At 45.2% G+C, this 165,262-nt stretch carries 158 protein-coding genes, 2 pseudogenes and 1 riboswitch; of the genes and pseudogenes, 48 read left to right on the top strand and 112 right to left on the bottom strand.

Going from position 1 to position 165,262, the window contains the following annotated elements; translation table 11 throughout:
• On the top strand, positions 1-190 hold a 190-nt coding region (locus AC1YY3_RS01115), incomplete at its 5' end, for a transposase (RefSeq protein WP_482194244.1).
• Positions 191-310: 120 nt separating this feature from the next.
• On the opposite strand, the gene ftsH is transcribed toward AC1YY3_RS01115, so the two are convergent.
• Positions 311-2,236 carry an ATP-dependent zinc metalloprotease FtsH gene (ftsH, locus tag AC1YY3_RS01120; RefSeq protein ID WP_481823117.1) on the bottom strand — a complete coding sequence of 642 codons (1,926 nt, stop codon included), beginning with the start codon at positions 2,234-2,236 and terminating at the stop codon, positions 311-313.
• 143 nt (positions 2,237-2,379) lie between these two features.
• Positions 2,380-2,997 (bottom strand): 23S rRNA (uridine(2552)-2'-O)-methyltransferase RlmE, encoded by a 618-nt coding sequence (gene rlmE / locus AC1YY3_RS01125; RefSeq protein WP_481823116.1) that lies wholly within the window; start codon positions 2,995-2,997, stop codon positions 2,380-2,382.
• 44 nt (positions 2,998-3,041) lie between these two features.
• Here rlmE and yhbY point away from each other — a divergent pair, with 44 nt between their 5' ends.
• The gene (yhbY, locus tag AC1YY3_RS01130; RefSeq protein WP_481823115.1) at positions 3,042-3,308 is read left to right on the top strand and encodes a ribosome assembly RNA-binding protein YhbY; all 267 of its coding nucleotides are present in this window, start codon (positions 3,042-3,044) and stop codon (positions 3,306-3,308) included.
• A 36-nt stretch (positions 3,309-3,344) separates the two neighbouring features.
• Here the strand turns inward: yhbY and greA are convergent, their stop codons facing one another.
• The 13 genes from greA to hrcA form a co-directional block, all read right to left on the bottom strand.
• Entirely contained in the window at positions 3,345-3,821 is a 477-nt protein-coding gene (greA, locus tag AC1YY3_RS01135) for a transcription elongation factor GreA (RefSeq protein ID WP_481823114.1), read from the bottom strand.
• Positions 3,822-3,968: 147 nt separating this feature from the next.
• Positions 3,969-7,187, bottom strand: a complete 3,219-nt coding sequence (gene carB, locus AC1YY3_RS01140) for a carbamoyl-phosphate synthase large subunit (RefSeq protein ID WP_481823113.1) — start codon at positions 7,185-7,187, stop codon at positions 3,969-3,971.
• Positions 7,188-7,281: 94 nt separating this feature from the next.
• Positions 7,282-7,641, bottom strand: coding sequence for a VOC family protein (locus AC1YY3_RS01145; protein WP_481823112.1), 360 nt, complete (start codon positions 7,639-7,641; stop codon positions 7,282-7,284).
• Between the two features lie 26 nt (positions 7,642-7,667).
• On the bottom strand, positions 7,668-8,789 hold the full coding sequence (gene carA / locus AC1YY3_RS01150; RefSeq protein ID WP_481823111.1) for a glutamine-hydrolyzing carbamoyl-phosphate synthase small subunit: 1,122 nt from the start codon (positions 8,787-8,789) through the stop codon (positions 7,668-7,670).
• 138 nt (positions 8,790-8,927) lie between these two features.
• Positions 8,928-9,539 carry a hypothetical protein gene (locus tag AC1YY3_RS01155; RefSeq protein WP_481823110.1) on the bottom strand — a complete coding sequence of 204 codons (612 nt, stop codon included), beginning with the start codon at positions 9,537-9,539 and terminating at the stop codon, positions 8,928-8,930.
• 4 nt (positions 9,540-9,543) lie between these two features.
• Complete coding sequence (locus AC1YY3_RS01160) at positions 9,544-10,191, bottom strand: HupE/UreJ family protein (protein WP_481823109.1); 648 nt, start codon at positions 10,189-10,191, stop codon at positions 9,544-9,546.
• Positions 10,192-10,458: 267 nt separating this feature from the next.
• Entirely contained in the window at positions 10,459-10,680 is a 222-nt protein-coding gene (locus AC1YY3_RS01165) for a hypothetical protein (protein ID WP_481823108.1), read from the bottom strand.
• Between the two features lie 195 nt (positions 10,681-10,875).
• A complete protein-coding gene (locus AC1YY3_RS01170) occupies positions 10,876-11,784 on the bottom strand; it encodes a class I SAM-dependent methyltransferase (RefSeq protein WP_481823107.1) in 909 nt (302 codons plus the stop codon).
• Positions 11,785-12,031: 247 nt separating this feature from the next.
• On the bottom strand, positions 12,032-12,835 hold the full coding sequence (dapB, locus tag AC1YY3_RS01175) for a 4-hydroxy-tetrahydrodipicolinate reductase (protein WP_481823106.1): 804 nt from the start codon (positions 12,833-12,835) through the stop codon (positions 12,032-12,034).
• Between the two features lie 3 nt (positions 12,836-12,838).
• Complete coding sequence (gene dnaJ, locus AC1YY3_RS01180; RefSeq protein ID WP_481823105.1) at positions 12,839-13,975, bottom strand: molecular chaperone DnaJ; 1,137 nt, start codon at positions 13,973-13,975, stop codon at positions 12,839-12,841.
• 253 nt (positions 13,976-14,228) lie between these two features.
• Positions 14,229-16,151 carry a molecular chaperone DnaK gene (gene dnaK, locus AC1YY3_RS01185; protein WP_481823104.1) on the bottom strand — a complete coding sequence of 641 codons (1,923 nt, stop codon included), beginning with the start codon at positions 16,149-16,151 and terminating at the stop codon, positions 14,229-14,231.
• A gap of 71 nt (positions 16,152-16,222) precedes the next feature.
• Positions 16,223-16,873 carry a nucleotide exchange factor GrpE gene (gene grpE, locus AC1YY3_RS01190; RefSeq protein ID WP_481823103.1) on the bottom strand — a complete coding sequence of 217 codons (651 nt, stop codon included), beginning with the start codon at positions 16,871-16,873 and terminating at the stop codon, positions 16,223-16,225.
• 31 nt (positions 16,874-16,904) lie between these two features.
• On the bottom strand, positions 16,905-17,963 hold the full coding sequence (gene hrcA / locus AC1YY3_RS01195; RefSeq protein WP_481823102.1) for a heat-inducible transcriptional repressor HrcA: 1,059 nt from the start codon (positions 17,961-17,963) through the stop codon (positions 16,905-16,907).
• A 222-nt stretch (positions 17,964-18,185) separates the two neighbouring features.
• On the opposite strand from hrcA, the gene AC1YY3_RS01200 reads away from it, so the two are divergent.
• Positions 18,186-18,446, top strand: a complete 261-nt coding sequence (locus AC1YY3_RS01200) for a hypothetical protein (RefSeq protein WP_481823101.1) — start codon at positions 18,186-18,188, stop codon at positions 18,444-18,446.
• Positions 18,447-18,531: 85 nt separating this feature from the next.
• Here AC1YY3_RS01200 and AC1YY3_RS01205 read toward each other — a convergent pair whose 3' ends face one another.
• The 7 genes from AC1YY3_RS01205 to AC1YY3_RS01235 all read right to left on the bottom strand — a co-directional run bounded on the left by AC1YY3_RS01205 (position 18,532) and on the right by AC1YY3_RS01235 (position 25,531).
• Positions 18,532-19,056, bottom strand: a complete 525-nt coding sequence (locus tag AC1YY3_RS01205; RefSeq protein ID WP_481823100.1) for a DUF1097 domain-containing protein — start codon at positions 19,054-19,056, stop codon at positions 18,532-18,534.
• A 350-nt stretch (positions 19,057-19,406) separates the two neighbouring features.
• Positions 19,407-19,994 carry a CCXG family PEP-CTERM protein gene (locus tag AC1YY3_RS01210; protein WP_481823099.1) on the bottom strand — a complete coding sequence of 196 codons (588 nt, stop codon included), beginning with the start codon at positions 19,992-19,994 and terminating at the stop codon, positions 19,407-19,409.
• A gap of 410 nt (positions 19,995-20,404) precedes the next feature.
• Positions 20,405-21,139, bottom strand: a complete 735-nt coding sequence (locus AC1YY3_RS01215; protein ID WP_482194245.1) for a DVUA0089 family protein — start codon at positions 21,137-21,139, stop codon at positions 20,405-20,407.
• Positions 21,104-21,198: riboswitch (cyclic di-GMP riboswitch) on the bottom strand. It overlaps the preceding gene by 36 nt.
• Before the next feature lie 550 nt (positions 21,199-21,748).
• A complete protein-coding gene (locus tag AC1YY3_RS01220; RefSeq protein WP_481823097.1) occupies positions 21,749-22,390 on the bottom strand; it encodes a DVUA0089 family protein in 642 nt (213 codons plus the stop codon).
• 595 nt (positions 22,391-22,985) lie between these two features.
• On the bottom strand, positions 22,986-24,296 hold the full coding sequence (rimO, locus tag AC1YY3_RS01225; RefSeq protein WP_481823096.1) for a 30S ribosomal protein S12 methylthiotransferase RimO: 1,311 nt from the start codon (positions 24,294-24,296) through the stop codon (positions 22,986-22,988).
• A gap of 121 nt (positions 24,297-24,417) precedes the next feature.
• Positions 24,418-24,744 carry a hypothetical protein gene (locus AC1YY3_RS01230; protein WP_481823095.1) on the bottom strand — a complete coding sequence of 109 codons (327 nt, stop codon included), beginning with the start codon at positions 24,742-24,744 and terminating at the stop codon, positions 24,418-24,420.
• Positions 24,745-24,856: 112 nt separating this feature from the next.
• Complete coding sequence (locus tag AC1YY3_RS01235; protein ID WP_481823094.1) at positions 24,857-25,531, bottom strand: rhomboid family intramembrane serine protease; 675 nt, start codon at positions 25,529-25,531, stop codon at positions 24,857-24,859.
• Positions 25,532-25,686: 155 nt separating this feature from the next.
• On the opposite strand from AC1YY3_RS01235, the gene AC1YY3_RS01240 reads away from it, so the two are divergent.
• Complete coding sequence (locus AC1YY3_RS01240) at positions 25,687-27,009, top strand: DEAD/DEAH box helicase (RefSeq protein WP_481823093.1); 1,323 nt, start codon at positions 25,687-25,689, stop codon at positions 27,007-27,009.
• Here AC1YY3_RS01240 and AC1YY3_RS01245 read toward each other — a convergent pair.
• A complete protein-coding gene (locus tag AC1YY3_RS01245) occupies positions 26,927-27,196 on the bottom strand; it encodes a DUF2905 domain-containing protein (RefSeq protein WP_481823092.1) in 270 nt (89 codons plus the stop codon). The two genes, AC1YY3_RS01240 and AC1YY3_RS01245, sit on opposite strands and share 83 nt — an antisense overlap.
• 163 nt (positions 27,197-27,359) lie before the next feature.
• Here AC1YY3_RS01245 and AC1YY3_RS01250 point away from each other — a divergent pair, with 163 nt between their 5' ends.
• Positions 27,360-28,364, top strand: a complete 1,005-nt coding sequence (locus AC1YY3_RS01250) for a glycoside hydrolase family 17 protein (protein ID WP_481823091.1) — start codon at positions 27,360-27,362, stop codon at positions 28,362-28,364.
• 309 nt (positions 28,365-28,673) lie between these two features.
• Positions 28,674-30,062, top strand: a complete 1,389-nt coding sequence (locus AC1YY3_RS01255) for a D-alanyl-D-alanine carboxypeptidase family protein (protein WP_482194246.1) — start codon at positions 28,674-28,676, stop codon at positions 30,060-30,062.
• Between the two features lie 38 nt (positions 30,063-30,100).
• On the opposite strand, the gene AC1YY3_RS01260 is transcribed toward AC1YY3_RS01255, so the two are convergent.
• From AC1YY3_RS01260 to dusA, 8 genes are all read right to left on the bottom strand, one after another.
• Positions 30,101-31,282: an ABC transporter ATP-binding protein gene (locus tag AC1YY3_RS01260; RefSeq protein WP_482194247.1), complete on the bottom strand. Its 1,182-nt coding sequence runs from the start codon at positions 31,280-31,282 to the stop codon at positions 30,101-30,103.
• Positions 31,275-31,943, bottom strand: a complete 669-nt coding sequence (modB, locus tag AC1YY3_RS01265; protein WP_481823088.1) for a molybdate ABC transporter permease subunit — start codon at positions 31,941-31,943, stop codon at positions 31,275-31,277. Before modB ends, AC1YY3_RS01260 begins: the two co-directional genes overlap by 8 nt.
• A 3-nt stretch (positions 31,944-31,946) precedes the next feature.
• Positions 31,947-32,741 carry a molybdate ABC transporter substrate-binding protein gene (gene modA, locus AC1YY3_RS01270; protein WP_481823087.1) on the bottom strand — a complete coding sequence of 265 codons (795 nt, stop codon included), beginning with the start codon at positions 32,739-32,741 and terminating at the stop codon, positions 31,947-31,949.
• Positions 32,742-32,980: 239 nt separating this feature from the next.
• Positions 32,981-33,625 (bottom strand): transglycosylase SLT domain-containing protein, encoded by a 645-nt coding sequence (locus AC1YY3_RS01275; protein ID WP_481823086.1) that lies wholly within the window; start codon positions 33,623-33,625, stop codon positions 32,981-32,983.
• 10 nt (positions 33,626-33,635) lie between these two features.
• Positions 33,636-34,835: a formate-dependent phosphoribosylglycinamide formyltransferase gene (gene purT / locus AC1YY3_RS01280; RefSeq protein ID WP_481823085.1), complete on the bottom strand. Its 1,200-nt coding sequence runs from the start codon at positions 34,833-34,835 to the stop codon at positions 33,636-33,638.
• Positions 34,832-36,433, bottom strand: coding sequence for a MutS-related protein (locus AC1YY3_RS01285; protein WP_481823084.1), 1,602 nt, complete (start codon positions 36,431-36,433; stop codon positions 34,832-34,834). The genes purT and AC1YY3_RS01285 overlap by 4 nt, the downstream gene beginning before the upstream one ends.
• Before the next feature lie 74 nt (positions 36,434-36,507).
• Positions 36,508-37,050 (bottom strand): GTP cyclohydrolase I FolE, encoded by a 543-nt coding sequence (folE, locus tag AC1YY3_RS01290; RefSeq protein ID WP_481823083.1) that lies wholly within the window; start codon positions 37,048-37,050, stop codon positions 36,508-36,510.
• Positions 37,051-37,090: 40 nt separating this feature from the next.
• On the bottom strand, positions 37,091-38,095 hold the full coding sequence (dusA, locus tag AC1YY3_RS01295) for a tRNA dihydrouridine(20/20a) synthase DusA (protein WP_481823082.1): 1,005 nt from the start codon (positions 38,093-38,095) through the stop codon (positions 37,091-37,093).
• A gap of 308 nt (positions 38,096-38,403) precedes the next feature.
• Between dusA and AC1YY3_RS01300 the strand changes: the two genes are divergently transcribed.
• On the top strand, positions 38,404-39,150 hold the full coding sequence (locus tag AC1YY3_RS01300) for a CPBP family intramembrane glutamic endopeptidase (protein ID WP_481823081.1): 747 nt from the start codon (positions 38,404-38,406) through the stop codon (positions 39,148-39,150).
• 38 nt (positions 39,151-39,188) lie between these two features.
• Here AC1YY3_RS01300 and AC1YY3_RS01305 read toward each other — a convergent pair whose 3' ends face one another.
• Positions 39,189-39,812, bottom strand: a complete 624-nt coding sequence (locus AC1YY3_RS01305) for a glutathione S-transferase family protein (protein ID WP_481823080.1) — start codon at positions 39,810-39,812, stop codon at positions 39,189-39,191.
• A 181-nt stretch (positions 39,813-39,993) separates the two neighbouring features.
• On the opposite strand from AC1YY3_RS01305, the gene AC1YY3_RS01310 reads away from it, so the two are divergent.
• The 3 genes from AC1YY3_RS01310 (at position 39,994) to AC1YY3_RS01320 (ending at position 42,724) form a co-directional block, all read left to right on the top strand.
• Positions 39,994-40,398, top strand: a complete 405-nt coding sequence (locus AC1YY3_RS01310) for a winged helix-turn-helix transcriptional regulator (protein WP_481823079.1) — start codon at positions 39,994-39,996, stop codon at positions 40,396-40,398.
• A 170-nt stretch (positions 40,399-40,568) separates the two neighbouring features.
• Positions 40,569-42,080 (top strand): OmpA family protein, encoded by a 1,512-nt coding sequence (locus tag AC1YY3_RS01315; RefSeq protein WP_481823078.1) that lies wholly within the window; start codon positions 40,569-40,571, stop codon positions 42,078-42,080.
• Positions 42,081-42,277: 197 nt separating this feature from the next.
• Positions 42,278-42,724 (top strand): hypothetical protein, encoded by a 447-nt coding sequence (locus tag AC1YY3_RS01320; protein WP_481823077.1) that lies wholly within the window; start codon positions 42,278-42,280, stop codon positions 42,722-42,724.
• A gap of 76 nt (positions 42,725-42,800) precedes the next feature.
• Here AC1YY3_RS01320 and AC1YY3_RS01325 read toward each other — a convergent pair whose 3' ends face one another.
• The 5 genes from AC1YY3_RS01325 to AC1YY3_RS01345 form a co-directional block, all read right to left on the bottom strand.
• On the bottom strand, positions 42,801-43,562 hold the full coding sequence (locus tag AC1YY3_RS01325) for an HvfC family RiPP maturation protein (RefSeq protein WP_481823076.1): 762 nt from the start codon (positions 43,560-43,562) through the stop codon (positions 42,801-42,803).
• Complete coding sequence (locus AC1YY3_RS01330) at positions 43,559-44,410, bottom strand: HvfB family MNIO-type RiPP peptide maturase (RefSeq protein WP_481823075.1); 852 nt, start codon at positions 44,408-44,410, stop codon at positions 43,559-43,561. The genes AC1YY3_RS01325 and AC1YY3_RS01330 overlap by 4 nt, the downstream gene beginning before the upstream one ends.
• 81 nt (positions 44,411-44,491) lie before the next feature.
• Positions 44,492-45,064 carry a hypothetical protein gene (locus AC1YY3_RS01335; RefSeq protein WP_481823074.1) on the bottom strand — a complete coding sequence of 191 codons (573 nt, stop codon included), beginning with the start codon at positions 45,062-45,064 and terminating at the stop codon, positions 44,492-44,494.
• Positions 45,065-45,237: 173 nt separating this feature from the next.
• Entirely contained in the window at positions 45,238-45,870 is a 633-nt protein-coding gene (gene nth / locus AC1YY3_RS01340) for an endonuclease III (protein WP_481823073.1), read from the bottom strand.
• A gap of 8 nt (positions 45,871-45,878) precedes the next feature.
• Entirely contained in the window at positions 45,879-46,472 is a 594-nt protein-coding gene (locus AC1YY3_RS01345; protein ID WP_481823072.1) for an RnfABCDGE type electron transport complex subunit B, read from the bottom strand.
• A gap of 207 nt (positions 46,473-46,679) precedes the next feature.
• Between AC1YY3_RS01345 and recC the strand changes: the two genes are divergently transcribed.
• The 3 genes from recC to recD are packed head-to-tail and all read left to right on the top strand — an operon-like array spanning position 46,680 to position 55,066.
• Positions 46,680-49,820 (top strand): exodeoxyribonuclease V subunit gamma, encoded by a 3,141-nt coding sequence (gene recC / locus AC1YY3_RS01350; RefSeq protein ID WP_481823071.1) that lies wholly within the window; start codon positions 46,680-46,682, stop codon positions 49,818-49,820.
• Positions 49,810-53,385, top strand: a complete 3,576-nt coding sequence (gene recB / locus AC1YY3_RS01355) for an exodeoxyribonuclease V subunit beta (RefSeq protein ID WP_481823070.1) — start codon at positions 49,810-49,812, stop codon at positions 53,383-53,385. Before recC ends, recB begins: the two co-directional genes overlap by 11 nt.
• 1 nt (position 53,386) lies before the next feature.
• Positions 53,387-55,066, top strand: a complete 1,680-nt coding sequence (recD, locus tag AC1YY3_RS01360) for an exodeoxyribonuclease V subunit alpha (protein ID WP_481823069.1) — start codon at positions 53,387-53,389, stop codon at positions 55,064-55,066.
• Between the two features lie 97 nt (positions 55,067-55,163).
• Here the strand turns inward: recD and AC1YY3_RS01365 are convergent, their stop codons facing one another.
• The 3 genes and pseudogenes from AC1YY3_RS01365 to AC1YY3_RS01375 all read right to left on the bottom strand — a co-directional run bounded on the left by AC1YY3_RS01365 (position 55,164) and on the right by AC1YY3_RS01375 (position 56,533).
• A complete protein-coding gene (locus AC1YY3_RS01365; RefSeq protein WP_481823068.1) occupies positions 55,164-55,736 on the bottom strand; it encodes a vanadium-dependent haloperoxidase in 573 nt (190 codons plus the stop codon).
• Positions 55,694-56,272: pseudogene (locus tag AC1YY3_RS01370) on the bottom strand (DUF6851 domain-containing protein); the annotation flags it as partial. The pseudogene AC1YY3_RS01370 and the gene AC1YY3_RS01365, both read right to left, overlap by 43 nt.
• Positions 56,273-56,287: 15 nt before the next feature.
• Positions 56,288-56,533, bottom strand: a complete 246-nt coding sequence (locus tag AC1YY3_RS01375; RefSeq protein ID WP_481823067.1) for a hypothetical protein — start codon at positions 56,531-56,533, stop codon at positions 56,288-56,290.
• A gap of 691 nt (positions 56,534-57,224) precedes the next feature.
• On the opposite strand from AC1YY3_RS01375, the gene AC1YY3_RS01380 reads away from it, so the two are divergent.
• Positions 57,225-58,274, top strand: a complete 1,050-nt coding sequence (locus AC1YY3_RS01380) for an OmpA family protein (protein ID WP_481823066.1) — start codon at positions 57,225-57,227, stop codon at positions 58,272-58,274.
• A gap of 105 nt (positions 58,275-58,379) precedes the next feature.
• Here AC1YY3_RS01380 and AC1YY3_RS01385 read toward each other — a convergent pair whose 3' ends face one another.
• The 11 genes from AC1YY3_RS01385 to AC1YY3_RS01435 all read right to left on the bottom strand — a co-directional run bounded on the left by AC1YY3_RS01385 (position 58,380) and on the right by AC1YY3_RS01435 (position 71,345).
• Positions 58,380-58,829 carry an NUDIX domain-containing protein gene (locus AC1YY3_RS01385; protein WP_481823065.1) on the bottom strand — a complete coding sequence of 150 codons (450 nt, stop codon included), beginning with the start codon at positions 58,827-58,829 and terminating at the stop codon, positions 58,380-58,382.
• A 225-nt stretch (positions 58,830-59,054) separates the two neighbouring features.
• The gene (rlmD, locus tag AC1YY3_RS01390; RefSeq protein ID WP_481823064.1) at positions 59,055-60,383 is read right to left on the bottom strand and encodes a 23S rRNA (uracil(1939)-C(5))-methyltransferase RlmD; all 1,329 of its coding nucleotides are present in this window, start codon (positions 60,381-60,383) and stop codon (positions 59,055-59,057) included.
• 2 nt (positions 60,384-60,385) lie between these two features.
• Positions 60,386-60,979, bottom strand: coding sequence for a YdbL family probable chaperone protein (locus AC1YY3_RS01395; protein ID WP_481823063.1), 594 nt, complete (start codon positions 60,977-60,979; stop codon positions 60,386-60,388).
• A 268-nt stretch (positions 60,980-61,247) separates the two neighbouring features.
• On the bottom strand, positions 61,248-63,332 hold the full coding sequence (locus AC1YY3_RS01400) for a C4-dicarboxylate ABC transporter (protein ID WP_481823062.1): 2,085 nt from the start codon (positions 63,330-63,332) through the stop codon (positions 61,248-61,250).
• A gap of 135 nt (positions 63,333-63,467) precedes the next feature.
• Entirely contained in the window at positions 63,468-64,103 is a 636-nt protein-coding gene (locus AC1YY3_RS01405) for a DUF4240 domain-containing protein (protein WP_481823061.1), read from the bottom strand.
• Positions 64,104-64,173: 70 nt separating this feature from the next.
• On the bottom strand, positions 64,174-64,386 hold the full coding sequence (locus tag AC1YY3_RS01410) for a type II toxin-antitoxin system HicB family antitoxin (protein WP_481823060.1): 213 nt from the start codon (positions 64,384-64,386) through the stop codon (positions 64,174-64,176).
• A 2-nt stretch (positions 64,387-64,388) separates the two neighbouring features.
• Positions 64,389-64,577: a type II toxin-antitoxin system HicA family toxin gene (locus tag AC1YY3_RS01415; protein ID WP_481823059.1), complete on the bottom strand. Its 189-nt coding sequence runs from the start codon at positions 64,575-64,577 to the stop codon at positions 64,389-64,391.
• 33 nt (positions 64,578-64,610) lie between these two features.
• Positions 64,611-65,501 (bottom strand): cysteine synthase CysM, encoded by an 891-nt coding sequence (gene cysM / locus AC1YY3_RS01420; RefSeq protein ID WP_482194248.1) that lies wholly within the window; start codon positions 65,499-65,501, stop codon positions 64,611-64,613.
• A gap of 263 nt (positions 65,502-65,764) precedes the next feature.
• Positions 65,765-68,557: a cytochrome-c peroxidase gene (locus AC1YY3_RS01425; protein WP_481823057.1), complete on the bottom strand. Its 2,793-nt coding sequence runs from the start codon at positions 68,555-68,557 to the stop codon at positions 65,765-65,767.
• Between the two features lie 292 nt (positions 68,558-68,849).
• Complete coding sequence (locus AC1YY3_RS01430; protein WP_481823056.1) at positions 68,850-71,096, bottom strand: heavy metal translocating P-type ATPase; 2,247 nt, start codon at positions 71,094-71,096, stop codon at positions 68,850-68,852.
• 30 nt (positions 71,097-71,126) lie between these two features.
• Positions 71,127-71,345, bottom strand: coding sequence for a heavy-metal-associated domain-containing protein (locus tag AC1YY3_RS01435; protein ID WP_481823055.1), 219 nt, complete (start codon positions 71,343-71,345; stop codon positions 71,127-71,129).
• A 167-nt stretch (positions 71,346-71,512) separates the two neighbouring features.
• Here AC1YY3_RS01435 and hflD point away from each other — a divergent pair, with 167 nt between their 5' ends.
• From hflD to AC1YY3_RS01450, 3 genes are all read left to right on the top strand, one after another.
• A complete protein-coding gene (hflD, locus tag AC1YY3_RS01440; protein WP_481823054.1) occupies positions 71,513-72,136 on the top strand; it encodes a high frequency lysogenization protein HflD in 624 nt (207 codons plus the stop codon).
• A gap of 16 nt (positions 72,137-72,152) precedes the next feature.
• Entirely contained in the window at positions 72,153-73,067 is a 915-nt protein-coding gene (gene hemF, locus AC1YY3_RS01445) for an oxygen-dependent coproporphyrinogen oxidase (RefSeq protein WP_481823053.1), read from the top strand.
• Between the two features lie 245 nt (positions 73,068-73,312).
• The gene (locus AC1YY3_RS01450) at positions 73,313-73,555 is read left to right on the top strand and encodes a hypothetical protein (protein ID WP_481823052.1); all 243 of its coding nucleotides are present in this window, start codon (positions 73,313-73,315) and stop codon (positions 73,553-73,555) included.
• Between the two features lie 91 nt (positions 73,556-73,646).
• On the opposite strand, the gene AC1YY3_RS01455 is transcribed toward AC1YY3_RS01450, so the two are convergent.
• The 3 genes from AC1YY3_RS01455 to AC1YY3_RS01465 are packed head-to-tail and all read right to left on the bottom strand — an operon-like array spanning position 73,647 to position 77,026.
• The gene (locus AC1YY3_RS01455) at positions 73,647-74,774 is read right to left on the bottom strand and encodes a glycoside hydrolase family 5 protein (protein WP_482194249.1); all 1,128 of its coding nucleotides are present in this window, start codon (positions 74,772-74,774) and stop codon (positions 73,647-73,649) included.
• A 19-nt stretch (positions 74,775-74,793) separates the two neighbouring features.
• The gene (locus tag AC1YY3_RS01460) at positions 74,794-75,300 is read right to left on the bottom strand and encodes a DUF3592 domain-containing protein (RefSeq protein WP_482194250.1); all 507 of its coding nucleotides are present in this window, start codon (positions 75,298-75,300) and stop codon (positions 74,794-74,796) included.
• 31 nt (positions 75,301-75,331) lie between these two features.
• Entirely contained in the window at positions 75,332-77,026 is a 1,695-nt protein-coding gene (locus AC1YY3_RS01465) for an ABC transporter ATP-binding protein/permease (protein ID WP_482194251.1), read from the bottom strand.
• 74 nt (positions 77,027-77,100) lie between these two features.
• On the opposite strand from AC1YY3_RS01465, the gene AC1YY3_RS01470 reads away from it, so the two are divergent.
• Positions 77,101-78,174 carry a glycerophosphodiester phosphodiesterase gene (locus AC1YY3_RS01470; protein WP_482194252.1) on the top strand — a complete coding sequence of 358 codons (1,074 nt, stop codon included), beginning with the start codon at positions 77,101-77,103 and terminating at the stop codon, positions 78,172-78,174.
• Between the two features lie 24 nt (positions 78,175-78,198).
• Entirely contained in the window at positions 78,199-79,683 is a 1,485-nt protein-coding gene (gene glpK / locus AC1YY3_RS01475; protein WP_482194253.1) for a glycerol kinase GlpK, read from the top strand.
• 70 nt (positions 79,684-79,753) lie between these two features.
• On the opposite strand, the gene AC1YY3_RS01480 is transcribed toward glpK, so the two are convergent.
• The 4 genes from AC1YY3_RS01480 to AC1YY3_RS01495 form a co-directional block, all read right to left on the bottom strand.
• A complete protein-coding gene (locus AC1YY3_RS01480) occupies positions 79,754-81,409 on the bottom strand; it encodes a M20/M25/M40 family metallo-hydrolase (RefSeq protein WP_482194254.1) in 1,656 nt (551 codons plus the stop codon).
• Positions 81,410-81,504: 95 nt separating this feature from the next.
• A complete protein-coding gene (locus AC1YY3_RS01485) occupies positions 81,505-82,473 on the bottom strand; it encodes a beta-ribofuranosylaminobenzene 5'-phosphate synthase family protein (protein ID WP_482194255.1) in 969 nt (322 codons plus the stop codon).
• Between the two features lie 37 nt (positions 82,474-82,510).
• A complete protein-coding gene (locus AC1YY3_RS01490) occupies positions 82,511-83,329 on the bottom strand; it encodes an HAD family hydrolase (RefSeq protein ID WP_482194256.1) in 819 nt (272 codons plus the stop codon).
• Positions 83,323-84,285 carry a hypothetical protein gene (locus tag AC1YY3_RS01495; RefSeq protein WP_482194257.1) on the bottom strand — a complete coding sequence of 321 codons (963 nt, stop codon included), beginning with the start codon at positions 84,283-84,285 and terminating at the stop codon, positions 83,323-83,325. The genes AC1YY3_RS01490 and AC1YY3_RS01495 overlap by 7 nt, the downstream gene beginning before the upstream one ends.
• 177 nt (positions 84,286-84,462) lie before the next feature.
• Between AC1YY3_RS01495 and AC1YY3_RS01500 the strand changes: the two genes are divergently transcribed.
• The 6 genes from AC1YY3_RS01500 to clpA all read left to right on the top strand — a co-directional run bounded on the left by AC1YY3_RS01500 (position 84,463) and on the right by clpA (position 91,390).
• Positions 84,463-86,019: a Re/Si-specific NAD(P)(+) transhydrogenase subunit alpha gene (locus tag AC1YY3_RS01500; RefSeq protein WP_482194258.1), complete on the top strand. Its 1,557-nt coding sequence runs from the start codon at positions 84,463-84,465 to the stop codon at positions 86,017-86,019.
• Positions 86,020-86,032: 13 nt separating this feature from the next.
• Positions 86,033-87,424, top strand: coding sequence for a Re/Si-specific NAD(P)(+) transhydrogenase subunit beta (pntB, locus tag AC1YY3_RS01505; protein WP_482194259.1), 1,392 nt, complete (start codon positions 86,033-86,035; stop codon positions 87,422-87,424).
• A 212-nt stretch (positions 87,425-87,636) separates the two neighbouring features.
• Entirely contained in the window at positions 87,637-87,891 is a 255-nt protein-coding gene (locus tag AC1YY3_RS01510) for a hypothetical protein (RefSeq protein WP_482194260.1), read from the top strand.
• 33 nt (positions 87,892-87,924) lie between these two features.
• Positions 87,925-88,383, top strand: a complete 459-nt coding sequence (locus AC1YY3_RS01515) for a hypothetical protein (protein ID WP_482194261.1) — start codon at positions 87,925-87,927, stop codon at positions 88,381-88,383.
• Positions 88,384-88,783: 400 nt separating this feature from the next.
• Positions 88,784-89,107, top strand: coding sequence for an ATP-dependent Clp protease adapter ClpS (gene clpS, locus AC1YY3_RS01520; RefSeq protein ID WP_482194262.1), 324 nt, complete (start codon positions 88,784-88,786; stop codon positions 89,105-89,107).
• A gap of 12 nt (positions 89,108-89,119) precedes the next feature.
• Positions 89,120-91,390: an ATP-dependent Clp protease ATP-binding subunit ClpA gene (gene clpA, locus AC1YY3_RS01525; RefSeq protein ID WP_482194263.1), complete on the top strand. Its 2,271-nt coding sequence runs from the start codon at positions 89,120-89,122 to the stop codon at positions 91,388-91,390.
• 35 nt (positions 91,391-91,425) lie between these two features.
• Here the strand turns inward: clpA and infA are convergent, their stop codons facing one another.
• On the bottom strand, positions 91,426-91,644 hold the full coding sequence (gene infA / locus AC1YY3_RS01530; protein WP_023494599.1) for a translation initiation factor IF-1: 219 nt from the start codon (positions 91,642-91,644) through the stop codon (positions 91,426-91,428).
• A 269-nt stretch (positions 91,645-91,913) separates the two neighbouring features.
• Here infA and AC1YY3_RS01535 point away from each other — a divergent pair, with 269 nt between their 5' ends.
• Complete coding sequence (locus AC1YY3_RS01535) at positions 91,914-92,645, top strand: pteridine reductase (RefSeq protein WP_482194264.1); 732 nt, start codon at positions 91,914-91,916, stop codon at positions 92,643-92,645.
• 367 nt (positions 92,646-93,012) lie between these two features.
• Entirely contained in the window at positions 93,013-94,935 is a 1,923-nt protein-coding gene (locus tag AC1YY3_RS01540) for a multicopper oxidase family protein (RefSeq protein WP_482194265.1), read from the top strand.
• 122 nt (positions 94,936-95,057) lie between these two features.
• Here the strand turns inward: AC1YY3_RS01540 and rph are convergent, their stop codons facing one another.
• Both rph and AC1YY3_RS01550 read right to left on the bottom strand, forming a co-directional pair.
• On the bottom strand, positions 95,058-95,780 hold the full coding sequence (rph, locus tag AC1YY3_RS01545; RefSeq protein ID WP_481823985.1) for a ribonuclease PH: 723 nt from the start codon (positions 95,778-95,780) through the stop codon (positions 95,058-95,060).
• Between the two features lie 76 nt (positions 95,781-95,856).
• The gene (locus tag AC1YY3_RS01550) at positions 95,857-96,756 is read right to left on the bottom strand and encodes a serine/threonine protein kinase (protein ID WP_481823984.1); all 900 of its coding nucleotides are present in this window, start codon (positions 96,754-96,756) and stop codon (positions 95,857-95,859) included.
• A 42-nt stretch (positions 96,757-96,798) separates the two neighbouring features.
• On the opposite strand from AC1YY3_RS01550, the gene AC1YY3_RS01555 reads away from it, so the two are divergent.
• From AC1YY3_RS01555 to dhaK, 3 genes are read left to right on the top strand one after another with little or no spacing between them, the layout of a single operon-like run.
• Positions 96,799-97,662 carry a YicC/YloC family endoribonuclease gene (locus AC1YY3_RS01555; protein ID WP_481823983.1) on the top strand — a complete coding sequence of 288 codons (864 nt, stop codon included), beginning with the start codon at positions 96,799-96,801 and terminating at the stop codon, positions 97,660-97,662.
• A 34-nt stretch (positions 97,663-97,696) separates the two neighbouring features.
• A complete protein-coding gene (gene gmk / locus AC1YY3_RS01560) occupies positions 97,697-98,317 on the top strand; it encodes a guanylate kinase (protein ID WP_481823982.1) in 621 nt (206 codons plus the stop codon).
• A gap of 55 nt (positions 98,318-98,372) precedes the next feature.
• Entirely contained in the window at positions 98,373-99,362 is a 990-nt protein-coding gene (dhaK, locus tag AC1YY3_RS01565) for a dihydroxyacetone kinase subunit DhaK (RefSeq protein WP_481823981.1), read from the top strand.
• Here dhaK and dhaL read toward each other — a convergent pair.
• On the bottom strand, positions 99,345-99,980 hold the full coding sequence (gene dhaL / locus AC1YY3_RS01570; RefSeq protein ID WP_481823987.1) for a dihydroxyacetone kinase subunit DhaL: 636 nt from the start codon (positions 99,978-99,980) through the stop codon (positions 99,345-99,347). The two genes, dhaK and dhaL, sit on opposite strands and share 18 nt — an antisense overlap.
• A 42-nt stretch (positions 99,981-100,022) precedes the next feature.
• Positions 100,023-100,238 (bottom strand): DUF1289 domain-containing protein, encoded by a 216-nt coding sequence (locus AC1YY3_RS01575; protein ID WP_481823980.1) that lies wholly within the window; start codon positions 100,236-100,238, stop codon positions 100,023-100,025.
• Positions 100,239-100,593: 355 nt separating this feature from the next.
• Here AC1YY3_RS01575 and AC1YY3_RS01580 point away from each other — a divergent pair, with 355 nt between their 5' ends.
• Both AC1YY3_RS01580 and AC1YY3_RS01585 read left to right on the top strand, forming a co-directional pair.
• Positions 100,594-101,322 (top strand): sulfite exporter TauE/SafE family protein, encoded by a 729-nt coding sequence (locus AC1YY3_RS01580; RefSeq protein ID WP_481823979.1) that lies wholly within the window; start codon positions 100,594-100,596, stop codon positions 101,320-101,322.
• A 10-nt stretch (positions 101,323-101,332) separates the two neighbouring features.
• Positions 101,333-102,289: a sigma-54 interaction domain-containing protein gene (locus AC1YY3_RS01585; RefSeq protein ID WP_481823978.1), complete on the top strand. Its 957-nt coding sequence runs from the start codon at positions 101,333-101,335 to the stop codon at positions 102,287-102,289.
• A 28-nt stretch (positions 102,290-102,317) separates the two neighbouring features.
• Here AC1YY3_RS01585 and AC1YY3_RS01590 read toward each other — a convergent pair whose 3' ends face one another.
• The 12 genes from AC1YY3_RS01590 to rpoE form a co-directional block, all read right to left on the bottom strand.
• Positions 102,318-103,058: a PP2C family protein-serine/threonine phosphatase gene (locus AC1YY3_RS01590; protein ID WP_481823977.1), complete on the bottom strand. Its 741-nt coding sequence runs from the start codon at positions 103,056-103,058 to the stop codon at positions 102,318-102,320.
• Between the two features lie 8 nt (positions 103,059-103,066).
• Entirely contained in the window at positions 103,067-103,813 is a 747-nt protein-coding gene (pdxJ, locus tag AC1YY3_RS01595) for a pyridoxine 5'-phosphate synthase (RefSeq protein WP_481823976.1), read from the bottom strand.
• 2 nt (positions 103,814-103,815) lie between these two features.
• Complete coding sequence (gene recO / locus AC1YY3_RS01600; RefSeq protein WP_481823975.1) at positions 103,816-104,523, bottom strand: DNA repair protein RecO; 708 nt, start codon at positions 104,521-104,523, stop codon at positions 103,816-103,818.
• Positions 104,516-105,397, bottom strand: coding sequence for a GTPase Era (gene era / locus AC1YY3_RS01605; RefSeq protein ID WP_481823974.1), 882 nt, complete (start codon positions 105,395-105,397; stop codon positions 104,516-104,518). The genes recO and era overlap by 8 nt, the downstream gene beginning before the upstream one ends.
• Positions 105,394-106,077: a ribonuclease III gene (gene rnc, locus AC1YY3_RS01610; protein ID WP_481823973.1), complete on the bottom strand. Its 684-nt coding sequence runs from the start codon at positions 106,075-106,077 to the stop codon at positions 105,394-105,396. Before rnc ends, era begins: the two co-directional genes overlap by 4 nt.
• On the bottom strand, positions 106,071-106,454 hold the full coding sequence (locus AC1YY3_RS01615) for a DUF4845 domain-containing protein (protein WP_481823972.1): 384 nt from the start codon (positions 106,452-106,454) through the stop codon (positions 106,071-106,073). The genes rnc and AC1YY3_RS01615 overlap by 7 nt, the downstream gene beginning before the upstream one ends.
• Before the next feature lie 63 nt (positions 106,455-106,517).
• Positions 106,518-107,294: a signal peptidase I gene (gene lepB / locus AC1YY3_RS01620; protein ID WP_481823971.1), complete on the bottom strand. Its 777-nt coding sequence runs from the start codon at positions 107,292-107,294 to the stop codon at positions 106,518-106,520.
• Positions 107,295-107,329: 35 nt separating this feature from the next.
• Positions 107,330-109,129, bottom strand: a complete 1,800-nt coding sequence (gene lepA / locus AC1YY3_RS01625; RefSeq protein ID WP_481823970.1) for a translation elongation factor 4 — start codon at positions 109,127-109,129, stop codon at positions 107,330-107,332.
• Between the two features lie 3 nt (positions 109,130-109,132).
• On the bottom strand, positions 109,133-110,539 hold the full coding sequence (locus AC1YY3_RS01630) for a DegQ family serine endoprotease (protein WP_481823969.1): 1,407 nt from the start codon (positions 110,537-110,539) through the stop codon (positions 109,133-109,135).
• Positions 110,540-110,693: 154 nt separating this feature from the next.
• Entirely contained in the window at positions 110,694-111,620 is a 927-nt protein-coding gene (locus AC1YY3_RS01635; protein WP_482194266.1) for a MucB/RseB C-terminal domain-containing protein, read from the bottom strand.
• A 38-nt stretch (positions 111,621-111,658) separates the two neighbouring features.
• Entirely contained in the window at positions 111,659-112,234 is a 576-nt protein-coding gene (locus tag AC1YY3_RS01640) for a sigma-E factor negative regulatory protein (protein WP_481823967.1), read from the bottom strand.
• A gap of 12 nt (positions 112,235-112,246) precedes the next feature.
• A complete protein-coding gene (rpoE, locus tag AC1YY3_RS01645) occupies positions 112,247-112,837 on the bottom strand; it encodes an RNA polymerase sigma factor RpoE (protein WP_481823966.1) in 591 nt (196 codons plus the stop codon).
• 186 nt (positions 112,838-113,023) lie between these two features.
• On the opposite strand from rpoE, the gene nadB reads away from it, so the two are divergent.
• A complete protein-coding gene (gene nadB / locus AC1YY3_RS01650) occupies positions 113,024-114,622 on the top strand; it encodes an L-aspartate oxidase (RefSeq protein ID WP_481823965.1) in 1,599 nt (532 codons plus the stop codon).
• Positions 114,623-114,626: 4 nt separating this feature from the next.
• On the opposite strand, the gene AC1YY3_RS01655 is transcribed toward nadB, so the two are convergent.
• A complete protein-coding gene (locus tag AC1YY3_RS01655; RefSeq protein WP_481823964.1) occupies positions 114,627-115,127 on the bottom strand; it encodes a hypothetical protein in 501 nt (166 codons plus the stop codon).
• Positions 115,128-115,223: 96 nt separating this feature from the next.
• On the opposite strand from AC1YY3_RS01655, the gene AC1YY3_RS01660 reads away from it, so the two are divergent.
• Positions 115,224-116,600 carry a P-loop NTPase family protein gene (locus AC1YY3_RS01660; RefSeq protein ID WP_481823963.1) on the top strand — a complete coding sequence of 459 codons (1,377 nt, stop codon included), beginning with the start codon at positions 115,224-115,226 and terminating at the stop codon, positions 116,598-116,600.
• Between the two features lie 44 nt (positions 116,601-116,644).
• On the top strand, positions 116,645-117,142 hold the full coding sequence (locus AC1YY3_RS01665; RefSeq protein WP_481823962.1) for a hypothetical protein: 498 nt from the start codon (positions 116,645-116,647) through the stop codon (positions 117,140-117,142).
• Between the two features lie 42 nt (positions 117,143-117,184).
• On the opposite strand, the gene AC1YY3_RS01670 is transcribed toward AC1YY3_RS01665, so the two are convergent.
• The 12 genes from AC1YY3_RS01670 to nrdR form a co-directional block, all read right to left on the bottom strand.
• Positions 117,185-117,697 (bottom strand): phosphatidylglycerophosphatase A family protein, encoded by a 513-nt coding sequence (locus AC1YY3_RS01670; RefSeq protein WP_481823961.1) that lies wholly within the window; start codon positions 117,695-117,697, stop codon positions 117,185-117,187.
• Positions 117,681-118,655 (bottom strand): thiamine-phosphate kinase, encoded by a 975-nt coding sequence (gene thiL, locus AC1YY3_RS01675; protein ID WP_481823960.1) that lies wholly within the window; start codon positions 118,653-118,655, stop codon positions 117,681-117,683. The genes AC1YY3_RS01670 and thiL overlap by 17 nt, the downstream gene beginning before the upstream one ends.
• 9 nt (positions 118,656-118,664) lie before the next feature.
• The gene (locus tag AC1YY3_RS01680; protein WP_481823959.1) at positions 118,665-118,955 is read right to left on the bottom strand and encodes a type II toxin-antitoxin system RelE family toxin; all 291 of its coding nucleotides are present in this window, start codon (positions 118,953-118,955) and stop codon (positions 118,665-118,667) included.
• The gene (locus AC1YY3_RS01685) at positions 118,945-119,196 is read right to left on the bottom strand and encodes a type II toxin-antitoxin system Phd/YefM family antitoxin (protein WP_481823958.1); all 252 of its coding nucleotides are present in this window, start codon (positions 119,194-119,196) and stop codon (positions 118,945-118,947) included. Before AC1YY3_RS01685 ends, AC1YY3_RS01680 begins: the two co-directional genes overlap by 11 nt.
• 653 nt (positions 119,197-119,849) lie before the next feature.
• Positions 119,850-120,608: a toll/interleukin-1 receptor domain-containing protein gene (locus AC1YY3_RS01690; protein ID WP_481823957.1), complete on the bottom strand. Its 759-nt coding sequence runs from the start codon at positions 120,606-120,608 to the stop codon at positions 119,850-119,852.
• A gap of 17 nt (positions 120,609-120,625) precedes the next feature.
• A complete protein-coding gene (nusB, locus tag AC1YY3_RS01695; RefSeq protein WP_481823956.1) occupies positions 120,626-121,063 on the bottom strand; it encodes a transcription antitermination factor NusB in 438 nt (145 codons plus the stop codon).
• Positions 121,060-121,539 (bottom strand): 6,7-dimethyl-8-ribityllumazine synthase, encoded by a 480-nt coding sequence (gene ribH / locus AC1YY3_RS01700; protein WP_481823955.1) that lies wholly within the window; start codon positions 121,537-121,539, stop codon positions 121,060-121,062. The genes nusB and ribH overlap by 4 nt, the downstream gene beginning before the upstream one ends.
• Positions 121,540-121,669: 130 nt before the next feature.
• Positions 121,670-122,800, bottom strand: coding sequence for a bifunctional 3,4-dihydroxy-2-butanone-4-phosphate synthase/GTP cyclohydrolase II (ribBA, locus tag AC1YY3_RS01705; protein ID WP_481823954.1), 1,131 nt, complete (start codon positions 122,798-122,800; stop codon positions 121,670-121,672).
• A 14-nt stretch (positions 122,801-122,814) separates the two neighbouring features.
• Positions 122,815-123,471: a riboflavin synthase gene (locus tag AC1YY3_RS01710; RefSeq protein ID WP_481823953.1), complete on the bottom strand. Its 657-nt coding sequence runs from the start codon at positions 123,469-123,471 to the stop codon at positions 122,815-122,817.
• 18 nt (positions 123,472-123,489) lie between these two features.
• Positions 123,490-123,828: a hypothetical protein gene (locus AC1YY3_RS01715; RefSeq protein WP_481823952.1), complete on the bottom strand. Its 339-nt coding sequence runs from the start codon at positions 123,826-123,828 to the stop codon at positions 123,490-123,492.
• Positions 123,825-124,952, bottom strand: coding sequence for a bifunctional diaminohydroxyphosphoribosylaminopyrimidine deaminase/5-amino-6-(5-phosphoribosylamino)uracil reductase RibD (gene ribD / locus AC1YY3_RS01720; protein WP_481823951.1), 1,128 nt, complete (start codon positions 124,950-124,952; stop codon positions 123,825-123,827). The genes AC1YY3_RS01715 and ribD overlap by 4 nt, the downstream gene beginning before the upstream one ends.
• Position 124,953: 1 nt before the next feature.
• The gene (gene nrdR / locus AC1YY3_RS01725) at positions 124,954-125,406 is read right to left on the bottom strand and encodes a transcriptional regulator NrdR (RefSeq protein ID WP_481823950.1); all 453 of its coding nucleotides are present in this window, start codon (positions 125,404-125,406) and stop codon (positions 124,954-124,956) included.
• A 155-nt stretch (positions 125,407-125,561) separates the two neighbouring features.
• Between nrdR and grxC the strand changes: the two genes are divergently transcribed.
• Positions 125,562-125,831, top strand: a complete 270-nt coding sequence (gene grxC / locus AC1YY3_RS01730) for a glutaredoxin 3 (RefSeq protein WP_481823949.1) — start codon at positions 125,562-125,564, stop codon at positions 125,829-125,831.
• A gap of 116 nt (positions 125,832-125,947) precedes the next feature.
• On the opposite strand, the gene AC1YY3_RS01735 is transcribed toward grxC, so the two are convergent.
• From AC1YY3_RS01735 to AC1YY3_RS01800, 14 genes are all read right to left on the bottom strand, one after another.
• Positions 125,948-127,597 (bottom strand): putative bifunctional diguanylate cyclase/phosphodiesterase, encoded by a 1,650-nt coding sequence (locus AC1YY3_RS01735; RefSeq protein WP_481823948.1) that lies wholly within the window; start codon positions 127,595-127,597, stop codon positions 125,948-125,950.
• A 16-nt stretch (positions 127,598-127,613) separates the two neighbouring features.
• Positions 127,614-128,795, bottom strand: coding sequence for an O-succinylhomoserine sulfhydrylase (locus AC1YY3_RS01740; RefSeq protein ID WP_481823947.1), 1,182 nt, complete (start codon positions 128,793-128,795; stop codon positions 127,614-127,616).
• 33 nt (positions 128,796-128,828) lie between these two features.
• Positions 128,829-130,325: an amidophosphoribosyltransferase gene (gene purF, locus AC1YY3_RS01745; protein ID WP_481823946.1), complete on the bottom strand. Its 1,497-nt coding sequence runs from the start codon at positions 130,323-130,325 to the stop codon at positions 128,829-128,831.
• Between the two features lie 26 nt (positions 130,326-130,351).
• Complete coding sequence (locus AC1YY3_RS01750) at positions 130,352-130,843, bottom strand: CvpA family protein (protein ID WP_481823945.1); 492 nt, start codon at positions 130,841-130,843, stop codon at positions 130,352-130,354.
• Positions 130,844-130,883: 40 nt separating this feature from the next.
• Positions 130,884-131,735, bottom strand: coding sequence for an SPOR domain-containing protein (locus AC1YY3_RS01755; RefSeq protein ID WP_481823944.1), 852 nt, complete (start codon positions 131,733-131,735; stop codon positions 130,884-130,886).
• Positions 131,736-131,749: 14 nt separating this feature from the next.
• Positions 131,750-133,015, bottom strand: coding sequence for a bifunctional tetrahydrofolate synthase/dihydrofolate synthase (gene folC / locus AC1YY3_RS01760; protein WP_481823943.1), 1,266 nt, complete (start codon positions 133,013-133,015; stop codon positions 131,750-131,752).
• A 15-nt stretch (positions 133,016-133,030) separates the two neighbouring features.
• Positions 133,031-133,963 carry an acetyl-CoA carboxylase, carboxyltransferase subunit beta gene (gene accD, locus AC1YY3_RS01765; protein ID WP_481823942.1) on the bottom strand — a complete coding sequence of 311 codons (933 nt, stop codon included), beginning with the start codon at positions 133,961-133,963 and terminating at the stop codon, positions 133,031-133,033.
• A 50-nt stretch (positions 133,964-134,013) separates the two neighbouring features.
• On the bottom strand, positions 134,014-134,817 hold the full coding sequence (gene trpA, locus AC1YY3_RS01770; RefSeq protein ID WP_481823941.1) for a tryptophan synthase subunit alpha: 804 nt from the start codon (positions 134,815-134,817) through the stop codon (positions 134,014-134,016).
• On the bottom strand, positions 134,814-136,016 hold the full coding sequence (gene trpB, locus AC1YY3_RS01775; RefSeq protein WP_481823940.1) for a tryptophan synthase subunit beta: 1,203 nt from the start codon (positions 136,014-136,016) through the stop codon (positions 134,814-134,816). Before trpB ends, trpA begins: the two co-directional genes overlap by 4 nt.
• On the bottom strand, positions 136,013-136,645 hold the full coding sequence (locus AC1YY3_RS01780; RefSeq protein ID WP_481823939.1) for a phosphoribosylanthranilate isomerase: 633 nt from the start codon (positions 136,643-136,645) through the stop codon (positions 136,013-136,015). Before AC1YY3_RS01780 ends, trpB begins: the two co-directional genes overlap by 4 nt.
• Before the next feature lie 131 nt (positions 136,646-136,776).
• Positions 136,777-137,511, bottom strand: coding sequence for a DUF2231 domain-containing protein (locus AC1YY3_RS01785; RefSeq protein WP_481823938.1), 735 nt, complete (start codon positions 137,509-137,511; stop codon positions 136,777-136,779).
• 85 nt (positions 137,512-137,596) lie between these two features.
• The gene (gene truA, locus AC1YY3_RS01790; RefSeq protein ID WP_481823937.1) at positions 137,597-138,400 is read right to left on the bottom strand and encodes a tRNA pseudouridine(38-40) synthase TruA; all 804 of its coding nucleotides are present in this window, start codon (positions 138,398-138,400) and stop codon (positions 137,597-137,599) included.
• 67 nt (positions 138,401-138,467) lie between these two features.
• Positions 138,468-138,956, bottom strand: coding sequence for a L,D-transpeptidase family protein (locus AC1YY3_RS01795; RefSeq protein ID WP_481823936.1), 489 nt, complete (start codon positions 138,954-138,956; stop codon positions 138,468-138,470).
• A 65-nt stretch (positions 138,957-139,021) separates the two neighbouring features.
• Entirely contained in the window at positions 139,022-141,505 is a 2,484-nt protein-coding gene (locus AC1YY3_RS01800) for an Rne/Rng family ribonuclease (protein ID WP_481823935.1), read from the bottom strand.
• A gap of 510 nt (positions 141,506-142,015) precedes the next feature.
• Between AC1YY3_RS01800 and rluC the strand changes: the two genes are divergently transcribed.
• The 6 genes from rluC to AC1YY3_RS01830 all read left to right on the top strand — a co-directional run bounded on the left by rluC (position 142,016) and on the right by AC1YY3_RS01830 (position 147,028).
• On the top strand, positions 142,016-142,978 hold the full coding sequence (gene rluC / locus AC1YY3_RS01805; protein WP_481823934.1) for a 23S rRNA pseudouridine(955/2504/2580) synthase RluC: 963 nt from the start codon (positions 142,016-142,018) through the stop codon (positions 142,976-142,978).
• Positions 142,962-143,612 carry an HAD family hydrolase gene (locus AC1YY3_RS01810; protein WP_481823933.1) on the top strand — a complete coding sequence of 217 codons (651 nt, stop codon included), beginning with the start codon at positions 142,962-142,964 and terminating at the stop codon, positions 143,610-143,612. Before rluC ends, AC1YY3_RS01810 begins: the two co-directional genes overlap by 17 nt.
• A 9-nt stretch (positions 143,613-143,621) precedes the next feature.
• Complete coding sequence (sppA, locus tag AC1YY3_RS01815; RefSeq protein ID WP_482194267.1) at positions 143,622-144,599, top strand: signal peptide peptidase SppA; 978 nt, start codon at positions 143,622-143,624, stop codon at positions 144,597-144,599.
• Positions 144,600-144,705: 106 nt separating this feature from the next.
• The gene (locus AC1YY3_RS01820) at positions 144,706-144,960 is read left to right on the top strand and encodes a PepSY domain-containing protein (RefSeq protein WP_481823931.1); all 255 of its coding nucleotides are present in this window, start codon (positions 144,706-144,708) and stop codon (positions 144,958-144,960) included.
• A gap of 20 nt (positions 144,961-144,980) precedes the next feature.
• On the top strand, positions 144,981-145,649 hold the full coding sequence (locus AC1YY3_RS01825; RefSeq protein ID WP_481823930.1) for a response regulator transcription factor: 669 nt from the start codon (positions 144,981-144,983) through the stop codon (positions 145,647-145,649).
• A gap of 32 nt (positions 145,650-145,681) precedes the next feature.
• Entirely contained in the window at positions 145,682-147,028 is a 1,347-nt protein-coding gene (locus tag AC1YY3_RS01830; RefSeq protein ID WP_481823929.1) for an ATP-binding protein, read from the top strand.
• 82 nt (positions 147,029-147,110) lie between these two features.
• Here AC1YY3_RS01830 and recQ read toward each other — a convergent pair whose 3' ends face one another.
• Positions 147,111-149,249, bottom strand: coding sequence for a DNA helicase RecQ (recQ, locus tag AC1YY3_RS01835; RefSeq protein WP_481823928.1), 2,139 nt, complete (start codon positions 149,247-149,249; stop codon positions 147,111-147,113).
• 91 nt (positions 149,250-149,340) lie between these two features.
• Between recQ and gshA the strand changes: the two genes are divergently transcribed.
• The 3 genes from gshA to AC1YY3_RS01850 all read left to right on the top strand — a co-directional run bounded on the left by gshA (position 149,341) and on the right by AC1YY3_RS01850 (position 152,713).
• Positions 149,341-150,933, top strand: coding sequence for a glutamate--cysteine ligase (gene gshA, locus AC1YY3_RS01840; protein ID WP_481823927.1), 1,593 nt, complete (start codon positions 149,341-149,343; stop codon positions 150,931-150,933).
• Positions 150,923-151,648, top strand: coding sequence for a phosphoadenylyl-sulfate reductase (locus AC1YY3_RS01845; protein ID WP_481823926.1), 726 nt, complete (start codon positions 150,923-150,925; stop codon positions 151,646-151,648). Before gshA ends, AC1YY3_RS01845 begins: the two co-directional genes overlap by 11 nt.
• A gap of 120 nt (positions 151,649-151,768) precedes the next feature.
• Complete coding sequence (locus AC1YY3_RS01850; protein WP_481823925.1) at positions 151,769-152,713, top strand: GGDEF domain-containing protein; 945 nt, start codon at positions 151,769-151,771, stop codon at positions 152,711-152,713.
• Between the two features lie 234 nt (positions 152,714-152,947).
• Here AC1YY3_RS01850 and AC1YY3_RS01855 read toward each other — a convergent pair.
• The 6 genes and pseudogenes from AC1YY3_RS01855 to hslO all read right to left on the bottom strand — a co-directional run.
• Positions 152,948-153,664: pseudogene (locus AC1YY3_RS01855) on the bottom strand (S8 family peptidase); the annotation flags it as partial.
• Between the two features lie 120 nt (positions 153,665-153,784).
• Positions 153,785-154,375, bottom strand: a complete 591-nt coding sequence (locus AC1YY3_RS01860) for a hypothetical protein (RefSeq protein WP_481823924.1) — start codon at positions 154,373-154,375, stop codon at positions 153,785-153,787.
• A gap of 378 nt (positions 154,376-154,753) precedes the next feature.
• The gene (locus AC1YY3_RS01865; protein WP_482194268.1) at positions 154,754-155,395 is read right to left on the bottom strand and encodes a response regulator transcription factor; all 642 of its coding nucleotides are present in this window, start codon (positions 155,393-155,395) and stop codon (positions 154,754-154,756) included.
• Positions 155,396-155,413: 18 nt separating this feature from the next.
• Complete coding sequence (locus tag AC1YY3_RS01870) at positions 155,414-156,748, bottom strand: histidine kinase (protein ID WP_482194269.1); 1,335 nt, start codon at positions 156,746-156,748, stop codon at positions 155,414-155,416.
• Positions 156,749-156,765: 17 nt separating this feature from the next.
• Positions 156,766-157,524: a hypothetical protein gene (locus tag AC1YY3_RS01875; RefSeq protein ID WP_482194270.1), complete on the bottom strand. Its 759-nt coding sequence runs from the start codon at positions 157,522-157,524 to the stop codon at positions 156,766-156,768.
• A gap of 53 nt (positions 157,525-157,577) precedes the next feature.
• Entirely contained in the window at positions 157,578-158,450 is an 873-nt protein-coding gene (gene hslO, locus AC1YY3_RS01880) for an Hsp33 family molecular chaperone HslO (protein WP_482194271.1), read from the bottom strand.
• Positions 158,451-158,536: 86 nt separating this feature from the next.
• Between hslO and msrA the strand changes: the two genes are divergently transcribed.
• From msrA to AC1YY3_RS01895, 3 genes are all read left to right on the top strand, one after another.
• Positions 158,537-159,169: a peptide-methionine (S)-S-oxide reductase MsrA gene (gene msrA / locus AC1YY3_RS01885; RefSeq protein ID WP_482194272.1), complete on the top strand. Its 633-nt coding sequence runs from the start codon at positions 158,537-158,539 to the stop codon at positions 159,167-159,169.
• Positions 159,170-159,607: 438 nt separating this feature from the next.
• Positions 159,608-160,987: an ATP-binding protein gene (locus AC1YY3_RS01890; RefSeq protein WP_482194273.1), complete on the top strand. Its 1,380-nt coding sequence runs from the start codon at positions 159,608-159,610 to the stop codon at positions 160,985-160,987.
• Complete coding sequence (locus AC1YY3_RS01895) at positions 160,971-161,525, top strand: response regulator transcription factor (protein ID WP_482194274.1); 555 nt, start codon at positions 160,971-160,973, stop codon at positions 161,523-161,525. Before AC1YY3_RS01890 ends, AC1YY3_RS01895 begins: the two co-directional genes overlap by 17 nt.
• 84 nt (positions 161,526-161,609) lie before the next feature.
• Here the strand turns inward: AC1YY3_RS01895 and AC1YY3_RS01900 are convergent, their stop codons facing one another.
• The 3 genes from AC1YY3_RS01900 to AC1YY3_RS01910 form a co-directional block, all read right to left on the bottom strand.
• Positions 161,610-162,266, bottom strand: a complete 657-nt coding sequence (locus tag AC1YY3_RS01900) for a hypothetical protein (RefSeq protein ID WP_482194275.1) — start codon at positions 162,264-162,266, stop codon at positions 161,610-161,612.
• A 402-nt stretch (positions 162,267-162,668) separates the two neighbouring features.
• A complete protein-coding gene (locus tag AC1YY3_RS01905) occupies positions 162,669-163,793 on the bottom strand; it encodes a peptidase C39 family protein (protein ID WP_482194276.1) in 1,125 nt (374 codons plus the stop codon).
• Positions 163,793-164,893 carry a DUF2817 domain-containing protein gene (locus AC1YY3_RS01910; RefSeq protein WP_482194277.1) on the bottom strand — a complete coding sequence of 367 codons (1,101 nt, stop codon included), beginning with the start codon at positions 164,891-164,893 and terminating at the stop codon, positions 163,793-163,795. Before AC1YY3_RS01910 ends, AC1YY3_RS01905 begins: the two co-directional genes overlap by 1 nt.
• Positions 164,894-165,262: the final 369 nt, after the last annotated feature.

The following is a 165,262-nucleotide window of genomic DNA, read 5'->3' on the forward strand; positions in this document are numbered from 1 at the left end:
GCGAGGGCTGAACGAAAACACCAATGGTTTGATCAGACAATACTTTACCAAAGGCAGTAGTTTTCAACATATAACTGAGAGTCAAGTAGAGGCTGTCATGCAAAAACTTAATCACAGACCACGAAAAACGCTAAACTACAAAACACCCCATGCGGTATTTTTTGGCGTCGACAAACGACAAGCCGCATGAATACTAGAATTGCACTTCAGAGTTGAATTCGCCAGCTTATTTATCAAATTACTGGGATTACTCATAAAAAAGGAGAGTACCTTAGTCTCTCCTTCTTAATTATCTCGAAATGTTTACTGTTTAGCTTTGTTCGGCAGCCCCACCGATGGGTTTTTCGGGCTTAACGTCGTCTTTTTTTTCAGTGGCAGCTTCAACTCCAACTCCACCACGAGGCGGCAAATCTTCCCAGCCCTCTGGGTCTTTTACTGGTTTCCGCTGCATCAAGTCTTCGATTTGAAACTTGTCGATAGTCTCATATTTCATCAAAGCGGCTGCCATTGTATGAAGAATATCGGTGTTTTCTTTAAGAATTTTTACCGACCGCTCATAGTTTTTGTCAATAATGCAACGGATTTCTTCATCAATGGTATGGGAGGTTTCTTCTGCAACCGTTTTATGTTGTGTTACCGAACGACCCAGAAACACTTCGCCTTCCTCTTCACTATACGCTAACGGACCTAAACGTTGTGACAAGCCCCATTTGGTCACCATATTCCTGGCTAATTCAGTCGCACGCTCTATATCATTGGATGCGCCAGTACTGACTTGCTCCCAGCCGAAAATCAATTCTTCGGCGATACGACCACCGTAAAGGCTTGAAATCATGCTATCCAGCTTTTGTTTGCTGGCACTGTATTGATCGCGCTCAGGCAAAAACATAGTCACACCCAAGGCACGTCCTCTGGGCATTATGCTGACCTTATATACAGGATCATGCTCAGGTACGAGCTTACCGACTATGGCATGACCTGCCTCATGGTAGGCAGTCATCTTTTTTTCTTTTTCGTCCATCACCATAGAATGTCTTTCCGTTCCCATGATGAGTTTATCTTTGGCTTTTTCAAGATCAGACATACTGACCACGCGCTTGTTAAAGCGTGCAGCAAACAAAGCGGCTTCGTTAATCAAATTTGCCAGATCAGCACCAGAAAATCCAGGTGTACCTTGGGCAATATACTTAACCTCAACATCTGGTGCAGCCGGCACTTTTTTCATGTGTACATTGAGAATCTGCTCTCTGCCTTTGACATCGGGCAAACCAACCGTTACCTGACGATCAAAACGACCAGGACGCAATAAGGCCTTATCCAGCACATCCGGTCTATTGGTTGCGGCAATCACAATAATACCTTCATTGCCTTCAAAACCATCCATCTCAACCAATAATTGGTTCAAGGTTTGCTCGCGTTCGTCATTGCCGCCGCCTAAACCAGCGCCACGTTGACGACCTACGGCATCGATTTCATCGATAAAGATGATGCACGGCGCATGTTTTTTGGCTTGCTCGAACATATCTCTGACGCGGGAAGCACCGACACCGACAAACATTTCCACAAAATCGGAACCTGAAATGGTAAAGAATGGGACTTTTGCTTCGCCTGCAATCGCCCTGGCAAGCAAGGTTTTACCGGTGCCTGGAGGACCAATCATCAATGCGCCGCGAGGAATTTTTCCACCCAACTTTTGATATTTAGAGGGATCTCTAAGGAAATCGACCATTTCGACGACTTCTTCTTTGGCTTCATCACAACCGGCAACATCGGCAAAAGTGACTTTAATTTGGTCTTCTTCCAGCATTCTGGCTTTACTTTTGCCAAAGCTCATCGCCCCGCGTCCGCCAGCACCACCACCCTGCATTTGCCGCATAAAGAACACCCAGACGGCTATCAGAAGCAACATGGGGCCGAAGGATACTAGCAACTGCATCAACAAAGACGGTTGTTCGGGCGGAACGGCTTTAATATCGACACCGTTAGCTAGCAAATCATCGACCAAATGGGCATCTGTTGGCGCATAAGTCCTAAATGTTTGCCCAGCCAGCAATTTTCCTTTGACGATATGTTCATCTATCGTCACTTCCTGTACTTGTCCAGCTTTTACCGCTGTTATAAATTGGGAGTAGGTGAGTCCGGTTAAATCGCCCTTATCGCCTTGAACGCCGAAATTGTTAAAAACGGACATCAAAACAACGGCTATAACAACCCAAAGGATAATATTTTTCATCATGTCATTCACTATACACCCCAGACCTGAACGGTTCGGTTAAAAACAGCTTTAATTATATCAGGGCGCGAGCATCCTGACTGTCCTGCATTACTCACTTTTACATTCCCCATAAGGTTTTTCGATGTTATGGGGACGATGAAGGTTTATTTAAAGCCTTTTCCCAAAAGATAAACTTCGTTGCTTCTTGGTCGTGACGCTTTAGGTTTTCTGATGACGACTTTTTCGAAGTGTTGTTGCATATCTCGATGAAAAGCTTCAAAACCCTCACCTTGAAACACTTTAACCAAAAAATCGCCGCCTTTTACCAACACGGCTTTTGCCGTATCCAGTGCTAATTCAGCAAGATACATGGCATTGGGCTGGTCGATTCCCTTGCTGCCGCTCATATTGGGAGCCATATCGGATAGCACAATATCAACAGGTGCAGCAGCAAGTACGGTAGTTAATTCATCCAAAACAGCAGCTTCACGAAAATCACCCTGAATAAAAACCACGCCTTCAATAGACTCCATCTGTAATATGTCCAAGGCGATAAGTTTGCTCTTTTTACCTAACAGAGGACGAGCAAACTGCGACCATCCGCCAGGAGCCGCGCCTAAATCGATGACATTCATGCCAGGTTTAATGAATTTGTCTTTTTCCTGGATTTCCTTGAGCTTAAAAACTGCCCGTGACCGGTAGCCCTGCACCTGAGCCAATTTGACATATTCGTCATCGAAATGTTCCTGCATCCAGCGGTTGCTGCTTTTACTTCGGCTCATTTATCTTTTAGTGTAGAATCTGCGGTTTATTTAAGGTTAACATCATGGATGCGGCAAGCAAGAAAAAACTAAAGGCACAAGCCCACAGCTTAAAACCCGTGATTATTGTTGGTCAGGCTGGATTGACCGATGCTGTGTTGGCAGAAACTGAAATCGCCCTCAATACGCATGAACTGATTAAAGTAAAAGTCCGCGCCGAACGGGATGAGAGAAATAAGATTAACGAAAAAATGTGCACCACCACAGGTGCGACTTTGATTCAAAGTATCGGCCAAATTGCCGTAATCTACCGATTAAATCCAAAGAAGTAGCTTTTTTTGCCTTGCGCCTTTCGCCGTGAGCCTGAATCAAACATACTCTATCGAAATGATCTCATAATCCACATTGCCACCTGGTGCTTTAACGGTAACGACATCCTCAACTTGTTTCCCGATTAACGCCCTGGCAATCGGTGAGCCAATTGAAATACGGCCTTCTTTTATACTGGCCTCATCTTCGCCAACAATTTGATAAGTAACCCGTTTCTCAGAATCAACATCTTCAATTTCGACCGTTGCCCCGAACACGACCGTGCCATTGGCATCAACCTTGGTAACGTCAATAATCTGCGCGTTAGACAGCTTGCCTTCAATTTCGTTAATACGCCCTTCGGCAAAACTTTGTTGCTCCTTCGCGGCATGGTATTCGGCATTTTCTTTTAAGTCGCCATGTGCGCGGGCTGTTGCGATAGACGCAATAATGCGAGGACGGACGACGGACTTTAATTCTTCTAATTCTGCCCGTAGTTTTTCCGCGCCTTTTACTGTCAAGGGTACTTTATTCATTACAAATACTGCTCCAATTGTGGAATTTCTTTATTAAGGAAACTCTAATTAAGTCCTTCGACAAGCTCAGGACGAACGGTAAGGTTTTGATTCCGTTCGTGGTGAACTTGTCGAACCATGAGCGGAATCAACTTGTTCAGAGATTCATTAAGTCAAGCTGTTATGCAAATCCTGCAAACAGTTCACATCCCCAGCATCCAACTCACCCAACGCGTAGCAAGCGGCCTTTGCCCCAGCCATTGTGGTGTAATAAGTCACGCGATGTTGTAATGCTTCACGACGCATGGTGAACGAATCCGAAATGGCTTTTTTGCCTTCGGTGGTGTTGATGATTAATTGGATTTGATCGTTTTTAATCATATCGACAGTATTGGGGCGGCCTTCGTTGACCTTATACACAACTTCACAAGGAATGCCTTCTTGCTGCAGGAACCGCGCTGTGCCGCCTGTAGCAACTATCTGGTAATTTTTGCTGACCAGCATTTTAGCAATCTCCGGTGCTTTGGTTTTATCCTTATCCCTTATACTTATCAATACCTTACCGCTAGCATTCAAGTTAATACCTGTCGCCCGTTGCGATTTTGCAAACGCCTCACCAAAGGTTTTGCCTATGCCCATGACCTCACCAGTCGATTTCATCTCCGGCCCTAATAAGGGATCAACCCCAGGAAATTTAACAAATGGGAAAACAGCTTCTTTGACGGAATAATAAGGTGGAATTCTCTCTTTAGTAATGCCTTGCTGAGCCAATGTTTTTCCAACCATGACCCGTGCGGCGATTTTCGCTAATGGATAGCCAGTCGCTTTAGAAACAAATGGCGCCGTACGTGATGCCCGTGGATTTACCTCAAGCACGTAGATATCTTGGCCTTGAATGGCAAACTGGACATTCATCAACCCTCGTACGCCTAATGCTTCTGCCATCCTGCCGACTTGCTCACGCAATTGGTCTTGCAGATCCTGCGCCAGCTCATAAGGTGGCAAGGAACAGGCAGAATCACCCGAATGCACCCCAGCTTGCTCGATGTGCTCCATCAAGCCGCCTATCAGCACCCGTTCGCCATCATAAATTGCATCGACATCCATTTCTACCGCATCATCAAGAAAGCGATCCAACAACACTGGGGAATCGTTCGACACGCTCACCGCTTCTTTCATGTAACGCTGCAAACCCTCTTCATTGACCACGATTTCCATTGCCCGACCACCTAAAACATAAGATGGGCGCACAACCAACGGATAACCGAGTTCTTTTGCAGCATTAATCGCTTGGTCAACAGAACGTGCAGTGGCATTAGGGGGTTGTTTTAAACCTAGCCGTTCTAGCAATTTCTGGAATCGTTCACGATCCTCAGCCAAATCGATTGAATCTGGCGAAGTACCTATGATTGGCACACCTGCCGCTTCCAAAGCACGAGCCAGTTTCAATGGCGTTTGCCCACCGTATTGCACAATCACACCTTTTGGCTTTTCCAGATGTACGATTTCCAGCACATCTTCCAGTGTCAATGATTCAAAATACAAACGGTCGGAGGTATCAAAATCGGTAGAGACTGTTTCAGGATTGCAGTTGATCATAATGGTTTCATAACCATCTTCACGCAATGCCAAAGCAGCATGGACGCAGCAATAATCGAACTCTATACCTTGACCGATCCGGTTAGGGCCGCCACCTAGAATAATGATTTTTTCCTTATCAGTAACCCTGGCTTCGCATTCTTCTTCATAGGTTGAATACAAATACGCCGTATCAGAGGAAAACTCTGCCGCGCAGGAATCAATTCGCTTATAAACCGGACGGATATTTTGCTTATGACGTACGTTACGTATTTCAGATTCAGACGTATCCAGCAGCTTTGCCAGGCGTATATCAGAAAAACCTTTGCGTTTTAGCTTATAAAGCTCACCTTCTTTCAAGGTAGATAAAGTCTTGGTCGCTAGTGATTGTTCGGTAACGACTAAATCCTGTACTTGCGCCAAAAACCAAGGGTCAATTTTACTGGAATTATGGACATCTTCTAAGGACATACCAATGCGGAAACCATCCGCCACATAGCGCAATCTATCGGGTCCAGGATGGCGCAATTCGCGCTGAATAAGATCGCGGGCATCATCGGCTTGCAAATCGATAATCTCATCCAGGCCACTAATGCCAATCTCTAAGCCGCGCAATGCTTTTTGCAAGGATTCCTGAAAAGTACGGCCTATTGCCATCACTTCACCAACGGACTTCATTTGCGTCGTCAAGCGGTCATCCGCTTGGGGAAATTTTTCAAAGGTAAAACGCGGTATTTTTGTCACCACGTAATCAATCGTCGGTTCAAATGAGGCTGGTGTTGCGCCGCCAGTAATCTCATTTTTCAATTCATCTAAGGTATAACCGACTGCCAGTTTTGCAGCCACTTTAGCGATAGGAAACCCTGTCGCTTTAGATGCCAAAGCAGACGAACGCGACACCCTGGGGTTCATCTCGATGACTATCATGCGCCCATCGACTGGATTGATAGCCACCTGTACGTTGGAACCGCCGGTATCCACGCCAATCTCCCGCAATACTGCAACAGAGACATTACGGAGAATCTGGTATTCCTTATCCGTCAAGGTTTGCGCGGGCGCGACGGTAATGGAATCTCCGGTATGTACCCCCATCGGGTCGAAATTCTCAATCGAGCAAACAATGATGCAGTTGTCCTTTGAATCACGCACCACTTCCATCTCGAACTCTTTCCAGCCGAGCACGGATTCTTCGATCAACAACTCGTTAGTCGGCGACAGATACAAGCCGCGCTCGCAGATTTCGAGAAACTCTTCCTTGTTATAGGCAATACCACCACCACTGCCGCCCATCGTAAACGAGGGGCGGATAACGGTCGGATAGCCAACTTCCTGTTGCGCCGCAAGTGCTTCTTCAATGGAATGGGCAGTTTTGGACTTGGCGACTTCGTAGCCAATTTTCCGCATGGCTTGGTTGAATAGCTCACGGTCTTCGGCTTTGTTGATCGCCTCTTTAGTCGCGCCGATCATTTCCACGCCATATTTTTCCAATACGCCGTGTTCGTCCAGTGCTAAGGCGCAATTCAATGCAGTTTGTCCGCCCATCGTGGGCAAAATGGCATCAGGGCGTTCTTTTTCGATAATTTTTTCTACTGTTTGCCAGTCGATAGGCTCTATGTAGATCGCATCCGCCATTTCAGGATCGGTCATAATCGTGGCGGGGTTGGAATTCACTAGAATGACGCGATAACCTTCCTCCCGTAACGCTTTGCACGCTTGTGTACCGGAGTAATCAAACTCGCACGCCTGCCCAATTACAATAGGACCTGCGCCCAATAACAATATCGATTTTATGTCGCTTCTTTTTGGCATTTTAAAATAAAAGGCGCAAGGCAAAAGGCGCAAGGCCATATTTAAGAATAATCGTTAACATCGTTCTTTCCATAGGTATTACTTAATCACTAAGTTATACGATGACATCAGACCAAACCGCAAATTCATTGTCACTGGGTTCAATAAAATGGAAGCGCCGACCACCCGGAAACGAAAAAATTGGCTTTACCACTCTACCGCCAGACTTTGTCACTTTCTCAAGAGTTGCTTCAAGATTACTGCTATAAAATACTAACAAGCCTGCGCCCTTTTCGGTTGACGAATACAAGTCGGCCTTGAAGAAACCACCGTCCAGCCCTTGACCAGAAAAGGCAATATAATCTGGACCATAATCCTCAAATGACCAACCGAACGCCGTTTCGAAGAAAGCCTTAGTTGTATGCAGATTCCTTGACGGAAATTCTACATAGTTGAGTTTTTTATGCTTGTTCATATTTTACTTTCAGTTTTTTTGCACATCTAAGCATTCATAAGTTCAATGAATTCATCGAACAATCCTTCGACATCATGCGGTCCCGGACTCGCCTCAGGATGACCTTGAAAGCTGAATGCCGGACAATCGGTGCGGCGAATACCCTGCAAACTGCCATCAAATAAGGAATGATAAGTCGCCTCGACATTAGCTGGAAGACTGGCTGCATTGACCGCAAAGCCGTGGTTTTGGCTGCTGATAAGCACGCGTCCGGTGGCTTTTTCTTGCACCGGATGATTCGCACCATGATGACCGAACTTCATCTTCTCGGTTTTTGCACCGCTTGCCAAAGCCAATAATTGATGACCTAAGCAAATGCCGAAAACTGGAATCTTCGTCGTTAATATGGTTTTGATAGCCTCTATTGCATAAGTGCAAGGCTCAGGATCGCCAGGGCCGTTGGACAGAAAAACCCCATCAGGATTCATTGCCAATACCGCATCTGCTGATGTCGTCGCAGGTACAACCGTCACTCGGCAACCCCGGTTGACCAACAACCTGAGAATATTACGTTTAATGCCAAAATCATAAGCGACCACATGCTTGGATAAATTTTCACCTTGAGTATGGCCTAAGTGCAAATCCCAGATGTTCTCAGTCCATTCGTAAGGTTTATCGGTAGTGACTACTTTCGCCAAATCCATACCTTTCAAGCCAGGAAAACCGTCAATCATAAGTTTGGCTTTTTCAACATCTACTGTTTCACCTGCCGCAATGCAACCGCGTTGTGCGCCCTTATCGCGCAGCAAACGGGTCAGTTTACGGGTGTCACAATCAGCAATGGCAACTACCTGATGATCCAGCAAATACTGTTGCAAGGTCTTCTCGCTACGCCAGTTGCTCGCCAGTAAGGGCAAATCACGGATAACCAGCCCACTGGCAAACACCTTGGCCGACTCGTCATCTTCGCGGGTCGTGCCAACATTGCCGATATGTGGATAGGTTAAGGTAATGATTTGCTGGGCATACGAGGGATCGCTCAAGATTTCCTGATAACCCGTCATCGCCGTATTGAACACGACTTCGCCCACAGAATAGCCATCCGCGCCGATAGCCACTCCATTGAATACCGTTCCATCCTCTAAAACCAATACTGCGGACTTACCCAAACACGCCACCTCAAATGTGCAAAACGGGATGAAACCTGACGGTTGCACCCCGTTATAAAAAACTTAAATCGATGAGATTTTACGGGATTTTGGTGTTTTGGTCATTAACAATTTGTGGAATCGCTTATCAAGATAACACTACATCACGCCCATAATCTTATAAACACCCTTGGTATTTAACTGAATGGTAATGGGTTTATCGCTGGCGTTTTCCCAGAACCAGCCGTGTATGCCTTCAAAAGGTGTCATTAGCGAGCCACTGGCTTTGCTGTCTGTGGCAGTAGCGTAGCTTTTAAAATAGCCGTTTTTTGCACCGTTGGGTTCACCATGAAAATCGAAATAAACCGGCTTGCCATCGGTTTTCCATGAATAATCCAGCGCGTAGTCCCTCTCCATGTAGAACTTATACTCAAGCCCTTTTTTGGGTGGAATGACAATCGTCACGGTATCATTGCGCTCTGTTGCTACATCAGCTAGTTGGGTGACGGTAGCTGATGCTTGATTGGTGTTGATTTCTTTCGCCCTATCTCCGACCTGTGCTTGTGCTGCTTCTGGGCAGTTTTTGGCTACTTGTGTAGTTTGTTCTGCCAGTACGTTAAGCCCAAACTTCTTGCCTAATCCAGTTGGATCGATGCCATATTCGGCGTGAAGTACAGCAGTAAACAGGATAAGCAACGCTAATAACACCGCCACCAAGCTGGCGTTAATCAGCGATTTTGTTGATTGTACGGGGATATTTTCTGAATTCATGGCGTTAACTGTACACGAAATAACCGGTTAGCTGGTAACCGAATAAAATCAATCCGCCCGTCATCAGCAAGGTATTGGTGATGGTAGCAAAACTGTAAAAGCTGGACGATCTGCGCCAAAACGCTAGCGCAATCAAAATGAAAAATAAGGCAACAAACTGCCCGACTTCCACACCGACATTAAAAGCCAGCAGGTTTTTCCATAAGTTGGCTTTAGGTAAGGCAAAATCCTGTAACTTAGTCGCCAACCCGAAGCCATGAAATAATCCGAAAATGGCAACCGCAACCTTATTGTTCGGCTGGAAACCCAAAAGCTGCCGGAAACCGCCCAGGTTATCAAACGCTTTGTAGACAATAGACAAGCCAATAATGGCATCGATAAGATAAGAATTGACATGAACTCCTTGTAAAACGCCAAACAATAAGGTCAAACTGTGTCCCAGGGTAAACAGGCTGACATAAATAAGCACATCGCGTACCCGAAATAAAAAGAAAATCACGCCGACCAGAAACAGCAAGTGATCGTACCCAGTCAGCATGTGCTTCGCACCGATGTAAAGGAATGCACCAATCGCAACACCTTGATTGGCAGTCAAAAAATGCTGGGTGTTGGCATCAACGCCGTGAGCATAGAGCTTGGTTGCTATTGCCACTAGTAGCAATAAGCACGAAATATTTAATACTGTTTGTTTTTTAACTCGCATAGGTACAGGTAACGGTAACTTAAGAAATCTCTGTATGTTCTTCGACAAGTTCAGAATTTCCGTAACATCAAATGAAACTTTCTGACCCGATACGGCACTAAATGATGCCGTTTGAATGCTATTTTTAGCATAAATCCTATTACTGTAGCATTTCCAAAAGTGACATTCTTTAGCAAAAACTATCTGGATTGATTATGTTAAAACTACTGTTGGTTTTTATAAGTTTTTCCGCTTTTGCCGCGCCTCGGGTAAATTATCCTCCTGGCGGGTTTCAAGACAACTTTTGGCAGCAGGTTCAGATTCAGCACGTACTAACCCAGCAACAACTTCAATCACAAGATCAATATCGGAGGCAACTGCTGTTACAAGATCAACAACGCCAGATAGATCAATTGCAGGATCAGCAAAGTCAGATAGAGTACCTGCAACGAAATTCAATCATGCGTCAACATTCTGACCTACTTAAAATCTATAGCCAGCCCATTAAAGTGCAACCTCAATGGGTAAAACAAAAACATAAAAAGTAAGCTTACGTATTCTGATGTACAGCATATCTAGCTAAATACGACCACTTCTGCAAGGGTTTTTATCGCCGTCAAGTAGATAAGCTTTTCGTATTGCACCATACGGCTCTTACTTTTGTGCCGTAAAAATGCAGTACGCCGTCAAATTCTGGGTAAACAAATAGTGTTGTGCTACACCCACCCAGTAGTTTGCTGTTTGTCCTTCGGTACGGAGACCTAACCACTCACTGAGTTTTTGGATCGGGTGCAAGCGTTTTGCTACCTTGAGCATGTAATTGATAGAATCCATGGTTTGCGGTGTGAGATCACGCATCGAAACGTCATGAAAGCCATTTTGTTCCAACATGCCGCTGAATTCATCCTTAATACACAAATTGGGGACTGCCCAACCGTTCAGGCATGTCACTATTTCTTTCCATTCTGCTTTATTGAATTCTCGTCGGGTAAAAAAGCCATCACACACCACGATACGTCCGCCTTTACGTAAAACTCGGTAGGCTTCTCTCAAGAAATCGCCCTTGTTAACCGCGTAGCAGGAGCTTTCCAATGCCCAAACCACATCATAAGATTCGTCTTCAAACGGCATTTGGCAAAAATCCGCAACTTCAAAATCCACCAATTCGCCGACACCTTGACGTTTGGCGTGTTGCCCACCGTAGATAGCCTGTTGTTTGCTCACAGTAAGACCTGTAGCCCGATTACCGTAATTTTTTGCCATCCAGATGCTACTTCCACCCACACCACACCCCGCATCTAGCACCCTATCATCTGCTTTAATGTCCGCAGCCTCATACAGCACTTGGTTTTTGTTTAGCAGTGCTTCATGATGTTGATACGGCGTGTCTTTGTCCCAATAACCATAATGGAACGCCAAATTATCCCTATTGCACCATGTGAGCAGATAATCCCAGTAACATTGGTCATAATAATGCGCGGTGTCTTTACGTAATGCTGCACTGGATATTTCAGCATCAACCGGAAGCACTCGATTGTCTTGATTGGATATTAGAGTGTACATGTTTCAGTAAATGGGTTGCAATGAATGGCAAAGCCCGACATTATACCAGCCAATTTACCTACACAAAGCCGTACCGTAGCTGTGTTTACGAAGTGAAACAAATAATTCGAGTCTTAACAACATCGACACAGCCCAGTGGGATGCGTATTACGCACCCAAATCATTGGTATTTGCAGAGATATTTCCAAAACTGAGCGTTTAGTGGTGTATGAAATGTACCTTCTCGGCTGTCGGAAAGAGGGAAATCTTACGACAACCCCAACACGTCCTGCATGTCATACAAACCATTCGATTTATCTCCCAACCAAACCGCCGCCCTTACCGCACCATTTGCGAACGTCATACGGCTTGAGGCCTTGTGGGTGATTTCCACGCGTTCGCCTTCATCGGCAAACATGGCAGTGTGTTCGCCGACAATATCGCCCGCACGGATGGTGGAAAAGCCGATAGTTTTGCGGTCACGTTCGCCCGTTATACCTTCTCTGCCGTAGACGGCGCAGTCTTTTAAATCTCGGTTTAAAGTCTTGGCGATAACTTCGCCCATCCTTAACGCTGTGCCGGAAGGCGCATCGACTTTGTGCCGGTGGTGAGCTTCGATGATTTCGATGTCGGTGTAATCACCCATGATCTTAGCGGCCATTTCCAAGAGTTTGAGGGTCAGGTTTACGCCAACGCTCATATTCGGTGCCATCATAATTGCTGTTGTTTTCGCCGCTTCGGCTATTTTCGCTTTTTGGGTATCGCTAAACCCAGTCGTGCCGATCACCATTTTTTTTCCGGCTTGTCGGCAGTGTTCCAGGTAGTCTATGGAAACATCCGGTCTGGTGAAGTCGATCAACACATCAAATTGGTCGCTGACCGCTGCAAGGCTATCCGTAACTTTAACGCCAGCAGTACCCACCCCTGCTATGTCTCCCGCATCTTTGCCCATCACAGGGCTGTCTGGGCGGTCAATCGCAACAGTTAACGTGAGGGCTGGTGCTTGGGTAACGGCTTGTATTAAGGTCAAGCCCATGCGCCCAGACGCACCGACTATGGCAACTCGCATCATCATTTATCCTGTCAGTTTATCGAAAAAACTTTTTACGCCGTCCGTCCAGGAATGCTCCTGTGGGCTGTGTTGTTTGCCGCCGCCTGTCAAAGAGGCGTTGAGTTGTTCAATCAAGGCTTTTTGCTCTTTTGTCAAATGCACGGGGGTTTCGATGTTGACTTTGCAAATCAAATCACCAACTGCTCCGCCCCTGACAGGCTTAACGCCTTTGCCACGTAATCTGAACAATTTACCCGTTTGCGTTTCTGCGGGAATTTTTAGCATCACCCTGCCATTAAGGGTCGGGACTGAAATTTCATCCCCTAAACTAGCGGTGGCAAAGCTGATGGGTACTTCGCAGTAAAGATTAGCGCCATCACGGGTGAAAATCGCATGATCTTTGACATGAATCTGCACATACAAGTCACCTGCGGGAGCGCCGCGTTCCCCTGCTTCGCCTTCACCTGCCAAGCGGATACGGTCTCCGGTATCGACACCTGCGGGGATTTTAGCCGATAACGTTTTGGTTTCTTGTACACGCCCGTCGCCACGACATACGCCGCAGGGATCTTTGATCTGCTTACCGGTACCGCGACAGGTTGGGCAGGTTTGTTGCACGGAAAAAAAACCTTGCTGCATCCGCACCTGACCATGCCCATGACAGGTGGAACAGATGACTGGGCTGGAGCCTTTTTTAGCGCCCGTGCTATCGCACTCCTTACACGCCACCAGGACGGGTACGCGAAGTTTTGATTCCGTTCCGGCGACGGCTTCTTCAAGCGTCAATTCCAGGTTATAGCGAAGATCTGAACCCCTTTGTGCGCCACGTTGCCTGCCGCCACCACCACCAAAAACATCACCGAAGACATCGCCAAACATGTCGCTGAAACTTTCGCTGGTAAAGCCCCCTCGTCCGCCACCGCCCATAGAGCCATCGACACCCGCATGACCGAATTGGTCGTAAGCTGAGCGTTTTTGGGCATCCGACAGCACTTCGTAAGCTTCTTTTATTTGCTTGAACTTGGCCTCGGCTGTCTCGGGGTTGTCTTTATTCCTATCGGGATGAAACTTCATCGCCATGCTACGGTAGCTTTTTTTGATCTCCGCATCGCTGGCGTTGCGCTCAACACCCAGTAGTTTGTAATAATCTTCTTTTGCCATAACGTAAATAACCGCCAACGTGGGCGGTTTTGTGGTGTGAATAAATAAAGGTGGCGCTTATCGTCATAAGTACCACCTTATCGCTTTATTAAAGTACGCACAGGATATTGCGTACACTTAATTTGGTCGTGGGTTAAAACCTGTATTTTTTGATGAACTTGTCGGCTTCATGCCTGTGAGTTGCGTGTGTTTTGGAGTGCAAACCCAGGTTTGCAACTCCGCATATCAAATTACAAATTTCATCCACTACCACTTATTTTTTATCGTCTTCTTTGACTTCTTCAAACTCGGCATCAACTACGCCATCATCCGCTTTTTTTGAAGATGAACTGCTAGAATCATCTCCTTCACCAGATGAATTTTGGGCATAAACCCGCTCAGCCAGTTTGCCCGAAACCTCAGCCAAGCTATTAGTCTTCGCTTCAATAGCATCCTTGTCATCACCTTTGACGGCTTCTTTTAAGGCTTCAATCGCTGATTCAATAGACGATTTTTCATCCGCCGCAACTTGGTCGCCCAAGTCTTTCAAGGATTTTTCAGTCGCATGTATCATGCCATCTGCTTGATTACGCGCAGAAATCAGATCTTTTAACTTGCGGTCTTCATCGGCGTGTAACTCCGCATCCTTAATCATGCGTTGAACCTCATCATCCGATAAACCGCTGGATGCCTTGATTATGATAGATTGTTTCTTGCCCGTCGCCTTGTCTTTTGCGGACACGTTCAAGATACCGTTCGCGTCAATATCAAAGGAGACTTCGACTTGCGGTATACCTCTAGGTGCAGGTGGTATGTCCGCCAGATCAAAACGACCCAGTGACTTATTGGCCGATGCGATTTCGCGCTCACCTTGCATGACGTGGATGGTCACCGCCGTTTGATTGTTTTCTGCGGTAGAAAACACTTGCGACGCATTGGTTGGAATCGTGGTGTTTTTCTCGATGAGTTTGGTCATCACGCCGCCCATCGTCTCAATACCTAGCGATAAGGGAATAACGTCCAGCAACAACACATCTTTCACATCACCAGCCAATACACCTGCCTGAATGGCTGCGCCTAAGGCAACTGCTTCGTCGGGATTGACATCCTTACGCGGCTCTTTGCCGAAGATGTTTTTCACCATCTCCTGCACTTTCGGCATACGGGTTTGACCGCCGACCAAAATCACGTCATGAATATCCGAAATGGATAAGCCGGAATCCTTAATTGCCATCTCACAAGGGCCTTTGGTGCGAAGGATTAACTCCTCAACCAACGATTCCAGTTTGGCACGGGTCAGTTTGACATTAAGATGCTTAGGACCTGACGCATCGGCGGTTATATAAGGCAAATTAACATCGGTTTGCTGGCTGGAAGACAGCTCAATCTTGGCTTTTTCCGCTGCTTCTTTCAAGCGTTGCAAAGCCAATGGGTCGTTGTGCAAGTCAACGCCAGTATCTTTTTTGAATTCGCTGGCAAGGTATTCGATAACGCGTGAATCAAAATCTTCCCCGCCCAAGAAAGTATCACCATTGGTTGATAACACTTCAAACTGATGTTCACCATCAATCTCGGCGATTTCGATGATGGAAACGTCGAACGTACCGCCACCTAAGTCATAAACTGCAATTTTGGTATCGCCTTTGGGCTTGTCCATGCCGAATGCCAAAGCAGAAGCAGTCGGTTCATTGATAATCCGTTTGACTTCTAAACCGGCAATACGCCCCGCATCTTTGGTCGCTTGACGCTGGGAGTCGTTAAAGTAAGCCGGTACGGTAATAACGGCCTCGGTAACTTCTTCACCCAAATAGGCTTCGGCATCTTTCTTTAATTTCATCAGAATTCTGGCTGAAATTTCCGGTGCTGCCATTTTTTTGCCGTTAACTTCGACCCAAGCATCTCCGTTGCCAGCTTCTACGATGTTATAAGGCACCATTTTGATGTCTTTTTGTACAACATCATCTTTGAAACGGCGACCGATCAATCGTTTGATTGCAAATAAGGTATTTTTTGGGTTAGTGACGGATTGCCGTTTAGCTGATTGCCCAACCAACACTTCATCATCATTGGTAAATGCAATGATTGAAGGGGTAGTACGTGCGCCTTCGCTGTTTTCAATGACTTTCGCCACGCCATTTTCTAACACGGCAACACAGGAATTTGTGGTACCTAAATCTATGCCAATAATTTTTGCCATTGAATGCTCCAGACTTGAATTTGTTAAGTAAAGTGAATGTTAAAACCGATATGAGGGCTTTTTTAGCTTATTCAAGCCTGTTTATTATCTTCCGGCGATTTTTTTGCAGGTTTCTCTGGCGTTTTCGCCACGACAACCATAGCAGGACGCAATAACCGTCCATTTAGGGTGTAACCTTTTTGGAATACATTAACCACTGTATTCGGTGTTGCATCTTCCACTTCCTGCATTAACACTGCCTGCTGCTGCTCGGCATTGAAAGGTTCACCGACTGGATTTACCGTCATGACGTTGAATTTTGCAAATACGGTTTCAAATTGCTTAATGGTCAATTCACTGCCTTCACGAAATTTTTTGACTTCCTCGCTTTCGCCTGTTGCTGCTTGTAAGCCCAGTTCAAGGCTATCCAATACCGACAATAGTTCTTTGGCAAAACTGTTCAGCGCGTATTTGTGTGCATCTTCCAGGTCTTTTTGGGTGCGTTTTCTCAGATTTTCCATTTCCGCCTGGGTTCGGATTGCCTTATCCCAGTTTTCCTGGGCTTTTTGCTCGGCTGCTGCCAGTTCTTGCTGCAATTCTGCTATGAGCGTTGCTTGCGATGGCGGTTCATTCAGCGAGAGTTCCTCTTCTGCTAAACCTTCATCGGATAAGACTTCTTCTAGGATTTCGTCGTTTTCTTTTGAATCAAGCTGTGTTTCAGTTTGTTCCTGGTCGGTACTCATTTTTTTGATGCCTTAATGAAAAATAATAGTCCTATGAAGATGGGGTCGCAGATTTAGGATTCAAGGCTGCGCCCAATAATTTTGCGGTAATATCGACGAACGGGATGATTTTTTCATAAGCCATGCGGGTAGGGCCAATAACGCCCAGCACCCCAACCACTTCGTCGCTGATAGAATAAGAAGAGGTCACTAAGCTGCACTGATCAAACGCCTTATAACCGGATTCCTCGCCGATAAAAATCTGTACGCCTTCGGCTTTCATACAATGATCCAGCAAATGCAGCACGGATTGTTTTTGGCTGAATGCTTCAAATAATTTTTTCAGGTTGTCCCTGCCAGCCAATTCGGAAAAGCCCATTAAGTTAGTTTCGCCAGCTAACACATAATCTTCTTTCTTATCATTGGGTTCTAACGCTAACTGGGCAATTTTAATGGCATTTATCATGCCTTGGTTCATGCGCTGTTGATCTTCCTGCAATTCCTTCAAAACGGCTTCGCGCACCGCTTGCAAGCTACGACCAGCATAAATCGAATTGATAAAATTGGCTGCCTGTTGCAATTCAGAAGCGGAAAATTTCTTATCAGTCTGGATGATTTTGTTATGGACTTCCTGCTCGTTAGTCACAAAAATGACCAGTACGCGGGTATTGGATAGCGGCAAAAACTCGATGTGGCGCAAGCAAACCGTTTCGCGCTTAGGTAAGGTGACGATACCTGCCATTTGGGTCAGTTCGGCCAGCAACCTAGAGGCCTTGCCGATTACGTCACTATTATCATCCTTAACTGCCAAACCTTCGTGCAAGCGAAATAAGTCTTTTGATTCCAATGGCTTGAAGGTCAACAGGGTATCCACAAACATGCGGTAACCGCTGACTGTGGGAATCCGTCCCGCAGATGTATGCGGAGAATGCACCAGCCCCATGTCTTCAAGATCTGCCATGACATTACGGATGGTGGCGGGACTCAGGTTTAATTCCGAACCTTTGGACAGCACCCTCGAACCCACGGGTTGTCCATCGCTGATGTAGCGTTCCACCAGCGTTTTTAGTAATTGTAGTGATCGTTCGTTTAAAATTTGAGTGTGTGCCATCTATTACGCCGACTGTAACTAGCACTCTTCCTTTGCGAGTGCCAAAGAAAGAAATTAACAGTCCAACCGTAGCTTGTCAATGTCTACGGTAGTGGCACTGTAAAACACGGGGCGTGTGCGTCAAAAAAACCATCTAACAATAGGTCATATCAGTAATCGATAACGCTTGTTTGGACACTGATTAGGCGTATAGTTAAGCCAGTTTTCTTGTAGGAGAATGTGATGAATTCAGATCAGATAACACCATTAATCCGACGTTATATGCCTAAAAAACCTTTGGATTTTGTGCTTTACGGGGGATTCGCCCTGGCTATCTTCATATTAAGCAACCTGTATTTCAGCGTTAATCCCGATGACAGTCATTGGAATGAATTCAAGGAGGAACACCATTGCGTATTGCGAAAAACGGAGTACGGTGTGCAAAGGTCTAGCTGGGTTTGTGATGATGGCAAAACGTATTTTCGCTGGATGCAGCAACGCTAACTTACGTAACCTTGCACATTGATGGATAAAAAAGACGGTTTCGTGTTAACGAAGACCGTCTTTGTAAGTTGTTAGTGCTAAATCATTATTTAGTCGTCAATTTACCGCTAAGTTGCGCTGACCAAACACCGCAAAAAGTACCAACCACAAAAGAAATTGAAATCACCAATAAAGGGTTACTCATAGAAAAGCCCAATAACACATCTTTATTGAGTTTATCAGGGGTTTGTAACAAATAGGCGAATGTTGAAGAATAGCCTAAAACACTGCAAGGTATCGTCGCAAGCCTGGGGATATTAGCAGCCAAGCACATTACAATTACCGCAGCACACACGGTAAATGCCGCCATAAACGGAAAACCTAACATGGTTGTTGGTGAAATTTCAGTCAACATAATCGCTGTTGCCCATGCCATGAACACACCAAAAATGCCGCAGGTGATGTTATTAACAACCGCTTCCTGGTTAGCACCCAGCAAGAAATAAGCCGCCCAGGCGATAGTTGCTGCCCATATAAAAAAGATACCAGCAGTGAGCGGCAATACGGCAAAAAATGTTGCTACACCAGCGATAACGCCAATGCTTAAAGAAAGTGCTGTTAGTTTATCCACGCGAATTCTCCGAAACTCACCTCATTTTAATTATGAAGCCAGGTACACACTGAGGTGTTTCTATAATACCTGACGATTAGAACACGGGCTTCGTTTAACCCGTAGCGTAGGGAATATAGCAGATATTATCCTGGAGTTAAATATTCTGATTGCTACGATCATAAATCAGGCCAGACTAGATGCCGCAAAAGCCTAGCAAATCTGAAAAACTTGATGGTTTTTTGTCGAAAAAACTGAGAGTGTCAGGATGAGTGCAGAAAAATTAGCTGGCTCTGGAATAACTTGGAAGAAGGATTTTTTTGAAGCACTTATCCCAGCCGAACTCGACTGGGATAAACAAAGTGACGGTTTTAGATATTATGACGTGCAATCGGAGCGACTAACATTTTCTTGCGGCTGAAGCCCACTAAACCAGCGATACCTGAACCGAACAACCAAACAGCGGCGGGAACAGGTACAGGCGAAGACAAGCCTTGCTGATTACTCCCAACCAAACTAAATTGCCCGCTGTTAGCCCCATTACAGCAATCCCCAGCCCAAAATGTTTCAAGGATGTAGTTGCCTGCTGATATGGCATTGGTATAAGAAAACATTAATTTACCAAGATTATTTGTTTTTTTCGCTATTAATGCCCTATTCAAATACAAAGCACCGCCATAACCGGCATCCACACCCAATTGGAATAACAATTGGCTAGCATCACTGGAAAAATCAATAATCAGATGTGAGAAAGTGTTATTCCCTCCCCAAATTAAACTGAAATCTGTGATATTTACTGACGTTATCTCGGAAGTTTGAGCATACCAAGATGCCTCAAAATCTGCACTATTAACCCCAGAAGTAATGCTGCGGGTTTCGTATGTGATTGTGGCCGCTTGAACGCTACCCAAGCCAAGCAAAGCGGACAATAAAACAATCGTTTTCATCTGACGTTTCATACATATTTCCTTACGTTAAGAATCTATCTCACACCTTTTTGTTGGGTGATTGTAGATCCAGGTTAATAACACGCTGCAACTCAAGCACTTTGCTTTCCTCGCCAGTTGCTAATAATTATACGGATCGCAGGGAAATATTCTGTGAACGAGGTCACAGTGGCGTGAGATAAAGTGTGACCGAGCTCTCAATATTGAGATAAGTTGATGTCGCAGAGGGATCTAGGTGATCGATAGCTTAAAACTTCATGTCGGCGTGTTGGGTTTTGATACCACAACCTCAGGTCAAACTATTGGGTTACTGGTTTTGGAATGGGGCGTAGCGTTTTAGCAGTCAAATTTTATACTACCCCTTAAACGAACATATCCCAGCCGAACTTGACTGGGATATACCGGACTAACTAACCTAACCTTTATGCAGCAGAAGCAGCGAGCATTTGCTTGCGTCTAAAGCCCATCAAACCCGCAAAACCTGAAGCAAACAACCAGACAGCAGCAGGAACAGGAACCGCAGCCGGAATTGCTGGTGGTGCTGGAGCAAGCGAAACATGCAAGGTGTAATCGTCATTTCTGCTAAGCCCTACCTGCTGACGAGTAGTATTAGAGTATTGACCTACTGACACATAATATAAACCTGGGTTTGCAAGTACACTGCTTATAAAAGAATCCCAAGTATTTGTAGTGCCTGGGTCAAGCACACCGCCATCATCATTACTGACAAGCTCAATACCGTTAGAATCATACAGTTTTATCCAAGAATCCAGGTCAGGCATACCTCTATCTATATCAAAAAACGCCTGTACATTTGCCCGAGCGGTGGTGAATGAATACCAATCCAAGCCATTGTTATTGCTACTGGTAGTTGCATTAACCGAGGCGTGTAAGAATGTTGTTGAGACATTGGTTAAAGGATCGCCAATATTTGCATCCAAAACGCTGTCAAAATTTAAATCGAGATTCAATGCTCTCGCTCTAGTGCTATTGCCTGTCGCATTATTAACAGACACATAAGCCGCCTGAGCAGAACCTAATCCGAACAGTGCTGAACATAATACGATAAGACTAATTTTATTTTTCATTTTAAAACCCTTATAAATAATATAGTTAGGATGATTAGCAGTGCAGCCCTCTTCTTCGTATTCGTACACACTGAAAAAGATCTGTCGCTTTCCGTCCTCACCTCACGATGAGTATGGCTTTTATCTCCTCCCTGTTTGTGCAAAACCTGCACAATGAAACCTTATCCTATTGGAAATTTGAGCTTTTCTGCTTCGCCTTCCAGTTGCAAATAATTATACGGGGTGTAGGGAAATTTTCTGTGAACTGGGTCACAGTGGACTGAGATAAATTGTGAACGGGTTCACAATATTGAGATAAGTCGGGAAGAAAGAGGCTTTATGGCGACAGCTCAACAACCTTTGAATCAATTAAATTTGATATTTCTGCGCTGTCGTAGGAGCAAGCCCTTATTGTTGATCTAACAAAGTGATTGGTGGGTATTCAGCTAGGCACAATACCTGCCTACCCCTACAATGCTCTCGTTAGCTAGGTTATTAGCACTATTCGTACAATGCATTGATAAACTTAGCTTAAATCTACTCACAAATACATCAACTGATCTTTAAGGTAAAGCCAATAGCCTAGCTGCTAATTACAGAATCGAAGCTATTTGCTTTACCAACGACAACAGCTATTGAGTTACAAAACCTTCCCCAGCCGAACTCGACTGAGGAAGGTAAGATTGTGTGCTTTATTCCTTAGGCAATGGCTGGTGCAACCAGCATTTTCTTGCGCCGCGCACCCATCAAGCCAGCAATACCAGAGCCGAACAGCCAAACAGCGGCCGGAACGGGTACGTTAGATAGGTTAACATGATTCTCTAGCGAAACATGTAAGGTGTAATCTTGACCTGGGCTAAGGTCTTGGTTAGGGAACTGTCCAACTGACACAAAATATAACCCAGGATTTGCAAGTACAACACTCAGAAAAGAGTCATAACCATGAACAGAACCTGGATCAGCGACTCCACCGTCATCACTGGCACCAATCAAGGTACCCACTGAATCATACAAGCTAATCCAGGAATCCAGATCAGTCATACCATTGTCAATATCAAAAAAAGCCTGTTGATTAGCTTGGCTAGTGGTAAACGAATACCAATCACGCCCAGTTGTACCGGTAGTTGCATTGGCTGACACGTGAAAAAAAGAGGTGGAGATATTGGTAAATGGGTCGCCAATATTGGCATCAAAGTTTTGATCAAACTGTGCATCCAAATTCAGTGCAGTCGCCATAGAGCCGTTGCCTGTTGCATCATCAACAGTAACATAGGCGGCTTGGGCAGAACCAAAACCCAAAACTGCTGAACAAAGTACGAGCGTACAAATTTGTTTTTTCATGTTAAATACCCTTTAAATAATGAAAGTCAGAATGATTTGCAGTGCAGCCATCTTTTTATCCGTGCCGAGATCTGTCACTTTCCGCCCTCACCTACATGAGTTTGGTTTTTAGCTTCCTTGTTTGTGCGTATCCACTACACAATTCAACCTTTCCCTATGAAGATGCCAGCATTTCTGCCGCCGCTCCAGTTGGTATCCATTATAAGAATTGTAAGGAGAATTTCTGTGAACGGGTTCTCAGTGGGATGAGATAAGTTGTGAACGGGTTCTCAGTTTTGAGATAAAACCGTGCAGGAAAAAACTTTATAGGGGGTTTATTAAAAAACAAACGGTAAATTGGTAAGGGGATTTGCGGGTTTAACCTTAACCTAGCAGACGTAATGATCCGCTAGGGTGGGGGTTAAGATGGGTAGGGCTGGTGGGCAAAACAGCCACACTATATTGTTGCACCCCTCGAAATAAAACCAGAAGTGTAACTGCTGGAAATACCGCCTACTCCCGCTATTTACGACTGATAGCTTAAGCAGGAACGATTGACGAGAGGAATAAATATCTTGATGATTAGGTATTGGCTTTGTTCGCAATATCAAACGAACTAAACCAAATGCGCCCACAGATCGTGTTCATCGGCTTCCTCTATCTCAACGTCAACAAATTCGCCGACTTTTAGATGGGTTGCGCCATCGATGAAGACTTGGCCGTCGATTTCGGGCGCATCAGACTGGCTTCTGGCAACTGCGCCTTCTTCCACCACTTCATCAATCAGGACGGTTTCGATATTGCCTATGCGTTGCTGTAAGCGTCCTGCACTAATCTCAGACTGGCGTTCCATAAAACGGGCTAAGCGCTCCTGCTTGATTTCTTCTGGGATCGAATCAGGCAAATCATTGGCAACCGCTCCTTTTACGGGTGAGTAAGCAAAACAACCAACCCGATCCAGTTGCGCTTCATCCAGAAAATCCAGGAGTTCTTCAAACTCCTGTTCCGTCTCGCCAGGAAAACCGACGATAAAAGTGCTACGCAAGGTAATGTCTGGGCAGACTTCCCGCCATGCCTTGATGCGTTCCAGGTTGTTCTGGCTGGCGGCTGGGCGTTTCATCAGCTTTAAAATTCGGCTGCTGGCGTGTTGAAAGGGAATGTCCAGATATGGCAAGATTTTGCCGTCAGCCATCAATGGGATTACGTTGTCCACATGCGGATAAGGATAGACATAGTGCATCCGCACCCAGATACCCAGATCGCCCAATGCCTCCGCCAGATCATAAAAGCGGGTTTGTACTGAACGTCCACGCCAAAAACGTGGCTGGTATTTCAAATCCAAGCCATAAGCACTGGTATCTTGGGAGACAATCAACAGCTCTTTAACTCCCGCATCCGCCAAACGCATGGCTTCCACCATGACATCATCAATCGGCCTACTGACCAGATCGCCGCGCATGGACGGGATGATGCAAAACGTGCAGCGATGATTGCAACCTTCTGAAATCTTTAGATAAGCGTAATGATTGGGCGTGAGCTTGATGCCTTGCGGCGGCAACAGGCTGGTGAATGGGTCGTGCCTGGGTGGTAGATGCTCATGAACGGAGGCGACTACTTCGTCGATGGCATGTGCGCCAGTCACCTTCAAGACTTGTGGATGCCGCGCTCTTATCTCATCTTCCCGCGCCCCCAAGCAACCAGTGACGATGACCCGACCATTTTCCGCCAGTGCTTCACCAATGCTGTCCAGGGATTCTTCCACAGCCGCGTCAATAAAACCGCAGGTATTCACCACGACCAAATCGGCATCTTTGTAGTTAGGTGAAATGATGTAACCCTCACCGCGCAACTTAGTCAAAATCCGTTCGCTATCGACCAAAGCCTTGGGGCAGCCCAAGCTGATAAAACCTATGTGGGGGGCAGTCATGATATATTAACTAATAAAACTAGGGTCATGCGGTTTATAAAAGCCGCATGACCCAGAAAACAGAGATATGGAAAGTAGAATGTTGACGGCGTGTGAACAGCTGATTTCTAGCCTTACGCCTTTAGCCTTTTACCGCATCAGCAATCGGGTTAAACGCATCAACCTTAGCCTTACCCGTTTTAATCAAATCAATACCCGTATCCACAATCATCTTGCAAAGCCCTGGGGTTTTGTAAACCATCAAGCACAAATAACCCACCGCAGGGATGGCAATCAGTGCGCCGATAAAGCCATGAATACCGACCACGCCCATCAATTTAACAAGTATTGCGACTGCATCAAGCGGCAACAACACCATCGCGCCAAAATATGCCAACACCACAAAAGTGAAAACGGCAAAAACGACAAATTGAAGCAACTTTACTAAGAAGAAATTTAGTTTTTTCATAAGGTTTTGTATGATTCCTGACAAGAATTTAAGGAGATTATCGACCACTTATTAGTGATCCAATCTACCCTGAAAGTTGATTTTTAATGGCGTAATTATAGCTTGAATACATTCAAACCACCTCATCTTTTCGCAGAAAAAAGCGATGCAGAATTGCTCCGGCGATAAATCCGCCTATATGCGCCCATAAGGCCGAACTAGAAGCAGCCCCTGGGACATAAGTCGAGGTGGTAATATCATAAAGTTGGAAAATAACCCACAACCCCAAAAAAGTGACCGCTGGAATATGCACAATAATAGGGAAAAAGAACACTACAACCCGTTCATACGGATAGAGAAAATAATAAGCCGCTAATACGCCAGCGATAGCACCCGAAGCACCAACAACAGGTATCTGTAAAGTAGGCGCGGAATACCATTGCATCATGGTTGCCAACAGACCGCATATTAGGTAAAAAGCGATAAACCGCCATCGTCCCATCCTGTCTTCCACATTGTCTGCAAAAATCCACATAAACCACATATTGAAGATGATATGCAGCCAATTTCCATGCAAGAACAAGCTGGTCAAAAACGATAAATAGCCATCAAACGGCATCCCATTAGCCAGCCCCCACTGCGGATTAGCATAACGGTTAGGTACCATGCCATAGAGATAAATCAGCCTTGCGCTCATCTCGTAAGGAATAACCTGCATGACGAGGAAAATTAAAATACAAATCGTCATCAAACCCCAAGTGACATAAGGCGTTGAATTACATGGCGCTGTATCTCGTATGGGTATCATTTTTTAACCTCGTCAGAATGGTTGGTTTCAGCTTAACGGTTATCGGCACAGTAGCAACAACAAAGTGATTTAATCATAACCTTACTCCAATAAGTTTATAATGACCTGAAGAATATCTTTGCTCCTTGGCCTCGCGCTCAATACCTTTAAGTTTAATGCAAAATTCCACAAACGCTACACCCTCATTTACCGAATTTGATCTGGACAAGCGCTTGCTTAAAGCGATTGAGAAGAGTGGCTACGAAACGCCTACCCCCGTTCAACAGCAAGCCATTCCGCCCACACTTGCACATCGGGATTGTCTGGTCAGCGCCGAAACTGGCAGCGGCAAAACCGCCGCTTATTTATTGCCCACCCTGCAACAGTTACTGGCTTTACCCGCTAAGCCACTGGGTGTTCAGGTGCTAATCCTTTGCCCTACCCGCGAACTTGCCCAGCAAATCTTCGGTCAATGTCAACAATTCTGCGAATTCACCCCGCTAAAAACCGGAATCATTACTGGCGGCAGCGACTTCAAAAAGCAACAAATGGCGCTGACAAAAGGCACTGACATCATCATTGCCACCCCAGGCCGCCTTCTGGAACACTTTCAACTGGCAACATCCTATTTCCAGAATCTAAGCGTACTGATACTTGATGAAGCAGACCGTATGCTGGACATGGGCTTTAGCGATGACGTGCTGACGATTGTCGAAACATGCAATAAGCAACGCCAAACCCTCCTATTTTCGGCGACTTTAACCCATTTCGGCGTGATTAAAATCGCCGACAAAGTGCTAAAAACCCCAAAAGTAATTGCGTTAAACACCCTGCATGATGGCCATCGCAACATTGCCCAGCACCTTATACTGGCCGATGACCATGACCATAAGCTGAAACTGCTGGCACATCTGCTCGCGCATGAAAGCTTCGACAAAGCCCTGGTTTTTACCAATACCCGTCTAAGGGCAGACGAATTGCATAATTCAGTCCGTGGCGCGGGCATACGCTCCGGCTTGCTACACGGCGAGATGGACCAAAAAGACCGTAACCGGGTCATGGCGCTGTATCGGGACGGCATCATTAACACCTTAATTGCCACCGACTTAGCCGCCCGTGGCCTGGACATCAAAGGCATCAACCTCGTCATCAACTTTGACATCCCCCGCAACGGCATTGATTACATCCACCGCATAGGCCGCACCGGACGCGCCGATGAACAAGGCACCACCATCGCCCTCGTCAAACACACCGAGTGGAACTTAATGGCAGGTATCGAACGTTTTTTAAAGCAGGACTTTATCCGCCGTACCCTTAAAGGATTGGAAGGCAGCTACAAAGGCCCGAAAAAACTTAAATCATCCGGCAAAGCCGCTGGCAGCAAAGACAAGAAAGAACCGGCTAAAAAAGCGGTGGTTAAAAAAGTGAAAGTGCGGGAAAGGGATAGGAAAAATGTGGGAAAAAGGCGTGTTCCAAGTGATAAAACGGCAACGGAATAGTCCGTAGGCTGGGTTGGTAAACCCAGCTATTATCGACCGTGCTGGGTTTACCAACCCAGCCTACATTTACCTGTTTCCTATCAAACAAATTGATAATCAACGCCAAGATAATGCTCACGATTAACATAGATACAATCGGGATGAATACAAAGCTTTTTTCATTCTGAATACGGATATCACCCGGCAACGGAATAGATTGAATTTTAGCATTAAGCAGTGCGCTTCAAATCAAAACAGCTCATTACATGAGAGTCGAGTTCACACAAGGTTCATCTTAACGACTGATAATGACTTTCTTAAAACAATAACGCATTAACCACCAACCTATCTTGATTAATCTGGAAATTCTCATGAAACGATTGCCGCTGTTGATAGCTATTATCCTATTCGCTATAACTATGGATAGTGCATTTGCTGCTCCGCACGTTAAACAGCATAAGAAATCCGTACAGGTCAGCGAAAGCAAAGCCATGCAGTGCGTGGCTTTTAGCCCTTATGTCGGTAATATTAACCCAGATTTTGGCGCACAGCCGTCTCATGAATTGATCGACACGCTGTTGGATAAGCTGGTCAAAGAAACCCGATTCCGCTGTATTATGACCTACGGCGTAATGAATGGTTTGGAATACACGTTTACGGCGGCGGAAAAACGAAAACTTAAGGTGATTGCGATAATCTGGCTGGATAAAGACATTGCCGTCAATGACCAATCCATTGCCAGCGGTATTCAAGCAGCTAAAGCGTTTCCTAATACGATAGTCAAACTGAGTTGCGGCTCTGAGGTCAGGACGCGACATGGCAATGTTTTCGATGCTGAGATTATTAAATGTATTGATCGCTTGCGTAAAGCGGAAGTAAAGCAGCCTATTACCACGATTGATACTTGGTGGGAATGGTGTAATCGCGCTACGCCTTGCCAAAAAACCGGCTTTGAAGCCAAGGTGGATTGGCTTGGCATCAATATTTTTCCGTGGTGGGAGAATAAACATGCAGGCGTGCATTCGTGCATCCCTGCCGATAAGGCGGCTGACTTCCACATTGCCAGGCTTGAAGATATTCGCAAAACTTATCCTGACAAAGCCTTAACGCTTACCGAATTTGGCTGGCCTAATGCCCCTGAAGGTGGCACAGAAACCAATACCCATACCGGTCAAAAATGCGGTATAGCCGGACAAAAGAATCAGCTTACAGTCATTAAATCTACCTTGCAAAAACTGGCTAAAAAGAACTGGGGCGGCAATGTATTCGAGGCTTTTTCAGAACAATGGAAACCGAATGATGAAGGTAATTTTGGGGCTCACTGGGGAATCTGCCAAGGCAAACCACCTTATACCTGCGTGAAGGATTTTAAATAGCGCATCCTGCCTGTGTTTTTTGATGGACTTGTCGGCTTCATACCGGTGAGTCGCGTGTATTTTGGAGTGACAAACCTAGGTTTGTCACTCCGCCCTATATCAAGTCACAGGTTTAACCCACTACCAAACTCAGGATAACCTAGCCGAACCATGAATGGAATCAACAAGTTCAGTAATTTCTACCACAAAAAAGCTAGCACGCCTTATGTTTTAAGTAAAAATTCGACTATAGTTAGCGTTTTTTTGTGTCGGTAACCCTAGTCCGTCATTGCTATTCATTTTAATCCCTATCTCAGAGAACCACGATACATGAAGATTGTGAAACATATCCTACTCATATTGACAGCATCAGTTTTGATGCTGGTTTCGCATACAGCTATGTCCCGCCATGCGGCACTGTTGATTGATGCTGATAGTGGCAATGTGTTGTATGAGATGGAAGCCAATCAGTCGTGGTATCCGGCTTCGCTCACAAAATTGATGACGTTGTACATGGCTTTTTCCGCATTGGAATCTGGGCGATTGCGCTTAAGCGATTCGATGAATATCTCCAGTCATGCTGCCCATCAACCGACCAGTAAACTGGGTTTACGCGCATGGGATTCAATTTCCGTTGAAGATGCTATTTTGGCCGTCGTCACCCGTTCTGCTAATGATGCTGCGGTGGTACTTGCAGAAAGAATAGGCGGCACTGAAAGCCAGTTTGCCATACAAATGACATCGACAGCGCATAGCTTAGGAATGTACGGCAGCCATTTTATGAATGCAACCGGATTACCACACGACTGGCAGACTACAACCGCGCATGATATGGCGTTGCTGGCCTTGAAAATACAGAAGAACTTCCCCCAGTATTACCCTTATTTTGCGGTAGATAGCCTTTATTACAATGGTCGATATTTACGCAGCACGAACAAGTTTGTCGCCAATTACCCCGGCGCAGAAGGCATGAAAACCGGCTATACCTGTGGCTCTGGTTACAATCTGGTTGCTTCTGCCAACCAATACGGCAAACGCCTGATCGGTGTCGTGTTAGGCGGCATGAGCAGCGCCGAGCGCTATCAGCACATGTTTACTATGATGGATATTGGCTACTCGAATGAATACGGCTCGTATCATTCAAAAAACATTAATTCAATGAGCAAGAATTCGGTTGGCACACCACCTTATCAGCTTTCTTGTGGGCATCGACCTTCATCGCATTTTGCCTCTCGACACGAAGATGATGACGACCATCATGTCCGTTATGTGAGGAAAACGACTCATATCTCTCATCATGCTTCAAATAGCAGAAACGAAAGCCGAAGAACGGTCACAAAAATCAGAATAGCGGGGAAAACCAAAACGATTGTGAAGTACGCTTCTGAATCACGGCGGGTAGCAAAATCGAGCAAGAATAGCCATCATGCAAGCAAAAAGACTAACAAAACCAAGGTTGTCGCCACATCCAAGAAAAGCAGTAAAAAAGTGGTAGAAACCGTTGCTAAAAGTAAAAAATCCACCAAATCAGGAAAAGCCATTCAAGTCGCTAAAGCCAGCTCTCACAGCAAGGGCTATTTTGTTCCTACTACCAAGGATAAGAAAACAAGCTCATCGGCTAAAAGCAAAAATAAGGGTTATTTCAAATCCGAAAGCTCAAGCAAATCGGTAGCTAAAAGCAGTGCTAAGAGCAAAAAGGCGACTAAGAAAAAGTCTTGATAGGTATCCAACTCTTTGATTAAGCATAAAAATCCGGTTTAATCAACATTAATGGATTTATCGCCCCGCAGCTTTTCAAACGGCATTAAATGGATGCCTTCTGCAAGCAGCGAAATCTTGACCTGCTCCCCCTGCCCTAAGTCATTACGCCTTGCAACGTGAATTGGCAAGGTCATGGTAATAACGACATTTTCCGGTGCATCACAGGCTATCTGGGCAATCGCATATTCACTCAGCACCGTATAGCTGGCAACAATACCGGACAAGGGATTTTCGCGTTCGCCGTTGGAGGGTCGATGCCGACGATGCAACAGTACATTTGCTGATTGAATCATCCAACAAACTTTTACTCCTGGCAGATAATCAGGCTGGTAGTTTGCTTCTAACACCACGCCTCTCCACCTTATCAACGTTTTTTGGGCTTGTGGATTATGACTAACAACATGGGCAACGAACAAATTTTGTTGATCCATTAGCCGAGCTACCGTTGCGCTAACAGGATGGGCGGCAACATCCAATGGCGTTCCGGTTTGCAAAGTAACACCTTTATGCAAAATGCACAGCTTGTCAGCAAGCAGGGTGGCTTCTTCCAGGTCATGCGTGACCAAGATTATGGGCATGGATAGCGTTCGACGTAATTCGGCAAGTTCACGATACAAACGCCGTCGAGTTACCTGATCTACCGCCGAAAACGGTTCATCCAGCAATAACACCTTGGGTTCTCTTGCCAACGCACGGGCGACTGCTACCCGCTGTTGCTGTCCACCGGACAAGGTCTTTGGATAGCGATCTTCCAAACCACTAAGATGAACACGACTTAAAATTTCCTTCGCATACTCGCTTCCAGCTTGTTTAGGCAGGTGTGCCAAGCTTTCCTGCACATTTTGGATAGCGGTCAGATGGGGGAATAAGGCGTAGTTTTGAAAAACCATGCCAACCTTACGCTGGTGGGCGGCGAGGAAATGCCCTGCTGAACTGTCTTGCCAAAGCTCCTCTTGGCATTTAACAAAACCTTGTTCGCTTTGATGCAGCCCAACAATTGAACGCAAGACTGTGGTCTTGCCGCTACCTGAAGGTCCTACCAGTGCCAGCATTTCGCCTTTCTGACAATTGAATGTAACATCTAGCGGTATCGGCTTGGCTTGCCTTAATCTTACCGCTACTCCCTGTCCATCAATGTCCAGTCTCATAGCATTTCCGGCATTGCTATCGTCAACCATACCGTCTCTTAGTATAGTCACCCACCGCATAACTTAGCGCAATCGTCACTAGCGAAAACACCAGCAATACCGCCGACATCGACGCAGCAGCGCCATTATCGAATGCTTGCACACGGTCATAAATGGCGATAGCAATGGTTTTGGTTTCGCCAGGAATACTGCCCCCAACCATCAATACCACACCGAATTCGCCTAAGGTATGGGCAAATGTTAGGACGACAGCAGAAACAATACCGGGCCAGGATAAAGGCAATTCAATCCGCCAGAACACCTTAGCGGGTGTCATGGCGCAACACGCACCCGCTTCCCTGAGTTCTCGCGGAATGGCTTCAAATGCGCGTTGTATGGGTTGAATGGCAAAAGGTAGATTGAATAAAATGGATGCAACAACCAATCCTTCAAAGCTGAATACCAGGGTGTGACCCAGCCATCTTTCCAGAAAACGACCTAGAACGGTAGCGTTTCCCAGTGAAATCAACAGGTAATAGCCTAATACCGTAGGCGGTAGGACAAGTGGAATCGCCAATAACGCCTGCACCGCGCTTTTTCCGTAAAAATGGTGATAAGCGAGCCAGCGTCCGGTCAGCAGACCGATAGGCAACAAAACTAAAACGGTGCATCCGCTCAGTTTCATTGATAACAATAAGGCTTCCCAATCCATGACTTACTGCGGTGAAGTAAAGCCGTAACGCTGTAGAATCGCTTTGGTTTTGGGCAATTGTAAAAAAGCATAAAACGCTTTGGCGGTAGCACCTGCTGTTTTTGTCAGCACCATTCTTTGTTTTAACGGCGGATGACTGTATTCCGGTAGCAACACATAGTTGCCTTCTATCTTTAGTTTTGGTGAAAGCATCAAAGAATAAGCAAAAATACCGCCTTGCGTGGAATCAGAGATGGCAAACTGGGCAGCCTGGGCGACATTCTCCCCCAGCACTAAATGAGGTTGTATAGATTCCCATAAACCAACTGAGGTAAGTGCCGCTTTAGCTGCACGGCCATAAGGCGCATGTTCAGGATTAGCAATCGCAAAACGCTTGATTTCGCCATTTTTCAATGCCAGCTCTAAGCCTTGCATTGCGCTGTCTACCCGCAAAGCTGAACCTTTTGGCGCGTATAAAACCAATCTGCCAATTGCGTATAACTGACCATCATCAAGGGTTTTGTGCTGTTTAGCCAACTCCAAAACATACTTTTCATCGGCGGACATAAACAGCTCATAAGGTGCGCCTTGCATGATTTGCCGGGCAAAATTTCCCGACGAGCCGAAGCTGAATTTTACCGTCAATCCCGTTTCTTGGGTGAATTCTTGCGCGACTTCTTCAAGGGCAAATTGTAGGTCGGATGCAGCAGCTACGATGGTCGTATCAGCGGCATATATGTTCAGACTTAAGCAAAATAATCCTGCAAAAAGAAATTGTAACGTCTTGCGTTTGAAAACGGCTGGGCTTGCATTTGACACTATTTTTTGCTCAAATTAATTGCAATTGAACGAGCAGTCTTACTCGCATTTCATGACTGTTTGCTTATAGTAATTAGAGATGAAATCCGGTTAGTAGACAATGAGTCAAATACTTATCGCGATAAGGTATATTCAGTACATTGAATAATGTGATGCCAAGCATTAATAATCGAGGTCATTTAGCCGCAATTGTCCGGCGTGGACGCTCTCAGGCAGGCAAGTTGGGCTATAGGATCGAATTACAAAGAATGGTGGTATAAAGCTAAAACCTGCCGCACGTAGTTTTGCGTTTCTGGATAAGGTGGGATGGAGTTGTTGTGTCGTATTACTGCATTTTCGCCGGCATTATAAGCGGCTACGGCAAGCCTTAGATTGTAATTGAACATACCCAATAAATCCTTTAAATACCGCGTACCGCCATCAACATTCTGGACTGGGTCAGTACGGTTAAGCACCCCGTAGCGTTTGGCTGTACCGGGCATCAACTGCATTAATCCGACTGCGCCTGCTGGGGATACGGCACTGGAGTTATACGCGGATTCTGTTTGGATGACGGCGTGAACCAATCTTTCTTCAACCCCGTTTCTGTAGGCGGCATTGGCGATAAGGTTAGAGAATTTGCTCTTATTGACGCTTCGATTGCTGAATATATCGCTAAAGCTATGAAATAGTGTGGGGTAAGTATTGCCCTCCCTATTCCTGAATCGGCTTTCACTAATCATCTTAAGCCGATATGGACTGGTCTTGATGATGCGCTTATACAGGGGATTTCTGGGTTCGTCTGTGTAGTGGATACGTCCATTGGTATCAACGAATTTATAAATGTCCGCAATCGCCAGATTTGAGATCAATAAGGTCAATAAAAAAAATAGTTTTTTTATCATTTAATACCCGCTATTCGCAATGAATACCCACTAAACCAGCGGCCTTAACCGCCCTATTTCTCGCTTCTTCAACTGTTTCAGCCGAAGCCAGCGCCACGCCCATTCTCCTGTTAACTAATGCTTCCGGTTTGCCAAATAGCCTGATTTCGCTATCAGGCACTGCCAACGCAGCATCTAAACCATTATAAAAAAAGTCCTTTGCATTAATATTGGAGAGAATTACAGCACTAGCACCGTGTTTTTGCAAGCTAGTATCTACTGGCAGCCCTAAAATAGCGCGTACATGTAATTCGAATTCATTCTGTTTCTGTGTGGTCATTGTAACCATACCTGTGTCGTGCGGTCTGGGACTTACTTCACAAAACCAGACATTGTCCCCCTTAACAAACAACTCAACGCCGAATAAACCCACCCCACCTAATGCTTCTGTTACCTTATTAGCTATATCTTTAGCCGTTTCCAATGCCGATGCAGTCATTGCCTGCGGTTGCCAGCTTTGGCGGTAATCGCCATTTTCCTGGATATGGCCTATGGGTTCACAGAAATAAGTCTGGATATTGCCTTCGCTATTTACCGCCCTTACCGTCAATAAGGTGATTTCAAAGTCAAAATCGATTTTGGATTCGACAATCACTTTTCCGGTATCAACCCTGCCACTGACTTTAGCATAATTCCACGCTTGTTCAAGTTGCTCGGCACTTTTAACCATGGTTTGGCCTTTGCCCGAAGACGACATGGTCGGTTTAACAAAGCAGGGATAACCGATTCCGCCATCAACGGCGGCTTTTAATTGCCCAAAACTTTCGGCAAATGCGTATTTTGAGGTGGGTATTTGTAGCGTTTCGGCAACCAAGGTACGGATGCCTTCGCGGTTCATAGTGAGCTGGATTGCCCTGGCGTTTGGTATTACACGACAAAGCCCTTCAGCTTCGATCTCAGCCAAAGCATCAGTTGCTATCGCTTCTATTTCAGGAATGATAAGGTCGGGGCATTCTAAATCAATGATTTTGCGTAATTCTTCCGCATCGGTCATCGTGATGACATGGCTACGATGGGCGACTTGTTGGGCTGGAGCGTTGGGATAGCGGTCTACGGCGATGACTTCCACACCGTAGCGTTGCAAGCAGATAGCGATTTCCTTACCCAGCTCACCAGAACCAAGCAGCATCGCTTTGGTTGCGCTATTAGTTAACGCACTACCTAACTTCATTTTGACGTATCTGGTTGACTATCAAAATAACTATCAATGTCTTCCTTAGAAAAACCAATCTTCTTTGCGACACGATCCGCATGGCTGACTCTGGAAATACCCGGAATTAAACGATAAGTCGGCGCATCATTGGCAAATTCAACCTGTTTTGCATTGCCCGTGCCTGCTTTGGCAAATTGATCGACTAATTGATGGTTGTGGGTAATCAGGATGGTGCTGTTGCCTTTTCGATAAAAGCCGTTGAGGACATTAGACGAAGCCTCCATTTTTTCTTCAAACGTCGTGCCTTCAGAAAGCTCGTCCAACACCACCAAACTTTTTGCTGACGATGCTAAAAAGATGTCTTTGGTGCGTTTTAATTCGGTACCAAAGCGCCCTTCGCCATCATCCAGATGGCTTATTTCCGGCACTTGATAGAAAACCTTGTCAGCTACCGTCAAGCTTGCCGTTTTAGCAGGAATATAACCGCCAATCTGCGCCAGCACTTGAATTTGCGTCACCGTTTTGCAAAATGCCGTTTTGCCGCCGCTATTTGGTCCCGTCAGCAATACCAATTTTTCGTCGTCCAATTCAAAATCATTGCCGACATAATTGGGATTTTCCTTACCTAATACGGGGTTAACTGCTGACGTTAGATTAATACGATGGTGTTTGACATCTTCAAACTTAGGTAGGACGGTACTGTGCGGGAAGTTATCGGCAAATTTCATGAACGACAGTAATTCGTCGATTTGCCCCAAAGCATCCAGCAATTCGGCGACTGGCTCGGCTTTTTTATACTCGTTTCTTAACGGAATAATGCAGTTATCGCGGTCATATCCGCCCACAATAGGGAAATACAGCAACAATAAAGGTCCTAAAAACACCGCTACGGTACGCAGTGAAGGCGCGATACTGACGGGTGAAAAAAGGGAAATCAGCCACAACAGCGCAAAAATCGATCCAAGCAGCATAGGTTTGAAAATTTGCGGCTTAAATATAACCGGAACTGGAAAATAAGACTCCCCGCGCTCTTCTTTGGACGTGATTTTACCTTCTACAAAATAAACTGGACCTTGCATCAGCGAGTAGTAGCGTGATTCTGAAAACACTTTTACTTTATTGAAAAGCTCAGTTAGATACTTTCCTTTAGGCTTTTCAGCCGCTTGGATACTACTAACGAAATCCTGGATAAAACTTACACCACTTTTGTACTGCTTATACCCGTAGCCTTCTATTTCATTTTTGGCTCGTGCTTGTGAAAATGCCCCTAAAAATTCACCAAACAATAATAAATGTAGGTTTTTTTCATTGATTGCAGCACTGGCAACCAGTTGTTCAAGTTGTTCTTTTAGTTTTTGATTTTTTTGCAGTTCCAGTAAAGCATCTTGCTTTGCCTTGATTGCCTTTAAATCGCTTAATGGCTGGCACAAAGATCGATACAGCACCGCTTGACCGACATTAGTTGAAGCATGATTGACGGCTTCAAAAACCTTGTCAATTTCAATCGTGTTAAATGCGGTTGCATCAATAACACCCTCGCCCATTGGCAACGGTTGACTGGATTTTATGGTAGGCCAGGTTTCTTCCTGCCAGCTATTTAGTATGGTTTCTTGCATGTAACGACCTTAAATCGACAGGAATAGGTTACTGATAGGTTAACAATAGCTAGGTAAGCCACTCATCAAGCAGATTAGCGACTGATTAACGTTAAAAACTCGGAGCGGGTGCTGATTTCCTTACGAAATGCACCCGTCATCACCGAAGTTGTCATCACTGAGTTTTGCTTCTCAACGCCGCGCATCATCATACATAAATGCTTGGCTTCAATGACCACGGCAACGCCGCGTGCACCCGTTGCTTGCATGATGGCATCGGCAATTTGTTTGGTCAGCCGTTCCTGAATTTGCAGCCTTCGGGCATACATATCAATCACGCGAGCAACCTTGGACAAGCCCAGGACTTTGCCACAAGGCAAATAACCAACATGGCATTTGCCAATAAACGGCAGCAAATGATGTTCGCACAATGAATACAATTCGATGTCTTTGACGATGACCATATCCTCAGAATCTGCGGTAAAAATCGCATCATTCAAGACTTCTTCTAGTGTTTTATCGTAGCCATTATTAAGAAATTTGAATGCCTTAGCCGCACGTTTAGGCGTATCGAGCAAGCCTTCTCGGTTTAAATCTTCGCCAATGGCCGCGATAATTTTTGAAAATTGTTCTTCCATCGTATGTTGCTCTTACTTATTTTAGTTTCAGAAGTATACCTTAATGAAAGGTAAAAGCTATGGCATCACGCACCACATTGATACCCGCATTCGGGGTAGTAGCATTCTCGCTCAAATGTCGCCGCCACGCCCTCGCGCCCGGTTCACCATGAAAAAGTCCTAAAATATGGCGAGTGATGCTGTTCAAGCGAACACCCTGGGTTAATTGACCTTCAATATAAGGCAGCAATGAGTCCATAATTTCATGGCGTGATTTTGACGGCTCATTAGCATTAAAAATACGTTTATCAACTTCTGCCAACATATAAGGATTCTGGTACGCCTCACGACCCACCATCACGCCATCAAGACACTGCAACAGATTTTCGGTTTGATCCAAAGTTATAACGCCACCATTGAGGATAATTTCGAGCTGAGGAAAATCTGTCTTTAATTGATAAACCTCGTCGTATTTTAGGGGTGGAATCTCCCGATTTTGCTTAGGAGACAAGCCCTTTAACAGGGCTTTTCTAGCATGAACAATAAACGTCTCACAGCCCGCGTTGGCAACCTTTTCCACAAATAATGCCAATTCTTCGTAAGAATCCCTATTATCCACACCAATCCGTGACTTTACCGTCACCGGAATCGAAACCGCAGCACACATTGCCGCCACACAGTCTGCCACGAGATCCGGTTCCAACATCAAACACGCACCAAATCGACCATTTTGAACGCGATCACTGGGGCAGCCGACATTCAGGTTAACTTCGTCGTAGCCAAAATCCTCAACCATTTTGGCGCATATCGCCAACTCTCGCGGATTGCTGCCACCCAACTGAAACCCCAGAGGATGTTCTTCAGAATTAAACTGCAAAAACCGATTATGATCGCCATGTATCAAAGCCCCCGTCGTAACCATTTCGGTATATAACAGTGCATGTTGTGAGATAAGTCGATGAAAGTACCTACAATGCCGATCCGTCCAGTCCATCATCGGGGCCACACAAAACCTCGATGCCTTGAAAATACTGTGGTTATTGTTGTGATTATTGGGTTCTATCATTGTATTTAACAAAAATTTTCGTCTATTTTTTGCGCGGTTTTTTACCATAAGATACTCATACTCGCACTAAAGTCTTAGCACATTTTCACGTAGCCGGTAGCTTTCTTGGCGTGCTGATGAGTTATGGAAAAATTCCTGTTACTTTTTCTTAAAAAAATATTATTCTAAGTGCTGACTGTCGCGCTAATCTTGTTGAGTAAAACCATTTTTATAGTTAACTTTCTATAAAAACAGTTAGTTGAATGGGGTTATGACGATTATCTAATAACTGCAAAAGTTTACAGGAAAACATCTGGGTGTTTTGCAAAATGCACACTAATATAAAAAAAATAATCGTATTTGCTGCACTATTAGAACTTGTCTATCTAAGCTTATCCTTTGCTCTCGCGCAACGATACGGGCAATGGTCTTATGAAGGCGAAATTATCAGGACTGGGTTGCGGATAGTTTCTATCGTATTTTATGGTTATTGTTATCAAAAATATTTTTATAAGCCTACGGATTCATTCCAACTAAAAAAGATATTAACGCCGCAATTTATCACTACTATCGTGTTATTTTTGCTGTTTGCCGTTGTTTATACCAACGCAGAACATGAAACGGGCAAGTGGCAACTTGTGTTTGCCATTTCAGGCATTACGGCAGGTTTACGAGAGGAGTTGTTTTACCGCGGTATTGTACAGCAAACTTTGCAACTACAATTCAACCACAGAATCGCCTTATCCGTCGCAACGTTAGTGTTTACCCTATCACATGTTCAATATATTTATTACAGTCAATTCAATGGCTTAATATTGATAGCATGTGCTGGTATTATCTTTGGTAGTCTGTTTATATATACAGGCAGTATCGTGTTTACTGCCTGTATCCATGCCTTATACGATGTCCTCATATCAGTTTATATTGTTCCATTTCGATTAAGTAACGCCCTTCAATTGCCCCTTTTAGTTTTAATTGTGCTTGCGTTTCTGCTAATACTTAACAGGAAGTTTTATGGCTCTCAACAAGCTGATAAGGTTAATGATGTTGATACTGACAACTTAAGTATGGGGTGACACAAACACAGCATCAATACGTTCAGATTCCTCAGCTTTCATCCTACCGTCGGTGCTGAACTTTTCCAAGCTGGCAATTGTTGCACATTGCGATACCACCGTGCGATTTCCGTATAAGGTGTCATAGGATATTGAGCCATTTCTGACAAATCCAGGAATGAGCCGACCGAAAAATCAGCCAAGGTCACGGCATCACCTACCAACCACTCACGACCGTTAATATGCTGCTCCAGCACTTGTGCAAAGCGGTGAAAACGCTCTTCGCCTTTGACAATTTCAGCTAAATCAGCTTCAGCCGACATAAATAGCTTTTTGACGACCCGTTCAAAAATGAACACCGAGCATGCACTGCCCCAGTGCGCTGCTTGCCAAAACTGCCAACGGTTAATGTCGGCTTGTACGTGGGGATCGGCTGAATATAATGCGTTATTCTGCACTTTGGAACACAAGTATTGCATGATGGCATTGGATTCCCACAGGACAAAATCGTCATCTACCAAGGTAGGTATCATGTGATTTGGATTAAGCTTGAGAAAATCTGGCTGCATTTGCTCACCTTTGCTTAAATCCACTACTTCAAGGTCGCAATCTAGCTGCAAATGATGGAGAACAGCAACAACTCTGCGGGAATTGGGAGATATTGGGAAATGATAAAGTTTCATATTAGCCTCACTGTACGATTAGATAGTAACTTGCATAATACAAGTTTCTTAATATTTACATATCACCTTGCATTTTACAAGTGAATTGTTTAGCTTTTATTACACCTGTGTACGCATCTAGCGTTGCTATGCTGTGCAATAATAATGACTAGCATTCATCCAGACACATTCAATTTCAATCATGAACGCAAACAGCCCCAACTATCGCTCGGAATGTGCTTTATCAACAGCATTAGACGTTATCGGCGACAAATGGAGTCTGTTAGTGGTGCGTGATATGTGTATGAATAAAACCAAATACGGCGATTTTCAATCTTCACCAGAAGGCATTCCAACCAACATTCTTGCTAATCGGCTACGCCGTCTGGAAGAAATCGGCATCATAGAAAAAAAACCCTACCACACAAAACCGTTACGTTATGAATATTTTTTGACTGCCAAGGGCGCAAACCTGCTACCTGTGTTACAGCAACTTGCAATTTGGGCGCATCAGCACGTTCCTGAATGCGGTACGCCACCGGACTGGTTTTTGGACGCTACACCAGAGCATATCATCGCGGCGCAGAACACAAAACAGCAACCTTGAGCTGTGCTTTTATTGCCATGCATCTGTATTTTTCCTATAAAACGCTTAATGTTGCTTGTTTTTGTCACGGCATCGCTATTTTTTCATTAACAAAACAGCCAGATACTGGTAAATTGAGCGTTGACACCTAATTTCCAGCCTGTGTCAACCCATCACTGAGGAGATCATCAATGTCTAACAACTTATTAGAACTATTAAAAGAACACCTATCGGGTGATGTAGTCTCGAATATCGCTGCACTTATTGGGGAATCGCCGAAAAATACCGAGACAGCACTGCAAACTGCCCTGCCTTCTTTGCTTGCCGGATTGGTCGATAAAAGTACAGACGCAACAAGTATTGGCAAACTGTTCAGCTTACTCACTGATGGCAACCACGATGGTGGCGTACTCAGCAATCTGGGTGCTTTATCACAGGGTGGGGAAGAAACTACCAAATTATTATCAGAAGGTGCTAATTTATTAAGTGCTTTCTTTGGCGATAAGGCTGCTGGCATTACTGATTTGGTCGCTAACGCCAGCGGTATTAGCAAAAGCTCTTCAAACTCCTTGCTTGAGTTTATTATGCCTGTGCTTATGGGATTGATTGGCAGAAATCTTAAAATTGAAGGTACACAATACGCAACCGGATTAGCCGGGCTGTTAAGCAGCCAAAGCGGGTTTTTAAAGAACCTCATTCCTGCTGGACTTAGCAGCCTGTTAGTGGGAGAAACCGCCTCAGCTACAACGGCAAGCACTGCTCCTGTTATGAGCGATTTTGAAAAGGCCGCGAGTACACTTGATTCTGGCTATGCCACGCCCAAAACTGAGGCTTTAACTAATACATTTGATGATATTGGCGACAAAATTGAACATGTCGCAGAAGAAACCTTTGCCTCTGCTAAACACGTCGTCGAAAACGTGAGTGAATCAGCCAGTCAATTTGGCTCGCACATTGTTGAAGAAAGCAAAGAATTTGCCCACAGCGCTACGGAAGCTTTCGAAGAAGACAGCAGCGGTGGCAAAAAAATTCTTCCGTGGATTCTTTTAGCGGCGGCACTTGCTTTGGCTTGGGGCTTGCTTAAGAGTTGCAGCGTCCCCGCAACAGATCCTGTCGCTACCGCGCCAGAAGTAACAGCACCAGTAGCCACTCCACCACCAGCACCCGTTATTGCAACTCCAGCCCCTACCCCACCAGCACCAACGGCAGTTGAAGCGCCCGTCGTGGAAAAAGCGGCTGATGCCGTTAGTGATTTCTATGAAAAAACCTTATCTACCGGCTACGCCATAAAAGCTGCCAAAGACGGACTTGAAAGCAAACTGGTCGGTTTTATTGAAGGTGGCGAGGCAATCAGCAAAGATTTATGGTTTAACATGAACGGCATTACTTTTGATACCAACAAAGCCAGCATCAAAAAGGAATCAAATGAGCAAATAAACCATATTGCCGAAGTATTGAAGGCATTTCCGAAAGTTAACATCAAAATCGGCGGTTATACAGACAATACTGGCAAAGCCAATGCTAACAAAAAGCTGTCTAATAGCCGAGCGATTGCCATTAAAAAAGCCATCATCGCCAAAGGTGTAAAAGCTGACCGGATGGATGCCGAAGGTTATGGCAGCGATCATCCAGTAGCCAGTAACGATAGCGAGGAAGGAAGGCAGCAAAACCGCCGCATTGATGTGCGGGTAACGGAAAAATAACCCAAAAGGCACAAGGCACAGGGTTCAAGTTGCAAAACAGCAGCTTACCTTGCGTCTTGTGCCGTTAATTATGCGTGTTACGTTTTTTAAACCCAGCACTTTGCAATTGATACTTAGATAGTCCGTAAAAAACGAGCTAGTCAGCAGACTGTATTTTATAATGTCAGGGATAACAACAATAACAACACACTAACCGTATGAAAAAATCAATTTTTAACAAAAATCTCATTTCTTTTCTTATCAGCGTTGCTGTTACTCTAACGCTAACGGCTTGTTCTGATGACGAAAAACCCAAGCAAGAGCAAGCACCCAAAGCCGAGGAACATACGTTCGATCATCCGCATGGTTCAGAAGTCACCGACATGCAAAAGCATAAGTTTGAGCATGAATTCGCGGCACAATGTGTGGATCGGGAATTGAATAATTCAAACAATAAAATTGAAGACGCAGCACGTCTCACCAAATCTTGTGAGTGTATTGCAACTTACTTGATGAAAGATTTAACCACTCAAGAAGCAGAAAAATTTATGGGTGAACATGAACATCCGCAATCTCTAAGAATTAAATTTGAAGCGGCTGCTTATGAGTGCTTACAGGAAAAAGCGCAACCCGCTGGGCCTAAATTGTTTGGTAGACAGCAATAGCAATTAAGCGGTATTGTCAGAAAGGTAAGCACATTACTAAGCCAATACCTGATCGAAGGGCTTACTCAGAGATCACTTAACAGATTGAAAGCACTGTTTTTTCAACAAGATCTTTGAGGATTTGTAGCCCTCCCGTTACGATAATGTCAGGATTTGGATGCTGAGATTCTTCTGCAAGTTGCTTAAGGCAATCTTCTGTTCTGACTTGCCCACGTTCTTGTATGATCGCCAATAACCGATAAGTCATTGGATTAATTTCAATAAACTTAACCTCGTCATCTGTCCCACGGTAGGCGAGCAGACTAGTCGGTTGCTCTGGTGACACCAGTGGCAAGTAGTCAGGTGAAATGTTTTGAACGGGGAATTGGTAAAGCAACGGCCATGCTAAAGGCGATAACTTTATGGTTTGATAGAGTAAATTATGGGGTTCTTGTTGGTTTGGGTCTACATCCTCTTTTGCAATCGACAAAGCCATTTCCACCCACTCGTAGTGCGCCAACTCCAACAAAAAAGGTAAATCGTCTGGGTTAAATCGTTCATTTTCCAGATAACCCAGGAATTCTTCTGCAATTTCAGAAAAGTAAGGCGTTTTACACGCGTGTTTAAGGAAAAAATCCTGCGCCAATTCCAGCCATTGCTCGTCGTCCAATATTTTTCGGATGACGGGGAAATTTCCGGCTAAAAAGCTTTCTATGTTATTGAAAATTAACTCCCGATACATTGCCATACGTTCTGGTTTAACGTCTGCGGGTGCGGGATTTGTTGCTGGATCACGGATATACTGGGTAAATTCGTGTTGTTTGGCTTTAAAATCGACGGACATCACTTTGCTATTCAAGCTAATCTTCGTTCATGCTGAACTCGCCAATCATTCTGTATGGCTTTGATAGTATTTACTTCTTTCATCAATTCAACGATGGGCGGAATATCAAAATCGCGTTCCAGCAAGGTTGGAAACACGCCAAAAAGCTCATAAGCCTTAGCTAACAACTTCCAGACTGGATCGATAATATCCGCACCGTGGGTATCGACGAGAAAATCCTCAGCTTGTGCATAATGCCCTGCAATATGGGCGTAAGCGATACGATGAGCCGGCATGGCTTTCAGGAACGCTTCGGCATCATAACTATGATTGACGCTGTTGACGTAGATATTGTTGATGTCCAACAACACCTTACAGTCGGCTTCTTTGACCACGGCATTGAAAAAGTCGATCTCGTCCATCTCCTGACCGGGTGCGGCATAATAAGAGACATTTTCGATAGCAATACGTTGTTCCAGAATGTCTTGCACCCGCTTAATCCTTCCTGCAACGTGCTTAACCGCTTCTTCTGTGAATGGAATCGGCATCAGGTCATACAAATGCCCGTCTTTGCTGCAATAGCTGAGGTGTTCGCTGTAAAGCTTTATGCCATGTTCGGACAGGAAATGTTTAACGGCGTGGACAAAGGCTTCGTCCAGCGGATCAGTACTGCCTAAAGATAAGGATAATCCATGACAGACAAAATCAAAACGTTCAGTCATTGCACGAAACTGGCGACCCGATTTGCCACCGATGGTGATCCAGTTTTCCGGTGCGACTTCGTAGAATCCGACCTCGTTGGGTGGTGCTTCAACGATTTGATTGAGTATAGAGCGGCGCAGACCCAAACCGGTATCGCGCACTAAATAGGGAGTTGTGCTCATGGGAACACCTTGATTAATCAAAGGAAGGAGGGCATGAGCTGCCCTCCTCTATTACGTAGATTTGTAATTAATTACGAAATCTTACTTTGCTGGCGCAGCTACAGCAGGAGCAGCGGCTGGTGCTGCTTCTGTCGCTTTCATTTTTGCGCCACAAGCACCGTCTTTGCCTTTTGTCATTTCAGCACAACCGGTCATGCCTTCGCCACAACCTTTCATTTTTGCACCACAAGCACCTTCCTTAGTTTTTGCCGCATCGCAATTCTTCATGTCTTCTTTACAGGCGGCACCACAACTGCCTTCTTTTGCAGCCTTATCCTTTGCCATACCGCACGCGCCTTCTTTGCCTTTCATCATGGCACCACAGGCTTTTTCCATACCTGGCTTCATTTTGCCGTCTTTCATCATGCTGCCGCATGCACCATCAGCTTTCTTGCCGGCATCTGCACTACCTGCACACGCACCTTCGGCTGCTTTTGGTTTTGCCATACCCGCCATAGACGCGCCACATTTCATTTCGGCCAACTGCATATAACCTGAAGACATTTCTGTCATCGCAAATGGGCTGGTTTCTGCATTGGCAGGCATTGCAGCAAATGTTGATATAAGGGCAGCGCCCATTGCGGCAGCTAAAGGGGTTTTATTGATTTTTTTCATCGTGTTATCTCCAGGATTATTAAATAAAGCATCGATATTTCCTACCGAAGTCAGGTTACGATACCCTTTCAGAACTGAACAAGGAATGAATAACCCGTGTTTCGACGTGTTTACAACTAGGCAAACTATACAGTTTTACTAAACTTCTTTCCAGCAATCATTAGCTTAACTGATTATATCAATTTGTTTTCGTATTCGCATAAATCAGCGATAACGCATTGAGTACACTTCGGTTTTCTTGCCATGCAAGTATATCGCCCGTGCAAAATTAGTAAATGATGAGCCGCTTTTTTATGATTTTTTGGCACCCATTTATCCAGTTTACGTTCCACTTCCAGCACGTTTTTACCGGGTGCAATTTTGGTGCGGTTGGAAACTCGGAAAATATGGGTATCAACCGCTATCGTAGCTTGACCAAATGCGGTGTTGAGAATGACATTGGCGGTTTTCCGCCCAACACCTGCCAAAGCTTCCAGATCCTCCCTGGTTTCAGGTACTTTCCCGCTGTGCTTATCCAGCACTTGCTGACAAAGTGTGATGATATTTGTAGCTTTGGCATTAAATAAGCCGATGGTTTTGATGTAAGTTTTCAGTCCGTCCAAGCTCAAAGCCAAAATCGCTTCCGGCGTATTAGCAACCGGAAATAATTTCGCCGTTGCCTTGTTAACGCCGACATCGGTGGCTTGTGCGGACAAAACCACGGCGACTAATAATTCAAAGGTTGTTGAATATTGCAGTTCAGTAGTCGGCTCAGGGATGGTTTCGGCAAGGCGATCAAAAATTGCCTGTCTTTTTAGCTGGTTCATCCTAAATACTAAACGGAAGAACTATTAGCATTGTTATTTATTGACTGCATTTTCAACAAGGCATCTCTCTGTTTCCTTGCCTTTTCCGCTTTTTCCAACACCTCGTTTTCTTTGCGATAATTACGCGCTTCATAGCGGTATTTTGCCGTTAATTTTTGCGTGGTTTTTTGTTCTGGTGACGGCTGGATAGCTAACGGTTTTAGCACGATGCAATCTACTGGACACGGCGCAACACATAGCTCACAGCCCGTGCATTCCGCCGCAATCACCGTGTGCATCATCTTCGCCGCACCCAAAATGGCATCCACCGGACATGCGGCGATGCACTTAACACAACCTATACAATCTTCTTCAACAATAACCGCCACTTGCTTGGGTTTATGAATGCCGAATTCAGGATTTAAAGACTTAATATTTAAATCCAATAACTTGGCAAGCTCAATAATCCCTTCGTCGCCCCCTGGGGGACATTGATTGATGTCTGCCTGACCTAACGCAACCGCCTCCGCATACGGCTTACAGCCCTTGTACCCACATTGACCGCATTGGGTTTGCGGCAGGATAGCGTTTATTTGGTCAATTGCGGCAATGTTTAACAGCATTTTCAGTTTAATCTTTCGATTCCGTTACATTTCATTGAAATTATTTACTTAACTGCACTTCATAGAAGAATCTGCGTTTATTTTATCCTGTTACCTTAGTGGTAAGCATAAAGGAGTTCAAAAAATTCAAAAATCACCTTCTCCCTTGAGGAAGCAAGAATTGTAATAATAAGCGATAATGCCAGCACACGACTTTGAAAGAACTGCATGTTTATTCTACACAGCTCCAACAAAACTGAAAATCTGGTCGAGCATTTAGTATCGGTGCTTGCCAATGCGCCGCTGAGTACGCCTTTCGCTAAGGAAGTGTTCCTAATCCAGAGCCAAGGCATGGAGCGGTGGTTATCGCAGCAATTGGCGGGCCGATCTCATGTGTGGGCGAATTATCAGTTTTTATTTCCTGGCAAGTTTTTTAGTTTTATTGCCCAACAGATTGACAGCAAGGTTAATGATGCGGCGTTTGACCGCAGCGTAATACTTTGGCGGTTGGAAGCCTTGTTACGCAATCTGGAAAATGCTGATTGTTTGCCGTTAAAGCAGTATTTATCCGGCACAAATCAAGCCTTAAAACGCTACCAATTAGCCCAGCAGTTGGCACAGGTTTTCGACCAATACCAAATCATGCGCCCCGACTTGCTGGCGGCGTGGCAAAGCGGTCGCCTATTGTATGACACCGACGTTGAACGCTGGCAGAAAGCGCTTTGGCACCAATTAACCGCACAAATAGGCCAAAAACATCGTGGTGCATTATGGCTGGATGTAATTGCCAAATTAAATAATGCAGCAGAAGGCACGTTAAGCCAGCAGTTACCGGAACGGATTTCTGTATTCGGCGTGAATACCATGCCGCCGTTGTTTTTGGACTATCTACAAAGTCTTGCGAAACATTGCGAGGTGCATCTTTACTTGCTCAATCCAGCACAAACCTTTTGGGCTGATTTGGCAAGCAAACGGCAGCTTTCCACTGACGATGATTATAACGGACATCCTTTACTGGTAAGCCTAGGCCAACAAGGCCGCGAGTTTCAGGAAATGCTACTGGAATTCACCCAGTTTGATTTCGAGCCGGAAAGTTTTGAAACAATCGCAAAACCCAATAACCTCCAGCAATTACAGAACGATATTTTAAATAACGCAGTTTCCGGCCTCGTCCTTGAAAAGGACAGCTCTTTTAGCTTACACGCCTGCCATTCCAGAAAACGGGAAGTTGAAATCCTGAGAAACCAGTTACTACAGGCTCTGGAAAACGACACAACATTAGAACTGCGCGATATTGCGGTGATGGCACCGGATATTCAGCTTTACGAGCCGTTTATATCCGCCGTGTTCAGCGATATTCAACATGCTATCGCCGACCGCAGCTTACGACTGGATAACCGTGCGCTGGATACCTTCATACGGTTTTTGGATTTAAGCCAAAGCCGCTTGGGTTGGCAATCTGTACTGGATTTGCTGGAGCGTGCCGATGTCTTTCCAACCTTTGATCTAAGCGAAACTGATCTTGAACTAATCAAACACTGGATTCAGGATACCAACGTGCGTTGGGGGCAATCGGGGTTATATAAAAAGGAATTAGGCCTGCCGGAATTAAATGAACACACCTGGCAAGCTGCACTGGACAGGATGCTGATGGGTTATGCGGTAGGTCATGAGGATGAGTTCGTCGATGACATCTTGCCTTATAAGCATATTGAAGGCTCTTCCGCCGATGCACTGGGTGGATTGCACGATTTTTTGCAACTGCTGTTTTCGGCAAAAGCGGAACTGAAGCAGGCCAAATTCCTTAAAGCCTGGGGATCGCAACTTTATTATTATGCCGACCAACTGTTAGGCAAGTCCGATTTGAAGGCGAATCTAATTGAACGCCAACAACTCAACGAGCTATTGCTGGAATTGTCAGGAACTCTGGCGGAGGTACATAACGAACCTGTCGAGTTACAGGTCATCGTTCAATGGCTGGAAGGCATGGTCGCCGAGCGTAAATCTGCTAACGGTTTTTTGCGTGGGCAACTGACGTTTTGCTCCATGCTGCCCATGCGGACTATCCCGTTCAAGGTCATTGCCTTAATCGGGATTAATGAAGGTGAATTTCCCAAAGTTGACCGTAAACCCACGTTTGATTTGATCTCACAGCATTTTCGTAAAGGCGACCGCTCACGCCGCGCCGATGACCGTTATCAATTCCTGGAAATTTTGTTGTCTGCCAGGCAGCAATTAATTATTACTTACATCGGGCAATCGCAAGCGAATAATGAGGCTATTCCGCCTTCGGTCGTCGTCACCGAAGTACTGGATGTGCTGCGGGATTATTACCAATTATCTGACCTGATTACCCGCCATCCCTTGCAAGCATTCAGCAAACATTATTTTGATGGTGCTAGCGATTTGTTCAGTTTTTCGGAAGCGGATTGTGACATCGCCAAAGCCTTATCAACGCCGAAGCCTGAACCTGTTTTGTGGTGGCAAGGTGTAATCCACGTTGAACCAGAAGAGGCAAAAGAAGAAGTTATTGAATTAAGCGACCTGTTCCGATTTTTTCAGCATCCTCAACGGTATTTCATGCACCAGCAACTGCATTTGCGCTATACGGGCATTGCCGCAGAAACGCAGGAACGCGAACCCTTCACGACAGATGAACTCAGCCTGTATGGCATTAATCAAGACTGGATTCAGCAGTTGCTGACAGGTTCTGATTTGTCTCTAAAAAAATTGCAAGCCCAGGGATTATGGTTGCCCGGCGCAGCGGGTGAATTAGAATTCGAGCAACATCAACTTGAGATGCAAGCATTTGTTGAACGGATACGAGCGACAAACATAGGGCAACCTTTGGACAACCTTGTTGTTGATCTACAAATCGGCAGCTATCGGCTAATCGGCACACTGGGTAACCGTTATCAAAACGGTAGCTTGATTTATCGTTATGCTAATTTAAAAGGCAAGGACTTTCTTTCTGCCTGGTTACATCACCTGATAATTAACCAAATTCAAGAACAAAGCACTTATCTGTTAAGTGCCGATGAAGATTTGTTGTTTCCGCCTGATATTTGCGATTCCAGCTATTTGCCGCAATTGATTGAAATCTACAAGCTAGGCCAGCAACAACCGAATGCCTTTTTTGTAGAAGCGGCACTGGCTTATCTAAAGCAATCAGGTAAACAGAGGGCGATAAAGTCCCCGCTGAATGCAGCGAAGGACTATTTGTCCACCGCAATAACGTATGCGAGTGAATACGAACTCAGGCAACTTTATGGGAACGTCGCCGATATGGGATTAGTCCTGACAGATATATTTGAGCAACAATGCGAAACCTTGTTATTGCCAGCATGGAATGCAACACATGGACTGTAGGGACTTCGATCCGGTAATGACCGAATTAAGCAAAAGCATCAGCCTTATCGAAGCCAGCGCAGGTACAGGCAAAACCTACACCATTGCTATGCTGGTATTGCGCTTGGTGGTCGAACAGGACGTGACTATAGATAAGGTGTTGGTCGTCACGTTTACTAAAGCGGCAACGGAAGAACTCAAAGACCGGATACGTAGCAGGCTCGCCGATGCCAAACGGATTTTGGCAGGTCATGCTGATGTCAAAGACGACACGATCAGTGCGTGGTTAACACGTCTACAGAAAGAGTTAAAGTTTGCGCCGGAAACCATCAAACGCCGCCTGGATTTGGCCTTATTGGACATCGACCAAGCGGGAATTTTTACCATTCATGGCTTCTGCCAACGTGTCCTCAGGGAACATGCGCTGGCGAGCGGACAATTATTCGATGCCGAATTGACTGACGACCTGGCGACCATCAAACAAGCCTGTGCCGATGATTTCTGGCGGCGGCACGTTCAAAACCGCACGGCATGGGAAATTGCGGTATTGACCAAAGACCTCAAATCGCCGGATGCTTTATCGGGTAGCATCAATAATGTTTCTGACGATGCGCTGATTTATCCTGACGAACACTCCTTGGATAGTGCTTTAGCTGAGTTGAAGCAACTGGCCGATAACGCGAACACGAAGCTGGCGGTTTGCGCCCAAAAAGTTGATGCACAGTTCTCTGGAAAATCCTTCAAAGCCAGTTATCAAGCGACATTTACAGAATATTGCAGTGAACTGGGCGAGTGGTTACAGGGGAATACCTTATGCTTTCCAAGTGCTGAGGCTTTGTCTTTGTTGACTTACAACGGATTGTTGGACGGACTGAACGGTACTCAATTCAGAGGCAATAAAACCCAAACTGGTGATGAACGGAAAGCAGAATTCCTGGTTTCATTACAGCTAGATACCAAACCCTTTGATGTTTTGGCAGCAAAAGCACAAGAAATCACGGTTGACTTACGTAGAAGTTTGCTTGAAATTTTACGAGTTGAATTGGACAAACAGCTAGAACAAATCAACCTTTGGTCTTTCGACAATTTAATCACCCACTTCGCAAAAGCGTTACACGGTGAACGGTCACAGCAATTAATCGGAGAACTCAGGCAACGCTTCCATGCGGCATTGATCGACGAGTTTCAAGATACCGACAACAACCAATGGCATATTTTTTCCAGTATTTTTGCCGTAGATAGCCACACTCTGGTTTTGGTTGGCGATCCCAAACAAGCCATCTATAAGTTTCGTGGTGCGGATATATATTCTTATCTTGAAGCGCAAACTCAAGCGCAGCACCACTATACACTTGGTAACAACTGGCGTTCGCATCCACATTTGGTGGCAGGCGTAAACCGCTTGTTTAAACGGAAAAACGCATTTTTATTGCCTGATATTGCTTTTAACCCAACCCAACCCGCCTTATCCGAGACGGACGGAGTGCTGCATCAAAACGGAAAGGCCGTTGCTACCCTAGCACTTTGGCAGTTGCCGGAAAGTGGCAGTAAATCGGGTTTTTGGCAAACTAACAACAACCATGCCGCATACACAATCTGCATTGCTGTGGCTAATGAAATCGTTGAGCTACTGACTGGCGAATACTCCCTCCAGCCGCAGAATAGAAGGCTGCAACCCCAAAATATTGCCATTCTGGTAAGGACCAATAAGCAAGCCAGGGAGTATCAACACACATTAAAGCTGGCGGGTGTACCATCGGTATTGAACAGCACTGAGTCTGTGTTTGCGTCGGAAGAAGCCGAGCATTTGTATGCCCTGTTACAAGCTGTCGCTCATCCAGGCGACACCAACCTGCTTGGGCAAGCGTTGTCTTTAAGCTGGTTTGGCTATGACGGGCAAAGGCTTTACCAAACACTCAACAGCGAAACCGAGATGGATAACATCCTGGCTAGATTCCTGGGTTATCACCAAACTTGGCAACAATCTGGTGTGATGACCATGATGCAGGTTTTGCTAAAGCAGGAAAATATTTCATCAGTATTATCCAAATCCATGCTGGCAGAACGCCGGTTGACCAATTTGCAACACAGCCTTGAGCTATTACAGCAAGCCGTCATTGACGAACGCCTGGGCATCCATAAAACATTGATCTGGCTAAAAACAGCGATAACTCGCGCCAACGAAGGGACAGGCAGCCCAGATAATCAGCAACTCCGGCTTGAAAGTGATGCCGATGCCGTCAAGATTATCACTATGCACCGATCCAAAGGATTGGAATATCCCATCGTTTTTTGTCCTGCTCTCTACCAGCACAATCATCGCCCCAATAGCAAAAACCCATTGGTTCTATGCCATCTTCCTGAAACCAATGGTGAAAAAACCAACCGCTTAATTGTTGATTTGGGTTCAGACCAGCTTGGTATGCATCAGACCCAAGCCCAATATGAAGAACATGCAGAGGATTTACGTTTGGCTTATGTCGCATTGACCCGTGCGAAATACCGCTGTTATGTTGTTTGGGCGAATGTCCGTTCCGAAGATAAAGCCAATGATTCTGCCCTTGCATGGTTACTGGATTTTGCGGAAGATGATTTTTCTGGTCAACAGACCGTTTTGCAAGCCCTACAACAACAGAACGAAAATGCTTTTGCCTACCAGTTGTTGGAAGTATCAGCCACCATCAACGGCAGCTACCAACAATCGGAAAACCATCCAAAATTATTGGCAAAAAAACGCCACAGGTCGTTATACACAGACTGGCAAATGAGCAGTTACACGGCATTATCAGCACTAAGCCTGTCAGAAACACCTGAATTGCCGGAAGATAAAGCGAGAGAAAATCAACTTACCACTGATAGCTCGACAATTTTTTTACCTGCTGGAGCGCATACCGGAAATGTTGTTCACGATTTGCTTGAAAACATCCCTTTCCTGGATCTAGCCAACAAACGCAATATCTCAACATTAAGGGACAAGGCCTGCCAACGCTACGGATTAAGGCTGGAGCAGCCGGAAATTATTGATGATCTTTTGCACAAAACAGTTGCCACACCGTTGTCAATAACGGATCACAAGTTTTGTTTGAAGAACCTGGATGCCCATTGTTTAAAGGAAATGCCCTTTTACGTGTCCTTACCCTCGTTTAATACCCAGAAAATTAACACTATCTTGATCAATAAACCGACATTCCAGCCATTGACCCACAAGCAGATGAGCGGATTCCTGACGGGGTTTATCGACCTTATCTGTGAATACGGCGGGCGGTATTATGTGATGGATTACAAGACCAATAGCCTCCCTGATTACCGCACCGACACGCTTACCCATGCCATGCGTGAACATAATTACGGCTTGCAGTACTGGCTTTATTGTGTGGTTTTGCACCGATATTTACAAAATCGGCTAGCTAATTACAGCTTTGCCACACATTTTGGCGGTGTGCGATATTTATTCGTGCGCGGCATGGAGCCTGACATTCCAATGAGCGGCGTGTTTCAGGACAGTCCTGATTTGCCGACTATTGAAGCACTGGCTGTACTATTCAAGAAATCTCCAAAAATCCCTCTCTCTCAGGGAGAGGGCTAGGGTGAGGGAAATAACTGCGTTAACGCCAAATGAAGATGAAATCTTTAGCCGCCTGGATATAGCCTTTGCCCGTTTCCTAAGCCAACGCGCAACACTGGATGTAGCCAAAAAAAAGAAGCTAGAAATCTTGCTGGCAGCCTTATCGCAAAAACAACATCAAGGCCACAGTTGTATTGAAATTGATGAATCTGATAAAAATCTGCTGTTGGACTCAGGGCTTACCAGTGAAAATCCGGTAATATCTTCCCAAACTTACCCGTTAATCATTGAGCAAAACCGTTTATACCTTCAACGTTACTGGCATTATGAAGACCGACTGGCAAATCAAATCAAACAATTTTCGCAAATCTCTAAGCCAGTTATAAGCCTAGATAGTGCGCTTGAACGCTATTTTGGTGATTGTAAAAGAGAAATAAACTGGCAACGCGAAGCGGCCAAAATAGCCGCCCAGCAAGCATTTTGCATCATTACTGGAGGCCCCGGCACAGGAAAAACCACGACCATTTGCAAAATTCTGGCTGTGCTGCAAGAAATAGCTGATGAACCGTTATTGGTCGCTTTGGCAGCACCCACCGGAAAAGCGGCCATGCGCCTACAAGAAGCCATCGCTCTCAATTTGGCTGGGTTGGATTGCCCAGACGGCATAAAAGAACAAATACCCCACACCGCCATTACCTTGCACCGCTTGTTAGGCGCAAAGCCGCCATCACCTTACTTTCGCCATGATGCCAAAACCCCGTTGGTGTTTGATCTCGTGGTCGTCGATGAAGCCTCGATGGTAGACCTCGCGCTAATGAGCAAGCTGGCCGATGCCTTGAAACCTGGGGCGCGATTAATCCTGTTGGGCGACAAAGACCAACTTGCTTCGGTGGAATCTGGGGCGGTGCTTGCTGACTTGATCGCCGCTTTACCGGACAACACGGTGGAATTAAGGCAATCGTACCGCTTTGACGATGGCATAAAAAAGCTGGCTGACGCAGTCAACCAACAAGACCATGAAGTGGCCTGGCATATTTTATCTATAAACGATGGGGTTGCCGGGATACTGGGGCAGGCGCGACTCATGCCTTATATAGTAGGTCAGCGGGACGATTATGTAGCATTGGTCAATGCCAAAGCTGAATTTACGGAGGTTTTTCGTGCCTTTACCCGTTTTCAGGTGCTATGTTCCAACCGCCACGGCAAAAATGGTGCGTTGGAAATCAATACGGCTGTTGAAAAAGTGCTTTTCGGACAACACCTCAAATACGGCGCAGCATCCTGGTATCCTGGCCGTCCGGTTATGGTGCTGCAAAACAACCCAGGCTTGCATCTTTACAATGGTGATATTGGGATTTGCCTACCTGACAAGGAGCAAAACGGCAACCTGATGGTGTTTTTTCAACGACCCGACGGGGCGGTCAAAAAATACCTGCCAGCGCGACTGCCGCTGTGCGAAACCGTATTTGCGATGACCATCCACAAAAGCCAAGGTTCCGAATTTGAGGAAGTGCTGATAGTACTACCAGATACTATCAACCCCGTTCTGAGTAAAGAACTGCTTTATACTGCAATCACTCGCGCCAGAAAAAAAATCAACATCGTTGCTGAAGAAAGCGTTTTTGCTGCGAGTATTAATAGAAAGATGGCTAGAATTACTGGCTTGGTGGATAAATTTCGACAATTTAACGCGAACTACTAAAATCAAAAAAGTCGCTTGCCCCCACTATGAGAACAAAGCGACCTTCATTTTTAAAAGCAACAGTTATTAATAGTCAATATCCATAACGGACTGAGTATTAATCTTCTTGATTGAAAAATTGCTGTGTTTTTTTCCAGGCTTGCTGACCAATTACACGCCCCAATTTACGGGATTCTAAATCACCATCAATAAAGTGAATACCACCAAAGCGTCTTGAAATACCCGCCTCATCTGCCGCATCACTAAAGGTTGCCCAGTACAAGACGGTATCATTTGCTGGCACTAAACCAGGTTCAACGTGTGATGAACCCGCCGGAATGGTCACACTTTGACCGAAATTGTCGTTACCAGTAAACAACTTTAAAGTCTCTGCCGCCGCCGCACTGAACACGCTATGGCCAGAAATGTATTCTGAAAATGGTGGCGTTACTACATTGGCAGCTTGATAAGGCTTCCAGTCTGCACCATCAATTGCACCTTGCCAAGACTCAACAGTTTGTCCTGCATAGAGAAAATGAATTGCAGTCACAGGTCTAACGTAGTCAAAAGCACGTTTAGCATCCCAACTTGAAATACTCGCATCGAGTACCGCATTGGTCATCGCAAAGAACATTTTGACATCTTGGTCTACGGTGTGGTGGTCGCGATCAGATACGAATTCTGCAAACAATGTCCAGTGACCAGGAGGAAGCTCAGAAGTAGGGCCATCTGCCCAGTATATTCGGCGATAACTTTTTTCTCATCAGTCAGATGGGCACTGTATTCCAAGACTTGTTGTGCTTGAAGCGCGTAGCGAGCGGGTTCACTGAAATAATCAGCAGGTTTTAGCAAGGTCTTGCGGAATTGGCTACCCGACTTCAATGCGTAAGGAACGACTTTACCCCAGTGCGGCGCAATAAATTTCTGCGTATTAGCACCAATTTGCAAGGGTTGCCAATGGTTTGGGTCATTAATTGTGGTCGGTGTGTTGACAGGAGCATAGCCTGTGTAGTCTGAATAAGCACCTGTGTGTAAATCACCCAATTGGTTTGAGCCATCGTGATGACGGAAATCCAGTACCGCTTTCGCTGCTACATTACCCACACCAACAGGGGTTGAAAGGTCTGTGCTGCTATCGGCAGGGTTGTAACCCAAGGTATTCATTAAAGTATCAAAACTAGCCACTTCAGTCGAGAACAAATCAGATAAACATTCGTGTGCCGCATAACTGACCGCTTTTTCTTAATTGGCAACAGTACGTTCGCCATTTGGACGGCGCAAATTATTGCCAAAACGAGTGCCTTTGGCTTTCTTATCATAAGCCGCCCAAGCATCGTACATACAGGTATGGGTGATTGCCAACGACCTGGCAACAATCGGTGGACCAGGATGGGTGATGCGTATAGCTTGAAGTGCAGCATCATTCCATTGGGTAACGACTGTATTGCCAGCAGCAAATACAGTTGGACTGACATTCAGTAGTGCCACAACTGAGGCTGAAAGTAGTGTTTTAGCTACGGGGGGGATTTCATCATAAAACTCCGATTGTTCAAAATGTTATTAGAATTATGCTGCGACTTAAAAGAATGCCAAGTCCACAACTATGAGTTTATATAATTATTTTGCTACGTATATACGTACAAATACCTACACGATCACCAAACGTCGAGTGCATTCCTTGAAACAAAATAACTGGTTTTTAGCCTTATCGCGCATAACGAAACCGGTAGACTAGCGATCAGTTTTGCTATGCACGATTCCAGCGCGAGTAATGATATCTATAACTAATCCGTAAAACTGTGAACTGTCACTCAAATTTAATGTGAACTACTTCATGGAAAAATTTCGACAGGTTATTTCGCACTGATATTAAGGGACTCAAGTGGAATTATGTTGTATAATAAATACAAGTGTTGTATAGTTGAAACAAGGGTTAGATATTGTTGCATCTAAATATCGCCCTATTTGTTGCATGGTTTCATGTTTGTAATAAATGCTTTGCCTTCGACCGAAAAACGACTGAAAGAGTTGTATTTGATACAATCAGGTTTATACTTCTTTCAGCTTCAATACAGACTTGCATTGTAGATAGACGGCAGGGTTCAAGCAGGCAATGTATTGGTACGTAATTAGTTAAATAGCTAACCAATTATTTTTCTCACTAAACCATGATAAGATTATGATAAATAAAAACTTACTGGCCTTTGCTTTGTTATTAAGCATAGGTTTTACCGCTGCGGCTCAAGCCGAAGATGAAGTAGTTGATAACCGTTGGTATGTTGCACCTTTCGGCTCTTATGTGAAACCCGGCGGCGATAGAAATTCAAATGCTGCGGGTTATGGTGCCGGTATCGGCTTCGGTAAGATGCTCGACAAGCATTTCAACGTCGAGTTAAGAGGCTTCTATAACGGTTTTGATGATGAAACCAATCGTTCCCCTCAGAATAACGGTCAGTGGGATCTAGCGGGCGGTACTGCTGATTTACAATACTACTTCTGGCGTGACAAATTCTCCCCGTACACCGTTATCGCAGCAGGTGGCATGAACAGTTACGTCAATGGTAACAGTGGTGTTGGTATACTTGGCGAAGCTGGTGCGGGTTTTACGTACGAATTCTGCGAACATCTGTTGTTCCGCAGTGACGTACGTTATCGTTACAACAACAACCTGAACGCACATTTGACACCTGTTGGCGGAACAGATGAATATCACGACATGGTTGTTAACGTCGGTTTTGTTGTTCCTTTAGGCGCAAAGCCACAAGCAGCAGTTGCTGAACCTGTAACCGATTGCTCAACATTAGATTCAGATTCTGATGGCGTTAATGATTGTATAGATACTTGCCCAGGCACAATGGCTGGCAGCAAGGTAAATGCAACAGGATGCCCACTAAGTCTTGAGCTGAAAGGCGTTAATTTTGAGTATGATTCTGCACAATTAACTTCTAGCTCAACTGCAATTCTTGATGCTGTTGCTGAAAACCTGATTGCGTATCCACAAAAGAATGACATCGAAGTGCGTGGACATACCAGCAGTGAAGGCAGCAACAAATACAACATGCGTCTTTCTCAAAAACGTTCCCAGTCCGTTGCTGATTACCTCAGTATGAAGGGCGTGACCAACAGATTGACTGCCCACGGTTACGGTGAAGATATGCCGATTGCTGACAACAGCACCGAAGAAGGCAAATCACAAAACCGTCGTGTTGAACTGGTTTGGGGTAACTAAGTTACCAAAAGAAAGCTAACCTAAGCTTTTCTGAAGCTAAACAAAAAACCCGCTTAACAGCGGGTTTTTTTTGTCTGTAAATCAAAGGGATATTCAAATAGCCCTCTACGATTCAATGTCAGGAGGTAAAGGCGTTACCTGCCCAGTTTCCCGAAATTTTTTATAATGAACAAGCACTTCGGCGTGGTCGAAAGCCAATGGTTCGGGTAGCTCGTCCAAGTTGAATATCTGGCAATTTTTGGCATCATCGGCAGCAATAGGCGTACCTGCGGCTTCTGCGACATAACAGGCAGTGACGGTATGCCCCCGATGATCGCGGCTAGGATCGGAATAAATGCCTAGCAAAGCAATCAGTTTGACATTCAGGCTGACTTCTTCTTGGGCTTCCCGTACCGCAGCATGTTCAACCCGTTCGCCGACATCGACAAATCCACCTGGAATCGCCCAGCCATAAGGCGGATTTGCCCGTTCAATCAAGACGATGGGACGACCTGGATAATCGGTGAGTTCGATAATGGTATCAGCGGCAAGCGCTGGTGTGACTGGTCTAGGCATAAGATTCTCCAAATAACAACAAGACTAATTTCATCATACAGGACAAATTTCGTATGTAATGCTGGTCGTGACTGCGTTTTGGTTGGCCTAGCTGTAGCTACACGAAACCCAATGTCTATACTTAGATGATTGTTTTTGTTGGGGTACTATCTCACTCACCCACAACCTATCTGCTAAATCCTGCTGACATTTGACCTGTTTGTGCGAAACCGCCCATCGATTCTTTCACCTCTCAAACAAAGCTATTGACTCGACGTGTCCGGTTTGCGGAAACATATCCATCACACCTGCCTTAACCAGTTTATAGCCCAAATCATTGACAAGAATACCCGCATCACGCGCCAGGGTAGACGGGTTGCAGCTTACATAAACGATCTGCTCTGGTTGCCAGTGTTTAAAATGATGTAGCACTTCCGATGCACCTGCCCGGGAAGGGTCGAGTAGAATTTTGTTGTATTTGCGGTTTGCCCAGGATTGATCGCTAATATCTTTGCTTAAATCCGCCGCATAAAATTCAGCGTTTTCGATACCGTTATGACGGGCATTTTCCCTGGCATGTTTGACGAGCGGTAAGTCGCCTTCCACGCCAACAACTAACCCAGCATATCTGGCAAGCGGCAAGGTAAAGTTGCCCAGACCGCAAAACAGGTCGAGTACGGTATCGTCCTTGTTTAAGTTGAGGGTAGCCAATACACGGTTGACCATCAGGCGGTTTATTTCATAATTGACCTGGGTAAACATGGCGGGGCGGAATTTGAATTCTATGCCGTGGTCAGGCAAGGAATAAGTTGGTATGACTTCTGGCTCACCATCCAGCGGAGTGATGGTATCAGGGCCTTTGGATTGCAAGCATAGCGTCAGGTTATGGGCTTTACCAAAAGCACGCATCTTTTCCTGGTCGTCTGCCGTCGGCGGCTCTAGCACACGTACCGACAAAACACAGTGTTCATCGCCGATAGCGACTTCAATCTGGGGGATTTTTTCGCGAACGCTCAAGCCTTCTATCATTTCACCCAAGGCGACAAGCCGTGTGCCAACAATAGGGTGCATAACTACGCAATTGTCCATTTCGGCTAGATACGGATGGCGTTTTTCACGAAACCCAACCAGCACCCGATTTTTTTTGGCTACATATTTAACACCCATTCGTGCTTTCCGGCGATAGCCCCAGTGCGGCCCTGTTAATGGCTCCCAAAGCTGGGGAATCGTAACTTTGCCTATACGTTTAAACTGTTCTTCAAGCAAACCTTGTTTGATTTGAATTTGGGTAGCAGAATCAACATGTTGAAAACTGCACCCACCACAAATATCAAAATGCGGACATAAGGGCTCAACCCTGTGTTCCGAAGCAGTCAATACGTTAACAACCCTACCTTCGGCATAATCCCGACGGATTTCTGTGTAAAGAAATTCAACTTCTTCGCCAGGTAAGGCTGCATCAATAAAGACTGCCTTGCCATCAATATGGGTAACACCCCTGCCGTCATGGGTCAGAGAATTTATCGTTGCCTTTACTGGAATGATCGGTAACGGTTTTTTTCGTGTACGTGCCATATTTATTTCTGTTTCCAAGTGCCTGAGGATTGATACCACCAGCCGGATTGGGCATTGCTAATCCAGCGGGCTGCAAAAGTAGATTTAATTTGCGTAGCCCATTCTGGATGTCCATTAGCATTGGCAATGGCTTGATAGAGCGCTTGCCGGTCAGCATTTTCTGCGGCGACCAATTTATTGACCTGGTTACGGTCTTTTAGTGGCACGCTGGCGGCATCTTTAACTGCTAACAATCCATCTGCTTTTATGCCGATAGCTCCCGCCGCGTAGAAACTTTGTAATGATGAAAATCGTTTTTCCATTGATGCAGTAAGTTGCCTAATTTCGGGACTATCAATGGATAAATCGGCTTCGGCGGCTTGTGCTGGAGAAATGGCGATGTTTATGACTTGATCAATAAGCTTGTAGAGGCTGGTCTGCATATCAGATCGTTCACTTTTAGGTTCTAGCTTTGGTTGCGGTTTTTGTGGCACATTACTTTGAATATCCTTGATAATTTCATCGGCGACTTTTTCAGCAGCAGCGGCGGGGAAATAGATATTTATAGTGACACACGCGGTAAGCATTAACATGCCTAACAAAGAAAATTTTTTCATCTTGCACTCCGTTGTTTGTTGGAAATTTCTCAGCATTTCAAAAGCTGTTGCTCCCTCTCCTGCTGGATGCCTACATGGATGTAGGTAGTAGGGCAATGCAGGAGCAGATGCCGGGAGGGTTGGGGTGAGGAGATTAAAATTAGCTTAGTATACGCCCCTCATCTCAGCCTTCTCCCTCAAGGAAGAAGGGGCGAGCGCCTAAGCAACCAAACTAAAATTTTCAGGTATTTTTAATGTCAAGTCGAAGCACAAACCTAGGTTTGCACTCCTACTGAACTATAACCTTCTCCGGCGATGCCACACGACCTAGCCGTTCCACCAGCACATCCCAATTGACGCGAGGATTATAACCCAGCACGTCAATTCTCGGCAGCCAACCGCCTTTAATAAGGTAATAACCCTGCCCGGCTGCCTCTAAACCCATCATTTGGCACACACCATCATGCAGATAACAACCCATGCCGATTTTGTCATAACGGAAGGTTTCAAACATGCCTAAAAAGCTTCTGGATAAGGCATCAGAAGCCCCGCCACCGCCAATACTGGCGATATTTTTTACCGCTTTTTGGCTGATGGTGTGAGTTGAGTCATCGTCATCCGGCGTTCCTAACCAGGCATAAAAAGTAACCGGATGCCAGTTTTCCAAAACGAGTTTGTTGATAGTTCCCGACATTCTGCCGGTAATATTTCCGAATTCAAATTTTCTGGTAAGTTGATCTAAATCCAGATTTTCAATTTGAACATCACCATAAACTTTGGAGAAATCACTGAATAAGTCTGATGAAGCAAGGTTATTGACTTTAACAGTACCATCGAAAACGTTAATCCTTAGCTCTCCGTCCAGTGTTAAGGTTTTATCGTGGTAATCAACACCTGGAATCTGGCCGCTGATATTTCCTGATAAAGGTGTCCAACCCAACGTTTTGGATAACTGCTCCAAGGACACATTATCCAACGACCCTGCAAAAGAAACATCGGGTTCATCTTGTTTCTTGGCCTGCCAACTGAATTTATCGACGGCAACGAAACCGCTCAAAAACGGTATTTTGATTTTCTCAACCAAGGTGAAACTATTTCCTTGGTTGATAAATGGTATTTTAGTTTGCCCCATAGGCAAGCCTTTAATGGAAAGCTGCTGCCATGCCAATTCTGAACGATTTATAAGCATTGGGTTATCCGACCAGTTAAGCAATCCAGACCCGTCATTGATTGCCAACCGCCCAGCCTCATCTGTTAAATTTAATTTTCTCAAATGTATTGAGGTATCCGTTAACACCTGATGAATAAAGGTGAAATTCGCCTGGACATCGCCCGTAACCGTAACGCCTGTAAAGAGTGATTCGGTAAAAAACGGGTTGATATAAGTTGTCAACAGCCCTTGCAAAGTCTCACTATGCAAATTGACATCAGCCTTATCAATCTTGATGCCGTCACGGTAATAAGCCGCACCTTTCCCGCTTAATATCCCAACATCGGGATGCTGATAGGTAAAAGACTGAATATCGGCCTGCTTAGTTTTGGCATTCCAAAGACCTTGGGCATTCAACACGATGGGTTGCACCCCAGCTTCCAGATAAACTGGATCGACATAAAGCGCACCGCCAGTGATTTTAGATTCGCTTTGCCAAACCCAATTTTCTTTGAATTTTTTAGCTTCCCAATTCGTCAGCAAATTTAATTTCTCGGTGGCAACTTTGCCAACTTCGGTTTGGTCAGTTAAGCCTTCAACCTCGGCTGTTAAATTAAAACCCTGCATTGTGTCTTGCTTACCGGAAAACGTTCCTGTTAGATTCAAACTACCTTGTTTCACTTGTGCTTGTTTCTGTTTCGGCGGCTTTGACTGGAATAGTTTATCTACCAACTTGTTGCTGATATGTTCCGCTTTCACCTTACATTGCCAATTTTCTCCGTTAATTACTGCATCTAGCGATAAGCGGCTACCTGCTAGACGTGCATCTTCCAGTTTAAAGCTGTTAAGTTTCGGGCTAAGGTGAAAGGAAAAATTCGTCGTTGGCGATTGCCAATAGGCAGAACGGACAGATGCCCTGCCTTGATTGCAATGCAGTTCATCCTGATCCCAGGTGAAATCTTTGCATTGGATGTTTGCAAGCGTGAGGTCATTGAACGGCTTGGGAAGTGTCAATTTTGTTGCCGACATTTTGAATTGCGGCTTTTTTTTGTTGAGGTCAATAACCGCAAGAGTCATACCCTCCAGCTTCCAGTCTTTGCTTGATATTGAACCAACCGTTAATGAGGCAGCATCAAGAGCATAAACGGCCTTAGCCATTAGCCAAAGCGCCATGAAGACATACAGTTTGATAATGGATTTACATTTAACCTGCGTATTTTTCAAAATCAGGTCACATATGATTTGAGGAATAATGTAAGTCACATTGCCGCGCTAGCGGTTATGTGACATTTGCATCGCTTGTGTCAGGTAACGCTTAAGAAGCAATCTGACCTACTTGGCTGTATAACTCGTATCAAGTTAGCTGGATGTATTATCAAATTCAATTTTATACCTTCCATAGTTGTGCCACATTTTTGGAAATTTTTCAGCTAATACTTCATCTGTATAATCCTGCCAATCCCAATTGTTTTTTTCAAATGGTATAACTTTATTTGAGTTATTGAACTTTTCAACCTTTGCCAATTCATCGCACATGTTTTTAGTTGTAACTTCTTCATAAGCATAACTTGGAGCATACGCAAAACTTTCCCATTCAGCATAAGGACGACCTGTTTCATCAGTATCGACAGGAATCAATGCCAATGAATCAGGTTCAGCAAGCGTTTTTTCAAATGTTTCTCGCCCCTGTGCAATTAACCAATCACGGAAATAAACAAAACCATCATCGGAGCCATGACCACCATTGAGAAGCATTCCTGCCGCCCAAACATCACCCATATCTGCTTCCTCATGAATTACATTGTAAATTTCATAGAATTCAATGATTAATTCCGGTGTCAACTTTTTTAGTTCGAATACCAATCCTTCTGGGAAATCATATTCATAATTTGCACTCTCAGATTTTTCGATAATTTCCCAAAAAAGATCTTCGTTCATGGTTCGTAATTGCCTTAAATAATTAGGTGCATTCCATGCACCTAATAATGCAAACATGATAAGTCATACGATTTTATTTGCATTTGCTTATAGCCCTTAGGCTGGGTTGATTAACCCAGCAAACTTTCTACGCCGCAACATCCACAAACGTACTTTTTGATACAGGTTGAGGAATCGGTCGGCCTTCGCTTTGCAAATCTTCCAGATGGAATTGAATAGCCTCTTGAATCAGCACTATCACTTCTTGCTCTGTCTCACCGACCGCAATACAACCCGGTAAATCAGGCACAAAAGCACCGTAACTCGACTCGCCTTTTTCAACGATAACCATATACCGCATAATTACTCCTTTAAGCCAGCTTGTTTCAAGATATTGTTTAACGTACCACGCGGCACATCAAGGCTGGGTTTGCCTGCAACCGTCACAGTTCCTGATTTTGCAGCGTGATGAAATTGACGATGGCTACCTTGCTGGCGAACTAAAAACCAACCATCTTGTTCCAAAATACCCAACAATTCAGATACTTTCATGCGAATAATTTTACGCCTTTGTTTTATGAAAAACTAACTCGGAAAAACACCCGTAGACAAATAACGATCCCCACGATCACAAATAATCACTACGATCACAGCATCGGTCAGTTCTTGCGATAAGCGCAAAGCAACGGACACCCCACCTCCCGACGAAACACCTGCAAAAATCCCTTCTTTCGCCGCCAAATCCCGCGTGGTTTGTTCGGCTGATTGCTGATCGACATCAATAATCCGATCCACCCGCTCAGCTTGGTAAATTTTCGGCAAATATTCTTTCGGCCAACGCCGGATGCCAGGAATTTTGGATTCCCCTTCCGGTTGTACACCAATGATTTGAATTTTAGGATTTTGTTCTTTGAGAAATTTTGACGTACCCATAATAGTACCCGTCGTACCCATGGAACTAACAAAATGGGTGATTTGTCCGCGAGTATCCCGCCAGATTTCGGGCCCGGTACCTTCGTAATGGGCGCGGGGATTGCCGGGATTGGCAAATTGGTCGAGAATCCGACCTTCGCCATTCGCCTCCATTTCCCTGGACAAATCAATTGCCGCTTCCATACTACCTGCCGCTGGTGTCAGGATGATTTCCGCACCGTACGCCTTCATGGATGCGATACGTTCAGAACTCATATTGTCCGGCATAATCAAGGTCATTTTGTAACCTTTGATGGCGGCTGCCATTGCTAATGCAATGCCTGTATTGCCGCTGGTCGCCTCAATCAATCGGTCACCTGGCTTGATTTCACCCCTGGCTTCGGCATGTCTAATCATGCTTAACGCTGGGCGGTCTTTTACCGAACCGGCAGGATTATTGCCTTCCAGCTTAACCAGGATGGTATTGCTGGTTTCGCCAGGCAAGCGTTGCAACCTGACTAAAGGTGTGTTGCCGACAAAAGATTCAATCGTAGGATAAGGCATGATTAATAAAGGAAAACCAAAAACAGGTTTGATTATCCCATAATATCTTAATGGAAATAGCAGGATTATTTAAAGCAGATTTAGAAGAATTTACAAAAATGCGGACTAAAAAGCTGCCAACCTTCCTTGGTTAGCAGTAGAGGGGAAACCATTTTGACGATGTAAAGTTACTTTCCGTCATCCTAACTGAGCGTACTTAGTGCTTGGTCAGGATAACGGGCAATCGTCGGTAGAACACGTTGTACTTTATTGAATCAGCAAACTTATTGCAGTCCAGATTCAAACGATTTCAGCGCCATCAACCCTTTAACACCACGACCCAACTTACCGACTGCGGGTAAGGTATATGTTTGTTGCTGCGCCTGATTGTTGGCTTTGCTGAATTTCACCCAGGTTTCATCACCTACATGACCATGAGGTAATGTTAAGGAAGGATGATCGAACGGTGCTTGTTCCCAACGTACCCGTTCATCAGTCAGCGATTTCAAGAAAGCAACCAGATCATCGACATCCGATTTAGTCAATTTCAGGCTTTGGGATGATGATTTTGCGGTACCGCATGTCGTTTCTTCCAAATCCCGATGACCCGCCATGTCCGCAGCAAGATTGCTGGCAGAACCAACGCCATCTTCTGATAGCAAACCAGTATCGTCGATCAATCCTGTCACAGGATCAGGGAGAATGACTTTATTGCCGTAAGCATCCGTTGTTAATACTGTGCCTTTACAGTTAGGATCTTTCTGGGAATGATCTTGACGATCTCCACCTCGGTTATAGAATTCGATAACCTGTTCCAGCGTTGCTTGTCCACCATTATGAAAGTAAGGTCCTGTTAACTCTACGTTACGCAAAGAGGGCGACTTAAACGCGCCATCTACAGCATCACGTTCGTCACTAACAACAGGCGAGTCACCGCATAAGTAATTAGTAAATGGATCAACAGTCAGTGGATTCCATGCGATACAGCCAGTTCCTGTATCAAACAAGAGTGAATCTGTATCAATAGGATCTGGCGACAAACTTGAAATACTAGGTGTTTCATTACCTGCAAAGAAATTCGTGGAGTCATTCGCATTCATCTTGGCATTTCTTGAGAATGATAACGGAAAACCATAAGCATCAGTTCCGCCAATGCCGCGATCTTCGACTGTTGGGCGGACACCGATATTGTAGAATCCTGCATCATATAATGCGACACCGCCATCACCCATCATCATACGTTCAATGTATTTAGAGCTATTAGGTCTATCTGCCGCATTTTCGACATGATTGACAGACGCAGCAGTAAATTCTGAACCTGAGTGGCAAGCAACACATTCAGATTTTGCAAACAAAACCTTTCCATGTTCTTCTTGTGCGGTTAATTGCGCTTCTGCATCGCTTGGATTTTCATAAGCCTTATCAAAACGGGAATTATCCGACACTAAAGTGGCTTCATAGGCTTGAATCGCCAAGCCCCAAAACAATGAGAAGTTGTTTTCGGTCAAGGTATAGCTACCTACCTTTTTGGTATCATCCCAATAAGCATTGTTAAACGCGGCTTGTATGAGGTTTTTATAGGTATATTCAGGTTTAAGACCAATCACAGGTTTAGAATAAGTTCCCAGTACGCTATCCGTTGGGTCAACCTTTTGATTGCTTAACGGCTTGCGGGTCAGCATTTTTTTGCCTAACTCAGGAAAGGCTTTGCCAGCGCAAGACATTTCAAGATCGCTTAGTGCTGGCCCAACCGCTTGTGATGCAAGGCTGGCGTTATATATAGTCACCCGTTTTTTCATGGGGCTACCATTGTCTACTTTGGCATAAATCTCGGTTTCTGGCATATTACCGTTAACAAAGCTTCTTTCTCCAAACGGATCTAAGCCGTTAAAGACGTTATTTGCCCTGCCATCCCAAAAGTTACGGAAGTTATAGACCGCATTAATAACAGAAGGTGTATTACGCGGTGCAGCTTGACGTACTGTGTAACCTGCCACATTAAATATAGGCAGTTCTGCCCCTGTTGTCTCAAACCTTTTGTCACAGACTTCCTGTCTACCTGTCGCTGTCAAGGTGTTGAACTTTGAAGGATAAACACCTTGAGAAGAAATAACATCATCACTGTCGTATTCCACTTCTGCATGGCGGTTAAACTGAGTAGGCGGATCAGTAACCACTACCGTTGCTAAGTCTACTTCTGCTTCAACAGGTTCAAGCGCTTCAAGTGCTAAAAGTGCTGCATCTGGCTGAGGAGGTGTCCATTCCGCACTATGCTCAGGTGCAACCACACCTTCAGCCACATTAGTGATTGTTTCATCGATTACAACTTCAGGTGCTTCAACTCCCCCAGCTAGTTCAGCTTGTTCAGCAGCAATGGCTTCCGGTGTTTCTGGCGGTTCAAGTGCTGCTTCGGCTGCTAGCTCGGCTTCAGTTTCAATTTCACCATCGACAGCATTTTCAGATGCTTTATACTTCCGTAATGGAAAGTCAGCTTTTTTCAGCGTGTAGTTGGGGCCTTTGCCAGGCGATACCAACAAAGGATCCAAGGCTAGAAAATCCAATTGATTAGCACTGACATACGAAGACATATAATCAAAAACATTACCCATAGGAGTCGCACCATCGTGGGCTAATTGTCCACTCGCATTTCTCATGCCGGGATTGATCTGATTTTTGATACGGTTATCCGCACCGGCTTGAAAATGGCAACTGGCGCAAGCGATGCCATCACTGCCTACTTGGGTATCCCAAAATAACATCTTACCCAGCGCAATTAACGCCGCCTTATTTTTAATGATACTTGGGGAAATCGAAACAGCAGCCCCGTTTGCATCGAGCATATAGGGTTCAGGTGCGGGTGTGCATTTAAGTGAACGCGGAATTTCAGGATCAATCCCTTCACCTTCTGCTACAAAACCTGTCGGCAGGTTGTTGCAAAAATCCGGTAGTGCTGGTTGGGCGAGACCTCTCGCCTTCACGGGCTGTGTAAATGCAACCATTAATGTAAAAACCGCTAAGAATGCCGTCATACCGACGCTATCCGGTAACTCTTTTAGACTTAATTTAGATACAGTCATAGTCATACCTCTATTTTTAAATTCCGTAACAAGCATTTAATAAGCTTGCGTAAATTGTACGGACTTCAGTATTTAAAAATATTGGTATGAATACTTATGCGTCACTGTTTTTTCAGAACCAACGCACTGTGTTTTCGGTATTTTTGAGAATAATGAGGTGTCAATATCGGTAAGATTACCTAGTTGACAGGCTTGAAAATGGCTTATGACAACCAAAGTTGGGGATTTGGTGGTTTAGAGACGTACTCGCTCTAACTCAGACTGTCACTTGTTACGCCGAAGAATAATATCCTCAATCATTCAACTTAATCCACCGCAAGCGACTCGCATTCGCCACCACGGTCAACGAAGACATCGCCATTGCCGCACCAGCAATCATCGGGTTGAGCAAAATACCAAAGAACGGGTATAACAGCCCAGCGGCGACGGGAATGCTGATGGTGTTGTAAAAAAATGCGCCAAACAGGTTTTGTTTGATGTTTTTCACGGTGGCTTTAGATAAGGCTATGGCTTCCGGCACTTTCAACAATGAGCCTTGCAGGATAACTACGTCAGCACTCTCAATCGCCACGTCCGTGCCTGTGCCGATAGCCATGCCCACGTCGGCTTGTGCCAGGGCGGGCGCATCGTTAATGCCATCGCCTACCATGCCGACTATCTGACCTTGTTGCTGCAATTCTTTGATAATAGAAGCTTTGTCTTGTGGAAGAACTTGAGCTTTAACTTCGGTAATACCTGCTTGTTTTGCGATAGCTTGCGCGGTTATTTCATTATCTCCCGTGACCATAATCACGCGGACACCCAGCTTTTGCAGTTGCTGCACGGCGTTGACGGAATCTTTTTTGATGGGGTCGGATACCGCAATAATGCCAGCAATGGCATTATCTACCGCAAGCAGCATGGGCGTTTGCCCTAATGCGGACAGTTCTGCCAATTGTTCATCATAGTTTCTGGCATCAATGCCTTTTAGCGCCATTAAGGCACGATTACCAAAATAGACTGGTCTTTTATTGATAGTTGCCGTCACACCGTGACCTGCAATGGCTTCAAATTGTTGCACTTTTTCCAATTTAAGTTGCTTTTGTTCAGCAGCAGCCAAAATACTTGCAGCCAAGGGATGTTCCGAGCCGGATTCTATGCTGGCTGCCCATACTAGTACCGAATCGCCATCGAATTTAGCCACATGTCTTACGGTGGACACGACGGGCTTGCCTTCGGTAATCGTTCCGGTTTTATCAAGAACCACGCAGGTCAATTGCCCGGCTTTTTGCAGGGCATCGCCTTGCCGTATCAATATCCCAGATTGTGCTGCCCTACCAACGGCGACCATCACGGAAATCGGTGTTGCCAGCCCCAATGCACAAGGACAAGCTATCACAAGGACAGTCATGGCCGTGACGAATGCGTAACCTATTGATGGTACAGGACCAAAATAATACCAAAGCGCGAAGGTTACAATGGCTATCAGCACGACAATTGGAACAAAAATACCGGAGATTTTATCGACTAACCGCGCAATTTCTGGTTTGCTGCTTTGCGCTTGCCTAACGCTATTAATAATCTGTGCCAATGCGGTATCTCGACCAATGCGCGTGGCTTTAAACAGGAAGGTGCCGGTTTGGTTGATAGAACCAGCGACGACTTCGCTGTTTATGGTTTTCTCTACGGGCAGAGGTTCTCCTGTCAACATGGATTCATCAATCGTCGAATGTCCGTCAAATAATACGCCATCGACCGCGATTTTCTCGCCCGGTCTAACTCGTAATGTCTCACCCAATCCCACTTCCTCTATGGGAATGTCCTGTTCCTTACCATCCCGCATAACACGGGCAGTTCGCGGTTGCAGACCGATTAGCTTTCTGATTGCGCCGGATGTCCGTCCTCGCGCCATCGTTTCCAACCCTGTACCTAGGTTGATAAAAGCCAAAATGACGACCGCTGCCTCAAAATAAGCGTGTTTAGCTAATGACGGCAAAACATCAGAAAAATCAATGACAATGCAGGAAAAAATCCACGCCGATCCCGTACCTAAAGCAATCAGGGTATCCATATTGGCTTGCCCTAAGCTTAGGGCTTTGAATGCACCTTGGTAAAAGTGCAAACCAGAGTAGATCATGACTCCCAAGGTAATCAGTGCTAGTTCAGGCCAAACCCAACGCCCTGTTGCTGAACCTATTTCCGGCAACCAGGCGAAATGCTCTGCCGCCATGAGAAAAGCACCGAAACCACCAGCAACTGCGGCTTTTTTCATTAAGCTACGATAACGCCTACGCTCTAAAGCTTCTTGCTCTTCAGGATTTTCTAGCCCTTCCATAACCGCCGCATCGTAACCTGCACTAATCACAGCTTGCTTTAATGCGTTAGGATCAGCCGTGCCTTTAACCATCGCGGAATGGTCAGCAAAATTGACGGCGACCGAAACCACGCCGGGTACGGATGCTAATGCACCTTCAACCGTACTGACACAACCCGCGCAAGTCATGCCCATGATGGATAATCGGGTTTCGGTTTGTGCCTCTGCGACGGGTCCTGTGGTCATGAGTTACGCCTTAATGTTATTAAAAATCAATCAGGTATTGTCAACTACAGTATATCCTACGTCAGTAATTGCTTGTGCAATGGTGGCAAGACTGGTTTTGTCGGTGTCGAATTCGACCTTAACCTCTTGGCTTTTGCTCGATGCAGTTGCCGATTTTACGCCATCCAAAGATTTTAATTTCGTAGTGACATTGTTTTCGCAGCCACCACACTTCATGCCTGTTACGGTTAATGATGCTGATTCAGTCATTTTGATCTCCGTTTGGTTATTACTACTGGAACTAACTGAGGTATTTATATCACAACCCGTCAACAGCAGGTAATATGTTGACAATCAATTCACTGCTTAAGTAACCATTGAATAACTACCCTCATTATTGGTACGATTGTCCCTTAATAATTCAACAAATAAACCTAATGGAACTCAATACCATCACTAATCAAACCATTGCCCTTGCTGGAATTGCCCAAGTTGCCGTTTTGGTGCAGCAACTGGCTACGACAGGCACTTGCGATCAACAAGCGATGGAAGCCAGTATTGGTAGCATATTAAAAATAGATTCGGACAGTGTAGGCGATATTTACGGCGGATTAGCTGGGTTGAAACTGGGTTTAGAACAGCTCGACGGGCAGATAACTGGCGAAAAAGCCCCCAATCCTGAGCAAGCACGTTATGCAGCGGCAATTGTATTCTTAGAGCGGAGACTTTCTGATCGCAAAGACATGCTCAACACTATACAAAGCGGTATCGTTAAGGCGCAAGCACAAAGTGAGGAATTTGGTCTGTTGCACGGTAATGTCTTAGCCAATCTCGGTAGCCTTTATCAAAGTACAATCAGTACCTTACAGCCTAGGGTTATGGTGAATGGCGACCAAACGTACTTAGCCAGACCCGATATAGCCAGTAAAGTCAGGGCATTGCTATTAGCTGGAGTTCGTTCGGCGTTATTATGGCGGCAATGCGGTGGTTCGCGTTGGAAGTTTATTTTTTACCGCAAGAAGATTCAGACAGAGTTGCAATATCTGTTAAAACAAATCTGATTACGCTGGCTTACCAATGGATATTGAAGACATCAACAAAGTAAAAGATTATTTGCTCACCCTGCAAGACAGTATCTGCACGGCTTTGGAAGGGGAAGAACCGGAAGCGCGGTTTATTGAAGACCTTTGGACACGCGAGGAAGGTGGTGGTGGCAGGACGCGGGTATTAACCAATGGTCAGGTTTTTGAGCAAGGCGGGGTCAATTTCTCCCACGTATCCGGTTTTAGCCTACCACCTTCTGCGACTGCAAAACGACCTGAGCTTGCCAATCGGCAATTTGAGGCGATGGGCGTGTCGCTGGTTATTCATCCGCTTAACCCTTATATCCCGACTTCCCATGCCAACGTGCGTTTTTTGATTGCAGAAAAACCGAATGAACCCACCATCTGGTGGTTTGGCGGCGGTTTTGATTTAACGCCGTTTTATCCCTTTGAAGAAGACATAATCCATTGGCACCAAAGCGCACGGGCGGCTTGTCAGCCTTTTGGTGATGACATCTATCCGGCTTATAAAAAGTGGTGCGACGATTATTTTTATCTCAAACACCGCAACGAAACCCGTGGTGTTGGCGGCTTATTCTTTGATGACCTGAACGAATGGGAATTTGAACGCTGTTTTGCGCTGATGCAATCAGTAGGCAATCATTATATCCAAGCCTACTTACCTATCGTCCAAAAGCGTAAAACCACCGTTTTTGGCGACAGAGAGCGAAATTTCCAACTTTACCGCCGAGGACGGTATGTTGAATACAATCTCGTCTATGACCGTGGCACTTTATTCGGCTTGCAATCCGGCGGCAGAACGGAATCCATCCTGATGTCGCTACCTCCCGTGGTAAACTGGAAATACAACTGGCAACCCGAATCCAACAGTGCCGAAGCATTGCTTTATGATCGCTATTTAAAGCCTCAGAATTGGTTGGGTATTTGACCAAACCAGCATAACCTACAGTTATTCACCCGCCTCCCTAAAAAACCAGAATTTATTTCATCCTGAATGGTAATACTTCATAGAAATCAGCACTGGTTCACAGTATAAAGTAGTCAACTGATCTACATTGTGTGCGTACCTCCTGATAATACAAGGATGTTAAGTTGTGCAAGGACGCACATTTTTTAAAACTCATTGAGGTATAAATCAACCCATTTCATTAATATAGATTGAGGGTGACCAAAATGAGCAACTTACTGATTAACTTAGTTGATAATGGTGCAATTGGTATTAACCGATTTGCAGATTTCGTAAAAACACTGGGCGGAGGCGACTCCGAAATGACGCTAACTGAGGTTTTGATTATCAGCCGAGTATTGTTTGCCGTCGTAATGATTGGCTTTATCGGCTATTTTTTCGACCGTATCAAACTCGCTCTACTCCCAGTAGAGAATGATGCGAAAGATGATAGTCGCCGAGGGCGCTAACGCCAGGTATTTTAGTGAACAGAAACGCTGACAAATCCAGGATGGTTTTGTCAGCGATTTTTTGTAAAAATCAAAGTCTACACAGACAAACTCATTCAAAATCAAACCGATCCGGCAACCAACCATTATTGACGCAATCTCGGAAACACCATGCCGGTGTAGTTTCGGTTTTGTAACTCCAAAAAAACCAGCCGAGATATTTTTCATAGGTTGCCAATTGCGCGGAGGCATAGGCACGATAAGCGACATCCATTTGAAATTTATCCATTTTTTCCAGCGCATGGTTGAACGGGCCTTCAGCCCACAGCGAAACCACACGTAAATCCAGCCCCAAACTCCATTCGCCGACATACGTCCATTGCTGCATTTCCTGGATGATGGCATCGGCTTCCTGTTTCCATTCCACCACGGTTTTGGTAACGTGCTGGTAAATATCCGAATCAATGTCTTCCCGCGCAAAGCATTGGTATCTATGAATATCGAACACCACATTGTCGAATTCAGGTTCTTTCATAAAGCCCAGATATTCTTGATAAGACCGAAAACCATCATGAAAAACCACCGCCACATCTTCGGGTTGACAATATTTTCGGATACGGTGATAGCCATCGATGTTGTATTTTTTTAGCAGGTCAGTGTCCACATCCCAACGGGGTTCGTTCAATACTTCAATACCGTGCAGTGCGTGTCGCCCATGATAGCGTTCTGCCAGTTGCTCCAGCACCCACAAGGAATGGTTGAGATAGCTCTCATCCGTATGCCATTCGCACACATCTTTTATGCCGCCATTGTCGAAACCATTCTGGCAACCGGGCGCGGCATGTAGATCGAGCAAAATCAATAAGCCCAATTCTTCTGCCCACTCGAAGGCTTGGTCGAGAATATCAATGCCGCCCACAACGAAAGGATGTTGATAGTCACCATACGTCCGGTGATACGGGTAATTAGCTCCGAAAATCCAATGGCCGATGGGAATACGTACGGCATTGATACCGATACTTGCCAGCCAAGCGAAATCATCGCGGGTGATAAAGGTTTGCCAGTGGTGTTTTAGCCGTGTTTCTGCTGCACCGCCAAGTTCCACGCAATACGTGGTTTCATCTGTCGCGTTCAAGCCTTCAAATACGCTGGGGGTCATCCATTTCTCCAGCACCAGCCAACCGCCCAGGTTGACGCCGCGTAGTTTTTTGCCTTTGTTTTTAGAAGATGATTCAGTCATAACTTTTATCTCCGGTAGCTTATCTAGGTTTGGTGTGTTTGATATTTATACGCTTTAAAATAACTATCAGAACAATAATTTCAAAAACAATAAGCATGCAAAAAAGGATCAATAACATATTGAATGGACTGTCATTTGATAACCTCAGCGCAGCTTTACTTGGGTTTTCTGGATCGTAAATGGCAAATACTTTAGAACCAATTGGATGTTTATTCAGTTCAAGTTCGGCATTTTTTCGGTAACTATGGCATTTGCATGATTCAAAAACAGCCCTAGTTGAATTGTATTGTTTGCCATCTACACTGAAATAATAGTCCCATTCAGGACAATAAGTAACACCGAATTTGCCTCTTGATTCCTTAATCTTTGTAGCTAATACGGTGGCTTCAGCTTTGGGCCAATGCACTGAGTTTTTTGTATCAAAGTAAATAATAATGCCTTGCCACAACTCAAGTCCAAGAAATAAATTTATAAAAATCAAAACTATGGCAAAAAATATATTTCTCATTGCTTTTAATGTATTCACAATGGTTGTGTGGATAGATATAAATAACGATTTATATTTTTAGTTTACGTTGATGGAACGCCTCCGCCGACGGCTGGTTAGTAATGCTAAGGATAGCTGTATCTGGCAATTCTTTGCCCAATAATTCCAGCATCTGGGTTTCGCCTTCTGGCGTAAGCGAATCCAGGGCTTCTTGCATAAAAATCCATTTTGGTCCGTACAAGAGCGCACGTACCAAGCCTAACCGTTGTTGCTGTTCACGAGACAACAGTTTTTCCCAAGATTCAACCTGGTCGAGTTGATTAATCAAATCTTTAAGCCCAATACGCCTTAACAATTTTTCCAGGTCAGTCCGGTTGAATGCGCTGACAGCTTTGGGATAACAAATTGCCGCTTGTAGCGATCCAGTCGGTAAGTAAGGGTGTGGCGACATGAAGAATAAACGCTCATTTTCAGGGACTTGAATATGGCCTGAACCCCAAGGCCACAAACCGGCAATTGCCTGGAACAACTTTGCCCCCGTGCTGGGATGGCCTACAATCAATACGCGCTCGCCCGCCTTAATTTCAGTGTTGATAGTGGCCGAAATCGTTTCGCCTTCCAGGTTGGCAATGCTGAGATTCTCAAACGTTAATACCGATTTTCCTGCCTTGTTGACACAAATCTGGTTTGAATTAAGGCAAGATATGTCATGTTCCAGTTCATCAAGGGCTTTGACCAGGCCCAAAACCCGTTCAACCGAAGCCCGCCATTTGGCGATTCCAGCCATATTGCTGGCAGGCCAAGACAGGGCATTTACCAAATGCTGAAATGCCTGGACAGATTGCATCAATGTACCCAAAGAAATCGCCCCAACAATGTAGCGCGGGGCAGCCGCTAGGATCGGCAAGGCCATTGATATGACCGAATAACCCGACGTGAATATCTGGATTTGTTTCCACGCGGCGGTTTGTTGTGCGTAAGTGTCAATAATGGCCTGAAATGAGTTAAGAAAACGCTTTTGTTCGTAGTTTTCGCCATGAATCAGGGCAATTGCCTGGGAATTGTCTTGTGCCTTTATCAAGGTATATCGGTAATTCGCTTCCTCAGTTTGTCGGGCATTAGTTGCCTTGGTGAGCGGCTTGCCCATCCACCAACCCAATATTGATGCACAAACCGAATAGATGACCGCAATCCAGACCAAATATCCGGCAATTGAAAAGGAAAACAAGCCTATGTCAAGAACAACTGTACCCGATAGAGTCCAGAGAATTTTTGTAAAGCTCCCTAATAACAGCAGGCTATAAAACAACGAATGCCCCATTGCAATGGCTTCTTCCGTTGCTATTCGAATATCTTCTGCAATGCGGCCATCGGGATTGTCATGATTATTTTTCGCCATGAAAGTAACCTGGTAATGCCGCCCTTTATGCATCCACTTGGCAACGACCTTTTCGGTAAGCCACAAGCGCCAGCCGATCAGCAACCGCCTTTTAACAATGAGGTGCAGGGTCGTTATTGTGATGCTGCCGATGAAAATCAGGATTAACATCCCTATTTGGGCAATGATGCCGGACATTGAATGTTGCTCAAGGGCATCAAAAAGATCGGCATTCCATTCCGTAATGATGACGGCAAGGTAAATTTGCAATACGGTCAGCGCAACCAGAAAAACCGTATCCAACCGAATAACAACCTTATTGTCGGAGTTCCAAAATGGCCCCGCCAATTTAATAAACTGAAAAAAAAATCCATCTTGAATTCGCATCAGTAAATCCTCCTGTCAAAATCGAGCTTGACATCGACAACTTGCTATCGCCGCAGTTAATTTCTATCGTATTATTGCAAATAATAGCTTACCGTTTCATTGAACACCACACTATCAAACTGGAGCTGACCATGCTGATCCCGACGACATCCACCCACATTTTAAACATTGCCCACCGGGGTGCGCGGGCATACGCGCCTGAAAACACCCTCGTCGCCTTTGCCAAAGCTAAAACCCTGGGCTGCGAGATGTTTGAGATGGACGTGCGCTTATCGAAAGACGGCGTGGTTGTCGTTTATCACGATGAACACCTGACCAGATGCACAGATGCCAAGACCAGGTTCCCTAACCGCAGCAGTTACAATGTCGCCGATTTTACATATACGGAACTTAGCTGTTTAGACGCAGGTAGCTGGTATATCGAGCAATTGGCACTGCCCAGTGCAGAGCGTCAGGCCTTCTTGCAAAGCCTGACAGATGCCGAATTAGATGAATTTATCAGCGCATCTGAACGGGAACGCTATGCTTCCGGCGACATCAAAATACCGACTCTGGCCGAAACCTTGAGTTTGGCTAAAGAACTGAACTTGATGGTCAACATAGAGCTCAAAAAACAGCCCAATGGCACAACAGGGCTAGTTGAAGCCGTGTTGAATACAATAGAAACAATGAAAATGGAAGGCCGAATCCTGATTTCTTCCTTTGAACATAAACTGTTGAAGCAAGTACGGCAACAAACCAAAACTTGTGCCACGGCTGTCCTTACTGACCCGCCCATCAAAGCCCCTCTTACCTACCTACGCAAACTTAAGGCGAATGCTTATAACATTGGTTGTTACAAGGATTATAAGGCCAAGGGGTTTGGCGGCTTACCCGGCAAGCGTTATCTCGCCCACATTGATAAGATCAATAAAGCAGGATTTAGCGTGAATATATGGACGTGTAATGACCAGAAGGAGATGGACTGTTTAATGTCTGCCGGAGCATCTGGCTTGATTTCTGATTACCCTAATCGGGTGCGGGAAAAAATTGCGGCTTATTTGCCAATCAATTCATTTATGGCAACATCTTTTGTCCCTTCTCCTGCTGGATCCCTACATGGATGTAGGTTAGTAGGGCAACGCAGGAGCAGTTGCCGAGAGGGTTAGGGTGAGGAAAATTAAAAAACCAAAATGAAACACATAGTAGCCATAGACCAAGGCACCAGCAGCTCACGTTGCATTCTTTACAATAAGGATGCACAACCTGTTGCCATCGCCCAGAAAGAATTCCAACAACATTATCCACAGCCGGGCTGGGTGGAACACGATGCCGAGGAGATCTGGCAAACCCAGGCCACTGTCATCAAACAAGTGCTGCAACAACATGACCTGAAACCGTCCGATATAGCCGGTATAGGTATCACCAATCAACGGGAGACAACCGTGATCTGGGATCGAAAAACGGGTAAGCCCATTTATAACGCCATCGTCTGGCAAGACAGGCGAACCGCAGACGAATGTACCCGACTTAAAGAAGCTGGGGTTGAGCCGATGATCCAGGCAAAAACCGGACTGCTGCTTGATGCCTATTTTTCCGCTACCAAGATAAAATGGCTGCTGGATAATGTCGAAGGCGCAAGAACTAAAGCAGAGTGCGGCGAATTGGCCTTCGGCACCATAGATTCCTGGCTGGTCTGGAATCTTACCCAAGGTGAGTTGCATATTACCGATGTTTCCAACGCTTCCCGTACCCTCTTATACAACATCGAACAGCTTAGATGGGATGAGGAATTACTGGCAATATTCAATATTCCCGCTGCTTTACTCCCTACGGTAAAAACGTCTAGCGAAGTCTACGGACTAACCCGGCATTCAGATATAGGCGAAGGAATACCTATTGCAGCGATTGCTGGCGATCAGCAAGCCGCCTTATTCGGTCAGTTATGCCATCAACCCGGCATGGCAAAATGCACGTACGGCACGGGATCGTTCTTGATGATGAATACCGGGCGCAAAAAAGTGGCATCAAAACACCGCTTGCTATCCACCATTGCCTGGCAAATCGGCGATGAAGTCACCTACGCCCTCGAAGGCAGCGTGTTCATGGGTGGCGCAGTCATGCAATGGCTACGGGATGGTTTGATGGTGTTCAAACAAGCATCCGATTCAGAAAAGTTAGCCAACAGCGTAAGCGATAACGGCGGTGTCTATTTTGTCCCCGCGCTGACCGGACTCGGCGCACCGCACTGGGATCCCCATGCCCGTGGCGCAATCTTTGGGATTACCCGTGGCACGACACACGCACATCTGGCACGGGCGGCGCTGGAAAGCATCGCTTTTCAAGTCGATGAACTGTTGCAAACCATGACCTTGGACTGTGGCGAAGCCATTACGCAATTACGCATAGACGGCGGCGTAGCCAAAAACAACCTCATGGTGCAATTTCAGGCAGACATATCCAACATCAACATCGCCCGTCCAGACAACCTGGAAACCACTGCCCTAGGTGCGGCATATCTAGCGGGGCTTGCAGTCGGATTCTGGAAGATGGAAGAACTCAAGCAATCATGGCATGTCAATCAAGCATTTACACCCAAGTTATCATCTGAACAAGTCAATACACTCAAACACTATTGGCAAAAAGCAGTAGAACGGTCGAAAAATTGGGTGGAATAAAACATTAAACCAACCTGCTATTGTAATAATGCGACCTTCATCATTCATCTATTCCATCTAAGAACGGGTTCTAAGACTTTCGTAGGATAAAACCTTTTTTGTTTAACCTTATTGCAACCAGCACCGGAAACAACAAACCTAACAGTAAGTTTACGAATAGCAATATGACCGCCATGTTACTCGGCGTTAAACCAACAAATAAGTTTTTGATTAACGGCGTAAAGATCAATAATCCTGGCGCACAGCCAGCCAACAAGATCAGACGATTGAATCCCGAATGATGCTTTATGCAGAGCAACCTTACTAAGTACAACGACAACAGTAATGCGAACAACGGCCAGGTAAACAAGAAATTTGCCCCGTTATTCAGGGTGAAAAGTGCCAAGAAAAGCCAAATAGCCGAAATGCCCAAGCTGATTTCCATCGGCTTTAGCCATTTCTTGCTAATTAAGTAAAAAATAACGGTTATTGCTGTGTTTATGAGGATAAATCCCAGCAAATAGCCGTAACTTGTTGAGGTGTCGTCGTAGGCGAACGTCAGGTAATTAGGGTGAAAGATGCGAAGCGCAGCCCAAAGCCAACTGTCGATAAAGTACAAACCGCAAATCAGCAAGAGATAAGCACACAGTGCAATCAAGGTTTGTTTTATCCGCATTGATTTCGCCTTATGGCTGGCTGCACACAAAGCAATAAACCCGATTGCGAGCAAAACGCACAAGGCAATCGTCCAACGCATGGGGTAATGTACAAGCCCTAAGCCGGGGAAATCGAAGTACACACGGTTTTCTACTTTAAGGTTGGCTAATGGTTGGTTGCCAAAATGTTTCACCAAGGCCAGCATGATGTCCCCTTCATGCTGCAACGTGGCTTGATTCAAGAATTCCGGGCGATCCAGTTGGGTGTGATAAGCCGCATGGTTTTCAATCGCGGCAAAATTCATCCCCAGTATGCCTGCACTTTTAAAGACGCTGAAATCGGTATCATTAGGCAGTCGCTTATACACCTCGTACATCAAGGAATTGCTCATGACAAACGCGACCGACTCGGCAAGTCCTTCGATCAACTTACCGTTGCCATCACTGGTTTCAAACATCATGAACGCACCGCTATTGCCACGGTATTCAAAATTCAACGCCAATCCGACTTCTTTTGTCCAAGGATGTTGTTCCACAAAGGCTTTCGCGCCTAACAATCCGCTTTCTTCGCTATCGGTGAACAGGCAAATCAGGTCATTTTGCAATGCGGGTTGCGTTTTTAAGGCCCGCAGCGTTTCCAAAATAGCCGCAACCGACGCGCCGTCGTCGGCAGCACCAGAGCCTGTAGCCACGGAATCGTAATGGGCTGATAGCAGCACGGCTTTGCTCGAACGTGTGCCAGAAATTTTCACCAATACATTATGGACTTGTACCGCTTGCTTAGTTTTAGGATTGACGACATCCGCCGATTGAATTTCTGGCGTAAACCCCAATGCTTTTAGCTGGTCTATCAGATATTGCCTGACTTCTGCATTTTCACGAGATCCCGTCGGATGCGGTTTTGAGCCAATCTGCCACACATGGGGCATGGCACGGGCAGATGAAAATGTCGTTAATGGCGAAGAAAGCGTTGTTGGCTTGGGTGGCAATGTGTGGAATAGACCGATAACTACCAGTGCGAACACACCAATAATCAGCAAAACAGCCTGTGCTGGATGTCGGGTTTGCGAGGGCTGATGTTCTTTTATCATATTCGCACCGTGGAGGATTTGTCTTTAATCGCATAGCAACAGCTTACACTATTAAATGGAAATATCTTTATAAGCTAATGAATTATCTGGTGTTATTAGTAGCTTGCTACCACTAAGCGAGATGCTCCATCATGGTTATTTGCGCTGACCACAGCAAAATCCAAATTCACCACATCAGCAAATTGGACTTTAGCTTGATTAACAATAGAATCGGCAATTTCTGGACTTTCAACCGCGCAAAAGCCCGTCGGTCCCCAGGACGTTTGCCCGATACCCACCGCGCCTTGTTTTGCCAGCCATGCCATTGCTTTGCCCACTTCCTTGCTAGCGTAGATCCCACCTTGGGCGGGGGCAAAATGTTTACCGACGGCTATTTGTAATTGCGAAATGACATGCCCGAAGAGTTGCAAATCCCCTTCTGCGACGGCGGGCAAGGCTTGCATCATAATTTGATAACACAAATGTTCCGCTTCTTGCTGTGGGAAAGGCGGCAAGGCTTCAAAGGCAGCGATTTCCTGATCGCCATGCAAACCTTGTCCACGATCAAGCACCAAAATGAACCGCCAATCGGCTGGGACTTCCAGATGGACAAGCACAGGTGGCGTAATGGTTTTCTCCCCCCGACCTCCATCAACGACCAATCCGCCGTGTTCAAATACACCGATGCCGATGCCGGAACGCAAGCCCCTGTCCATGACTGCTGCAATATCACGCACGGTCATTCCTAAGCTGTAATAGGCATTCAAGGCCGAACCAATTGCTAACGCCATCTGCGTACCTGAACCTAAGCCGACATGTTCCGGTATGGCGGCTTCAATATTGATGCTGACTTGGTCGGACACGGACATCGCCTCGCATAACTGGCTCAGGCAGCGACCAGCGCGTTGTGCGGAAGGTCCAGTGATGGTGCGTTTATCTGATGTTGCTAAGGTTAAGCGCGTGTTGACTTCATTCAGCGCAATGCCAATGCTGCCAAACTGCCGACCGAGAGATCCGCTTAGGTCGATGAAACCCATGTGCAATCGTGCGGGTGCAGTAACCGTTATTTTGCTAGGAGATGACATTAAATGACTGAGGTATTAATCGCTGGTTTATTGCCTATTATATCTTGATAGACGTTGGTATGGGTAAGGTATCAAATACTTGTGACAAATCATCCAGCATACAATCACACATTTTCACCGTCAGCGGATTGACAGGGAACGTCGAAGGCACGTACACGGAATAAGCCCCCGATGCCGATGCCGCCACGATACCCGTATGGGAATCTTCAAAGATCACGCACTGTTGAATAGCAAGCTGCATACGCTCGGCGGCTGTCAAGAAAATATCCGGCGCTGGCTTGACGTGTTCTACATTGTCGCCGGTGACCATCAATGGAAAACGCTGCGTCAGTCCAGCAATAGCCAGACAATGCCGTGCATATACTCCCCAACTATTGGTTGCCAAACAAACCGGAATGCTTTGTTGCTCGGCATAATCGAGCAATTCGATCACGCCAGGCTTAACGGCAATTCCGTATTTACGGATGTGTTTTCGCCAGTAGCTTGTCCCCAATTGCTTAAAGTCCTGTAAATTAAAATCTTGCCCTAGCCACGCCTTTAACTGCACTTCGACTTGTTGGTAGTGAAATCCCGAAACGATTTTGAACGCATCTGGCGGAAGTTGATAACCCATCTTGGTTACCGCTTGCTGCCATGCGGCAAAGTAGGTCGGCTCGGTATCCAGTACCAGACCGTCCATGTCAAAAATAAAACCTTGAAAGCTGCCTAACTTAAAGACTTTCTCAACATATCCTTCGGCTGGTTCAATATGAACAGGCGTAGATTTATTGCGTTTTTGGTCAATTCTTCGGCTGCGCTTGGCATAACCGTGTCGATCCATGAACAAAATCATCTCGGCCAAAACTTTTTTCAGCATTGAATGACCTTGATATACTCTCTCGGTGCTTCGCGGCTGGAACCTACGACGATGCGCTTGCTACCGTCTTCTGCCTGTTCCAATAAGCCCGAAATTTCAACGGTTTCACCCACGAATGCCTGTCCGGTATAAGTTGCGATAAAGCAAACAACCGTGCAGATGCTTTCATGGTCTATTGAATAAAGCGCAGGATAATCAAAACCGTAACTATCTTCCGTGATTTTGCACTGTAGCGTCATCTCACCAAGTTTATGATAGCTAACAGATTCAGAATGAACCTGCTCATCAACAAAATTCAAATCAAATTTTCGCCCTTTAATCAGGGCTTTGTTAAATTTGCGGCGTTCATGCCAAATGTATTCTGCCAAAGTGAGTGTGCAAGATCGCCGTGCGTAGGCTTCTTGCCAATCCTTATCACCCAATTCGCCCAATTGTTGCTTGTCGATAAGGTCGGCGGTAATTGCCCGTGCTTTGTGGAAGTGTTCCCTATTATAAAACACCAAATCTACATCTGAACTTTGCTGTTGAACATCTAGCAATATCGATCCTGTTACGCCAACTTGGGTTAAGTCCAAGCCACTGTGTTGAAATAACAAACACAAATCGTATAAATCCTGCTCAACCTTATCGCGTTGCTGTTCAGCTAAAATCTGCTGTAAGCGTTGTCTAGGTTGATGGTGCTGGGCGATTTTATCAATATCGACCGCGTGGAGTTGGGCATCCAATACCGCCGAATAATGCAAATATTCTGGATGATGCGTTTTTAGGTAAGCGTTTGCTTGTTCAGTCGCAACCTTGTGCCATTGCTTCCCGTCGCATTTTACATACCGTAAAAAACACAGCACTTTCTCCACATCCCTACAAGTTTCTGCACCATTTTGGACAACCGCAAAGCACAACCCTTCTGCGGTTTCGATAAAGTCTTTGGGGAGGTACGAACTAGTTATTTGCTGCATGAGCCTTCCGGTATTTTTTCAACTAAAGACACAAAGCCAAAGGTACACGATTTGCGGTTTTTAGCCTTTGGTCTTACGCCTTTCGCCTTATCCATAATACTTCTATGCTCAATCCACTTTGACCGATAAAATACACGCAGATTTTGCCTAAAATAACATAATCAACAGGAAAACCTTATGAAGATTGGTGTACCGAAAGAAATTCATCCCGGCGAAAAGCGCGTAGCGACCACGCCGGAAGCAGCGGAGCAGCTTATTAAGCTGGGTTTTGAAGTCAGCATTGAAAGCGGTGCGGGCGAAAGCGCAGATATTAGCGATGAGGCTTATAAGAAAGCTGGCGTTAAAATCGTAAAAGATACCAAAACCTTGTGGGAAAATTCCGACATCGTTATTAAAGTCCGCGCCCCAGAGCAACATCCAAAACTTGGTATCAATGAAGTGGAATTATTACCCACAGGCGGCAATCTCATCAGCTTTATCTGGCCCGCGCAAAATGAAGCACTGATGAAGCAACTAGCGGCACAAAACGTAACCGTTTTGGCAATGGACAGCGTACCGCGTATCTCACGAGCGCAAAAACTGGATGCCTTAAGCTCAATGGCGAATATCGCCGGCTACCGTGCCATCGTCGAAGCGGCGCAACATTTCGGGCGATTTTTTACCGGACAAATTACCGCTGCCGGTAAGATTCCACCTGCGAAAGTCCTGGTCATCGGCGCGGGTGTTGCTGGACTTGCGGCAATCGGCGCAGCCAAAAGCATGGGTGCCATCGTGCGTTCTTTTGACACCCGCCCTGAAGTCAAAGAACAAATCGAAAGTATGGATGCCGAATTCCTGATGCTCGATTTCAAGGAAGAAGGCTCCGGCACGGGCGGTTATGCCAAAACCATGTCCAAGGAATTCATTGAAGCCGAAATGGCATTGTTTGCCCAGCAAGCCTTGGAAGTCGATATTATCGTCACCACGGCATTGATTCCAGGCAAACCTGCGCCTAAATTGATTACCGAAGCAATGGTCAAATCCATGAAGCCAGGCAGTGTAATCGTCGATTTGGCGGCGGAACAAGGCGGCAACTGCGAACTGACCGAGAAAGATAAGGTTGTCGTCAAACATGGCGTGACCTTAATAGGCTACACCAATCTCCCTAGCCGACTTGCCAACCAGTCAAGCCAGCTTTACGCCACCAACATACGACATTTATTGACGGATTTAACACCGGAAAAAAATGGCGTGATTAACGTCAATATGGAAGACGAAGTCATCCGTGGTACGACGGTTATCAAGGAAGGCAAGATAACCTGGCCGCCACCGCCGCCCACATTAACGGTTGCCTCGGCTGCCAAAACTGAAACAGCAGCGGTCGCAAAAACCGAGAAAAAGTCGCTCTTGCCCGAACCCGTCAAGCAATTCCTGCCTTTAATATTGGGCGGCTTGGCGTTGTATGGCATCGGATCGACTGCGCCCACTGCGTTCATGTCGCATTTCACGGTGTTCGTACTGGCCTGTTTCATCGGTTATCAGGTCATCTGGAATGTCAGTGCATCCTTGCACACGCCGTTGATGAGCGTCACCAACGCGATTAGCGGTATTATCGTTATTGGGGCATTGGTGCAAATCTCCACACCAGGCTTTTTTATTACCATCCTCGCGGGGCTGGCTATCTTAATCGCTTCTATCAACATCGCAGGTGGCTTTCTGGTCACGCGGCGCATGTTAGAAATGTTCAGAAAATAATAAGGGGAAAATGATGTCTCAAAGTTTAGTCACGATGTGCTACATAGTAGCCACCATTCTGTTCATTCTCAGCTTAAGCGGCTTAAGCCACCAGGAAACCTCCCGCCGTGGCAATTATTACGGCATGTTGGGGATGGCGATTGCCATTGTCGCCACGACCTTTAGCGGTGCGGTCAACAACTATGTCATCCTGATTTTCGCCCTGTTGATTGGCGGCGCAATCGGCACCAAATTGGCATTAAAAGTCCAAATGACGCAAATGCCTGAACTGGTCGCCATCATGCACAGCCTGGTCGGTATGGCGGCGGTGTTGGTCGGTTATGCCAATTTCATGGACAGCACCAGCACGATCAGCGGCGTGGAAAAAACCATCCATGAAGTCGAAATTTACATAGGTATCTTTATCGGTGCGGTGACTTTCTCAGGTTCAGTGATTGCATTCGGCAAACTCAGCGAAAAAATCAGCGGCAAACCCCTATTATTACCCGCCCGGCATTGGTTGAATCTGGGCTTATTGATTGCGACAATTTTTCTGTGTGGGATGTTCTTACAACAAGCTGAAGCCGGTAGCGGCACGATCCCCTTATTGCTGATGACAGCCATTGCCTTGGCTTTTGGCGTACACATGGTCATGGCAATCGGCGGCGCGGATATGCCGGTGGTCGTGTCCATGCTCAACAGCTACTCCGGTTGGGCAGCGGCAGCAACAGGTTTCATGTTAAGCAATGATTTATTGATTGTAACTGGCGCACTCGTCGGTAGCAGCGGAGCAATCTTGAGCTACATCATGTGCCGCGCCATGAACCGCCATTTCCTTAGCGTAATTGGTGGTGGTTTTGGTACGGCTTCCGGTGGCGAAGCCGCTGTGGTTGAGGGCGAAGTACATCCGATAGATGCCGAAGAAACAGCCCGTCTCCTTATGGACTCCAAAAACATAATGATTATTCCTGGTTACGGTATGGCGGTTGCCCAAGCGCAGCATACCGTGAACGAAATCACCAAATTCTTGCGCGACAAAGGCAAAAAAGTCGGTTTCGGCATCCACCCCGTCGCGGGACGTATGCCAGGACACATGAACGTGCTGTTGGCGGAAGCCAAAGTGCCTTACGACATCGTCTATGAAATGGATGAAATCAATGAAGATTGGGACAAAGTGGACGTAAGCATCGTCATCGGTGCGAATGACATCGTCAACCCGTCCGCACTCGACGACCCCAACAGCCCCATCGCCGGAATGCCCGTCCTTGAATGCTGGAAAGGCGACACCACCATCGTCATGAAGCGCAGTATGGCATCGGGTTATGCCGGAGTCGGTAATCCTTTGTTTGTTAAAGACAATACGCGGATGTTGTTTGGCGATGCCAATAAGATGTTGCAGGAAGTGTTGAAGGCGTTGAAGGGTTAATATTTAGGTTGGTAATCCGCGTGATGAGGTATGTTACCTGTCTCTTGATCACATTTTGCCGATGGTGACGTTTTTGAACTATGCTTAACGTGGCAATATGCCCCATCCGGCTGGAAATATTATTTTCAACAACTACAATTGAAGTTACTACATTAAGCTAACAGGAATAGGAATCCCTGATTACAACAGCACAAGAAATAAGCAAAAACCTCGTGGCGGCAATAACCAGCACGGCACTCACTTCATTCCCTTTTGATCATGTGGTGCTAACCGACATATTTCCAACCGCCACCTACGAGGCGATACTGAGTATGCTTCCCATTAACAGCTATTACCGGGAGCTAAAGCACAGCGACGCGATGATGGCAAACGGCCAAAGCGCTCGTTTACAATTCCCGCTAAACAGGGCGAATATAGAACGTCTACCGATTGAACAGCGTGATTTTTGGAATCAAGTATTAACCTGACTTGGCGCAAAAGAGGTTGAAGATGCCTGGCGCGTGAAGTTCAAGAGTGCAATCGAAACCGTCGCGGGAAGATCGATAGCAAAGATTAGGTTCCGTACACACTACACGCTGTTCCGTGACATCAGCGGCTACAAGATTTCAATCCATCCTGATTCGCCACGCAAGGTCATAACTACCCAGTATTATCTCCCTGAAGACGCATCGCAGACGCATCTTGGCACGTTGTTTCACGAGAAGAATCCTGACGGAAGTTACCATGAATCATTCGCCATGCAATTTGCGCCAAATTCCGGCTATGGCTTTGCAGTCACGCCGTCCAGCTACCACAGCGTAAAGCCCATGAGCCATGAGGACAAACCACGCAATAGCCTGATGGTGATTATCAACTATGACCGTGGCCCGCTCATTGAGGGATTCAAAACTGTCAAAACCCAACTACGCACCTGGTACGATCAGGTGTTTGGATTGACTTCAAACCATTTGGAGTATTAGCGGGTGGTTTATAGGATGCATAAGCGCAATAGCGTATTCCGCCGGATGAAAGTGGCACACATTCGGTGCAATACGCTACGCTGCTGCACCCTACGAAAATGCGCCGTACCAGGTAACCTACACTTCACGTTTATAAACTCTACGCACTAGCACAGCAGCAACCGTAACGGGTGATTTCCACCCATCAAAATTACCCAACAAGGTAAATCGCGATTTCCAGGGTTTGTTCTGTCAAATATGCAAAAATTTGAACTAACCTTAACAAATATGTCCAATCTATCGGCTTATAACAATTGTATTATTGTGCATTCATGGTACTTTGAATTTTATTGTTATAATGCGATTGAAATTAGTAATTGTCGGCACTATGTTAGTGATATGAATTTAAAAATAGGTTTCTATGGCTGAATTTGAGCCTTATAAAGACGATGACCACGGTATAGAGGTTCAATCGGCTAAACCAAAACTGAAAAAACCGCCCTTGTATAAGGTCATTTTGTTAAACGATGATTTTACGCCCATGGCTTTCGTGATTGACATTTTGATGCACTTTTTCAGTATGTCTGAAGACATGGCAACACGGGTGATGTTGCAGATACATACCCAGGGCATCGGTGTATGTGGTACCTATACTAAAGACGTTGCCGAAACCAAGGTGTGCATCGTCAACGAATATTCGCGGGAACATCAGCATCCCTTGCTGTGTTCAATGGAAGAAATGTAGTGTGGAGTGTGTATGTTAGGTAAAGAGCTTGAAGTGACATTGAACAATGCCTTTAAAAATGCCCATGATAAACGCCATGAGTTTATTACCGTTGAGCATTTGTTGCTGGCTTTACTCGATAATGCTTCCGCAGGCGCAGTTATGGTCGCTTGCGGCTGTGATATGAAATCACTACGTGGACAACTAACGCAATTCATTGATGAAACAATTTCCTTAATTCCCGAAGGCGTACAACGTGATACCCAGCCCACATTAGGTTTTCAACGGGTGTTGCAACGAGCGGTTTTTCATGTCCAGGCTTCTGATAAAAAAGAAGTTTCTGGTGAGAACTTATTCGTCGCCTTATTTAGTGAGCAAGATTCCCACGCGGTTTATCTGTTGAACAAGCAAGATGTTTCAAGACTGGACGTAGTCAACTATATGGCTCACGGCATCTCGAAATTCGATCAGGACAATTCAACTGGCGAAGATCAAGCAACTGACACCAATGCGCCAGATGCAGAATCTGCCGGCAGTCCTTTAGAAAAATACACCGTAAATCTAAACGAGGAAGCGCTTAAAGGCAGGATTGATCCATTAATTGGCAGGGACTTGGAAGTTGAAAGGACTATTCAAGTGCTTTGTCGCCGACGCAAAAACAATCCCTTATTTGTGGGCGAAGCTGGCGTTGGTAAAACTGCAATTGCCGAGGGCTTGGCAAAACGGATAGTGGAAGAAAATGTACCTGAAATCTTGATGGATAATGTCATTTATTCTTTAGATTTAGGCGCGCTGGTAGCCGGCACCAAGTATCGCGGCGACTTTGAAAAGCGGCTGAAAGCATTAATCAATCAACTAAAAAGCCGCCCTGAAGCGATTCTTTTTATTGATGAAATACACACCATCATTGGCGCTGGCTCCGCTTCCGGCGGCACGATGGATGCGTCCAATTTGATTAAACCCATGTTGGCTTCTGGTCAATTGCGTTGTATCGGCTCCACCACTTACCAAGAATATCGCGGTGTTTTTGAGAAGGATCATGCCTTAGCTCGACGGTTCCAGAAAATCGACATACTCGAACCTTCCGTGGAAGACACTGTGTTGATTTTAAAAGGGCTAAAGTCCCGTTTTGAAGAGCATCATGATGTCAAATATTCGCCAGAAGCGCTCCGTCTGGCGGCGGAATTATCTGACCGCTACATTACCGACCGCCATCTACCGGATAAGGCGATTGATGTGATTGATGAAGCGGGGGCGAAGCAACGCATGGCTTCCGTAGTCAATCGCAAATCCCTTATTGAAGCTGCCGAAATAGAGGAAATCGTTTCTAAAATAGCACGAGTTCCTGCTAAATCGGTTTCCACCAATGACATAGATAAATTGGGCAATCTGGAGAAGAATCTCAAAATGCTGGTTTTTGGTCAGGACGAGGCCATTTCTGCGCTGGCGACAGCGATTAAATTATCCCGTGCCGGACTTAGGGAATCCCAAAAAACCATTGGTTCATTCCTGTTTTCAGGCCCTACGGGTGTAGGCAAGACCGAAGTGACTAGGCAATTAGCCAAAGTATTGGGAATCGAACTAATCCGTTTTGATATGTCCGAATACATGGAACGCCATACCGTATCCAGACTGATTGGCGCACCCCCGGGTTATGTCGGCTTTGATCAAGGTGGCTTGCTGACCGAGCAAATCAGCAAACATCCACATGCCGTGTTGCTCTTGGACGAGATAGAAAAAGCCCACCCAGATGTCTTCAACCTGTTGTTACAGGTTATGGATCATGGCTCACTAACGGATACCAATGGCCGCAAAGCGGATTTCCGTAACATTATCATGGTGATGACAACCAACGCAGGGGCTGAGGAAAGTAGTCGGGCATCCATTGGTTTTACGCACCAGGATCATGCTACGGACAGCATGAAAGTCATTGAAAAAGGCTTTTCTCCTGAATTCCGTAACCGCCTGGACGCGATTATTCAGTTCAAACCCCTTAACATCGGCATCGTCGGTCACGTTGTTGATAAATTTATCTTTGAACTGGAAGCCTTGCTTGCAGACAAGCAAGTCACCTTGTCGTTAGATGCGGAAGCTCGCTTATGGCTGGCCGAAAACGGCTGTGACCCCAAAATGGGTGCAAGACCAATGGCGAGGCTGATTCAGGAAAAAATCAAGAAACCACTTGCAAATGACTTATTGTTTGGTGAACTAGCACACGGGGGCAACGTCCGAATCTATTTGGAGAACAACGAACTGCGCTTTGCGATTGAAAGTAAGGAATTGACGGTTTCTGAAAACAACTGAGAGGAGTATGTTCGTTCCGATGAGCGCTTGAAGTCTTAGCGCATACGAAACGAGATGCGACCTTTGGTCAAATCATAAGGAGTCATTTCAACTTTTACGCTGTCACCGGTAAGAATGCGGATATAGTGCTTACGCATTTTGCCAGAAATATGTGCAGTTACAATATGTCCGTTTTCCAACTGAACCCGAAACATGGTGTTCGGCAAGGTATCAATTACCTTCCCTTCCATTTCGATTTGATCTTCTTTCGCCATAAAAATTACCTGAGTACATTAAAAATCCCATTATAACATACCCTAATATCGACCAATAGCAAACCTGCAACCATTAGAACACCTATTTAACCGACGATACCAAGGTTACAACAGCAGCAAATCGGGGCAATGTCGTCCGAGCAGGTTCATATCCATACGCAACCCCTACTCGAAGACATCTAAATTAATGTTTTTAGCTACTGAGATATTGACAAATAAGTAAAATCCGCACTGCTAATAATAATTTCTTTATGCTTCAAGGACTGTTGATGGAAAAAAATGTATTGATTACTGGTGCCGCCCAACGCATAGGAGCCGCTTGCGCCAGGCTGTTACACGACTGCGGCTGCAATGTTGTATTGCATTACAGATCGTCGAAGCAAGATGCCGAGCAGCTCTGCAATGAACTCAACCAAAAACGCCACGATTCAGCAAGACTGGTGCAAGGCAATCTAAGCAATAGGGAAGAACTGGAAGCGATTGCCCAAGTTGCTATTTCAAGTTGGGAAGGCGTGGATGTACTCATTAACAATGCCTCATCGTTCTACCCCACACCATTTGCGACCACTAACGAAGAACAATGGGACGACTTATTAGGCAGCAACCTTAAAGCACCTTTTTTCCTGTCCAAAGCCTTATCTGAGTGTTTGGCAAAACGCCAAGGCAGTATTGTCAATATTGTAGATATTCATGCCGAACGCGGTCTGCCGGGTTATCCGGTGTACAGTATTGCTAAAGCCGGATTGGTGGCGATGACCAAAATTTTAGCCAAGGAACTCGCACCAACAATAAGGGTTAATGCCGTTGCACCCGGCGCGATACTCTGGCCGGAAAACGGCTTGTCGGAACAAGGGAAGAATGAAATATTGCAGCGCGTACCGTTGGCGCGGTGCGGATCGCCTGAAGATATTGCCAAGGCCGTGCTTTATCTGGTGAAAGATGCCGATTATGTAACGGGACAAATCCTTACTGTGGATGGTGGTAGGATTTTATTTTCCTGAAAGCTAAGAAAACCTTAACTCATTGATTATAATTATTGTTAATCAGGATAATAATGAAGTTAATCAACGCTTTATCACACACATAATCAACTCAAGCCATTCATCCTAAACTCCGATAAACTCAGGCGAGTTTTGTCGAAAACCTTATTCAGCCTACTCCCTAACCCACATCAAGTTAATATTTCACCTATTCAAGGTGAAATACTTCACAGCAAAACTAACTCGCCCCACCTACTATTTACTTAGCCGTAAATTTAGCCTTGTTCAATCAAATAAATTTTATTTATAGTCGATGAAAGCGCGGTAAAATCTTCAATTAATCTTTGATTTATTAATGCTTCACCCTAATCCCCCACAGGAGTCATTCATGCCCAATCTTAAACCTTTTCAAGATCTCCTCCCTATACCTGACGTTGTGGCACCCGTTGGCACTGTCTCCAAAGAACAGCGTCTTACGATCAAAGCGAAAGTTAAACAGGTCAAGCTGCACAAAAATCTCCCTGATACAGAAGTCTGGAGTTATCGACTGAGTGAAGGAACGATTGCCAGGCAAGGTGCGGGATCGAGCTTTCTTGGTCCAACAATTGAGGTCAATCATAGAGATATTGTTAAAGTCCGCTGGGCCAATAAAATTAAAGCTTCCGGCAACACACCAGCGAAATTGCCCTATGAAGTCGTCAAAATAGACCCCATAACGGTTACTGATATTCCACAAAACGTACCGGGCAAAGACGGCGCTCTTTCAGATCTGCAAGACAAATTACGTCCAAAGCTACGTGATCTGCAAGCTTCACTGGTTACCCATCTTCATGGAGGTCGTACTCAGGCAGATTCAGACGGCTGGCCTGACAATACTGCGGTCACGGATCAATCCGCTGATTACACCTACCATAACAACCAAGCAGCCACTATGCTTTGGTATCACGACCACGCGAACCATGTGACACGGTTAAATGTGTTTGCGGGATTGGCTGGTATTTGGTTAATTCGTGATAAAGAAGAAGCCAATCTTGGCCTGCCAGATGGCGATTTCGAATTACCGCTGGTCATTCAGGATCGCAATCTTGATGTAGAAGCGGGAAGTTTTACCGGCAAACTCCTGCATAAAACCGAAGTCAACGGCGGTCCTGCTGAATTTTTTGGACCTTATACCTTGGTGAACGGAAAAATTTGGCCTAAAGCCGTTATTGAGCCGCGATTATATCGATTTCGGGTTTTAAACGGATCTAACGCACGAACCTACAGGCTCATGTTGCTAGACGACCAAGGCAATAGCCAACACAACCTCATTTGGCAAATTGGTTGTGACCAAGGTCTGATGCAAAACAAAGCCGCATTTCCCATGGAAGGTCTTATTCTGGCTTCAGGTGAGCGCGTTGATCTGTTAGTTGATTTTTCAAGCTTTCCTAGCCAAAGCCTCTATCTGTGGAACACCGCTGAAGCACCCTTCAGCAATACGACTCCCATCTCGGCCAATCCCGCCGCTGAATTAACCGCCCTGATAAACGACCCTTTTGCTGGCAACACGATGGATGCTGATCGCCGACCTTATCCCCAAATCATGCGTTTCGATGTCGAGTCTATGGTAAGCAGCATTCCGCATCAATTGCCTGCCGATCCTTTGTTGTCGGTACGTCCTGCTGCCAATTTATCAGCCAATATGCAAATTCGCTTAATGGCGCTGGTTGAAAAGCCACCGATAACACCCACAGGAACAGCTATGTTGGTGTTTTGGGAATATGTACGCGTCGCAAGTGAGCCAGCTCCACTCGGTGTGGATATTATCGATTTTACCTATGTCCATCCAGCGACAGGCTTGCCTATGACCGAAGCATTCTGGAAAGCTGCCGAAGAATTTTATGATCGTGTCAACTGGAAAATACACCTTGGTGATACTGAACAATGGTATATCGTTAATGTAAGCCCAGATACCCATCCAATCCATGTACATCTTGTCGATATGAATGTGTCGCAACAATCCCTGTTCGACCTGACTGGATTTAGCACCAATGCGAGCAACGCCTTACCTGCCGGAACGACAGAAATTGATGGCAATATCGACACAATAACCCGTATTTCTGCCACAACGCCGGTCGCAATCCTAACCGACCAAACCGGCTCTAAAGACACTATACGCATTAATCCTGGCGAAATGGTGGGGGTTACCATCAAGTTTTCCCCATATTGCGGAAAATACATGTACCACTGCCATATACTCGAACATGAAGACGACGATATGATGCGACCTTTTGTAATCGTACCAAAATGGATTCCACACCACGAGCATTAAAAACGAATAGGCGAATGGATTTAGGGAATCTTTAACAATTCAAAACGCCTTCTCCTCTGGAGAAGGCGTAATATGAGAAACTGGTTTGTAGCGTTATACCAACTTACTGTATCAAATATTACCTACACATTACCCAATGCTATCTGTTGTTTCTCCAGCAATTGTTTAATGCCGTATCTTGCCAGCTCTAACATCTGGTCGAGCTCTTCCTTCCTAAACGCATGACCTTCAGCCGTGCCTTGCAGTTCGATAAAGGCAAAAGCATCATTCATCACCACATTCATATCGGTTTCTGCTTGGCTGTCTTCTGGGTAATCCAAATCCAGTATCGGTACGCCTTGGTAAATACCAACAGAAACCGACGCAATTTGTCCATGGATGGGATTTTTCTTGATTTGCTTTTTTTTGAGCATGTGCTGTATCGCCAGGGATAAAGCCACAAAACCACCGGTAATCGCGGCAGTGCGGGTGCCACCGTCTGCCTGCAAAACATCGCAATCAATAGTGATGGTATTTTCGCCCAAGGCTTTCATATCGACAGCGGCACGTAGCGAACGTCCTATTAAACGCTGAATCTCCATCGTACGCCCACCCTGCTTGCCTTGGCTGGCTTCGCGCCCCATCCGGCTGTGGGTTGAACGTGGTAACATGCCGTATTCAGCAGTAATCCAACCTTCGCCTTTACCTTTTAAAAAGCGCGGCACATTGTTAGTGTCTACACTCGCCGTGCATAACACGCGGGTCTCACCAAATTCAACTAATACCGAACCTTCCGCATGTTTGGTAAAACCGCAGGTAAATTTAATGTCTCTCAGTTGATTTGCATCGCGTCCGCTCGGCCTCATGAATACTCCATTCTAAACCAGTCATAAAACGCGCCAGTATACCTGAAATGGCATGGTTTAGGTTTTGCGTAGGGGATTATGGCTTAACCAGAGCTTGTTTGAATTGTTCGATAGTTTGTGGACGATCTTCAGGCTTGAGTTCCATCGCCCAATCAATCGCCTTCAAAAGATAATCGGGAAATTTTCGATTTAACGCTTTTATGGCAGGAATTAAGGTATCTTTTTGTATTCTCTCCGGTGCTGGAATCGGTGTTTTATTATCCAGACAGCTACGCATACTGGCACCAATCGCGTATATATCTGTCCAGGCTCCCAGTTGTGCCTTCGTATCATATTGTTCAGCCGGTGAAAATCCTGGCGTTAATACGGTATCCAATTTATTAATGCGGGTGCTGCTAACGCGTTGAATCGCGCCAAAATCCAGCAATAAGGCATCATTACCGGGACGTACCAAGATATTACCGGGCTTGATGTCAAGATGGACAAAATGCTGTTCATGGATATAACTGACACCCGCTAACAACGTATCAAATACGGCTAATAGAAACTCTTCAGTCATTGTCAGCATTTTTTTGCTTATCAGCTTATCTAGCGTCACGCCGTAATCGTAAGTCATAACCATATAAACCGTGTCATTGGCTCTAAAGAAATTGGTCACTTCGACAATATTCGGGTGTTTCAAGGCAGCTAACACTTTGGCTTCTTCAAAAAATAACGCCCGCCCACGCTTGAACATGGTTTGGGCTTCGGCACTGTTTGCCACGACCACATTATTCCAGGTACGATGGGCAAGCTTTCTGGGCAGGTATTCCTTTAGGGCAACCTGAAACTGATCCGCCAGTTGCCTAGCCAGATAAACCGAGCTAAATCCGCCATGCGCCAATTCCCGCTCGATCATATACTGGTCTATAATGGTGCCGGTTTGTAGATAGTTCCACGCTTTGGGATAGGTTTGCGGGTCGTAATATTCAGCCATAAATGTTGGATAGTTTGGAGCTAACTAAAGTATAGGTGAAAAATGATAAGAAGCATGACCGCATTTGCAGTAAATGAAGCTGAACTTGGCAATCTGACGATAACTTGCGAATTGCGTTCCGTTAATCACCGCTATCTTGATGTTTCCTTGAAATTACCCGACCGCTTGCGCTTTGCGGAAGCCGATATCCGGTCGCTTATCGGCGCAAAAATCAGCCGTGGCAAAATTGAATGTTCCTTAACCACTAAAAAACAGACCAAGCAACAGAGCTTTATTGTCGATCCTGATGCCGTGGCGGCACTGATTACAGCAACCAAGCTGATCGAACAACAAATGTACTCCTCCATGTCATTCTCAGCACTGGACATACTGGCATTCCCTGGTATTCAGCAAGAATCCGAACTCGATAAGACCGACATCAGCGCAGGTATCAATAGTCTGATCACAGCCACTGTCAAACAGCTATTAGAAAGCAGGGCAAGAGAAGGCAGACAGCTCAAGGCTTTGATTGAAGAACGGTGCGTAAAAATTCAAGGTTTTATCGATTCAGGAAACCAGCGAATGCCGGAAGTGCTGGCATCTTTACGCAAAAAATTGACTGATCGAATTGCCGAACTGGTCATGCAGCCGGATTTTGACCGACTCGAACAAGAACTGGTGTATCTTACCCAAAAACTGGATATTACCGAAGAACTGGATCGCTTGGAAACCCATGTAACCGAGGTGCTACGTGTACTGGAACAAGTCGATCCAGTAGGACGACGGCTGGATTTTTTGATGCAGGAATTAAACCGCGAGGCCAATACCTTAGGTTCTAAATCAATCGATAAAGATATGACACAAATTTCAATTGAGCTTAAAGTGCTTATTGAGCAAATTCGTGAGCAAGTCCAAAATATCGAATAGCTGACACATTACGAACTAATCACCGCAAAATAACATGAGTATCGGCAAACTTTACATCATTTCTGCACCTTCTGGAGCCGGAAAAACCAGCTTAGTCAGACAGTTGATGGCTGAAGTCGATAACTTGGTCGTATCAATATCCCATACCACACGTCGGATACGACCTGGAGAAAGTCAGGGTGTAGACTATTATTTTGTCTCGCCAGCCGAATTTCAGGCTTTATTGAATAATCATGAACTTCTGGAACATGCCTTGGTTTTTGATAATTATTACGGAACAGCGAAAACAACTGTCGAAAAAACCCTGAACGCAGGCATTGATGTCATCCTAGAAATTGACTGGCAAGGCGCACAACAAATAAAAAGCTTATGTCCTGATAGCCTATCCATCTTTATTTTGCCGCCCTCAACAGCGGTTCTCGAACAGCGACTACAAAATCGAGGACAAGACGATGACCACGTCATTGCCCGCCGTATGCGCGCTGCCGTCACTGAGATGAGCCATTACGACGAATTTGACTATATCTTAGTCAATGATCGCTTTGAACGTGCGTTGACCGAATTAAAAAGCATCATTATTGCCAACAGACTGACAAAAGACCGGCAACAACAGAATCTTAAAACCCTTATTACCGCCCTGCTATCTTCAACTTGAGCGGACACTCTGTGCTTTTGTACTGTTGAATCCGTTATTCAAAAGAGGTAGCACTATGAAAAAATTCATCAATAATATCGATACCGTCCTCAGCGAAAGCCTGCAAGGATTCGCCTTAGCCCATAGTGACATCGTCGAATTCAACGCAGAACCCCGCTACGTCAGAAGAAAAACGCTAAAGCAACCGGGCAAAGTCGTGCTGATTTCAGGTGGTGGTTCAGGACACGAACCTTTACATACCGGCTTCGTGGGTGTAGGCATGTTGGATGCGGCGTGTCCTGGGCAAATATTCACCTCCCCTTCCCCTGACCAGATGTTGGCTGCGGCACAAGCCGTGCAGCAAGGTGGCGGGGTTTTATTCATCGTCAAAAATTACGCCGGCGATGTCATGAATTTTGAAATTGCTTCGGAAATGCTGGAGTTGCCCAATGCGTCTGTGCTAGTCAGTGACGATGTTTCCTTACCAAAAGACCATAGCACCGGACGACGCGGCGTTGCAGGAACTTTGATTGTAGAAAAGATGCTCGGTGCGGCGGCTGAAAATGGCGCAACATTAGCTGAATGCAAAGCCTTGGGCGACCGCATCAATCTTGTCACTGCATCAATGGGCGTTGCCCTGACCAGTTGCACCGTCCCTGCCCTGGGCAAACCGACATTCGATATTACCGACAATGAAATGGAAATCGGCGTGGGCATTCACGGCGAGCGCGGACGTGAAACCGTACCTTTAAAAAGTGCATCGGAAATTGTTGAACAAGTAGCTACGATTATTGATGAAGAATTGCAGCCCCAACAAGGTCAGGAAGTACTGCTGCATATCAACGGATTCGGCGGCACACCGTTAATGGAACTGTATTTGCTGTACGATTTGGCGGCGACATTCTGGCAAAAGCGCGGCTTGCGGATTACTCGATCCTTGGTCGGCAATTTCACCACCTCAATCGATATGGCTGGTGCTTCGATTACCTTAACTTTATTAGATGAGGAATTGGTACGCTTGTGGGATGCACCTGTGCATACGGCGGCATTACGGTGGGGTTGTTGATTTATCAGATAAGGCATCGACAATGGCACAAATCATCAGTTGACTGCTTTTTGCACCCGCATCAATATGTCCCTGTGAACGTACACCCAAAAATGAAGCTCGACCTTTAGTTGCAAGCATATCGCGGGTAGATTCGGCACCTACTATTGCCGTCTGCTTGATCTGCTCGAATACATCTGGTTTATTTGCATCCTTTTGTAGTTGTTCCGCGACCGGAATCAACACATCAAGCATGGTTTTTTCGCCTTTATCTGCCTTGCCACGTTGCTTGACGGCTTCTACGCCATTCAAAAAAATATCGGGAAAAGTTGTTAGCGTTAATGGTTGATTATTTAGGTTCTTGCTCATGGCTAAAAATAGCGTCCCATAGAGCGAACCGGATGCACCACCGACTGAAGACATAATCGTCAAACCCATTTTTTGCAAGGCGGTTTGCCAGTCGAGCTGGCTTAATGCCTCGCTTTGCGCTGACAAAGCCTTGATGCCACGCTGCAAATTCGTCACGTGATCGCCATCTCCAATAGCCTGATCCAGCGCAGTTAACTCTTCAGCGTTGATTTCAATCATTTTGGCTACAGCTAAAATTAGCTTGGGTAATATGGCAGCAGTATTTGGCATGATGACGATCCGCATTAATTTCTCTAAGGTAATAGTGTAATGCTAGCTGCCGGATTGCCGGTACCTTTCATGATAGGCGGTACGACGTGATGCTGTGTTATTCAAGATAACTTGCCGAGTGCTATCGTCAGCATCCGCCCAACCCACAATTTCAGGCAAGGAACGGAAACATCCCACACACACATCTTCTTCATTGAGACAACAATTGCTTATACAAGGCGATGATATTGCTGGAGTAATCAGTTTTTCAGCACTCAAATTGATTATTCTGGATCATTTTAGGATACACGATGATAACACACCCCAACATGCTAGCCGCTTTACCAAAGCAGCCAATTCAAGCTAGCTCACTGAGCTTTCGTGCATTATTTTTGTTGGCTTATCCGTATTATTTCTAATCAACGACTCCTGCCCATCCAACCCTCTACAAAGTGTAATCAATTTCGTCGCTTTGCTGTGAACACATTTCTAAGTGGTATCGGTAAATTTTACCGCTCACAATATGTCAACTTCCGGTAATATAGGCTAACTGTGGTTTGATGAGTTTTCAGCATAGCCATTTACTGTTAAAAAAACTAAAACATCCCAATCCAACGTTCAAAAACTCTCAACAATGTCATTTGATCCCTCTTTTACCACCTCTTATTTGGTCGCCTTTGCGATGGGTCTTGCTACCAGTTTGCATTGTGTGGGCATGTGCGGCTCGATCATCGGTACACTTACGTTAAGTTTAAGCCCAGAAATACGCAACCGTAAACGGCTGCTAATTCCGTTTGTGTTTAACTACAATTTGGGGCGGATCACCAGCTATACCTTGGCGGGCGCGCTAGCTGGCATTGTTGAATCGTTCTTTCCTGCACCTGCAACTGACATCAATGGCTATCGCATATTGCAGTTGTTTTCGGCGATTATTATGGCTGGCGCAGGTTTTTATATTGCTGGTTGGTTGCCACGTTTTGCTTATATTGAGAAAGCTGGCGTTAAATTGTGGAAGTTAATAGAACCTTTCGGACGCAAACTCATCCCCGTCAAAGACCGTACTCAGGCTTTTTTGTTCGGCATGGTGTGGGGCTGGTTGCCGTGCGGATTGGTTTATACTGCCCTGGCACTGGCATTAACAACCGGTGATGTCAGTAAAAGCGCATTGACCATGCTATCTTTCGGTTTAGGTACTTTACCTGCGGTGATGGGAGTCGGTATAATGACCAGCGTACTCACGCGGTTATCGAGAATGCAACGCTTTAAACAGGTAGTAGGTCTGTTTATGATAGCACTGGCACTATTGGCCGCGATGCCTTGGCTTAATCCAATGGCTATAATAATAAATCATACGAATCACTAGAGAGGCAGTTATGGATCATTTTAAAACGATCATAGGTCAATCCCCTGCGCTGGATGCGTTAATCCGTAGTGCCAGGATAGCCGCCGCTACCGATGTCACCATACTACTGAATGGCGAAACCGGCACTGGCAAAGAAATTCTCGCTAATGCGATTCAACAATCAAGTGCTAGAGCTAAAAAGCCATTTATTACCTTAAACTGTGCAGCCTTGCCAGAAAGCCTGATTGAATCGGAGTTGTTCGGTCATAAGAAAGGCTCGTTCACGGGTGCAACAGGTAGCACCCAAGGTTTGTTTCAGGCAGCAGATGGTGGCACGTTATTTCTTGATGAAATCAACTCATTACCGGTTTCTATCCAGGCAAAGCTCTTGCGTTTTATTGAATCCGGCGAGTGTCTTGCAGTAGGCGACACTGAGCCTTATACCGTCGATGTCCGTATTATTGCAGCCTCTAATACTGACCTGAACCAGCAAATTGCTAATGGCACATTCAGGCGCGACCTGTATTACAGATTGAATGTCGTCCCGTTAAATTTACCCCCATTAGCAGCACGTCTGGGCGATTTGGATCTGCTTATCAAGCACTTTATGAAGCGGTTTGAACGTGAACATGGCATGGTTACGCCACAATTCAGCAGTAGAACACTCAAAGTCCTCAAAACCTATAGCTGGCCGGGCAATATCCGAGAGTTACGGAACTTATGCGAAAGACTGTGCATTTTATTGGCTGGAAAAATAATTGAACCGGAAAATCTACCGCTGGAATTTAACATAGTTAGCCCAAGTTCCAACTTATCGCATTTTACTCTGCCGTCCGCTGGGCTGGATCTGGATAATCTGGAAGCCAGTTTAATCCAGCAAGCCTTAGATATGACTAAAGGTAATCGCAGCAAATCAGCTAGATTACTGGGTCTGACTAGGGATACCTTACTTTATCGTATGCAAAAGCACGTATTTGCAACACACTGATATTTATCTTGGCAATAAACCTGCTTGATTAGCCCTTACGGCATCTAACTGAAATAACGGTGAGATTGTCGCTATTTCCGTTGGCACGGTAAACAGAAAGCATAGCCAACCTGTTAAGTTGATCTACATTGCTTTCCAAATTAGCCAGTTGTAATAATTCATCCTGCTTTACATGTCCCCAAAAACCGTCACTACACAACACAAAGGTCTCGTCTTGTGCAATCGGCGGAAACACTTTGATGTCTATAGTGTGTGCCTTATTCACATTAATGCTACGGGTTAAATGATTTTGTTCCGGGTGCTGTGCCAGTTCTTCCTCGGTTATTAAACCGACATTCAATAAATCTTCGGGTACGGAATGATCACGTGTTCGCCATACAATTTCTGTTGGATTTAATTTATAAACCCTGGAATCCCCACAGTGTGCTACTAAGGTCTGCTGGTCATCCAAGTAAAGAATAGCGCAAGTGGTATGTGCCTGGTCTGCAATGAGATCATCGTCAAATAAGACCTTCATCTCATTGATGGCATCCTTAATCCAGGCCGAAAAAATATCAACAGGGTTTTCTGCTATTTTCCTACTGTAACTTGCTGCGCGACTAAGCATACACTGACAAAAGAATTGGGAAGCTTTTTCACCCGCTTGATGTCCGCCCAAGCCATCAGCGACAATAAATAAGGCATAATCATTTTCGATGATATTTGCCATATAGTCTTGATTGGCTTCTCTATCGCCTACATTTGTTAACTGAAAATATTCAAGCTGCATCGTTGTTATTAGTTAATTTGCGCTCTCGCATTGAGCATTATTTGTTTTAAATCCCTGACTGACTGCGCTAATCCAGAAAACAGCGCTTGTGCAATAATGGCATGACCTATATTCAGCTCAACTATCTCAGGTATGTGGCATATTGCCTCAACATTATGGCAATGTAAACCATGCCCAGCATTAACTTGTAAGCCGATGCTATGCGCGTAAGCCGCAGCTTGTCGAATTCGCTCCAACTCAGCATTTCGTTCAGCGATACTTTTTGCATCGGCATAACAACCGGTATGCAATTCTATAACAGGCGCTCCTACTGCTTTAGCGGCATCAATCTGGGCATGATCGGGTGCAATAAATAACGAGACTTCAATGCCTGTATCGGCAAGTTTTTCACAAGCCCATTGTAAACGGGAAAGATTTCCCGCCACTTCCAAGCCACCTTCCGTGGTCAATTCCTCACGCTTTTCAGGCACTAAGCAGCAAGCATCGGGTTTCACCTTGGCTGCAATAGCAACCATTTCATCAGTCACTGCCATTTCCATATTCAGTCGGGTATGGATGATGTCTTTCAGCAGATAAATATCCCTGTCCTGGATATGACGACGATCTTCCCGAAGATGGGCGGTAATGCTGTCTGCCCCATTCTGTTCGGAAACGAGTGCTGCCTGAATTAACTCAGGATAACGTGTGCCTCTAGCTTGCCTGATGGTGGCAATATGGTCAACATTTACACCTAGCAGAATGAGTTTTCTGTCCATAATTACAATCGCTTAACGATATTATTGATAACAGCACGACTCTTAAGTTGCTTGCCTTGTAAATGACTATCTATAACTGCTCGCATCAACAGTTTGGCTACACTCAGTACATGAGGGTCATCAAATTGCCTTTGTTGCATTGCCAATAATGCTGAACCAGAAAATTGACCGTTCACCTCCTCAATCAAACCATCGTCCTTAGTAAACATATACTTTTTATTTGTAACTATCGGTTTTTCATGGTGTAAATCATAGTCTAATTGCAACCCATAACCGATATGATCCATAAGATTTAATTCAAACATCCGTAATGCCGCTTCAATATGTGGACCTAATGCCAATTGCTTTAAGCAATCTTGATACTCCCGAAAGACTTCTGGATGAGGATCATCTTTATGCAAAAAATTACAGACTAACTCATTGATATAAAAACCACAATACAAGGAAAGCCCAGGCAATTCATTCGTCTGATCTAATATTTCAGCATCCGTCAGCGTCCTTAAATCAGATTTGCCGAGGTATGACAGCGACAATGCCACAAAAGGTCGCAACACGCCTGCGGTTTTAGATTTGGCTTTACGCACCCCTTTTGCTATCAGGGAAATCCTGCCGTAATCGCGGGTTAAGGCATCAATAATCAGGCTGGATTCGCGGTAATTTTGCCGATGTAAAATATACGCTGGCTGCGAATGGACGACTGTATCACTCATTAAACCCCAAGCTTAGTAAAGCGCGTTCATTGTCTGACCAACCTTTTTTAACTTTAACCCACAGCTTTAAAAACACTTTTTGACCGATAAGCTTTTGAATATCCATTCGAGCATCCGTGCCAATTTTTTTCAGCATTTCACCTTCTGTACCGATGACGATATTCTTTTGTGAGGCACGTTCCAGCCATATCACGATATAAATTTTGGTAACATGCGGCAATTCTTCATACAGTTCGACTTGTACAGTCAGCGAATAAGGCAGCTCATCACCCAAGCGCCGCGTGAGTTTTTCCCTGACTATTTCCGCACATAAAAACCGCTCAGATCGATCTGTTACCTGATCTTCAGGGTAAATCAGCTCGCTTTCAGGCAATAAGGTAAGCAACAGGCTTTCCAGCTCTTCAAGATTTGTGCCTTTTAATGCCGAAATAGGCAGTAAGCTATGGAATGGAAACCGCTTTTGGGCTTGATCAAAAAAAGCCAGTATGTCTTCTTTGTCTTTAATTTTATCGACTTTATTAACTGCCAAGATTACCGGCAATCCAGCCTGTTCCAGTTTTTTTAGGATAATATCGTCGTATTCTTGCCAGACCAACCCATCAATCAACCACACGATGACATCAACACCTAATAAGGTCGTATCTGCGGTACGATTTAAGTAGCGGTTAAGCGCCCTCTGCTCGCCGTGGTGCATTCCTGGCGTATCCAGGTAAATGACTTGGCCTTTTTCTGAAGTACTTATACCGAGTATTCGATGGCGGGTGGTTTGCGGTTTACGGGAAGTAATACTGATTTTTTGCTTTAACAAATGGTTCATCAACGTTGATTTACCGACATTCGGGCGACCAATCAAAGCCACGTGACCACAATTCATGCACTGTCCTTTTGGAGTTTAGCGAGCATCATTTCTGCTGCTGATTGTTCAGCTTTTTTTCTGGAAACGCCAGTACCTACGCAGGATTCTGCAATCAAAGCGACGCTGCATCTAACTTTGAATGTTTGTTCGTGAGCCAAGCCGGACATATCTATTAAGATATACTCAGGCAGCTCCATTTTCTTGGCTTGCATCAATTCTTGTAATTGTGTTTTGGGATCTTTTTGCCAATTTTCTGCCGATAAATCTTGTAGATTATCTGCAAATATCCGACCTATCCAGTCTTGACAGGCAGCTACGCCCTGATCTTTATATATCGCACCGATAATAGCTTCTAAAGCATCCGATAAAATCGAATCCCGTCGAAATCCGCCGCTTTTCAATTCGCCTGAACCCAAAAACAAATAATCGCCAATTTGGTGTTTTCTAGCCAGCTCTGCTAACGAAGATTCGTTTACTAAACTGGCTCTGAGTCTGCTTAACGTGCCTTCGTCGGCTCCAGGAAAAGCATCGTACAATTTTTGGGCAATTACGAATCCTAAAATAGCATCACCTAAAAATTCTAACCGTTCATTATTGTGCGCTCCGGCACTGCGATGGGTTAACGCTGTGATAAAAAGTTGAGGTTGATTAAATGCCAAGCCCAATTTTTTACACAAGATTTCCGGCTTTTTTACCACTCCTTGCCAACTTCAAAAAAATCGTGAAATTGAACCAGAACGCTCAGATTACCGGCGATTTTTTCTACAACCTCGTACTCAATATCCACTTTTAAGTAGCTTCCCCGCTTGGTTATCTTGACATCTTGCAATGTGGCTTGCTTCACGTAATTAAGGTCAAAGCGTTTACTTAGCAGCGTTCGGACTTCAGATTCACTTAAGGTTTCAATATCGACTGTTTTTTCAACCGCAGTTAATCCACTAACAACTTTGCTATGGTCAAGATAAATAGGGCCTATCTTAAGGATTAATAAGACAAAAAAAGCGAATATACCCAACATGAAAATAAGGGTAATCAAGGTATAGCCTTGCTGAGGTTTGGGCAGTTTTTGCATCATGACTCTGGCACTCCATTCAAAAAATAAGGTGTCATACGGGGTTGGTATACCACTAAGTGTAGTTCATTTTAAAACCGTGCCAATGCGGTTAAAGCCAATGCCTTTATATTCCCAATCCCAGTTCATCCAGATAAAAAACGCCTTACCTACCAAATTCTCTTCAGGAACAGTTCCCCAATAACGGCTGTCATTACTGTTATCACGGTTATCGCCCATGACAAAGTAATTACCCGGCGGAATCACATAAGAACCTTCAACAGTTGGTGCATCATTACGAATCAAAATACTGTGTTCAACACCCGTCAAATTTTCCTCAAAGTGTGCGTTGCCCGTCATATCCTGCCCTTGCCCAACGCCCTGGTAAGAACCTAGCGAAGTTTGATTGACTGGCGCATCGTTGATAAAAAGTTTTTTGTTGTAGTACGCGACCTTATCGCCCGGCAAACCGATAACCCGCTTGATGTAATCTACCGTCGGATCTTTAGGAAAGCGGAATACCACGATGTCTCCACGGTGCGGCCCATCCAGTTCAATAATTTTTTTATTGATGACTGGCAGACGTATTCCGTAGGCGAACTTATTAACCAGCAGGAAATCACCGATCAACAAAGTGGGCATCATAGATGCAGAAGGGATACGGAACGGTTCTGCCAAAAATGAACGCAATAAGAAAACAATCAGCACAATGGGGAAAAATGACCGCGCATATTCAACAACTATCGGTTCATTAGCTTCATCAAATTCCCGCGCTTGTGTTTTTAGGTACAATAAGTACCCACCCCAAATCACACCCGTTACGATGCTGGCTATAAAAAGAAAAAATGAAAAATCATAATCCATAGAGGTTTCTTCAAGTAATTGAAAGGAATGCTGTTTTATTCTTTATTAAGCTGCAATACAGCCAAAAATGCTTCTTGTGGAATCTCGATATTGCCCACTTGTTTCATCCGTTTTTTACCGGCTTTTTGTTTTTCCAGCAGTTTTTTCTTGCGGCTAATATCACCACCATAACATTTGGCCGTGACATTTTTCCGCATCGCTTTAACCGTTGACCTCGCAATGACTTTGGAGCCGATAGCGGCCTGTATCACCACTTCATACATTTGCCTGGGGATCAGCTCTTTCATTTTTTCGACCAGATCACGACCACGGTTGTTGCTAAGGTCACGATGCACGATAATCGACAAGGCATCAACTTTATCGGCATTAATCAACACGTCCAGTTTAACCAACGGGGCTTCTTGAAAACGCAAGAACTCGTAATCAAAGGATGCAAAGCCCCTGCTCACGGACTTTAACCGATCAAAAAAATCTAGTACGACTTCACTCATCGGCAATTCGTAATGGATAGATACCTGCCTACCGACATACTGCATATCTATTTGAACACCGCGTTTTTCAATACAAAGCGTAATGACTGCACCCAGATAAGCCTGCGGCACCAGGATATTGGCCCTGATGATCGGCTCCCTAATCGATTTAATCATGCCTATATCCGGCAATTTTGCCGGATTATCAATCATCAACACCTTATCATTTTGAGTGATGACCTCGTAAATAACTGTAGGCGCAGTGGTAATCAGATCTACATCGTATTCCCGCTCCAAGCGTTCCTGGACGATTTCCATGTGCAACATACCCAGAAAACCGCAGCGAAAACCGAAACCTAATGCTAACGAAGTCTCTGGTTCAAATACCAAGGACGCATCGTTCAGGTTGAGTTTGTTGAGTGCTTCGCGCAGGTCTTCGTAATTGTCAGAGCTGACTGGGTACAAGCCAGCAAAAACCCTAGCTTGAACTTTTTGAAAGCCAGTGAGTTGTTCTGGCGCAGGATTGTCAGTCCACGTGAGGGTATCACCGACTGGGGCACCGAAAATATCTTTGATTCCGGCGACTACATAGCCCACTTCACCGGTATTCAAAACATCCTTTTCTAGGCGTTTGGGCGTAAAAACACCGACGGCATCCACCAAAAATGATTTTCCCGTGGACATGATCGTGATCTTTTGTTTTTTACGGATGCTGCCATGTACGATCCTGACCAAGGACACAACACCTAAATAACTGTCAAACCAGGAGTCGATAATCAACGCTTGCAACGGCCCTGCGATATTACCTTGGGGCGGCGGGACTTTGATAACCAACTGTTCAAGCACATCCCGTACGCCTAAACCAGTTTTGGCGCTAATCAGCAAGGCTTCATCAGCCGGAATACCGATAACTTCTTCGATTTCTGCCTGTACGCGCTCAGGTTCGGCGGAAGGCAAATCGATTTTATTCAGCACCGGAACGACTTCAAGGCCTTGTTCTATTGCCGTATAGCAATTGGCGACACTTTGCGCCTCAACGCCTTGAGCCGCATCGACGACCAATAAAGCGCCTTCGCAGGCCGCTAATGATCGCGATACCTCATAAGAGAAATCGACATGCCCAGGCGTATCAATGAAGTTTAACTGATAGGTTTCGCCATCCTTGGCGACAAAATCCAGCGTGACGCTTTGCGCCTTGATGGTGATGCCACGCTCCTTCTCGATGTCCATTGAATCAAGGACTTGGGCTGACATTTCCCGTGCCGTTAAGCCTCCGCAAAGTTGAATGAAGCGATCCGCAAGTGTCGATTTACCATGATCTATATGCGCTATGATGGAAAAATTTCTTATATGTTTTAAATCCACGAATTATTTATCAATTTTCAAAGCCAAAAAAACCGGGCTGCCACGGCGCTGAATCAAAACCGCAACCGATTTACCTACGGGAAGATTTTTGACTATTTTATCAAAGTCACTGACATTGCGAATGACATTATTCTGGATACGTAAGACGACATCGCCTGACTGTATCCCCGCATCGGCGGCGATACCGCTCTCAACATCTTGAACTAGCACGCCATTTTTGATATTTTCCAATGACTCCCGTTGTTCGGCGGTTATATCGGCAACATTTATACCCAGCCTGTTAGTAGGCTTAGTTTCAGTCTTATACAACGGTGTTTTCGCTTCCTCATCCGGCAATAGACCAACCTTAAACTCGATAGTTTTGGTATCTCCTTGCCTGATGATGGTTAATTTACCTTCCTCGTTAATCGGGGCAATGCCAACCATAGGCGGTAAATCGGCCGATGATTCGATGGGTTTGCCATTAAATTCAGTAATGATGTCACCAATTTGCAATCCGGCTTTTTCCGCTGGGCTTTTCGGGATTATTTTTGACACCAACGCACCTTGCGGCTTCTTCATGCCAAAAGATTCAGCCAGTTGCCGAGTAACATCCTGAATTTGCACACCTAACCAACCGTGAGCGGCTTTGCCACTGGTTTTAATCTGTTGAACGACATTCATAACGACATCCATGGGAATGGCAAACGACAAGCCCATGAAACCGCCCGTGCGGCTATAAATTTGCGAATTTATGCCAACCACTTTGCCGTCCATATTGAATAGAGGCCCACCTGAATTGCCTGGGTTTATGGCGACATCGGTTTGTATAAACGGTACATAATTACCACCCGGCAAGCTCCGCCCTTTCGCGCTGACAATGCCAGCGGTAACCGACTGTTCAAATCCGAACGGAGAGCCGATAGCCAACACCCATTCGCCTACTTTTAAATCATTAGGCGAACCAATGCTAACTACTGGCAAATCAGTGGCTTGGACTTTTAATAAGGCGATGTCCGTACGCGCATCCGAACCTATCAGTTTTGCCAGTAATTCACGCCGATCCGAAAACTTGACGACAATTTCGTCGGCATCTTTTACGACATGGTGATTAGTTAATATATAACCATCCTGGGAGATGATAAAACCCGAACCCAATGACTGCGTATCCTCACCACCGAACCCGCCACCGCCTTCAGGATCATTGAAAAAGTGCTTAAAAAGCTCCTCCATTTCGGGAGGCAAACCTTCAGGCATCTGTTGATTTTTTGGCATCCCTTTAACCGCTGGCTTTGCTTTTTGGGTCGTGCTGATGTTGACGACAGCCACGCCATTGGTTTTTACCATCTCGGTAAAATCCGGTAACTGTGCAAAAACAGTTTGGTTACTTACAGCCATTAAAAATACACAGTAAATCACCCTTTTGAGCATAAAACCTCCATTACATCCAAGCAGTTAAATATAGAACAGGAACAATATTACGGGCAACACTAACACCTTTCAAGACACTTTGAAAACGGTAAACGTGCGTAAGTATGGGATAAAAGCTATTTCTCTGTCGAGTAATCAAGATAGTCGAGAGAATTCAAGGTGTGGAATTGCGAAGTTTTACACCTTCGGAAATATATTTGACTGTTGAGGCAGGCACTTCTCCTAATACCGTAAGCTGGGAATCCGCCAAGCTACGGCTCATGGAATTGATTGCTCCCACGGAATGTATCCCCTCAGGAAGTCGGGAATCCGGTGTCGTATTGGCTTTTTTTGACTCCAGATAAACTGAAACAGAAGCAAAGCCGTCACTTAACAACAGATGATCTACCGGTTGATCGGTTTGATGCAGGGGTTTACGGCTAAAAAATATTTGCTTGAAACCTAATGGCAAAGCAGTCACCTCAAAAGAGGCATTATTTTCTGATTCTGATGCAGTCGCCGTTACTTTGCTCACCTCAGCGACTACCTTATCTTTACTCAGAGGCTGTTTGTTAATCTGCATTTCGGTAAATACCACTTGCTCTAAAACAATACCAGAAAGACCATAAACGATTGCTTTCATAGGCAAAAACTGTTCTTTGGCTATCCATATTTTTCGGATGTAGCGAAAATCATCTTTGGGCTGGATGGCAACAACGTAGGAGGGCAACATTGCCACATCTTCCTCACCTACAACCTCAAACTGGTAGCTGGTATCCAGTTCATCCAGGTTTTTCGGGACATCAACAATGAATGAATGCTCATAAGGTCGATGGTCAACAATTACCTGTTGGGTCAATTTATACAGGCAAGTGACTTCATCGGAATTTCTGATGATTTCACGCTGAGGGGAATTTAGGGACACCAAGCGTTCTTGCTCTTGGTTTTTTTCGCTGGTATGAAAGTATTTCATCGCTTCCAGCTTGTCATTCTTTAAAAAAACAACCGTACCCTGATAATTGGATACCTCCATTGCCTTGACCATTTTTTGGAGGATTTGTTTGGCCGTCAACGGATTTTCAGCGGCGGAGACTGCACTCATCGCTGCTAACAAAAGGGTAAAGAGAATCCGCACCGCAATCATTCCTGACCGTAGGCAGTCACTTTGGCGTAGGGTTGTAACAGAACCTCACCATTGGTGTAGACACTGCTATTGTGAGCTTGCAGATAATCATTAAACTCGGCGTTTAAGGGCTGGCGACGTTGCTTGAGCTTGTCTGGCTGATTGGCAGAGAATGGTAGCTGTTGACCTGAGACAGCCATTGCGGTTACCGTTTGGTATTGATTTCCGGCTGTGTCATCACGTAAGCTTTGACCCACCAATACCGCAGCGACTAGGGTTGATGCCGCCACTGCATACAATTTGCGTTTGGATTGTTTATCGGTATCTTGGACTTGCGGAGGGTGTTGGGGTTTTAATTGCGGGAGGAAATAAGTGGGTTCTTGCTGAATTTCTTGAAAAACTTGATGAGAAAAATCGCATCGGACTTGGTAAAACTCATCCGTCTTTAATGCCTGACTAATTGCTTGATACCGACTCATCTTAGCTTTAAGCACCTCATCTGATTGTATTTTTTTCAACAAATCCAACGTTTCATCGTGACCCAGCTCACCATCAACAAGCCAGGAAATTTTTTGATTGACTTCATCACGCATCGAACTTCACCATTAATCGAGCAAAGGGTTTAACTTACTGTCTATCGCCTCACGCGCCCTGAATATGCGCGAACGAACCGTACCTACTGGGCAATCCATCGCCTCTGCAATTTCTTCATAACTCATGCCTTCAAACTCCCGTAACATAATCGCCACCCGCATTTCTTCCGGTAAATTGTCAATTGCCAACTGGATGGTCTTGACTATTTCTTCACTCAACAATTCCCGCTCTGGGGTTTCTAAGCCTTGCAATTGCGGCGCATTTTCAACTGCTTCTGCATCTTGCACATCGATATGGTAATCAGAATTTCTTCTTGACCGCGACACCAGATAGTTTTTTGCCGTATTAATCGCAATACGGTATAACCATGTGTAAAAAGCAGAATCCCCGCGAAAACTCCCTAACGCCCTGTAAGCCTTGATAAAAGCCTCTTGAGCTACGTCCTGCGCCTCGCTGTGATCTTTAACATAACGATTAACCAGTTGAATAATCTTATGCTGATACCGGATCACCAGAATATCGTACGCGGATTTATCGCCCTGTTGAACCCGCGATACCAGTTCTTCGTCTAAAAGCTCGATATTTCTGGTGCGGTCGTTCACTGAGGTTTCAACTATGTAGGTAGACAGGATTGAGTGGTAAAAGTTCTCGACTAGAAAAAAATTGCTATCATGCAAAAAACCGCTATTATCCACAAACTAAGCTTGGTAAGCCACAACTTTGGCTATCAGGGCTAACAGCCTGTTTATTTTTAAATAATCCGAAATCTTTCCGCCTGTAAATTTAGTATGACTTGTGATACGCATGATGTTCTGATTATTGGCAGCGGTGGAGCCGGTCTAAGCTTGGCACTGAAATTGGCGGATCATTCGCTAACGGTTGCCGTATTATCTAAATTTGCCCTGACCGCAGGCAGCACATACTACGCCCAAGGTGGCATATCAGCGGTGTTTGATGCGGAAGATTCCATTGAATCCCATATTGAAGATACCTTGAATGCCGGCGCGGGGCTTTGCGACCCTGAAATCGTTAGATTAGCAGTAACTTACGGCAAAAACTCCATCAATTGGCTGCGCGAACAAGGTGTTGTATTTACCGAAGAAACCGTCACGACTGGCGGCACCAAATTACATTTAACGCGAGAAGGCGGACATTCGCACCGCCGTGTCGTCCATGCCGCTGATGCGACAGGTAAGGCAGTGTCGCTGTCATTGATTGATCGTGCCAAAGAACACTCGAACATTACCTTGTTTGAACACCATAATGTCGTCGAATTAATCACGGTTGAAGCAGGAAGCTCAACCAAAAAAGCCGTTGGTGCTTATGTTTTAGATTCAACAAAACAACAGGTCAAAACTCTTTCCGCCCGTGTTGTGGTCTTAGCCACAGGTGGTGCCAGCAAGGTTTACCTGTACAGCACCAACCCACAAAGCGCCACTGGGGACGGCATTGCTTTGGCTTGGCGTGCAGGTTGCCGCGTCAGTAATATGGAATTCATGCAGTTCCATCCAACCTGTTTATATCACCCCAACGCTGGTTCTTTCCTGATAACGGAAGCAGTGCGCGGTGAAGGCGGCAAATTGGTATTGCCGGATGGCTCGCCGTTTATGCAGCACTTCGATCCACGCGGCGAGCTTGCACCACGCGATATTGTTGCGCGCGCGATTGACCACGAAATCAAAAAACGCGGTATAGACTGCGTATATCTCGACATCAGCCATAAATCGGCGGATTTCATTAAGGAGCATTTTCCCAATATTTACGAGCAATGCCTCAAATTTGACATCGACATCACCAAGCAACCGATTCCCGTCGTACCAGCAGCACACTACACTTGCGGCGGGGTAATGACCGACAGCTATGCCCGGACGGACATCGCAAACCTGTATGCAGTCGGCGAGGTCGCCAGTACCGGCCTGCACGGCGCAAATCGCATGGCGAGCAATTCATTATTAGAGTGTTTGGTTTTTGCTGACCGCGCCAGTGAAGATATTTTGAAAAGACTTGCGGACATTCCTGCACCTCCTGCCATCCGTGACTGGGACGAATCAAAAGTCAGCAATTCCGACGAAGAAGTCGTGGTTTCGCACAATTGGGACGAACTCAGGCGGTTTATGTGGGATTATGTCGGCATCGTCAGGACAGACAAACGCCTAGATCGAGCCATGCACCGCGTGGATTTGCTGAAACAGGAAATCGCAGAATATTACGGAAACTTTAGGGTAACCAGCGACTTACTGGAACTGCGTAACTTGGTAATTGTGGCGGAATTAATTATCCGCTGTGCTAAATTACGTAAGGAAAGCCGAGGGTTACACTATACCTTGGATTATCCTGATACCGACGACAGCAAACCACCGCAGAATTCAATCCTGACTCCTGAGTAATCCGCTAACGCGCTTTTAGTAACGCTTCGACATTACGGGCAGCCGTCTCGCAATCCAGTACAGATTTCTCTACATGCCGTTGCAGAAACAATCCTTTATTAAGTCCGTCTATATCACGTGAAACATATTCATTAAGATAGTTGCAGTTTTTTTCCATGAGCTGCTCGGCTTGAAGGATAGCTTCATGATCTTTAGCCGCCACATCGCCTTCCTGCATCACCATGACTTCACTGGTCATTCGGTTTTGCAACCGAAATGCCGCTTCGACGCGCTGTTCAAACTCTTCGCGTGGTTGGTCGTCCGGCCCATACTTTCCTAGTGCAAAAGGCATACATGCCTGTAGCAATCCTGCGATAACACAAGTAGTAATCCCTACGCAACGTCGGTTTATTAGCAAATTCTTCGTACCTTTCATCATTTGCCGCGTATTATGAAGGGCAATGGCAATCTTGCCAACAGTTAGTTCTAGGACTCGGTATAAGCGGAGAAGTGCTAAAAAAATCAATAAATTTTCCCCTTGTTTTTATCATTAAACCATTCTGGGTGTATACTTTTAGCCTGCTTCATACCTATAAAAACTCAACAAAATGGGGTCAACTTAATGGCTGATAAAACAGTTAGCAAATACCTGGTCAACTTGGAAAAGCACTTTGCTAATGACAATCCAGTATTACTGAACGCAGCAAAAGTGTTCCACGAACTCGATCAAGTTGAATATGACTTGGGATTGATTGAGAACGAAGAAACCACCGCCAGCAAGTACTCCTGGTGGCCTGTCGTTAGCCTGATTGGTGGCAATTCCACCGCTAAATCGCGCTTTATCAACAGTTATCTGAGTACCGATCAGCTACTTTCTGGCATTCAGGCATCCAGCCACAAATTTACGGTACTGCTAAATAGCAACCAAGCCACCCCTGCGACCTTACCAGGAACCGCTCTGGATGTTGATCATCGTTACCCGTTTTACCAGATCAGCGAGAAAATCGAGCAGTTACAAGAAGGTGAAGGCCGCCGTATCAACTCGTATCTGGAATTAAAAACCATTAACAGCGACCGCCTGAAAGGTAAATTGTTTATCGATGCACCGAATGTCAGCGCAACATCGGCCACTCCCGTGATATCGATGTTAACGACCCATATTCTCGAAAATTCTGATCTAGTCCTCGTATTTTGTGATGTGTTTGAAACATCTACGTCTCTGATGAATGAGCTGGTGCAACAAATTACCTCACATCAGGACACCAATAAATTTATCTATCTTATTGATGCGCCAGCAGCGACTTTTTACCCCACCAAAAGCAGCGAAATCATCTCCTCCTGGCAACGCAGATTGGCCGACATCGGCCTTAATACCGGACAATTTATCCTGCTACCCAACCAGGAACACAGCGTTAATGCTCAAAATACGCCGCAATTTACTGAAATTGATCTGCGTTTAGCCAATGTTGAACATGATCGATCATACCGGATTCTATACACCTTAGAAAAAAGCATTCATGAAATTGAAAATACCGTCGTTCCTGAGGTTAAAGAAGGCATAGCTCTTTGGAAAGAACGGGTTAACATGTCCAGCCTTATCATCCTTGGCTCTATAGCGGCACTGATTGTGTTTGCGGAATTACAAATTGGCGTTATTGACTTGCTGATTGACCCCATTATTGGACCTATAGCCATCCTGGTTATCATTGCTATCATGATGCCCTCGCACTTGATAATGAGCAAGATGCAAGCCAAATTTATCGTTAACAAACTTAAGATTCGCCAGAAAGAACTGCATTTGATGGAAAATTTGGGCGAAATGTTTGAATCGAACCTGACCTTTTCGCGAATGTTACTTAATTTTTCAGAACCTGCGGGTTGGAATAAGAAAAACAAAGCACGGTTGACCCAACTCTCAGATAAAACCAAAGATTTGGTTCAGGCACTGAATGATAGTTTCAGCACCTATAACAACCGCAAACCAAATTCTTCTGATTAATTGATACCGATGCAACCTCATTAACTGCCCTAAACTAAGCAATTATGGATACCATAAGAGAATACTTAGCGCTATGTTGGTTGAATAACGATCCCTTGGAACTGCCGAGATCGGTAGGTTTGTTCAGAAAAAGCCTGCTCATTTATTTTGTTATCGGCTATTTGTTACAAGCCAATATGATTGATGACCCTTTCGAGTCACTTTATGAAATCAGCCTACAAACGGTATTAATGTTGGCATTTATCGGCATCATGCTCTTTCTGAACAAAACCCTTTATGCCTATGTACAAGTCACCACGGCATTCATGTTTAGTGCCAATCTGATCTCGGCATTCGTAGTACCGGTTATGGTGTGGCTGACAGTATCCGAAGATCTTTACAGTTATTACTTATTTTTCTTATTGTTAGCTTGGTACTACGCGATAGTTTCTTACATCATAAAACGCACCTTGCTTATCAACATTGCTGCCAGCATGGTTTTAGCTTTACTCTACTTCATCGCAACTTTCTTGAGTGCTTTTGCGCTTGGGCAGATTTTATAGCCTGATTGTTTGGTTTTGATTATCGTTGTTAATCCCTTAAAATCAATTACCCCACCACCGCAAAATCAGCACCAAAACCACATTAGCCAACACCCCTGCCAACACATCATCCAGCATAATCCCAAAACCCCCTTGTACGCGCCGATCTGCTACTTTTATCGGCCAGGGCTTGAGGATGTCGAAGAACCGGAATAAAATAAAACCCAGCACCACACCTTGCCAGCTAAATGGGATAAACCAAAGGGTAATCAAATAACCGGCAATTTCATCCCAAACGATACCTCCAAAATCGTGTTCGCCCAGCTTATCTGCCGCCAACCCACAAATCCAGATGCCCACAATCGTAACGGCTAGCATTACCAAGCTGTAGAAGATATTCCCCGTTTGCGCCAGCACGCAATAAAGCGGAATTGCCGCCAACGTACCGCACGTGCCGGGAGCTTTTTTTGCCAAGCCTGAGCCGAAACCGAATGCCAGGAACAGGATTGGGTCTGACAGGATTTGCTTGGGTGTTAGCCGATTTTTGCCGTAATGGGCATTAAGAAAAGTGTTCAAAACTTTTGACCCCTAATGGTTGAATGTTGCTTGATTTGTTGAGCCGCAATCCCAGTTCGGCTTCGATAAAGCCTATTTTAGTGTACGGAAAGGTTACGGCATCAACCTTACCTGGGCTGACGGTAAAGCACAGCTCATAATCGTCCCCGGCAGTCAACGGCATAGCCCAATCACCTGTGTTTTCGATATAAGCAAGGACTTCTGTCGATAAGGGCAAAGCCTCCCAATCCAGACAAGCACCTACCCGGCTTTGTTCTAGGATATGCCCCAAATCACCAACCAATCCATCTGAAATATCGATACAGGCATTGGCTATACCGATTAAAGCCTGTCCAAAAACAACTTGTGGCTCAGGCTGGTTAAACCGATTTAGGGCAGCATCCGGCTGTTTGCAGTCGTAACCTTGGTTGATTTTTAAACCTAGCCCTGCATCGCCAAGATGCCCCGTTACGCAAATGATGTCGCCCGGTTTGGCTGTTGAACGCCTGAGTGCTTGTCCTGTAGGCACTAAACCTAATGCCGTCACAGTTAACGTTAACGGGCCGGACGTGGTATCGCCGCCAATCAAATCCGCCGAATAACGATCAGCCAAAGCAAAAAAACCGTCGGCAAAGGCTTGCAGCCAGTTTTTATCAACATTAGACAAGGTTAAGGCCAATGTAACCGCAAGCGGCTTCGCACCCATGCTGGCGAGGTCGCTCAAGTTAACCGCCAATAGCTTATGGCCTAATTGGTAAGGGGCACATCCAGCGAAGAAGTGGACATTCTCCACCATCGTGTCGGTGGTAATGGCTAATTCATACCCATTTGGCATGGATAACAAGGCGCAGTCATCGCCTATACCCTGAGCGACAGATGGATTGGTTGTTTGCCGCTTGAAAAAGCGGTCGATGAGAGAGAATTCGGAAATCAAATTGTCAGTTATAAAATTGATTGATGTAGGGTGCTTTTTATGCATCCTACCACGCTACGACTTCGACCTTTCCTTCGCTTTATCATAAACGACACTGTTTTCCCGTTTGCCAACGGCGATGACGAATACAATGACATCTTGGTCATCAACTTCATAAACCAAGCGATAACCAGACGAACGAAGTTTTATTTTGTAAGCGGAATCTAAATCGCGTAATTTATTGGCGGGAATATGCGGATTTTCCAGGCATTTTTCGAGTTTCTTCTTAAACTGGACTTTAATGCTGTTATCCAGCTTATCCCACTCTTTCTTGGCGCTGGGCAGGAATTTCAGCCTAAAGGTCATCCAGCGCTACTTCAATTGCAAATGGCTTTTCGGCTTGCCGTTCCTTTACGATTTTACCGAGTTCATAATCTTCTAATTTTTCCAACAACTGTTCATAAACATCTGCCGGCACCAAATAAGCGGTAGGCGAGTTATGGTTAAGGATGGCAATCGCTTCGCCTTCCGCCTTATTCAGCAAGGCAGAGGGATTTTTTTTGAGTTCGGAAATGCTCGCGCTGAATGAAGCCAGGATTTGTTGCATAAGACACCCAAATATAAGGGCTTATTTTAGTGCTTTATTGGCAATTGGCAAGGACAAATGTGTTATGGGTATGTTTACGCACCAAGTGGTGCATGGAATACACCCTACACGACTATTCCTCTCCACAACCTTGCGGATTAAGCATTTTCCAAAACTAAATTCATTTTGTATGTTTTTAGTAAAACCGAATCAGTTATCAAGCAAGCATTTTTTAGACTACCGTGCCGGACGGGGCATGTTGCCCCGTCCACATAGTTTTAATGTGCTTCAATATTGTAAACATCAATAAAACGTAAGTGACGGGGTAGCATACCCCGTCACTCCCAAAGTAGGGTGCGTTTTACGCACCAATGGTGCATGGAATGCACCCTACACGACTATTCCGCTCCACAACCTTGCGGATTAAGCATTTTCCAAAACTAAATTCATTTTGTATGTTTTTAATGAAACTACCGTGCCGGACGGGGCATGTTGCCCCGTCCACATAGTTTTTTAATGTGCTTCAATATTGTAAACATCAATAAAACGTAAGTGACGGGGTAACATACCCCGTCACGCCCAAAATAAAGAACGGTGGGTTAAAATTTTAATAACTTTTTTTAATTTAGTGACGTTCACACTATTTGGAAATAATTCACCTAATGAAGTGCAATTTAGCTGATGTTACTTAACCTTTTAATTGACTTAACAAGCTCTTCTAATGCGTTGTCATAACCATTTATAAAATTAGCATATTTTTTATGTTTCAATAACCTAGGAATTTCACAGTCCTCAATCAATATTGGTAACAAATGAATTTTCCCGTTCTGTAATTCTTCCCAATACTTTGCTTGCCATTCGTTTTCTACCCATTTTGATTGCACTGATTTTTCAGACAAAATTAGTGCCAAAAATTGACAGTTTTCAATACCCTCTGCAACTTTAGTCGGAATTGATTCTCCAATGTCAATTTCCCACTCATCAAGCCAAACAGAAATTCCATAGTGTTTTAAATCAACAGCTAAAGATTTAACAAAATTTTTGTCATCAGAAGAATGAGATAGAAATACATTTATTTCGTTTTGTTCATGTTTAAACATCGCATCAAACATCCTGTCACTAAGCAAACTATGGATATAATTAATTTCTTCTAAATATGTAATTTTCTTGGTGTCAGAAATATGTTTATTATTTTCGCTTTTAAGATAAATTACTCTCCATAGATAATCTATACGCTTGAGAAGATTATGGCTATTAATAGCCTCTAAACAATCAAACGAAATAACATCATGATTATATGTGAGTAGAGGATGTCCGAATATGACAACGGCTTTTTCAATCTTCTTTTCGGTATGAAGATCATCAAAATAACCTATACGACCTTTATGCTTACCATTTTTTATATAAACAGGGCCAAAACCTAAAGATGTCATATGGTGTTATGTGAAAGCTACGTATTTGATGACCGAGACGTTATCTCTATTGTCCTTTTCTCCTGCGCCACCTTATCCAAAATCCCGTTCACGTAACGATGGCTGCCATCCGCCCCAAAGTATTTGGCAAGGTTGATGCTTTCATTCAGGACGACGCGGTACGGCATTTCGGGACGGTGCATTAATTCATAAGCCCCCAACCGCAATATCGCCCGTTCAACGGGATCAATAACGTCAACAGGGCGGTCAACAAATTCACTGAGGACTTCGTCGATGGTGTCCACGCATTGGGGGATGCCGTGAAACAGCTCTTTGAAGTAGCTTTTTTGTACGCCTTTTAAACGACCATCTTCCTCAAATTGTAATTCAATGCTGATAAGGCTTTGCCCGGTCATCTGCCATTGGTAGAGCGCTTGCACGACGGCTTTACGTGCGTTGGTTTTGGTTTGGCTCATTGTTTGGCTAAGTTTTCCAGCAGGCTCATCATTTCTATCGCAGACATAGCTGCTTCCGCGCCCTTGTTGCCCGCTTTCGTGCCAGCGCGTTCGATGGCTTGTTCAATGGTATCGACGGTCAGTACACCAAAGCTTACCGGTATATCATATTGCATAGCAACGGTAGCTATTCCCTTAACGCATTCGCCAGCGACATATTCAAAATGTGGCGTACCGCCACGTATTACCGCACCAACGGCTATGATGGCATCGTATTTTTTGCTCGCGGCAACGCGTTGCACGACCAATGGCAATTCAAACGCACCTGGGGCTTTAACGACGTGGATGTTCGCCCGGTCTGCGCCGTGACGGACTAAGGTATCAATCGCACCAGCTTGTAGCTGTTCGACGATAAAGCTGTTAAACCGTGATGCGACGATGCACAAGGTGCGACCTTGGGCGGATAGGTTTCCTTCGATGGTTGTTATTGCGGACATTGTGTTTCTCTGTTTGGTTTAAAATTCACAAATCTCCTTCTCCCTCTGGGAGAAGGTTGGGATGAGGGTTTTAAAAATTACGTTTTATTCCCCTCACCCTAGCCCTCTCCCGTGGGGAGAGGGAATTTCTTTATTTACTTATCTCACTGCCTTCCCACGCCTCACAGCTCACATGCTCCGTCACTTCCAGGTCAAATCCTGCAAGGCCGACGTATTTTTTCTGTGCGCCTAATACCTTCAATTTATGTACGCCAAGGTCAGATAAGATTCGCGCACCCGTCCCCGTCATGCGCCAGTCGGGTGGCTGTGATTCAGGTATCGCTACACCATTGTCTTCAAGCTGATAGCGGTGGATTAACTCCACGAGGTTTTTGTTACTTTCATTTTGCCGGATGACAACCAACACGCCACGACCTTCTTTGGCTATTTTCTGCATGGCGATACGCATCGGGATACTGCGGTCAGTGCGTTTGGATGAAAACACGTCATCCAATAAATTCCGAGCATGAACCCTAACCAAAACAGGTTCACCGTCAGATACTTGCCCCATGACCAATGCCAAGTGCAGGTTATTATCGTTCCTGTCCTGATAAGCATAGAGTCGAAAATCCCCGAACTCAGTCGGGAAAGCGCATTCGCTGATGCGTTCCAGGGTGTTTTCATGCTGGATGCGGTAATGGATCAGGTCGGAGATTGTACCGATTTTGAGGTTATGATGCTGGGCAAATGTCTCCAAATCCGGCTTTCTCGCCATCGAACCGTCTTCGTTAAGGATTTCGACGATAACTGCGGCAGGTTCAACGCCTGCCAATCTTGCCAAGTCGCAACCCGCTTCGGTATGCCCTGCTCGATTCAACACGCCGCCAGATTTCGCCATCAGCGGGAAGATATGTCCCGGCTGGATCAGGTCTTCCGGCTTGGCATCTGTCGCCACGGCACATTGCACAGTGCGGGCGCGGTCGGCAGCGGAAATGCCTGTGGTCACGCCCGTTGCGGCTTCAATCGAAACGGTGAAATTGGTCGAGTGCGTGGTTTTGTTTTCATTAATCATCAACGGCAAACGCAACTGCTGGCAACGCTCACTGGTCAAGGTCAGGCAAATCAAACCACGACCATACCGCGCCATAAAGTTAATATCTTCTGGGCGCGTAAAAGCAGCCGCCATAACCAGATCGCCTTCATTTTCACGGTCTTCATCATCCATAATGATGACCATTTTACCTTGACGTAAGTCTTCTATGATTTCTTCGATGGTGTTCATTTATGTCTATGTAATTAACGGAGGAAGCCGTTTTCTTGTAAAAAAGCTTCAGTAATTGCAGTTTTTGGTTTGGCGGCGGCATCGCCCTGAAGCAGTCGTTCCAAATACCTCGCCAATAAATCGACCTCAAGATTGACTTGACCACCTACTTTTATATCCGCAAGAGTCGTTTCCTTAAGCGTATGGGGCACGATGTTAACACTAAATAAAGCGCCATTCACGGTATTGACAGTCAGGCTAATGCCATTGATGGTAATAGAGCCTTTTTCGGCGATATATTTTGCCAATTCATCTGGTGCTTTGAACGACAACCGCCAGGAACGGGCATCCGGCTTAAGCTCAACCAGCTCACCGATGCCGTCCACATGCCCGCTAACGATATGCCCACCCATGCGGGTTGTGGGTGTTAAGGCCAGTTCCAGATTGACGGGTGTACCGACCACGGCATGTTTCAAGGTCGATCTGGATAAGGTTTCGTTGGACACATCCGAGCAGAAGTGCTGCTTGCCGAGTTCAATTGCGGTCAAGCACACACCGTTGACGGCTATGCTGTCGCCTAGTTGCGTGTCAGATAGCGATAACTTGCCGGTATTGATGGTTAAGCGGCAGTCGCCGCCTTTGGGTTCGATGGCGGTTATATTGCCGATTGCGGTGATGATTCCTGTGAACATGGTAACTTATTGTTTATTTTATATTTGCTGATTTTCATCAAGGCGATCATAAATATCCAGAGCCATTTTTCTTGACCATGCCGAAAACAGAAGTGCCGCAAAATAAAATATTAGAAAAAATAATACGCTAAATGGATGAGAATGAAGTCTCTCAGCTAACCCCATATAAGTAAACGAATCAGCATTTACGCTTAAATCGAAACTTGCTTTTAGCATTTCAGTTAAGGGAACTACAAGAACACCTACTATTACTGCTGTAAAAACATTTGTAGAGACATTCATAAATTGTTCAGCTCGTTTCTCCTGAGCTTTTTCAGAGTACTTTTTAGGTTCTTTATTTTTTAAAAAACTTATCATCGCAATGCTCCTATAATTTTTATATCTTGCCCCACCCGCCTAACATCTTTAAATTTCATTTCCTTACTACCAGACAATTTATCCAAACCTGGCAAATGAAATAACCCTCTCCCTTGGTCGCCTAGAATTTTCGCTGCCATATAAATAACCCATTCATCCATCAAATTTTCAGCCAATAACGCGCCATTCAGCACCGCGCCTGCTTCGACTAAAACTTCATTGATTTCCTGTCCAGCCAAAAATTTCATGACTTCGGCAAGGTCAAGTCGGCCTTGTTTTTCAGGCAATTGATAAACCTCAGCACCCACATTTTGTAATTTTTGGAGTTTGTCTTTATGTCCTTCGACAAGCTCAGGACAAACGGCATTCGATTGTTTACACGTTAAGATTATCGTCCGCCCCGTTAATCCCAGCATCTTGGCATTCGTCGGAATTTGCAAGTGGGAATCCAGCACCACCCGAATCGGTTGTACGACTTCTTTATCTATCCGCGCCGTTAAGGACGGGTCATCTGCGAGTACGGTATTGATGCCGGTCAGGATCGCCGAGCTTTCCGCCCGTAAGCGATGCACATCCGCCCTGGCTTCCGGCGAAGTAATCCATTGGCTTTCGCCGGATGCCATCGCGGTACGCCCGTCCAGGCTCATCGCCAGTTTGCTACGGACAAACGGGCGGTTTTCGGTCATCCGCATGATAAAACCACGGTTTAATACACGAGCATCTTCTTCCAGCACACCGCAACTTACCTCAATACCTGCGGCTTTAAGGCAAGCAAAGCCATTTCCAGAAACCTTTGGATTAGGGTCTTGCATGGCGGCAACCACACGTTTAATGCCTGCTTTGACCAGCGTTTCACAACACGGCGGTGTTCGTCCGTGATGGCTGCAAGGTTCTAAGGTGACATAAGCTGTCGCGCCATTTGTGTCTTCGGTTGTATTGTTTAGCGCTTCAACTTCGGCATGAGGCAGACCCGCTTGTTTATGCCAACCTTCGCCAATTATCCTGCCATCTTTGACCAAGACACAGCCAACACGGGGGTTTGGGTCTGTGGTATATAAACCTTTCTTTGCTAGATAGATTGCCCTTGCCATGTAAAAAGCATCTAGTTGATCTTGGGCTGGCATGTTATTTCTTTTGCAGACCTTCAATCATATCAGTGAATTCGCTGACATCTTGAAAACTACGATACACGGAAGCAAAGCGCACAAACGCGACATGATCCAGCAGGTTCAATTCCCGCATCACTTTTTCACCGAGTTCTTGCGTTGTCACTTCCCGCTCGCCGCTGGTCAGCAATTCTTTGTTGATCCGGTTGACGGCGGCTTCAATGTCATCACTGCCAACGGGCCGTTTTTCCAACGCCCTTAACATACCAGAACGCAGCTTGTTTTCATCAAATGGCTCGCGGATGCCATTGCGCTTGACGACGCGCGGCAAGGTCAGTTCTGCAGTTTCAAAGGTGGTGAAACGTTCCTTACAGGCGATACACTCGCGCCGCCGCCGAACGTGGTCGCCCTCGTTAGCCAATCGGGAATCAATCACCCGCGTATCTTGGGTGGCGCAAAATGGACATCTCATTGTTGAACCAACTTTATATTTGAACGTCTAGGGAATAACTGAAAAATCATGCGCTTATTATCCCATACTATTGGTGTCCCTAGCACTGTGCCGAATTGAGTAAGTTCTGGATTATCTATAAAATAACGACATTTTAGTGTTTAACAAACCAGCTTATGACCGAAATCATCATCTACACCACCAAAATCTGCCCTTATTGCATCATGGCAAAGCGTTTGCTAGCCCAGAAAGGGGTAAAGTACACGGAAATCAATGTCGATGAAGAAGCTGGATTACGAGAAGAGATGATGGCAAAAACCAAACGCCGCACCGTACCGCAAATCTACATCGGCGATTTTCATGTGGGCGGTTTTGATGAGCTTTTTGCGTTGGAGCGGAGTCAAAAACTGAATGATCTGCTGTCTGATGCGGAAATAGCTGTTTGAGAATTCAAGAAAGATTACAAATTTTTATTTTTTCTTCGCCGTAATCAGAATTCTGCAAACGTTAATTCAACTTCCTCTAAGTTTGTCGAAGGATTTATACAAAGATTCTCAAGCTATCAGCCAGCAATTTTCCAGTGTGCATCGCTCACCCACTGATTAAAGTCTTGCACCGATACCGGTTTGCTAAAAAAATATCCCTGGGCAACATCACACCCGTATTCCCTTAGCTTGCTCATGACTTCTTTGCTTTCTACGCCTTCTGCGGTCACCAAAAGGCCGAGATTATGCCCCAAATTAATGGTGGCTTTAACAATAGCAGCGTCATTTTCACTGTTCAAAACATCCATAACAAACGCTTTGTCAATTTTGATCTCTGCTAACGGAAGCTTCTTTAGGTAAGCCAAGGAAGAATAACCTGTTCCAAAATCATCAATTGAAAATTGGAAACCCATTTCAAATAGCCGTTTAATCACTTCTAACGCCCTATCAGGATCAGACATGACCGATCCTTCGGTGATCTCAAGTATAATCCAGTCCGGTTTAATGCCTGCGGAAACTGCCACGCCTGATATTAAATCGGGCAGCTCTGGATCGTGCAGATCTTTAGCCAATAAATTGACAGAAACTTTGAACGGCAAGCCTTGTTTATGCCAGTTGGCACAATCCCTGAATGCTCGCCGTAACACCCATTGCGTTAATGCCCTAATCATTCTGTTGCGTTCCGCCATTGGCACGAATTCATCCGGCGAAATAAAGCCGTGTACCGGATGATTCCAACGCAGTAAGGCTTCAACACCACAGATTTCGGCTGTTCTTATGGAGACTTGTGGCTGATAAAACAACTCCAGACCATCCCGCTCTATAGCATGTTTTAATTCCGATATTAAGGTAAGTCTCAGTGGAGTCTGTTTGTCAAAAGACGGCTCGTATGTGGCATAGCCTTTGATGGCTTTTTGCGCTATTCGTAGGGCAACTCCGGCTCTTTGGACGAGGGTGTCAACATCTTTACCATGTTCTGGGAAATGCACGATACCTACATCAGAATGTATGGCAACTTGCAATCCGTCTACTTTGAAAGGCACTCCCATGGTTTTTTGGATTTGTTTTGCGAACTCTTCCGCCCTACCGACATCAGATTGTGCCGATAACAAAACACTAAACACACTGCTGTCGATTTTGGCAATATCGTCCCTTTCCAGACTTACACCTTGCAGACGGGTAGAAATTTGTTTGAGTATCAAATCGCTGCTGTTTCTGCCCAGAGCCTCGTAGATGTCTTTATAATTCTCTATTTCAATCAGCAAGATAGATAGGCTACGAGGTGGCTTATCAGTCGAAATGGTAGCGTTAATCGCCCTTTCTACGCGATCATAAAACAACGCTCTGGTGGGTAAATCAGTCAGTCGATCATGAGTGGATACATACGCTGTCTGCTTTTCCAAGTCATCCGTTTTGGTACGCAACTCATGAGTTTGGTCAATAATCATTGCTCCTGCATGGTGAGCAATCATGGAATTAGAATACTGCCCCCAAACTCCAAACACAAAGGGCATACAATTTAATATCCAAAGGGCAATATTATGTTTTTGAGCTCTCCAAAGCCCCTCAATCGAAAGTGTGCCTGTGTCAACAAAACAAACCAGGCTCGTAGCGATAATTACCGTCGCAACCGCTATCCCCATGCCTTGATAAGCGGTCTTAGATGCCTCGCTTTTGAGTAACCTAACGTTGTCGGCGAATAAACTTTGTACAATTGCCAAAACCATGATGTTTCCTATTGTGTTACAAACCCCGTGCTAAATCCCTTTTGATGTCTTCTATGCTTTCTAAACCTACCGAGATCCTGACCAGTCCATCTTTTATTCCCGCCAACTCCCTAACTTCAGGCGTTAAACGACCATGCGTTGTCGTTGCCGGATGGGTGATTGTCGTTTTAACATCACCCAAGTTTGCAGTAATTGAGATCATTTCCGTTGCATCGATCAATTTCCATGCCTGTTCCTTACCGCCATGTAACTCAAAACTGACTATCCCACCAAAATGGCTTTGCTGACGTTTCGCCAGCTCATGCTGAGGATGCGTAACCAAGCCAGGATAATGTATCTTGCTGACTGCTGGGCATTGCTCTAACCACTTCGCCAATTCAAACGCACTGTCACAATGCGCTTTCATCCTAACTGCCAAAGTTTCCAACCCTGACAAAAACACCCAGGCATTAAATGGACTCATGGTCGCACCGCCCGTACGTAAATACGGATAAATCGATTTTTCGATAATCTCGTTACTGGCAATAACCGCACCACCCACGCAACGCCCTTGTCCATCGATGTATTTGGTTGCTGAATGAATGACAATATCAGCGCCCAATGCGAACGGTTTTTGCAAAACTGGGGTACAAAAACAGTTATCTACAATTAACAAACAGCCATGCTTATGTGCAATAGTAGCTAATAATTCAATATCTGCAATCTCGATAAGCGGATTAGACGGTGTTTCCAGAAATAAAAACCGGGTATTGGGCTTAATGGCTACTTCCCAGGCCGCTGTATCTATCAAATCGACAAAATCCGTTTCAACGCCAAATTTGCCGAAATAATTCTGGAACAACAAAACAGTATTGCCAAACACGCCCCGCGAACAAACCACATGGTCGCCGGCTTTCAACAAACCCATACCAACCGCCAAGATTGCCGCCATGCCTGAGGCAAACGCCAAGCATCGCTCACCGCCTTCCATAAGTGCGAGGCGTTCCTGAAACGCGTTTACGGTAGGATTGGTAAAGCGGGAGTAGATATTACCGGGCTTTTGTCCGGTAAAACGCAGCGATGCTTCCTCTGCATTTTTGAACACGTAGCTGGAAGTCGCAAAAATCGGCAGGCTGTGTTCGTCTTCATGGGTGCGATGCTGCCCTGCCCTTATTGCCTGGGTTTCAAGGCCGTAATTTTTCCAGTCTATGTCTTTCATTTAATAAATAACAGTGTCACAAATGTTGCAAAATTACATTTCGGCCACAAAATCCAAGGTATTTCGTTTGGCTTGTGCGCCGTCGTTGCGAAGGCTTTCAGTACGATTAAGATACGCGTCATCTACATCACCAGTAATATAGATTTTGCTAAAACAAGAGGTGTCGAAGTGCTTTATTTTGCGATTACCACGCGCAACGGATTCAATCAAATCTTCCAAATCTTGATAAATCATCTTGTCAGCACCAATTGCGACACAAACTTCGTCTTCGGTGCGGTTATGGGCAATCAGTTCATTGGCGGCGGGCATGTCAATACCGTAGACGTTAGGATAACGCACGGGCGGCGCAGCCGAGGCAAAATACACTTTTGCTGCGCCAGCATCGCGCGCCATCTGGATAATTTGCGCCGATGTCGTTCCTCTAACCACTGAGTCATCAACCAGCAATACATTTTTTCCTTCAAATTCAAGACCGATGGCATTGAGCTTTTGTTTGACTGACTTCTCCCGCATTTTCTGTCCGGGCATGATGAACGTTCGACCGATATAGCGGTTTTTGATAAAACCTTCACGAAATTTGACATCTAACAGATAAGCCATCTGCAAAGCAGCAGTCCGGCTGGTATCGGGAATCGGGATGACCACATCAATATCATTGTCAGGCCATTCACGCAGGATTTTCTCGGCGAGCTTTTCGCCCATCCGCAATCGTGCTTTGTAGACGGAGATATTGTCGATGATGGAATCAGGGCGGGCAAAATAGACGTATTCAAAAATGCACGGGCAATGGTCTGTTTTTTCCGCACATTGCTGACTATGAAACCTGCCTGATTCCTCAATAAAAATGGCTTCACCTGGCGCAATATCACGAATAAGATCAAAGCCCAAGACATCCAATGCAACACTTTCGGATGCGATCATGAAATCGGAACCTTGCCCAGTCTTTCTTTCACCAAATACCACGGGACGGATGCCGTGTGGATCCCTAAAGCCCAAAACCCCAAAACCTGCAATCATGACAACCACTGCATAAGCCCCACGGCAACGACGATGAACGCCGGAAACAGCCTGGAATACGTCATCAACAGTTAATTTCAGCTTACCTAAAGTTTGCAATTCGTGGGCAAACACGTTCAACAATACTTCAGAGTCCGAATCGGTATTGATATGGCGTTGGTCTTCAACGAACAAGGCTGTTTTGAGTTCTTCCGTGTTGGTCAGGTTGCCGTTATGTGCCAATGTTAAGCCGAATGGCGAGTTGACATAAAACGGTTGCGCTTCGGTGGAACTTGCACAACCCGCCGTCGGGTAACGCACATGGGCGATGCCCATATTGCCTTTCAGCTTCATCATTTCCGCATTGTTAAAAACGTCGCGGGTCAGACCATTTTCTTTACGCAAATACAAGCGACCATCTTCACAGGTGACGATACCGGCGGCATCCTGTCCCCTATGCTGCAAAACCGTCAGTGCATCATAGAGTTCTTGATTGACGTTTTGATGTGAAACGATACCCGCAATACCACACATTGTTTTTTTAACCTGCCACACGGGCGTTAACGATAATTGATGGCACTTGCTACAGTAGACGAGATATTGCCTTTTACTGAACTGGCAAGTGATTGAAAAGGTGGAATATATTTTGAATGTTGCCACCAGCGATCTTTGGGTAAGGGTGTTATCCCAGCTACCAAAATCATGACAAATACCACAAGCAAGCCATGACCAAAACCCAGAATCAACCCACCAAAACGGTCAACAAAAGTAAGCCTTGTTTGTTTTACGCTTTCTCCTAATAATAGTTTAATTATACCGCCCATCACTAGGGTAATAAGGATTAATGCTATAAAAGAGACTGCGAGTCTGGTCGAGCTGGTGCTGAAAAACTTCAACAACAAAATTGCAAAGTCTTGACTAAAAAACCAAGCAACTATTGTACCAATCACCCAGACGACTATAGCAAAGGCTTCCTGCCCAAACCCACGGATAATGCCGAATACAGTATAAATTGCCACCAAGGCAATAATGGCGTTATCGACCCAAATCATGCTTATAAATCAACAACTCTTGGTATTGAACAACCTTACTTCATTCGGAAGTAAGCAAACCCTTGATATTTTGTTTATCCAACTTTGCTTTCATTTCCTTGGCTTTGGCTTTGTCTAACGCCGGTCCTATCTTGACACGAAATAAATCACCTTTTGTTACTATGGATGCTGGCATTCCTTGTTTGCGAAGCTTTTCTACTAAGGTTTGGGCGTTTTCCTTCTTACTGAAACTACCCGCTTGTATGGAGTAACGCACTAGTTTTGAAGTTGATTTTTTTATAGGTTCTTTCAGAGTTTTAGCAGCTATCTTGGTCTTTTCGACGGTTTTTTCCGCAGGCGCAACAACTTTAGCTTTTGGTTTCTCGGCAACTACTGTTTTTACTACCGGTTTTTTTACAGTCGCTATAGGTTTAACCGTATTATCTTGACTCTCTTTAGCTTGTTTTGCTTCGTCTACTACACCGGTATCCAGTGATGGCTCGTCATTGTCTTGACTGGATTGTTGAAGTGTTAATTCTTTAACAGATTCCACTTCCTTTATATCCGAACTTGTTGTTCCGGTTGCAGACTCCGCTATTTTTTGTTGTTCGGTTTGTACGCCAGCAGACGGGGATATTGCCTGTTCTTCACCTGTCGAGTTTACATGACCTTCTTCATCAACTTCAGCAGCATTGAGTTCAATTTCCGGCCTACTCATCACCTGCTCCTTGTTGGCAGGAAGCTTTTGCGCGGTTTCTGAGGTAACGTCAGTAGGTGCTTGCGGAATCGTTAATTCGGTAACGGTTTTGCCACTATTATCGACGGGGTCATCAAACAACATGGGGATAAATATAGCAGCGAGCGCAGTTACCACAACCGCACCAATCAAACGTTGTTTTAATTCATGATCCATTATTTCTACCTACCCTATTGAAATTCAGCCAAGCAATCAGACACTAAAAAGAAAGAACCAAATACGAGTAACAAGTCACCTTTACCCGCCTGTTTTTTTGCAGAAGCGAAGGCATCTGCGAAACCAGTATAACCAAACGACACGTTATCCATTGCATGTTGTGAAAAAATTTCTCGCATTAAAGCTTCTGTTGCTGCCCTGATATTGCTTAGGGGTGCAAAAAACCAGTCGTATACCACAGGGTTCATAATCCTGAGAACCTCATCAATATCTTTATCTCTCATCATGGAAAAGATAGCATGGATACGTCGGTTGGGAAAATTTTGACTCAGATATTCAACCAAAGTTCTTACCGCTTCAGGATTATGTCCTACGTCCAAAAGCACGGGAATATCGCCTTCGAGCAACTGAAAGCGCCCAGGCAGTTGAACATTTTGCACTCCTTGTCGAATTGACTGCTCACTGACTGGCAGTTTATCAGCGAGTAGTACAGTTGCCAAAATCACAGCAGAGGCATTGCGATATTGATGCTCACCTTTCAATGCTGGCTCAGGCAACTGGTTGATTTGTTTTTCACCTGCAAACCACTGCCAGCCGTTTTGTTGTTTGGTATAGCCAAAATCCTTGCCTATCGCATAAAAATAGGCATTTTTAGCATCGGCGACTTGCATTAATGCGTTGGGAGGTGATGGATCACCAACGATTGCGGGTACAGATTCCCGAAAAATTCCGGCTTTTTCATAAGCGATGGACTCACGGGTTTCGCCTAGCCACGCCACATGGTCAATACCAATACTGCTGATGATGGTAGCATCAGGTTCGATAATATTAACGGCATCTAAGCGCCCACCTAAACCGACTTCAAGCAGTTGTACATCAAGATTGGCGTGGGAAAATATGTCTAATGCTGCCAAGGTGCCAAACTCAAAATAACTCAGCGAGGTACAATCTCGCACATTTTCGATACGTTCAAATGCTTGGCAAATAGTGGCATCCGATACAGGTAGCCCATCTATTTTGATGCGTTCGTTGTATTTTAAAATATGTGGGGACGTATAAGCACCTACCCGATAACCTTGCGCCCGATAAATCGCCTCAAGATACGCAATGCACGAACCTTTTCCGTTTGTCCCTGCAACTGTGATGGTAAGCGGCTTAACGCCAGCAGGATTGAGCGCGGCATAAACCGTTGCTACCCGCTCCAAACCCAGATCTATAGTTAAAGGATGTGAGCTTTCCTGCCAACTTAACCAACCCTTCAACGTATCGAAATGAGCCATTTGAAGATAGGTAAGTTAGGTATCCTGCTTAGAAAGCTGTGTTACATCATCTTCTTTTGAGATAATTTCAGACTCTGGTTCATCGGTAGCAATTTTGTTCTCTGTCATCATCGCCAGCAGTGCCGCAATCTTATCGCGCATTTCGCGTCGGTCGACAATCATGTCGATAGCACCGTGTTCTTGCAAAAATTCGCTGCGCTGAAAACCTTCCGGCAGTTTTTCTCGTACAGTTTGCTCGATAACTCTAGGTCCTGCAAAACCGATCAAGGCATTGGGTTCAGCTACATTGAGGTCACCCAGCATGGCTAAACTCGCCGATACTCCGCCCATCGTCGGGTCGGTCATGAAAGAAATATAAGGGATTCCAGCTTCCGCCAGTTTGGCTAATGCTGCGCTGGTTTTTGCCATCTGAAATAAAGAAAACAAGGATTCTTGCATCCGCGCACCGCCACTCGCCGTAAACACGATAAAAGGAACACCCAATTCCAGGCTTTTATTCACACCTCGAACGAATTTTTCTCCGACGACCGACCCCATAGAACCCGCCATAAAGTTGAAATCGAAAGCCGCAGCGACGACATCTTGACCTTGTAATTGACCTTTCATTACCAGTAGCGCGTCATTTTCTTTGGTTTGTTTCTGCGCTTGACTGAGCCTATCCTTGTATCGTTTACTGTCTTTAAATCTTAAAGGATCGGTGGGTTTAATGCCTTTGCCAAATTCTTCTCGACCTTCTTCATCGAGAAACATTTCAAGTCGCATTCGGGCAGAAATCCGCATGTGATGCTCGCACTTGGGACAAACATTAAAGTTTTTTTCCAATTCGAGATTATAGAGAATCGCATTACAGCTTGGACACTTATTCCATAAGCCTTCGGGAACAGCGGCTTTTTTGTTGGACGCATCCGTCCTTATCGTTGAAGAAACAATTTTTTCAAACCAACTCATTTTCTTTATTTCTGGCTGTTCTTTCATTTATTTAAGTGAACTGCATCACCTTATTTGTCGATTGCCTGCCGCATAGCAGACAATAGCGCAATAATTTCAGATTTAGCTTGTTCTGGACTATCTAAATTGTTTTCGATTTTACTAATTAAGGCACTGCCAACGACAACTCCGTCACCCAGTGCAGCAATGGTTTTGGCAGTTTCTGCATCCTTAACACCAAAGCCGACACTAACCGGCATTTTTGTAATAGCCTTGATTTGTTTGAGCTTATTTTCCACATCAGCGGCATCCAAATGACCCGCACCAGTTACGCCCTTGAGTGAAACGTAATAGAGATACCCACTACCAACAGCAGCCATTTTTTTGATACGGTCATTGGTACTGTTAGGTGCTAATAAAAAAATGGTATCTATGCCGCGTTCTTTAAGCAAAGCCGCGCATTGCTCACCTTCTTCAGGTGGTAAATCGACAGTTAATACGCCATCAATATCGGCACGTTGGGCAGCATTGGCAAAGCCTTCATAGCCCATTGCCTCGATTGGATTTAGATAACCCATTAACACTATTGGAGTTTGTTGGTCGGTTTTACGAAACTCCGCCGCTATCGCCAAAGTTTTTCTCAAACTCATCTTATGCGCCAAAGCGCGTTCGCTTGCGCGTTGGATAACAGGGCCGTCCGCCATCGGATCTGAAAACGGCACACCCAGCTCGATAATATCAACACCAGCTTTTACCATTTCGTGCATCAACGGCAAGGTAAAATCAGGCGTAGGATCGCCGGTGGTAATAAAGGGAATTAACGCTTTACGCCCTGATTTGGCGAGCTGTTCAAAGGTTGCAGCTAAACGGCTCATAATTCAATTCCTTCGCGTTTCGCCATCGTTTGCATGTCTTTATCGCCACGACCGGATAAATTGATGACAATAGTTTCGTCCTTACGCATGGTGGGTGCGAGTTTCATGGTATATGCCATAGCATGAGCAGATTCCAGTGCTGGGATAATGCCTTCCATTCGGGTCAAAGCATAAAAACCCTCCAAGGCTTCATTATCGGTAATATTGACATACTCGGCGCGGCCTGTATCTTTTAGCCAAGCATGTTCGGGGCCCACGCCAGGATAATCAAGACCTGCGGAAATGGAGTGTGTTTCGATGATTTCACCGTCGTCATCCGCCATCAGATAAGTGCGGTTGCCGTGCAATACACCTGGGCGACCTGCACATAATGGCGCGGAATGGCGACCACTAGCGACCCCGTCACCCGCAGCCTCAACACCGATCAACCTGACCGACTCATCATCAATGAAGGGATAAAAAAGACCGATAGCATTAGAACCACCACCGACACAAGCAACCAACGCATCAGGAAGTTTGCCGATCATATCCTGGCATTGTTGCTTGGTTTCGCGGCCTATGATTGCCTGGAAATCCCGAACCATAGCTGGATAAGGGTGAGGGCCAGCGACTGTACCAATGATATAAAACGTATTATCGACGTTGGTCACCCAATCTCGAAGCGCTTCATTCAAGGCATCTTTCAAAGTTTTTGAGCCGGATTCAACCGCAACTACGGTTGCACCGAGCAGCTTCATGCGGTAAACATTTAATGATTGCCGGGCAACATCGACAGCACCCATATAGACAACGCACTCAAGACCAAGTCGAGCGGCAACGGTGGCTGTCGCCACGCCATGTTGACCTGCACCCGTTTCTGCAATAATACGGGTTTTGCCCATACGTTTTGCCAGCAAGGCCTGACCAACTGTATTGTTGATTTTGTGGGAACCGGTATGGTTAAGATCTTCCCGTTTCAGGTAAATCTGCGCCCCGCCCAACTCGCGACTCCAGCGTTCGGCATAATACAAAGGCGAAGGCCGACCCACATAATGCTGTAAATCCGCATCCAGTTCTGCGATAAATTCGGGATCTTTTAAGTACCGCTGATAAGCTGCATTTAATTCCTGGATGGGCGGCATTAATGTCTCTGCGACAAACATTCCACCATAAGGCCCAAAATGCCCTTTCACGTCAGGCATCGTATATTTTTCTGTCATGATATTATTCTGTCACCCTGATGCACCGCTGCAATAAATGCAGCCATTTTTTCTTTATCTTTAAACCCTTTTTCCGCTTCCACACCGCTACTGACATCCAGTGCGTAAGGTCTCGTCTGTTCTACGGCTAATTTGGCATTGCTAGCATCCAAGCCTCCAGCCAAAATGACCGGCAACTGACAGTATTTGGGGATTAGCCCCCAATCAAACTGGCTACCTGTGCCACCTTTTGCAGAAGGATGATAAGCATCCAGCAACAATCCGTCAGCATCGTAGTAGTCCTTCGTCAATTTAGAAACGTCGGTATCTTCCCGCATTCTGACGGCTTTTATGTAGCGTTTACCGTAAATTCTGCAAGCATCCGGTGATTCATCGCCATGAAATTGTAGGCAATCCACCTGCACCTGCTGCAACACTTTGCGTACTTGAGCTTCCTGCTCATCGACAAACAGTGCCACAACTGAAACAAATGCCGGTAAAGCCTTAACAATGTCATTGGCAAGATTAATCGTTACATTTCGTGGACTGGGCGGGTAAAAAACCAAACCAATCGCATCGACCCCTAAACTGGCCGCATAAACCGCATCTTCAACACGGGTAAAGCCGCAGATTTTAACGCGCGTTCGCATAAAAAAGACGTAGGATTCACCAAAAATTCAAGCGCGTAAGAATACCATAAAATGATCATTTATTTTCTCTAAATCATCATAAGGCTTGCATGGGAGCTCAGCGTTCAACCAGGATCTCGTTGAACGCTAAATCAATGTGAATGGCTATGACCGCCGTGGCTGTGTCCGCCGTGACTATGATCACTGTGTTCATGTCCGCCGGCACTATCGGCATTATTGAAATCATGATTAGCTTGCTCAGGCGCAGCAACCGCTGCATCTTCTGAATCAGTAGCTGGAGCTGCTGCCGAAATAGCGGCTTGGTTCACAGAAACACCGTGCTGGTAGACCATCAGACCACCTAAATCAGCACCTAAAGACAGTAGTACACAGAGAAAAGCGGCTAACAAAAGGAATATCGTATTACCTCTTTTTAATCGCAATCCCCACTGCTTCAAACGCCACGCAGAGAGAAAAAGCGACAGGGATAGTACGGCGATACCGATATGTTCATGACGTTCCATTATTTCATGAACATCTTCCCCATGCTCAACAGAATCAGCCGCAAACAATCCTGCCACAACCGTAAATGCGGCGGCAATTGTACCTAGGTATAGTAAGCTGCTTGCGACATACCGCCATTTTTCCTTTTTTGCTACCACCCCAAAAAAATCAAATACAAAAAAAGCCGTAAAAAATGCAATAGGGTAATGTACAAACAAGGGATGTATGTTATCCAAACCTGCAATCCCCGGCATTATTGCAGAAAACATTTCCGGTGGCGTTTTTCCTGAAAGCCCTTCAATAAATATCAACAGGCTTTCCAGGTTAGCGGCAATACCACCCCCAATTCCTCCGCCATGTATTTGAAAGGATAAAAAATTCATCATATTTATCATGTAGTAAGTTTGAATGATTAAATCTACTCGATTAACCGCAAAATGCAAGTAACTAGCTCACAAAAACGGTTATTTAGTTAAATCGCTTGGCATCTTCCGGCAATCTATTAAACGCAGGATGCTTTGAAATCCCATAGCAATCAGGGTAATAAACCGACTCCAAATACAAGCCGTAAGGTGGGGCTGTTACGCCGCCAACAGCCCGTTTTTTAGCGGCAAGCAAGACCAACGTCCAATCTTCTGCTTGCTTGCCCACGCCTATATCTATTAAGACACCGGCAATATTTCTGACCATGTGATGCAAGAAAGCGTTCGCGCATATCTCAATAATTACCTGATCGCCATCCCGATAAACCTCAACAAAATGCACAATCCGAACTGGGCTTTTTGATTGACAACCTTGCGCCCTGAATGAAGAAAAATCATGACTACCAAGCAAGTGTTGCGCCGCTTTATTCATTACCTCCGCATCCAGAGGGTGATAGCACCAGGTTGTTTGTTTGCCCATCAATGCTGATTTTACCGGTCGGTTTAAGATAACGTAGCGATATAACCGTGCGATAGCACTGTATCGGGCATGAAAATCACCGATTGCCTGCTTAACCCAGGTAATCCGTATCGCGTCTGGTAAATTACAGTTGCCCCCTAACAGCCAAGCATCGAGTTCACGTTCTACGTTGACATCAAAATGCACCACTTGTTCCAAGGCATGTACGCCAGTATCCGTCCTACCTGCACAAATCACGGTAATGGGATGGTTAGCTACTTTCGATAAAGCTTTTTCCAATTCGCCTTGCACACTGGGTAGATTGGTTTGCCACTGCCAGCCGAAAAAACCACTACCGTCGTATTCGACCCCTAGAACAATACGTGTCATTTATTTTTTAAGATGAACATTCAGGTCTTTGGGCTGGTTTTGTTACACGGTTTTGGCAAATACATAATTACTCGTGAATGTAGACCTTAACGCCAGTTTCCACAGACTCAAACAGCTCTAACATGTCTATATTTTTCATGCGTATACAGCCATGCGAAGCCGGAGAGCCAATCATCGCTTCATCCGACGTGCCGTGTATGTAGATGTATCGCCAGCAAGTATCGACGTTTCCGTAGCGGTTTTTACCTGGCTCCAAGCCACCTAGCCACAAAATGCGGGTTAATATCCAATCACGCTGAGGATAAAGCTCGCCCAGTTCAGTGCTATAGATTTCACCAGTCGGTCGCCTACCTTTAAACACCGAATTTATTTGCTGGCCTGAGCCAATTTTTGCCCTGACGCTATGCCAGCCGATAGGCGTACACTCGCTTCCACGCTGTTCACCTGCACCATTTTTTGCGGTGGAAACAGGATAACGTCGTATTTCCTTACCGCTACCAATAATGGACAAACATTGCGCCGCAATCGAAATATCCAGAAAGAAATCTGCGATCATGATATCGATTACCTAGGCTAGTGGTTATTCCAGCTTAGCAAAAACCTTTTTTAATCCAATACTACTTAAGATTCATTAGCTGAATCTGGTTTAGGTGTCACGGTTAGGCTGACATTCTCTGGGGCAGTATTTGAAGCACTCGCTTGAGACTCCGATCTACCGTCTCTTCCCTGACGATTGGCGAATTCGGCAGCATAAGACGGTGCAGAACTTGCCTGAGATTCGCCAGAAAACTCCCTGGCCGCACCTTCAGCATTATTGCCGTCCTCGCCAGTAGCATCCGGTTTTTTGTAATTGGGATTACGCGGTCTTCTGCGATTGGGTCCACGTCTGGAATTACTTCTTTTATTCTCAGAACGTGGCGGCCGCTGCTCATCATTACTCGAAACCGATCCTTCTGCGTTGGCAGTAACCACACTTTCACCTATGACTTCTTGCCTAGGTAAAAAAATCGGTGTTGGCACTGGTATTTCTGCCACATTAACAATTGGGTTGGTATTGCTATCTTCCACAGAAGGTGAAGCAACATCCCGCTTGAAATCTCTGATGGGTTCTTGTCGCCTATTCGGATTCGGATTCGGTGACCGCGTGGCATCTTGCGGTGTCGCTGATCTAGATTCCTGCCCTCTGGGAGGACGGGCATTACGTTGCGGCTGTTGCCCTCTTGGCGCGCCGCGACCAGGATTAGCTTCTTTGTTCAGGTTCTGGTTCGGATTTTGGTTCGGGTTAGAACCTTGACCACGCCTGTTATTGTTACGTGGTCTCGCTTGCCGATTTTCTTCACCCGTGCCAGCATCTCTAACAACCTGGGACGAAGAATTTTGTGCTTTTATATTTGGCTTAGTTTTAGCTTTTTCTGGCTTTGTGCCAACCAATTTGTGCCAGAAACGTTTAATCAGGCTGGCTGACTCATTCTTGTTTTGTACAGGCGCGGGTGCTGGTGAGTCATGCAAAAATTCTTTGATGACGGCTCTATCACTTTTGGGTTTTATCTGTTGGGCAAACTCAGGAATCGAAATATCTTCCGCTTTTATTTGCACATAACTGGGCTTATCATCAGTGCCGCCCTCTTTTTCTCTGATACGGTCAATATCATAAGCGGGAGTTTCTAGGTGTTTGCTAGGCAGAATGACGATGCCAACTTTTAATCTCTGCTCAATACTTTCAATAGCACTACGTTTTTCGTTCAATAAGAAAGTAGCGCATTCAATCGACAAATGCGCGATGACTTTCTCCGTGCCTTTTTTCATGGCTTCTTCTTCGAGCAAGCGCAATACGGAAAGCGCGACCGATTCCACATTACGGATTGAACCCTGGCCTTTACACCGCGGACAGGTGATTTGGGTGGAATCACCCAAGGATGGCCGCATCCGTTGCCTGGACATTTCCAATAAGCCGAATCGTGAAATCTTGCCAGTTTGAATTCGGGCACGGTCAATTTTCAACGCATCCCGTAAATGATTTTCAACCGTACGCTGATTTTTGTTGGACATCATGTCGATAAAATCGATGACAAACAGACCACCTAAGTCACGCAACCGCAGTTGTCGGGCAATTTCATCCGCCGCTTCAAGGTTGGTGTTGAACGCCGTCTCCTCAATATCGCTACCCTTGGTTGCGCGTGCCGAGTTAATGTCGATGGACGTTAACGCTTCGGTATGGTCGATCACGATAGACCCACCCGATGGCAAGGACACATCCCGACCATAGGCGATTTCAATTTGCGATTCAATCTGGTAGCGATTAAATAGGGGGACTGCATCCTGATACAACTTGGCTTTAGGCAGCAAGTGCGGCATGACCTGCTTCATGAAATTCTGGACGAGCTTGAACGACTCTTCATTATCGATCAGAATTTCATCAATATCGCCCCGCAAATGATCCCGTAAGGCGCGAATAATGACATTGCTTTCCTGAAAAACCAGGAATGGTGCGGCTTGTTCGGTCGATGACCGTTCGATAGCATCCCACAATTGCAATAGGTAATTTAAATCCCACTGCAATTCTTCGGCATTTTTACCACAACCTGCCGTTCTGACGATAAGCCCCATCGTCTCAGGTATTTCAAGGCTTGCCATGACTTCACGCATATCATTGCGGGTATCGCCTTCTATGCGCCTGGAAATGCCCCCTGCTTTCGGATTGTTAGGCATTAGCACCAAGTAAGTACCTGCCAAACTGATGTAGGTGGTTAGCGCAGCACCTTTGTTGCCCCGCTCTTCCTTTTCGATTTGGACGATGATTTCCTGACCTTCCTTAAGATGGTCTTTGATGGCGCTACGGCGCACCTCACCTTCGGTTTCGTCTTGGGCTTTGAGATTGATGGGAGAAATTTCTTTGAACGGCAAAAATCCATGTTTATCAGCGCCATAATTTATAAATGCCGCTTCCAGACTAGGTTCTACGCGGGTGATTATGCCTTTGTATATATTAGATTTTTTCTGTTCTTTTGAAGGTACTTCTATGTCAAAATCATACAGTTTTTGACCATCTACCAAAGCCACCCGCAGTTCTTCAGCCTGCGAGGCATTGATAAGCATTCTTTTCATTCTATTTCCTTTTTATGTACTGCTCCAATAATCAGAATTTACTGATTCAGACTGGTTTAATCGTCGCGCCTAGCTAATGCGCCAAAATTTAGGCTTTCGTTGTCCTATGTGCATTTATCGGTTTTTAGGCATAAATGACTTGCTGTTTGGTATCCCGACCCTAATGTGAGCCTTATGGCTAAGTAGTGTAATGAGATCAACGATGGCTACGCGTAGTGGTTAACTAAGCAATTTGTTCTTTCAGTCGTTAGTGTAAAATCTGTCGTTGGACAGGATTTAATAATTCATTCGTCATGGGTGAATGACCAACCCGAAATTCTTTGTGGATGAGGCCTTGACATTATTCTTATAACTTTCGTTCCTCACCGACTCACTTTTTCCTAGTTTCATGATGGAAACCCTAGAGAGCCTTCTATTTTTTTACTTCATAGCAAGGTTAATATAGCAACCTTATTGCTTTTCATCAATTTAATCCATCAATTAAGGCAAACTACTGGTATTATTTAAGCTATGAATACCGACCAACAAAGCCCAGCACCCCAGGTTCAATGGGTAGAAATCACCGAAGACAATAGTGAGCAAAGGCTAGATAATTTCCTCATTACCCGCTTAAAAGGCGTTCCCAAAAGTCGCATTTACCGCATCGTCCGCAAAGGTGAAGTCAGGGTCAATAAGGGACGGGTAGACGTAAAATATCGCTTAGTTATCGGCGATATTGTACGAATTCCACCGGTGCGGATGGCAGAAAGTGCTGATGGTGATCCGCCCGTCAGCCGAGGTTTAACCGACATCTTGCAACATAATGTCTTGTTTGAAGACGAATCGTTATTGATTGTCAACAAACCTTCCGGTTATGCCGTACATGGCGGTAGCGGTATTGATTCAGGCATTATCGAAGGCTTCAGAAAGCTAAATCCTGAGCAACGCTTCCTCGAATTAGTGCATCGGCTGGACAGGGATACTTCCGGCTGCTTGTTGATCGCCAAAAAACGCAGTGCCTTACGCCATTTACATGAGCAATTTCGTGACGATACAGTGAGCAAAACTTATCTGGCCTTGCTGTCAGGACAATGGGCGCGAAAAAAACTGATTGTAGATCAACCTTTGTTAAAAAATGTCAGCAAAGGTGGCGAACGGATGGTGGTTATCAGCCAAGCTGGAAAAGCCTCAGAAACTTTATTCCGCCGATTAAAGCTGTTTAAAGATGCAACTCTGGTCGAAGTCTCGCCCAAAACCGGACGAACCCATCAAATCCGCGTTCATGCCGCTTATCTAAGCCACCCGATTATTGGCGATGACCGTTATGGTTTTGATGATGTCAACAAAGTCTTTAAAAATCGGGGCTATAAGAAAATGTTTCTACACGCAGAAACCTTACAATTTCAGCATCCCGTTTCAGGGGAAATTGTAAAAGTATCCGCTCCATTACCACAACAATTTATTGATTTTACTAAAAATGAAGAACCGATTTGATGTAATTGTATTTGACTGGGATGGCACCTTGGTCAATACCATTGATTGGATAGTCCATTGCCTACAAAAAGCAGGGGAACAATGCGGTTACGTAATTCCTGAGCCACAAGCCGCCAAAGATACCATAGGTTTATCCATAGAAAATGCAGTACAGGCTTTATATCCCAATGCTGATACCGCTACCAATCATAAATTAGTTGCCAGCTATAGCCAGACTTATTTCTCCAAACAACTCACTCAGGATGATTTTTTCCCTGGCGTATACGATATGCTGTTGTTTTTAAAGAATTCGGGCTATCAACTCGCCGTTGCCACGGGCAAAACCAGGGCGGGATTGACCCGCGCATTGGCAGCCACAGGCACGGAAAGCATCTTCAACATTACCCGCTGTGCTGATGAAACCGCCTCAAAACCCGACCCTAAAATGCTGCATGAAATCATGCACCATACCCAAGCAACGGCTGATCGTACCTTGATGGTGGGCGACTCCATCCACGATCTCCAAATGGCACGTAACGCCAATGTGCCTTCAGTCGGCGTTGCCTGTGGTGCAAACAGTCGAGAATCCCTACAACAATATGATCCTTTGCTATGCTTGCAGCAAGCAACGGAATTACTGACTTTTATTTCTTAAGGTAGATTGATGGAAAACCAATCAGACAATCAAGTTAACTCAACCGCATCTGGCAAAGCAGGCTGGGAACGCGAACTCGTCGAAAAACTGGCCTTTGCTGCCGTCACCGAACAAAGAAGGTCACGGCGCTGGGGAATATTTTTTAAGCTGCTGATGTTTTGGTATTTACTGGCAATCCTCGCTGTTACCCTATATCCGAAATTCAAAAAAGACATGGGAATAGGCGGAAAGGGGCATACCGCAGTCATCGACTTAGTCGGCATGATCGCAGAAGGCCAAAATGCCAATGCTAACAGCATTATTGAAAGCCTCAGGAATGCGGTAAAAGACAAAAATACGAAAGGAATTATTTTAAATGCCAACTCGCCTGGTGGCAGTCCAGTGCAGTCGGCTTATGTGTATGATGAAATCAAAAAGATAAAAAAAGAGCACCCTAACCTACCTATACATGCCGTGGTTAGCGACATCTGTGCGTCTGGTTGCTACTACATCGTTGCCGCAACCGACAAAATCTATGCCAGCCCAGCCAGCCTTGTTGGCTCTATTGGCGTAATAATGGATAGTTTCGGGTTTGTAGAAACCATGAATAAGCTGGGAGTAGAGCGCCGTTTAATCACTGCGGGGGCGCATAAAGCTTTGCTCGACCCTTTCTCACCCAGCAAACCCGAAGAAAGCCAATACATGCAGAACTTAATCAACCAAGTTCATCAGCAATTTATAAATGCCGTAAAATCGGGCAGAGGCACTCGACTTAAAGAAACGCCTGATATGTTTTCAGGCTTAGTTTGGACAGGTGAAGAAAGCGTTAAGCTGGGCATTATTGATGCGATGGGAACGCAAGATCATGTCGCCAAAGACATTATCGGCGCAGAAACATTAGTCGATTTCACTCAACAAGAAAGATTGGTTGATCGGATTGCAGGTAAGCTAGGCGCGTCTTTTGGTGCAGGTATCAGTAATTTGGTGCGGGGATGGTCGTTACGTTAACAATTCAGCTTGTATTCAGGACGTTCAATTAAACTGCACTCACCTGGTTTGCATAAATGCGTGAATTAATTAGGTAAAACAAACCGTCAGCCTTAGCAGTGTAATCATGAATATTCTGATTAAATTACTGATATTAATAGTCTTTTCTAGCACGAGCTACGCCGATGACAGCATTGACATCGCTCGTGTTAGCCTGCACGAAGCCACCCAAAAAATCCTCAGCGACAGCAATAAACGGGTATTAGGTGCAACAACCCAAATCATTGATGGTAAGGAAGTCCACATTATCAAAGTGTTAACGCCCGATGGACGCATCCTGCATTACAAAATCGATGCCGAAACCGGCGCAATAATCGGCTAATAGTTACTTAAGAGGTAGACATGCGAATTCTTGTCGTTGAAGACGAACTGACGCTATGCAAACAAATCCATGATTACTTGGAAAGTAAAGGTTTTGCGGTCGATACCGCCAACACGGGCAAAGACGGTTATTTCATGGGGAAGGAATATCCCATCGATGCGGCGATCATCGACCTTGGTCTGCCCGATTTTTCCGGCATAGAGCTTATAAAAAAACTACGTAAAGACAATATCACCGTCCCTATCTTGATCTTAACCGCACGCAGCCGTTGGCAGGAAAAAGTAGAAGGACTGGAAGCGGGAGCTGATGATTATCTGGTCAAACCGTTCCATTATGAAGAGCTGCTGGCAAGGCTTAACGCGCTTATCCGCCGTTCGGCGGGTCAGGCACAGCCTGTACTTACGCATGACAACATCGAATTGAACACAGTCACTCAGGAAGTTTTGGTTTCTGGCGTTAAACTGGAACTCACCGCCTATGAATACAAAGTGCTGGAATACCTGATGTTCCGCAAAGGTGAATTGATAACTAAATCCGTGTTGACCGCACATATTTACGACGAAGAATTTGACCGCGACAGCAATGTGATCGAAGTGTTCATCGGGCGATTGCGGAAAAAACTCGATCCTGACGGCTCCAGGCAACCCATTGAAACCTTACGTGGCAGGGGCTATCGTATACCTCTCTAATTTTTTCCACTGCCCAAGACCATGAAATTCAAGTGCGAATAAAATCCTTAAGTTTCCGTCTATTAGCGACAGAAGGCTTAGTATTAGTTGCATTCTTCGCGCTGGTTGCCGTCGTTCTGGAACAAAGTTTCAAGGAAAGTGCGGAAGAAGCCCTGAAAGAACGCTTACAAGTCCAAATTTACTCGCTGTTATCGACCGCTGAATCCAAAAACTCCGGCGACTTAAGCTTGCCCCCCAACCTGCCTGAACCCCGCTTTGCCAATCCCGGTTCAGGACTTTACGCTTTTATTCAACGACCCAACAAAAACCTGATCTGGCGTTCCCCGTCTTCAATAGGATTGGATGTGCCAGTTCCGCCGGAAAAGCTGGGCGCAGGTAATACGTATTTCCTAGCGGATAATCCACGCCGTTATTTCCTGCATTACGACATCGTATGGAAAAGCCTCTTAGGTGATGAAAAGGAATATATCTTCACGGTTGCAGAAGATTCCGAATTCGTCAGCCAACAAGTGCAACGGTTCAGGAAAGCTTTGTGGTCTTGGTTGGTCATTATTGGCATCGTACTGTTATTTATCCAGTTTGCCTTATTGCGTTGGTGTTTAAAACCCATACGCGTGATAGTCAACGACTTAAATGCGATTGAAAAAGGCAAAAAAACCCTGCTGGATGGCGAATATTCAACCGAACTTCAAAGCTTAGCCGGAAACTTAAACGCCTTCATCACCCACGAACGCGCCCATCTCGAACGCTACCGCAATACCTTAGCCGACTTAGCACACAGCCTGAAAACCCCGCTCGCCATCTTACATGGCTGTACCGAATCGTTCAGCGATAACAAGGAAACAGTGCAGGAGCAAATCGCCATCATGAATAAAATCGTCGAATACCAACTCCAACGCGCCGCCGCCAAAGGCGACCATAAGACGATTAAAGGTCTCGGCTTATCAACTTTTCTCAACAAAATCAGTGCATCACTTAACAAAGTCTATATTGATAAAGCCATCCATTTCGACATCAGCGTCCCTGAACAATGCCAGATTTATTTTGATGAAGGCGATTTGTACGAAATCGTCGGCAATCTGATCGACAACGCTTGCAAATGGTGTCGCCGCCGCGTAAAAGTCAGCGTCACCCAAAATCCGCGTAAAGACCGCCGTGACTACGCCCTGCTCATCCAAATAGACGACGACGGCCCCGGCATCCCCGACGGCAAACTCAACGAAATCCTCAAACGCGGCGTACGCGCCGATGAAAACATCCACGGACACGGCATCGGCATGACCGTGGTTTATGATTTAGTCGGAATGTTGGGCGGAAAACTGGAAGGCAACAAGAGTAGTGAGTTAGGGGGGATGAGTTGGCGGGTTTACTTGCCGTAAAGTTTCAGCCTGCCCCTACAAAGCTTGCCGAATCTGGAATATTGGACTCCATTTAGCTGTTTATCCTCACAACCTTCATTTATCAAGCTATTTGAGATTGCAACGCCGCCCTAATACAACGCAAAATGCCGTAGTTATACGCACCATCTAGCGACTCGAAAACCGGTTTGAGGGCATTTTTTTGGTCGTCAGGCAAGTTGATGATGATTTCTTCTATCCGCCTGATTTCTTGCTCTGGCAAATCAACGACATCAGTCAATACTAACTGCCCTTGTTCCAGATATTGCGCCAGATGTCCGTAGATAGTGGATTCTTGTAGCGTCCTTTTCTGGGCAATTTGCGGGATGCTAAAGCCCAGCCTGAATAACTCGACAGATTCGCTTGCCGTATCTGATGCTGTCGTATTCGCATCCCTGTATTCGTCAATGACAGCCAGAAATTGTGCGCCATAAAGTGCCAGTTTACGTTCGCCTACGCCGGGAAGTCGGCTCAATTGCTCCAGCGTAGATGGCTTATGTTCCATCATGGACATCAAACAGGCATCATGAAAAATAATGTAAGGTGGGACATCCTGTTTTTCGGCGAGTTCTCGGCGTTTGTTACGCAACGCATCCCACAGCAAACTGTTGATGTTTTTGCTTTTATTTGCCGATCTAGCGAGTTTTCCGCCTTTTGTTTTTTCAACCTGGATGTCTTTACGCAGCATCAGTTGTTGTTCGCTGCGAAGGATGGGCCGGCATTCCGCCGTCAACCGCAATGCGCCGAAATTCTCAAAATCGACGGCAACCAGGCCACGTGCCACCAGTTGCCTGAACACCGAATGCCATTGTTTTTCCTCCAACTGCTTGCCGATACCGTAGGTTGATTGCTTATCATGTCCAAAACGGATGATGCGTTCGGTAGCTTTGCCCAGCAACACATCGACCAGATAAGCCACGCCAAAACGCTGTTCCGTCCTGTGTATGCACGACAAGGCTTGTTGTGCAGCTAGCGTACCATCCCAGGTCTCTACGGGTTCCAGGCAGGTGTCGCAGTTGCCGCAAGGCTGTTCCAGGGTATCGCCAAAATAGCCGAGCAAGGCTTGGCGGCGGCAATGCACTTGCTCACACAGCGCGAGCATGGCATCCAGCCTGTTGTATTCAATGCGTTTTTGGATTTCATTGGCATTGGATTCCGCCAACATTCGGCGCAACATGATGACATCCTGTAGCCCATAAGCCATCCAGGCATTGGCGGGCAAGCCATCACGTCCGGCACGTCCGGTTTCCTGGTAATAACCTTCGATGCTTTTAGGTAAATCAAGATGCGCGACGAAACGCACATTGGGTTTGTCGATGCCCATGCCGAACGCGATAGTCGCCACCATCACCAAGTTTTCTTCCATTAAAAACTGATGTTGATGGGTTTGTCTTTCACCATTACTCATGCCAGCATGATAGGGCAGGGCTTTGACACCTTTGGTGGTTAGCCATTGCGCCGTCTCATCGACTTTTTTGCGTGACAGGCAATAGACGATACCCGCATCGCCTGCATGTTCCGTCTCAATAAAAGCTAGCAATTGCTGCCGTGCATTTTGTTTTTGCACAATGCGGTAGCGGATATTGGGGCGGTCAAAACCATTGAGAAAGAGTTGGGACTGCTCAAGCCCTAGCCGAAACTGGATTTCCTTGCGGGTTTTGTCGTCCGCTGTTGCCGTTAAGGCTATACGTGGGACTTGCGGGTAACGCTCATGTAGCAAGGACAGCCGCAGGTAATCGACCCGAAAATCATGCCCCCATTGGGACACGCAGTGTGCTTCATCTATTGCAAATAATGCGATTTGCAGCCGATCCAACAGGACTAGCATCCTTTCATTGGCTAACCGTTCCGGTGCAATATAGAGCAGGTCTAACTCACCATTGAGTAATTTCCGCTCAGTTTGCTGGACTTCTTCAAAGGAAAGGGAAGAATTCAGGAACGCGGCTTTAATGCCCAGTTGCAGCAATGCGCTGACCTGATCCTGCATCAGCGCAATGAGCGGCGAAATGACGATGCCGACACCTGGCCTTATCAGCGCAGGGATCTGGAAACACAAGGATTTGCCGCTGCCCGTCGGCATGACGACCAGGGCATCCTGCCCGTTTATCAAGTGGTTAATAATCGTTTGCTGCTGACCACGAAAGCTCTCGTAACCGAATACCGTGTTGAGAAGTGCAATCGCTTGACTATCGGGTGTTTCCATCGTGACGATTTGTTTCTTGAATGGGGCAATACCTTTATAATGGCGCAATTATACAGGACAGTAAGAGCATAAACCCACACAATGGCACCTCATGAATAACACGCATTCTGCGCGTCTAGCCCAACTCATAGCAACCAACCAACAACATCTCATTAGCGGGGGGCTGAAAGGGATAGAAAAAGAAAGCCTACGTATTTCCAAAGACGGCACTATCAGCAAAACACCACATCCCAAGGCACTGGGTTCGGCTTTGACGCACCCTTATATCACCACGGATTATTCCGAAGCCTTGATTGAGTTGATAACCCCGCCCTTTGCCGACATCAAAGAAACACTGGGCTATTTGCAATCAACCCACCAGTTTGTTTACCAGCATCTGGACAACGAAATCTTGCTGTGTACCAGTATGCCCTGCGGGATCAAAGGCGATGAAAGCATACCGATTGCAGAATATGGCACATCCAATATCGGCAGGATGAAGCATGTTTACCGTCATGGCTTATGGCATCGTTATGGTCGGACTATGCAAGCAATTGCGGGAATCCATTTTAATTTTTCCGTACCAGAAGTGCTTTGGCCTGTGCTGCACAGCCAAGAAAACAGTGTGATGAGCCTTGAGGAATTCACCTCAGATAGTTATTTTGGCTTGGTCAGGAATTTTCAGCGGATGGGCTGGATAATCTTGTACCTGTTTGGCGCATCACCTGCAATCTGCAAAAGTTTCTTCAACAGCCGTCCCCAGTTGATGGCGCAATTTGAAGAATTCGACCAAGGCACTTTGTACCATCCTTATGCGACTTCCTTGCGGATGAGCGACATCGGTTACAAAAGCAAAAACCAGGCGAATCTCAGGATCAATTACAATTCATTGCCGGAATATGTGGATAGCTTAAGCCACGCTATCGCCACGTCGTATCCTGATTATGAAAAAATTGGCGTTGTGGTTGATGGCGAATACCGCCAGCTCAACGCCAATGTACTACAAATCGAAAACGAGTTCTACAGCATCATCCGGCCCAAGCAGATTGCCCAATCCTGCGAAAAGCCCACTGTGGCACTCAAACGGCGCGGCGTACGCTATGTGGAAATGCGTTCACTGGATCTGGATTTGTTCAATCCCATCGGTATTGACGAAGATAAAGCCCGCTTTATTGAAGCTTTGTTACTGACCTGTTTGCTGCAAAATAGTCCGCCGATGTCAGAAACGGATTTCCAAACTAATAATCGCAATCAATTACAGGTTGCTAATTTTGGAAGAAAGTCTAACCTTGAACTTGAGCGTAACGACAAAAAGATTGCCTTAAAAGATTGGGCGGATGAGATACTGACTTCAATGGAAGCAGTTTGTAATATTTTGGATCAGGATGATGCAAGCAAACCTTACAACAAGGCCTTATTGGCGCAACAGCAAGTCGTGCAAAACCCTGATTTGACCGCATCAGCGCGGATGTTGGCGATTATGACGGAAACCAAACAGCCGTTCAGCCGTTTTGCACTGAATAAGTCGATGGAACATGCGGCTTGTTTCAATGGTCACAAGCCCGATGAAGCGTTTACGATGCAGTTCAATGATTTGGCACAGCAATCCCTAACCAAACAGGCAGAATTGGAAGCCAATCCACAGCTGCCTTTTGACGAATTCCTACATAATTACTTTACCCAAAAGTGCGAAAATGACGGTTAATATCGAGCAATTACAAGCTGAATTGGCAAGCAAAAATCCTAGGTTTATCCTGAAAAAAGCCTTGTCCTTATTCGACAACATCGCCATTTCCTTTAGCGGTGCGGAAGATGTCGCTTTGATCGACATGGCTGTCAGTATACGCAAGGATATTCAGGTTTTCACCCTAGATACAGGGCGTTTGCACCCTGAAACTTACCGTTTCATCGAAAAAGTCAGGAAGCATTATCAAATACAAATTGATATTTTGACCCCAGACCGAAACGTGTTGGATGAGTTCGTCAAGCATAAGGGCCTGTTCAGTTTTTACGAAGACGGCCATGAAGAATGCTGCAAAATTCGTAAAGTAGAACCACTCAGAAGAAGACTTGCAACCGTGGATGCTTGGATTACTGGACAACGACGCGATCAAAGCGTCGATACCCGCCAAGACATACCCGAAGTGCAGGTAGATAGCGTGTTCTCGACTGCAAAAAACCAGTTGGTCAAATTCAATCCTTTGCTCAATTGGAAATCAGCCCAAGTTTGGGATTACATCGAAGCCAATCAAGTGCCGTTTAACGAACTTCATAACAAAGGTTTTATCAGCATAGGCTGCGAACCCTGCACCCGCGCCATCTTACCTAATGAACACGAGCGGGCAGGACGCTGGTGGTGGGAAGAAAGCACGAAGAAAGAATGTGGCTTGCATGTTAGTGATAATAAACCAACCAATTAATTATGCAACAGATAGCTTGTGGTTGTTTGCGAACCCCAATAAAATTTGCCAAAATACCTTGCACTCTTACCTCAGCAACTGCTTTGAACTGACAGTTCTCACACCCAAACAGGACATTCTATGACTCCTCTTATCCAAGAGTTGGCAAAAACTGAATTATTACAGAATGTCCCTGATGAGCTGTTAAGACAAGTGATGGCACATGCTAGTCCTATCGAACTCAATCCTGGCGAATTACTGCTCTCTCCTAATCTGGACAATCATCACATCTACTTATTGCTTTCAGGAACGCTCACGGTGCATTTTAACTCACCAGACGCACCGGTCATTAGGGAGTTATGCCAAGGCTATTCGGTTGGTGAAATGTCTATCATTGACGATACCACTCCATCTGCGTATGTGAAGGCTAAAGAGCATTGTCGAGTATTTCCGGTTCACCGCGATTTTCTGCTTGATCTTATCCAGAACACACATCCCATAGCATTCAACTTGCTGCGGATACTCACAAAGCGGATGAAAGTTAATACACAAAAAATCATCAATGACCAACTCCAAATATTAGAATTAACTAATCAAGCGAACATCGATGGACTTACTGGACTTTACAACCGCCGCTGGCTGGATAATGCACTGCCACGCATTCTCACTCAAATGGACAAAATTGCACAACCCTTGTGCATTTTAATCATTGATGTCGATCATTTCAAAAAATACAATGATCTACACGGCCATCAAGGTGGGGATATTGCATTGATTTCTATGGGTAATGTGTTGCGGACAAATATTAGACCTTATGATTTCGCCTCGCGTATCGGCGGTGAAGAATTTATGGTTTTATTGCCCAATACCAATCTAGCCGACGGCTTCACTCTGGCGGAAAGGATACGCCAGGAAACAGAAAATCAACTGATAGCAAATCCTGATGGCATTCTCTTGTCTGGCATTGCTGTGTCTATTGGGCTTGCCGTAAGCGATGAAAACGCTACCGGTAACTCATTGTTTGCCGCCGCCGATAAGCAACTGTATTTAGCCAAACAAAGTGGGCGAAACTGCGTGAAATATTAATGTTTTGTGATTTTCTACCACACTACAGCTAACACAAAACGTTGATGATGCCACAAGTTTTCCAAGTACCCCGCGCCAGCAGGCACGCTGGGGCGAGGCTATATGAAGTTAAGCTCAATGTGTGATTCGGTAAACTCACCTCTTTGAGGTCTGGATACCGGCAATCCCCTACCGGTATCAGAGTTTCTACTGTTGATTAAATTCAGATTATGCTATCAGTTAAAGCTAAAACCCCTACGGGATTATGGCTGCATGAGCTTGGTTTACTTGAATACGCCGTTTAGTCAACCCATTTTTAGGATCAAATACAGGGACACCAGTATTGCCCAACGCGCCTAATATCTCATCAACCGTAGCGGTGGGTTTATGTGATTTGAGTGCCGCCCAGGCACCGCTGACTAAGGACGCAGACAACGAAGTACCAGAAGATACCACCTCATTTCCTGCGGAGACAACTCCAGGCATAGGCAGTCCAATCTTATCCCCAGGTGCAAGCAATGATAGCGTACTCGCGCTGTTGGAATAAGATAACACCGCGTCAGCCGTATTAGTCGCACCAACGCTAATAACGCCTGGTATACAAGCTGGTGAGCTTAATCGATTTGCGGCACCTTCATTGCCACTGGCGGCTATGGTCGCAATATTTGAGCGACGGAGCTTGGCAACAGTTCGGCGAATTGGGCTTCTAAGGCATCCACGCTTGTTGGACCTCCCACCGACACTGACGCTAATGGATGCAATATTGAATGCGCGTCGTTGTTTGTAAACAAATTCTAAACCTCGCAATAAATCGCTATCAAAAAACACACTGCACGGTTTGGCAGAACCGCAAATTCTTCTATTTTTTAACAGGGAATCCACCTTCACAGAAATTATTGAAGCTTGCGGTGCAACACCAGAACCTGCCAGATTTGGTGCTGAACTTTTGCCAGCCGCAAGCCCTGCCAATAAGGTTCCGTGAGAGCAATCAAAATTTTGGAATCCACACGTTACCGAAGCGGAACCAACTTTAAGATCTTTCTTGCGATTTTTACGGCAGGAAGATTTGACTTTCTGTTTTTTGTTAGCAGTTTAGAAGCACGCCTCCTTAACGACCTTGTTCAATAGCAACGGATGATTCTTATCAACACCATTATCAAGGATGGCGATGGTTTGTCCTGCGCCCGTGTACCCTAAACCCCAACCCGCATCAGCACCTATTTTGGCTATGCTAATCTCGTGAGAAAGCGGAAAATTCATTTTATCTTCAATGATTTCAGCGACCTGGGGAGACGCACGCAAGCGCTTCAATTCATCTGCATCAGCCGACAAGCCGAGAAACGGGAGGTGCGTAAAGCGTTTAATGGAATTAGCCCGACGTATCGGCACTTCTGCCATTAACGCGTCTTGTTGGCTTTCTATTTGAGTTTGTTCACCTTCTTGCTGTGCGAGGCTTTGCGGCAATCCAAAAGCATCAGATTGCTCTTTTAGGACGACCATGACCTGAACGCTGCCTTCATCTATCGCTTTGGTGGACAGTCGGTTAAATTCAGCCTGGGGATCTGAATCAGAAATTTCAGTTTCAATAGCTGTAACATCCTGATCTGTAGGTGCTGCCTTAAGATCAGGGTGGCAGAAGAGCAAGAGCGTAATAAGCAGGGTAAGGCAAGGATGGAGTTTCATAGTGAGTTCACTCTAATTTGTGTTCAAAAAAGGCAGCATTTAATTTAAAAAGAATTTTAGTTAAAATACACTAACGCTTAAAAGTATTTTCGTATTAATCAAAAGCACTTACATCTCTGATTAGCAATTTAAGCTCTCATTAACTAACTGCTGAATTTTTTACAGGTATCTGCTCTCGCAAACACCCTTAAGACGACCAGCAGAATACGTTACGGTGCTTAAAATAGCATTAATATTTAGATTTTAATGTGACATTGTTCCCAATAAAACACTAAAAATGCGTTGCTCTTTGATTAAATTAAGATCATTTTATTGTTTTAAACGAAAATATTAATGCAAGTAAGTCCACTATTTTTCGGAAATTTGAAGAATTTTAATTTAATTTTTTATAATACCCAAAGCCGTGGCGATATGTGCTAATTCTGCTACGGTTGCCGCATGGAATTTGCTTTTGATTTGAGTACCGTAGTTAGCTACGGTTTTATAACCTAAACACAACTCGCCGGCAATTTTATGTGTGGTTAAGCCTTTGGCAAGTAAGCAGAATATGTCGAATTCTTTGGGTGTTAGGGTATTGATGAGATTTTTGTAATCAAGCTCGTTACCGTGAATTCTGGGCGTTTTTTCCAAACCTGGTTCAATGTAAATATCCCCAGCCGCTATTTTCTGAATGGCATCCACCAGAATTTCGGGTGCGCTATTCTTGGTAATATAACCTTTTGCACCTGCTTCGATGGCGCGGCTGACGTACACGCTTTCGTCGTGTACGCTAAAAACCAATATTTTTGCCAGTGAATCCCGATTGCAAATACGTCGAATACATTCCAAACCACCGATTCCTGGCATGGATAAGTCCAGCACGACCACATCAGGTTGCTTTTCCAGATAAAGCTGACAGGCAGTTTCGCCACGTTCTGCCTCGGCGACAATTTCAATGCTGTTTGCAGATGCGAGTAACATGCGAAAACCTGCGCGTACAACGGCATGATCGTCAACCAAAAGGACGTTAATTTTCTTCATATCTGAAAAACATTCATCCTAATCTTCTAAAGGGTACAGATAGTTAAGTGGAATATTGGCCGTAATTTTCATGCCTTGTTGATGACCAGTCTGAATATTGAGTTCTCCATCCAGGCTTTTAATCCGCTCCCGAATGGCGAGCAGTCCAAAACCTTTTTTGGTTTCGCTTAATAGACAGCCCTGACCATTATCAACGATTTCTACTTGCAGCATTTTCTCAGGATTTATTTCCAAATGAATAGTGGCTTCAGTGCCTTTGGCATGACGGACGATGTTAGTCAAACATTCTTGTACGATCCTGAACACCTGAATAGCTATTTTTTGTTCAATTTTATCGATCATATCGGGACAATCTAGCGTAATCGACAGTTCTGGATACCGCTGCACCCAGTGGTTAAGCAAATCTTCAAGGCTGGCTTTCAGACCCAATTCAGTCAACACCAAGGGATGCAAATTCCGCATCATCGAACGCACCACGGTAATCAAATGATCGCAAACGGAAATAATGGTATCGGCAATTTGTGCGGAATTGGCTTGATTGTTTTTGGTCGTGGTTGCCATGACTTTGATGGCGGTCAGCGATTGCCCCAGTTCATCATGCAGTTCTTTAGCCAGATGTTGCCGCTCGTCTTCCTGTATTTGCAGACTATGGCGAGATAATGCGCTATTTTCCTTATGGGCTGCATCCAGAACATCGGCGGTATGATTGATGGCTTTGGCAATACTGTCATATTCCTGGGTGGAAAAAGTCGGTAATTTTTGCTGGTAGTTACCGTATTCTATCGCTTTTAAACCCTCGATGATGATTCTTATTGTTTTTAATGTCTTGCTAAACAATAAGTTGACGGTGATGAATGTAATAGCTGTCATGATGACCAGCGTAACAAAAAACGCACGGCTTTCTTTCCATGCTTCACTGATTTCATCAATTGGGTTGGCCTGAATAATAAGGCTGATCGATTTGCCATCAGCGTTAGTCAGTTGTTGTTCGATTTTAGGCGATTGCGCCGAGATCAACTGCACAAACCATTGCGGTGGAATATTTTCATTCACAGGCTTTGCCTTAGCCGCAAAGTTAATGATGTTACCCGTTGACTGTTGCAATTTTATGGTCAAATGTCGGGTTTGCTCCAGTGAAACAAAGCGCGGTAACCAAGCGTCCACATCAACTGTACTGCGCTGCGACTCGTTTTGAAAATTGAGCTGGATGAGTTGTGCCGCAAGATTAAGCGACGAATCCAGTTCGGTTTTTACCGATAGCCGCGCTTGCCAAATAGCAATCATTCCACCCAATAGCAGGATGACGATGCTGGTCAGCACAATCCTGATATTGATCTGATAGCGCAAACTCACGGTCTTTCTTGCACAAATCAAGACTCGTCAGCGGGTTGTTCTTGAAATTTTTTGTAATTAATGGAAATTTTCAATCCGGCAAAACGACCTGCCATCCTGACGAGTTCCTGGGTTTTTTTGTCGAAGCTTAGTTTAACTTCGCTTATCGCACGGTCTTCATAGCCTTCATCAATGGTTTTGGTGTCCAATAAAAACCGATAAATGTAGATTTCATTATCTTTATCTTTTTTTATTTCAAAGGGTTGGCCAAGTTTTGCGATTACAACGGGTTTTTTGGGCAAATCGGCTGCAATTTTTTCGATGGCATCAGTATTACCGCGTAACTGCATTTTGTCTTTGTTGATTTCCCCGCCACCAATTGAACGTAACGATGCCTCCAAAAACTTTGGCGGTGCGATCTCTAAAAATAGCGATGAAAACGACCAAGCTTCCAATTTATCGTGCTTGTTAAACTTCAAATCAGAATGAAATTCGACCGCAGGCGATACCCGCTTTTTATAGCCATCAATCTTGTGAAACCAGTAACGCCAATGTTTTCCGTCTGGTGTCGACGTTTCTTCTGTCGGCCTAAGCCTGGCTAAGGAAACAAAATCTTCACTTAACATAATCGGTTCCTTGAACTTTAAGGTAAAGTCCTCAGCCGCGACCACGGAAAAATATTTATCAAATTCACCCATCTGTTGATAGGTTTTATAAGCTCGCCACCAGTAAGCGCAACCGGTTAAGGTAAGTACCACCATAATAAGACAAATAATTCGAATGGTTTTTGTTTTCATAGACTTATTTGATAAATGATTAATAGGAAAGCCTTAATTTCGGTTAATCCCGATTAGTGCTTTGTGTGCGAATTTACAGGAATATTTTTGTACCCGAACAACAGTTGTTCTACGTCAATTCTATCGAATTGGTAGTGTTTGTTACAAAATTCGCAGTTTACTTCAATTTGACCGCGTTCATGCAATACACCTTCCAACTCGTCCTTGCCCATCATCCGCAGTGCATTCTCTATCTTTGGGCGGGAGCAAGAGCAATCGAATTCAACGAGTTCAGCATCAAACAAACGGACTTTTTCTTCATTAAACAGGCGGTACAATAAGGCTTCGCAGTCCAATTCCAGCAGTTCTTGCTCGGTAACTGTGCCTGCTAATATCTCAATTCGCTCCCAGTCGGCTTTATCGTTACTTTGGGCGGGGAGTTCTTGCAAGAGCAAACCAGCCGCGTGGATTTCGTTAGCAAATAACCACAAACGCGTGTTGAGTTGTTCAGATTGGGCAAAGTAGGTTTCCAGAGCGGCTGCCAAATTCTCGCCCTGTAAAGGAACAATGCCTTGATAAGGATGGGGGTTTTCGGTATCTACCGTCAGCACTAGACGACCATCCCCAAACATTTCCTGCAATGAGCCAGGAGTTACATCAGCACTACTTCTAATCAATCCTCTGATTTTACGGTCATGTGTTGCTTGTGCCACCAAGGTTTTAAGTGGACCATCTCCTTGGGCTTGTAAAATTATGGAACCATTGAATTTAATGGTCGCTGATAGCAAAACGACAGCCGATAAGGCTTGCCCAAGTTGTAGCTGTACAGCATCAGGGCATTGTTGCTGCTGTTTTGCAGTTTGCCAACTGCTAGATAAGCTAACCCATAGCCCACGAACACCCAGCTCTTCAAATAAAAAACGACGTAATACATCTTGTTGTAACATGCGAATCCCGATGACGGTTATTGCGCTTTATTATAAGCCAGAATTATAGTAGGCTTCGGGTGAACATAAGCTGAATGATGATAAGCATGATTTTTTCAAGTAAGAAACTGGTACTTCCTGATCCTAAAGACGCATTGCCTGGGCGAGATTCGCCTATGGCTATCATCAATAAGCATTTCGTCTTGGGTAATCCCATTGCGCCGCCATTTCCAGACACTATGGAACTTGCCCTATTTGGCTTAGGTTGTTTTTGGGGGGCGGAACGAAAGTTTTGGCAACATCCCAAGGTGTTTAGCACAGCCGTTGGTTACAGTGGCGGTTATACGCCCAACCCCACTTACGAGGAACTGTGTACTGGCTTGACTGGGCATAATGAGGTGGTCAGAGTGATTTACGACCAGACTTTAACAACTTATCAGGAATTATTGGCGTTATTTTGGCAGTCGCACAATCCTACTCAAGGTATGGCGCAGGGCAACGATAAAGGCACTCAGTACCGTTCTGGGATTTATACTTACAGCCAAGAACAGTGGGATGAAGCCACAAAATCAAAAGATCATTACCAACGTTGCCTTTCCCAATCCGGTTTTGGACAGATAAGTACCGAAATATTGCCTGCTGAGACGTTTTATTATGCTGAGGATTACCACCAACAATATCTTGCCAAAGAACCCCAAGGTTACTGTGGTATTGGTGGATTAGGTGTGGCTTTTGATTGAGCAAAAAAAAGGCGGTTAACAAAACCGCCTTATATAGATTAGGAAGAATATAACGCAACTTTCAGCTATTGCGGTTCGCTAAAGAACCTTTAAAAGTTGGTAACATAGTAGCAGTGGTCAGTGCAATATGGAATGCGGCAAATTGTCGCACCCCCAGAGTGACTGTTAGTTCGCACAAATGCACTATAATGATATGATTTATATAGATAATATATATTTTTTAGCACTAAAATAGTCCACTAAAACAAAACCGATGAGATTTTTCTGTGGCTTTTAGAAGCCAAAAAACCGCATTAATCGTAAAAAACGAGGTTTTGATGCGTTTAAACTAGCTCGAAAAGCTGTCCCAACGCCGATGGATCGCCCTTCATAGCTATCACTTAGTAGCTATTATCTGCCTTATTACCCTCATTTTACTTATTACCACCGTTAATTAACATGCTGTCATACGTATTACCAAAATCTGAAATTTCTGCTCTCCAAAACCTAAAATGGTTGTTCATCCTTAGAAATATGATGATCTTGGGTGAAGGTTTTTTGATCGTGATGTTTGTTTACGGGCTAAATATCGAAATACCTGAGCAGCAGCTATGGCTGGTTGTCGTCGCCATTATCGCGTTTAACGCGTATACCTCGATGCGCTTGCAGACCGACGATCCAGTTACCGAGCTGGAGATATTTTCGCAGATTTGTATTGATGTCATTTCTATTGCGGCCTTGCTATACCTTACCGGAGGTGCATCTAACCCGATTACCTGGGTTTTTTTGCTACCCTTGATTATCACGGCAATCATGCTGCCCCAATCGTATGCCTGGTATATGGTGATTTTAACCACGTCCATGTATTCCATACTCATTGCCTTTAACGTGCCATTACCTTCCATAGAGCCACACATGCCGGATTCGGGCATGATGCACCACAGCATGACTATGACAAACGATAAGTTGTTGCAGAAAGCGCATGAGTTAAGCGACAACCATTATTATAATCTGCACATGTTTGGCATGTGGTTTGGCTTTGTATTTAGTGCAGGATTAGTGGCATTTTTTGTAACGGAATTAGCAAAAACCCTAAAAAATCAAGAGCGTAGCCTTGCTGTAGCCCGTGAAAATGCGCTTAGAGACGAACGGGTCGTGGCTTTAGGAACCCTCGCTGCCAGTGCCGCGCATGATATGGGAACACCACTAGGAACTATGGCTATTGTGGTACACGATCTGATCCAGGATTATCCGGTTCGGCATTTTCCAGAATTCAATGAAAAAATGGAGATTATGAAAAACCAGATTAACCGCTGCAAGGACGCTTTGTCGCTGATGTCGGCATCCGCCGGCGAGATGCGTGCTGAATCAGGGAAAGTCATGTTGCTAAGTAACTACCTGGACGACGTGCTATACCAATGGCGCACTCACAAACCGATAGCAAAATTACAATTTTTTATTGATCCTACTGTTGAGGCTTATGCCAACATTATTGCCGAACGCACATTAACTCATGCGCTCATTAATATTTTAAATAACGCTGTTGAGGCTACTGATCCTGAGCGAGGCATCGAATTTCATGCGTTTTGGAGTATGGCAGAATTAACGCTTAAAATTAGGGATTATGGCCCTGGCTTTCCTGCTGAAATAGTTGATTTAATAGGTAAACAACCGGTAAGCAGCAAAAATAAAGGCCTAGGGGTGGGCTTGTTTCTGACTTATTCCACCATCCATCGCTTGGGCGGAAAAATTGAACTCAGCAATATGGAAACAGGCGGCGCGAACGTGGAAATAAACCTGCCATTGTTGATTAACAAGGAGAATGAAGATGAGTACTGAATTATCAGATCAACCGATATTGTTACTGGTAGATGATGATAAGGTCTTCTGTAAGGTATTGAAAGCGGCATTGGAAAGACGGGATTTCGAGGTGTTGGTTGCTCACAATCTCGAAAAAGGCATGGCATTAGCTGAGCAATATTTGCCTGAATATGCGGTGATTGATTTACGGATTGGTCATGAATCAGGGCTTGAATTGGTTAAAAAGTTGATTACTTTGGATGCGAACACGGCTTGCGTAATGTTGACTGGCTTTGCCAGTATTGCTACGGCGGTCGAAGCCATCAAACTGGGGGCAATCCATTACCTGACCAAACCCACTAATGCCGACGAAATCGTTAATGCCCTCAACAAAAATGAAGGTGATGCTGGGGTTTCAATTAACAAGAATCCGCCGTCAGCAAAACGGATGGAGTGGGAACATCTGCAAAAAATACTGATGCACTATGACGGCAATATTTCCGCAGCAGCCAGGGCATTAAATATGCACCGACGCACATTGCAAAGAAAACTGGAAAAAAGACCTGTTAGAGAGTAGCCTACAAAATCACTGCACTCCCTCTCCCAGATGGAGAGGGAATTATTTACACCTTAATGCCTAAACTATAGATAATTCAACCCGTTACGAGCTGGCTTTTAATCTGTCTTTTCCATCCCAGAACGGCGATTTTTTTACCTGATTAGCAATTTCTGATAAGGCTTGATGGAAGATGTCGCCAAAACGACCTGTTTTTTTACTTATAAAATCAATAGTATCTGGGTAAATGGAATTGGCGGCGGAGGAAGCTTGCTTATTTGCCTGGGCAATAGGCTCAATGACTTGTGTCTGTAGTAGACTTATAAATTTGTCTGGCAAACTTTGCGCCGTGGTGACAATCTCATCAAACAACACCTTACCTGGATAAATAGCCTTATTCTCGACTAAATTACGCGTTGTTTTTACCTGGCTACCGATGGATTCCAAGGTTTGGTTATACAGGGCCTTGGCTGGTGCAATAACAGATTTTTCAACATACGATTTTGCTTGTTCAGGACATTGCACTACCTTGTCACGGGCGAACAGAATGCGACCATCAATAAACGCCTTTTTTTCGATGATTACTGCTTTAGCTTCATCAACCAATTCCTGAGCTGATTTGATATGTTGCTGAATTTGACTGACCGTTGGATTAATAACCTTCTCATCCATACCCGTTTTTAGTTGAACTCGACATTGCTCGATTTTATTGACTGCTTTCTCCAGCAGGGACTGCTGGGCGTAACCGAGTTTCAACTCCATCTCTTGAATCTGCGTATCACGTTGGGAGATGTGAAGTTTTAATTCACTAATCGTTTGTTTATTCGTTTTAATTTGTACAGTTAACTTAGCGACTTGATCTTCAAGCCTATTTAACTTAGCTGACAGATCGCTTATACCGGTACTATTGTTTGAAACCACAGCAAGCCCCCACGTAATTATTTATAGTTATTATGTTGCTTAAAACCCTGTCATTCATAACAAGCTGGATTGCCAAAGTCAAGAAAAAATTAAATTCTTCAATTCCGTGCGTGTTACATGTTGGTATCTATATTTTCGGTGATTCGTCAATGCTATCTAAACATTGAGGATTTTAGTATGGTTTTGATTCACCATACTATCCTTAAGCATCCAACAATCGCTGGTGAATTATTAGAGATTCGCTTATGAACCCGGCCAAATAATCACCGCCGTCCGTAAGCGGTTTTTACCGAAGGATGACATCCGGTCGAAATCTTCCCGTGCGATGGGGATAAACTGGCAATCGAGTTCGCTTTGGCGGCGTTCGTCGGGGTCGGAGTCGTGCATGTACAGGCAATCGTCGTCAAAACCGCTCATCACTACCCAATGTGGCGCTTTCTTCCTGTCCATCAGGAAGGTGCTAATCAATATCAGTGGGATAGCCCCGGCCTTGAATGCGCTGATGAGTTCATTTTGGGTGATGTTGGCGGTGTGTATCTGGATGCCTTGCTCGGTTGCTTGGCGTTTGAAGCCGTTATCCACCAGATCGACTATCTGTTTTTTGTCCTCATTGCGTACGCCGTCTATGAATAAGGTGCCGGTTTGGTTGATCCAGACTTCCACGCCGAAGTTGCGCCGTTTTGCCGCCAGAGCCAAACCTATCGGATGGCAGCCGCCATGCCCTGAAGTCATGAAGATGGTCGTGGCTTCCCGCCAGATATTGATTTCTTCTTCCTGTGAAGGTTGGTAAGCGCGGTTCAGCCCGTGCATTGCCATCATCAGCGCAGCAGGGCCACAAGTGAAGTGAGTGGTTTGTTTGAGCCAGTGTACGGAGCGGTGCTGTAAGGTGTCGCTATAGTGGCGGATACGTTTCTGGTAGCGTAGCGCATCTTTGTGGTCTTGGTAATAATCCCGGTAGATGCCGAATTTTTGATAACCTAACGATTCGTAAAGCCTGATTGCCGGGGTGTTATCGACGCTGACTTCCAACCGTAGATACAGCCTACCATCATCATGTGCAGCTTGCTCACCTGCGAGAATAAGCTGCTTGGCTATACCGGCACCCCGATGTTGATGGGCTACGGCAAGCGAATAAATACGCGCCAGTCTTGTACCGGGATGGTAAATGATAAGGATATAAGCGATAACCGCGTCGGCGATTTCTGCCACCAATAAAGCTCGGTGCTCTGCCGTTATCCAGTGCCGGAAACTGCGTCGGCTTAATTTATCAGTGTCAAAGCTGGTATTTTCCAGTTCAACCAATTCATCAAGATCGCCTGGTTGGGCAGGGCGAATTAGGGTGTTTTCCTTGTCCATCAGACCACTCATCAAGCGGACAATCCTTGTAAGGCTTGCGAAATCACTTGTCTGGCGCGGAACAAGACCATTGCTTTCCAGGCTTCATCATTAGGGCAAAAATGCTGGCGCATGAATTTGCTATGTTCCAATCGGGCAGAAATATTGTCCGGTTGCGCCCAAAGTTGATGGTCTTTTAACAGCACTTCAAATAGCTGGTCGGTTGCGAAAGTACCAAATTCCAGCGTGACATGGCAACTCCGCCCGTTCATGATGTCGTGCCAGACATAATCCATTAACCCGGTTTTAGGGACGGAACTGGATGTGCCTAATGCGGGTAAAGTCACCGAGTCGCCATACCAATCGTGGGCAACTTGTACGCCGGAACTGGCTGGATGATGGTCGCAGATGATTTCCCCATAACCGTAAGGCCCAAGGCCGCTGTGCAAGTCTATTACTGCCAGATCGCGTTCGTGTAGGTTGTATTGCCGTATAAGGTCTTCGGTCACTAATCGACCATGTGCGGGTTTCGTGCCGCCATAGAAAGGCTCTGTTGAGTCAGTGTACTGTCCTCCGCTGATCGCCATTTCGAGTGCACTTCTGCCCTGTTGCCTTTCGTATTCGGCAAAAGCCGTTTTTCTCTGATCCTGGTCGGCTGAAAACAGGGCATTCATCAGGAATTCGTAACCTGGGTTTTCGGGCAAGGGTTTAGAGAAATCCACCGCATTGCGGTTCAGGTCTACACCGTCTTCATCGCACCGGCGCAGCCAAGCATAACCCCAGGGAGTCAAGGCATGGACGGCCAAGACGGCGGTATCTTCCGGTATTGCAAGCTGCCCGCTGGTAATCAAGCCGATGTGGTCAAGCTCAACTGCGCTGCCGACAAAGCCTTCAACGCCGTGGACCCCGGCTAGTAACACTAAAACCTTGCCCGCATTTTCATTCCCTAACCACAGGGTATCGGTCACTAACGGCTCTCCGTCCGGTGCCTTACCGGGACAAGGATAAGTCTTATGTTGGATTTGGGCATAGACGGGCAGTTCTGCTAGACATAGCAAGCGTTCTCTCGCCGTCACGTAGCTGTCTGGGAAAACGTCGGTATTTATCGGTGTATAGGTTAAGTAGGATGACATTGGTTTAAACTGCGTTAAGACTCGTTGGTTATCCCAAGTATAAATAAACTATTGCAGAAACTCTTTGTAATAAAATAAGTCTAGTTACAAAATAAACGGGCAAGGAATCTTTACACGCCGTTCAGATTCAATTCAGGACAATGTGAATATCCTACCTTAACCAAAAAAGCAAATCACTAAGCGATTAATGTCAAACCCACATCGACGAATGACACAACTGCAGAGACCTTTGCACGACCTCAAGCCCCAAAATGGGTAAAATAAGCCTTTATTCAAGTTCGAGCAATAGCCTATGTCCTGGAAGAACCTAGCCCAAACCAGTTTAAGCGATGCCCTTGTCAAACACCACGAAGCCTTGGAGGAATTGGA

This window comes from Methyloglobulus sp., assembly GCF_964779595.1.

Excerpts from the sequence above, each read along its gene's own strand:
- ftsH (WP_481823117.1), bottom strand. The coding sequence starts at position 2,236 with ATGATGAAAAATATTATCCTTTGGGTTGTTATAGCCGTTGTTTTGATG.
- rlmE (WP_481823116.1), bottom strand. The coding sequence starts at position 2,997 with ATGAGCCGAAGTAAAAGCAGCAACCGCTGGATGCAGGAACATTTCGAT.
- yhbY (WP_481823115.1), top strand. The coding sequence starts at position 3,042 with ATGGATGCGGCAAGCAAGAAAAAACTAAAGGCACAAGCCCACAGCTTA.
- greA (WP_481823114.1), bottom strand. The coding sequence starts at position 3,821 with ATGAATAAAGTACCCTTGACAGTAAAAGGCGCGGAAAAACTACGGGCA.
- carB (WP_481823113.1), bottom strand. The coding sequence starts at position 7,187 with ATGCCAAAAAGAAGCGACATAAAATCGATATTGTTATTGGGCGCAGGT.
- AC1YY3_RS01145 (WP_481823112.1), bottom strand. The coding sequence starts at position 7,641 with ATGAACAAGCATAAAAAACTCAACTATGTAGAATTTCCGTCAAGGAAT.
- AC1YY3_RS01155 (WP_481823110.1), bottom strand. The coding sequence starts at position 9,539 with ATGAATTCAGAAAATATCCCCGTACAATCAACAAAATCGCTGATTAAC.
- AC1YY3_RS01170 (WP_481823107.1), bottom strand. The coding sequence starts at position 11,784 with ATGTACACTCTAATATCCAATCAAGACAATCGAGTGCTTCCGGTTGAT.
- dapB (WP_481823106.1), bottom strand. The coding sequence starts at position 12,835 with ATGATGCGAGTTGCCATAGTCGGTGCGTCTGGGCGCATGGGCTTGACC.
- dnaJ (WP_481823105.1), bottom strand. The coding sequence starts at position 13,975 with ATGGCAAAAGAAGATTATTACAAACTACTGGGTGTTGAGCGCAACGCC.
- dnaK (WP_481823104.1), bottom strand. The coding sequence starts at position 16,151 with ATGGCAAAAATTATTGGCATAGATTTAGGTACCACAAATTCCTGTGTT.
- grpE (WP_481823103.1), bottom strand. The coding sequence starts at position 16,873 with ATGAGTACCGACCAGGAACAAACTGAAACACAGCTTGATTCAAAAGAA.
- hrcA (WP_481823102.1), bottom strand. The coding sequence starts at position 17,963 with ATGGCACACACTCAAATTTTAAACGAACGATCACTACAATTACTAAAA.
- AC1YY3_RS01200 (WP_481823101.1), top strand. The coding sequence starts at position 18,186 with ATGAATTCAGATCAGATAACACCATTAATCCGACGTTATATGCCTAAA.
- AC1YY3_RS01210 (WP_481823099.1), bottom strand. The coding sequence starts at position 19,994 with ATGAAACGTCAGATGAAAACGATTGTTTTATTGTCCGCTTTGCTTGGC.
- AC1YY3_RS01220 (WP_481823097.1), bottom strand. The coding sequence starts at position 22,390 with ATGAAAAAACAAATTTGTACGCTCGTACTTTGTTCAGCAGTTTTGGGT.
- rimO (WP_481823096.1), bottom strand. The coding sequence starts at position 24,296 with ATGACTGCCCCCCACATAGGTTTTATCAGCTTGGGCTGCCCCAAGGCT.
- AC1YY3_RS01230 (WP_481823095.1), bottom strand. The coding sequence starts at position 24,744 with ATGAAAAAACTAAATTTCTTCTTAGTAAAGTTGCTTCAATTTGTCGTT.
- AC1YY3_RS01235 (WP_481823094.1), bottom strand. The coding sequence starts at position 25,531 with ATGATACCCATACGAGATACAGCGCCATGTAATTCAACGCCTTATGTC.
- AC1YY3_RS01240 (WP_481823093.1), top strand. The coding sequence starts at position 25,687 with ATGCAAAATTCCACAAACGCTACACCCTCATTTACCGAATTTGATCTG.
- AC1YY3_RS01250 (WP_481823091.1), top strand. The coding sequence starts at position 27,360 with ATGAAACGATTGCCGCTGTTGATAGCTATTATCCTATTCGCTATAACT.
- AC1YY3_RS01255 (WP_482194246.1), top strand. The coding sequence starts at position 28,674 with ATGAAGATTGTGAAACATATCCTACTCATATTGACAGCATCAGTTTTG.
- AC1YY3_RS01260 (WP_482194247.1), bottom strand. The coding sequence starts at position 31,282 with ATGGTTGACGATAGCAATGCCGGAAATGCTATGAGACTGGACATTGAT.
- modB (WP_481823088.1), bottom strand. The coding sequence starts at position 31,943 with ATGGATTGGGAAGCCTTATTGTTATCAATGAAACTGAGCGGATGCACC.
- AC1YY3_RS01275 (WP_481823086.1), bottom strand. The coding sequence starts at position 33,625 with ATGATAAAAAAACTATTTTTTTTATTGACCTTATTGATCTCAAATCTG.
- purT (WP_481823085.1), bottom strand. The coding sequence starts at position 34,835 with ATGAAGTTAGGTAGTGCGTTAACTAATAGCGCAACCAAAGCGATGCTG.
- AC1YY3_RS01285 (WP_481823084.1), bottom strand. The coding sequence starts at position 36,433 with ATGCAAGAAACCATACTAAATAGCTGGCAGGAAGAAACCTGGCCTACC.
- folE (WP_481823083.1), bottom strand. The coding sequence starts at position 37,050 with ATGGAAGAACAATTTTCAAAAATTATCGCGGCCATTGGCGAAGATTTA.
- dusA (WP_481823082.1), bottom strand. The coding sequence starts at position 38,095 with ATGATAGAACCCAATAATCACAACAATAACCACAGTATTTTCAAGGCA.
- AC1YY3_RS01300 (WP_481823081.1), top strand. The coding sequence starts at position 38,404 with ATGCACACTAATATAAAAAAAATAATCGTATTTGCTGCACTATTAGAA.
- AC1YY3_RS01305 (WP_481823080.1), bottom strand. The coding sequence starts at position 39,812 with ATGAAACTTTATCATTTCCCAATATCTCCCAATTCCCGCAGAGTTGTT.
- AC1YY3_RS01310 (WP_481823079.1), top strand. The coding sequence starts at position 39,994 with ATGAACGCAAACAGCCCCAACTATCGCTCGGAATGTGCTTTATCAACA.
- AC1YY3_RS01315 (WP_481823078.1), top strand. The coding sequence starts at position 40,569 with ATGTCTAACAACTTATTAGAACTATTAAAAGAACACCTATCGGGTGAT.
- AC1YY3_RS01320 (WP_481823077.1), top strand. The coding sequence starts at position 42,278 with ATGAAAAAATCAATTTTTAACAAAAATCTCATTTCTTTTCTTATCAGC.
- AC1YY3_RS01330 (WP_481823075.1), bottom strand. The coding sequence starts at position 44,410 with ATGAGCACAACTCCCTATTTAGTGCGCGATACCGGTTTGGGTCTGCGC.
- AC1YY3_RS01335 (WP_481823074.1), bottom strand. The coding sequence starts at position 45,064 with ATGAAAAAAATCAATAAAACCCCTTTAGCTGCCGCAATGGGCGCTGCC.
- nth (WP_481823073.1), bottom strand. The coding sequence starts at position 45,870 with ATGAACCAGCTAAAAAGACAGGCAATTTTTGATCGCCTTGCCGAAACC.
- AC1YY3_RS01345 (WP_481823072.1), bottom strand. The coding sequence starts at position 46,472 with ATGCTGTTAAACATTGCCGCAATTGACCAAATAAACGCTATCCTGCCG.
- recC (WP_481823071.1), top strand. The coding sequence starts at position 46,680 with ATGTTTATTCTACACAGCTCCAACAAAACTGAAAATCTGGTCGAGCAT.
- recB (WP_481823070.1), top strand. The coding sequence starts at position 49,810 with ATGGACTGTAGGGACTTCGATCCGGTAATGACCGAATTAAGCAAAAGC.
- AC1YY3_RS01380 (WP_481823066.1), top strand. The coding sequence starts at position 57,225 with ATGATAAATAAAAACTTACTGGCCTTTGCTTTGTTATTAAGCATAGGT.
- AC1YY3_RS01385 (WP_481823065.1), bottom strand. The coding sequence starts at position 58,829 with ATGCCTAGACCAGTCACACCAGCGCTTGCCGCTGATACCATTATCGAA.
- rlmD (WP_481823064.1), bottom strand. The coding sequence starts at position 60,383 with ATGGCACGTACACGAAAAAAACCGTTACCGATCATTCCAGTAAAGGCA.
- AC1YY3_RS01395 (WP_481823063.1), bottom strand. The coding sequence starts at position 60,979 with ATGAAAAAATTTTCTTTGTTAGGCATGTTAATGCTTACCGCGTGTGTC.
- AC1YY3_RS01405 (WP_481823061.1), bottom strand. The coding sequence starts at position 64,103 with ATGTTTGCATTATTAGGTGCATGGAATGCACCTAATTATTTAAGGCAA.
- AC1YY3_RS01410 (WP_481823060.1), bottom strand. The coding sequence starts at position 64,386 with ATGCGGTATATGGTTATCGTTGAAAAAGGCGAGTCGAGTTACGGTGCT.
- AC1YY3_RS01415 (WP_481823059.1), bottom strand. The coding sequence starts at position 64,577 with ATGAAAGTATCTGAATTGTTGGGTATTTTGGAACAAGATGGTTGGTTT.
- cysM (WP_482194248.1), bottom strand. The coding sequence starts at position 65,501 with ATGCCTTATCCTACGATTGAATCTTTTGTCGGCAACACACCTTTAGTC.
- AC1YY3_RS01425 (WP_481823057.1), bottom strand. The coding sequence starts at position 68,557 with ATGACTGTATCTAAATTAAGTCTAAAAGAGTTACCGGATAGCGTCGGT.
- AC1YY3_RS01430 (WP_481823056.1), bottom strand. The coding sequence starts at position 71,096 with ATGACCACAGGACCCGTCGCAGAGGCACAAACCGAAACCCGATTATCC.
- AC1YY3_RS01435 (WP_481823055.1), bottom strand. The coding sequence starts at position 71,345 with ATGACTGAATCAGCATCATTAACCGTAACAGGCATGAAGTGTGGTGGC.
- hflD (WP_481823054.1), top strand. The coding sequence starts at position 71,513 with ATGGAACTCAATACCATCACTAATCAAACCATTGCCCTTGCTGGAATT.
- hemF (WP_481823053.1), top strand. The coding sequence starts at position 72,153 with ATGGATATTGAAGACATCAACAAAGTAAAAGATTATTTGCTCACCCTG.
- AC1YY3_RS01450 (WP_481823052.1), top strand. The coding sequence starts at position 73,313 with ATGAGCAACTTACTGATTAACTTAGTTGATAATGGTGCAATTGGTATT.
- AC1YY3_RS01455 (WP_482194249.1), bottom strand. The coding sequence starts at position 74,774 with ATGACTGAATCATCTTCTAAAAACAAAGGCAAAAAACTACGCGGCGTC.
- AC1YY3_RS01465 (WP_482194251.1), bottom strand. The coding sequence starts at position 77,026 with ATGCGAATTCAAGATGGATTTTTTTTTCAGTTTATTAAATTGGCGGGG.
- glpK (WP_482194253.1), top strand. The coding sequence starts at position 78,199 with ATGAAACACATAGTAGCCATAGACCAAGGCACCAGCAGCTCACGTTGC.
- AC1YY3_RS01480 (WP_482194254.1), bottom strand. The coding sequence starts at position 81,409 with ATGATAAAAGAACATCAGCCCTCGCAAACCCGACATCCAGCACAGGCT.
- AC1YY3_RS01485 (WP_482194255.1), bottom strand. The coding sequence starts at position 82,473 with ATGTCATCTCCTAGCAAAATAACGGTTACTGCACCCGCACGATTGCAC.
- AC1YY3_RS01490 (WP_482194256.1), bottom strand. The coding sequence starts at position 83,329 with ATGCTGAAAAAAGTTTTGGCCGAGATGATTTTGTTCATGGATCGACAC.
- AC1YY3_RS01495 (WP_482194257.1), bottom strand. The coding sequence starts at position 84,285 with ATGCAGCAAATAACTAGTTCGTACCTCCCCAAAGACTTTATCGAAACC.
- AC1YY3_RS01500 (WP_482194258.1), top strand. The coding sequence starts at position 84,463 with ATGAAGATTGGTGTACCGAAAGAAATTCATCCCGGCGAAAAGCGCGTA.
- pntB (WP_482194259.1), top strand. The coding sequence starts at position 86,033 with ATGTCTCAAAGTTTAGTCACGATGTGCTACATAGTAGCCACCATTCTG.
- clpS (WP_482194262.1), top strand. The coding sequence starts at position 88,784 with ATGGCTGAATTTGAGCCTTATAAAGACGATGACCACGGTATAGAGGTT.
- clpA (WP_482194263.1), top strand. The coding sequence starts at position 89,120 with ATGTTAGGTAAAGAGCTTGAAGTGACATTGAACAATGCCTTTAAAAAT.
- infA (WP_023494599.1), bottom strand. The coding sequence starts at position 91,644 with ATGGCGAAAGAAGATCAAATCGAAATGGAAGGGAAGGTAATTGATACC.
- AC1YY3_RS01535 (WP_482194264.1), top strand. The coding sequence starts at position 91,914 with ATGGAAAAAAATGTATTGATTACTGGTGCCGCCCAACGCATAGGAGCC.
- AC1YY3_RS01540 (WP_482194265.1), top strand. The coding sequence starts at position 93,013 with ATGCCCAATCTTAAACCTTTTCAAGATCTCCTCCCTATACCTGACGTT.
- rph (WP_481823985.1), bottom strand. The coding sequence starts at position 95,780 with ATGAGGCCGAGCGGACGCGATGCAAATCAACTGAGAGACATTAAATTT.
- AC1YY3_RS01550 (WP_481823984.1), bottom strand. The coding sequence starts at position 96,756 with ATGGCTGAATATTACGACCCGCAAACCTATCCCAAAGCGTGGAACTAT.
- AC1YY3_RS01555 (WP_481823983.1), top strand. The coding sequence starts at position 96,799 with ATGATAAGAAGCATGACCGCATTTGCAGTAAATGAAGCTGAACTTGGC.
- gmk (WP_481823982.1), top strand. The coding sequence starts at position 97,697 with ATGAGTATCGGCAAACTTTACATCATTTCTGCACCTTCTGGAGCCGGA.
- dhaK (WP_481823981.1), top strand. The coding sequence starts at position 98,373 with ATGAAAAAATTCATCAATAATATCGATACCGTCCTCAGCGAAAGCCTG.
- dhaL (WP_481823987.1), bottom strand. The coding sequence starts at position 99,980 with ATGCCAAATACTGCTGCCATATTACCCAAGCTAATTTTAGCTGTAGCC.
- AC1YY3_RS01580 (WP_481823979.1), top strand. The coding sequence starts at position 100,594 with ATGTCATTTGATCCCTCTTTTACCACCTCTTATTTGGTCGCCTTTGCG.
- AC1YY3_RS01585 (WP_481823978.1), top strand. The coding sequence starts at position 101,333 with ATGGATCATTTTAAAACGATCATAGGTCAATCCCCTGCGCTGGATGCG.
- AC1YY3_RS01590 (WP_481823977.1), bottom strand. The coding sequence starts at position 103,058 with ATGCAGCTTGAATATTTTCAGTTAACAAATGTAGGCGATAGAGAAGCC.
- pdxJ (WP_481823976.1), bottom strand. The coding sequence starts at position 103,813 with ATGGACAGAAAACTCATTCTGCTAGGTGTAAATGTTGACCATATTGCC.
- recO (WP_481823975.1), bottom strand. The coding sequence starts at position 104,523 with ATGAGTGATACAGTCGTCCATTCGCAGCCAGCGTATATTTTACATCGG.
- era (WP_481823974.1), bottom strand. The coding sequence starts at position 105,397 with ATGAATTGTGGTCACGTGGCTTTGATTGGTCGCCCGAATGTCGGTAAA.
- AC1YY3_RS01615 (WP_481823972.1), bottom strand. The coding sequence starts at position 106,454 with ATGATGCAAAAACTGCCCAAACCTCAGCAAGGCTATACCTTGATTACC.
- lepB (WP_481823971.1), bottom strand. The coding sequence starts at position 107,294 with ATGGATTATGATTTTTCATTTTTTCTTTTTATAGCCAGCATCGTAACG.
- AC1YY3_RS01630 (WP_481823969.1), bottom strand. The coding sequence starts at position 110,539 with ATGCTCAAAAGGGTGATTTACTGTGTATTTTTAATGGCTGTAAGTAAC.
- AC1YY3_RS01635 (WP_482194266.1), bottom strand. The coding sequence starts at position 111,620 with ATGAGTGCAGTCTCCGCCGCTGAAAATCCGTTGACGGCCAAACAAATC.
- AC1YY3_RS01640 (WP_481823967.1), bottom strand. The coding sequence starts at position 112,234 with ATGCGTGATGAAGTCAATCAAAAAATTTCCTGGCTTGTTGATGGTGAG.
- nadB (WP_481823965.1), top strand. The coding sequence starts at position 113,024 with ATGACTTGTGATACGCATGATGTTCTGATTATTGGCAGCGGTGGAGCC.
- AC1YY3_RS01660 (WP_481823963.1), top strand. The coding sequence starts at position 115,224 with ATGGCTGATAAAACAGTTAGCAAATACCTGGTCAACTTGGAAAAGCAC.
- AC1YY3_RS01665 (WP_481823962.1), top strand. The coding sequence starts at position 116,645 with ATGGATACCATAAGAGAATACTTAGCGCTATGTTGGTTGAATAACGAT.
- thiL (WP_481823960.1), bottom strand. The coding sequence starts at position 118,655 with ATGCATAAAAAGCACCCTACATCAATCAATTTTATAACTGACAATTTG.
- AC1YY3_RS01680 (WP_481823959.1), bottom strand. The coding sequence starts at position 118,955 with ATGACCTTTAGGCTGAAATTCCTGCCCAGCGCCAAGAAAGAGTGGGAT.
- AC1YY3_RS01685 (WP_481823958.1), bottom strand. The coding sequence starts at position 119,196 with ATGCAACAAATCCTGGCTTCATTCAGCGCGAGCATTTCCGAACTCAAA.
- AC1YY3_RS01690 (WP_481823957.1), bottom strand. The coding sequence starts at position 120,608 with ATGACATCTTTAGGTTTTGGCCCTGTTTATATAAAAAATGGTAAGCAT.
- nusB (WP_481823956.1), bottom strand. The coding sequence starts at position 121,063 with ATGAGCCAAACCAAAACCAACGCACGTAAAGCCGTCGTGCAAGCGCTC.
- ribH (WP_481823955.1), bottom strand. The coding sequence starts at position 121,539 with ATGTCCGCAATAACAACCATCGAAGGAAACCTATCCGCCCAAGGTCGC.
- ribBA (WP_481823954.1), bottom strand. The coding sequence starts at position 122,800 with ATGAACACCATCGAAGAAATCATAGAAGACTTACGTCAAGGTAAAATG.
- AC1YY3_RS01710 (WP_481823953.1), bottom strand. The coding sequence starts at position 123,471 with ATGTTCACAGGAATCATCACCGCAATCGGCAATATAACCGCCATCGAA.
- AC1YY3_RS01715 (WP_481823952.1), bottom strand. The coding sequence starts at position 123,828 with ATGATAAGTTTTTTAAAAAATAAAGAACCTAAAAAGTACTCTGAAAAA.
- ribD (WP_481823951.1), bottom strand. The coding sequence starts at position 124,952 with ATGCCAGCCCAAGATCAACTAGATGCTTTTTACATGGCAAGGGCAATC.
- nrdR (WP_481823950.1), bottom strand. The coding sequence starts at position 125,406 with ATGAGATGTCCATTTTGCGCCACCCAAGATACGCGGGTGATTGATTCC.
- grxC (WP_481823949.1), top strand. The coding sequence starts at position 125,562 with ATGACCGAAATCATCATCTACACCACCAAAATCTGCCCTTATTGCATC.
- AC1YY3_RS01735 (WP_481823948.1), bottom strand. The coding sequence starts at position 127,597 with ATGGTTTTGGCAATTGTACAAAGTTTATTCGCCGACAACGTTAGGTTA.
- AC1YY3_RS01740 (WP_481823947.1), bottom strand. The coding sequence starts at position 128,795 with ATGAAAGACATAGACTGGAAAAATTACGGCCTTGAAACCCAGGCAATA.
- purF (WP_481823946.1), bottom strand. The coding sequence starts at position 130,325 with ATGTGTGGTATTGCGGGTATCGTTTCACATCAAAACGTCAATCAAGAA.
- AC1YY3_RS01750 (WP_481823945.1), bottom strand. The coding sequence starts at position 130,843 with ATGATTTGGGTCGATAACGCCATTATTGCCTTGGTGGCAATTTATACT.
- AC1YY3_RS01755 (WP_481823944.1), bottom strand. The coding sequence starts at position 131,735 with ATGGATCATGAATTAAAACAACGTTTGATTGGTGCGGTTGTGGTAACT.
- folC (WP_481823943.1), bottom strand. The coding sequence starts at position 133,015 with ATGGCTCATTTCGATACGTTGAAGGGTTGGTTAAGTTGGCAGGAAAGC.
- accD (WP_481823942.1), bottom strand. The coding sequence starts at position 133,963 with ATGAGTTGGTTTGAAAAAATTGTTTCTTCAACGATAAGGACGGATGCG.
- trpA (WP_481823941.1), bottom strand. The coding sequence starts at position 134,817 with ATGAGCCGTTTAGCTGCAACCTTTGAACAGCTCGCCAAATCAGGGCGT.
- trpB (WP_481823940.1), bottom strand. The coding sequence starts at position 136,016 with ATGACAGAAAAATATACGATGCCTGACGTGAAAGGGCATTTTGGGCCT.
- AC1YY3_RS01780 (WP_481823939.1), bottom strand. The coding sequence starts at position 136,645 with ATGCGAACGCGCGTTAAAATCTGCGGCTTTACCCGTGTTGAAGATGCG.
- AC1YY3_RS01785 (WP_481823938.1), bottom strand. The coding sequence starts at position 137,511 with ATGAATTTTTTATCCTTTCAAATACATGGCGGAGGAATTGGGGGTGGT.
- truA (WP_481823937.1), bottom strand. The coding sequence starts at position 138,400 with ATGACACGTATTGTTCTAGGGGTCGAATACGACGGTAGTGGTTTTTTC.
- AC1YY3_RS01795 (WP_481823936.1), bottom strand. The coding sequence starts at position 138,956 with ATGATCGCAGATTTCTTTCTGGATATTTCGATTGCGGCGCAATGTTTG.
- AC1YY3_RS01800 (WP_481823935.1), bottom strand. The coding sequence starts at position 141,505 with ATGAAAAGAATGCTTATCAATGCCTCGCAGGCTGAAGAACTGCGGGTG.
- rluC (WP_481823934.1), top strand. The coding sequence starts at position 142,016 with ATGAATACCGACCAACAAAGCCCAGCACCCCAGGTTCAATGGGTAGAA.
- AC1YY3_RS01810 (WP_481823933.1), top strand. The coding sequence starts at position 142,962 with ATGAAGAACCGATTTGATGTAATTGTATTTGACTGGGATGGCACCTTG.
- sppA (WP_482194267.1), top strand. The coding sequence starts at position 143,622 with ATGGAAAACCAATCAGACAATCAAGTTAACTCAACCGCATCTGGCAAA.
- AC1YY3_RS01820 (WP_481823931.1), top strand. The coding sequence starts at position 144,706 with ATGAATATTCTGATTAAATTACTGATATTAATAGTCTTTTCTAGCACG.
- AC1YY3_RS01825 (WP_481823930.1), top strand. The coding sequence starts at position 144,981 with ATGCGAATTCTTGTCGTTGAAGACGAACTGACGCTATGCAAACAAATC.
- recQ (WP_481823928.1), bottom strand. The coding sequence starts at position 149,249 with ATGGAAACACCCGATAGTCAAGCGATTGCACTTCTCAACACGGTATTC.
- gshA (WP_481823927.1), top strand. The coding sequence starts at position 149,341 with ATGAATAACACGCATTCTGCGCGTCTAGCCCAACTCATAGCAACCAAC.
- AC1YY3_RS01845 (WP_481823926.1), top strand. The coding sequence starts at position 150,923 with ATGACGGTTAATATCGAGCAATTACAAGCTGAATTGGCAAGCAAAAAT.
- AC1YY3_RS01850 (WP_481823925.1), top strand. The coding sequence starts at position 151,769 with ATGACTCCTCTTATCCAAGAGTTGGCAAAAACTGAATTATTACAGAAT.
- AC1YY3_RS01860 (WP_481823924.1), bottom strand. The coding sequence starts at position 154,375 with ATGAAACTCCATCCTTGCCTTACCCTGCTTATTACGCTCTTGCTCTTC.
- AC1YY3_RS01865 (WP_482194268.1), bottom strand. The coding sequence starts at position 155,395 with ATGAAGAAAATTAACGTCCTTTTGGTTGACGATCATGCCGTTGTACGC.
- AC1YY3_RS01875 (WP_482194270.1), bottom strand. The coding sequence starts at position 157,524 with ATGAAAACAAAAACCATTCGAATTATTTGTCTTATTATGGTGGTACTT.
- hslO (WP_482194271.1), bottom strand. The coding sequence starts at position 158,450 with ATGTTACAACAAGATGTATTACGTCGTTTTTTATTTGAAGAGCTGGGT.
- msrA (WP_482194272.1), top strand. The coding sequence starts at position 158,537 with ATGATTTTTTCAAGTAAGAAACTGGTACTTCCTGATCCTAAAGACGCA.
- AC1YY3_RS01890 (WP_482194273.1), top strand. The coding sequence starts at position 159,608 with ATGCTGTCATACGTATTACCAAAATCTGAAATTTCTGCTCTCCAAAAC.
- AC1YY3_RS01895 (WP_482194274.1), top strand. The coding sequence starts at position 160,971 with ATGAAGATGAGTACTGAATTATCAGATCAACCGATATTGTTACTGGTA.
- AC1YY3_RS01900 (WP_482194275.1), bottom strand. The coding sequence starts at position 162,266 with ATGGAGTTGAAACTCGGTTACGCCCAGCAGTCCCTGCTGGAGAAAGCA.
- AC1YY3_RS01905 (WP_482194276.1), bottom strand. The coding sequence starts at position 163,793 with ATGAGTGGTCTGATGGACAAGGAAAACACCCTAATTCGCCCTGCCCAA.
- AC1YY3_RS01910 (WP_482194277.1), bottom strand. The coding sequence starts at position 164,893 with ATGTCATCCTACTTAACCTATACACCGATAAATACCGACGTTTTCCCA.